This is a genomic window from Enterobacter cloacae complex sp. ECC445 (genome assembly GCF_021892025.1).
In the GTDB taxonomy this organism is placed as follows: Bacteria; Pseudomonadota; Gammaproteobacteria; order Enterobacterales; family Enterobacteriaceae; genus Enterobacter; species Enterobacter chengduensis.
Window position 1 is genome coordinate 57,211 of the sequence record NZ_JAKLRZ010000001.1, and the last position, 230,686, is coordinate 287,896.

General features: G+C 57.2%; 206 protein-coding genes, 3 pseudogenes and 1 riboswitch (1 of these 210 cut by a window edge). Of the genes and pseudogenes, 138 read left to right on the forward strand and 71 right to left on the reverse strand.

Annotation, left to right across the window (positions count from 1 at the left end; all coding sequences use genetic code 11):
* Positions 1–282: 282 nt before the first annotated feature.
* The gene (locus L6R44_RS00300) at positions 283–1,389 is read right to left on the reverse strand and encodes a glycosyltransferase family 4 protein (RefSeq protein ID WP_237422874.1); all 1,107 of its coding nucleotides are present in this window, start codon (positions 1,387–1,389) and stop codon (positions 283–285) included.
* Positions 1,390–1,725: 336 nt separating this feature from the next.
* On the opposite strand from L6R44_RS00300, the gene L6R44_RS00305 reads away from it, so the two are divergent.
* A complete protein-coding gene (locus L6R44_RS00305; RefSeq protein ID WP_237422992.1) occupies positions 1,726–2,028 on the forward strand; it encodes a hypothetical protein in 303 nt (100 codons plus the stop codon).
* Positions 2,029–2,371: 343 nt separating this feature from the next.
* On the opposite strand, the gene L6R44_RS00315 is transcribed toward L6R44_RS00305, so the two are convergent.
* From L6R44_RS00315 to L6R44_RS00335, 5 genes are all read right to left on the reverse strand, one after another.
* The gene (locus L6R44_RS00315) at positions 2,372–3,088 is read right to left on the reverse strand and encodes an ABC transporter ATP-binding protein (RefSeq protein ID WP_237422875.1); all 717 of its coding nucleotides are present in this window, start codon (positions 3,086–3,088) and stop codon (positions 2,372–2,374) included.
* Positions 3,085–3,960, reverse strand: a complete 876-nt coding sequence (locus tag L6R44_RS00320; protein WP_237422876.1) for an ATP-binding cassette domain-containing protein — start codon at positions 3,958–3,960, stop codon at positions 3,085–3,087. The genes L6R44_RS00315 and L6R44_RS00320 overlap by 4 nt, the downstream gene beginning before the upstream one ends.
* A complete protein-coding gene (gene livM / locus L6R44_RS00325) occupies positions 3,957–5,231 on the reverse strand; it encodes a high-affinity branched-chain amino acid ABC transporter permease LivM (RefSeq protein ID WP_237422987.1) in 1,275 nt (424 codons plus the stop codon). Before livM ends, L6R44_RS00320 begins: the two co-directional genes overlap by 4 nt.
* An 11-nt stretch (positions 5,232–5,242) precedes the next feature.
* Positions 5,243–6,157, reverse strand: coding sequence for an ABC transporter permease subunit (locus L6R44_RS00330; RefSeq protein WP_237422877.1), 915 nt, complete (start codon positions 6,155–6,157; stop codon positions 5,243–5,245).
* Between the two features lie 99 nt (positions 6,158–6,256).
* Positions 6,257–7,378 (reverse strand): branched-chain amino acid ABC transporter substrate-binding protein, encoded by a 1,122-nt coding sequence (locus L6R44_RS00335; protein ID WP_237422878.1) that lies wholly within the window; start codon positions 7,376–7,378, stop codon positions 6,257–6,259.
* Positions 7,379–7,791: 413 nt separating this feature from the next.
* Between L6R44_RS00335 and L6R44_RS00340 the strand changes: the two genes are divergently transcribed.
* A complete protein-coding gene (locus L6R44_RS00340; protein WP_032641378.1) occupies positions 7,792–8,460 on the forward strand; it encodes a YecA/YgfB family protein in 669 nt (222 codons plus the stop codon).
* A 32-nt stretch (positions 8,461–8,492) separates the two neighbouring features.
* Here L6R44_RS00340 and tyrP read toward each other — a convergent pair whose 3' ends face one another.
* From tyrP to yecR, 3 genes are all read right to left on the reverse strand, one after another.
* Positions 8,493–9,704: a tyrosine transporter TyrP gene (gene tyrP / locus L6R44_RS00345; protein ID WP_237422879.1), complete on the reverse strand. Its 1,212-nt coding sequence runs from the start codon at positions 9,702–9,704 to the stop codon at positions 8,493–8,495.
* Positions 9,705–9,897: 193 nt separating this feature from the next.
* On the reverse strand, positions 9,898–10,395 hold the full coding sequence (gene ftnA / locus L6R44_RS00350) for a non-heme ferritin (RefSeq protein WP_014884366.1): 498 nt from the start codon (positions 10,393–10,395) through the stop codon (positions 9,898–9,900).
* A 204-nt stretch (positions 10,396–10,599) separates the two neighbouring features.
* Entirely contained in the window at positions 10,600–10,938 is a 339-nt protein-coding gene (yecR, locus tag L6R44_RS00355) for a YecR family lipoprotein (protein WP_032641373.1), read from the reverse strand.
* Between the two features lie 213 nt (positions 10,939–11,151).
* Here yecR and azuC point away from each other — a divergent pair, with 213 nt between their 5' ends.
* Together azuC and L6R44_RS00365 are read left to right on the forward strand one after the other, a co-directional pair.
* Positions 11,152–11,235 (forward strand): stress response protein AzuC, encoded by an 84-nt coding sequence (azuC, locus tag L6R44_RS00360; protein ID WP_014884364.1) that lies wholly within the window; start codon positions 11,152–11,154, stop codon positions 11,233–11,235.
* Positions 11,236–11,342: 107 nt separating this feature from the next.
* Positions 11,343–11,594, forward strand: coding sequence for a DUF2766 family protein (locus L6R44_RS00365; protein ID WP_008500405.1), 252 nt, complete (start codon positions 11,343–11,345; stop codon positions 11,592–11,594).
* Between the two features lie 42 nt (positions 11,595–11,636).
* Here the strand turns inward: L6R44_RS00365 and L6R44_RS00370 are convergent, their stop codons facing one another.
* Both L6R44_RS00370 and L6R44_RS00375 read right to left on the reverse strand, forming a co-directional pair.
* Positions 11,637–12,980, reverse strand: coding sequence for an anaerobic C4-dicarboxylate transporter (locus tag L6R44_RS00370; RefSeq protein WP_237422880.1), 1,344 nt, complete (start codon positions 12,978–12,980; stop codon positions 11,637–11,639).
* A 154-nt stretch (positions 12,981–13,134) separates the two neighbouring features.
* On the reverse strand, positions 13,135–13,638 hold the full coding sequence (locus tag L6R44_RS00375) for a non-heme ferritin-like protein (protein WP_032641368.1): 504 nt from the start codon (positions 13,636–13,638) through the stop codon (positions 13,135–13,137).
* A 776-nt stretch (positions 13,639–14,414) separates the two neighbouring features.
* Here L6R44_RS00375 and araF point away from each other — a divergent pair.
* The 5 genes from araF (at position 14,415) to otsA (ending at position 20,370) form a co-directional block, all read left to right on the forward strand.
* On the forward strand, positions 14,415–15,404 hold the full coding sequence (gene araF / locus L6R44_RS00380; protein WP_008500409.1) for an arabinose ABC transporter substrate-binding protein AraF: 990 nt from the start codon (positions 14,415–14,417) through the stop codon (positions 15,402–15,404).
* A gap of 71 nt (positions 15,405–15,475) precedes the next feature.
* Entirely contained in the window at positions 15,476–16,990 is a 1,515-nt protein-coding gene (araG, locus tag L6R44_RS00385; protein ID WP_237422881.1) for an L-arabinose ABC transporter ATP-binding protein AraG, read from the forward strand.
* Positions 16,991–17,004: 14 nt separating this feature from the next.
* Complete coding sequence (gene araH, locus L6R44_RS00390; protein WP_032641363.1) at positions 17,005–17,991, forward strand: L-arabinose ABC transporter permease AraH; 987 nt, start codon at positions 17,005–17,007, stop codon at positions 17,989–17,991.
* 176 nt (positions 17,992–18,167) lie between these two features.
* Positions 18,168–18,971, forward strand: a complete 804-nt coding sequence (gene otsB / locus L6R44_RS00395) for a trehalose-phosphatase (protein WP_237422882.1) — start codon at positions 18,168–18,170, stop codon at positions 18,969–18,971.
* Positions 18,946–20,370, forward strand: coding sequence for an alpha,alpha-trehalose-phosphate synthase (otsA, locus tag L6R44_RS00400; RefSeq protein ID WP_032641359.1), 1,425 nt, complete (start codon positions 18,946–18,948; stop codon positions 20,368–20,370). The genes otsB and otsA overlap by 26 nt, the downstream gene beginning before the upstream one ends.
* A gap of 17 nt (positions 20,371–20,387) precedes the next feature.
* Here otsA and uspC read toward each other — a convergent pair whose 3' ends face one another.
* Complete coding sequence (gene uspC, locus L6R44_RS00405) at positions 20,388–20,816, reverse strand: universal stress protein UspC (RefSeq protein ID WP_032641357.1); 429 nt, start codon at positions 20,814–20,816, stop codon at positions 20,388–20,390.
* A gap of 795 nt (positions 20,817–21,611) precedes the next feature.
* Between uspC and flhD the strand changes: the two genes are divergently transcribed.
* The 6 genes from flhD to cheW all read left to right on the forward strand — a co-directional run bounded on the left by flhD (position 21,612) and on the right by cheW (position 27,044).
* The gene (flhD, locus tag L6R44_RS00410; RefSeq protein WP_237422883.1) at positions 21,612–21,962 is read left to right on the forward strand and encodes a flagellar transcriptional regulator FlhD; all 351 of its coding nucleotides are present in this window, start codon (positions 21,612–21,614) and stop codon (positions 21,960–21,962) included.
* A 2-nt stretch (positions 21,963–21,964) separates the two neighbouring features.
* Positions 21,965–22,543, forward strand: coding sequence for a flagellar transcriptional regulator FlhC (gene flhC / locus L6R44_RS00415; protein ID WP_013096051.1), 579 nt, complete (start codon positions 21,965–21,967; stop codon positions 22,541–22,543).
* A 123-nt stretch (positions 22,544–22,666) separates the two neighbouring features.
* Positions 22,667–23,554 (forward strand): flagellar motor stator protein MotA, encoded by an 888-nt coding sequence (gene motA / locus L6R44_RS00420; RefSeq protein WP_008500417.1) that lies wholly within the window; start codon positions 22,667–22,669, stop codon positions 23,552–23,554.
* The gene (motB, locus tag L6R44_RS00425; RefSeq protein WP_014884353.1) at positions 23,551–24,480 is read left to right on the forward strand and encodes a flagellar motor protein MotB; all 930 of its coding nucleotides are present in this window, start codon (positions 23,551–23,553) and stop codon (positions 24,478–24,480) included. Before motA ends, motB begins: the two co-directional genes overlap by 4 nt.
* Before the next feature lie 4 nt (positions 24,481–24,484).
* Positions 24,485–26,521, forward strand: coding sequence for a chemotaxis protein CheA (cheA, locus tag L6R44_RS00430; protein WP_237422884.1), 2,037 nt, complete (start codon positions 24,485–24,487; stop codon positions 26,519–26,521).
* A 19-nt stretch (positions 26,522–26,540) separates the two neighbouring features.
* Positions 26,541–27,044: a chemotaxis protein CheW gene (gene cheW, locus L6R44_RS00435; RefSeq protein ID WP_008500420.1), complete on the forward strand. Its 504-nt coding sequence runs from the start codon at positions 26,541–26,543 to the stop codon at positions 27,042–27,044.
* Positions 27,045–27,149: 105 nt separating this feature from the next.
* Here the strand turns inward: cheW and L6R44_RS00440 are convergent, their stop codons facing one another.
* On the reverse strand, positions 27,150–28,409 hold the full coding sequence (locus L6R44_RS00440) for a dicarboxylate/amino acid:cation symporter (RefSeq protein ID WP_045326773.1): 1,260 nt from the start codon (positions 28,407–28,409) through the stop codon (positions 27,150–27,152).
* Between the two features lie 429 nt (positions 28,410–28,838).
* Here L6R44_RS00440 and L6R44_RS00445 point away from each other — a divergent pair, with 429 nt between their 5' ends.
* From L6R44_RS00445 to bglB, 16 genes are all read left to right on the forward strand, one after another.
* The gene (locus L6R44_RS00445) at positions 28,839–29,411 is read left to right on the forward strand and encodes a Csu type fimbrial protein (protein ID WP_237422885.1); all 573 of its coding nucleotides are present in this window, start codon (positions 28,839–28,841) and stop codon (positions 29,409–29,411) included.
* A 12-nt stretch (positions 29,412–29,423) separates the two neighbouring features.
* Positions 29,424–29,972 (forward strand): Csu type fimbrial protein, encoded by a 549-nt coding sequence (locus tag L6R44_RS00450; protein ID WP_237422886.1) that lies wholly within the window; start codon positions 29,424–29,426, stop codon positions 29,970–29,972.
* A 16-nt stretch (positions 29,973–29,988) separates the two neighbouring features.
* Positions 29,989–30,747: a fimbrial biogenesis chaperone gene (locus L6R44_RS00455; RefSeq protein ID WP_237422887.1), complete on the forward strand. Its 759-nt coding sequence runs from the start codon at positions 29,989–29,991 to the stop codon at positions 30,745–30,747.
* Positions 30,723–33,107: a fimbria/pilus outer membrane usher protein gene (locus L6R44_RS00460; protein ID WP_442876494.1), complete on the forward strand. Its 2,385-nt coding sequence runs from the start codon at positions 30,723–30,725 to the stop codon at positions 33,105–33,107. The genes L6R44_RS00455 and L6R44_RS00460 overlap by 25 nt, the downstream gene beginning before the upstream one ends.
* Positions 33,104–34,066 (forward strand): Csu type fimbrial protein, encoded by a 963-nt coding sequence (locus tag L6R44_RS00465; protein WP_237422888.1) that lies wholly within the window; start codon positions 33,104–33,106, stop codon positions 34,064–34,066. The genes L6R44_RS00460 and L6R44_RS00465 overlap by 4 nt, the downstream gene beginning before the upstream one ends.
* Before the next feature lie 86 nt (positions 34,067–34,152).
* Positions 34,153–35,820 (forward strand): methyl-accepting chemotaxis protein II, encoded by a 1,668-nt coding sequence (gene tar, locus L6R44_RS00470; protein ID WP_237422889.1) that lies wholly within the window; start codon positions 34,153–34,155, stop codon positions 35,818–35,820.
* 44 nt (positions 35,821–35,864) lie between these two features.
* Positions 35,865–37,466 carry a methyl-accepting chemotaxis protein IV gene (tap, locus tag L6R44_RS00475; RefSeq protein WP_237422890.1) on the forward strand — a complete coding sequence of 534 codons (1,602 nt, stop codon included), beginning with the start codon at positions 35,865–35,867 and terminating at the stop codon, positions 37,464–37,466.
* A gap of 19 nt (positions 37,467–37,485) precedes the next feature.
* Entirely contained in the window at positions 37,486–38,352 is an 867-nt protein-coding gene (gene cheR / locus L6R44_RS00480) for a protein-glutamate O-methyltransferase CheR (RefSeq protein WP_237422891.1), read from the forward strand.
* Positions 38,349–39,398, forward strand: coding sequence for a protein-glutamate methylesterase/protein-glutamine glutaminase (locus L6R44_RS00485; RefSeq protein WP_032641339.1), 1,050 nt, complete (start codon positions 38,349–38,351; stop codon positions 39,396–39,398). Before cheR ends, L6R44_RS00485 begins: the two co-directional genes overlap by 4 nt.
* Positions 39,399–39,415: 17 nt before the next feature.
* Positions 39,416–39,805, forward strand: coding sequence for a chemotaxis response regulator CheY (gene cheY, locus L6R44_RS00490; RefSeq protein ID WP_008500431.1), 390 nt, complete (start codon positions 39,416–39,418; stop codon positions 39,803–39,805).
* Between the two features lie 10 nt (positions 39,806–39,815).
* Positions 39,816–40,460, forward strand: a complete 645-nt coding sequence (gene cheZ / locus L6R44_RS00495; protein ID WP_032642640.1) for a protein phosphatase CheZ — start codon at positions 39,816–39,818, stop codon at positions 40,458–40,460.
* A 148-nt stretch (positions 40,461–40,608) separates the two neighbouring features.
* The gene (flhB, locus tag L6R44_RS00500) at positions 40,609–41,757 is read left to right on the forward strand and encodes a flagellar biosynthesis protein FlhB (protein WP_237422892.1); all 1,149 of its coding nucleotides are present in this window, start codon (positions 40,609–40,611) and stop codon (positions 41,755–41,757) included.
* The gene (gene flhA, locus L6R44_RS00505; protein WP_237422893.1) at positions 41,750–43,828 is read left to right on the forward strand and encodes a flagellar biosynthesis protein FlhA; all 2,079 of its coding nucleotides are present in this window, start codon (positions 41,750–41,752) and stop codon (positions 43,826–43,828) included. Before flhB ends, flhA begins: the two co-directional genes overlap by 8 nt.
* The gene (flhE, locus tag L6R44_RS00510; protein ID WP_237422894.1) at positions 43,828–44,220 is read left to right on the forward strand and encodes a flagellar protein FlhE; all 393 of its coding nucleotides are present in this window, start codon (positions 43,828–43,830) and stop codon (positions 44,218–44,220) included. Before flhA ends, flhE begins: the two co-directional genes overlap by 1 nt.
* Before the next feature lie 262 nt (positions 44,221–44,482).
* Entirely contained in the window at positions 44,483–46,066 is a 1,584-nt protein-coding gene (locus L6R44_RS00515) for an MFS transporter (protein WP_032641330.1), read from the forward strand.
* Positions 46,067–46,070: 4 nt separating this feature from the next.
* Positions 46,071–47,210: a beta-galactosidase BglB gene (bglB, locus tag L6R44_RS00520; RefSeq protein ID WP_032641328.1), complete on the forward strand. Its 1,140-nt coding sequence runs from the start codon at positions 46,071–46,073 to the stop codon at positions 47,208–47,210.
* Positions 47,211–47,286: 76 nt separating this feature from the next.
* On the opposite strand, the gene argS is transcribed toward bglB, so the two are convergent.
* A complete protein-coding gene (argS, locus tag L6R44_RS00525) occupies positions 47,287–49,020 on the reverse strand; it encodes an arginine--tRNA ligase (protein WP_237422895.1) in 1,734 nt (577 codons plus the stop codon).
* 239 nt (positions 49,021–49,259) lie between these two features.
* Between argS and L6R44_RS00530 the strand changes: the two genes are divergently transcribed.
* On the forward strand, positions 49,260–49,820 hold the full coding sequence (locus L6R44_RS00530) for a VOC family protein (protein ID WP_032641324.1): 561 nt from the start codon (positions 49,260–49,262) through the stop codon (positions 49,818–49,820).
* Positions 49,821–49,898: 78 nt separating this feature from the next.
* On the forward strand, positions 49,899–50,642 hold the full coding sequence (cutC, locus tag L6R44_RS00535) for a copper homeostasis protein CutC (protein WP_237422896.1): 744 nt from the start codon (positions 49,899–49,901) through the stop codon (positions 50,640–50,642).
* A 261-nt stretch (positions 50,643–50,903) separates the two neighbouring features.
* Here the strand turns inward: cutC and cmoB are convergent, their stop codons facing one another.
* The 5 genes from cmoB to L6R44_RS00560 are packed head-to-tail and all read right to left on the reverse strand — an operon-like array spanning position 50,904 to position 54,484.
* On the reverse strand, positions 50,904–51,875 hold the full coding sequence (gene cmoB, locus L6R44_RS00540) for a tRNA 5-methoxyuridine(34)/uridine 5-oxyacetic acid(34) synthase CmoB (RefSeq protein WP_014884327.1): 972 nt from the start codon (positions 51,873–51,875) through the stop codon (positions 50,904–50,906).
* Complete coding sequence (gene cmoA / locus L6R44_RS00545; protein ID WP_032641316.1) at positions 51,872–52,615, reverse strand: carboxy-S-adenosyl-L-methionine synthase CmoA; 744 nt, start codon at positions 52,613–52,615, stop codon at positions 51,872–51,874. The genes cmoB and cmoA overlap by 4 nt, the downstream gene beginning before the upstream one ends.
* 40 nt (positions 52,616–52,655) lie before the next feature.
* Entirely contained in the window at positions 52,656–53,051 is a 396-nt protein-coding gene (locus L6R44_RS00550) for an MAPEG family protein (protein WP_237422897.1), read from the reverse strand.
* Between the two features lie 51 nt (positions 53,052–53,102).
* On the reverse strand, positions 53,103–53,921 hold the full coding sequence (locus L6R44_RS00555) for a DUF72 domain-containing protein (protein WP_032641312.1): 819 nt from the start codon (positions 53,919–53,921) through the stop codon (positions 53,103–53,105).
* A complete protein-coding gene (locus L6R44_RS00560; RefSeq protein WP_237422898.1) occupies positions 53,918–54,484 on the reverse strand; it encodes a hydrolase in 567 nt (188 codons plus the stop codon). The genes L6R44_RS00555 and L6R44_RS00560 overlap by 4 nt, the downstream gene beginning before the upstream one ends.
* A 263-nt stretch (positions 54,485–54,747) precedes the next feature.
* Between L6R44_RS00560 and aspS the strand changes: the two genes are divergently transcribed.
* The 7 genes from aspS (at position 54,748) to L6R44_RS00595 (ending at position 60,646) form a co-directional block, all read left to right on the forward strand.
* Entirely contained in the window at positions 54,748–56,520 is a 1,773-nt protein-coding gene (aspS, locus tag L6R44_RS00565; protein WP_237422899.1) for an aspartate--tRNA ligase, read from the forward strand.
* A 1-nt stretch (position 56,521) separates the two neighbouring features.
* Positions 56,522–56,965, forward strand: a complete 444-nt coding sequence (gene nudB, locus L6R44_RS00570) for a dihydroneopterin triphosphate diphosphatase (RefSeq protein WP_008500446.1) — start codon at positions 56,522–56,524, stop codon at positions 56,963–56,965.
* Positions 56,966–56,992: 27 nt separating this feature from the next.
* The gene (locus L6R44_RS00575; RefSeq protein ID WP_008500447.1) at positions 56,993–57,733 is read left to right on the forward strand and encodes a YebC/PmpR family DNA-binding transcriptional regulator; all 741 of its coding nucleotides are present in this window, start codon (positions 56,993–56,995) and stop codon (positions 57,731–57,733) included.
* A 34-nt stretch (positions 57,734–57,767) separates the two neighbouring features.
* The gene (ruvC, locus tag L6R44_RS00580; RefSeq protein WP_003859749.1) at positions 57,768–58,289 is read left to right on the forward strand and encodes a crossover junction endodeoxyribonuclease RuvC; all 522 of its coding nucleotides are present in this window, start codon (positions 57,768–57,770) and stop codon (positions 58,287–58,289) included.
* 80 nt (positions 58,290–58,369) lie between these two features.
* Positions 58,370–58,984: a Holliday junction branch migration protein RuvA gene (gene ruvA / locus L6R44_RS00585; RefSeq protein WP_023617042.1), complete on the forward strand. Its 615-nt coding sequence runs from the start codon at positions 58,370–58,372 to the stop codon at positions 58,982–58,984.
* An 8-nt stretch (positions 58,985–58,992) separates the two neighbouring features.
* Positions 58,993–60,003: a Holliday junction branch migration DNA helicase RuvB gene (gene ruvB, locus L6R44_RS00590; RefSeq protein ID WP_032641304.1), complete on the forward strand. Its 1,011-nt coding sequence runs from the start codon at positions 58,993–58,995 to the stop codon at positions 60,001–60,003.
* 190 nt (positions 60,004–60,193) lie between these two features.
* Complete coding sequence (locus L6R44_RS00595) at positions 60,194–60,646, forward strand: hypothetical protein (protein WP_237422900.1); 453 nt, start codon at positions 60,194–60,196, stop codon at positions 60,644–60,646.
* A 144-nt stretch (positions 60,647–60,790) separates the two neighbouring features.
* On the opposite strand, the gene znuB is transcribed toward L6R44_RS00595, so the two are convergent.
* Together znuB and znuC are read right to left on the reverse strand one after the other, a co-directional pair.
* Positions 60,791–61,579, reverse strand: a complete 789-nt coding sequence (gene znuB / locus L6R44_RS00600) for a zinc ABC transporter permease subunit ZnuB (RefSeq protein WP_237422901.1) — start codon at positions 61,577–61,579, stop codon at positions 60,791–60,793.
* The gene (znuC, locus tag L6R44_RS00605; protein ID WP_032641298.1) at positions 61,576–62,331 is read right to left on the reverse strand and encodes a zinc ABC transporter ATP-binding protein ZnuC; all 756 of its coding nucleotides are present in this window, start codon (positions 62,329–62,331) and stop codon (positions 61,576–61,578) included. The genes znuB and znuC overlap by 4 nt, the downstream gene beginning before the upstream one ends.
* 77 nt (positions 62,332–62,408) lie before the next feature.
* On the opposite strand from znuC, the gene znuA reads away from it, so the two are divergent.
* From znuA to lpxM, 3 genes are all read left to right on the forward strand, one after another.
* Positions 62,409–63,353 carry a zinc ABC transporter substrate-binding protein ZnuA gene (znuA, locus tag L6R44_RS00610; protein ID WP_032642638.1) on the forward strand — a complete coding sequence of 315 codons (945 nt, stop codon included), beginning with the start codon at positions 62,409–62,411 and terminating at the stop codon, positions 63,351–63,353.
* Between the two features lie 15 nt (positions 63,354–63,368).
* On the forward strand, positions 63,369–64,688 hold the full coding sequence (mepM, locus tag L6R44_RS00615; RefSeq protein ID WP_032641296.1) for a murein DD-endopeptidase MepM: 1,320 nt from the start codon (positions 63,369–63,371) through the stop codon (positions 64,686–64,688).
* Between the two features lie 121 nt (positions 64,689–64,809).
* Positions 64,810–65,781 (forward strand): lauroyl-Kdo(2)-lipid IV(A) myristoyltransferase, encoded by a 972-nt coding sequence (gene lpxM / locus L6R44_RS00620; protein WP_032641293.1) that lies wholly within the window; start codon positions 64,810–64,812, stop codon positions 65,779–65,781.
* A gap of 45 nt (positions 65,782–65,826) precedes the next feature.
* Here lpxM and pyk read toward each other — a convergent pair whose 3' ends face one another.
* Together pyk and L6R44_RS00630 are read right to left on the reverse strand one after the other, a co-directional pair.
* A complete protein-coding gene (gene pyk, locus L6R44_RS00625) occupies positions 65,827–67,269 on the reverse strand; it encodes a pyruvate kinase (protein ID WP_237422902.1) in 1,443 nt (480 codons plus the stop codon).
* 140 nt (positions 67,270–67,409) lie between these two features.
* Positions 67,410–68,279, reverse strand: a complete 870-nt coding sequence (locus L6R44_RS00630; protein WP_023312229.1) for a MurR/RpiR family transcriptional regulator — start codon at positions 68,277–68,279, stop codon at positions 67,410–67,412.
* Between the two features lie 356 nt (positions 68,280–68,635).
* Between L6R44_RS00630 and zwf the strand changes: the two genes are divergently transcribed.
* The 3 genes from zwf to L6R44_RS00645 all read left to right on the forward strand — a co-directional run bounded on the left by zwf (position 68,636) and on the right by L6R44_RS00645 (position 72,837).
* Positions 68,636–70,111, forward strand: coding sequence for a glucose-6-phosphate dehydrogenase (gene zwf, locus L6R44_RS00635; RefSeq protein WP_028013613.1), 1,476 nt, complete (start codon positions 68,636–68,638; stop codon positions 70,109–70,111).
* 233 nt (positions 70,112–70,344) lie between these two features.
* Positions 70,345–72,156: a phosphogluconate dehydratase gene (gene edd / locus L6R44_RS00640; protein WP_237422903.1), complete on the forward strand. Its 1,812-nt coding sequence runs from the start codon at positions 70,345–70,347 to the stop codon at positions 72,154–72,156.
* Positions 72,157–72,195: 39 nt separating this feature from the next.
* Complete coding sequence (locus tag L6R44_RS00645; protein ID WP_237422904.1) at positions 72,196–72,837, forward strand: bifunctional 4-hydroxy-2-oxoglutarate aldolase/2-dehydro-3-deoxy-phosphogluconate aldolase; 642 nt, start codon at positions 72,196–72,198, stop codon at positions 72,835–72,837.
* Positions 72,838–72,878: 41 nt separating this feature from the next.
* Here the strand turns inward: L6R44_RS00645 and purT are convergent, their stop codons facing one another.
* On the reverse strand, positions 72,879–74,057 hold the full coding sequence (gene purT, locus L6R44_RS00650) for a formate-dependent phosphoribosylglycinamide formyltransferase (RefSeq protein WP_237422905.1): 1,179 nt from the start codon (positions 74,055–74,057) through the stop codon (positions 72,879–72,881).
* 170 nt (positions 74,058–74,227) lie between these two features.
* Between purT and L6R44_RS00655 the strand changes: the two genes are divergently transcribed.
* On the forward strand, positions 74,228–74,878 hold the full coding sequence (locus L6R44_RS00655) for a tellurite resistance TerB family protein (RefSeq protein ID WP_237422906.1): 651 nt from the start codon (positions 74,228–74,230) through the stop codon (positions 74,876–74,878).
* An 85-nt stretch (positions 74,879–74,963) separates the two neighbouring features.
* Positions 74,964–77,024: an oligopeptidase B gene (gene ptrB / locus L6R44_RS00660; protein ID WP_237422907.1), complete on the forward strand. Its 2,061-nt coding sequence runs from the start codon at positions 74,964–74,966 to the stop codon at positions 77,022–77,024.
* Here the strand turns inward: ptrB and exoX are convergent.
* From exoX to L6R44_RS00675, 3 genes are all read right to left on the reverse strand, one after another.
* Complete coding sequence (gene exoX, locus L6R44_RS00665) at positions 77,021–77,683, reverse strand: exodeoxyribonuclease X (RefSeq protein ID WP_237422908.1); 663 nt, start codon at positions 77,681–77,683, stop codon at positions 77,021–77,023. The two genes, ptrB and exoX, sit on opposite strands and share 4 nt — an antisense overlap.
* Before the next feature lie 24 nt (positions 77,684–77,707).
* Positions 77,708–78,358: a carbon-nitrogen hydrolase family protein gene (locus tag L6R44_RS00670; protein ID WP_237422909.1), complete on the reverse strand. Its 651-nt coding sequence runs from the start codon at positions 78,356–78,358 to the stop codon at positions 77,708–77,710.
* 110 nt (positions 78,359–78,468) lie between these two features.
* Complete coding sequence (locus L6R44_RS00675) at positions 78,469–78,699, reverse strand: DNA polymerase III subunit theta (RefSeq protein WP_237422910.1); 231 nt, start codon at positions 78,697–78,699, stop codon at positions 78,469–78,471.
* Positions 78,700–78,836: 137 nt separating this feature from the next.
* Here L6R44_RS00675 and yobA point away from each other — a divergent pair, with 137 nt between their 5' ends.
* Genes yobA through L6R44_RS00690 form a run of 3 tightly spaced genes read left to right on the forward strand, consistent with a single transcriptional unit; the run spans position 78,837 to position 80,434 of the window.
* Positions 78,837–79,208 carry a CopC domain-containing protein YobA gene (yobA, locus tag L6R44_RS00680; RefSeq protein WP_237422911.1) on the forward strand — a complete coding sequence of 124 codons (372 nt, stop codon included), beginning with the start codon at positions 78,837–78,839 and terminating at the stop codon, positions 79,206–79,208.
* A gap of 1 nt (position 79,209) precedes the next feature.
* On the forward strand, positions 79,210–80,079 hold the full coding sequence (copD, locus tag L6R44_RS00685; protein WP_237422912.1) for a copper homeostasis membrane protein CopD: 870 nt from the start codon (positions 79,210–79,212) through the stop codon (positions 80,077–80,079).
* A 16-nt stretch (positions 80,080–80,095) separates the two neighbouring features.
* On the forward strand, positions 80,096–80,434 hold the full coding sequence (locus L6R44_RS00690; protein WP_237422913.1) for a YebY family protein: 339 nt from the start codon (positions 80,096–80,098) through the stop codon (positions 80,432–80,434).
* Positions 80,435–80,818: 384 nt separating this feature from the next.
* Here L6R44_RS00690 and L6R44_RS00695 read toward each other — a convergent pair whose 3' ends face one another.
* On the reverse strand, positions 80,819–81,781 hold the full coding sequence (locus L6R44_RS00695) for a DUF535 family protein (RefSeq protein WP_237422914.1): 963 nt from the start codon (positions 81,779–81,781) through the stop codon (positions 80,819–80,821).
* 166 nt (positions 81,782–81,947) lie between these two features.
* On the opposite strand from L6R44_RS00695, the gene pphA reads away from it, so the two are divergent.
* A complete protein-coding gene (gene pphA, locus L6R44_RS00700) occupies positions 81,948–82,592 on the forward strand; it encodes a protein-serine/threonine phosphatase (protein WP_237422915.1) in 645 nt (214 codons plus the stop codon).
* A 34-nt stretch (positions 82,593–82,626) separates the two neighbouring features.
* Here pphA and L6R44_RS00705 read toward each other — a convergent pair whose 3' ends face one another.
* From L6R44_RS00705 to yebS, 4 genes are all read right to left on the reverse strand, one after another.
* Entirely contained in the window at positions 82,627–82,866 is a 240-nt protein-coding gene (locus L6R44_RS00705) for a YebV family protein (protein ID WP_008500472.1), read from the reverse strand.
* Positions 82,867–82,971: 105 nt separating this feature from the next.
* The gene (gene rsmF, locus L6R44_RS00710) at positions 82,972–84,414 is read right to left on the reverse strand and encodes a 16S rRNA (cytosine(1407)-C(5))-methyltransferase RsmF (protein WP_237422916.1); all 1,443 of its coding nucleotides are present in this window, start codon (positions 84,412–84,414) and stop codon (positions 82,972–82,974) included.
* 77 nt (positions 84,415–84,491) lie between these two features.
* Positions 84,492–87,125 (reverse strand): PqiB family protein, encoded by a 2,634-nt coding sequence (locus L6R44_RS00715; protein ID WP_032641263.1) that lies wholly within the window; start codon positions 87,123–87,125, stop codon positions 84,492–84,494.
* On the reverse strand, positions 87,094–88,377 hold the full coding sequence (yebS, locus tag L6R44_RS00720) for a membrane integrity lipid transport subunit YebS (protein ID WP_237422917.1): 1,284 nt from the start codon (positions 88,375–88,377) through the stop codon (positions 87,094–87,096). The genes L6R44_RS00715 and yebS overlap by 32 nt, the downstream gene beginning before the upstream one ends.
* A 132-nt stretch (positions 88,378–88,509) precedes the next feature.
* Between yebS and L6R44_RS00725 the strand changes: the two genes are divergently transcribed.
* From L6R44_RS00725 to htpX, 4 genes are all read left to right on the forward strand, one after another.
* Entirely contained in the window at positions 88,510–89,007 is a 498-nt protein-coding gene (locus L6R44_RS00725; RefSeq protein ID WP_032641259.1) for a GAF domain-containing protein, read from the forward strand.
* Between the two features lie 96 nt (positions 89,008–89,103).
* Positions 89,104–89,790 (forward strand): RNA chaperone ProQ, encoded by a 687-nt coding sequence (gene proQ, locus L6R44_RS00730; protein ID WP_032641257.1) that lies wholly within the window; start codon positions 89,104–89,106, stop codon positions 89,788–89,790.
* Between the two features lie 19 nt (positions 89,791–89,809).
* Positions 89,810–91,858 carry a carboxy terminal-processing peptidase gene (gene prc / locus L6R44_RS00735; RefSeq protein ID WP_024909720.1) on the forward strand — a complete coding sequence of 683 codons (2,049 nt, stop codon included), beginning with the start codon at positions 89,810–89,812 and terminating at the stop codon, positions 91,856–91,858.
* A gap of 193 nt (positions 91,859–92,051) precedes the next feature.
* Complete coding sequence (htpX, locus tag L6R44_RS00740) at positions 92,052–92,933, forward strand: protease HtpX (protein WP_014884290.1); 882 nt, start codon at positions 92,052–92,054, stop codon at positions 92,931–92,933.
* Positions 92,934–92,983: 50 nt separating this feature from the next.
* On the opposite strand, the gene L6R44_RS00745 is transcribed toward htpX, so the two are convergent.
* The gene (locus tag L6R44_RS00745) at positions 92,984–94,357 is read right to left on the reverse strand and encodes an MFS transporter (RefSeq protein WP_237422918.1); all 1,374 of its coding nucleotides are present in this window, start codon (positions 94,355–94,357) and stop codon (positions 92,984–92,986) included.
* Between the two features lie 179 nt (positions 94,358–94,536).
* Between L6R44_RS00745 and kdgR the strand changes: the two genes are divergently transcribed.
* Positions 94,537–95,328, forward strand: coding sequence for a DNA-binding transcriptional regulator KdgR (kdgR, locus tag L6R44_RS00750; protein ID WP_032641251.1), 792 nt, complete (start codon positions 94,537–94,539; stop codon positions 95,326–95,328).
* 67 nt (positions 95,329–95,395) lie between these two features.
* Here kdgR and L6R44_RS00755 read toward each other — a convergent pair whose 3' ends face one another.
* Positions 95,396–95,635, reverse strand: a complete 240-nt coding sequence (locus L6R44_RS00755; protein WP_237422988.1) for a YobH family protein — start codon at positions 95,633–95,635, stop codon at positions 95,396–95,398.
* Positions 95,636–95,796: 161 nt separating this feature from the next.
* Between L6R44_RS00755 and mgrB the strand changes: the two genes are divergently transcribed.
* The 7 genes and pseudogenes from mgrB to rlmA all read left to right on the forward strand — a co-directional run bounded on the left by mgrB (position 95,797) and on the right by rlmA (position 101,154).
* Positions 95,797–95,940: a PhoP/PhoQ regulator MgrB gene (mgrB, locus tag L6R44_RS00760; RefSeq protein WP_006175995.1), complete on the forward strand. Its 144-nt coding sequence runs from the start codon at positions 95,797–95,799 to the stop codon at positions 95,938–95,940.
* A 74-nt stretch (positions 95,941–96,014) separates the two neighbouring features.
* Positions 96,015–96,305 (forward strand): YebO family protein, encoded by a 291-nt coding sequence (locus L6R44_RS00765; protein ID WP_237422919.1) that lies wholly within the window; start codon positions 96,015–96,017, stop codon positions 96,303–96,305.
* A 23-nt stretch (positions 96,306–96,328) separates the two neighbouring features.
* Positions 96,329–97,318, forward strand: a complete 990-nt coding sequence (locus tag L6R44_RS00770; RefSeq protein WP_237422920.1) for an MBL fold metallo-hydrolase — start codon at positions 96,329–96,331, stop codon at positions 97,316–97,318.
* Positions 97,319–97,842: 524 nt separating this feature from the next.
* A pseudogene (locus L6R44_RS00775) lies at positions 97,843–97,987 on the forward strand (DUF2627 domain-containing protein).
* 13 nt (positions 97,988–98,000) lie between these two features.
* Entirely contained in the window at positions 98,001–98,210 is a 210-nt protein-coding gene (cspE, locus tag L6R44_RS00780) for a transcription antiterminator/RNA stability regulator CspE (RefSeq protein WP_001062678.1), read from the forward strand.
* A 219-nt stretch (positions 98,211–98,429) separates the two neighbouring features.
* Positions 98,430–100,148, forward strand: a complete 1,719-nt coding sequence (gene ftsI, locus L6R44_RS00785) for a peptidoglycan glycosyltransferase FtsI (protein ID WP_032641242.1) — start codon at positions 98,430–98,432, stop codon at positions 100,146–100,148.
* A gap of 190 nt (positions 100,149–100,338) precedes the next feature.
* Positions 100,339–101,154: a 23S rRNA (guanine(745)-N(1))-methyltransferase gene (gene rlmA, locus L6R44_RS00790; RefSeq protein ID WP_237422921.1), complete on the forward strand. Its 816-nt coding sequence runs from the start codon at positions 100,339–100,341 to the stop codon at positions 101,152–101,154.
* Here rlmA and mntP read toward each other — a convergent pair.
* From mntP to manX, 5 genes are all read right to left on the reverse strand, one after another.
* Positions 101,151–101,717, reverse strand: a complete 567-nt coding sequence (gene mntP, locus L6R44_RS00795; RefSeq protein WP_237422922.1) for a manganese efflux pump MntP — start codon at positions 101,715–101,717, stop codon at positions 101,151–101,153. The two genes, rlmA and mntP, sit on opposite strands and share 4 nt — an antisense overlap.
* Before the next feature lie 81 nt (positions 101,718–101,798).
* Positions 101,799–101,913, reverse strand: a riboswitch (yybP-ykoY riboswitch).
* 198 nt (positions 101,914–102,111) lie between these two features.
* Complete coding sequence (locus L6R44_RS00800) at positions 102,112–102,570, reverse strand: DUF986 family protein (protein ID WP_237422923.1); 459 nt, start codon at positions 102,568–102,570, stop codon at positions 102,112–102,114.
* 54 nt (positions 102,571–102,624) lie between these two features.
* Entirely contained in the window at positions 102,625–103,476 is an 852-nt protein-coding gene (locus L6R44_RS00805; protein ID WP_023324862.1) for a PTS mannose transporter subunit IID, read from the reverse strand.
* Between the two features lie 12 nt (positions 103,477–103,488).
* Positions 103,489–104,289 (reverse strand): PTS mannose transporter subunit IIC, encoded by an 801-nt coding sequence (gene manY / locus L6R44_RS00810; RefSeq protein WP_008500490.1) that lies wholly within the window; start codon positions 104,287–104,289, stop codon positions 103,489–103,491.
* Between the two features lie 46 nt (positions 104,290–104,335).
* On the reverse strand, positions 104,336–105,301 hold the full coding sequence (gene manX, locus L6R44_RS00815; RefSeq protein WP_032641236.1) for a PTS mannose transporter subunit IIAB: 966 nt from the start codon (positions 105,299–105,301) through the stop codon (positions 104,336–104,338).
* A gap of 462 nt (positions 105,302–105,763) precedes the next feature.
* On the opposite strand from manX, the gene yoaE reads away from it, so the two are divergent.
* A complete protein-coding gene (gene yoaE / locus L6R44_RS00820; RefSeq protein WP_237422924.1) occupies positions 105,764–107,323 on the forward strand; it encodes a TerC family protein in 1,560 nt (519 codons plus the stop codon).
* A 6-nt stretch (positions 107,324–107,329) separates the two neighbouring features.
* On the opposite strand, the gene L6R44_RS00825 is transcribed toward yoaE, so the two are convergent.
* From L6R44_RS00825 to pabB, 4 genes are all read right to left on the reverse strand, one after another.
* Entirely contained in the window at positions 107,330–108,928 is a 1,599-nt protein-coding gene (locus tag L6R44_RS00825) for an EAL domain-containing protein (RefSeq protein ID WP_237422925.1), read from the reverse strand.
* Positions 108,929–109,058: 130 nt separating this feature from the next.
* Entirely contained in the window at positions 109,059–110,423 is a 1,365-nt protein-coding gene (gene sdaA, locus L6R44_RS00830; protein WP_237422926.1) for an L-serine ammonia-lyase, read from the reverse strand.
* A gap of 184 nt (positions 110,424–110,607) precedes the next feature.
* Positions 110,608–111,186 carry a CoA pyrophosphatase gene (locus L6R44_RS00835; RefSeq protein WP_237422927.1) on the reverse strand — a complete coding sequence of 193 codons (579 nt, stop codon included), beginning with the start codon at positions 111,184–111,186 and terminating at the stop codon, positions 110,608–110,610.
* A gap of 6 nt (positions 111,187–111,192) precedes the next feature.
* Positions 111,193–112,518, reverse strand: coding sequence for an aminodeoxychorismate synthase component 1 (gene pabB / locus L6R44_RS00840; protein ID WP_237422989.1), 1,326 nt, complete (start codon positions 112,516–112,518; stop codon positions 111,193–111,195).
* 61 nt (positions 112,519–112,579) lie between these two features.
* On the opposite strand from pabB, the gene L6R44_RS00845 reads away from it, so the two are divergent.
* On the forward strand, positions 112,580–112,762 hold the full coding sequence (locus L6R44_RS00845) for a YoaH family protein (RefSeq protein WP_047652296.1): 183 nt from the start codon (positions 112,580–112,582) through the stop codon (positions 112,760–112,762).
* Positions 112,763–112,768: 6 nt separating this feature from the next.
* Here L6R44_RS00845 and L6R44_RS00850 read toward each other — a convergent pair whose 3' ends face one another.
* Positions 112,769–113,113: a RidA family protein gene (locus L6R44_RS00850; protein WP_023312193.1), complete on the reverse strand. Its 345-nt coding sequence runs from the start codon at positions 113,111–113,113 to the stop codon at positions 112,769–112,771.
* Positions 113,114–113,246: 133 nt separating this feature from the next.
* Between L6R44_RS00850 and L6R44_RS00855 the strand changes: the two genes are divergently transcribed.
* The 5 genes from L6R44_RS00855 to rnd all read left to right on the forward strand — a co-directional run bounded on the left by L6R44_RS00855 (position 113,247) and on the right by rnd (position 119,626).
* Entirely contained in the window at positions 113,247–115,157 is a 1,911-nt protein-coding gene (locus L6R44_RS00855) for an ATP-dependent DNA helicase (protein ID WP_032641221.1), read from the forward strand.
* 66 nt (positions 115,158–115,223) lie between these two features.
* Positions 115,224–115,919: a tRNA (adenosine(37)-N6)-threonylcarbamoyltransferase complex dimerization subunit type 1 TsaB gene (gene tsaB, locus L6R44_RS00860; protein WP_237422928.1), complete on the forward strand. Its 696-nt coding sequence runs from the start codon at positions 115,224–115,226 to the stop codon at positions 115,917–115,919.
* 37 nt (positions 115,920–115,956) lie between these two features.
* Positions 115,957–116,538, forward strand: coding sequence for a Slp family lipoprotein (locus L6R44_RS00865; RefSeq protein ID WP_237422929.1), 582 nt, complete (start codon positions 115,957–115,959; stop codon positions 116,536–116,538).
* A 203-nt stretch (positions 116,539–116,741) separates the two neighbouring features.
* Positions 116,742–118,427, forward strand: coding sequence for a long-chain-fatty-acid--CoA ligase FadD (gene fadD / locus L6R44_RS00870; protein ID WP_237422930.1), 1,686 nt, complete (start codon positions 116,742–116,744; stop codon positions 118,425–118,427).
* Between the two features lie 71 nt (positions 118,428–118,498).
* Complete coding sequence (gene rnd, locus L6R44_RS00875) at positions 118,499–119,626, forward strand: ribonuclease D (RefSeq protein ID WP_237422990.1); 1,128 nt, start codon at positions 118,499–118,501, stop codon at positions 119,624–119,626.
* A gap of 86 nt (positions 119,627–119,712) precedes the next feature.
* Here the strand turns inward: rnd and minE are convergent, their stop codons facing one another.
* From minE to minC, 3 genes are read right to left on the reverse strand one after another with little or no spacing between them, the layout of a single operon-like run.
* Positions 119,713–119,979 (reverse strand): cell division topological specificity factor MinE, encoded by a 267-nt coding sequence (gene minE / locus L6R44_RS00880; RefSeq protein ID WP_024909868.1) that lies wholly within the window; start codon positions 119,977–119,979, stop codon positions 119,713–119,715.
* Between the two features lie 3 nt (positions 119,980–119,982).
* Positions 119,983–120,795: a septum site-determining protein MinD gene (gene minD, locus L6R44_RS00885; RefSeq protein ID WP_104950716.1), complete on the reverse strand. Its 813-nt coding sequence runs from the start codon at positions 120,793–120,795 to the stop codon at positions 119,983–119,985.
* Between the two features lie 23 nt (positions 120,796–120,818).
* Entirely contained in the window at positions 120,819–121,526 is a 708-nt protein-coding gene (gene minC, locus L6R44_RS00890) for a septum site-determining protein MinC (RefSeq protein WP_237422991.1), read from the reverse strand.
* Positions 121,527–121,649: 123 nt separating this feature from the next.
* Here minC and L6R44_RS00895 point away from each other — a divergent pair, with 123 nt between their 5' ends.
* From L6R44_RS00895 to L6R44_RS00905, 3 genes are all read left to right on the forward strand, one after another.
* Positions 121,650–121,925 (forward strand): YcgL domain-containing protein, encoded by a 276-nt coding sequence (locus tag L6R44_RS00895; protein WP_032641206.1) that lies wholly within the window; start codon positions 121,650–121,652, stop codon positions 121,923–121,925.
* Between the two features lie 47 nt (positions 121,926–121,972).
* Positions 121,973–122,632 (forward strand): fumarylacetoacetate hydrolase family protein, encoded by a 660-nt coding sequence (locus L6R44_RS00900; RefSeq protein WP_237422931.1) that lies wholly within the window; start codon positions 121,973–121,975, stop codon positions 122,630–122,632.
* A gap of 93 nt (positions 122,633–122,725) precedes the next feature.
* Positions 122,726–123,166 carry a YcgN family cysteine cluster protein gene (locus L6R44_RS00905; RefSeq protein WP_045908282.1) on the forward strand — a complete coding sequence of 147 codons (441 nt, stop codon included), beginning with the start codon at positions 122,726–122,728 and terminating at the stop codon, positions 123,164–123,166.
* A gap of 115 nt (positions 123,167–123,281) precedes the next feature.
* Here the strand turns inward: L6R44_RS00905 and dsbB are convergent, their stop codons facing one another.
* Both dsbB and nhaB read right to left on the reverse strand, forming a co-directional pair.
* Positions 123,282–123,812: a disulfide bond formation protein DsbB gene (gene dsbB / locus L6R44_RS00910; RefSeq protein WP_032641201.1), complete on the reverse strand. Its 531-nt coding sequence runs from the start codon at positions 123,810–123,812 to the stop codon at positions 123,282–123,284.
* Between the two features lie 46 nt (positions 123,813–123,858).
* Positions 123,859–125,397 (reverse strand): Na(+)/H(+) antiporter NhaB, encoded by a 1,539-nt coding sequence (nhaB, locus tag L6R44_RS00915; RefSeq protein ID WP_032641198.1) that lies wholly within the window; start codon positions 125,395–125,397, stop codon positions 123,859–123,861.
* Between the two features lie 201 nt (positions 125,398–125,598).
* On the opposite strand from nhaB, the gene fadR reads away from it, so the two are divergent.
* The gene (gene fadR, locus L6R44_RS00920) at positions 125,599–126,318 is read left to right on the forward strand and encodes a fatty acid metabolism transcriptional regulator FadR (protein WP_024909809.1); all 720 of its coding nucleotides are present in this window, start codon (positions 125,599–125,601) and stop codon (positions 126,316–126,318) included.
* A 109-nt stretch (positions 126,319–126,427) separates the two neighbouring features.
* On the opposite strand, the gene L6R44_RS00925 is transcribed toward fadR, so the two are convergent.
* Complete coding sequence (locus L6R44_RS00925) at positions 126,428–127,960, reverse strand: SpoVR family protein (RefSeq protein WP_032641194.1); 1,533 nt, start codon at positions 127,958–127,960, stop codon at positions 126,428–126,430.
* A gap of 321 nt (positions 127,961–128,281) precedes the next feature.
* Here L6R44_RS00925 and L6R44_RS00930 point away from each other — a divergent pair, with 321 nt between their 5' ends.
* Complete coding sequence (locus L6R44_RS00930) at positions 128,282–129,580, forward strand: D-amino acid dehydrogenase (RefSeq protein ID WP_237422932.1); 1,299 nt, start codon at positions 128,282–128,284, stop codon at positions 129,578–129,580.
* 9 nt (positions 129,581–129,589) lie between these two features.
* On the forward strand, positions 129,590–130,660 hold the full coding sequence (gene dadX / locus L6R44_RS00935; protein ID WP_237422933.1) for a catabolic alanine racemase DadX: 1,071 nt from the start codon (positions 129,590–129,592) through the stop codon (positions 130,658–130,660).
* Between the two features lie 96 nt (positions 130,661–130,756).
* On the opposite strand, the gene L6R44_RS00940 is transcribed toward dadX, so the two are convergent.
* Positions 130,757–132,490 (reverse strand): potassium/proton antiporter, encoded by a 1,734-nt coding sequence (locus tag L6R44_RS00940; protein WP_032641185.1) that lies wholly within the window; start codon positions 132,488–132,490, stop codon positions 130,757–130,759.
* Positions 132,491–132,586: 96 nt separating this feature from the next.
* Entirely contained in the window at positions 132,587–133,501 is a 915-nt protein-coding gene (ldcA, locus tag L6R44_RS00945) for a muramoyltetrapeptide carboxypeptidase (RefSeq protein WP_237422934.1), read from the reverse strand.
* Between the two features lie 107 nt (positions 133,502–133,608).
* Between ldcA and emtA the strand changes: the two genes are divergently transcribed.
* Positions 133,609–134,220: a membrane-bound lytic murein transglycosylase EmtA gene (gene emtA, locus L6R44_RS00950; RefSeq protein WP_032641181.1), complete on the forward strand. Its 612-nt coding sequence runs from the start codon at positions 133,609–133,611 to the stop codon at positions 134,218–134,220.
* 37 nt (positions 134,221–134,257) lie between these two features.
* On the opposite strand, the gene ycgR is transcribed toward emtA, so the two are convergent.
* Entirely contained in the window at positions 134,258–134,989 is a 732-nt protein-coding gene (gene ycgR, locus L6R44_RS00955) for a flagellar brake protein YcgR (RefSeq protein ID WP_032641179.1), read from the reverse strand.
* 207 nt (positions 134,990–135,196) lie between these two features.
* On the opposite strand from ycgR, the gene L6R44_RS00960 reads away from it, so the two are divergent.
* Positions 135,197–135,451, forward strand: coding sequence for a GlsB/YeaQ/YmgE family stress response membrane protein (locus L6R44_RS00960; protein ID WP_023293926.1), 255 nt, complete (start codon positions 135,197–135,199; stop codon positions 135,449–135,451).
* A 112-nt stretch (positions 135,452–135,563) separates the two neighbouring features.
* Positions 135,564–137,666, forward strand: coding sequence for a TonB-dependent siderophore receptor (locus L6R44_RS00965; RefSeq protein ID WP_237422935.1), 2,103 nt, complete (start codon positions 135,564–135,566; stop codon positions 137,664–137,666).
* 82 nt (positions 137,667–137,748) lie between these two features.
* Here L6R44_RS00965 and L6R44_RS00970 read toward each other — a convergent pair whose 3' ends face one another.
* A complete protein-coding gene (locus tag L6R44_RS00970; RefSeq protein WP_237422936.1) occupies positions 137,749–139,434 on the reverse strand; it encodes an alpha,alpha-trehalase in 1,686 nt (561 codons plus the stop codon).
* Positions 139,435–139,854: 420 nt separating this feature from the next.
* On the opposite strand from L6R44_RS00970, the gene L6R44_RS00975 reads away from it, so the two are divergent.
* The gene (locus L6R44_RS00975; RefSeq protein ID WP_237422937.1) at positions 139,855–141,195 is read left to right on the forward strand and encodes a carbohydrate porin; all 1,341 of its coding nucleotides are present in this window, start codon (positions 139,855–139,857) and stop codon (positions 141,193–141,195) included.
* A gap of 14 nt (positions 141,196–141,209) precedes the next feature.
* Here L6R44_RS00975 and L6R44_RS00980 read toward each other — a convergent pair whose 3' ends face one another.
* Positions 141,210–142,166 carry an AraC family transcriptional regulator gene (locus L6R44_RS00980; protein WP_077064189.1) on the reverse strand — a complete coding sequence of 319 codons (957 nt, stop codon included), beginning with the start codon at positions 142,164–142,166 and terminating at the stop codon, positions 141,210–141,212.
* 115 nt (positions 142,167–142,281) lie between these two features.
* Between L6R44_RS00980 and L6R44_RS00985 the strand changes: the two genes are divergently transcribed.
* A complete protein-coding gene (locus L6R44_RS00985) occupies positions 142,282–143,469 on the forward strand; it encodes an MFS transporter (RefSeq protein ID WP_237422938.1) in 1,188 nt (395 codons plus the stop codon).
* A gap of 40 nt (positions 143,470–143,509) precedes the next feature.
* Here the strand turns inward: L6R44_RS00985 and gap are convergent, their stop codons facing one another.
* Both gap and L6R44_RS00995 read right to left on the reverse strand, forming a co-directional pair.
* Positions 143,510–144,520 carry a type I glyceraldehyde-3-phosphate dehydrogenase gene (gene gap, locus L6R44_RS00990; protein WP_237422939.1) on the reverse strand — a complete coding sequence of 337 codons (1,011 nt, stop codon included), beginning with the start codon at positions 144,518–144,520 and terminating at the stop codon, positions 143,510–143,512.
* A gap of 78 nt (positions 144,521–144,598) precedes the next feature.
* Positions 144,599–145,579 carry a GlxA family transcriptional regulator gene (locus tag L6R44_RS00995; protein ID WP_237422940.1) on the reverse strand — a complete coding sequence of 327 codons (981 nt, stop codon included), beginning with the start codon at positions 145,577–145,579 and terminating at the stop codon, positions 144,599–144,601.
* A gap of 149 nt (positions 145,580–145,728) precedes the next feature.
* Here L6R44_RS00995 and L6R44_RS01000 point away from each other — a divergent pair, with 149 nt between their 5' ends.
* Complete coding sequence (locus L6R44_RS01000; RefSeq protein WP_237422941.1) at positions 145,729–146,700, forward strand: fatty acid desaturase; 972 nt, start codon at positions 145,729–145,731, stop codon at positions 146,698–146,700.
* Complete coding sequence (locus tag L6R44_RS01005) at positions 146,693–147,451, forward strand: phosphate/phosphite/phosphonate ABC transporter substrate-binding protein (RefSeq protein WP_237422942.1); 759 nt, start codon at positions 146,693–146,695, stop codon at positions 147,449–147,451. The genes L6R44_RS01000 and L6R44_RS01005 overlap by 8 nt, the downstream gene beginning before the upstream one ends.
* On the opposite strand, the gene L6R44_RS01010 is transcribed toward L6R44_RS01005, so the two are convergent.
* Positions 147,430–148,326 carry a LysR family transcriptional regulator gene (locus L6R44_RS01010; protein ID WP_237422943.1) on the reverse strand — a complete coding sequence of 299 codons (897 nt, stop codon included), beginning with the start codon at positions 148,324–148,326 and terminating at the stop codon, positions 147,430–147,432. The two genes, L6R44_RS01005 and L6R44_RS01010, sit on opposite strands and share 22 nt — an antisense overlap.
* 21 nt (positions 148,327–148,347) lie before the next feature.
* Positions 148,348–150,636 carry an FdhF/YdeP family oxidoreductase gene (locus L6R44_RS01015; protein ID WP_237422944.1) on the reverse strand — a complete coding sequence of 763 codons (2,289 nt, stop codon included), beginning with the start codon at positions 150,634–150,636 and terminating at the stop codon, positions 148,348–148,350.
* A 1,002-nt stretch (positions 150,637–151,638) separates the two neighbouring features.
* Here L6R44_RS01015 and L6R44_RS01020 point away from each other — a divergent pair.
* The 34 genes and pseudogenes from L6R44_RS01020 (at position 151,639) to L6R44_RS01185 (ending at position 191,018) form a co-directional block, all read left to right on the forward strand.
* Positions 151,639–152,133, forward strand: coding sequence for a hypothetical protein (locus L6R44_RS01020; protein ID WP_032641145.1), 495 nt, complete (start codon positions 151,639–151,641; stop codon positions 152,131–152,133).
* 23 nt (positions 152,134–152,156) lie between these two features.
* A complete protein-coding gene (tssJ, locus tag L6R44_RS01025) occupies positions 152,157–152,660 on the forward strand; it encodes a type VI secretion system lipoprotein TssJ (RefSeq protein WP_032641143.1) in 504 nt (167 codons plus the stop codon).
* Between the two features lie 28 nt (positions 152,661–152,688).
* Positions 152,689–154,032, forward strand: coding sequence for a type VI secretion system baseplate subunit TssK (tssK, locus tag L6R44_RS01030; protein WP_237422945.1), 1,344 nt, complete (start codon positions 152,689–152,691; stop codon positions 154,030–154,032).
* A 17-nt stretch (positions 154,033–154,049) separates the two neighbouring features.
* Positions 154,050–155,288: a DotU family type VI secretion system protein gene (locus L6R44_RS01035; protein ID WP_237422946.1), complete on the forward strand. Its 1,239-nt coding sequence runs from the start codon at positions 154,050–154,052 to the stop codon at positions 155,286–155,288.
* A 3-nt stretch (positions 155,289–155,291) separates the two neighbouring features.
* Complete coding sequence (gene tssM / locus L6R44_RS01040; RefSeq protein WP_237422947.1) at positions 155,292–158,912, forward strand: type VI secretion system membrane subunit TssM; 3,621 nt, start codon at positions 155,292–155,294, stop codon at positions 158,910–158,912.
* A gap of 16 nt (positions 158,913–158,928) precedes the next feature.
* Positions 158,929–159,645, forward strand: a complete 717-nt coding sequence (gene tagF / locus L6R44_RS01045) for a type VI secretion system-associated protein TagF (RefSeq protein WP_032641135.1) — start codon at positions 158,929–158,931, stop codon at positions 159,643–159,645.
* Between the two features lie 11 nt (positions 159,646–159,656).
* Entirely contained in the window at positions 159,657–160,673 is a 1,017-nt protein-coding gene (tssA, locus tag L6R44_RS01050) for a type VI secretion system protein TssA (RefSeq protein ID WP_237422948.1), read from the forward strand.
* Between the two features lie 75 nt (positions 160,674–160,748).
* Complete coding sequence (tssB, locus tag L6R44_RS01055; RefSeq protein WP_008502644.1) at positions 160,749–161,273, forward strand: type VI secretion system contractile sheath small subunit; 525 nt, start codon at positions 160,749–160,751, stop codon at positions 161,271–161,273.
* Positions 161,274–161,276: 3 nt separating this feature from the next.
* Positions 161,277–162,776 carry a type VI secretion system contractile sheath large subunit gene (gene tssC, locus L6R44_RS01060; protein WP_028018712.1) on the forward strand — a complete coding sequence of 500 codons (1,500 nt, stop codon included), beginning with the start codon at positions 161,277–161,279 and terminating at the stop codon, positions 162,774–162,776.
* A gap of 78 nt (positions 162,777–162,854) precedes the next feature.
* Positions 162,855–163,064 carry a hypothetical protein gene (locus tag L6R44_RS01065; RefSeq protein ID WP_045890533.1) on the forward strand — a complete coding sequence of 70 codons (210 nt, stop codon included), beginning with the start codon at positions 162,855–162,857 and terminating at the stop codon, positions 163,062–163,064.
* 61 nt (positions 163,065–163,125) lie between these two features.
* Positions 163,126–163,530, forward strand: a complete 405-nt coding sequence (locus L6R44_RS01070) for a Rap1a/Tai family immunity protein (RefSeq protein WP_229267764.1) — start codon at positions 163,126–163,128, stop codon at positions 163,528–163,530.
* Positions 163,527–164,021: a T6SS effector amidase Tae4 family protein gene (locus L6R44_RS01075; protein ID WP_237422949.1), complete on the forward strand. Its 495-nt coding sequence runs from the start codon at positions 163,527–163,529 to the stop codon at positions 164,019–164,021. The genes L6R44_RS01070 and L6R44_RS01075 overlap by 4 nt, the downstream gene beginning before the upstream one ends.
* A gap of 26 nt (positions 164,022–164,047) precedes the next feature.
* A complete protein-coding gene (locus L6R44_RS01080; protein WP_032641127.1) occupies positions 164,048–164,473 on the forward strand; it encodes a T6SS amidase immunity protein Tai4 family protein in 426 nt (141 codons plus the stop codon).
* Positions 164,474–164,653: 180 nt separating this feature from the next.
* Positions 164,654–165,136 (forward strand): Hcp family type VI secretion system effector, encoded by a 483-nt coding sequence (locus tag L6R44_RS01085; RefSeq protein WP_014884229.1) that lies wholly within the window; start codon positions 164,654–164,656, stop codon positions 165,134–165,136.
* Between the two features lie 57 nt (positions 165,137–165,193).
* Positions 165,194–165,736 carry a hypothetical protein gene (locus L6R44_RS01090; protein ID WP_237422950.1) on the forward strand — a complete coding sequence of 181 codons (543 nt, stop codon included), beginning with the start codon at positions 165,194–165,196 and terminating at the stop codon, positions 165,734–165,736.
* Positions 165,727–166,134: a putative T6SS immunity periplasmic lipoprotein gene (locus tag L6R44_RS01095; protein ID WP_337249833.1), complete on the forward strand. Its 408-nt coding sequence runs from the start codon at positions 165,727–165,729 to the stop codon at positions 166,132–166,134. Before L6R44_RS01090 ends, L6R44_RS01095 begins: the two co-directional genes overlap by 10 nt.
* 82 nt (positions 166,135–166,216) lie before the next feature.
* Positions 166,217–167,980, forward strand: a complete 1,764-nt coding sequence (tagH, locus tag L6R44_RS01100) for a type VI secretion system-associated FHA domain protein TagH (RefSeq protein ID WP_237422952.1) — start codon at positions 166,217–166,219, stop codon at positions 167,978–167,980.
* Positions 167,977–168,774, forward strand: coding sequence for a PP2C family protein-serine/threonine phosphatase (locus tag L6R44_RS01105; RefSeq protein ID WP_014884226.1), 798 nt, complete (start codon positions 167,977–167,979; stop codon positions 168,772–168,774). The genes tagH and L6R44_RS01105 overlap by 4 nt, the downstream gene beginning before the upstream one ends.
* 16 nt (positions 168,775–168,790) lie before the next feature.
* Positions 168,791–169,789, forward strand: a complete 999-nt coding sequence (locus tag L6R44_RS01110) for a hypothetical protein (RefSeq protein ID WP_237422953.1) — start codon at positions 168,791–168,793, stop codon at positions 169,787–169,789.
* 9 nt (positions 169,790–169,798) lie between these two features.
* Positions 169,799–170,611, forward strand: a complete 813-nt coding sequence (locus L6R44_RS01115; RefSeq protein WP_237422954.1) for a type VI secretion system accessory protein TagJ — start codon at positions 169,799–169,801, stop codon at positions 170,609–170,611.
* Positions 170,604–171,167 carry a type VI secretion system baseplate subunit TssE gene (tssE, locus tag L6R44_RS01120; RefSeq protein ID WP_237422955.1) on the forward strand — a complete coding sequence of 188 codons (564 nt, stop codon included), beginning with the start codon at positions 170,604–170,606 and terminating at the stop codon, positions 171,165–171,167. Before L6R44_RS01115 ends, tssE begins: the two co-directional genes overlap by 8 nt.
* Positions 171,168–171,169: 2 nt before the next feature.
* Positions 171,170–173,041, forward strand: a complete 1,872-nt coding sequence (gene tssF / locus L6R44_RS01125; RefSeq protein ID WP_237422956.1) for a type VI secretion system baseplate subunit TssF — start codon at positions 171,170–171,172, stop codon at positions 173,039–173,041.
* The gene (gene tssG / locus L6R44_RS01130) at positions 173,038–174,081 is read left to right on the forward strand and encodes a type VI secretion system baseplate subunit TssG (RefSeq protein ID WP_237422957.1); all 1,044 of its coding nucleotides are present in this window, start codon (positions 173,038–173,040) and stop codon (positions 174,079–174,081) included. The genes tssF and tssG overlap by 4 nt, the downstream gene beginning before the upstream one ends.
* 38 nt (positions 174,082–174,119) lie before the next feature.
* The gene (tssH, locus tag L6R44_RS01135) at positions 174,120–176,735 is read left to right on the forward strand and encodes a type VI secretion system ATPase TssH (RefSeq protein WP_237422958.1); all 2,616 of its coding nucleotides are present in this window, start codon (positions 174,120–174,122) and stop codon (positions 176,733–176,735) included.
* A gap of 24 nt (positions 176,736–176,759) precedes the next feature.
* Positions 176,760–178,181 (forward strand): serine/threonine protein kinase, encoded by a 1,422-nt coding sequence (locus L6R44_RS01140; RefSeq protein ID WP_237422959.1) that lies wholly within the window; start codon positions 176,760–176,762, stop codon positions 178,179–178,181.
* Positions 178,182–178,411: 230 nt separating this feature from the next.
* Positions 178,412–178,822 carry a hypothetical protein gene (locus tag L6R44_RS01145; protein ID WP_229267760.1) on the forward strand — a complete coding sequence of 137 codons (411 nt, stop codon included), beginning with the start codon at positions 178,412–178,414 and terminating at the stop codon, positions 178,820–178,822.
* Between the two features lie 64 nt (positions 178,823–178,886).
* Positions 178,887–181,598, forward strand: a complete 2,712-nt coding sequence (gene tssI, locus L6R44_RS01150; RefSeq protein ID WP_237422960.1) for a type VI secretion system tip protein TssI/VgrG — start codon at positions 178,887–178,889, stop codon at positions 181,596–181,598.
* An 11-nt stretch (positions 181,599–181,609) separates the two neighbouring features.
* Positions 181,610–182,185: a hypothetical protein gene (locus tag L6R44_RS01155; RefSeq protein WP_237422961.1), complete on the forward strand. Its 576-nt coding sequence runs from the start codon at positions 181,610–181,612 to the stop codon at positions 182,183–182,185.
* A gap of 3 nt (positions 182,186–182,188) precedes the next feature.
* Positions 182,189–183,265, forward strand: coding sequence for a hypothetical protein (locus tag L6R44_RS01160; RefSeq protein WP_237422962.1), 1,077 nt, complete (start codon positions 182,189–182,191; stop codon positions 183,263–183,265).
* 73 nt (positions 183,266–183,338) lie between these two features.
* Positions 183,339–183,779, forward strand: coding sequence for a DcrB-related protein (locus tag L6R44_RS01165; RefSeq protein WP_237422963.1), 441 nt, complete (start codon positions 183,339–183,341; stop codon positions 183,777–183,779).
* A gap of 3 nt (positions 183,780–183,782) precedes the next feature.
* Positions 183,783–188,285: an RHS repeat-associated core domain-containing protein gene (locus L6R44_RS01170; protein WP_237422964.1), complete on the forward strand. Its 4,503-nt coding sequence runs from the start codon at positions 183,783–183,785 to the stop codon at positions 188,283–188,285.
* A gap of 11 nt (positions 188,286–188,296) precedes the next feature.
* Positions 188,297–188,515, forward strand: a complete 219-nt coding sequence (locus L6R44_RS01175) for a hypothetical protein (RefSeq protein ID WP_032641096.1) — start codon at positions 188,297–188,299, stop codon at positions 188,513–188,515.
* A gap of 979 nt (positions 188,516–189,494) precedes the next feature.
* Positions 189,495–190,799: pseudogene (locus L6R44_RS01180) on the forward strand (RHS repeat domain-containing protein); the annotation flags it as partial.
* Between the two features lie 12 nt (positions 190,800–190,811).
* A complete protein-coding gene (locus L6R44_RS01185; protein WP_237422965.1) occupies positions 190,812–191,018 on the forward strand; it encodes a hypothetical protein in 207 nt (68 codons plus the stop codon).
* Positions 191,019–191,184: 166 nt separating this feature from the next.
* On the opposite strand, the gene ychF is transcribed toward L6R44_RS01185, so the two are convergent.
* Positions 191,185–192,279: a redox-regulated ATPase YchF gene (gene ychF, locus L6R44_RS01190; RefSeq protein WP_003856650.1), complete on the reverse strand. Its 1,095-nt coding sequence runs from the start codon at positions 192,277–192,279 to the stop codon at positions 191,185–191,187.
* Between the two features lie 126 nt (positions 192,280–192,405).
* Positions 192,406–192,990: an aminoacyl-tRNA hydrolase gene (gene pth / locus L6R44_RS01195; RefSeq protein WP_008499504.1), complete on the reverse strand. Its 585-nt coding sequence runs from the start codon at positions 192,988–192,990 to the stop codon at positions 192,406–192,408.
* A 274-nt stretch (positions 192,991–193,264) separates the two neighbouring features.
* Here pth and ychH point away from each other — a divergent pair, with 274 nt between their 5' ends.
* Entirely contained in the window at positions 193,265–193,540 is a 276-nt protein-coding gene (gene ychH, locus L6R44_RS01200; protein ID WP_023336004.1) for a stress-induced protein YchH, read from the forward strand.
* A 119-nt stretch (positions 193,541–193,659) separates the two neighbouring features.
* On the forward strand, positions 193,660–194,718 hold the full coding sequence (locus L6R44_RS01205; RefSeq protein WP_237422966.1) for a MerR family transcriptional regulator: 1,059 nt from the start codon (positions 193,660–193,662) through the stop codon (positions 194,716–194,718).
* On the opposite strand, the gene dauA is transcribed toward L6R44_RS01205, so the two are convergent.
* The 4 genes from dauA to lolB all read right to left on the reverse strand — a co-directional run bounded on the left by dauA (position 194,704) and on the right by lolB (position 199,179).
* The gene (gene dauA / locus L6R44_RS01210; protein ID WP_237422967.1) at positions 194,704–196,383 is read right to left on the reverse strand and encodes a C4-dicarboxylic acid transporter DauA; all 1,680 of its coding nucleotides are present in this window, start codon (positions 196,381–196,383) and stop codon (positions 194,704–194,706) included. The two genes, L6R44_RS01205 and dauA, sit on opposite strands and share 15 nt — an antisense overlap.
* 245 nt (positions 196,384–196,628) lie before the next feature.
* Complete coding sequence (gene prs / locus L6R44_RS01215) at positions 196,629–197,576, reverse strand: ribose-phosphate diphosphokinase (protein WP_003856663.1); 948 nt, start codon at positions 197,574–197,576, stop codon at positions 196,629–196,631.
* Between the two features lie 125 nt (positions 197,577–197,701).
* A complete protein-coding gene (gene ispE, locus L6R44_RS01220) occupies positions 197,702–198,571 on the reverse strand; it encodes a 4-(cytidine 5'-diphospho)-2-C-methyl-D-erythritol kinase (RefSeq protein ID WP_032641077.1) in 870 nt (289 codons plus the stop codon).
* Positions 198,568–199,179 (reverse strand): lipoprotein insertase outer membrane protein LolB, encoded by a 612-nt coding sequence (gene lolB / locus L6R44_RS01225; protein WP_032641074.1) that lies wholly within the window; start codon positions 199,177–199,179, stop codon positions 198,568–198,570. The genes ispE and lolB overlap by 4 nt, the downstream gene beginning before the upstream one ends.
* A 201-nt stretch (positions 199,180–199,380) precedes the next feature.
* Here lolB and hemA point away from each other — a divergent pair, with 201 nt between their 5' ends.
* The 6 genes and pseudogenes from hemA (at position 199,381) to kdsA (ending at position 204,425) form a co-directional block, all read left to right on the forward strand.
* Positions 199,381–200,637, forward strand: coding sequence for a glutamyl-tRNA reductase (gene hemA / locus L6R44_RS01230; RefSeq protein WP_237422968.1), 1,257 nt, complete (start codon positions 199,381–199,383; stop codon positions 200,635–200,637).
* 41 nt (positions 200,638–200,678) lie between these two features.
* Entirely contained in the window at positions 200,679–201,761 is a 1,083-nt protein-coding gene (prfA, locus tag L6R44_RS01235; RefSeq protein ID WP_045329440.1) for a peptide chain release factor 1, read from the forward strand.
* Complete coding sequence (prmC, locus tag L6R44_RS01240) at positions 201,761–202,591, forward strand: peptide chain release factor N(5)-glutamine methyltransferase (protein ID WP_237422969.1); 831 nt, start codon at positions 201,761–201,763, stop codon at positions 202,589–202,591. Before prfA ends, prmC begins: the two co-directional genes overlap by 1 nt.
* Positions 202,592–202,599: 8 nt before the next feature.
* Positions 202,600–202,692, forward strand: a pseudogene (locus L6R44_RS01245) (siroheme synthase); the annotation flags it as partial.
* A 32-nt stretch (positions 202,693–202,724) separates the two neighbouring features.
* Positions 202,725–203,534, forward strand: coding sequence for an invasion regulator SirB1 (gene sirB1 / locus L6R44_RS01250; RefSeq protein ID WP_237422970.1), 810 nt, complete (start codon positions 202,725–202,727; stop codon positions 203,532–203,534).
* Positions 203,535–203,570: 36 nt separating this feature from the next.
* Positions 203,571–204,425, forward strand: coding sequence for a 3-deoxy-8-phosphooctulonate synthase (kdsA, locus tag L6R44_RS01255; protein ID WP_032641064.1), 855 nt, complete (start codon positions 203,571–203,573; stop codon positions 204,423–204,425).
* 114 nt (positions 204,426–204,539) lie between these two features.
* On the opposite strand, the gene chaA is transcribed toward kdsA, so the two are convergent.
* Positions 204,540–205,640 carry a sodium-potassium/proton antiporter ChaA gene (gene chaA, locus L6R44_RS01260; RefSeq protein ID WP_237422971.1) on the reverse strand — a complete coding sequence of 367 codons (1,101 nt, stop codon included), beginning with the start codon at positions 205,638–205,640 and terminating at the stop codon, positions 204,540–204,542.
* A 269-nt stretch (positions 205,641–205,909) separates the two neighbouring features.
* On the opposite strand from chaA, the gene chaB reads away from it, so the two are divergent.
* Together chaB and L6R44_RS01270 are read left to right on the forward strand one after the other, a co-directional pair.
* Complete coding sequence (gene chaB, locus L6R44_RS01265) at positions 205,910–206,140, forward strand: putative cation transport regulator ChaB (protein ID WP_032642623.1); 231 nt, start codon at positions 205,910–205,912, stop codon at positions 206,138–206,140.
* 177 nt (positions 206,141–206,317) lie between these two features.
* The gene (locus tag L6R44_RS01270; RefSeq protein WP_032641062.1) at positions 206,318–207,013 is read left to right on the forward strand and encodes a gamma-glutamylcyclotransferase; all 696 of its coding nucleotides are present in this window, start codon (positions 206,318–206,320) and stop codon (positions 207,011–207,013) included.
* A gap of 29 nt (positions 207,014–207,042) precedes the next feature.
* Here the strand turns inward: L6R44_RS01270 and L6R44_RS01275 are convergent, their stop codons facing one another.
* The 3 genes from L6R44_RS01275 to L6R44_RS01285 all read right to left on the reverse strand — a co-directional run bounded on the left by L6R44_RS01275 (position 207,043) and on the right by L6R44_RS01285 (position 209,738).
* Positions 207,043–207,282 (reverse strand): DUF1883 domain-containing protein, encoded by a 240-nt coding sequence (locus L6R44_RS01275; RefSeq protein ID WP_032641060.1) that lies wholly within the window; start codon positions 207,280–207,282, stop codon positions 207,043–207,045.
* 211 nt (positions 207,283–207,493) lie between these two features.
* Positions 207,494–209,278 carry a methyl-accepting chemotaxis protein gene (locus L6R44_RS01280; RefSeq protein ID WP_237422972.1) on the reverse strand — a complete coding sequence of 595 codons (1,785 nt, stop codon included), beginning with the start codon at positions 209,276–209,278 and terminating at the stop codon, positions 207,494–207,496.
* A 106-nt stretch (positions 209,279–209,384) separates the two neighbouring features.
* Entirely contained in the window at positions 209,385–209,738 is a 354-nt protein-coding gene (locus L6R44_RS01285) for a DsrE/DsrF/TusD sulfur relay family protein (RefSeq protein WP_032641058.1), read from the reverse strand.
* A gap of 72 nt (positions 209,739–209,810) precedes the next feature.
* Between L6R44_RS01285 and nasR the strand changes: the two genes are divergently transcribed.
* The 7 genes from nasR (at position 209,811) to L6R44_RS01320 (ending at position 222,230) form a co-directional block, all read left to right on the forward strand.
* Positions 209,811–210,995, forward strand: a complete 1,185-nt coding sequence (gene nasR / locus L6R44_RS01290) for a nitrate regulatory protein NasR (RefSeq protein ID WP_237422973.1) — start codon at positions 209,811–209,813, stop codon at positions 210,993–210,995.
* 228 nt (positions 210,996–211,223) lie between these two features.
* Positions 211,224–212,471, forward strand: a complete 1,248-nt coding sequence (locus L6R44_RS01295; RefSeq protein WP_237422974.1) for a CmpA/NrtA family ABC transporter substrate-binding protein — start codon at positions 211,224–211,226, stop codon at positions 212,469–212,471.
* A gap of 2 nt (positions 212,472–212,473) precedes the next feature.
* On the forward strand, positions 212,474–213,352 hold the full coding sequence (ntrB, locus tag L6R44_RS01300; protein ID WP_237422975.1) for a nitrate ABC transporter permease: 879 nt from the start codon (positions 212,474–212,476) through the stop codon (positions 213,350–213,352).
* Positions 213,353–213,361: 9 nt separating this feature from the next.
* On the forward strand, positions 213,362–214,150 hold the full coding sequence (locus tag L6R44_RS01305; protein ID WP_032641054.1) for an ABC transporter ATP-binding protein: 789 nt from the start codon (positions 213,362–213,364) through the stop codon (positions 214,148–214,150).
* A gap of 13 nt (positions 214,151–214,163) precedes the next feature.
* On the forward strand, positions 214,164–218,150 hold the full coding sequence (gene nirB / locus L6R44_RS01310; protein WP_237422976.1) for a nitrite reductase large subunit NirB: 3,987 nt from the start codon (positions 214,164–214,166) through the stop codon (positions 218,148–218,150).
* On the forward strand, positions 218,147–220,624 hold the full coding sequence (locus L6R44_RS01315) for a nitrate reductase (RefSeq protein ID WP_237422977.1): 2,478 nt from the start codon (positions 218,147–218,149) through the stop codon (positions 220,622–220,624). The genes nirB and L6R44_RS01315 overlap by 4 nt, the downstream gene beginning before the upstream one ends.
* A 199-nt stretch (positions 220,625–220,823) precedes the next feature.
* Entirely contained in the window at positions 220,824–222,230 is a 1,407-nt protein-coding gene (locus L6R44_RS01320) for a YchO/YchP family invasin (protein WP_237422978.1), read from the forward strand.
* A gap of 3 nt (positions 222,231–222,233) precedes the next feature.
* Here L6R44_RS01320 and narL read toward each other — a convergent pair whose 3' ends face one another.
* Together narL and narX are read right to left on the reverse strand one after the other, a co-directional pair.
* Positions 222,234–222,884 carry a two-component system response regulator NarL gene (gene narL / locus L6R44_RS01325; RefSeq protein WP_237422979.1) on the reverse strand — a complete coding sequence of 217 codons (651 nt, stop codon included), beginning with the start codon at positions 222,882–222,884 and terminating at the stop codon, positions 222,234–222,236.
* Positions 222,877–224,673 carry a nitrate/nitrite two-component system sensor histidine kinase NarX gene (narX, locus tag L6R44_RS01330; protein ID WP_237422980.1) on the reverse strand — a complete coding sequence of 599 codons (1,797 nt, stop codon included), beginning with the start codon at positions 224,671–224,673 and terminating at the stop codon, positions 222,877–222,879. Before narX ends, narL begins: the two co-directional genes overlap by 8 nt.
* A gap of 309 nt (positions 224,674–224,982) precedes the next feature.
* Here narX and L6R44_RS01335 point away from each other — a divergent pair, with 309 nt between their 5' ends.
* The 3 genes from L6R44_RS01335 to narH all read left to right on the forward strand — a co-directional run.
* Positions 224,983–226,380 carry a NarK family nitrate/nitrite MFS transporter gene (locus L6R44_RS01335; protein ID WP_023335991.1) on the forward strand — a complete coding sequence of 466 codons (1,398 nt, stop codon included), beginning with the start codon at positions 224,983–224,985 and terminating at the stop codon, positions 226,378–226,380.
* Positions 226,381–226,759: 379 nt separating this feature from the next.
* Positions 226,760–230,503, forward strand: coding sequence for a nitrate reductase subunit alpha (locus tag L6R44_RS01340; RefSeq protein WP_237422981.1), 3,744 nt, complete (start codon positions 226,760–226,762; stop codon positions 230,501–230,503).
* Positions 230,500–230,686, forward strand: partial view of a nitrate reductase subunit beta gene (gene narH, locus L6R44_RS01345; RefSeq protein WP_237422982.1) — the start only. 1,349 nt of this gene lie beyond the right edge of the window; the window shows 187 of its 1,536 coding nt (coding positions 1–187); it begins with the start codon at positions 230,500–230,502; its stop codon lies off the right edge, out of view. The genes L6R44_RS01340 and narH overlap by 4 nt, the downstream gene beginning before the upstream one ends.

A 230,686-nucleotide genomic window follows, 5' to 3' on the forward strand; every position in this document is an offset into this window, starting at 1 on the left:
CTCGCAGAGGGGCTAGAGGGCATACTCACAATTCCCGGGGGTTCAAATTCAATAAAGACTGTGTTGACTCATAGGCAATTGCTATCTGAGTCGACCGTTGCAATTGTTGCAAATCCTGCTTTGGGCGGTAATCACATAAATGCTGGAGAGCAGGGAGATAACAGAATGATTAAGAGAACATACGGTCCATTAGGATCTGAGCAGTATCGTTTAGAACTTTGACTGTGTAATTCAACGCCCACTCTACTATGAATGGGCGCTTCATAAATTCAAGTATATAAACTAGAGGCCATAAAGTTTTTTGTATTTATCAACCATAATGTCTAGAGAAAACTTTTCTAATGCGTTCTTCCTTGCCGCAACCCCATGATCTTTAATGAGTTGAGGAGATTCAATGTATTTAATCATTATGTTGCTCAACTCTTCAGCGCCTCCGTTATAAGTATAACCAGTTATCGATGACTCTATAACCTCAGGAACACCCTCAACAGCCTTACCTATAGATGGTATTTCAAAGTACGCAGCCTCTACAAAAACAAGGCCAAATGCTTCCCAATTAGATGGCTGGCAAAGGATATCGACACTATTATAAAAATCACTCTTGTCTCTTACCCATCCCTTGACATCAACGTAGTCTTTCATATCATTTGAATTTATAAATTGAACGCAATCCTTCATTAAAGGACCATCACCTGCTAACGTAAACTTAATTTTTCTGCTTCCACCATATTTTTGTTTTACTAACTTGGCAGCATTCAAAAATTCTAATGGGTTTTTTTGTTCATCTAACCTTGCCATAAAAGCTAGATTTATGAAGTCATGTTGATTTTTATTGAAATTGAACTTGTTAAAGTTAATTCCATTATGAATTACAGGTGTGTTAATAAAAGGGTAGAAACGCTTGTAAAATTTATTGACTGAAACGTTGTAATTTCCGAAAAAAGCTGAAAAATACTCGATAGCCCAATATATTACACGCAACGGGAATGGGACCTTTTTGTGGAAGGCAATACCATGGACAGTATGTATAACATTTTTTACACCCGCTAATTTAGCAGCTGTTCTTGCTACTATCGCAGGCTTTGTTGAGTTAGTGTGAACTATGTCAAATTTATGCTCTTTAAATATTTTATACAATTTTGAAAATGCATTTATATCAGATCTTCCTATATTTCTTTTCAGTTCTGGGACTGATATTATTGAAACGTTTGCATTTTCAAAAGACGTAATAAAATCTTTGCTACCATCGTGAAGTTCACCACAAACAACATATTTCTCTATGTTATCATTGTTTATATTACTTAGTATATCCAGTATTATCTGTTGCGCTCCAGCAAGTTCCGATGCTACAACGACATGTGCAATTTTAATTTTGCCTTCCGTCTTCATGATGCCTTTTCCTATATCGTACATTGGCAGAAAATGGTGGTTTGTAACATAGCTCATCCAGTTGTTCGAATATTAATTAATCAACTGCAACATGTGAAAGAGCGCCGTAACGTGCACTTACCACATTGTTGCGTACTACCACGCCACCAGAAGGTCAAACAGCAGAGAGAGAGAGTCGTTGTCAGCTTAAGCATATGAGTAGTTGGGTTGTTTCAGATTCGCAAGAGTTTAACATTTGTAAGTTTTTGAAGCGACCCTCTCTATAGGATTAGGATTCCGACCGTATGACGGCAGTACCCTCACTGTTATCTACAGTAGGCTCCACAGGGGTAAGGCGTGAGGCTAAATCCACAAACCATCTGGTTGTCATGGTTTTGTATCGCCATCACAGCAATTGCTGATTATCTCGGAAATACAACGTTGAATTTAACCTGCCTGGTTCCTGCCAAATTAGGATTTCTGTTAGCGGTTTTAGGTTGGCTAGACCGTTGGGCGAAGGTTAAGGCAGATCGCCATGCTTCTGCAGAGCATTTGATGTTAGATCGCCAACGAACACGGGCAGCGATTGAAAATCTCAGCCGTTCAGAGACCTATAACATCGTTCGGGCCGACGAGGTTGTTGCAGGGGGCTGCGTGTGATGGAGGAAACGGACATCCAATCGTGAATAACAGAGCGAAATCAAATTCTGCTGTTTTGGGACTAATATTGGCTAGTGCGTCTGTCTCTGTGATCTTTGGCCAGCACCTGGACAAGAAGGAAGGGAACCAAACGACGGCGAAGAAAGATGGTGTTGGAATCTGGATGTTTTGCCGTGGGGCCACAACGGTTGATGTTAGTCGGTGGTGTAGGGCATGAAGTTGACGCAAGCGAAATGCGATCGGGTCAACGCAATTGAACGCAATAAAACTCAGTGGTGCTGAGGAATAGATGGGTGAAAATCAATTTTCGCCGAATAGTTTTTTGTGCCTGAAACTTCGCCAGTCACACCCCGCCCAAATACGCCTTCCTCACCTCCTGATTCCCCAGCAGCTCCTCGCCGCTGCCGCTCAGGCGGATCTGCCCGTTCACCATCACGTAACCGCGATCGGAAAGCTTCAGCGCGTGATGCGCATTCTGCTCCACCAGAAAGATAGTCATGCCGTTGCGGGCCAGCTCGCGCAGCGTCTGGAAGATCTGCTTCACCACTATCGGCGCTAAGCCCAGACTCGGTTCATCCAGCAGGAGCAGCTTCGGACGGCTCATCAGCGCCCGGGCGATCGCCAGCATCTGCTGTTCTCCGCCGGACAGGGTCATGGCGCGCTGCCTGCGCCGCTCCTTGAGGCGAGGGAACAGGTCGAACATCGTTTGCATATCTTCGGTCGCAAACTGATTGCCAATCGGGATGGTCCCCATCAGCAGGTTCTCTTCAACGGTCATATCCGGGAAGATGCGTCTGCCTTCCGGGGCCTGCGCAATGCCGCCGGACGCGACGTAATGGGTGGACCGATGGCTGATGTCTTCACCACCGAAAAGGATCTGCCCGTTGCGAATCCGCGGCTGGCCAAAGATGGACATCAGCAACGTCGATTTACCCGCGCCGTTTGCGCCAATCAGCGCTACGGTTTCACCCTTATTGACCTCGAGGGAAACCTGCTTCAGCGCCTGAATCACGCCGTAAAACACATCCACCTCGCGAAATGCCAGCAGCGGTTCGTTCATAGTGTGACCTCGCTTTCATCCGTGCCCAGGTAGGCGGCAATGACCTTCTCATCATGCTGGATCTCTTCGGGTTTTCCTCTGGAAATCACATCGCCGTGGTCGAGCACGATAATGTCGTCCGAAATCTCCATCACCATCCCCATGTCATGCTCGATCAGTAACACCGTAATGTCATGATGGTCCCGCAGAAAACGAATGATGCCGCTCAACTTATGCGTTTCAACCGGGTTCAGCCCGGCGGCGGGTTCATCCAGACAGATCATTTCTGGCCCGGTGCACATTGCTCGCGCAATTTCCAGACGCCGCTGCTGGCCGTACGACATCTCGCCCGCCAGGCGATTGGCGCACTCCACCAGATCCACCACTTCCAGCCAGTAGAAGGCTCTGTCCAGGGCGTCGCTTTCCGCTCGCCGGTAGGATGGCGTATTCAGGATCCCGGAGAGCAGATTGCGGTTAACGCGCATATGCTGCGCGACCAGCAGGTTTTCCACCACCGACATCTCGCGAAAAAGACGGATATTTTGAAACGTGCGCGCCAGCCCGGCGCGGTTCACCAGATGCGTTCCACCAAACATTTTGTAGAACAGACGCTGCCCGAACTGCGCGGGGTTAATCCAGTCGCCCGGCTGAAATTTTTGCCCGAGGACCTGAATAACGTTGGTCGTTTTATGGCGGGTATTAAATAAAATATTGCCGCCGGAGGCTCTGTAGAAGCCCGTCAGGCAGTTAAACACGGTGGTTTTGCCCGCGCCGTTTGGCCCAATCAGGGCGGTAATAGATCCGCGCTGCACGTCCAGGTTGACGTCGTTTAGCGCCTTAATCCCCCCGAAGTGCATCATCAGATGCTCAACGCGTAATATCGTTCCGTTCATGGCGCGACGCCCTTACGCACGGCAAACCCGCTGCGGTTAATGCGGATCAAACCGCGTGGACGCCAGATCATCATCACCACCATCAGCATGCCAAACAGCAGGACGCGATATTCGGCAAAACTGCGCAGCAGTTCCGGCGTGACCGTCAGCACAAAGGCGGCCAGCACCACGCCCAGCGTCGAGCCCATACCGCCCAGCACCACAATGGCGAGGATCAGGGCCGATTCAAAGAAGGTAAAAGAGGTTGGATTCACGAACCCCTGATAGGTGGCGAAGAACACTCCCGCAATGCCCGCGGTCGAGGCGCCCAGCGTAAAGGCGGAAAGCTTAACCAGCACGTGGTTCAACCCCATCGAGCGGCAGGCAATTTCGTCTTCACGCAGGGCTTCCCACGCCCGGCCAATCGGCATTCGCGTCAGGCGGTGCTTGATGTAGAGCACCAGCATCACCACCAGGAACAGCACTGCGTAGATGAAGATAAACTTCATGTTCGGGTTGTAGGTCAGGTGGAAAAATTCGTGAAAAGGCACGCCGCCTTCTTTCGCCCGTCGCCCAAATTCCAGCCCGAAAAAGGTAGGGGGAGGGGCCGACACGCCGTTGGGGCCGCCGGTGAAGGTCAGCCAGTTGTTCAGTATCAGACGAATAATCTCCCCGAATCCGAGGGTGACGATGGCCAGGTAGTCGCCGTGCATGCGCAGCACCGGAAAGCCCAGCAGGGCGCCAGCTGCGGCGGCCATGATTGCCGCCAGCGGCAGCATGCTCCAGAAGCCTAAGCCGAGATACTGGTATCCCAGCGCCAGACCGTATGCCCCGATTGCATAGAACGCGACATACCCCAGGTCCAGCAGACCGGCCAGCCCCACGACGATATTTAGCCCCAGACCGAGAAGCACGTAGATCAGCCCGAGAATGGCGACGGTCAGCACATACTTAGTGGCGACAAACGGGAAGCAAATCGCAAGAGCAATCACCAGAGGAATAATCCAGCGCATGCGGCTTTTGTAATCCGCTGGCCGGACGTAGACGCCTGCGCTATCGGCTTCGAAGCGTGCCTGGAAACGGGCGCCCGCGGCGGTACCTAAAAAGGCGCTCAGCAGAAAACGCCCGAGCATGACGATGCCGACGATCCAGGCGAGGCGCCGTCCGGCGAAGGTAAAGCTGTATCCGTCCAGCACCACGCCCGCAATCGGGCCGAAGATAATCAGCGCAATCAGGCCGGAGAAGATGGCGTCCAGCATGCAGCGCTTCAGCGAAAAACCGTGTGATGTCATCATTCTCTCCCTCACACCTTGGCCACAGTCGGGCGCCCGAGCAGTCCCTGGGGGCGGAAAATCAGGATCATGACCAGCAGGCCGAACGAGAAGACGTCTTTATAGTCCGAGTTCACCATGCCCGAGAACTGGGCTTCCGCCACGCCCAGAATAAGGCCACCGAGCATGGCGCCGGGCAGGGAGCCGATGCCGCCGAGCACCGCCGCCGTAAAGGCTTTAATGCCGATCACAAACCCGACGTAGAAATCAAAGGTGCCATAGTTCATGGTGATGAGCACACCCGCCAGGCCGGCCATCGCCGCGCCGATGACAAAGACCAGCGAAATAATCCGGTCGGTGTTAATGCCCAGAATGGAGGCCATCTTACGATCCTGCTGGACCGCGCGGCACATTCGCCCCAGCCGGGTGCGGTTGATTATCCAGGTGAGCACCAGCATGCCGGCAAACGAGGCGACAAGGATAAACACTTTGGTATAGGTTATCTGCACGAACCCATCGCCCAGGTGCAGGCGCAGCACGCCGTCCAGCATGGTCGGCACCCCCTGCTGACGCGGACCCTGGCTCAGCTGGGCGTAGTTTTGCAGGATAAGCGACATCCCAATGGCGGAGATCAGCGGCGCCAGGCGCGTGGAGTTGCGCAGCGGCCTGTAGGCGATCCGCTCGATGGTCCAGCCGTACACTCCGGTAACCACAATGGTGAACGCCAGCGTCCCGAGGATCAGCAGCGGGAACGACTGCAGGCCGAAGAAAGAGAGCAGCGCCAGGCCGATGGCGCAGAGATAGGCGGAAATCATATACACTTCGCCGTGGGCGAAATTAATCATCCCGATAATGCCGTACACCATGGTGTAGCCGATGGCGATGAGGCCGTAGACGGAGCCCAGCGTTAAGCCGTTGATTAACTGTTGCAGGAAGAATGTACTCATTTTAGCGCGCTCGTTTTATAGGCTGCGCGGCCCGCGCAGCCTGATGTTTATTACGCGCCGACGGGCAGGCCCGCCGACGTTGAGCGTGACTCCGTCCCGTTACTGCACTTCCTTATATTTTCCTTTGTCGTCCCACTGGTACACCACGTAGTCAGACACCTTCAGGTCACCCTTGCTGTCCCAGGCTTTTTTGCCCATCACGGTGTCGACGGAATTGGCTTTCAGCCACTCGCTGGCCTTGGCTGAATCCTTGCCGCCGGTGGCCTTGAAGGCCGCAGCAATCGCCTGTACGGAGGCATAGGAGTAGAGGGTGTAGCCTTCCGGCTCGAATTTACCGGCGCGGAATTTCTCGATAACCGCTTTTCCGTCCGGGATCAGGCGCGGATCTTTACCGAAGGTCATGTAAATGCCGTTGGTGTATTGCGGACCGCCCGCGGCGGTCACCATCTCCTCGTTAACGATACAGTCGCCGGAGAAGAATTTGGCCTGAACGCCCTGTTCACGCATCTGGCGTACCAGCGGACCGGCTTCCGGATGACAGCCGCCGAAGAACACGACGTCCGGTTTTTGCGCGCCGATTTTCGTCACCAGCGCGTTAAAGTCTTTTTCACCGCGGGACAGGCCTTCATACATCACATCCTGAACCCCGCGCTTCGCCAGCGCCGCTTTGGTGGCGTCTGCCAGACCCTGACCGTAGGTGTCTTTATCGTGAATGATGACCACGCGTTTGGCTTTCAGCTTGTCGATGATGAAGTCGCTGGCAACCTGCCCCTGCTGGTCGTCGCGTCCGCACATGCGGAACATATCGCTCATGCCGCGTTCGGTGATCTGCGGGTTAGTTGATCCGGGGGTGATCGCAATGATGCCCGCGTCGCTATACACCTCGGAGGCGGGCATGGTGGAAGAGGAGCAGAAATGGCCGACCACGGCGTTAACTTTATCCTGGTCAACTAAACGGTTGGCGACGGCGACGGCCTGCTTAGGCTCGCAGGCGTCATCCCCCTGAACCAGCTTGATTTTCTCACCGTTAATGCCGCCAGCGGCATTGATGTCATCAGCAGCCTGCGTTGCGCCGTGCCAGTACTGATCGCCATAGGTGGCATTCGGGCCGGTGAACGGCCCGGCCACGCCAATCACGATATCTGCCCGGGCGGAAAACGCCGTCACCAGGCAACCGGCCAACACAAGAGAGAGCGGAGTTCTGATAAATTTCAGCGACATTATTATGTTCCTTAGCAAAGAGGTTTTTGCACCACGGCGTAAACCCTAACGCCCGACGGCGCAGCCAATCCGAAACACGAGCAAGAACAAAATGCACTAAACGAACGGCATCCTGCATGATACGGCGAGGTTTCCATGCGCAGCGTCGCGCGAAGAACAGCAAGCAAAAACGTTGCCAGAACGGTAACCCCTTGACGGGGTTATGACATGTTTGAGTATAGAGCGCCGCGCTATACCGCCCTGCGGCAGGAGAAGAAATTACAGCGGAGATCACATATCGTTAACAACAAAGCCCACAAGTTGTGCAAGACTCACGATTTGCACACTTTTGCAGCAATAAAGACCTAAACTTCAGCCCGGAGAGGCGTCAGATATGTGATAGGATCTTTTCCTTTTTTGCAGGAGTGTCAGCGATGACTGAAGGCCCATTGAATGAAAGCGAAATGGCGTGGCTTGAAGAGACGTTAATGTCTTACGGTCATGATGACGCGTCCGTGATTGACGTGTCCGAACTGGACGGCATGCTTACCGCAGTGCTTTCCGGTCCTGTTGTCGTTGAGCCAGATGCCTGGCTGGTGGCGGTGTGGGGTGGCGAGAAGTACATTCCGCGCTGGAAAAACGATCGCGAGATGAACCGTTTTATCGATCTCTGCTTTAAGCACATGAATGATATTGCCGAGCGCCTGAGCGAGTACCCGGATCAGTTTGAACCGATGTTCGGTTATAACGACGTTGACGGTGAGAGCTATACCGTGGTCGAAGAGTGGTGCTATGGCTATATGCGCGGCGTGGCGCTGACGGACTGGTCAACGTTGCCTGAAGCGCTGCAGGGCGATCTTGAGGTGATTGCGCTGCACGGGACGGAGGAGAACAGCGAAAAGCTGGATGAACTGTCCGAAGAAGAGTATATCGCCAGCATCGAGAGCATCCAGCCTGCGGCGCTGCGTCTCTATCAATACTGGGTTAATAATCCGCAGCAGCCGGAAGCGAAGAAGCCGATTGTGAACGGCACGAAGGTCGGGCGTAACGATCCGTGTCCTTGCGGCAGCGGGAAGAAGTTTAAGAGCTGCTGTTTGCACTGATAAAATAGGGGCTGATGACAGCCCCTTTTTTGTTAACCCACTTCCGGCAGCATTCCGGCTGCAATCAGCACCTGCACCAGAATAATCACGACGCCACAGGCAAACACAACGCACAGCAGCGGTTTTCCGCCCGCTACGCGGTATCCCTGCTGGGGGTGCTGCTGGCGGCTCTTCCATGCCAGCAGGGAAGGGAGGAGGAGGGCAAGGATCGACAGCGCCACACCCGCATAGCCCAGCGCCATTACAAACCCGCGTGGGTAAAACAGCGCAAAGGCCAGCGGCGGCAGGAAAGTGAGCGCGCCCGTCTGCAGGCGGCCAGCCGCGGTATTGCGACGCTGGAACAGGTCAGCCAGGTAATCAAACAGGCCAAGCGCCACGCCCAGGAACGAGGTCGCCAGCGCCAGGTCGGCAAACAGGTGCACCGCCAGCTCCACGTGCGGCGAGGTGACAACCTCGCGCAGTGCCAGCAGAAAACCGTTCAGGCCAGCGTGCTGCGCCATCAGCCCAATAAAGGTTGATGAATCTATGCTGCCCAGCGTCACCAGCTGCCAGAAAATATAGGCGATCAGCGGGATCGCGCTGCCGATAACAAAGACGCGGCGCAGCTTGCGAATATCGCCGTTCATATAGCTAACGATGCTCGGCACGCTGCCGTGGAAGCCAAACGAGGTGAAAATAACCGGGATTGCGGAAAGCGCCAGCCCTTGTTCCAGCGGCAGCGTCAGCAGGTTCACCTTGTGCACGTGCGGCGCCAGCAGGACCAGCATGATAATCAGGAAGAGGATTTTGGCGCTAAAGAGGAAACGATTGAACAGATCGACCAGCGATGTCCCCGCGCAGACCACGCCGCCGCCGATGAGCGCAAAGAAGATAGCCCCCGTCGCCGGGGTAATGTCAGATCCAAACCAGTCGTTGACGCTGGAGGCGATGAGCTCCCCGGCGCCGCTGATATAGGCGGCGGTCAGGGCGTACATCAGGAACATCATGCTGAAGCCGGTTATCCACTGGCCGTAGCGTCCGAGGTAGCGCGCCGCAAGGGAACCCAGACCGGTGTCGGCGGGCACGTGCTGGTAAACCTCAAGCAGCAGCAGGGCGGTGTAACACATCAGCGCCCAGAGCGTGCCCAGCAGCAGCAGGGTCGTCCCAAATCCTACGCCCGCGGCGGCCAGAGGCATGGCCAGCATTCCTGCGCCAATCGTCGTTCCGGCAACGATAAAAATACTTCCCAGGGTTCTGTTTTTCACGCTTTCCTCTACAACAATGCTTAACCGCGACAAAATCTGCGGCGCAGAGTAAGGGAAAAGCCGTAACTCGTCAAATCACCGTTACAAGTGGTGTAATGAAAAGTTTACGTGTCACGCTGTTAAAAAGCGGGGGGAGTTGATGAGGGGATATAGGTAAATAAACGCGGTGCCGGAATCCGGCACCGCATTAATATTAATTCTGCGTATCCAGAGTGGAAAGTTCTTTATCAATAAAGTAGAGGCCCTCGCCGGATTTACCCACCAGAGATAATTTATCCAGCACGGATTTAAACAGCTTCTCTTCTTCGTGCTGTTCTGCCACGTACCATTGCAGGAAATTAAAGGTTGGATAATCCTGGCTGGTCATTGCCGCATGAACCAGTTCGTTAATTTTCTGGGTGATCAGCTGCTCGTGCTCGTAGGTCGCGCGGAACAGCTCATCGAGAGAATTATACTCGGCAAAAGGCGAGGCAACGGTTTCAATGCGCGGCAGGCTGCCGGTGTCGGTCAGATAGTCAAACAGGCGCTGCATGTGGGTCATCTCTTCCTGCGCATGGCGACGCAGGAACGCGGCCGCACCCTCAAAGCTGTGGTAGCTGCACCAGGCGCTCATCTGCTGGTAGAGCAGGGATGAAAAAAGCTCAAGATTCATTTGCGCGTTGAGCTTGTCGATCATTTCGGTTTTCAGCATGGTGACGCTCCGGGTTATTATTTCTGGTTCACAATGAGCGACACTATAATTTGTTATTTAATTATTTGCAAAACGTAAAATTTTTATTTTATTAATTTAAAATACGAATGGGAATAAAACGCATTGGCGATTTTTATAAATTATTAATGAGAATTGTTTCTTTTCGTAATCAAATAAACTGCCAGCCCATGCCGGCAGAATGAATTAATACCACGGATTATTTGACTTAGGATTAACGGCGTAACCCATACATTTATACTGGATAGTTACGCTCTCGTTCAGGCACAGCGAGCCGCTCGTCAGGGTGCAGGTTTTAATGGGCTGGCCATAGGCTGAGGCAGTGGCATACCCCATGCTCTGACACGCTTTTGCCGCCGTGCCGTTATTCACATACTCATCGGAATGCGCATTTTGCAGCGCTGCCTGGCCGTAGTCGAGGCGGACGATGCCGTTCGGCGCATCGAGACTGCTGATTTCAGCCTGGCGGTTAATGCTGCACCCCGCGAGCAGCAGGAGTGTGCCGGCTACAATGACTCTTTTCATGGTTCGCTCTGAGTGGATGGAAATACGCTATCGTACCCGCAGATGCCCGCCGCAATGGCTGGAATAGCCGGACAATCTGCCCTCACTCTTTGCAACGGGTCACGCCCGTGAAAATTTGTGATGCATATCACAAAAGGATTGATTTTTGTGATGATGGTCATATTATAAGCACGTTGATTATAAAGTTGTATAACAAGTTAATGGAGCATCATCGTGAAACTGCGCAAGATCCTGAAAAGTATGTGGGCCAATTACTGCCGTACCTTCAAAGACGTGCCGCCGGGCGCCATGTTCTGATAAAAAACCTGCTTCGGCAGGTTTTTTTGTGCCTGCAGGCGATGAAGGGAAGATGTCAGGGGGCGTGTTTTGATACTATGGCGGCCTTTAAATAAGGAGAAAGCCCCATGTCACAAAACCTGAGCGCCGATCAGGAACTGGTCTCTGACGTTGTCGCCTGCCAGCTGGTTATCAAACAAATCCTTGACGTCCTGGACGTGATTGCGCCGGTTGAAGTGCGCGAGAAAATGTCTACGCAGCTGAAAAATATCGATTTCGCCAGCCATCCTGCTGCTGCCGATCCGGTTACGCTTCGTGCGATTCAGAAAGCCATCGCGCTGATTGAACTGCGATTCACGCCGCAGGGCGAGTCGCACTAAAGCAGGGAAAGGGGCGACGGCACGTGTCGCCCGTTGATGCGGTTAGAAGAACGTCTGTACCAGCAGGTAGCTTGCCGCACACGCGCAGCTTACCCCAATTATCCCAGGCAGAATAAAGCTGTGGTTGATGATAAATTTGCCGATGCGGGTCGTGCCTGAACGGTCAAAGCCGATGCAGGCCAAATCGCTGGGATAGGTTGGCAGGACAAAATAGCCGTAAGACGCCGGGAAAAAGGCGATCAGCATTTTCGGGTCGATGCCCAGCATGAGGCCCATAGGCGCAACGGCCGTTAGCGCAGCCGCCTGGCTGTTCACCAGTTTTGACACCAAAAACAGCACAATCGCATAGGTCCACGGATGGCTTTTCACCACGCCTTCCAGCGCCAGCTTTAACTCGTCGAGATGTGCCTGGAAAAAGGTGTCGCTCATCCACGCCACGCCGAACACCGAGAAGATCGCAACCATACCGGCCTTGAACACCGCGCCGTTAGAAATCGCGGACGCATTTACCTTACAGGCCATCAGCATCACGGCGCCCGCAATGAGCATCATCATCTGAATGACAAGGTTCATCGACAGCGCCGTCATTTTGCCTTTCAGCTCAAAGGCAGGGCGCAGTTCAGGAAATGCCCCCAGCAGAACGACCACGGCAATACCGGCAAAGAAAATCCACGTGGACCAGTAGGCCTGCTTAGGGAAACGCTGATTCATTAACGTCTCCGTTCCGCCGTAGATAAACTCGCGCTGCTTTGGATCTTTTAATTTTTCCTGAAACTCAAGATCGTCAGCCAGATCTTTCCCTCGACGTAAGCTCCACAGGGCCGCAACGGCCACGCCGAACAGTGACGCGGGAACCGACACGGCGAGGATTTCCAGGATCCCCCACGCGTGGCCGATCCCATGCTGGGCCGCCAGGATGGAGACCAGCGACACGACGGCTACGGAAACGGGGGATGCCGTAATCGCCATCTGTGATGCCACGGATGCCACGGCCATCGGGCGCTCGGGGCGGATCCCTTTCTTGAGGGCGATATCCGCAATGATGGGGAACATGGTGTAGACCACGTGTCCGGTGCCGCACAGAAAGGTCAGCATCCAGGTGGTGAAAGGGGCGAGCAGGGTGATGTGCTGCGGGTGTTTGCGCAGCAGACGTTCGGCAAACTGCATCATGACGTTAAGACCGCCCGCGGTCTGCAGCGTAGCCGCGCAGCCAATCACCGCAAGGATGGTTAGCATAACGTCAACCGGCGGCTTACCGGGCTGTAGGCCAAAGACAAAACATAAAATAAAAAGGCCAATGCCGCTGATTAACCCAAGCCCCATACCGCCGAAACGCGTACCCGTCAGCAGGCAGAGGAGAATGACAACAAACTCAATGGTGATCATGATGCTCCCTCGTCAATGATTATGTAACTAAATAAATCATCACACGTTGTGTGGTTAATCATTGGGAGCCAGATCTGATTTGTTAAATTTCAGCAAAAGCAGGAGGTTGGAGCGGGGAGGGGGACCTGCTCCGAACGGGAGCAGGTCAAAAGCGTCAGTGATGCTGGACTGTGACGATGTCGAGCAGATGACGGTCGGTTTGCTCGGGACATAAACCCGCTTTCTGCGCATTGCGGATCTCATCCGCAAGCGTCTTCAGCAGCATGCCGTCCTGCTGCTGCTCTTTATCCATGTCGCGCAGGAATTTGAGCGTTGCAATGTCCTGCTGCGCTTTGGCTTCGTCGGCCAGTTTGCTGAGGGTGCTGCAGCGTTGTTCATACTCCTCAAGCGTTTTCTGAAACAGTTCTTCCAGGCAAGAGTAGTTCTCGTTGATCCCATCAAGCGCTTTAACGACCGGGTTTGCCCCTGCGGCTTTCAGGAAGTTAAAGACGCGCATCATGTGGGTGACGTTACTTTGCGCCTGCGAGCGAAAGAATGTCGCAGACCCCGTGAGGCTGTTCTCGGCACACCACGCACTTAGGTGCAGGTGCAGATTCGAGGCGTAGAACTCAAGGTTCATCTGCGCGTTAAGTTTTTGCATCATCGTTTGGGTAGCCATACTCATATCCTTATTGACCGTGGGACGTGATGTCCGTTGCTAAACCTGAGCGCCAGGCAAATGCGAAGAAAAGAGCAGAAATAGACATTCTGCCGTGACTTAAGTCGACCGAAATACACTTCCTGTGTTCGATATAAATAAGCATACCCTTGTCTTTGGTCTAAGAAAACTCTTAATTGGGCTGTGTTTACCATACATTACAAACTTTAATATAGTACACAAATTTAATAAGCTTGCCATGAATTCAATTTTATTAAACTATTGATATATTTGTTGTTTTGTTGTGTCGGTGCATCGTTTCTCTTTAGGCGAAAGTATGTTGGAATAATGCTCGGTAAAAAGAAGAAATACGGATTAATCATTTTGAATATATGATGTGACAATAAAATTGCGCTAAATCAAATTCCTCGGAATAACGTTTTTCAGGAAGGTTAGAGATTCTTGATGAAAAACCGTTTATCCCCAGCTGCCGTTTTGCCTTCTGAAGGGCATCAGGGATATCTTAGCTAATCTTATGGATAATTCTGCTTAACCCCCTTTCATTTGTCTGACAAATCCTGCCTTTTTTATGTCATTTTTCGCTGAATTTATGTACGCAATTACTGTAATTCTGCGGTGTGATGGCGCTCTCTTATGGATGATTAATTTCCCGCTAAAACTATCACCAGCAATAACGCTTATGACGAGGTAAGCGCTAATGCCTTGTTTTAAGTCCGATTAAATAAGAAGCACGCACCTATTCCCTACAGAAAAGAATGCTAAAGCTGGAGTTTACCATGCACAAATTTACTAAAGCGCTGGCGGCCATCGGTCTGGCTGCCGTTATGTCACAATCCGCTATCGCTGAGAATTTAAAACTCGGTTTTTTGGTAAAACAGCCTGAAGAGCCCTGGTTCCAGACCGAGTGGAAATTCGCCGATAAGGCCGGGAAAGATTTAGGTTTTGAAGTCATTAAAATCGCCGTGCCTGACGGTGAGAAAACCCTGAACGCCATCGACAGCCTGGCGGCCAGCGGCGCGAAAGGCTTCGTTATCTGTACCCCGGATCCCAAGCTTGGCTCAGCCATTGCGGCGAAGGCCCGCGGTTACGATATGAAGGTGATTGCCGTTGACGATCAGTTCGTCAACGCCAAAGGCAAACCAATGGACAGCGTTCCGCTGGTCATGATGGCGGCGACCAAAATTGGTGAACGTCAGGGCCAGGAACTTTACAAAGAGATGCAGAAACGCGGCTGGGACGTAAAAGAGACCGCCGTCATGGCCATTACCGCCGATGAGCTGGACACCGCGCGTCGTCGCACGACGGGCTCAATGGACGCGCTGAAAGCAGCGGGCTTCCCGGAAAAACAGATCTACAAAGTCCCGACCAAATCCAACGATATCCCGGGGGCATTTGACGCCGCGAACTCCATGCTGGTTCAGCATCCGGAAGTGAAGCACTGGCTGGTGGTCGGTATGAACGATAACACCGTGCTGGGCGGGGTACGCGCGACGGAAGGTCAGGGCTTCAAGGCGCCTGACGTGATCGGCATCGGCATCAACGGCGTTGACGCCGTTAGCGAGCTGTCCAAAGCGCAGGCCACCGGCTTCTACGGCTCCCTGCTGCCGAGCCCGGACGTTCACGGCTACAAATCCAGCGAGATGCTCTACAACTGGGTGACCAAAGGGGCTGAACCGCCGAAATTCACCGAAGTGACCGACGTGGTGCTGATTACCCGCGACAACTTCAAAGAGGAGCTGGCGAAAAAAGGACTCGGCGGTAAATAACAGGCTGTGATTGTGCCCCTCATGCACCGTGAGGGGCCAGACGTACACACTACAGGAATCACGGAGTCGTTATGCAACAGTCCTTACCGTATCTCTCTTTTCGCGGCATCGGTAAAACCTTCCCCGGCGTTAACGCGCTGACCGATATCAGCTTCGACTGCTATCCCGGCCAGGTTCACGCCCTGATGGGGGAGAACGGCGCGGGAAAATCCACGCTGTTGAAAATCCTCAGCGGCAACTACGCGCCAACGACCGGCACGCTGGCCATTCGCGGCGAAGAGATGGCGTTTGCCGATACCACGGCGGCGCTCAATGCCGGGGTTGCCATCATCTATCAGGAGCTGCACCTTATTCCTGAGATGACCGTGGCGGAAAACATCTATTTAGGACAGCTCCCGCACAAAGGCGGCGTGGTAAATCGTTCGCTACTTAATTATGAAGCGGGGCTGCAGCTTAAACACCTTGGCCTGGACGTCGATCCCCAGACGCCGCTGAAGTATCTCTCCATCGGCCAGTGGCAGATGGTTGAAATTGCCAAGGCGCTGGCGCGTAATGCCAAAATTATTGCCTTCGATGAACCCACCAGTTCGCTCTCTAAGCGTGAGATCGAAAACCTGTTCCGCGTGATCCGCGAATTGCGTCAGGAAGGGCGTACCATTTTATACGTCTCGCACCGCATGGAAGAGATATTTGCCCTGAGCGACGCCATCACCGTGTTTAAGGATGGACGCTATGTGCGCACCTTTACCGACATGCAGCAGGTTAACCATGACCAGCTGGTTCAGGCGATGGTCGGACGCGATCTGGGAGATATTTATCACTGGCAGCCGCGCCCGTACGGGCCTGAACGCCTGCGCCTGGATAACGTGAAAGCGCCGGGCGTGCGAACGCCGATTTCATTATCCGTACGCAGCGGCGAAATCGTCGGCCTGTTTGGCCTGGTGGGCGCGGGGCGCAGCGAATTGATGAAGGGCCTGTTCGGCGGTACCCGCATTACCGATGGGCAGGTCTTCATTGACGGCGAACGGGTGGATATCCAGAAACCGGCCCACGCCATCGGGGCGGGCATGATGCTCTGCCCGGAAGACCGTAAAGCAGAGGGGATTATTCCGGTGCATTCGGTACGCGACAACATCAATATTTCCGCCCGCCGCAAGTTCATTCGCGCAGGCTGCCTGATAAACGATAGCTGGGAGTCGAGCAACGCCGACCACCATATTCGCTCGCTGAACATTAAAACGCCGGGTCCACAACAGCTGATCATGAACCTGTCAGGCGGAAACCAGCAGAAGGCGATTTTAGGCCGCTGGCTGTCAGAGGATATGAAGGTCATTTTGCTGGATGAGCCCACGCGCGGTATCGATGTGGGGGCAAAACACGAGATTTATAACGTGATCTATGAGCTGGCAAAACGCGGCGTGGCGGTGCTCTTCGCCTCCAGCGATCTGCCGGAGGTGCTTGGCGTGGCCGACCGCATTGTGGTGATGCGTGAAGGCGAAATTGCCGGTGAGTTACTTCATGAACAGGCGAATGAACAACAGGCGTTGAACCTCGCCATGCCTAAAGTCAGCCAGGCTGTCGCCTGAGTAAGGAGTTAATGATGTCCTCTGTTACTACATCCGGAGCGCCGAAGTCGAAGTCGGCGTTAAGTTTTGGGCGTATCTGGGATCAGTATGGCATGCTGGTGGTCTTTGCCGCGCTGTTCCTTGCCTGCGCGATCTTTGTCCCTAATTTTGCCACCTTCATTAACATGAAGGGGCTGGGGCTGGCCATTTCCATGTCCGGGATGGTGGCCTGCGGGATGCTGTTCTGCCTCGCCTCCGGCGATTTTGACCTGTCGGTGGCGTCGGTGATTGCCTGCGCGGGCGTCACGACGGCCGTGGTGATCAACATGACCGAGAGCCTGTGGATTGGCGTGCTGGCCGGTCTGTTACTCGGCGTCATCAGCGGTCTGGTGAACGGTTTTGTTATTGCGCGCCTGAAGATCAACGCCCTGATCACAACGCTTGCGACGATGCAAATTGTCCGCGGGCTGGCCTATATCATCTCCGACGGTAAAGCGGTGGGAATTGAAGACGAGCGCTTCTTTACGCTGGGTTACGCCAACTGGCTGGGGCTACCCGCGCCTATCTGGCTGACCGTGGCCTGTCTCGTCCTGTTCGGTTTCCTGCTCAACCGGACCACCTTTGGCCGTAATACGCTGGCGATTGGCGGTAATGAAGAGGCCGCTCGCCTGGCCGGGGTGCCGGTGGTGCGTACCAAGATTATTATCTTTGTGCTCTCAGGGCTGGTTTCTGCCGCTGCGGGGATTATTCTGGCCTCGCGTATGACCAGCGGCCAGCCGATGACCTCAATTGGCTATGAGCTGATCGTTATCTCGGCCTGCGTTTTAGGGGGCGTTTCCCTCAAGGGCGGCATCGGAAAAATCTCATATGTGGTGGCCGGGATACTGATTTTAGGGACGGTGGAGAACGCCATGAACCTGCTGAATATTTCGCCGTTCTCGCAGTACGTGGTGCGAGGCCTGATCCTGCTGGCAGCGGTGATTTTCGACCGTTACAAGCAAAAAGCGAAGCGTACCGTCTGATCTTTTTACCCCTCATTAATTGCTCAACTTATAACCTTAGTTGACCCCTTAACCGCCCCGCCAGTAAAACTGGCGGGGCGGTTATCAAATGGCGAGCCACGTCACACTGTCTATACTTACATGGCTATGAAAGAGGTAAAGGCGTTTACCTCTCGTAAACCGTAAGGAGGAAAAGGGTGGCTGACATGTTAACCGCACCGCCTGTACTGCCCGGACAATATGCTTTCTTTTTTGATCTCGACGGCACGCTCGCCGGGATAAAACCGCACCCTGACCAGGTGTCTGTTCCGGATGCGGTGTTACAGGATTTGCATCAGCTCTCGCTCATGAACGAGGGAGCACTGGCATTGATATCAGGGCGCTCAATGGCCGAGCTGGATCTGCTCGCCAGTCCTTACCACTTTCCGCTGGCCGGTGTACACGGAGCGGAGCGCCGCGACATCCATGATCAAACGCATATCGTTTCACTCCCCGACGCACTCACGCAAACGCTTCATAACGCGCTTTCTGACGCGCTGGAAGCGCTGCCCGGCACCGAGCTGGAAGCCAAAGGCATGGCCTTTGCCCTGCATTATCGGCAGGCGCCGCAGCATGAGGAGGCCGTGCTCGCCCTTGCTCAGACGGCTGCAGATGCGCACCCGCAGCTGGCGTTGCAGCCCGGTAAATGCGTTGTGGAGCTAAAACCGAAAGGAATTAATAAAGGTGCAGCCATCGCCGCGTTTATGGCGGAGGCGCCCTTCAAAGGGCGAACGCCCGTTTTCATTGGGGATGACCTGACCGACGAGGCCGGGTTTCGCGTGGTGAATCAGGCCGGAGGGATCGCCGTCAAGGTGGGGCCTGGTGACACCGTCGCCGAATGGCGACTGGCGGATGTCGCCAGCGTCTGGCAGTGGATATCTGATATCGCTAACCATCAACAACAACAAATAGCGCAAAGCAAAGGGGGAAACCATTATGGGTCGCTTAGTCGTCGTCTCTAACCGAATCGCACCGCCTGATGATAAAAAAGCCAGTGCAGGTGGCCTGGCGGTAGGGGTGTTAGGTGCCTTAAAAGCCGCTGGCGGGCTGTGGTTTGGCTGGAGTGGGGAAATCAGTGAAGAAGAGAAACCGCTCAATAAGGTGACGCGCGGGAACATCACGTGGGCGTCGTTTGCGTTAAAAGAGAAAGACTACGACGAATATTACTCGCAGTTTTCGAATGCCGTCCTGTGGCCCGCGTTCCACTATCGTCTCGATCTGGTCAAATTCCAGCGTGAATCCTTCGAGGGCTACTCGCGCGTGAACGCGCTGCTGGCGGATAAACTGCTGCCTTTAATAGAAGAAGACGATATTTTATGGATCCATGATTATCACCTGCTGCCTTTCGCCAGAGAGCTGCGCAAGCGGGGGGTGAATAACCGGATTGGCTTTTTCCTGCACATCCCGTTCCCGACGCCGGAAATATTTAACGCGCTGCCGCCGCATGAAGATCTGCTCGAAGCGCTGTGTGATTACGATTTACTGGGCTTCCAGACCGAAAATGACCGTCTCGCGTTCCTTGATTCCGTATCAGGAAAAACGCGTCTGGTAACCAAAGGCGGCAAAAGCCATACGGCGTGGGGGAAAACGTTCCACACCGAAGTTTATCCAATAGGGATTGAACCTGACGATATCGCGGAGCAGGCTTCCGGTCCGCTGCCGCCAAAGCTGGCGCAGCTTAAGAATGAACTCAAGAACGTGAAAAATATCTTCTCGGTAGAGCGTCTTGATTATTCCAAAGGGCTGCCGGAACGCTTCCTGGCCTATGAAACGCTGCTGGATAAATACCCGCAGCATCACGGGAAAATTCGCTATACCCAGATTGCGCCGACGTCGCGCGGCGAGGTTCAGGCCTATCAGGATATTCGCCATCAGCTGGAGACCGAAGCAGGGCGCATTAACGGCCGCTATGGCCAGCTGGGGTGGACACCGCTTTATTACCTGAATCAGCACTTCGACCGTAAGATCCTGATGAAGGTCTTCCGCTATGCGGACGTTGGCCTGGTCACGCCGCTGCGTGACGGCATGAACCTCGTCGCGAAAGAGTATGTGGCGGCTCAGGATCCTGCCGACCCGGGCGTGCTGGTGCTTTCCCAATTTGCCGGTGCCGCAAACGAGCTTACGTCGGCGCTTATCGTTAACCCTTACGATCGGGATGACGTGGCAAACGCGCTAAACCGCGCGCTGACCATGCCGCTCACGGAACGTCTTTCCCGCCATGCGGAAATGATGGAGACGATCCGTAAGAACGACATAAACCACTGGCAGGCGCGCTTTATTCAGGATCTCCGGGATATCGCCCCGCAAAGTCATGAAGGCGATCTGCAAAAAAAGATCGCGACGTTCCCTAAACTCGCCTGATTTTCCTCTGGGGGGCGTTAATTCCCCCCAAGAGGCACTAACAGCACATCAACCTGGCTTGAGGCGACAATAGATTTCGCCGCGCAGGCCGCGCGCGATAAAAAGCTGTGGTTATGGTTCCCGCAAATGACTAAATCAATTTGCTGCTTGCGACACATGTCGAGAATATGGGCGTTAAGTTCCCCGGTCGCAATAACGGTTTCATAAACCGGATATTGCGCCTTTTCCACTAATTCACGCAGAAATTGCTGCGTTTCTTCCTGAAGGACCTCACGAATATCCTCCAGCATGGGCGCGGCCAGCTGATTATACATCTCTGGCTCGGCGGCGAGGGTGATGAGACTGATGCGGGCATTATGGGGTCTGGCAATGGAAACGGCCCGGGCGACGAGCTGATGGCTTTCAGGAGAAACTGCAACGGTAACAAGAAGATGGGAGTAACTCATGGCGCACTCCTTGGGTGTCTGACAGACTGCGTGTCACCACCTTTACCGCGAATGCTCTGGTTCTGCAAGAGCGGAATACGACATTAGTGTGAAGCTTATCATAATTATTCATTAATTATTCTTATAAGAAGAATAACTAAAAAATGCGCCTAAATGAAAAAAATTAACAACTTAACGTAAATCACACAATTTCACGCCTTGACGCTTAAATCGTTTTGCTACGTTACAAACTCATTCCGAATGATCACGCCCTGAAACATCTTTTTGGCGTTAACTGCATAACTATATGTTTTTTCTCGGTAAGAAAAATGTTTCCCGAGGTGGGGGATATTGTAAATGTTTCCGTCAGGCATTCACGGCGAGAAAAGCACGTTGTATGCCAGTTCGAATCGCCCGTCTGCATGAGTATTCGTCAATTAAGAATACAAAACAGTGCTGATTGGTTAAAAAACAAACAAATTACAAGTCATACTGATGGATTTATGGGTCATATTCACTTAAATTGTGTGACGTGGATCACATTTTTTTTAAATTTGAGGATGGCTGGATTGTATGTGGCAAAACTGACGAGTAGAGTTTGCGTCGAATTAGGAAAAATCTTAGTTATTTGTAAGAAATGATAAAACATGTAAGAGACGCAGCCGCGGGTTCTCTCTTGCGCGTTTCAATGAATACAAACCTAAATTCAACTATGCATTTGGCCTTTTCTTTTTTATACCGGGTGATTTCCCGGCGACATCACGGGGTGCGGTCTTTCCGCATAAAAATAATAGTTGGTTATTCGGGATGGGAACAATGCATACATCCGAGTTGCTAAAACATATCTATGACATCAATTTGTCGTATTTACTGCTCGCGCAGCGTTTGATTAGTCAGGACAAAGCGTCCGCGATGTTTCGTCTGGGTATTAACGAAGAGATGGCAACCATGCTGGGCGGCTTAACCCTCCCACAGATGGTTAAACTGGCAGAAACGAATCAACTGGTTTGCCAGCTTCGTTTCGATGATTCGCAGACAATAACGCGTCTGACGCAGGAGTCCCGTGTAGACGATCTTCAACAGATCCACACCGGTATTCTTCTCTCCACCCGCTTGCTTAACGAAATCAGCCAGCCTGATGACGCAGCCCGTAAGAAAAGGGCCTAGCAATGAGCGAGAAAAGCATTGTTCAGGAAGCGCGTGACATACAGTTGGCCATGGAGCTGATTACATTGGGTGCTCGTTTACAAATGCTGGAAAGCGAGACTCAGCTGAGCCGTGGTCGTCTCATCAAGCTGTACAAAGAGTTACGTGGTAGTCCCCCGCCGAAAGGCATGCTGCCGTTTTCTACCGACTGGTTTATGACGTGGGAGCAGAATATTCACGCTTCCATGTTCTGTAATGCCTGGCAGTATCTTCTTAAAACCGGTTTGTGTAGCGGCGTTGACGCCGTGATCAAAGCGTACAAACTTTACCTTGAACAATGCCCACAGCAGGAAGAAGGCCCTCTGCTGGCGCTGACCCGCGCATGGACGCTGGTGCGTTTTGTTGAGAGCGGAATGCTTGAGCTGTCGCGCTGCAACTGCTGCGATGGCAATTTTATTACCCATGCTCATCAGCCTGCAGGCAGCTTCGCCTGCAGTTTATGTCAGCCTCCATCCCGCGCAGTAAAAAGACGTAAACTTTCCCGGGATGCTGCCGATATTATTCCACAACTGCTGGATGAACAGATCGAACAAGCTGTTTAACCCGAACGTGTGGGAAAGATTCCAGCAGCGGTAAGCAATTACCGCTGCTTTTTTTTACCCCGCAAACGGTAAACGCTGCGAGCTGGACGTCCTTGCCATAGTCACTAGCGGAAGGATGATGTCGTGCTTATCTTATTAGGTTACCTGGTAGTTCTCGGTACAGTTTTCGGCGGTTACATGATGACCGGCGGGCACCTTGGAGCACTCTATCAACCGGCTGAACTTATTATCATCGGCGGCGCAGGGGTAGGGGCTTTTATCGTTGGCAACAACGGTAAATCGATCAAGGGCACGCTGAAAGCGATTCCGTTGCTGTTCCGTCGCTCGAAATACACCAAAAGTATGTATATGGATCTGCTGGCGCTCCTCTATCGCCTGATGGCGAAGTCGCGTCAGCAGGGCATGTTCTCGCTTGAACGGGATATTGAAAACCCAAAAGAGAGCGAAATTTTTGCCAGCTACCCGCGCATTCTTGCCGACGCCATGATGCTGGATTTCATCGTCGACTATCTGCGACTGATCATCAGCGGCAACATGAATACCTTCGAAATCGAAGCGCTGATGGACGAAGAGATCGAAACCCACGAAAGCGAATCTGAAGTGCCGGCCAACAGCCTCGCGCTTGTCGGCGACTCCCTTCCGGCATTCGGTATCGTTGCGGCGGTAATGGGCGTGGTGCACGCCCTGGCCTCGGCAGACCGTCCGGCAGCCGAGCTCGGCGCGCTGATTGCCCACGCGATGGTGGGAACCTTCCTCGGTATTTTGCTGGCGTATGGCTTTATCTCTCCGCTGGCAAGCGTGCTGCGCCAGAAGAGCGCGGAAACCACCAAAATGATGCAGTGCGTGAAGATCACGCTGCTCTCAAACCTCAACGGTTACGCGCCACCGATCGCGGTTGAGTTTGGCCGTAAAACGCTTTACTCCAGCGAACGTCCGTCGTTTATCGAGCTTGAAGAACACGTGCGTGCGGTGAAAAACCCAAACCAACAGACGACAACTGAGGACGCATGAAAAACCAGTCCCATCCGATCGTCATCGTAAAAAAGCGCAAGCACAAGGGCGGTGGGCATGGCGCGCACGGCTCGTGGAAAATTGCCTACGCCGACTTTATGACGGCCATGATGGCGTTCTTCCTGGTGATGTGGCTGATCTCCATCTCCAGCCCGAAAGAACTGATCCAGATTGCCGAATATTTCCGCACGCCGCTGGCAACCGCAGTAACGGGTGGGCCGCGTATCTCTAACAGCGACAGCCCGATCCCGGGCGGCGGCGATGATTACACCCAGCAGAAGGGTGAGGTGAAAAAAGAGCCGAACATCGACGAGCTGAAAAGAAAAATGGAGCAGGCGCGCCTGAAGAAACTGCGCGGCGATCTCGATCAGCTGATTGAAGCGGATCCAAAGCTGCGCGCGCTGCGTCCGCATCTGAAGATCGACCTGGTGCAGGAAGGGCTGCGCATTCAGATTATCGACAGCCAGAACCGCCCCATGTTTAAAACCGGAAGTGCGGAAGTCGAACCGTATATGCGCGACATTCTGCGCGCCATTGCACCGGTGCTGAACGGCATTCCTAACCGAATCAGCCTGTCAGGACACACGGATGATTTCCCGTACGCCAGCGGGGAGAAGGGATACAGCAACTGGGAGCTTTCTGCCGATCGTGCCAACGCCTCGCGTCGCGAGCTGGTGGCAGGTGGGCTTGATGATGGCAAGGTACTGCGCGTAGTCGGCATGGCCGCAACCATGCGCGTTTCCGACCGCGGGCCGGATGATGCCATCAACCGTCGTATCAGTCTTTTAGTGCTGAACCAGCAGGCGGAGCAGGCCATCCTGCATGAAAACGCCGAAAGTCAGAATGAGTCACTGGACGATTTAAAACAGCCTGGGGCCGTTCCTTCGGCTGCCGTTCCAACATCGCCACCAGCCAATCCGAGGTGATAGCGTGAGCATGGATATTAGCGATTTTTACCAGACATTCTTTGATGAAGCCGACGAATTGTTGGCCGATATGGAGCAACACTTGCTCGATTTGGTGCCTGAAGCACCGGACTCCGAGCAGCTCAATGCCATCTTCCGTGCCGCGCACTCTATTAAAGGCGGCGCCGGAACGTTTGGATTTACCATCCTGCAGGAAACGACCCATTTAATGGAAAACCTGCTGGATGAAGCACGACGCGGTGAGATGCAGCTCAATACCGACATTATCAACCTGTTTTTGGAAACCAAAGATATTATGCAGGAACAGCTCGACGCCTATAAAAGTTCGGCAGAGCCTGATGCCGCCAGCTTTGAATACATCTGCAATGCACTGCGCCAGCTCGCGCTGGAAGCCAAAGGTGACGTTGCCGCAGCGGTTGTTCCGGCCGCAAAACTGAGCGTTGTCGATGCGGCTGACGCGCAGGCGTCTGCGCCTGCCAGCGCACAGGCGGGCAAACTCCGCGTGGTGCTGTCGCGCCTGAAAGAGAATGAAGTTAACCTGCTGGAAGAAGAGCTCGGGAACCTGGCGAAATTAAGCAACGTGGTAAAAGGCAAAGACAGCCTTGCTGCAACGCTTGATGACGGTATTGGCCAGGACGATATCGTCGCGGTGCTGTGCTTTGTGATTGAAGCCGACCAGATCGCCTTTGAAACCGAAACGGCTGAGGTTGAAGCCCCTGCGGCGGTGGAAGAGGTGGCCGTCGTCGCGCAGGCTGCCGCACCGGCTGTGACGCCAGCGGCTCCGGCGCTGAAGGCGGTGCCAAAAGAGGCCCCGGCCCCTGGCCGCGGTGAGAAACCTGCCGCCCGCGCCAGCGAATCCACCAGCATTCGCGTTGCCGTTGAGAAGGTTGACCAGCTGATTAACCTGGTTGGCGAACTGGTGATCACCCAGTCGATGCTGGCACAACGCTCTAACGAGCTGGACCCGGTCACCCACGGCGATCTGATCACCAGCATGGGCCAGCTGCAGCGTAATGCTCGCGACCTGCAGGAATCGGTCATGTCCATCCGTATGATGCCGATGGAATATGTCTTCAGCCGCTTCCCGCGCCTGGTCCGCGACCTTGCCAGCAAGCTGAATAAGCAGATTGAACTGACCCTGATGGGCAGCTCAACCGAACTGGACAAGAGCCTGATCGAACGCATCATCGACCCGTTAACGCACCTGGTGCGTAACAGCCTCGACCACGGTATCGAACTGCCGGAAAACCGCATTGCCGCCGGAAAATCGCCGGTTGGGAACCTGATCCTCTCTGCTGAACATCAGGGCGGAAACATCTGCATCGAAGTGACCGACGATGGCGCGGGTCTTAACCGCGAGCGCATCATGGCGAAAGCGATTTCGCAGGGCATGGCGGTCAATGAAAACATGACCGACGAAGAGGTCGGCATGCTGATCTTCGCGCCGGGCTTCTCAACCGCAGAGCAGGTGACCGACGTGTCCGGGCGCGGCGTCGGCATGGACGTGGTGAAGCGTAACATCCAGGAGATGGGCGGCCACGTTGAGATCCAGTCTAAGCAGGGCTCCGGCACCACCATTCGCATCCTGCTGCCGCTGACGCTGGCGATCCTCGACGGTATGTCCGTGAAGGTGGCGGACGAAGTTTTCATTCTTCCGCTGAACGCCGTGATGGAATCCCTGCAGCCGCGTGAAGAAGATCTGCATCCGCTGGCGGGCGGCGAGCGCGTCCTCGAAGTGCGCGGTGAGTACCTGCCGCTGGTGGAACTGTGGAAAGTATTTGAAGTGAATGGCGCGAAGACAGAGGCCACGCAGGGTATCGTTGTGATCCTGCAAAGCGCGGGCCGCCGCTACGCGCTGCTGGTCGATCAGCTGATTGGTCAGCACCAGGTCGTGGTGAAGAACCTCGAAAGCAACTACCGTAAAGTGCCGGGTATTTCGGCCGCCACCATCCTGGGTGATGGTAGCGTGGCGCTGATCGTCGACGTGTCGGCGCTTCAGGGATTAAATCGTGAACAACGTGTGGCGTACACAGCCGCCTGATTAAGTAGAAGGTAATAACATGACCGGTATGAGTAATGTAACGAAACTGGCGGGCGAGCCATCAGGGCAGGAATTCCTGGTATTCACTTTAGGCGATGAGGAGTACGGCATCGATATCCTGAAAGTGCAGGAAATCCGTGGTTACGACCAGGTTACCCGCATCGCTAATACGCCTGCTTTTATTAAAGGCGTCACCAACCTGCGTGGCGTCATTGTGCCCATCGTGGACCTGCGCGTGAAGTTCAGCCAGGGCGACGTTGACTACAACGACAACACCGTGGTGATCGTCCTGAACCTGGGGCAGCGCGTGGTCGGTATCGTGGTGGATGGCGTCTCTGACGTGCTCTCCCTGACCTCCGATCAAATTCGCCCTGCGCCGGAGTTTGCGGTCACGCTGTCGACCGAATACCTGACCGGTCTGGGCGCGCTCGGCGAGCGTATGCTGATTCTGGTGAACATTGAAAAGCTGCTGAACAGCGATGAGATGGCGCTGCTGGATATCGCCGCGAGTCACGTAGCGTAGGTAAATGCAAAACGGCAACCCGGTTGCCGTTTTTTGTGTTTGCGCCCTCTCCCTGTGGGAGAGGGCTGGGGTGAGGGCATCAGGCCTCACCCTTTTTTTATGCCCTTACGCTTCCTGCTTTACCAGCTCAGCTTCCGCTTCCCGCGCGCCTTCATTCTGCGACAGCATTGCGGTCGCAATCCCGTTGCCCAGCACGTTAATCGCCGAACGGCCCATATCCAGGAAGTGGTCGATCCCCATCAGCAGCAGAATACCCGCCACCGGGATATTAAAGCTCGGAATGGTCGCTGCCAGCACCACCAGTGAAGAACGCGGTACGCCCGCAATCCCTTTCGAGGCCAGCATCAGGGTCAGCATCAGCACCGTCACTTCAGAGAAGCTCAGGTGAATGTTGTACGCCTGAGCGATAAACATTGAGGCGAAGGAGCAGTACACCATCGACCCCACCAGGTTGAAGGAGTAACCAATCGGCAGGACGAAAGAGGCGATGTTGCGCGAGCAGCCAAAACGCTCCAGCTGCTCCAGCGTTTTAGGGTAGGCCGCTTCAGAGCTGCTGGTGGTAAACGCCACCAGGACCGGATCCTTCAGCATGCTGACCAGGCGAAACACCTCTTTTTTCAGCACCATGTAACCCACGGCCAGCAGCACCATGCAGGTGAGAAGTATGGCGACATAGTAGCCGCCAATAAAGGAGGCGTAGTTCAGCAGAATGCCCAGGCCCTGCGTGGCGATGACGGAGGAGATCGCCGCGAAAATGGCCAGCGGCGCAACGTACATCACGTAGCCCGTGACCTTCAGCATGATATGGGAAACCACGTCCAGCGCGGCCACCAGCGGGGCGTTAAATTTCTGCCCCAGCGACGCGCCGCCGATGCCGAAGAACATCGAGAAGACCACAATCTGCAGGATCTCATTGTTCGACATCGCCCCTGCGATACTGGTTGGGATCGTGTGCGACAGGAACGCCTTCAGCGTCATGCCCCCCACGGCCAGGCCGGTATCCACCGCCTCGGTTGGGACGGTCAGGTTCAGACCGCTTCCCGGATGCTCCAGCGTGACGATGAACAGTCCGACCAGAATAGAGAGTACCGATGAGCTGATAAACCACACCATCGCTTTGCCGCCAACGCGGCCAATGGTGGAAGTTTCGCCCAGCTTCATAATGCCCACGGTGAGCGTGCTGAAGACCAGCGGTGCAATCACCATTTTGATCAGACGGAGGAAAATATCGGTCAGAAGGGTGATGTTATCCGACCAGGCTTTGATGGCATCCGCAGATGCATACTCATGAATTGCCGCCCCTGAAAGAATACCCGCCAGCATGAATATCACGATGAAGAGTGTGAGTTTGTTTGCACTTGCCACGAAAAAGAACCCTCTATGCGCTTCAGATGTAGCCCGCGGCGATACATATAAATTTATTATTACGACGCGGGAAAATATTCGGCACATAAATTGACGCAAAGCGTAGGGGGATACAACTCCTTTTTAAGTTTTATTAAATTTGTTGTTAATGCGTCGACGATATATTGTGATCGAGATCACACTTTAATGGATATATTCTGCCTGAAAAAAATAAAATCATTGCTCTAATAATCATAAGTTATTGTTTTGACTATGAATAATGAGTCAATAAGACATGTGCCTTATTCAGTTTGAGGCGGGTGGTGCAAGCGGTATCCGTAAACTAAATTCTCAATAACCCCCTCAGAGGAACGTTAAGCGGGGCTAACATCTTGAACGGCCAAAATAAAATATGGCAAGGGAACGGAGACGTCTTCTGGAGGGTGGTAAATGAAAAGAAAACTCCTTTTGATCTGTGCGGGCGCTTTATTGACGACGACGGGCGTTCATCAAGCGCTGGCCGTCACCAGCAGCGGCACCATCGGGGTGACGCTGACGCTGACAAACGGCTGCCTGATTAACGGCTCGCCCTCGCAAAGCGGCATTAACTTCGGCACGCTCGATTTCGGTACCCATCCCGCGGCCTTTTCCACCCTCACCACGCAGTTGACCGGCGCCAGCGGTGGAAGCACCTTCACCATTCAGTGTACGAACAGCAGCTATTCTGTGGCGATTACCGGCAATACCCACTCCACCGCACCGGGATCCGTAGTGGGCTCGCCCGGAACCCCCGAGCGCTATCTGGTGAATACAGCCAACGCGGCGCAGGGCGTGGCTTACAACCTGTACAGCGACAGCGGGTTTAATACCGTGATTGCCAACAACGCCGCGTTGCCGATCGCCTCTACGGCCGGAGGCGTGGATAGTTACACCCTCTACGGACGCATTACCGGCGGGGGAAACAGCGTGACGGTCGTTCCGGGAACCTACACCGACACGATTAACGTCAGCGTAACGTATTAATCCAGCACTGCCATGAAGGCAACCTTCATAGGTCTGCGCAAACGCGCAGAGGGAAACGTGCAGCCTTTTTTCGCGCTGATCGCCGTTCTGCTGCTGATCCCCGCCGCGGGTGCGGTGACGTCACAGTCCTTTAAGGTCAGCGCGACGATTGTACCGGGATGCGCGGTGGCCGCGGGCAGCGGCGGGCTGTACGGTACGCTGGATTTTGGCAGCCATAACGGCGTCGAGAGCGCGCCCGTAAACACCAGTTTTGTGCCAAACGGGGCGTTGTCCATCGCCTGCACGCCGGGCGTGACGCTGAGTATGAGTATTGATGGTGGTCAGAATTACTCATCCGTTCGGCGACTGAAGCGCGCAAACGGTACCGAAATGGTGGCTTATCGGCTCTACAGCAGCAGCTCGCTGGCTGCCAACAGCGAAATTGGCCTCAACCAGGCAATACCGGTGGCCTATAGCAACAGCAATAACATCGCGCTGCCGCTTTTTGGCGTGGCGCTACTGACCGGCTTCAGCCCGGCAGGAACGTATTCCGATCAGCTCACCGTGACCTTGTCATGGTAATAAAGGGAGAGAGTCGATGAAGCCATTTTTCCGGCAGTTGTGTCTGGCGGGGGTCTTATCGGGCGTCGCGGCCACGGGCGAGGCGCAGGCGGCAGCCACTATTCTGCTCTGGCCCATCGATCCCTGGCTTGCCGCTGACGCCAACGCGACGGAACTGTGGATCCAGAACCAGGGAAACAGCGCCACGACGATGCAGGTGCGCATCGTACGCTGGAAGCAGGAGGGCGGGTATGAGCGTTATACGGCGCAGCAGGACGTGGTCGCCAGCCCGCCCATCGTCACGATCCAAAAAGGCAATAAGCAGCTGATTCGCCTTATCAAACAGGGGGCCGTCCCGGCGGGCACGGAACAAGCCTACCGCATTATCGTGGATGAAATCCCCCAGCCTGATGCGAAAGCCGAACCCACCATCGGTCTCAAATTACAGATGCGTTATTCCATCCCGCTGTTCGTCTACGGGCAGGGGATCCCGACGATAAAAGAGGGGGCGCATCACGCGCTGGTAGAGACCCGGAACCTGAGCTGGCGGGTGACGCGAACGGATGGACAGCCGGCACTGGAGGTTCGAAATCGAGGCGATATCCATGTCAGGCTGAGTCAGGTGGCGCTGGAGCAGGGAGGGCAGAAACGCACGGTCGCGGAAGGGTTGTTGGGGTACGTGCTCCCCGGCAGTACCCGCAGCTGGCCGATTCCCGCAGGCGTTCGCCAGCCCGAGCGGATGAGCGCCCAGATTAATGCCAGGGATGCACAATGGCAGTCGACGCCCGTCAACTGAAGCCGGCGATGATGATACTGCTTTGCGTCAGTACCGCGACCTGGGCTGAGCCCGGCGATGACAGTTTACCGCCGCCGCCCCAGGCGCAGGCGGTAAATGATGAGGCGGTGTTTCAGCTTGCCCTGGTGCTAAACCATTACGACACCGGTCTGGTGGTGCCCGTCACCCAGCGTAAAGGCGCTTTCTTTGTCTCCAGCGCCGACCTGCTGCGCGCGGGACTGCCGCCGGAGCATGTTCCTGCCGGAGAGGTGAATCTCTCTTCGCTTTCTCAGGTACGCACGGAGTATGACAGCGCCGCGCAGCGCCTCCTGCTGACGGTTCCCCGCGACTGGGTCGCATCCCGCGTGACCCCGTTTAGCGCGCAAACGGCGCAGGCCAAACCGCACTTCGGGCGAGGCGCGCTGCTCAATTACGATTTCTACACTAACCGCACGGCGCATATCGGCGGACAGGCGTCCCTCTGGCATGAGTTCCGCTACTTCAATGAGAACGGCTCGTTTTCCTCCACCGGCTATGCCCGGGAAAATTTCAGCGGTAACGATGGCCAGCAGGACGGATATGTCCGCTATGACACTACCCTGCTGTTCACGAATGAAGATGATGCGATGAGCTGGAGCGTCGGGGACGTGATCGGCGATGCCCTGAGCTGGAGCTCCAGCGTGCGGATGGGGGGGATAAGCGTCGGGCGCGATTTCTCCCTGCGCCCTGACCTGGTGACGTGGCCGCTGCCCGAGTTCGCGGGGGAAGCGGCGGTACCGACCTCGGTCGATCTCTTTATCAACGGCTATCGCTCCGGCTCAACCCAGCTCCAGCCGGGCCCTTTCACCCTGACCAATCTGCCCTATATCAACGGTGCCGGGGATGCGGTGCTGGTCACAACGGATGCGCTGGGGCGTCAGGTGAGCACCACGCTACCGTTTTACGTCACCAGCGACCTGCTCAAAAAAGGGCTCAGCGACGGCGCCGCGACGCTGGGCAGCCTGCGGCGTAACTACGGCATCAAGAATTTTGACTACGGCTCCGCGGCGGGCAGCGGCTCGTATCGCTACGGGGCGACGGACTGGCTGACGCTGGAAGGCCATGCAGAAGGGGCGCAGGATCTGGCGCTCGGCGGAGCGGGAACGGTGGTAAAGCTTGGCCAGCTTGGCGTAGTGAATACTTCTTACTCCCAGAGCCGCATGCGCGGGGAGGCGGGTGGGCAAGTCACCTGGGGCTACCAGTACAGCACCAGCGAGTTCAGCGTCGCCACCCAGCATACGCGTCGAGGCCGCGGTTTTGGCAATCTGGCACTTTACGACCAGCCGACGGTATATGACGAGAACGATAAACCCATCGCCAGCTTCAGCCGCAATACGGACCAGTATTCTCTGACCTTCAACCTGGGACAGTACGGCAATATCGGCGCGGCCTGGATCGGCGTGGAGAGTTTTGACAGCCAAAAAACCGAGCTGCTTAATCTCTCCTGGAGCCGCAGCCTGTGGGGCGCAAGCAGTATTTACCTGGCCGGTAGCCGGGACCAGCAGCGGGGAGACTGGACGGTCGCGCTGTCGCTGCAGGTGCCGCTGGGGGCACGCGACAGCGCCGCTTTCACCGTTGAAAACACGCCGGATGCCGGCAGCACCCAGCGCATCAACTATAACCACGCCATGCCGTCTGACGGGGGTTTTAGCTGGAACATGGCGTGGGCCAACCAGTCAAGGTCCCGTGATTATCAGCAGGGCTCCCTGGGCTGGCGTAACAACAACGTTGAGCTGCAGGGCGGTGCCTATGGCGAAAGGGACATGATGACCTGGTGGGGCGAGGCGATGGGCGCGATTGTTCTGATGGACGGCGAGCTGTTTGCCGCGAATAAGATCAACGATGCGTTTGTCGTCATCAGTACCGACGGTCATCCGGACGTGCCCGTCAGCTATGAGAATCAGCCCGTCGGCAAAACCAATAACAACGGCTACCTGCTGGTCAGCGGGGTGTCTGCGTATTACCCGGCAAGCTACCGCATCGATACGCTGAACCTGCCGGCGGATACCCGTCTGAAAGAGACCGAGCGGCGGATCGCGATCCGGCGCCACAGCGGCTATCTGGTTGATTTCCCAATGGAGCAGGAGCGGGTGGCAAGCGTCATTCTGCACGATGTACGGGGCCAGGCGCTGCCGGTGGGAAGCCAGGTCCGACGCGCTTCGCGCAGCAATGCGGTGGTCGGGTATGACGGCATCGCCTGGCTGGAGAATCTTAGCGATGTGAACCCGCTGGAGGTGATCGCGCCTGATGGAAAACGCTGCAGGGCTACCCTGACCGTGGGAGCCAACCCGGAGCACAAGCTGCAAACCTACGGTCCGCTGGTGTGCCGGGAGGCGCCATGAAGCGCCTGCTGCTGTTGATACTGCTGCTGTTTTCCGGCGGCGGCTGGGCGGCGTGTACCGTCAGTACGGTCAACGCCTCGTTTGGCAGCGTCACGTCGTTTGCGCTTAGCGGAACCGGGGAGGTGGAAACCACCGGCACGCTGGTGGTGGCGTGCGATGCCATACTGAATCTATTGACCAGCGACTCGGTGACGCTGACCTATACCGCGGCATCGGTCTCGGGCAGCAGTCGGGCCACCATGAAACGCACGGACAACGCGGCCATCACGGACGTGATCCCCACCCGGCTGTGCGGACTCGCGGGCTGCGCGAGCAGCAGCGAGGTACAGATAAGCAAATCGTATACCTGGAGCGGGAATACGCTACTGGGGTTGCTGGGGTCAAAGCAGTACAACATCCCGCTCTATTTCCGTACCGTCGCCGGACAGAACGTTTCTGCCGGGCCGTATCAGGTGCAGTTAACCTTCAGCGTTAACTACAGCGTCTGCTCCGTGGGCGCGCTCGGTATTTGCACAATCAATCAGACGGGCACGGCGACGACCACCATTCTCCTTAACCTGACCGTGACCAACGACTGCAGCGCCATGACCACGCCGGACGTCAACTTCAACAGCGCGCCGCTGGTACAAAGTTTCCCTACCGTCTCGCAGGCGATTGCCGTTACCTGCACCAAAGGAAGTACCTATACCATCGGCATAAATAACGGCGCTAACGCGCTGAATAACGTGCGGCGAATGGCGAGCGGCAGCAACTATATGAGCTACGACATCTATAAAGAAGCCACGACGAACCGCTGGGGCGGCAGCGGCACCGAGCGCTGGACCAGCGCGACCTCGTCGCAGGTCAGTACCGACGGTTTGCTGCGCACCTATAACTACACCGCGAAGGTCCTGACGAATCAGGCCACGCCGCCCGCCGGAACCTACACCGATACGCTGATCGTCGACGTGGCGTTTTAACCCCCCGCGCTTTTCCCTTTCTCAAATGTAAAGTTCCTGTGGGCAGTGCCGATAACACCGTTAATAAATCTATGAGAAGGTGTTGTATGTTGAACCGTATCCGCGTTGTCACAATGCTTATGATGGTGCTGGTCATTTTCGCACTTCTTCAGCTCATTTCCGGCGGGCTTTTTTTCTCATCATTAAAACAGAACCAGGACAGCTTCGCGGCCTCGAACGATCTGCGCATGCAGCAAAGTGAACTCACCTCAACGTGGGATCTGATGCTGCAGACGCGTATCAACCTGAGCCGCTCGTCCGCGCGCATGATGATGGACCCCAACAATCAGCAGAGCAGCGCGAAAACCGATCTGTTGAAAAATGCCCGCGCGACCCTCGCCGACGCCGCTAAACACTACGCCGCCTTCAAGCAGATCGCGCCGCAGCCTGCTATGGCGCAGGTCAGCCAGAATATTGATGAAAAATACACGGCCTACTTTGCTGGCCTGACGGAGCTGATCCAGTTCCTGGAGAGCGGCAACATGGACGCCTACTTCGCGCAGCCAACGCAGGGGATGCAAAACGCCCTCGGCGCGGCGCTCGGGGAATACGCGAGGGCCAGCGGCGATCTGTATCACTCCGCGTTTACCGAAAGCCAGAATGACTACCGCTTTGCGAAATGGCAGATGGCGGTGCTGGCGCTGGCACTGGTCATCGTGCTGGTCGCGGTCTGGTACGGCATTCGCCATATTCTGCTGAACCCTCTTGGCCGCGTCATTGCCCACATTCGTGAGATTGCCGGGGGCGATCTGACCAAAACCCTGACCGTGTCCGGGCGCAATGAGATCACCGAGCTGGCAAACAGCGTTGACCATATGCAGCGTTCGCTCATTGAAACCGTCGCCAACGTGCGTAACGGCTCGGAGGCTATTTATACCGGCACCAGCGAAATTGCGATGGGGAACAACGACCTTTCATCCCGTACCGAACAGCAGGCCTCCGCGCTGGAAGAGACGGCGGCCAGCATGGAGCAGCTCACGGCGACCGTGAAGCAGAACGCCGATAACGCCCGCCAGGCCTCTCAGCTGGCGGAAAGCGCCTCCGAGACGGCGCAGCGCGGCGGTCGCGTGGTGGATGGCGTGGTGAAAACCATGCACGACATCGCCCAGAGCTCGAAGAAAATCGCCGACATCATCAGCGTCATCGACGGTATTGCCTTCCAGACCAACATTCTGGCGCTGAACGCCGCCGTGGAAGCGGCGCGTGCGGGTGAACAGGGACGCGGGTTTGCCGTGGTGGCCGGGGAAGTACGCAACCTGGCCAGCCGCAGCGCCAACGCGGCGAAAGAGATTAAGGCCCTGATTGAAGATTCCGTCTCCCGCGTGGATACCGGCTCCGTGCTGGTGGAAAGCGCCGGGGAGACCATGAATGACATCGTGAATGCCGTCACCCGCGTGACGGACATCATGGGTGAAATCGCCTCTGCGTCCGATGAGCAGAGTCGTGGTATCGACCAGGTGGCCCTGGCGGTATCGGAAATGGATCGCGTGACGCAGCAAAACGCCGCGCTGGTGCAGGAGTCCGCTGCGGCGGCCGCTGCCCTGGAAGACCAGGCGAGCCGTCTGAAGATGGCCGTCTCGGCGTTTCGTCTCGCTTCACTCGCTGGAAATACGGTTACTTCGCAAGCCACGCATCGCGCGCCAGCCGCCGAATCGGCGGTCACTCGCCTGCGTGCGGCAACGACCGGACAAGATGAAAACTGGGAAACATTTTGACTGACAATTGAACCGCGGCTGCTTGCCGCTTGATGGGAGCGTGGATGTTAAATCGTATTCGTATCTCGACCACACTGTTTTTGATTCTGATCCTTTGCGGTGTGTTGCAGGTTGGCAGTAACGGGTTGTCTTTTTGGGCGTTTCGCGATGGCTATCAGAATTTGCAGGACGTTGAGGCGAGTAATCAGCAGCGCTCCGCACTGGCACAAACGCGTGCCGTGCTGTTGCAGGCAAGCACCGCGCTGAACAAGGCGGGAACCTTAACCGCGCTGAGTTATCCCCCGGATGACATTAAGGCGCTGATGGCCACCGCGCGAAGCAGCCTTAAACAGGCCGACGCGCAGTTCAAAGCCTTTACGGCGCAGGCCACCGGCAGCGAGAAAGAGAAAGCGCTGAAGGCCGCCATGAAGACGAACTTTGAACAGTGGTACAGCGATCTGGACCATCAGGCGACGTGGCTTGAGAACAACCAGCTGTCGGACTTTATGACCGCGCCGGTTCAGGCCTCGCAGGATGCGTTTGACGGCAGCTTCAACGCCTGGCAGCAGGATATTAACCAGTCTGTTCAGCGTGCCGGTGAACAGAGCCGTCAGAGCTACCACATGTCGGGCGTCATCTTTGCCGTGGTCGTGATTCTGGCGGGGCTGCTGACCGGCGGGGCACTGCTCTGGTCGCGCAGAATGATTGTCCAGCCGCTGGCGATTATCAGCAGCCACTTCGACAGCATTGCGAAGGGGGACCTTGCGCGTCCGGTGGCGGTGTTCGGCAAAAACGAAATTTCGGCGATCTTTGCCAGCCTGAAGGCGATGCAGGGATCGCTGCGGGAAACGGTATCCGACGTGCGGCAGGGTAGCTACGCCATGCACACCGGAATTTCAGAGATTGCGGCGGGTAACAACGATCTCTCCTCCCGCACCGAGCAGCAGGCGGCCTCGCTGGCGCAGACGGCGGCCAGCATGGAGCAGCTCACCGCGACGGTCAGCCAGAACGCCGATAACGCGCGTCAGGCGTCCGATCTGTCAAAACAGGCGGCGATGACGGCGAAGAAAGGCGGCGATCAGGCCTCTCACGTCGCCAGCACCATGCAGGAGATCGCCACCAGTTCGCAGAAAATTGGTGACATCATCAGCGTGATTGACGGTATTGCGTTCCAGACCAACATTCTGGCCCTGAATGCCGCCGTTGAGGCGGCGCGCGCCGGGGAGCAGGGGCGCGGATTTGCCGTGGTAGCGGGGGAAGTGCGTAACCTGGCGAGCCGAAGCGCCAACGCGGCGAAAGAGATTAAGGTGCTGATCGAAGAGTCGGTCTCGCGCGTTCAGCAGGGCTCGACGCTGGTGGATACGGCGGCGCACACCATGCACGAGATCGTCACCTCGGTCACGCGGGTGAACGACATCATGGGCGAGATTGCCTCGGCGTCGGACGAACAGCGTCGCGGCATTGAGCAGGTGGCTCAGGCGGTCAGCCAGATGGATCAGGTGACGCAACAGAACGCCTCGTTAGTTGAGGAAGCGGCAGCGGCAACCGATCAGCTGGCCAGCCAGGCGGATCGCCTCACCGGGCTGGTCGCGGTATTTAATGTGAAAGAGCACGTTGAAGCAGTAACAGAAGTCGGGCGGTCGCAGGCCGTGCCAGTTGTATCCTGAATGTAATTAAGAAGGCGCTATGACATCACCAATGCCCCCTGGGCAAACGTCATTATTGTTGCAGATGACACAGCGCCTCGCGCTGTCCGACGCGCATTTTCGTCGGATATGTCAGTTAATCTACCAGCGTGCGGGGATCGTGCTTGCGGATCATAAGCGGGACATGGTCTACAACCGTCTGGTGCGGCGCTTGCGTACGCTGGGGCTGGATGACTTTGGCCGCTATCTGAGCATGCTCGAGGCGAACCAGAACAGCGCCGAGTGGCAGGCTTTTATTAACTCGTTGACCACCAACCTGACGGCGTTTTTCCGCGAAGCTCACCACTTCCCGGTACTGGCCGAGCACGCGCGCCGTCGCACCGGGGAGTATCGCGTCTGGAGTGCGGCCGCCTCGACGGGCGAAGAGCCGTACTCGCTGGCGATCACCCTCGCTGACACTCTCGGCATGACGCCAGGACGCTGGAAGGTCTACGCCAGCGATATCGATACCGAGGTGCTGGAGAAGGCGCGTAACGGCGTTTATCGCCAGGACGAGCTGAAAACGCTGTCGCCGCAGCAGCTGCAGCGTTACTTCATGCGCGGCACGGGCCCGCATGAAGGGCTGGTACGCGTGCGCCAGGAGCTGGCGAACTGCGTTGAATTCGCGCCCGTTAACCTGCTGGATAAGCAGTACAACGTGTCGGGGCCGTTCGACGCCATCTTTTGTCGTAACGTCATGATCTATTTTGATAAAACGACGCAACAGGACATTTTGCGTCGGTTTGTTCCGTTGCTCAAGCCTGACGGTTTACTGTTTGCCGGGCACTCGGAAAACTTCAGCAACCTCGCGCGTGAGTTTAGCCTGCGTGGGCAAACGGTGTATGCGCTGAGTAAGGAAAAAGCATGAGTAAAATCAGGGTATTGTCTGTCGACGATTCAGCGCTGATGCGTCAGATCATGACTGAAATCATCAATAGCCACAGCGACATGGAGATGGTGGCAACGGCGCCCGATCCGCTGGTCGCGCGGGATTTAATTAAAAAATATAACCCCGATGTGCTAACGCTGGATGTCGAAATGCCGCGCATGGATGGCATCGATTTCCTCGAAAAGTTAATGCGGCTTCGGCCCATGCCGGTGGTGATGGTCTCCTCTCTGACCGGGAAAGGGTCGGAAATCACCCTGCGCGCGCTGGAGCTGGGGGCGGTGGATTTCGTCACCAAGCCGCAGCTCGGCATTCGCGAGGGGATGCTGGCGTATAGCGAAATGATCGCGGAGAAAATTCGCACCGCGTCGCGGGCGAAGCTTGCCGCGCATAAGCCGATGGCCGCCCCGACAACCCTGAAGGCCGGCCCGTTACTCAGCTCGGAAAAACTGCTGGTCATTGGGGCGTCAACCGGAGGAACAGAGGCAATTCGCCATGTACTCCAGCCATTGCCGCTCTCAAGTCCGGGTATTCTGATTACTCAGCATATGCCGCCAGGCTTTACCCGCTCGTTCGCCGAACGCCTGAACAAGCTGTGCCAGATCAGCGTGAAAGAGGCGGAAGACGGCGAGCGCGTGCTGCCGGGGCATGCCTATATCGCCCCGGGCGACAAGCATATGGAGCTGGCGCGCAGCGGCGCTAACTATCAAATCAAGATTCATGACGGACCGCCGGTTAACCGGCACCGTCCGTCGGTGGATGTGCTGTTTCATTCGGTGGCGAAACATGCGGGGCGCAACGCCGTTGGGGTGATCCTGACGGGGATGGGCAACGACGGTGCCGCCGGAATGCTTGCAATGCACCAGGCTGGCGCCTGGACGATTGCGCAGAATGAAGCAAGTTGTGTGGTGTTCGGCATGCCGCGCGAGGCCATCAATATGGGTGGCGTGAGCGAAGTGGTCGATCTTAGCCAGGTAAGCCAGCAGATGCTGGCGAAAATCAGTGCCGGACAGGCAATACGTATTTGACTCAGGAGTATTATTTTATGGCGGATAAAGAGCTTAAGTTTTTGGTTGTGGATGACTTTTCCACCATGCGTCGCATCGTGCGCAACCTGCTGAAAGAGCTGGGCTTCAACAACGTTGAAGAAGCAGAAGACGGCGTTGATGCGCTGAACAAACTGCAGGCTGGCGGGTTTGGTTTTGTGATCTCCGACTGGAACATGCCGAATATGGACGGTCTGGAACTGCTGAAAACCATTCGTGCCGATGCGGGAATGGCGTCCATGCCGGTTCTGATGGTCACAGCGGAAGCGAAAAAAGAGAATATCATTGCTGCGGCACAGGCGGGCGCAAGCGGCTATGTGGTGAAGCCATTCACCGCGGCAACCCTGGAAGAGAAGCTCGGTAAGATCTTCGAGAAACTCGGCATGTGAGGTGATGGAAATGTTGCAACCTTCTATGAAACCCGTTGAAGAACACTCGCCGAGCGATATCATCGTCCGTATCGGCAGCCTGACGCGCATGCTGCGCGACAGCCTTCGCGAGCTGGGTCTGGATCAGGCGATTGCGGAGGCGGCGGAAGCGATTCCCGATGCCCGCGATCGTCTGGACTACGTTGTTCAGATGACCGCGCAGGCCGCGGAGCGTGCGCTGAACAGCGTTGAAGCGTCTCAGCCACACCAGGATGCGATGGAAAAAGGGGCGAAAGCGCTGAGCAAACGCTGGGATGAGTGGTTTGAAAATCCTATCGAGCTGGCGGATGCCCGCGAGCTGGTGACCGATACCCGCCAGTACCTGGGCGATGTGCCGGGCCACACCAGCTTCACCAACGCCCAGCTGCTGGACATCATGATGGCGCAGGATTTCCAGGACCTGACCGGTCAGGTGATCAAGCGCATGATGGACGTTATCCAGGAGATTGAGCGTCAGCTGCTGATGGTGCTGCTGGAGAACATTCCGGAACCGGCAGCCCGTCCAAAGCGCGAGAACGAAAGCCTGCTCAATGGCCCACAGCTCGACGCCAGCAAGGCGGGCGTGGTGGCAAGCCAGGACCAGGTGGACGACCTGCTGGACAGCCTCGGCTTCTGATTGTCCATTCCGCCTCAGGGGATTAACAGCGCCTGAGGCGGTTTACGACAAAATCCCCGAAAAGAGCCCGAATAAACGGGCTTTTCCCGCCATTGGATTTCCGCTGCGCTGGCATGATACCCGTGACGTAATGGGCTGAGCATGCACTGTGGCAGAAGAGAACGACGACAAAACGGAAGCCCCCACACCCCACCGACTTGAAAAGGCGCGTGAGGAAGGGCAGATCCCCCGATCCCGAGAATTGACCTCCCTGCTGATCCTTATCGTAGGCGTGTGCATTATCTGGTGGGGCGGGGAGTCGCTCGCCCGCAAGCTGGCGGGCATGCTGTCAACCGGCTTACGTTTTGACTACAGCATGGTCAACGATCCGAATCTGATCCTCAGCCAGATTATCCAGCTGATTAAAGGGGCCATGGTCGCGCTGTTGCCCCTTATAACCGGGGTCGTGCTGGTCGCGCTGGTCTCTCCGGTGATGCTCGGCGGTCTGGTTTTTAGCGGCAAATCGCTGCAGCCGAAATTTTCCAAACTCAACCCGCTGCCGGGCATTGCGAAAATGTTCTCTGCACAGACCGGGGCCGAGCTGCTCAAAGCCATTCTCAAATCGGTGCTGATGGGCAGCTCCGCGGGGTTTTACCTCTGGTACCACTGGCCGGAAATGATGCGCCTGATCAGCGAATCGCCTCTGACCGCCATGAGCAACGCCCTGAATCTGGTCGGCCTCTGCGCGCTGCTGGTGGTGCTCAGCATTATCCCGATGGTGGGTTTTGACGTCATCTTCCAGCTGTACACCCACTTCAAAAAGCTGCGCATGTCGCGTCAGGATATTCGCGACGAGTATAAGCAGATGGAAGGTGACCCGCACGTGAAGGGGCGTATCCGCCAGATGCAGCGTGCCGCCGCCCGTCGACGCATGATGGAGGATGTGCCGAAGGCCGACGTCATCGTCACCAACCCGACGCACTACTCCGTTGCGCTGCGCTATGACGAAAACAAAATGAGCGCGCCGAAAGTCGTCGCGAAAGGGGCGGGACCGATCGCCCTGCGTATCCGTGAAATTGGCACGGAACACCGGGTGCCGATCCTGGAAGCCCCTCCGCTGGCGCGTGCCCTGTACCGCCATGCGGATATTGGACAACAGATCCCGGGACAGCTCTACGCCGCCGTGGCGGAAGTGCTGGCCTGGGTATGGCAGCTGAAGCGCTGGCATCTGGCCGGCGGTCAGCGGCCTGTGAAACCTGAGAACCTTCCGGTGCCTGCCGCGCTGGATTATATGAACGAGAAGGACACTGATGGCTAATCTGGTGGCAATGTTGCGCCTGCCCGGCAACCTGAAATCGACCCAATGGCAGATCCTGGCCGGGCCGATTCTGATCCTGCTAATTCTGTCGATGATGGTACTGCCGCTCCCGGCGTTCATCCTCGATCTGCTTTTCACTTTCAACATTGCGCTGTCCATTATGGTGCTGCTGGTGGCGATGTTCACCCAGCGTACCCTGGAGTTTGCCGCGTTCCCGACCATTCTGCTGTTTACCACCCTGCTGAGGCTGGCGCTGAACGTGGCGTCCACGCGTATCATCCTGATGGAAGGGCACACCGGGGCGGCAGCGGCGGGTAAAGTGGTGGAAGCGTTCGGCCACTTCCTCGTGGGCGGCAATTTCGCTATCGGCATCGTGGTGTTCGTTATCCTCGTTATTATCAACTTTATGGTTATCACCAAAGGTGCAGGGCGTATCGCGGAAGTGGGCGCGCGCTTCGTGCTGGACGGGATGCCGGGCAAGCAGATGGCGATCGACGCCGACCTGAACGCCGGTCTTATCGCCGAAGATGAAGCCAAAAAGCGCCGTGCGGAAGTGACGCAGGAAGCGGACTTCTACGGCTCCATGGACGGTGCGAGCAAGTTTGTGCGCGGTGACGCCATCGCGGGCATTCTGATCATGGTGATTAACGTGGTCGGCGGGCTGCTGGTGGGGGTACTGCAGCACGGGATGGACATGGGCCACGCGGCGGAAAGCTATACGCTGCTGACCATTGGTGACGGTCTGGTCGCGCAGATCCCGGCGCTGGTCATCTCCACGGCGGCGGGCGTGATCGTGACCCGCGTGAGCACCGATCAGGACGTTGGCGAGCAGATGGTTGGCCAGCTGTTCAGCAACCCGCGCGTGATGCTGCTGGCCGCTGCCGTTCTGGGCCTGCTCGGCCTGGTGCCGGGCATGCCAAACCTTGTCTTCCTGCTGTTTACGGCGGCGCTGCTGGGGCTGGCCTGGTGGATGCGCGGCCGTGAAATCCAACCGGCTGCGGAGCCTGCTCCGGTCAAAATGCCGGAGAATAACCAGGCCGTCGAAGCAACCTGGAACGACGTTCAGCTGGAAGACTCCCTGGGGATGGAGGTGGGGTATCGCCTGATCCCGATGGTCGATTTCCAGCAGGACGGCGAGCTGCTGGGCCGTATCCGCAGTATCCGTAAAAAATTCGCGCAGGATATGGGCTTCCTGCCGCCGGTGGTGCACATCCGCGACAATATGGACCTGCCGCCCGCGCGCTATCGCATCCTGATGAAAGGCGTGGAAATCGGCAGCGGGGATGCCTATCCGGGCCGCTGGCTGGCGATTAACCCCGGCACCGCAGCAGGCACGCTGCCGGGCGAGCAAACTATCGACCCGGCCTTTGGCCTGGCCGCGATCTGGATTGAAAGCGCCCTGAAAGAGCAGGCGCAGATCCAGGGTTATACGGTAGTCGAAGCCAGTACCGTGGTGGCGACCCATCTTAATCACCTGATCGGGCAATTCTCGGCCGAGCTGTTTGGCCGCCAGGAAGCGCAGCAGCTGCTGGACCGCGTCACGCAGGAGATGCCGAAGCTGACGGAAGACCTGGTCCCGGGCGTGCTGACCTTAACCACGCTGCATAAGGTGCTGCAAAATCTGCTCGACGAGAAGGTGCCGATTCGCGATATGCGCACCATCCTGGAAACCCTTGCCGAGCACGCGCCGATACAAAGCGATCCGCACGAGCTGACGGCGGTGGTGCGCGTGGCGCTGGGGCGGGCGATCACCCAGCAGTGGTTCCCGGGAACCGGAGAGGTGCAGGTGATTGGCCTCGATACGCCGCTTGAACGTCTGCTGCTGCAGGCTCTGCAGGGCGGGGGCGGCCTGGAGCCGGGCCTGGCGGACCGTCTGCTGGCGCAAACGCAGGAGGCGCTGGCGCGTCAGGAGATGCTGGGCGCGCCGCCGGTGCTGCTGGTGAACCACGCGCTGCGTCCGCTGCTGTCGCGCTTCCTGCGCCGCAGCCTGAGCCAGCTGGTCGTGCTGTCAAACCTGGAGCTGTCGGATAACCGCCATATCCGCATGACCGCGACGATTGGAGGGAAATAATGCGTAAATGGCTATGGATTTTACTCTTTCCGCTGGCGGCGCAGGCCGGTGGAGAGGGCTCCTGGCAGGCAAGCAGCATGGGGGTGACCCTCAGCAACCGGGGCGTTGCCATGTCCTCTCACCCGCTGTCGCCTTCTGAGGGCGTATCCGGCCTGATGGGACTGGTGGTCTGGAACTACCGGCTGATTGGCCCGACGCCTGCGGGATTGCGGGTACGCCTCTGCTCTCAGACGCGCTGTACGGAAATCGACGGTGAAAATGGCACAACGCAGGCGTTCAACGGCGTGCCGGCTGTTGAACCTTTGCGTTTTATCTGGGAAGTGCCGGGCGGGGGGCGTTTAATCCCGGCCCTGAAAGTGCAGAGCAATTCTGTCATCGTCAACTACCGCTAACATCCTGCCTGTTCGCCAGCCATCAGGGAATTCTGATGGCTGGATCTCAAAATCGACCTCACCTTTTGAAGAAAAAGAAACGCTGTTTTATAAATCAGTGACGCGCGTGACCATACTCTTTGCAATTTTGCCATTTACCCACTTCGTGATGGCAGAAACAGAAAGGTTTCAACAGGCCGATGCATTTACTGTAGCCGTATAAAAGCTCCCGGACGAGGCTTGCTTGCAGGGAGTCTCCCAAAACTGATTAGGGTTGACGGCAATGAAAACACGTAAAATTGGATTCGCAAATTATCTTGCTTACGGGTCAGGCGATTTCCTCGGGGCGGGTACCACCGCCCTGACGGCGGCCTGGCTTTTGTATTTTTATACCACCTTCTGTGGACTCTCACCTATCGAAGCAACGTTCATCTTTGCCGCGGCAAGGGTGCTGGATGCCCTGGTGAGCCCGTTAATGGGCTTTTTGACCGATAACTTTGGTACAACCTGGCTCGGCAAGCGTTTTGGCCGCCGCAAGTTCTTTATCCTGCTGGGTATTCCGTGTGTGTTCAGCTACTCGCTGATGTGGGTAGGGGACATGAGCTTCTGGTACTACCTGCTGACCTACCTGGTGTTTGATATTGTCTACACGATGATTCTGGTGCCATACGAAACGCTGGTGCCGGAAATGACCGATGACTTCAAACAGAAGACCAAGTTTTCCGGGGCGCGCATTTCTATGGCGCAGATGTCCGCCATTCTGGCCTCCTTCCTGCCGGGCATCCTGCTAACCCAATTCGGCAAAGACAACGCGGTTTCCTTCTTTTACGCAAGCCTGGTCTTCTCCGTGCTGTGCGCGCTGATGCTGACCTTTGTCTGGTGCTTCACCTGGGAACGCCCGAGAGAGGAGTGGTCTGAGGCGGCGCTGCGTGCCGAAGAAGAGAAGAAGAAGCTGACGCTGGGCCAGAGCCTGAACCGTCTGTTCGTGGAGCTGAGCTCTACGCTGCGGATTAAGATTTTCCGCCAGCATCTGGGCATGTACCTCGGCGGCTATATTGCGCAGGACGTCTTTAATGCGGTCTTCACCTACTACGTGGTGTTTGTGCTGATGCAGGAAGCGTCAATGGCGTCCAACCTGCTGGGCACGATGGCTATCTTCCAGTTCCTTGCGGTTATCGCCATGATCCCGCTGTGTATCCGCTTTGGGCCTGCGCCGTCCTACCGCATGGTGGTGGTGCTGTTTGGCCTGGCCTCTCTCTCATACGCCATGCTCTATTATGCCGGCCTGAGCGACGTCTATGCTCTGCTGTTGCTGATCTCTGCGATAGCGGGCCTGGGGCGCGGCGGCATCAACTACGTACCATGGAATACCTACACCTACATTGCCGATGTGGATGAAGTGATCACCGGCCAGCGCCGCGAAGGGATCTTCGCCGGCATCATGACCCTGACCCGTAAGGCATCTCAGGCCGGTGCGGTGATGCTGGTGGGCATTGTGATGCAGTTATCCGGCTTTGTTAGCGGTCAGAAAGTCCAGCCAGCGGAAGTGAGCCACACCATTCTGATGATCCTCAGCGTGGGCACCATCCTGGTGCTGCTCTGCGGCTTCCTCGTTTCCCTGCGCTTCAAACTTAATCTGCAGACCCACAGCACGCTGCGCGAGGAGACCGCCAAAATGCGCGAGTCTGACCGTGCGATACCCGAAGCTGCCACGCCGCAAGCCCGTGCCACCGTGGAGATGCTGGCCGGTATGCCCTATGAGTCACTGTGGGGCAACAACAACATCGGTTATCTGAATCGCAATAAGCCCGCGGCGCCTTCGCTGAAGGATCGCGCGGTACTGAATTCGACATACAACAGAGGTTAAGAAGATGAAAGTTTGGCCTGTCAAACATAGCCCGTTATTGCGTCAGCCAGAGCGTTTTATCGCCAGGGACGAGCTGAAATCGTTGATTCAGAGCGTGACGCATAATCTGGTGAATATCCACGACAAAACGGGCGAGTTTTTGCTGCGGCTGGACGACGGGCGCGTGATCGACACCAAAGGCTGGGCCGGATGGGAGTGGACGCACGGCGTCGGCCTTTACGGTATCTGGCAGTATTACTGCCAGACCGGCGACAAGGGTATGCGCGACATCATCGACGGCTGGTTCGCGGACCGGTTTGCGGAAGGGGCGACCACCAAGAACGTGAATACCATGTCGCCGTTCCTGACGCTAGCCTATCGCTATGAAGAGAGCCGAAACCCGGCCTGGCTGCCGTGGCTGGAAAGCTGGGCGGAATGGGCGATGAATGAGATGCCGCGTACGGAGCACGGCGGCATGCAGCATATCACCCTGGCGGAAGAGAACCATCAGCAGATGTGGGATGACACGCTGATGATGACGGTGCTGCCGCTGGCGAAAATCGGCAAGCTGCTCAACAAACCGGAGTACGTTGAAGAGGCGGTGTATCAGTTCCTGCTGCACGTGCAGAACCTGATGGACCGGGAGACCGGGCTGTGGTTCCACGGCTGGAATTACGACGGCAACCATAACTTTGCGCGTGCCCGCTGGGCGCGCGGCAACAGCTGGCTGACCATCGTCATTCCGGACTTCCTTGAGCTGGTCGATCTGCCCGAGAGCAACGCCGTGCATCGTTATCTGGTGCAGGTGCTTAATGCGCAGATTGCGGCGCTGGCGAAATGCCAGGACGAGAGCGGGTTGTGGCACACGCTGCTCGACGATCCAAATTCTTATCTTGAGGCGTCCGCTACGGCAGGGTTTGCCTACGGCATTCTGAAAGCGGTGCGTAAGCGCTATGTTAGTCAACAGTATGCTGACGTTGCGGAAAAGGCGATTCGCGGCATCGTAAAAAATATCTCGCCGGAAGGGGAGTTACTGCAAACGTCGTTCGGTACGGGGATGGGCAGCAATCTGGCGTTCTATCGCCAGATCCCGCTGACGTCGATGCCGTACGGACAGGCGATGGCGATACTGTGTCTGACGGAGTATTTGCGGAAATACTTCTGAACCTGTGGATATCCCCGGCGGCGCTGCGCTTACCGGGGCTACAAAATAAAACCCGGCGTTTGCCGGGTTTTTTGTATTACATACGTTCTACGGTTTCGATACCCAGGGTATCCAGACCCAGCTTCAGGGTCTTCGCCGTCAGCTGCGCCAGCTTCAGGCGGCTGTGACGGACCGATTCATTCTCCGCAGAGAGAATAGGGCAGTGCTCGTAGAAGCCGGAGAACAGACCTGCCAGATCGTACAGGTATGCACACATTACGTGCGGCGTGCCGTCACGCGCAACCACCGTCAGCGTCTCTTCGAACTGCAGCAGACGGGCAGCCAGCTGCGCTTCACGATCTTCCGTGATGGTCACGGTGGCATTCGCCAGCACGCTTTCATCGATATTGGCTTTACGGAATACCGAGAGCACGCGGGTGTAGGCGTACTGCATGTACGGTGCCGTGTTGCCTTCAAACGCCAGCATGTTGTCCCAGTCGAAGATATAGTCGGTGGTGCGGTTCTTGGAGAGATCCGCGTATTTCACCGCACCGATACCCACGGCGTTGGCCAGCTTTTCCAGCTCGTCGGCAGGCATGTCCGGGTTCTTCTCGGCCACCAGACGACGGGCGCGTTCCAGCGCTTCGTCCAGCAGATCGGAAAGCTTCACGGTCCCGCCCGCGCGGGTTTTGAACGGCTTGCCGTCTTTACCCAGCATCATGCCGAACATGTGGTGTTCCAGCGGAACGCTGTCCGGCACGTAGCCCGCTTTACGCACGATGGTCCACGCCTGCATCAGGTGCTGGTGCTGACGGGAGTCGATGTAGTACAGCACGCGGTCGGCATGCAGCGTCTCGTAACGGTATTTCGCACAGGCGATATCGGTGGTGGTGTAGAGGTAGCCGCCATCCTTTTTCTGGACGATCACGCCCATCGGTTCACCTTCCTTGTTTTTGTACTCATCAAGGAACACAACCGTTGCGCCTTCGCTCTCAACCGCCAGGTTTTTCGCTTTCAGGTCCGCCACAATGCCCGGCAGCATTGGGTTGTACAGGCTTTCACCCATCACGTCGTCACGGGTCAGGGTGACGTTGAGGCGGTTATAGGTGAGCTGGTTCTGAGACATGGTGATGTCGACCAGCTTGCGCCACATCTCGAGGAAGTATTGGTCGCCGCCCTGCAGTTTTACCACGTAGCTGCGCGCGCGCTCGGCGAAGGCTTCGTCTTCGTCGTAGTGTTTTTTGGCTTCGCGATAGAACCCTTCCAGGTCCGCCAGCGCCATTTCGCCCGCGTTTTCCTGCTGCTGTTTTTCCAGGTAAGCAATCAGCATGCCGAACTGGGTACCCCAGTCGCCCACGTGGTTCGCGCGGATCACCTTGTGACCGAGGAACTCGAGCGTGCGCACCGCGGCGTCACCGATGATGGTGGAGCGCAGGTGGCCAACGTGCATCTCTTTCGCCACGTTCGGCGCAGAGTAGTCGATCACCACGGTCTGTGCTTCCGGCTGGGAAACGCCCAGACGGTCAGACTTCAGCGCCGCGTCAACGTGGCTTGCCAGGAATGCAGGCTCAAGGAAAATGTTGATAAAGCCCGGACCGGCGATTTCGGTTTTGCTGGCAATGCCGGAAAGATCCAGATGCGTCAGTACCTGCTCAGCGAGCTGTCGCGGCGGCATGCCCAGTTTTTTAGCCACTGCCATCACGCCATTAGCCTGATAGTCGCCAAACTGTACTTTTGCTGACTGACGAACCTGCGGTTCGCAATCCGCAGGCGCACCTGCGGCAATCAGTGCCTGACTGACTTTTTCGGAGAGAAGAGCCTGAATATTCACCTGGATACCTTACTTTTTTGATGCGGGCTCACAACCACCCGCGCCAGTTAGAGAATTTAGGGCGGGAGTATACTGCAAATGCCTTCTGGCGTCAGCATCGCGGGGCCTGAAGATTGCTCAGAATCCAGGCGGTGAAGGTGTGCATAATCATGCAGTCGCAAAAAGCCGGATTCAGCGGTTGGTCAAAACAGGTCAACAGAGTAAATTAGCGGCTTTGCGACACGAAAAGAGAGTGAATTATGGCGAACTGGCAATCCATTGACGAACTGCATGATATTTCCGCAGATTTACCGCGCTTCACCCAGGCGTTCACAGAACTTGCCACCCGTCTGGGTCTGGATATCGCACCGCTTGAGGCCGATCACATCTCTTTGCGCTGTCATCAGAATGCCACCGCCGAGCGCTGGCGTCGCGGGTTCGAGCAGTGCGGCGAGTTGCTGTCCGAGAACATGATTAATGGTCGCCCCATCTGCCTGTTTAAACTGCGCGAGCCGGTGAACGTAGCCCACTGGCAATTCACCGTGGTGGAACTGCCGTGGCCGGGCGAAAAGCGCTATCCGCACGAAGGCTGGGAACATATCGAAATTGTCCTGCCGGGTGAGCCGGAGACGCTGAACGCGCGCGCGCTGGCCCTGCTGTCTGACGACGGCTTAAGCAAGCCGGGGATTTTCGTGAAGACCAGCTCTCCCAAAGGCGAGCGCGAGCGGTTACCTAACCCGACGCTGGCCGTCACGGACGGGCAGGTCACGGTGAAGTTTCATCCGTGGACCATTGAGCAGATCGTTGCCAGTGAAGCGTAAGAGATGTGAGTTCGCGCGGGGAATGAAAGCGGACCGCGTGTCATGATGGTGCGTTTAGTGGGATTTCAGGAGGATTAAATGGCGCTGCTGGAGATTTGTTGTTACAGCGTGGAGTGTGCCGTGACCGCGCAAGAACGCGGGGCTGACCGTATAGAACTGTGCGCGGCACCCAAAGAGGGCGGGCTGACGCCTTCTTACGGCGTGCTGAGGGCCGCCCGTCAGGCCGTCACGATCCCCGTTCACCCGATTATTCGCCCGCGCGGCGGTGATTTTTGTTACACGGCGGGCGAGTTTGGTGCCATGCTTGATGATATCGCGCTCGTTCGGGATCTGGGGTTCCCGGGCCTGGTGACCGGCCTGCTGAATGAAGACGGCAATATCGATATACCGCGCATGCGTCAGATTATGAGTGCCGCGCAGGGGCTGGCCGTCACTTTTCATCGCGCATTTGATATGTGTAAAGATCCGCTTCAGGCCTTTGATACGCTTGGAGAACTTGGCGTAGCGCGCGTTCTGACATCGGGTCAACAGGCGTCCGCTGAAAAAGGACTGCAATTAATTACGGAACTAAAAGCACATTCCGGTGTTCCAATAATAATGGCGGGTGCGGGAGTCCGCGCCAGCAATCTGGAACGGTTTTTAAACGCAGGGGTAGAGGAGCTGCACAGCTCCGCGGGTAAATGGATACCTTCACTTATGCGTTATCGCAATACAGGGTTGTCAATGTCGACGGATGCTGAAGCGGATGAGTATTCATGCTACGGCGTAGAGGGAGAGTCGGTTGCGGAAATGAAGTCGCTGATTGAGCGCTATCACGTGTAGCAACGTACCGATTTTTACCGCGCATCATGTCGCCCAATATGATGCTTGCTTGTACCAGGCCCCTGCAAATTACACAGGGGCCTTTTTTTCTCCTTCATATTTCAAGCCGCAGCCGCGTTGGCCGCCTCGCTCACCCCGGTCACTTACTGATGTAAGCTCCCGGGGATTCGCTGCGTTGCCGCCTTGCTGCAACTTGAACTATTTTGGAGAAAACGAGTTGAGAGTAGGCCGGGTAAGGCGTAGCCGCCACCCGGCAAAAGGCTACGGCTTGGTCGCAATCAACACCGCACGCATCGGGGCCGGATAGCCTTCGATGGTTTTGCTGTGGTCCGCCGGGTCGAGGAACTGCTCCAGCGATTCGGTGATCATCCAGTCGGTGCGGCGCTGCTCCTCGAGTGACGTCACGCTGACGTCGGCAATCCGCACGTCCACAAAGCCGCACTTCTCCAGCCAGTTCTTCAATGCCAGCGCGGAAGGGATGAAGTAAACGTTACGCATCTGCGCGTAGCGATCGCCCGGCACCAGTACGGCGTGTTCATCGCCCTCAATCACCAGCGTTTCCAGCACCAGCTCGCCGCCGCTGACCAGCTGATCCTTCAGTTGCCACAGATGCTCAAGCGGGGAGCGACGATGATACAGCACGCCCATGGAGAAGACGGTATCAAACGCTTTCAGAGCCGGGAGCTGTTCAATGCCCAGCGGGAGCAGGTGCGCGCGCTGGTCGTTACCCAGCAGCTTACGCACCGCTTCAAACTGGCACAGGAACAGCTGCATCGGGTCGATACCCACCGCCAGATGCGCGCCCGCGCCAATCATGCGCCACATGTGGTAACCGCTGCCGCAGCCCACGTCCAGAATGGTGCGACCGGTCAAATCGGACAGATGAGGCAGAACGCGATCCCATTTCCAGTCCGAGCGCCATTCGGTGTTGATATTCACCCCGTAGAGCGAGAACGGCCCTTTGCGCCACGGCATCAGGTTGCGCATCAGCGTTTCGATGCGGTTAATCTGCCCTGCCGGGAGCGGTGCTTCACTCTCGGCGGTGACGCTGTGCAGAAGATCCAGACGATGCGGGGTCAACTCCGGCAGATACTCCACCGCATTTGACCACTGCTTTAACAGGCCGTGCTGCTGATCGCGCTGCCAGGCGGCAATCTGCGCGGGCAGGGTTTCCAGCCAGTGGGAGAGGTGGTTTTTGGCAATCAGCTGATAGAAGTTGCTGAATTCGATCATGCCGGTTCCCCCGCCTTCAGCGCCACCAGAGAGCCAAAGTTAAAGCACTGGAACCACAGCTCGCTGTGCTCAAACCCGGCTTTGCTCAGGCGCGCCTTGTGGGTTTCGACGGAATCCGTCAGCATCACGTTTTCGAGCATGCTGCGCTTCTGGCTGATCTCCAGCTCGCTGTAGCCGTTCGCCCGCTTGAAGTCGTGGTGCATATTGAACAGCAGTTCGCCAACCTCGGCATCTTCGAAGCTGAATTTCTCTGAAAGCACCAGCGCGCCGCCGGGATTCAGCCCCTGATAAATTTTGTCCAGCAGCAGCTGGCGGTCTTCCGGCACCAGGAACTGCAGGGTGAAATTCAGCACTACCATTGAGGCGTTGTGGATTTCGATCTCGCGGATATCACCTTCCACCACGTCCACCGGAACAGGGGCTTTATAGGCGTCAATATGGCGACGGCAGCGTTCAACCATGGCCGGGGAGTTATCGACGGCAATGATTCGGCAGCCTTCGTGGTGAACGTTACGACGAACCGACAGCGTTGCCGCGCCGAGCGAGCAGCCCAGGTCATAGACCTGCGTGCCGGGTTGAACGAAGCGCTCAGCCAGCATGCCGATCATAGAGATAATATTAGAGTAACCGGGAACAGAGCGCTGGATCATATCCGGGAAGACTTCGGCTACCCGTTCATCGAAGGTCCAGTCGCCCAGGCTGGCGATAGGCGCGGAAAAAAGCGTGTCGCGATCTGACATAACGTAAAAATCCGGGAAAAATAAAGTGGCGTATTGTGCGCTAATGGAGGGAGAAAACCAACTCCCACGGCATATACCACAGGTTGGCCAGCACCATCAGCAAAAGCGAACACCAGGTCGCGCTCATGCCGGAACGACGCCAGCGGATTAAGCGGTGGTGAAAACCGTAATAATGCATCAGTCGGCCAGCAATAAGAAGCAGGCCACAAACGTGAACCATCCAGGTTTCTGCGCCATTCATCTCCATAAAAAGCAGCAGAATTAAGGCCGCGGGGATGTATTCGACCGCGTTGCCGTGAATGCGGATAGCGCTTTGCAGCTCTGAAAATCCGCCGTCACCGTAAGAGACGCGGTACAGCGTTCTGAGGCGCACAACATCAAATGAAAACTTAATCAGCAGTAATGCACCTAACACCGCATACAGCGCGCTGACCATACTAACTCCCTGTTTTTGGCAGATGGCACTTCACTATGATAGGGGGTGATATCAGAAAAGAGAAGATTGTTGTGGGATGGAGGGGGCGCTGCCCACGGACGGCACCGCGGCCTGCAAGGCCTGCCACAGAGCATCGACCAGTTCGGGTGCCTGGGCGATATCCGGCGTGTGCAAAAAGAGATAGGGCGTAGTGGTGTGCTCCCACTTCGCTAATTTTTGCAGCCAGACGGCGAACATCGCCTGATTTTGCTGCATGTTGTCGCTGCCGATAAACCTGACCATCGGATTTTGCGCGGTGACGATGGCGTGGACCGGCACTTTCGGTTTTTTGCGTTGCGCATCCACAATCGCTTCACTGTGCGGGATTGCACCGTGGACGGGGCGACTGTCGAGAATGACGCGGTTGACCGCACGTTCCAGCAGGCCGCGGTTGAGCGCTATTTCTGCTTCACCTTTGGCAAAAAATTCAGCATGCCTGACCTCCACGCCGTAGGTAAACTCGCGGGGCAGGGCATCAAGAAACTGCCACAGGGCAGGCAGATCGCGTGGGCCAAACGTGGCGGGAAGCTGGAGCCAGTATTGCCCAATACGGTTCGCCAGCGGCGACATGCGCGTAAAGAACTCTTCGGTTAAATCTCCGCAGTTGCGCAGCGCGGCGTTGTGGGAGATAGTCGCCGGAAACTTAAAACAGAAGCGGAAATCGTCCGTCGTTTGCGCCCGCCAGCGCTCGACAATCTCGGCTTTGGGCAGCGCGTAAAGGGTGGTGTTGCCCTCGACGCAGTTGAAGTGTCGGGCATACTCCTCAAGGCTGGTGATGCCCAGGCGCACCCATTTCGGGTGCGACCACTGGGGTAACCCCACATACATCATAGCGCGCTGAGGATCTCGTCCGTGCTGCGCACGCGACCGATGCGCGGGAAGATATGGGTCATGCTGCCCTGGTGCTGTTCCGCGGAGGCCGCGCTGCAGGCATCTTCGGCAATCACCAGATTAAAGCCCAGCTCCCACGCGTTGCGGGCGGTAGACTCCACGCCGATGTTGGTGGAAATGCCGCACAGGATAATCGTGTCGATACCGCGACGGCGGAGCTGTAATTCCAGATCGGTTCCGTAGAAGGCGCCCCACTGGCGTTTCGTCACTTCGATGTCGATGTCGCGTTTACCCAGCGCGGCCGGGTACGTCCACCAGTTTTCCGGCAGGGCATGAGCAGGCGCCTGGGCATCAACGGGCTGCTTTAACGCTTCGGCGAAATCGGCAGACCAGCCGACGCGCACCATGACAACCGGCGCACCGCTGGCGCGACATGCTTGCGCCAGGCGAGCGGCGCGGCTAACCACGTCATCCGCGGCGTGCGGGCCACCCGCGAAGGGCAGAATGCCTTCCTGTAAATCAATGACGACAAGCGCGGTTTTACTGGCATCAAGTGTTAACATCGTTACTCCCGTTAAATGAATCACTTCCGGACACCATACGACGTGATGGCCTGTTGTTGATCGGATAATTTTGTTAATTTTTGTGAGAATACGCAATAAGCGTGCAGCAAACGAGCGTCAGAGCGCGCTTCACTCTTATCGTCCGGCGGAATTTCCAGTATAATAGCCGCCTTTTTTCATCCAGTTGTGACATACAGAAAGCTGCGACATAGTAGCCTGCATACCAGGCGACATTCAGCCTGCGGCTAATTAAGGGATATCTCATGCGTACAGAATATTGCGGGCAGCTGCGTCAGTCCCACGTCGGACAGCAGGTGACCCTGTGTGGTTGGGTCAATCGTCGTCGTGATCTTGGTAGCCTTATCTTCATCGATATGCGCGACCGCGAAGGTATCGTTCAGGTGTTCTTCGACCCGGATCGCGCAGATGCGTTGAAGCTGGCCTCTGAGCTGCGTAATGAGTTCTGCATCCAGGTCACCGGCACCGTGCGCGCGCGTGACGAGAAAAACGTTAATGCCGACATGGCGACGGGCGCCATTGAAGTGCTGGCGTCTGACCTGGTTATCATCAACCGTGCAGAAGCGCTGCCGCTGGACTCCAACCACGTCAACACCGAAGAAGCGCGTCTGAAATACCGCTACCTGGATCTGCGTCGCCCGGAAATGGCTCAGCGCCTGAAAACCCGTGCGAAAATCACCAGCCTGGTGCGTCGCTTTATGGATGACCACGGTTTCCTCGACATCGAAACCCCGATGCTGACCAAAGCCACGCCGGAAGGCGCGCGCGATTACCTGGTCCCATCCCGCGTCCATAAAGGCAAATTCTACGCGCTGCCGCAGTCTCCACAGCTGTTCAAACAGCTGCTGATGATGTCCGGCTTCGATCGCTACTATCAAATCGTTAAGTGCTTCCGCGACGAAGACCTGCGCGCTGACCGTCAGCCAGAATTTACCCAGATCGATGTGGAAACCTCCTTCATGACCGCCGAGCAGGTGCGTGAGGTGATGGAAGCGCTGGTGCGCAGCCTGTGGAACGACGTGAAAGGCGTTGAGCTGGGCGATTTCCCGATCATGACCTTCGCTGAAGCGGAACGCCGCTACGGCTCCGACAAGCCAGACCTGCGCAACCCGATGGAGCTGGTGGACGTGGCAGACCTGGTGAAAGCCGTTGAGTTTGCCGTATTCGCGGGCCCGGCTAACGATCCGAAAGGCCGCGTGGCGGCCCTGCGCGTGCCGGGCGGTGCAGCCCTGAGCCGCAAGCAGATCGACGACTACGGCAACTTCATCAAGATCTACGGCGCGAAAGGTCTGGCCTATATTAAAGTGACCGAACGCGCGAAAGGTCTGGAAGGCATTACCAGCCCGGTTGCGAAATTCCTGAACGCAGAGATCGTGGAAGCCATCCTTGAGCGCACCGGCGCACAGGACGGCGACATGATCTTCTTCGGCGCAGACAACAAGAAGGTCATTGCCGACGCGATGGGCGCGCTGCGTCTGAAGCTGGGCAAAGACCTGAGCCTGACCGACGAAACCAAATGGGCGCCGCTGTGGGTTATCGACTTCCCGATGTTTGAAGACGACGGCGAAGGCGGCCTGACCGCGATGCACCACCCGTTCACCTCGCCAAAAGAGATGACGGCGGCAGAGCTGAAAGCGTCTCCGGAAGATGCGGTTGCGAATGCTTACGACATGGTGATCAACGGCTACGAAGTGGGCGGCGGTTCCGTGCGTATTCACAGCGGTGAAATGCAGCAGACCGTGTTCGGCATCCTGGGCATCAACGAGCAGGAGCAGCGCGAGAAGTTCGGCTTCCTGCTGGACGCCCTGAAATACGGTACGCCGCCGCACGCGGGTCTGGCGTTCGGTCTTGACCGTCTGACCATGCTGCTGACCGGCACCGATAACATCCGTGACGTTATCGCCTTCCCGAAAACCACTGCCGCAGCGTGTCTGATGACCGAAGCGCCAAGCTTTGCCAACCCGGCCGCGCTGGCCGAGCTGGGCATCGAAGTGGTGAAGAAGGAAGAGAAAAACTGATATGACATATAAGCTCCCCGTTTCGGTCCTGGTGGTCATTTATGCAGAAGACACGAAGCGGGTGCTGATGTTGCAGCGGCGCGATGACCCTGAATTCTGGCAGTCGGTTACCGGCAGTCTGGAAGAGGGGGAGACCGCGCCTCAGGCCGCCGCGCGTGAAGTAAAGGAAGAGGTCGCCATTGACGTTGCCCGCGAGCAACTGACCCTGAAGGACTGTCAGCGCACGGTGGAGTTTGAAATTTTTAGCCATTTACGTCATCGCTACGCGCCGGGTACCGAGCGCAATACGGAGTCGTGGTTCTGTCTCGCGCTCCCCCATGAACGGGAGATCGTGTTTACCGAACACCTGACCTACCGCTGGGTGAATGCGGCGGACGCCGCCGCACTGACCAAGTCGTGGAGCAACCGGCAGGCGATTGAAGAATTTGTAATTAACGCTGCCTGAGAAGGCGCGATTTTTGGAGAACTTTTTATGGCAGGTCATAGTAAGTGGGCCAACACCAAACACCGTAAAGCGGCACAGGATGCCAAACGCGGTAAGATCTTTACTAAAATCATTCGTGAGCTGGTAACAGCGGCACGTCTGGGCGGCGGCGATCCTGCCTCTAACCCGCGTCTGCGCGCGGCGGTGGATAAAGCGCTGTCTAACAACATGACGCGTGACACCCTGAACCGCGCCATCGCACGTGGCGTGGGCGGTGATGAAGACGCGAACATGGAAACCATCATTTATGAAGGTTACGGCCCTGGCGGTACGGCGGTGATGGTGGAGTGTCTGTCCGACAACCGTAACCGTACCGTTGCCGAAGTGCGTCACGCATTCACCAAAACCGGCGGCAACCTGGGTACAGACGGTTCCGTGGCTTACCTGTTCAGCAAAAAAGGCGTTATCTCCTTCGAGAAAGGCGACGAAGATGCGATCATGGAAGCCGCGCTGGAAGCCGGTGCTGAAGACGTCGTGACCTTCGACGACGGTGCAATCGACGTCTACACCGCGTGGGAAGAGATGGGTGCCGTGCGCGATGCGCTGGAAGCGGCTGGCCTGAAAGCGGACAACGCTGAAGTGTCTATGATCCCGTCCACCAAAGCGGACATGGATGCGGAAACCGCACCAAAACTGCTGCGTCTGATCGACATGCTCGAAGACTGCGACGACGTGCAGGAAGTGTACCACAACGGTGAAATCTCTGATGAGGTTGCAGCGACTCTCTGATGAGAGCGTGTAAATCCGTTACAGGAGACGCGTGATGTCGATTATTCTCGGGATTGACCCAGGCTCACGCGTCACCGGTTATGGCGTTATCCGTCAGGTGGGACGCCAGTTAACCTACCTGGGCAGCGGCTGTATTCGCACGAAAGTGGACGATCTGCCGTCGCGCCTGAAGCTCATCTATGCGGGCGTGTCGGAAATCATCACCCAGTTTCAGCCGGACTATTTCGCCATCGAGCAGGTCTTTATGGCGAAAAACGCCGATTCGGCGCTAAAGCTCGGTCAGGCGCGCGGCGTTGCCATCGTCGCTGCGGTGAACCAGGATTTGCCGGTATTTGAATACGCGGCAAGGCAGGTCAAGCAAACGGTGGTGGGCATTGGTAGCGCGGAAAAAAGCCAGGTGCAGCATATGGTGCGCACCTTGCTGAAGCTGCCCGCGAACCCGCAGGCGGACGCCGCCGACGCGCTGGCGATTGCGATTACCCACTGTCACGTCAGCCAGAACGCGATGCAAATGAGCGAGTCGCGGCTCAATCTGGCGCGAGGCAGGTTACGATAATCAGAAATCAGGCTGGATAAACATCCAGCCTTTTTTTATTATGTCGAAGTCAAAACATTTCCAGAACGCAGGAGCGTCACGTGATAGGCAGACTCAGAGGCATCATCATTGAAAAACAACCCCCGTTAGTGCTGCTGGAAGTGGGTGGCGTGGGCTATGAAGTCCATATGCCGATGACCTGTTTCTACGAGCTGCCGGACGCGGGCAAAGAGGCGATTGTCTTTACCCAGTTTGTGGTGCGCGAAGATGCTCAGCTGCTGTACGGCTTCAATAACAAGCAGGAACGCACCCTGTTCCGCGAGCTGATTAAAACCAACGGCGTGGGGCCGAAGCTGGCGCTGGCGATTCTATCCGGCATGTCCGCGCCTCAGTTCGTGAATGCCGTTGAGCGTGAAGATCCTGCGGCGCTGATTAAGCTTCCGGGCATCGGCAAGAAAACGGCAGAACGCCTGATTGTCGAGATGAAGGACCGCTTTAAAGGTCTGCATGGGGACCTGTTCACCCCGGCGGCCGATCTGGTGCTGACCTCGCCAGGCGCGCCTGCAACGGATGACGACGCCGAGCAGGAAGCGGTTGCCGCGCTGGTGGCGCTGGGCTATAAACCTCAGGAGGCCAGCCGTATGGTGAGCAAAATTGCCAAACCGGACGCCAGCAGTGAAACCCTGATTCGTGAAGCGCTGCGCGCTGCATTGTGAGGTAAAGGATGATTGAAGCAGACCGCCTGGTTTCGGCAGGCACTGTTCAGGCAGAGGACGTGGTGGATCGCGCGATTCGCCCAAAGCTGCTTGATGAGTATATCGGCCAGCCGCAGGTTCGTTCCCAGATGGAGATTTTCATCCAGGCGGCAAAGCTGCGCGGCGATGCGCTCGATCACCTGCTGATTTTTGGCCCGCCGGGCTTAGGCAAAACCACCCTGGCAAATATCGTGGCCAATGAAATGGGCGTGAACCTGCGCACGACCTCCGGTCCGGTGCTGGAGAAGGCGGGCGATTTGGCGGCGATGCTGACCAACCTCGAACCCCACGACGTGCTGTTTATCGATGAGATCCACCGCCTGTCACCGGTGGTGGAGGAAGTGCTTTATCCGGCGATGGAAGATTACCAGCTGGATATCATGATCGGTGAAGGGCCGGCCGCGCGTTCCATCAAAATCGATCTGCCACCGTTTACCCTGATTGGCGCAACGACGCGAGCCGGATCGCTGACCTCTCCGCTGCGCGACCGTTTCGGTATCGTGCAGCGCCTCGAGTTTTACCAGGTGGCGGACCTCCAGCACATCGTTGGCCGCAGCGCCCGCTATATGGGGCTGGAAATGAGCGAAGAGGGCGCGTTTGAAGTGGCGAAGCGTTCCCGCGGTACGCCGCGTATCGCCAACCGCCTGCTGCGCCGCGTGCGCGACTTTGCTGAGGTGAAGCACAACGGTTCGATTTCCGCCGACATCGCCGCCCAGGCGCTGGATATGCTTAACGTCGATGCCGAAGGCTTTGACTATATGGACCGCAAGCTGCTGTTAGCGGTGCTGGACAAGTTCTTTGGTGGCCCGGTCGGGCTGGATAACCTGGCGGCGGCAATTGGGGAAGAGCGTGAGACGATTGAGGACGTGCTGGAGCCGTATCTGATCCAACAGGGCTTCCTGCAGCGTACCCCACGTGGCCGTATGGCAACGGTGCGGGCGTGGAATCATTTCGGCATTACGCCACCGGCAATGCCGTAATGATGGGCAGGCGGGATGTTAAATTCCGCCTGCGACGCTGACCGATTATTCACCGCATCCGAATTATCATCCCTATTATTTTGGATATAATTATCCTTCATTTCATTTGAGATAATTTGCTCATTTCTTCTACGATGAATTTATAGCGACACCCATGCTATATATTCATCACCTCATCAGGAATGACAAAATGAAATTAATGAAGGTTATCTCTATAGCCGCTCTGACTATGGCAGCAATATCTGGCGTAGCGAATGCCGCTATTTCCCCAACTCAGATATGGCACATGGTAGATCAAAAGCTTGAAAATACCAGTAATGGACGGAAATTATGTATGACTGGCGTCGCTTTCGAGCAGGCGACGATGGAAGTATGCGGTTCTAAGCCAGATACGCAGAATATGCGTGAGCCCAATTTCGCCATGAATGGGGCACTGATGCTGGAGGCATATCCAGATTATGCTTACGCACCATTAAGCGGTAAAATTTATATACGCGAATATGATCCCATTGCGAGTCATTGGGACCATGTTAACGGACAGCTGAAAAAAGTCGACGCAGATGGTGTTCTCAAGTGTCTTGATATTGAAGGCGGTATAAACGTCCCTGGTGCCAAACTGCATTTAGCAACGTGTACCAATTAATAAAATAAGCACCGATAGTTTCTTCGGTGCTTATTTGCTTAAGCGCCCAGCCTGGACACACTCCTGCGGGCGTAAGTCCCGGCATGCGCCGATCGCAGCACATGAAGCGATGCACCACCCTCTATAGCGGTGGTCATCTCTGATTCAGGCATTCGGTTGTTTTTTCATCATGCTGAAAATAAACAGCACCGCCGCACTGAGCACCACTGACGGCCCGGCAGGCGTGTCGTAGAACGCCGAGAAGGTTAACCCACCCGTTACCGCAATCATCCCGATAATCACAGCCACACCGGCCATCTGCTCCGGCGTGCGGGCAAAACGACGCGCCGTGGCGGCGGGGATGATCAGCAGCGAAGTAATAATCAGCGCCCCGACGAACTTCATCGCGACACCAATGGTTAACGCCGTCACCAGCATCAGCAGCAGCTTAACCCGCTGCAGCTTCACGCCGTCGACAAACGCCAGGTCGGGGCTGACGGTCATCGCCAGCAGGTTACGCCACTGCCAGAGCAGAATACCGAGTACCACCAGTACGCCAATGGCGATGGAAATTAAATCGTCCGGCGTCACGGCCAGCAGGTCACCGAAGAGGTAGGCCATCAGATCCACGCGGATGTTCGACATCAGACTGACCACAACAAGGCCCAGCGACAGGGCACTGTGCGCCATAATGCCAAGCAGCGTATCAATGGCGAGGTGAGGGCGCTTTTCCAGCCAGACCAGACCGGCCGCCAGCAGCAGCGTGACCACAATCACCGCGTAAAAAGGGTTCACATCCAGCAGCAGGCCAAACGCCACGCCCAGCAGCGACGCGTGCGCCAGGGTATCGCCGAAGTAAGACATTCTGCGCCATACCACAAACGAGCCGAGCGGGCCCGCGGCGCAGGCAAGCATAATCCCGGCCAGCCAGCCGGGCAGTAACAGTTCAATCATGAGTGTCCGTTTCCCCGACGCAGTACGATTCGTCCCTGCAAATCATGGCGATGATTATGATGGTGGCGGTAAATGCCGAGCTGCTCAGCGCCGCGAGGGCCGAACATGGAGATAAATTCCGGGTGCATTGATACCACTTCTGGCGTGCCGGAGCAGCAGATATGGTGGTTGAGGCACAGCACTTCGTCGGTTTTGGCCATCACCAGGTGCAGATCGTGAGACACCATCAGCACTGCGCAATCAAGCTCGCGACGCAGCTGGTCGATCAGGTCATAAAGCGCAACCTGACCATTCACATCCACACCCTGAGTCGGCTCATCCAGCACCAGCAGCTGCGGGCTGCTCAGCAGGGCGCGGGCAAGCAAAACGCGCTGCGTTTCACCGCCGGACAGTTTTTGCAGCGGGGCATCAACAAGGTGGCCCGCCTGCACGCGCTTCAGCGCCGGGAGAATATCGGCCTTCCGCGTGCCGGGGCGCAGGCGCAGGAAACGGCTGACCGTCAGTGGCAGCGTGGCGTCGAGGTGAAGTTTTTGCGGCACATAGCCGATACGCAATTTTTCCTCGCGCCTGATCGCGCCCCGATCGGGGGCGACCAGGCCCAGCACCACGCGCACCAGGGTGGATTTGCCCGCGCCATTGGGACCGAGCAGCGTCAGAATTTTGCCGGGCTTCAGATCGAGCGACACGTCAGAGAGGACGCGGCGCTGGCCAAATGAGACCGAAATATTTTCGAGAGAAACCAATGTCGTCATGTCATTTTAAGCTTGAAGAAGTCAACGGATGTTATAATATCACATTTCACGCATTCACTACGATGATTAGTCGCATTATGTTACATAAAAATACGCTTCTTTTCGCAGCATTATCCGCTGCCCTTTGGGGGACAACCGCACAAGATGTTAACGCTGCGGTTGTCGCTTCGCTTAAACCACTCGGGTTCATCGCGTCGGCGATTGCTGACGGGGTAACGGAAACTCAGGTTCTGCTCCCGGATGGGGCATCCGAGCATGACTATTCCCTGCGTCCGTCAGACGTAAAGCGCTTACAAAACGCGGACTTAGTAGTATGGATTGGTCCAGAAATGGAAGCGTTCATGCAGAAGTCTGCAAAACAGGTTGCGGGCGAAAAGCAGGTTGCAATTGCCGACCTCCCCGGCGTGAAACCGCTGCTCATGAAAGGGGCGGATGACGACGGTGACGAACATGACCATCATGCCGCAGAGGGTGAAAAAGGTGATGGCGATCACCATCACGGCGAGTACAACATGCATCTTTGGTTATCCCCAGAGATAGCGCGGCTTTCAGCGGTTGCAATCCATGACAAATTAGTGGAACTTATGCCGCAAAGTCGAGCCAAGCTTGACGCCAACCTGAAGGATTTTGAGGCACAATTAGCCGCAACCGATAAGCAGGTAGGTAATGAGCTCGCACCGTTGAAAGGAAAAGGGTATTTCGTTTTTCATGACGCCTACGGCTACTACGAAAAACACTACGGTTTGACCCCGCTGGGGCACTTTACCGTCAACCCTGAAATTCAGCCTGGTGCGCAGCGTTTACATGAAATCAGAACACAGCTGGTTGAGCAAAAAGCGACATGCGTTTTTGCTGAGCCACAGTTCAGGCCAGCGGTCGTAGAAGCCGTGGCCAGGGGAACGTCCGTGCGCATGGGAACCCTTGACCCGCTAGGTACGAATATCCAGTTGAGCAAAGCGAGCTATTCGCAGTTCCTCAGCCAACTGGCGAACCAGTATGCGAGCTGCCTGAAAGGAGATTAACGAGGAAGTGAATACGTGCAACAGATAGCCCGCTCTGTCGCCCTGGCATTTAACAATCTGCCTCGACCCCACCGCGTTATGCTGGGGTCGCTTACAGTACTCACCTTAGCGGTCGCCGTCTGGCGGCCCTATGTTTACCACCCGAGTTCTGCCCCTATCATCAAAACCATCGAGCTTGAAAAGAGCGAAATCCGTTCTTTGCTGCCTGAAGCCAGTGAGCCTATCGACCAGGCGGCTCAGGAAGATGAAGCCATCCCGCAGGATGAACTGGACGATAAAACCGAGAACGAAGCGGGTATTCACGAATACGTGGTGTCTACCGGCGACACGCTGAGCAGCGTGCTGAACCAGTACGGCATCGACATGGGCAACATCAGCCAGCTGGCGGCGGCGGATAAAGATCTTCGTAACCTGAAAATTGGACAGCAGCTCTCCTGGACATTAACGGCCGATGGCGATCTCCAGCGTCTGACCTGGGAAATGTCCCGCCGCGAAACCCGCACCTACGATCGCACTGCAAACGGTTTCAAGATGACCAGCGAAATGCAGAAGGGCGACTGGGTGAACAACGTCCTGAAAGGTACCGTGGGCGCGAGCTTCGTCTCCAGCGCGCGCGATGCAGGCTTGACCAGCGGTGAAATCAGCTCGGTGATCAAAGCCATGCAGTGGCAGATGGATTTTCGCAAGCTGAAGAAGGGTGATGAGTTTTCCGTCCTGATGTCCCGCGAAATGCTGGACGGCAAGCGCGAGCAGAGCCAGCTGCTGGGCGTGCGTCTGCGCTCCGAGGGCAAAGATTACTACGCTATTCGTGCCGAAGACGGTAAGTTCTACGACCGCAGCGGTACGGGTCTTGCGAAAGGCTTCCTGCGCTTCCCGACGGCGAAACAGTTCCGCGTCTCCTCTAACTTTAACCCGCGTCGATTGAACCCGGTCACCGGGCGCGTCGCGCCGCACCGTGGCGTTGACTTCGCGATGCCGCAGGGTACACCGGTGCTGGCGGTAGGGGATGGCGAAGTGGTGGTGGCCAAACGGAGCGGAGCCGCCGGATACTATGTCGCGGTACGTCATGGCCGCACCTATACGACCCGCTATATGCACCTGCGTAAGCTGCTGGTCAAACCGGGCCAGAAGGTGAAGCGGGGCGACCGTATCGCGATCTCCGGCAATACCGGACGCTCTACCGGCCCGCACCTGCACTATGAAGTGTGGATCAACCAGCAGGCGGTAAACCCGCTGACGGCGAAACTGCCGCGCACCGAAGGCCTGACGGGTAAAGATCGTACTGATTATCTGGCCCAGGTGAAAGAGGTGATTCCGCAGCTGAGCCTGAACTAAGCCCTCTGTTTTTGTTAACAAAGCCGGCGCACACTGACGCCGGCTTTTTCTTTTGTGCGTGGACGGCTGCCTCGCTACACTATCTGAATAAAATTTTGCGTCATCAGACCCTGGATCCAGCATGGAAACCAAAAAAAACAATATTGAATACATTCCTGAGTTTGAAAAATCCTTCCGCCATCCGCGAAACTGGGGCGCCTGGCTTGGTGTCTATGCCTTTGCGGGGATGGCGTTGCTGCCTGCTTCCGTCCGCGATCCCGTTCTGGGGAAAATTGGCCGTCTGGCCGGACGCTTAGGCAAAAGCGCCCGCCGTCGCGCGCAGATCAACCTCTACTACTGTTTTCCTGAGAAAAGCGACGCCGAGCGCGAGGCAATCATCGATGAGATGTATACCACCGCGCCGCAGGCCATGGCGATGATGGCGGAGCTGGCGCTGAAGGGGCCGGATAAAATCGTCGATCGCGTTGACTGGAAGGGGCTGGACATTATCGAGGAGATGCGCCGCAATGACGAGAAAGTCATTTTCCTTGTCCCCCACGGCTGGGGGGTGGATATTCCGGCGATGCTGATGGCGTCTCAGGGTCAGAAAATGGCGGCGATGTTCCATAACCAGGGAAATAAAATCTACGATTTTGTCTGGAATACGGTCCGTCGTCGTTTTGGCGGACGCTTGCATGCGCGTAACGACGGCATTAAGCCCTTTATTCAGTCGGTTCGTCAGGGGTACTGGGGCTACTATCTGCCGGATCAGGACCACGGCCCCGAGCACAGCGAGTTTGTCGACTTCTTTGCGACCTATAAAGCGACGCTTCCCGCGATTGGCCGTCTGATGAAAGTCTGCCGTGCCCGCGTGATCCCGCTATTCCCGGTCTATGACGGCAAAACGCATCGCCTGAGTATTGAGGTTCGTCCGCCGATGGACGATCTGCTCACCGCGGATGACAATACCATCGCGCGTCGCATGAACGAAGAGGTGGAGATTCTGGTGGGGCCGCATGCTGAACAGTACACGTGGATACTGAAGCTGCTTAAAACGCGCAAACCGGGTGAAACAGAGCCCTATAAACGCAAAGAGCTTTATCCGCGGAAATAAAAAAAGCCCTCTCCAGATGGAGAGGGCTTTTTAACACGAGCGTTATTATTCGACGGTCATGACGCGGGTGGTGTTGGTTGAGCCGATGGTGCTCATCACATCGCCCTGGGTCACGATGACGATATCACCGGACACCAGATAGCCTTTGTCGCGCAGCAGGTTTACGGCATCGTGCGCCGCGGCAACGCCGTCATTGGTGCTGTCGAAGTGAACCGGCGTCACGCCGCGGTACAGCGCCGTCAGGTTCAGGGTACGTTCGTGACGGGACATGGCAAAGATCGGCAGACCAGAGCTGATACGCGAGGTCATCAGCGCGGTGCGGCCGGATTCGGTCATGGTGATGATCGCGGTAACGCCTTTCAGATGGTTTGCCGCGTACATCGCAGACATCGCAATCGCTTCTTCCACGTTGTCGAACTGGATGTCCAGACGGTGTTTAGAGACGTTGATGCTTGGGATCTTTTCTGCGCCCAGGCAGACGCGCGCCATCGCGGCCACGGTTTCTGCCGGATACTGGCCCGCGGCGGTTTCTGCTGAGAGCATCACCGCATCGGTACCGTCCAGCACGGCGTTCGCCACGTCCATGACTTCTGCACGGGTTGGCATGGGGTTGGTGATCATCGATTCCATCATCTGAGTGGCGGTGATCACCGCGCGGTTCAGCTGACGCGCGCGACGAATCAGCGCTTTCTGGATGCCGACCAGCTCAGGGTCGCCAATCTCAACGCCCAGGTCACCACGCGCAACCATCACCACGTCAGAGGCGAGGATCACGTCGTCCATGGCATCCTGATCGCAAACGGCTTCCGCACGTTCAACTTTGGCGACGATTTTGGTATCGCAGCCCGCATCGCGCGCCAGGCGACGGGCATAGTTCAGGTCTTCGCCGCAGCGCGGGAAGGAGACGGCCAGGTAGTCAACGCCAATCTGTGCGGCAGTCACGATGTCCGCTTTGTCTTTATCGGTAAGCGCTTCGGCAGAGAGACCGCCACCCAGCTTGTTGATGCCCTTATTGTTGGAGAGCGGGCCGCCGACGGTGACTTCGGTGAACACTTTCATGCCCTGAACTTCCAGCACCTTCAGCTGCACGCGACCGTCGTCGAGCAGCAGGATATCGCCAGGCACCACGTCGGCCGGCAGGCCTTTATAGTCAATGCCGACTTTCTCTTTATCGCCTTCGCCTTTGCCCAGGTTGGCATCGAGCAGGAATTTGTCGCCGATATTGAGGAAAACTTTCCCCTCTTTAAAGGTCGATACGCGGATTTTTGGACCCTGCAAATCGCCGAGGATAGCCACGTGGCGGCCCAGTTTTGCTGCGATTTCACGCACTTTGTCGGCACGTAATTTGTGGTCTTCTGGCGTACCGTGAGAGAAGTTCATGCGCACCACGTTGGCGCCGGCGGCGATAATTTTCTCAAGATTGTTATCGCGATCGGTGGCCGGGCCTAAGGTGGTTACGATCTTGGTTCTGCGAAGCCTTCTGGACATGTAATACTCCGTTGACTGAAACAACTTTGGTGTTGCGTGAACAATGAATCGGCCTTCATCTGCTGCAAGGCAGCGGAGAGTGGGCCGAATGCCGTAAATCGTTACATCGTAATTATTGGTTACGTCTTCGTTATCAACTATCAGGGAACATCGCTCTTTATAAGCAATTCTTTATCAAAACGCGATTCCTTCAGCGCTTCCTTGACCCGCTTCAAGTTATCCCGGAATTTTGCGCCCCGACGTAAGGTAAAACCGGTCGCCAGCACGTCAATGACGGTGAGCTGCGCCAGTCGGGACACCATCGGCATATAAATGTCGGTGTCTTCCGGCACGTCGAGAGTGATCGCCAACGTCGCCTCCCGCGCCAGCGGCGTGCCTGCCGTGGTGAGGGCGATCACCATGGCATCGTTTTCACGGGCTAGCTGGGCCAGCTCGACCTGACTCTTGGTGCGGCCGGTATGCGAAATCAGCACCACGACGTCATCTTCACTGCAATTCATACAGCTCATGCGTTGCAGGACAATGTCATCGGAATAAATCACCGGAACGTTAAAGCGGAAAAATTTATTCATAGCGTCATGCGCCACGGCGGCCGACGACCCGAGACCAAAGAACGCAATCCGCTTGGCCTGGGTGAGTAAATCCACCGCGCGATTCACGGAACTCATGTCCAGAGACTGACGGACGTGGTCAAGCGAAGCCATTGCCGATTCAAAAATTTTCGCGGTATAGGCATCAACGCTGTCGTCTTCATCCACATTACGATTAACATAAGGGGTGCCGTTAGCCAGACTTTGTGCCAGATGCAGTTTAAAATCAGGAAAGCCGCGCGTTTCCAGGCTGCGACAAAAGCGATTGACGGTCGGTTCGCTCACACCCGCTTCCTGTGCCAGAGCGGCGATGCTTGAATGAATCGCCTGAGCGGGGGAGGCGAGAATGACCTCGGCCACTTTTCGCTCGGATTTGCTAAGGTGTTCCAGTTGAAACTGGATTTTTTCCAGCATGTTCATGTTAACAGGACGCTCATGGGTGTAAACGATTTCATAAATTGATGAAATCCTGATTCGATTTAGCCGATATTACCCTTGTGGCTTCCATAAAGGGTAATATTCGACAAGATAATGTTGTTGTTTTTTTTCATAACTTGATCGGTGTCGGGTTTTGCTGTGACCCTGTTGCGCAAAGAAACGACGGTTGTTGCGTCATTGTCCCGTCGTAATCACCCAAAGGGTGAAAAATCGCGGTATCGCACGCGACGATAAGCGCTAATGGTTTCGGGAATGACGTAAAAGCAGTACAGTGCATTGTAATAAAATTACAACGATACCTGGCAGAAGTACCAGGTGATCCAACTGAGGAGAATGACATGGCGGTAACGCAAACAGCCCAGGCATGTGACCTGGTCATTTTCGGCGCGAAAGGCGATCTTGCACGCCGAAAATTGCTGCCTTCCCTGTATCAACTGGAGAAAGCGGGCCAAATTCACCCGGATACCCGTATCCTGGGCGTAGGGCGCGCCGACTGGGACAAGGACGCTTATACCAAAGTCGTCCGCGAGGCGCTCGAAACTTTCATGAAGGAAAAAATTGATGAAAGTTTGTGGGATACCCTGAGCGGACGTCTCGATTTCTGCAACCTGGACGTCAATGACGTCAGCGCGTTTAGCCGCCTGGGCGCGATGCTGGATCAGAAAAACCGTGTCACCATTAACTATTTCGCCATGCCGCCAAGCACCTTCGGCGCCATCTGCAAAGGTCTCGGCGAAGCCAAACTGAACGCCAAACCGGCGCGCGTTGTGATGGAGAAGCCGCTGGGTACTTCCCTTGCAACCTCGCGTGAAATTAACGACCAGGTGGGCGAGTTCTTTGAAGAGTGCCAGGTCTACCGTATCGACCACTATCTCGGTAAAGAGACGGTGCTGAACCTGCTGGCGCTGCGTTTTGCGAATTCACTGTTTGTGAATAACTGGGACAACCGCACTATCGACCACGTGGAAATCACCGTGGCGGAAGAGGTGGGAATTGAAGGTCGCTGGGGTTACTTTGACCAGGCCGGTCAGATGCGCGACATGATCCAGAACCACCTGCTGCAGATTCTGTGCATGATTGCCATGTCTCCACCGTCAGATTTAACGGCGGACAGCATCCGCGACGCCAAAGTGAAGGTGCTGAAGTCGCTGCGCCGCATCGACCGCTCTAACGTGCGCGAGAAGACCGTCCGCGGTCAGTACACCGCCGGGTTTGCGCAGGGCAAAAAAGTGCCTGGCTACCTGGAAGAAGAGGGCGCGAACAAGTCCAGCAACACCGAGACGTTCGTGGCGATCCGCGTGGATATCGACGACTGGCGCTGGGCGGGCGTGCCGTTCTACCTGCGCACCGGTAAACGTCTGCCGACCAAATGTTCCGAAGTTGTCGTCTACTTCAAAAACCCGGAACTGAACCTGTTCAAAGAGTCCTGGCAGGAGCTGCCGCAGAACAAGCTGACCATTCGTCTGCAGCCGGACGAGGGCGTGGATATCCAGATCCTGAACAAAGTGCCGGGCCTGGATCATAAACACAACCTGCAGACCACCAAGCTGGATCTGAGCTACTCCGAAACCTTCAACCAGACGCACCTGGCCGATGCTTACGAGCGTCTGCTGCTGGAAACCATGCGCGGTATTCAGGCGCTGTTCGTGCGCCGCGATGAGGTGGAAGAGGCGTGGAAGTGGGTCGACTCCATCACCGAAGCCTGGGCTGCCGATCAGGATGCGCCAAAACCGTATCAGGCGGGCACCTGGGGGCCGGTCGCGTCGGTGGCAATGATCACCCGCGATGGCCGCTCCTGGAACGAGTTTGAGTAAGATAATCCGCTAGCTCGAAAGTGTTATTTTACCGGTAACATGATCTAACACAGCTCGTGGCACAATTTTCAACTTTTAAGCTCCGCGTGGATTCACCCGCGGAGCTTTTTTTATTACACTGCCGGAAGTGATTTTGCCCCTGAGCTCCGGACAGCAAGCGTTTCAGCGTTGTTAACAACTGCCAGCGACTTTGTAAACTCCCGAGCCCGGACAGATAAATTAGAGGAGCTTTTATGAATCCGACATTGTTACGCGTAACACAGCGCATTATCGAGCGCTCGAAAGAGACCCGTTCGGCCTACCTCGCCCGGATTGAACAGGCAAAGAGCAACACCGTCCACCGATCCCAGCTGGCATGCGGAAATCTGGCGCACGGCTTCGCTGCCTGCCAGCCTGAAGATAAAGCGTCGCTGAAAAGCATGTTGCGTAACAATATCGCCATCATTACCGCCTATAACGATATGCTCTCCGCGCATCAGCCGTACGAGGTCTACCCGGACATCATCCGTAAGGCGCTGCACAGCGTGAACGCGGTGGGCCAGGTGGCGGGCGGCGTACCCGCCATGTGCGACGGCGTGACGCAGGGGCAGGACGGTATGGAGCTCTCTCTGCTGAGCCGCGAAGTGATCGCCATGTCCGCGGCGGTGGGCCTGTCGCACAACATGTTTGATGGCGCGCTGTATCTCGGCGTATGCGACAAAATTGTCCCGGGCCTGGTGATGGCGGCGCTGTCGTTTGGGCATCTGCCTGCGATCTTCGTGCCGTCCGGTCCGATGGCAAGCGGTTTGCCGAACAAGGAAAAAGTGCGTATTCGCCAGCTGTACGCGGAAGGGAAAGCAGACCGCCAGGCGCTGCTGGAGGCGGAAGCCGCGTCCTACCATGCGCCGGGGACCTGTACGTTCTACGGCACGGCCAACACCAACCAGATGGTGGTGGAGTTTATGGGGATGCAGCTTCCGGGCTCGTCCTTTATCCAGCCGGACGCGCCGCTGCGCAAGGCGCTGACCGAGGCTGCGGCCCGTCAGGTCACGCGTCTGACCGGCAACGGCAACGAATGGATGCCGATGGGCAAAATGGTCGATGAAAAAGTCATCGTCAACGGGATTGTCGCCCTGCTGGCCACCGGCGGATCGACCAACCACACCATGCACCTGGTGGCCATGGCGCGCGCGGCGGGCATTCTGATTAACTGGGATGACTTCTCCGAGATCTCATCCGTGGTGCCGCTGATGGCGCGCCTGTACCCGAACGGCCCGGCGGACATCAACCACTTCCAGGCCGCAGGCGGCGTACCGCTGCTGATGCGCGAGCTGCTGAAGGGCGGTTTGCTGCATGAAGACGTGAATACCGTGGCGGGCTTTGGCCTGCAGCGCTACACCCAGGAGCCGTGGCTGAACAACGGCGAGCTGGACTGGCGTGAAGGCGCGAGCGCGTCTCTTGATGCGCAGGTGATTGCCACCATCGATAAACCGTTTTCCCCTCACGGCGGTACCAAAGTGCTGAGCGGCAACCTCGGTCGCGCGGTGATGAAGACCTCTGCCGTACCCGAAGAGAGCCAGATTATTGAAGCGCCAGCGGTGGTGTTTGAAAGCCAGCACGACGTATTACCCGCCTTTGACGCCGGTCTGCTCGATAAAGACTGCGTGGTGGTGGTGCGTCACCAGGGGCCGAAAGCCAACGGGATGCCAGAATTACATAAACTTATGCCGCCACTTGGTGTATTATTGGACCGCCGTTTCAAAATTGCGTTAGTCACCGATGGACGCCTCTCGGGCGCATCCGGTAAAGTGCCTTCCGCTATCCACGTGACGCCGGAAGCCTACGACGGCGGTCTGCTGGCGAAAGTGCGCGACGGCGATACGATCCGCGTGAACGGCCAGACGGGCGAGCTGACCCTGCTGGTCGATGACGCCGAGCTGGCGGCACGCAAGCCCCATATTCCTGACCTGAGCGCCTCGCGCGTGGGGACCGGACGCGAAATGTTCAGCGCGCTGCGTGAGAAACTCTCCGGTGCCGAGCAGGGCGCAACCTGTATGACGTTTTAAGACGACTTGATTTTAACGATCTGGCGAGAGAAAACTCTGATGAAAAACTGGAAAACAAGTGCAGAAGCAATCCTGACCACGGGCCCTGTCGTGCCGGTTATCGTGGTAAACAAGCTGGAGCACGCTGTACCGATGGCGAAAGCGCTGGTTGCGGGCGGCGTTCGCGTTCTGGAAGTGACCCTGCGTACCGCCTGCGCGATGGACGCGATCCGCGCGATTGCCAAAGAAGTGCCGGACGCCATCATCGGTGCGGGTACCGTGACGAACGCAAAACAGCTGGCTGAAGTGACCGAAGCGGGCGCACAGTTTGCCATCAGCCCGGGCCTGACCGATTCGCTGCTGAAAGCCGCGACCGAAGGCACTATTCCGCTGATCCCGGGCATCAGCACCGTCTCTGAACTGATGCTGGGCATGGACTACGGTCTGAAAGAGTTCAAATTCTTCCCGGCGGAAGCGAACGGCGGCACCAAAGCGCTGCAGGCGATTGCCGGTCCTTTCTCACAGGTACGCTTCTGCCCGACGGGCGGGATCTCTCCTGCCAACTACCGTGACTACCTGGCGCTGAAAAGCGTGCTGTGCATCGGTGGCTCATGGCTGGTTCCGGCGGATGCGCTGGAAGCGGGCGACTGGGATCGCATCACAAAGCTTGCTCGCGAAGCGGTGGAAGGCGCGAAGCTGTAAGTCATTCGCCGCATGAAAAACGGGCCTTTCGGCCCGTTTTTTTATCCTGCTACCTTGATGCTCGCAGCGGCCGCTTTCGCTCTCGTTACGGCGTCGTCCACGCTATCCCCGGTGGCTAATGCCACGCCAAGACGGCGGGTTCCGTCGATCTCCGGCTTGCCGAATAAACGTACCTGCAACCCGGTCCCCACCGCCGCGTCGACGTTAGCAAACGTGACGTTCTGGCTGGTTAGCTGCGGCAGAATCACCGCCGAGGCGGCCGGGCCGTACTGACGGATACCGCCGACGGGCAGGCCGAGGAAGGCGCGCACGTGCAGGGCGAACTCGGAGAGATCCTGCGAAATCAGCGTGACCATGCCGGTGTCATGCGGGCGAGGGGAGACTTCGCTGAAAATCACCTCATCTCCGCACACGAACAGCTCCACGCCGAACAGGCCATAGCCGCCCAGCGCCAGAACGGTTTTCCTCGCGATCGCCTGCGCACGCTCCAGCGCCAGGGCGCTCATCTGCTGCGGCTGCCAGGACTCGCGGTAATCGCCATCCTCCTGGCGGTGGCCAATCGGATCGCAGAAATGGACGCCGTCAACGGCGCTGACGGTCAGCAGGGTGATCTCGAAATCAAACTTCACGACGCCTTCGACAATCACGCGACCGGCTCCGGCGCGGCCACCCTGCTGGGCATAATCCCACGCCTTGTCCAGGGTGCTGCTGTCGCGGATAAAGCTCTGGCCTTTTCCGGAGGAGCTCATCACCGGCTTAACGATGCACGGGTAGCCAATTTCGTCTACGGCCTGCAGGAACTCAGCTTTATCGCCCGCAAAGCGGTAGCTTGAGGTGGGCAGCCCCAGCTCTTCCGCCGCCAGGCGGCGAATGCCTTCGCGGTTCATGGTCAGCTTTGCGGCTTTCGCGCAGGGCACAACGCGCTGGCCTTCCTGCTCCAGGGCGATCAGCGTGTCGGTCGCGATGGCTTCAATTTCCGGCACGACAAAATCGGGTTTCTCACGCGCGATGAGGTCGCGAAGGGCATCGCCATCGAGCATGTTAATCACATACGCGCGGTGGGCGACATGCATGGCGGGCGCATCGGCGTAGCGGTCTACGGCAATCACCTCCACGCCTAAACGCTGACACTCAATGGCCACCTCTTTTCCCAGCTCGCCCGATCCTAACAGCATCACTCGCGTCGCCGCAGGTCGCAGCGCGGTTCCTAAACGAATCATAACAATCCCCCTGAAAAAGTTGCGCGCAGTATAAACGAAAACGTTTGCGTCTGTCTTGTACGTGGCTAAGTGCGGGGTAATAAATTTGCGCTTCTTTAGCCCGCCCAGACATTTCCTGACGCCTGCTCGCTTACGCTGTGGAACATGTACACCGTTAAGTGAGGGAAACCATGTCTGGCTGGCTAAATCAACTGCAGTCCCTGTTAGGGCAGAAAACATCCTCTTCCGGCGAGCGGGACCTCAGCAAGCTGCTGGTGCCCGGGGCGCTCGGCGGGCTGGCAGGCCTGCTGGTCGCGAATAAATCCTCGCGCAAGCTGCTGGCAAAGTATGGCACGGGCGCGCTGCTGGTCGGTGGGGGTGCCATCGCGGGCACCGTTCTGTGGAACAAATACAAGGACAGGGTTCGGACCGCGCACAGCGATGAACCGCATTATGGCGAGCACACCTCGCCGCTGGATCTGCGTACCGAACGGCTCATTAAGGCGCTGGTTTTTGCCGCGAAAAGTGATGGGCATATCGACGATCAAGAACGCTCGGCGATCGAGCAGCAGCTGCGCGAAGCCGGTGTTGAAGAGAAGGGCAGAGCGCTGGTGGCGCAGGCCATCGAGCAGCCGCTCGATCCCCAGCGCCTGGCGCAAAGCGTGAAAAATGAGGAAGAGGCGCTCGAGCTCTATTTCCTCAGCTGCGCCGCCATCGATATCGATCACTTTATGGAGCGAAGCTACCTTAACGCCCTCGGCGACGCGCTGAAGATCCCTCAGGACGTGCGTGAGGGCATTGAGCGGGATATTCGGGAACAAAAACAGGCGTTACAGGGATAGTCCCCGCCGTTGCGGCCCGGTTTCGCTTGCATCATGCGTGGGTTTTGCCAACCTTATAGGGTGTAAAACTCAAAAGAAAGATGACATGCCACCGAAAGCCCGACGTATTCCTTATGCGATCGCCACGCATGGCGATACGCGTATAGACAACTATTACTGGCTGCGGGACGATTCGCGTTCCCGGCCAGAGGTGCTCGACTATCTGCACGATGAAAACGACTATGGCCGCAGGGTTATGTCCAGCCAGCAGACGCTGCAGGACCAGCTGCTGAACGAGATGGTGCAGCGCATTCCCCAGCGCGATATCTCCGCGCCCTGGACCAAAAACGGCTATCGCTACCGCCATATTTACGAGCCCGGCAACGAGTATCCCATCTACCAGCGCCAGTCGGTGCTCAGCGCCGAGTGGGATGCGTGGGATATTCTGCTGGATGCCAACCAGCGCGCGGCCCACAGCGAGTTCTATACGCTGGGCGGCATGTCCATCTCGCCGGATAACGCGGTGATGGCGCTGGCGGAGGATTATCTCTCCCGGCGCCAGTACGGCCTGCGTTTTCGCAATCTGGACACCGGCAACTGGTATCCGGAAATGCTGGAAAACGTCTCACCGGATTTTGTCTGGGCCAATGATTCCGAGACGGTCTATTACGTTAAAAAGCACGCGTCGACGCTGCTGCCGTATCAGGTGTGGCGACATACCGTGGGAACGGACTCCGCTGGCGACGAGCTGGTTTACGAGGAGAACGACGAGACCTTTTATGTCAGCCTGCATAAAACCTCCTCTCGCCACTATGTGATTATCTTCCTTTCCAGCGCGACGACGTCAGAAGTTCTGCTGCTGGATGCCGAATTGCCCGACGCCCAGCCGCTCTGCTTCCTGCCGCGCCGCAAGGATCACGAGTACAGCCTGGATCACTTCCAGCATAGCTTTTATCTGCGCTCGAATCGCGAGGGGAAAAACTTTGGTCTCTATAAAACCAAGGTGCGCGACGAGCGCAAGTGGGAGGTGCTTATTCCCGCGCGGGAGCAGGTGATGCTCGAAGGGTTCACCCTGTTTACCGACTGGCTGGTGGTGGAAGAGCGCCAGCGAGGGCTGACCAGTATCCGGCAAATCAACCGAAAAACCCGGGAAGTGGTGGGGATTGCGTTCGACGACCCGGCCTACGTGACGTGGATTGGCTTTAACCCTGAGCCCGAATCGTCGCGGCTGCGCTACGGCTACTCGTCCATGACCACGCCGGACACCCTGTTCGAGCTGGACATGGATACCGGGCAGCGCCAGGTGATTAAGCAGACCGAGGTCAAAGGGTTTGAGTCTGAAAACTACCGCAGCGAGCACCTGTGGGTCACCGCCCGCGACGGCGTCGAGGTTCCCGTCTCGCTCGTCTACCATAAGGCCCATTTCCAGAAAGGGAAAAACCCGATCCTGGTCTACGGCTACGGCTCCTACGGCTCAAGCATGGACGCCGATTTCAGCAGCAGCCGATTAAGCCTGCTCGACCGCGGCTTTGTTTTCGCCATCGCCCATATTCGCGGCGGCGGTGAGCTGGGTCAGCACTGGTATGAAGACGGGAAATTCCTGAAAAAGAAAAACACCTTCAATGACTATCTCGACGTTTGCGATGCGCTGATCGATCAGGGCTATGGCGATCCGCAGCTCTGCTTTGGCATGGGCGGCAGCGCGGGCGGCATGCTGATGGGGGTGGTTACCAACCAGCGTCCAGAGCGCTTCAAGGGGATTGTCGCGCAGGTGCCCTTTGTCGATGTGGTGACGACCATGCTCGATGAGTCCATTCCGCTGACCACCGGGGAGTTTGAGGAGTGGGGGAATCCGCAGGATGAGATTTATTATCGCTACATGAAGTCGTACAGCCCGTACGACAACGTGGAGGCGAAAGCCTACCCGCACATGCTGGTCACCACCGGTCTGCATGATTCTCAGGTGCAGTACTGGGAGCCGGCAAAATGGGTGGCAAAACTGCGGGAGCTGAAAACCGATGACAACCTGCTGCTGCTCTGTACCGATATGGATTCCGGACACGGGGGGAAATCGGGGCGATTCAAATCGTACGAAGGCGTGGCCCTGGAATATGCCTTTTTGATAGGCCTGGCGCAGGAGACGCTGCCAGGCCGTGCGGAGCGTTAGGCGTCGCCGAGATAGTGCTTCAGCGTTAAGCGCAGCTCCGGGCTCATTCTGTCGAGGTTGTTATACAGCCAGCGCAGATAGCCCAGGTCCTTATCCGCCACCTCGGACACCGGCTTCCCGCGATATTTACCAAAGGTAAAGGTGGTCAGCAGCGCGGGACGACCGGTGATCGTCGCCATATCATCCGGCGTCCAGCCTGAGGTATTCATAATATCAATCAACAACGCGGCGGTGATATAGCAGTCATACAGGGCGCGGTGATGGTGAAGCCCCTCAGGGGTACGGACGCTGAGCTTGCGGGACTTGTATAGCGCCATGTTACTGTATTTAATTCCCGGCCAGAGACGGCGCGCCAGCTTCATGGTACAAATCCATTCGCCCGGCATTTCAGGCAACACGCGGCGGTCAAAGCTGGCGTTGTGCGCGACGTACCACGGACTACCGTAGTAGTGGGGAATAATCTCTTCGATCCACGGCTTATCCGCCACCATCGATTCAGTAATCCGATGGATAGCCATCGCCTGAGGGCTGATGGGGCGATCGGGACGCACCAGATGGCTCATTGGGTTGACGATTTTACCATCAACCACGTCGACAGAGGCCACTTCCACAATTCCGCCCTGAAGATCGCAAGTTTCGGTATCGATGACGCGCAGCATTGAAAACTCCTGAGCTTAAAACGCCTAGCCTAAAGGAATGATATCGCCTTGCCAACCCTCTCCGCCGAGCGTGCCGGTCAGCAGCAGCTCGCCCTTATCCGCGCGAACGATCAGCTGGCCCCTTTCATCCCACAGGGCGCTACCGCCGCAGGCGTTCGCCATCAGCACCGCAATGGCATATTTATGCGCGAAGCGCTGCAGGGTGCTGATGGACTGCCGCCAGCGGTTATCTTCCACTGACTGACAGCTGGTAACCAGCGTGGCTCTGGGGTCGAGATTGGGGGAATCGGCATGGGCTTCAAGAATGCTGAGCTGCTTTTCCCCCGGCACCAGGCTGGCACCGCTACCCTGTGGGTAGCGCAGAATGCGGCGGCGAGCGGGCGTAAACAGCGCGAGGCCTTTCAGGCGCTGGCCGTTTCGCTCCAGGGGGAGCCCTGCAATCACGGTAAGCCGGTGAGAATGCGCCGCCTCGAGCAGCGGTTCCAGCTGCGCGTCGCCGGGTGGAGGAGGTAACGTCGTTGAATCCGAGCCCGTTAACGAGAGTTCCGGGAAGACCAGCAGATCGCACCGCTGCCGCGCGGCTTCGGCGATGAAGCGCAGGTGATTCGTAACGTGGTCATCCACGCTCTGATGCTGACGGCCATACTGGGCTGCCGCTATATTCCAATGTGACATCGTGACTTCCTTATACACTGAGTCGCAGAGATTTAAGAATACACCTAAATTTATCAGGGCTTTCTTATCCTGCCAGATTCCGCGTAAGGAAGTGTAACGACTCGTTAAGCTTATTTAACTTTAGGCTCGTACGGTAAACGGGAAAGGTTAACCGAGGCGAGACGGTGGGCGATTAATCTTTCGCGAAACCAGTCGCGCAGATGGGTGGGCTGTTCCCGCTCAACGACTTCAGCCACGATGGGCATGTTGTAACGCTCTTTGAACGCGACGCCTGCGGCAGCGAGATCGACATTCACTTTATCCATCTCGTCCTGTGGAAGGGCGGCCAGATTGATCTTCATTACCTTCTCCTTTTTATGCGGCGGCAACGTTACCGCGATTGCACGACGATGACAAGCGGAGGCAGGATGATCCTCGACTCGTTTATTATACAGCGTTATTCTTTAGCATACAGACATAACAAAAAGGAATGATTGCGATGGGTTTCCCTGTTTCCCGCGCGGTATGCGCACTGGTTTTTGTGGCCTCGACAATGATGACCTCCTCCGTGCTGGCCCATGCACATCTAACACAGCCGATCCCGGCCGCAGACAGCGTGGTGAGCGCTCCGCAGGCAATTACGCTGAATTTTTCAGAGGGTATCGAACCGGGATTTAGCGGCGTGGTGGTGACGGACGCGCAAAAGCAGGTCATTAAAACGGGTACCGCTACGCGAGACGACAAGAACAAGGCTCAGCTCACCGTTCCGCTGGAACACGCGCTGGCATCCGGGACGTATCGGGTAGACTGGCACGTCGTCTCCGTGGACGGCCATAAAACCAAAGGCAGCTATCGCTTTAGCGTGAAATAGCATGCTGGCGCTGTGTTATATCGGGTTGCGCTTTGTCCATTTCGCGGCGCTGATGCTGGTTTTTGGCAATGCGCTTTACAGCGTCTGGTTTGCGCCTTCCTCTCTTCAGCGGCTAATGTCGCGACGTTTTGCCCGACGGCAGCGCGTGGCATCTCTAATCAGCCTGACTACCGCGATGGTGATGTTTGTGCTGCAGGGCGGGCTGATGGGTGACGGCTGGGGGGACGTGCTTAACCCTCTGGTCTGGCAGGGCGTTCTGGGAACGCAGTTTGGCAGCGTCTGGCTGTGGCAAATCATCCTCGCCGCGATGACGGTCGGTGCCGCATGGCTGGCGCCGCTGAAAGGTTCGCGACTGCTGCTGCTCGCCATGGGCCAGCTTATCCTGCTGGCGGGAGTAGGGCACGCGGCGATGAACGACGGCCCGCTGGGGGCGTTACAGCGGGTTAATTATGCCTTCCATCTGATATGCGCCGCGACCTGGCTTGGTGGATTACTGCCCCTGCTGTTCTGCATGCGCCTGGCGAAGGGGCGCTGGCAGAATGCCGCCATCTTTACCATGATGCGCTTCTCGCGCGTTGGCCACTATGCGGTCGCGGGCGTGCTGCTCACCGGCGCGCTCAATGCGCTATTGATCCTGGGCATCCATATTCCCTGGCAGGCTGGCTACGTGCAGTTTTTGTTGTTCAAATGTGCGCTGGTGGCGTTGATGGTGGTAATTGCGCTGGCAAATCGGTATTTTCTGGTGCCACGGTTTCGTCCGGAGAGCGGGCGAGCACAACAGATTTTTATCAGGATGACACAGGCAGAAGTGGTGCTGGGCGCGCTGGTACTGGCAACGGTCAGTCTGTTCGCCACCTGGGAACCCTTCTGACAAGGTTAAATATCATATGAAAAAGACAGTACTTACTCTCATATTGCTGGCCTGCACCGGGAGCGCGTTTGCCGCACCGCAGGTTATCACGGTCAGTCGTTTTGAAGTGGGCAAGGACAAATGGGCGTTCGACCGTGAAGAGGTGATGCTGACCTGCCGCCCAGGCCATGCGCTGTATGCCATCAACCCGAGCACGCTGGTGCAATACCCGTTAAACGATGCCGCAGAGCAGCAGGTCGCCAGCGGCAAGAGCAGCGGCCAGCCGATTAGCATTATTCAGATCGATGACCCGGCGCATCCTGGACAGAAGATGAGTCTGGCACCGTTTATTGAGCGCGCCGACACGCTCTGCTAACGTTCAGGTTTCCAATAAAAAACCGCAGATGCTTGCGAAAGCACTGCGGTTTTTCACATTTAATGATGCTCTGGCGCTTTTTTTCCAACCGCTTTAGCTGTGGACTGGAAAACCTGGCGTCGTCATCTATTCTTAAAAGGCAAGGCGACTTAGCCTGCATTAATGCCAACTTTTAGCGCACGGCTCTCTCCCAAGAGCCATTTCCCTGGACCGAATACAGGAATCGTATTCGGTCTCTTTTTATCTGCATGAAAGTAAAAGACTCATCCTTGCATTGCCTCACTTCTGCAGCGCACGTCCTGTGCGGCTGGTTAAAACATAACACACTACGGCAGGCAGTCGTCCAGCCCTTTTTGCCTGTTTTGTTAAATTTTCGTGTGTAATTCAAAAAAGCACGCGCGGGGTCTGAAAGTGCGACTTAACCGACGCCTCTATCTCATCGAGGAGCTCAAAGCGACGGCGGTATTCGGCTCGTTTTTTACTGGCAATCTCTTCGAGGGATTTCCGCTCCATCTGTAGCGGCAACTGCCAGCAGAAGGCCGAGAGCTTTTTGCCGTCCAGCGATCCCCAAAACTCATCGTAGCTGGCGTGGAAATGGCGGCCTTTGCTCAGGCGATATCGCAACGCGCGGAAAACGTGCCCCTCGTCGCTGACGGCAAAAATCGCCCGGACAGAGGACTGCGCGGCCAGCTGGAAAAGGACTTCCATCAAAACGCGCTTAGGGAACAGGCCGTGGCAGGCGCGGGTGGCCTGCTTAATGACGTCTCGCGATACGCTGCGACGGGGGCCCTGAAGCCCGCCGATGACCATGACTGGCTGTCCGTTGCTGCGCGCGACGCTAAAGGTCAGGCTCGCCAGCAGCGTATTCTCGCTGTCGTGAAGCCAGAGGGTGCTTTCGCCTTCACGCTCGGCTTTACCCGCAGAGGACGCGTTGACCGTAAAGGTTACACCGTCTTTGGCATGAAACTGCGCGATGGTTTGCTCCAGCGGGCTGGTCAGGGCCTGAGCGAGAGCGCTCTCTTTCAGGCTATCAATCCAGTAATAGTGGTTAACAATCGCGTCGGCGCGATCGTTAGCCGTCAGGCCACGCATCAGATACTGCCGGTGGGTCTTGCTGGGCAACGTAATCTGTGAGGCGAGCAGCTTGTCGAAATCACCCCGGCCGGAAAGGGCTTCCAGCATGCGGCGTGTAGAGGACCAGAACAGCAGCGAGCGTAAAAGAAACTTCAGGCGATATTCGCGTTTCCGCCAGATTGGCCCCGGCACGCGTTTGCCGTTTACCAGCTCGGAAATAATATTTGTGCGATGCGGGTAAAAAACATCGTTATGCAGGTGCGTATTAGACACGTGAAGACCCCTCTTTTTTTCTACCCTTATTCTAAAGAGCCAATAAAAAGGGATTAATAGTGTGAGGATCTTTATTTCTGTTTGGTTTACCGTTTGTTTCACTTGGTGAGGACCGTGCCTGGCTGTTGCCTTTTCTACGACGGCTATACTGTTAAATGGAGGTGCTATGTATCAGCGAATTGAAGGTGGAATGTGGCGTCACGTCTGGGTTGTCAGCGATATACACGGCTGTTATCAGTGGCTTATGGATGAACTCAGGCGCCGTCACTTTAACCCGTATGAGGATTTGCTTATTTCAGTCGGGGACATGATCGACCGTGGCCCTGACAGCGTTAAATGCCTGCAGTTAATGAATGAAAAATGGTTTCGCGCGGTGCGGGGCAACCATGAGCAAATGGCGCTCGACGGTCTGGATAATAACGATTTTTCTCTCTGGACGATAAATGGCGGAATGTGGTTTGCGCATCTTGAACGCGACCAGCAGGCGCTTGCGCTGTCGTTGCTCGACGCCTGTCGCGATTTACCGCATATCATCGAGATAACCTGCGCGAACGGTCTGAATGTGATTGCCCATGCTGATTATCCGGCCGCGGAATACGGCTGGCAAAAACCGGTGAGCGCCCATCGCGTCTTATGGGACCGCGATCGGCTGATGGGATTTATGGTAGGCAAAGGGCAGGGCATCAGCGGGGCGGATCATTTCTGGTTCGGACATACGCCCGTTGACAAACGGTATGATTTTGACAATCTTCACTACATCGATACGGGTGCGGTATTTGACGGTTACTTTACGCTGGCGCAGCTGCAGTAATAAATAACCCGCCTTCGGGCGGGTTCTCTTTAGGTCAGGCAAGACGCATGACCCAGGCATCGGTTTTACTATCGTAATGCTCACGGTAAAGGACAGAATGTTCGCCATCAAGTATTGCCGGGACGCTGGTGTCTGCATCCCATGCATCGAGCTGCATGCACAAATCCGGGTCGGATTTGCAGGGAATACTTAACGTTCGATCGCCTTGCGCTTCGCCGCGCAGCTCTGCGTCGTCGATCTCAAAAGCGCCAATACGCACGCTGGTTTTCGTCATAGTGCTCTCCGGGTCGGTTGTCAAAATCTGGTATGACCAGTACGGTCCCCATTTTTGATCGTAGACAAGGAGAGCAAAATCGCCAGTAAAAAAATGCGCTTTTTTTCAGGCCGTGCGATCGTTACCGGTAAACAGCCGACCGTCCCGAACCAGCTCGCGCGGATAGCTGTTTTTCAGCCTCGAGCCGACCTTTTTGGCCAGCCCCAGCGGGTAGCCCTGATACGTCACTATCACTTCATCACCTGATGGGGTGCCGTCCGGATAGACATCGCGACCCCGGTACCACTCTTCGGCTTCCTGATGCGTCAGGGCAAAGGTATTCTCGTGGCCGGCAAGGGCGATGGCGGCCTCATGCTGCCAGCGATAGCCTTTATTATGCACTTCCGCCAGGCGGATCCCGATACGGGAAAAACGGATCTTTCCGATAAGCGGCTCTATCGCAGCCGGGAACAGCCATATCTCTTTATCACGCATCCAGAGGTTCAGGCTCTCATCCCAGACCAGGCCAACCTTGCGGGCGGCGGCTTCAAGCTGCGCAGCGTCGCGACCTTTAAGAGGGGCAAACGGGAAGTTGCCCACCTTGAATTTCGGTGCAGGCAGGGGAGCAATCCCCTGCGTTTTACGCAGACGCGCCACAAAGAATCCTTCGCAGTCGTAGATCTGCGGGAACACGTGGAGGAACCCCTCGGGGGTCACGGCCTCTTCTGCTGACGTGAACAGATCGTTAAGCGGCAGAAATTCGACTGCCTCCGGATATTGCGCCTTCAGCCACAGGCAGACGTCTTCGTTTTCATCGCGGTTTAAGGTGCACGTTGAGTAGACCAGCGTGCCGCCAGGGCGCAGGGCATGAAATGCGCTCTCGATCAGCTCGCGCTGGGTGGCGGCGATCTCAAGGTTGCTCTCTACTGACCAGTTCTTTAACGCATCGGGATCCTTACGCACCACCCCTTCGCCGGAACAGGGGGCGTCCAGCAGAATGGCGTCGAAGGCTTCCGGTACGGCGGCGCCAAACACGCGTCCGTCAAAGTGGGTCAGGGCGACATTGTGAATACCGCAGCGGCTAATGTTGGCATGCAGCACCTTCACGCGGCTGGCGGAGAATTCGTTAGCAAGGATCGCCCCGTGGTTGCCCATCCGGGCGGCAATTTGGGTGGTTTTTGAGCCCGGCGCGGCGGCAACATCCATCACGCGTTCAGGCGCGTTGCCATCGGCAAACAGGGCGGCTACCGGCAGCATGGAGCTGGCTTCCTGGATATAGAACAGGCCGCTCAGATGTTCAGCGGTACTGCCCAGCGGCAGTGAGGCTTCGTCATCGCGTTCGATCCAGAACCCCTCAGCACACCACGGTACCGGCGTCAGCTGCCAGCCGTACGGGGAGACCAGCGCCAGAAAATCCTCGACGCTGATTTTCAGCGTGTTGACGCGAATACTCCGGCGCAGCGGACGCTGGCAGGCGGCGATAAAATCGTCTAGCGACAGGTGAGAAGGAAGCGCCTCGCGCATCTGCGCCAGGAATTGTTCAGGAAGAAATACGGAGTTTTGAGCCACGGGCACACCACAGGGAAAAGTTCAGGCGCGCAGTGTAGCATAAAGGCTCCGGTGCGGTGACACCGGAGCCTGTCAGATTAACGCGGCAGGGCGGTTCCCCATTCGCGCCACTCTTTCGGTTCGCTCTCGAGCAGCAGGAAGTGTTTACCCGGCTGCGCTTTTGGCGCCAGCGGCGTTCCCGGCGGCGTGGCAAAGGCAATGCCGCCGCGAATGAACTGGTTAAAGGTGCCGGTTTTCACCACGCCGCCCGTCAGGCCAAAGTCCAGCGAATAGCCGGATGCCAGCCAGAATACCGAGTTATTACGCACCAGGTGCTGATATCGCTCGCTGATGCGTAACGCCACCATGACGCGGTCGGACAGCGTGCCGAGCGTGAGGCCCGTAACCGTCCCCACCTCAATGCCGCGGAACAGAACCGGCGTGCCGATATTCAGCGAGCCCGCTTCCGGCACCTCCACCACGATGCTCAGGCCGCCCAGGTAGCGCGAATCGGTGATCGTGGCTTCCTGCAGCTCGAAATCACGACGGGCATTGCCCTGGCCTGGCTCAACGTTGATGTACGGCTGTAAAATGGTGTCGAGATGCTCAACGCCCGCCGCCGAGATCTGCGGCGTGACCACCGAGAAGCGCGAACCCGTGCGGGCGAAGGTCTGTACGTATTCCGGGTAAAGCACGGCGGTGGCCTGCACTTCGTTGCGCGAGGTGATTAGCGTCAGCTTCTGAATCTGCCCGATATCAATGCCCAGATAGCGGATAGGCATGCCTTCCGCCAGCTTACCGGCGTCAAAGGCGTGCAGGGTAATCTGCCCACCCACGGCACGCGCGGCGGTTTCGGACGGGAAGAGAATCCGCTTATCGCCTTTGCGCAGATTCGCGCCCGCGCCGCTGAGGTTATCGAAGCTAATCGCCCCTCGCAGGGCGCGCGAGAGCGGGGAGGCCTGCACGGTCAGCCCGTTACCGTTGAGCTGAACTTTCGCGCCGCCTTCGGCCCAGAAGACGCTGTTCGGCGTCAGCAGCTTGCGATATTCCGGCTTGATGTGCAGTTCGATATCAAACGCGTCCGCGCGTGGGCGAACGGCGATCACTTCCCCGACTTCAAACTTGCGATAAAGGACCACGGACCCTGCCTGAACGTCCGGCAGCGTCTCGGCGCTTAAGGTCAGCGTGGTGGTAGGCAGATCGCCCAGGCTGTTTTCAATGGCTTTCTCCAGGTTGGCATACAGCGGGTAGCTGTCGCGCACGGGGCCTTTGTCGCCCGGCAAAATGCGGATGCCGCCGTTGACCCATTCGCTGGCGCTGGCACCGAGGAATTCCACGCCGTCCAGACCCACCTTCACGTCAACGCGGCTGTTCACCACGAATTTGCTGTCGCCATGCACCAGGTCGCTATATTGCGGATCGATGGCGACCGAGAAGGTCACGCCATTCGCCGAGAGCTTGCGCTCCAGCACCTGGCCGACCTGCACGCCGTGTAAAATCAACGGCTGACCGGCTTCGATGCCGTAGCTTTCTGGCGCATTCAGCGTGACCGTCACCACGCCCGGCTTTTGCAGCAGCGCTTTATCCGCCGGGGCAATCACGAAGCTGTTGCTGGGCTGACCTTCACCCGGGATCAGCTCAAAGGTATTCCCGGTCAGCAGGGTGCTGAGGCTGGCATCGTTCAGGGAGATCTTTGGACTGCGCATCTCGATGCGCGTTTTCTCGCGCAGGAGATCGACCACGCTCGGATCGACCGTCATTTCGCCGGTAACCGATCCGCCCGGGTTGAGCGTCATTTTAGTGAGCTGACCGACCTGCAGACCCTGATACATCAGCGGCGTTGAACCGGCTTTCAGCCCCTTAGCATCGGGCAGGGCGAGCTTGACGATCACGCCGCGCTGGCTGTGCGCCAGGTCGGCATACAATCCGAACGAGTCATCAGCGGTGGCCGGGCTCGAGTTTTCCGGGGAGTCAAAGGCAATAGCGCCATTCACTAGCGCGGCCAGGCTTTCCAGCTTCACCTTCGCACCGCTCAGGCTGAGGTCCGCATCCACGCCGGACACGTTCCAGAAGCGGCTGCCCTTTTTCACCAGATTGGTGAAGCGACGCTCGATCAGCACGTCGATGGTGACGCCCTGTTTATTTGGGTTGATCGCGTAATCGTACACGCGGCCAACGGGGATCTTACGAAAATAGACCAGCGAGCCGCTGTTCAGGGAACCAAGATCCGGCGCCTGCAGATGGATCATCAAATCGCCGTTATTGAGGCGATACTTGGGCTGCGTATCCAGGGCAACAAAGTGATCCTGCGGTTCGCCTTTGCCCGGCATCATGCCAATGTAGTTACCGCCCACGAGGGCATCCAGCCCGGACACGCCGGCCAGAGAGGCTTTCGGCGTCACCAGCCAGAACTGCGTTTCGCTGCGCAGGGCATCCTGCATGTCAGATTTGATACTGACCCGCACCTGAATCTTGTTCAGCCCTTTTCCAAGGGAGATGTCCTGAACCGTCCCCACCTCAACCCCCTGGAATCGAACGGGCGTTCGCCCGGCGACGATGCCGTCGGCGGTCTGGAAATCAATGGTGACGGTACTCCCGCGATCTTCATAGCTGGTCCAGATCAGCCAGCCCGCAATCATCAGCGCGATGACGGGCAGCAGCCAGAATGGCGAAATGCGGCGTTTAGTTTTAATTCTCGCTTCAGTCGGCGAAGCGGGGGTTTCCTGACTCATGTGCATCCCAAAGTAAGCGGCTATCCAGCCATTCCACAGCAAGAATAGTTAATATCACCGCAGAGCCGAAATAAAAAGCCGCGGGTCCCATTGTAAAAGCAAGTAACTGATCGCGATTGATGAGCGACATCATCAGCGAAATTACGAAGAGATCTAACATTGACCAGCGGCCAATCCAGGTGACGAATCGCAGAAGCAAAATGCGGGTCCGTAAGCCCTGTTCACACTTTAAGTGAATGCTGATGAGCAGGGTAAACATCACTACCACTTTGGTAAAGGGAACCAGGATACTGGCGATAAAGACAATTGCCGCCACCCCGACATTGCTGTGCGCAAGGGAGATAATCCCCGAGAGGATAGTATCCTCCTGACGCCCGCCATTCACGTAAATGATGGAGATCGGCAGCATATTGGCCGGGAGCAGAAACACCAGGGAGGCAATCAGCGCGGCCCAGCATTTTTGCAGGCTGTTGTTACGCCGCAGCCTCAACGGAATATGGCACCGCGGGCAGCGTCCACGCGCGTCCGGCAGCCCGGTATAGTGGCATCCCAGACAGACGCGCAGATTTTCATCGGGACGCGTGGCGGGGCGCTGAGGATAAAACCGCTCCCAGAGCTGCTCAACGTTCAGGTGAATCAGCGTCAGGATGCTCAGCAATACCAGGCAAATAAAGGCAAAGAGCCCGATACCGGGCTGCAGGAAGGCATAATCCTGCACTTTTATTGACGCAACGCCCACGCCTACCAGATAAATATCGAGCATCACCCACTCTTTAAGCTTATCCAGCATCAGCAGCACCGGGCGAAGGTTCATGCCGAGAATATTACCAAACCAGAGATAGGCAATGGCGGCGACCAGCACCAGCGGTGCGCCAACGGTGCAAAACAGCACCATGGCGGCGGTAATCGGATCGCCCTGACGGGTCATCTGCCAGATCCCCTGCAGCACGTTGGCGTCAATGCGTACGCCGAGCAGGTAGAGCTTCAGCAGCGGCTCGCTCCAGGCGAAGGGCATCAGCAGCAGCATGGTGACGGCCATGGCGGCGAGGCGGGTTAGCGACCAGTCGCGACCATCACGAATTTTGGCGTCGCAGCGGGGACAAAAGGCACTTTGGTGCGATTTCATCTTCGGCAACATAAAAAGCGTATCGCACTGGGGGCAACGCTGATAATGTGCACGTGGCAAAGCTTCGCTTACCGTATGGACGGTTATCTTTCTTGTCGGCGTAATTTTGGTTGTTTTTAAGGCCATCAGCTGCGCACAAATAAGTATTGTTGAAAGTTATAATAACTCATGAACGGATTCATCTTGAGCATGAGCGCATTTAATGCTTATTTTAATAGGCTATGCGGTAATTTTGTAAGACAACTAAGTGATTGAATAATGAACAAAACAGAATTCTACGCGGATCTTAACCGCGATTTTAAGGCATTGATGGCGGGTGAGACCAGCTTCTTAGCCACTCTGGCAAATACTAGCGCATTGTTGTTTGAACGTCTCTCTGACGTAAACTGGGCAGGCTTTTACCTTCTTGAAGGTAACACGCTGGTGCTTGGTCCTTTTCAGGGCAAACTGGCCTGCGTGCGTATCCCGGTAGGGCGTGGCGTATGCGGCACGGCGGTGGCTGAAAATCAGGTACAGCGCGTGGAGGATGTACACGCGTTTGACGGACACATTGCCTGTGATGCCGCCAGTAATTCTGAAATCGTTCTGCCGCTGGTGGTCAAAAATCAGATTATTGGCGTTCTGGACATCGACAGTACGGTCTTCAGTCGCTTTACAACCGAGGACGAACAGGGGCTGCGCGAGCTGGTGGCGAATCTGGAAAACGTACTCGCTGCAACCGATTATCAAAAATTCTTTGCGAGCGTCGCAGGATAATCAACGGATAACGTAGCATTTACTGATAGCGTCATTATAATGACGCCTGTTCATGCCTGCGCTTGTTGGCAACGTCCGTTGTAATCAGGAAATTTCATGGAAAATCAACCTAAGTTGAATAGCAGTAAAGAAGTTATCGCATTTCTGGCCGAGCGTTTCCCGCAGTGCTTCAGCGCGGAAGGTGAAGCTCGTCCCCTGAAAGTCGGTATTTTTCAGGATCTGGTGGCGCGTGTTGAAGGGGAAATGAACCTCAGCAAAACTCAGCTGCGTTCCGCCTTACGTCTTTATACTTCGAGCTGGCGCTACCTGTACGGTATCAAACCTGGCGCGACCCGCGTGGATCTCGACGGCAACCCGTGCGGTGAGCTGGACGAGCAGCACGTTGAGCACGCGCGCAAGCAGCTTGAAGAAGCCAAAGCACGCGTTCAGGCACAACGTGCAGAACAGCAAGCGAAAAAACGCGAAGCCGCCGCGGCAAACGGCCAGGAAGACGCGCCTCGCCGCGAGCGTAAACCACGCCCTGCGCCGCGTCGTCACGATAATAACGATCGCAAACCGCGTGCAGACAAACCAGCAGCAAAAGCCCCGCGTGCCCCTCGTGAAGAGCCGCGCCATACGCCGGTTTCTGACATTAACGCCCTGAGCGTAGGTCAGGCGCTGAAGGTAAAAGCGGGTAACAATGCTATGGACGCCACCGTACTGGAAATCACCAAAGATGGCGTTCGTGTACAGCTGACTTCTGGTATGTCAATGATTGTACGCGCAGAACACTTGTTGTTCTGAAACGGAGGCCAAGCCTGGCATGAACACTTTTTTTAAGCTCACCGCGCTGGCGGGCCTGTTTGCTATAACAGGTCACGCTTTTGCAGTGGACGATATCACGCGTGTTGATCAAATTCCGGTACTCAAGGAAGAGACGCAGCACGCGACGGTGAGCGAGCGCGTGACCTCACGTTTTACCCGCTCGCACTATCGTCAGTTCGATCTCGATCAGGCCTTTTCGGCCAAAATCTTTGACCGCTATCTGAACTTGCTGGATTACAGCCATAACGTTTTGCTCGCCAGCGATGTCGAGCAGTTCGCTAAGCGTAAATCCGAGGTGGGTGACGAGTTGCGTTCAGGCAAGCTGGATCTGTTCTACGATCTCTACAACCTGTCGCAAAAGCGCCGCTTTGAACGCTATCAGTACGCGCTGAAAGTGCTTGAACGTCCAATGGACTTTACCGGCAACGACACCTTCAATCTGGACCGCAGCAAAGCACCCTGGCCGAAAGATGAAGCCGAGCTGAATGCGCTGTGGGACGGTAAGGTTAAATACGACGAGTTAAGCCTCAAGCTCACCGGCAAAGACGAAAAAGAGATCCGTGACACGCTGACGCGCCGTTACAAATTTGCCATTCGTCGCCTGGCCCAGACCAACAGTGAGGATGTTTTCTCGCTGGCCATGACGGCCTTTGCGCACGAAATCGATCCGCACACCAACTATCTTTCTCCGCGCAACACCGAACAGTTCAATACCGAAATGAGCCTTTCTCTGGAAGGTATCGGTGCGGTGCTGCAGATGGACGATGATTACACGGTGATCAATTCGATGGTCGCTGGCGGCCCGGCATCCAAAAGCAAAGCGATTAGCGTAGGCGATCGTATTGTGGGTGTAGGCCAAACCGGCCAGAACATGGTTGATGTGATCGGCTGGCGTCTCGATGACGTGGTTGCGCTGATCAAGGGTCCGAAAGGCAGCAAGGTTCGTCTGGAAGTTCTGCCAGCCGGTAAAGGCACCAAAACCCGTATCGTTACTCTGACCCGCGAGCGTATCCGTCTGGAAGACCGCGCGGTGAAAATGTCGGTGAAAACCGTGGGTAAAGAGAAGGTTGGGGTGCTGGATATTCCTGGCTTCTACGTTGGGTTGACTGACGATGTGAAAGTTCAGCTTCAAAAGCTTGAAAAGCAGAACGTCAGCAGCATCATCATCGACCTGCGCAGTAACGGCGGCGGGGCGCTGACGGAAGCGGTTTCCCTCTCTGGCCTGTTCATTCCATCTGGCCCGGTGGTTCAGGTGCGCGATAACAACGGTAAAGTGCGTGAAGATGCCGACAACGACGGTGTGGTCTACTACAAAGGCCCGCTGGTGGTTCTCGTTGACCGCTTCAGCGCTTCCGCGTCTGAGATCTTCGCCGCTGCGATGCAGGACTATGGCCGTGCGCTGATTGTCGGTGAGCCAACCTTCGGGAAAGGCACCGTTCAGCAGTACCGCTCTCTGAATCGTATTTACGATCAGATGCTGCGTCCGGAATGGCCTGCGCTGGGCTCGGTTCAGTACACCATTCAGAAATTCTACCGCGTGAACGGCGGCAGTACGCAGCGTAAAGGCGTTACGCCGGACATCATGATGCCGACTGGCACGGAAGAGACGGAAACCGGCGAGAAGTTTGAAGATAACGCCTTGCCGTGGGACAGCATCAATGCCGCGACCTACGTGAAGGCGGGTGATATGACGCAATTTGGCCCTGAACTGCTGAAAGCGCATAACGACCGCATCGCGAAAGATCCGGAGTTCCAGTACATCATGAAGGACATCGCACGTTTCAATGCCCTGAAGGATAAGCGGAATATCGTGTCTCTTAACTACGCACAGCGTGAGAAAGAGAACAACGAAGACGATGCAACCCGCCTGGCGCGTATCAACGATCGCTTCAAGCGTGAAGGTAAGCCTCTGCTCAAGAAACTGGACGATCTGCCAAAAGATTACCAGGAGCCGGATCCGTATCTGGACGAGACGGTGCATATCGCTCTCGACCTGGCGAATCAGGAAAAAGAGAAACCTGCCGTACAGCCCGCTCCGGCAAAATAATCTCCCAACAGGCACAAGAAATTGTGCCTGTTTCTTTTTGTTCTCTGTCCTTCCGTCAGCCTGATTTCAAATTGTGTAAAGTTGTGTCTTTCTGGTGACTTACGCCCGCCGGATGCTTGAAAATAGCCGTAATACCCATACGATGTGGGTAATCGCATAGTGCGTTTTGTTAAACTGAGGTAAAAAGAAAATTATGATGCGAATCGCGCTCTTCCTGCTCACCAACCTGGCGGTCATGGTGGTTTTCGGGCTCGTGCTAAGCCTGACAGGAATTCAGTCGAGCAGCGTTCAGGGTCTGTTGATTATGGCGCTGCTGTTTGGTTTTGGTGGCTCGTTCATCTCCCTGCTGATGTCGAAGTGGATGGCACTGAAATCGGTGGGCGGTGAGGTTATTGAACAACCGCGTAACGATATGGAACAGTGGCTGATGAACACGGTGGCCCAGCAATCCCGCCAGGCCGGGATCGCCATGCCGCAGGTGGCGATTTACCATGCTCCAGACATCAACGCGTTTGCCACGGGCGCCCGTCGCGATGCGTCCCTGGTTGCGGTTAGTACCGGACTGCTGCAGAACATGAGCCGTGACGAAGCCGAAGCGGTTATTGCCCACGAAATCAGCCATATCGCAAACGGTGACATGGTGACCATGACCCTGATTCAGGGCGTCGTGAACACCTTCGTGATCTTTATCTCCCGTATCCTGGCGCAGATTGCGGCAGGCTTTATGGGCGGCAACCGCGACGAAGGCGAAGAGAGCAACGGTAACCCGCTGATCTATTTCGCCGTGTCTATGGTCCTGGAACTGGTGTTCGGTATTCTGGCCAGCATCATCACCATGTGGTTCTCCCGCCACCGTGAATTCCACGCGGATGCCGGCTCGGCGAAGCTGGTGGGGCGTGAGAAGATGATTGCCGCGCTGCAGCGCCTGAAAACCAGCTACGAGCCGCAGGAAGCGAACAGCATGATGGCCTTCTGCATCAACGGGAAATCCAAATCGCTGAGCGAGCTGTTTATGTCTCACCCGCCGCTGGATAAACGTATTGAAGCGCTGCGCAGTGGAGAATACCTGAAGTAACGCAAAGAACCTTATTAAGCCGGGCAGGAGAACACTCCGCCCGGCTTTTTTTATGCCTGAACCCTGGGCTGGGTCACCCGCAGGCCGCTGACGATAGCGGCGAGGGTGGCAAGGGCACCTGCGGTGAGAAGCGCAACATGGTTGCCGTTTTGTCCGGCGAGGTTAAACATCAGGGCGACCAGCGCCGCCCCGCAGCTTTGTCCCAGAAGGCGAGCGGTCCCGAGCATGCCGCTGGCACCTCCGCTGCGATGACGCGGCGCGGAGGTGATGATGGTGTGGTTATTGGGGGACTGGAACAGGCCAAACCCCGCGCCGCACAGGATCATGCGCCAGATGATGTCCAGATCGGTTGGCGATGAGGGGAGCAATGCCAGCGCGAACAGGCCTGTCGCCATCACCCCCAGCCCCAGCGCGCCGAGTAAACCGGCATGAACGCGTTCAATTAAGTAACCCGCCAGCGGCGCCATCACCATGGTCGCCAGAGGCCAGGGGGTTAACAGCAGGCCGGTTTCCACTTCTGAACGCCCGATCGTGCTCTGCAGAAAGAAGGGGAGAGAAACCAGAGCCAGCATCTGGGCGCAGAACGAGCAGACTGACGTGCAGATGGAGAGCGAAAAGAGGGGAATGCGCAGCAGATCGACGGGCAGTAGAGGCACGGGAAGCGTGAGCTGGCGGCGAACAAAGAAGAAGCCGATTGCCAGCAGGGCGATGAGCTCAGCGCCAGTGAGTAACAGAGATTGTCCCTGCGCAAAGCCGCTCAGCGCCGTAATCAGCAGGCCAAAGGTCAGGGCATTCATCACCGCGCTCGCCACATCGAAGCGCGGCATGGTGCTTTTGGGACCGTTCGCGGGAAGAAAGCGCAGGGCAAAGAAGATGGCGACCATACCCAGCGGCACGTTAATGGCGAACAGCCATTGCCATGACGCAACGGAAAGGATCGCCGCCGCAATAGTTGGCCCGGCAGCGGAAGAGACGGCGACAATAAACGAGTTTATTCCCATGCCGCGACCAAGATGGCGCTGCGGATAAATGAGGCGGATCAGCGCCGTGTTTACGCTCATGAGCGCCGCGCCGCCAAAACCCTGCGCAATGCGGGCCAGCGTCAGGGTATGCAGCGAGTCTGAAAGGGCGCAAAGCAGTGACGTGAAGGTAAACACCACCAGACCGCACTGGTACACCCGACGGTAGCCGAACATATCGCCCAGAAAAGAGAACGAGAGCAGGGAAACCACAATCGCTATCTGATAGGCGTTAACAATCCATATTGAGCTGGCGGGAGAGGCGTGCAGGTCGCTGGCGATGGTTGGCAGGGCAACGTTCGCGATTGCGCCGTCCAGAACGGCCATTGAGATACCAATAATGATGGTCGCTATTGCGCCATACCGCTGGGGTAAAGGCAGGCCATCGGAAAGGTTTTTTTCCATGAGGATTAAAAAAGCTCAGCGTGAAATTATTCTCAGGGTAACTATTTTAGCACTGTTACAGGCGTGATATGTCGCAGATTTGTAACGAAGTAAACGCGGATTGATTGCAGGTGACATGACGGGAACTTATAATAAAAACCGGTTCTGATTTTTATAAAACACTCTCTATGAGGTGGTAAATGGCTATTGCGGATTTGGATAAACAGCCAGATTCTGTTTCTTCCGTGCTGAAGGTGTTTGGTATCTTACAGGCGCTGGGAGAAGAGCGTGAAATAGGTATTACAGAGTTGTCGCAGCGCGTGATGATGTCAAAAAGCACCGTGTATCGCTTTTTGCAAACCATGAAGTCGCTGGGCTACGTTGCTCAGGAAGGCGAATCTGAAAAATACTCTCTGACGCTGAAGCTGTTTGAGCTGGGGGCCCGGGCGCTGCAAAATGTTGACCTGATCCGCAGCGCCGATATTCAGATGCGCGAAATCTCTCGCCTGACCAAAGAGACCATCCATCTCGGCGCGCTGGATGAAGACAGCATTGTTTATATCCATAAGATCGACTCCATGTACAATCTGCGCATGTATTCGCGCATTGGTCGTCGCAACCCGCTTTACAGTACCGCTATTGGTAAGGTGCTGCTGGCGTGGCGCGATCGCGAGGAGGTGAAGCAGATCCTCGAAGGCGTGGAATACAAGCAAAGTACTGCACGAACCATTACCAGCACGGACGCGCTGTTGACGGTGCTCGATCGCGTACGCGAACAGGGGTATGGCGAAGATAACGAAGAGCAGGAAGAGGGGCTGCGCTGCATCGGCGTTCCGGTGTTTGACCGCTTTGGCGTGGTGATTGCGGGCCTAAGTATCTCTTTCCCAACCCTCCGCTTCTCTGAAGAACGTCTGCACGAGTATGTGGCGATTCTGCACACAGCCGCGCGTAAGATCTCTGAACAGATGGGTTATCACGACTACCCGTTTTAATTTCTGCTCGCATAAAAAAACGCCGCATCCGTTGCGGCGTTTTTTTATCCGTCCCTTACCCAGCTGATTAGCCATTATCAATGACGACGGAGGTTTTACGCAGTACGGGACAGTGGGTTAAGCCAACAATCCCGCTATCAGTATGCAGATATTGCGCAGAGCTTATTCCCTGCGCTGCTAAGTACTTACACTGTATGCCTAAGCCGGCTGCGTTTTCGGTGCTTCCCACAAGCACCCCATAACCCGTTAGCAGAAGACCAATCCAGACAAGGGCCAGTGCAATAATTGTTCGAGTGATGAATCGCATCATTACCTCTTTTTTCGTTTTTATCATAATGCTAGCGTAACCGGTTCAGGCGGTTAAACAAGTGCAGGATTCTGAAAAGAGATGCGATGGAGGCGCAGTTAGCCCTTGTTTAAGGTCAACGTGATAACGTTATCGCATCAGATCTTTTGACGGAGTGTGGAGTGAAAAAAATACGCTGGGTAATTCTGATTATCGTGCTGATAGCGTGCGTGGTGTTATGGACGCAGACGATCAATGTGATGTGCGATCAGGATGTACAGTTTTTTAGCGGCGTTTGCGCGATCAACAAGTTTATTCCGTGGTAACACGCATTTTTTCTCAAGGTGATTTCCTTCCTTCGCGCCAGTGGTAAAATAGACGTTTTTATTGAGGTGGTGAAATGGGTGAGTTACTGAATTCAGGGCTGCTGAATATGGCATCCCTGATGATTTCTTTGGTTGTTCTGCTTGTCGGGCTGGTCATTTGGTTCTTCGTGAACCGCGCCAGTTCACGTACTAACGAGCAGATCGAACTGCTGGAAGCGCTGCTCGATCAGCAAAAGCGTCAGAACGCGCTGCTACGCCGTCTGTGTGAGGCTAACGAGCCGGAAGAGAAAGACGCGCCTAAAAACGCGGTCGTTGAAGATACCAAAGACGAAGACGACTTTATCCGCCTGGTGGCTGAGCGTTAATCTGTCTATGCTGGGAGGCGGCTGTGGTCTGGAAAAATCCCTGGTATGACCCCTCCCTGAAGCATCACACCCCGAACGGTTTTCGTAATACCGCTCCCGTCGGCCATCAACCCGGCGATCTGGACCGTTGGCGTAAAGCGCGCAAAGAGGCCGGTTTACCGAAGCCGCCCGCGTTGGGCTATGCAGACTTTATCCGCCAGTGGTGGCAACCCGTTGATCTTACGCAACCTCAAGAAGATGGGGTGTGGTGGCTGGGTCACGCGAGCGTGTTGCTGCAGCTAGATGGCAATATCCTTCTTACCGATCCGGTTTTTTCACGGCGCGCGTCTCCGCTCCCTTTCCTGGGACCACGGCGCAAAACGCCGCCCGCGCTCTCAGTCGATCGGCTTCATCAGTTGGATGCGGTTGTCATCTCCCATAACCATTACGATCATCTTGATGACGCGACCATCCGCCGTATTCTCAGGCGCTTTCCCGACGTCAATTTCTTTGTTCCGTTAGGCCTGGCGAACTGGTTTCGCCGTCGAGGAGCAAAACGCGTGGTTGAGCTCGACTGGTGGCAGAGCTTCACCTGGCAGGGGATGACGCTGACCGCCGTCCCTGCACAGCACTGGAGTATGCGCACGCCATGGAACCGCAATCGCTCATTGTGGTGCGGCTGGGTGATGGAAGGTCGACATCATCGTTTCTGGTTCAGCGGTGATACGGGGTATTCGCCTGAGCTGCTCTTGATTCCTGAACGCCTGGGCCCTATCGATGCTGCTGCGTTACCGATTGGTGCCTATGCCCCGCGATGGTTCATGGCTGTCCATCATATGGATCCGCAATCTGCGGTAGCGTTATGGCAGCAGTTGGGCTGTCCTCTGGCGTTTCCTGTTCACTGGGGCGTGTTTGAACTGGCAGATGAAGCCCTCGATGAACCAGTGCGAGAGTTAACTGACGCGCTGGATAATTTAGCGCTGGTTAACCATTCTTTCAGGATACTGAAAATTGGTGAATATTTATCCTTATAAACGAGGCGATAGCGTGTTGCATATATTCTGTGTGTAAACGCGTGCAGGGATGTTTTATTTTTATCGAAACGTTTTGCTTGCCTTGTTTTGATGCAGAGTCATAAAAATTTCATTATTTTGGTGCATAACGCTGTTTATTAACTGGTGCATTTTAATACAGTTGGGTGCGGGTTATTAACGACGTTTTTTTCTGAAACAATTCGGTCACGTTACAATGATTTAAGCATAAGTTTTCACAATTTGTTCTAACCCAATCAAGACGCAAGATTTCTTTTCCCGGTTGCTGGACGCTTCGTAAAGATTGAGCTATGTTAAAAAAGTCTTAGATTACAGCGGTTGTGAAAGCAACGCCGGGTCTTTGTGACGCAGCAGGGCTGTCTGTATGCAATGCGCATAATTGTGCAAAACCTGACAGGCACTGTTCGAATTTGTGCGGCGGATCGAGACATGTTTAAAAATGGCTTGCCATATTAAACATAGTGTGTGATAACACGTTTTGGGTCAAACGAGGTACAGTTCTGTTTATGTGTGGCATTTTCAGTAAAGAAGTCCTGAGTAAACACGTTGTCGTTGAATACCGCTTCTCTGCCGAACCTTATATTAGTGCCTCATGCAGTAATGTCTCAGTTTTATCTCAGTTAATGCCTGCGGGCTAAGAAAACACTCTAAGGAATTTTGCAAAATGGCAAAGATTAAAGGTCAAGTTAAGTGGTTCAACGAGTCTAAAGGTTTTGGCTTCATTACTCCTGCTGACGGCAGCAAAGACGTGTTCGTACACTTCTCTGCAATCCAGGGTAACGGCTTCAAAACTCTGGCTGAAGGCCAGAACGTTGAGTTCGAAATTCAGGACGGCCAGAAAGGCCCAGCTGCAGTTAACGTAACTGCTATCTGATCGAACCGCTGCTGACTGAAGCGCCTGGCGCCTCAATCTCAGACATAAAGCCTCGCACAACGCGGGGCTTTTTTATGTCCCTTATCTTTCAAAATATTACCATTTGCGGTCTTGTTAGTAACTTGTTGCAAAGCTGCGAAGTTAGTAGCACTGTTTCGCCACCCTTAACTCATCTTTTCCCGTTAAATCAGGGCGTTGTTTAACAGTCCTGGGGTTCAGGTGAAGAAGAATTCGATAGTGACCGCCGGAAGCTTCACGCCGGCGCGTTTTGCGCTGCTCTGTTTAGCTATTTTTTGTAGTCTGGCTTTTTTGCTGGGCCGCGTTGCATGGCTACAAATCATCAAGCCTGACAATCTGGTAAAGCAGGAGGATATGCGCTCCCTCCGTCAGGTGGCGATTGATGCGCCTCGCGGCATGATAACGGATCGCGAAGGCCGCCCCCTGGCGGTAAGCGTGCCCGTCCGGGCCGTCTGGGCCGATCCTAAAACGGTGCTGGCAAAAGGGGGCGTAGGCGCTGATGAGCGCTGGCAGGCGCTGGCTACTGCGCTGCATCTTTCCCTCGGCACGCTCTCTGCACGCATCAACGCCAATCCACAGGGGCGCTTTATTTACCTTGCCCGTCAGGTCGATCCGGCGCAGGCAAAGTGGATCGACAAGCTGAGTCTGCCCGGCATCAATTTACGCGACGAGTCACGTCGTTTTTATCCTGCCGGCCATGTCGCCGCGAACCTGATTGGCTTCACCAATATTGATGGGCAGGGCATTGAAGGGGTGGAAAAGAGCTTTAACGCGCAGCTCACCGGCAAGCCGGGAGTGCGTCAGGTAAGGGAAGACCGCTATGGACGCGTGGTTGAAAACCTGACCGAAATTGCCCCCACACCGGCGCATAACATCCAGCTAAGTATTGACGAGCGGCTGCAAACCATCACCGAGGATGCGCTCGACAACGCCGTGGCCTGGAACAAGGCCGAGTCGGGTGCATCGGTGCTCATTAATATCCCAACCGGGGAAATCCTCGCTATGGCGAGCTATCCGGATTTCAACCCCAATAACCGGGAAGGGGCGACGATCAACGATTTTCGCAACCGCGCAATCAGCGATACGTTCGAACCCGGTTCGACCGTCAAGCCGCTGGTGCTGATGACGGCCCTGCAGCAGGGGCTGGTTCAGCCGGATAGCGTGATTGACACCCATCCATACACCCTTGACGGGCACCGCATTCGCGACGTGGGCTTTTATCCCGAGTTGACGATGACCGGGATCCTGCAAAAATCGAGCGATACCGGCGTTTCCCGGCTGTCGCTGGCGATGCCCGTCCAGCACCTCATTGATACTTACCGAAACTTTGGTTTTGGTTCGAATACGGGGCTTGGCCTAACGGGGGAAAGTTCGGGGCTATTGCCACATCGGAAGTTCTGGAGCCAGCTCGATCGCGCGACCTTCGCCTTCGGCTACGGGCTGATGGTGACCCCGCTCCAGCTGGCGCACGTCTACGCCACGATTGGCGGCTACGGGCTTGAGCGTCCGCTCTCCATCACCCGCATCGATCCCCCCGTTATCGGGCACCGCGTCATGCCGGAAGAGATTGCGCACGAAGTCGAACACATGATGGAGAGCGTTGCGCTGCCCGGCGGCGGCGGCGTTAAGGCCGCCGTTCGCGATTACCGGGTGGCGGTGAAAACCGGCACGGCGAAGAAAATTGACGAAAGCGGGAAGTACGTCGATAAATACGTCGCCTACACCGCGGGCGTTGCGCCCGCCAGCAATCCGCGCTTTGCTCTGGTGGTGGTCATTAACGATCCGCAAAACGGAGCCTACTACGGTGGGGCCGTCTCCGCGCCCGTCTTCAGCGAGATTATGGGCAACGTGCTGCGTCTGGAGAATGTCAAACCTGACGGGTTACCGGCCGGTTCCGATCGCCTTATCGTTATGCGTTAACCGGGCGTTTATACCCAAAATAATTCGAGTTGCAGGAAGGCGGCAAGGGAACCAATCCCCGGGAGCGTACATAAGTACGTGACTGCGGTGAGTGAGTGCAGCCAACGCACCTGCAACTTGAAGTATGACGGGTATATAACCAGGGCGAATAGCGGTACACTTAGCCCTTTGATTATGCTCCGGAGTCACCATGTCCTTCAGCTGTCCCCTTTGCCACGCCCCCCTGACGCATTCAGATAAAAGTTATACCTGTCCGCAGGGGCATCAGTTTGACAGGGCAAAAGAAGGCTACGTGAATCTTCTGCCGGTGCAGCATAAGCGCTCCCGCGATCCGGGCGACGGTGCAGAGATGATGCAGGCGCGCCGCGCGTTTCTTGATGCCGGGCACTATCTGCCGCTGCGGGAGACCGTCGCGCAGAGGCTGAATGACATTATGCCGGTTTCAGCCACCGCCGTGCTCGATATTGGCTGCGGGGAAGGGTACTACACCGCGCGGTTTGCGGAGGTTGCCCGCGAGAGGGGCGCACAGACGTTCGGTCTGGACGTGTCGAAAGTGGCCATTCGCGCGGCGGCAAAGCGTTATGCTGACGTGACGTTCTGCGTGGCATCCAGCCACCGCCTGCCGTTTGACGATGCCAGCATGGACGCGATTATCCGCATTTACGCGCCCTGTAAGGCAGAGGAGCTGGCGCGCGTAGTGAAACCGGGCGGAAGTGTCGTCACCGTGACGCCGGGTCCGCGTCATCTGATGGAGCTGAAGGGACTGATCTACGACGAAGTGCGCCTGCATGCCCCGCATTCTGAACGGCTGGCCGGTTTTACCCTGAAGCAGGAGCAAACCGTGGCGTATGAGATGACGCTGAAAGGGGATGAGGCTACCGCGCTGCTGCAGATGACGCCGTTCGCGTGGCGGGCGAAACCGGAGGTATGGGAAGCGCTGGCTGCACGTTCAGCATTTCGCTGCCAGACGGATTTCAGCATCCACGTCTGGCAGCGCGAAGATTAACCCGAGAAGTGTGCCCAGAGGATCTGGGCACCAATGCCGATCAGCACAATACCGCCTAAGATCTCGGCGCGTTTACCCAGCAGCGGACCAATAAACCGTCCGACCATCATGCCCAGCGTGGACATAATTAGCGTTGCGCAGCCGATAGCCAGCGCGGTGGCGATAATATTGACCTGCAGGAATGCCAGACCGACACCGACGGCCATCGCATCAAGGCTGGTGGCAATAGCCGTGGTGACCAGCAGCCAGAATCCGTGGCGGTGCTGAGGCTCCTCGTCTTCATCATTACCGCCGCGAAAACCTTCAATCACCATTCGGCCGCCGAGAAACACCAGCAGTACGAATGCAATCCAGTGGTTCCACTCCAGCACGAACTGGCTGGCAAGCATGCCAAGGCCCCAGCCGATTAGCGGCGTCAGCGTTTCGATAGCGCCAAAGATCAGGCCGGTACGCAGAGCTTCGGAGAATTTGGGTTTGTGGAGCGTGGCGCCTTTTCCGATGGAGGCAGCAAATGCATCCATGGACATGCCAAAAGCGAGGAGGATCGTAGCGGAAATATTCATAACAGCGTCCAGACCGGGGATATCCATATGACACATCACTGCCCCCAGTAAACAGCAGTTGATGTATCTATGGTCTCGCCTGATCGCGCCGCACATAAGTGCTCCGGCGATCCGTACGTGCCACGTTTTTCAACGAGTATGTTGACACGTACATTTCCTGCGAACAGGAAATCGGCTACTCCCCAACGACGGGCGCAACCTTAACATATTTTGAGAATATAAAACAACAATGAAAAGGCATTATTTAAAGTGCTTGTTGATAACGATTTTCATTTATCTTTAATCGTGAAAATATCGTTAACAGCTAGAGGTAAAATTAACGGAGGGAATATAGCTTTGGCTATATTTCGTGCGCAAAATAAACGCAGAATATAGCCATGGCTATATATCTAACTCATTGAGTTTTAACGAGTAACTTGTATATCTTTTCCAGGTCGTCAATATTTTTAACCCGAATAAGCAGGCGACGTTGTTCTAATTGCATCACCAGCACGCCGTCTTCGGATAAATTCATCTCTTTAATACGGTTATATTCTATCCACACGTTGGCGAAGAAAAACCCACGGGATTTAAAAATGATTTTCGGCGTGCGGATCCAGAACAGATAAACGGCCATTAATGCCAGCGCACATAATAACCATGTGGTTAATATTGCACCATGGCTGGTGACGTTATTGTAAATAAGAATGGCGATGAGACCCGCGAAGATAAACGCATCCACGCGCCCGCGTCGCAGAAGGGGAAGGGAGAGCAGCGTCTCGCCGTGACGGCGGGGCATGATGAACTCGTCATAGATCGCGTAAGCCAGAAGGGCTGCAATAAATAAAACCAGTACGATGTCCGTGACAGTCATTCATCCTCCATATAAAAAAACCGGGGGCAAGCCCCCGGCCTATAGCATTGAAACTTAGAGACCCAGCAGGCCGACGGCGTAGCCCGCGATACCGATGACGAAGAAGCCAACGATAATCCACAGCGGGTTCACTTTCTTACGCAGCAGCCACATACAGGCGAAGGTTAACAGCAGCGGTACCAGGCCAGGCATGAGCTGATCCAGAATCGTCTGCACGGTGGTAACGCGGGTCTGACCATCCTGACCGGTGATGGTCGAAACCACCAGCGGGATGTTCACGTGCGTCCACTTGTTCACCAGCGCCCCCATAACAAACAGGCCGAGGATTGACGCCCCCTCAGTCAGTTTCTGCAGGAAGCCGCCGCCCATATCCTTAACGATGTCCACCCCTTTACGGTAGCCGTAGGCCACACCGTAGTAACGGGTCAACAAACGCACGGCGTTGAACAGGATGAAGAACAGCAGTGGGCCAAGCAGGCTGCCGCTCATCGCGATACCGGCACCCAGCGCCGCGAAGACCGGACGTACGGTACCCCAGAAGATAGGGTCACCGACGCCGGCCAGCGGACCCATCAGACCGACTTTGATACCGTTGATGGCACCATCGTCAATCTCTGCGCCATTCGCACGCTGTTCTTCCATTGCCAGCGTTACGCCCAGTACCGGGGCCGCAACGTAAGGATGGGTGTTAAAGAATTCCAGGTGGCGCTTGATCGCCTGACGGCGCGCTTCGTTGTTTTCCGGGTACAGGCGTTTTATCGCCGGTACCATGGAGAAGCAGAAGCCCAGCGCCTGCATACGTTCGAAGTTCCATGAACCCTGAAACAGGTTAGAACGGATGAACACGCCACGAATATCACTCGGAGTGAGTTTTTTCTCGGTGGTAGTTTTTGTCATATCAACCATTTCGCTCACCTGTTAGTCCAGTTCGTTATCGAGATCGTTGTTACCAGCAGCCTGCGCTGGGGCACCCGCAACGCGGTTATATTTCGGGCTGAGCTGGATATAGAGAATCGCCATCACGGCACCAATCACGCCCAGTGCAACCAGGTTGAAGTTGGTGAAAGCAGCGGTCACGAAGCCGAGGTAGAAGAACGGCATCAGGTAGCCTGCGCGCATCATGTTGATGACCATCGCATAACCGACCACCACGATCATACCGCCCGCGATGTTCAGGCCGCCGGTGACCACTTCAGGAATGGCGTTCAGCATGCTCTGGACTTCACTGGTGCCGACAGAGATCGCCACGATAACCGCCGGGATCGCGATGCGCATCGCCTGCAGGAACAGGGAGGATACGTGGATCCACGACAGCGCCGTGAGGTTGCCGTTTTCAGCCGCCTTATCCGCCGCGTGCTGGAAGGCAACGGTGATAGTACGAACGATGATAGTCAGAACCTGACCTGCTGCTGCCAGCGGGATCGCCAGGGCGATACCGGCACCAATACTCTGGTGACCGGCAATAACCAGAACGGTCGAAATGATAGAGGCCAGCGCGGCATCGGGCGCAACCGCGGCGCCGATGTTCATCCAGCCCAGGGCGATCATCTCGAGGGTACCCCCGATGATGATACCGGTTTTCATGTCACCCAGAACGGCCCCGATCAGCGTACAGGCCACCAGAGGGCGGTGGAACTGAAATTCATCAAGTACGGATTCCATACCCGCAATACATGCGACGACGAACACCAGCACAATCTGAAGAGTGGTAATCTCCATTGCACTTCTCCTATTACATAAACTTTATATGAGAACCGGCGCGGGCTTATTTCCCAACTTTGCCGATCAGATCCATCATTTTCAGTTTTTGATCCGTGGAAACCTTGCGGGCTTCCAGCTCAATACCGCGCGCATTCAGCTTGTTGAATGCCTCGATATCTTTCGCATCGACTGAAATGGCGTTGTTGACCTGCGTTTTGCCCTGACGGAATGCCATACCACCAATGTTTACTGAGGTGATCTTCACGCCGCCTTCAACAATACGCTCAACGTCTGTCGGGTTAGTGAACAGGAGCATCACGCGTTCACCCGCGTATTTCGGGTTGTTGTAAACGCGAATCATCTTGGCGACATCCACGACGTGCGCGGTAACGCCAGGAGGAGCAACCTGAGTCAGAAGGGTTTTACGAACGGTATCGGCGGCCACTTCATCGCTGACCACGATAATGCGTCGAACGTTGGTCTCTTTGGTCCAGCGCGTGGCAACCTGGCCGTGGATTAAGCGGTCATCAATACGGGCAAGGCCGATGACCATGTAATCGTTCGGGCCCATCGGTTTTGCCGGTGCCGCCGCCTTTGGTGCCGCTGCGGGTGCAGGGGCAGGTTTTTCAACCGGCTGCGCTTTCAGGGCTTTTACCCCTTCGCGACCGGTTTCAACGGCCAGCGCAACCAGCTCGTCGAACGACGGGTTGTCGTCGCGCGCCATGAAGGTTTCCACCAGCATGGGAATATTGACCCCGGCGACAACTTCATAGTGCTCTTTATCGACGACAATGCGGCTGGCAGCATTGAACGGGCTGCCGCCCCATGTATCAACGAGAAACAGCACGCCTTTGCTGGTATCCAGCTTCGCGAGCTGAGCGTTGTACTTCTCTATCAGCGTCTCGGCGTTTTCACCGGGAACGAAATCGATCCAGCCGACGTTTTCCTGCTCGCCCAACAGCATCTCTGCCGTTTTGAGTAGCTGCTCAGCAGCCCAACCATGTGTGCCTATGACAATAGCAATGGTCACTTGCTACCTCCTTTTATTATCATTAATACGCCTGCCCGGCAGACGTACTGAGAATCGTATTGGCGAACCGAATCGATTCAGATAAGGGTTAGAGTTCAAAAAACTAAGACTTCCGCGAATTATTTTAGATAGTGAAAAAATAATTTATGTGATGAAGATCCGTAATTTAGCCACGCGTTACAGATTTCTCTGTAGCATAAAGCCGCTGTGTTACAGAACTTTGCAAAGGAACGTAAATCTTTGCTAAAAATACAGTGTCTCTGATATGTTTAGCCTCCGTTTAATTATTCAGGAGTATAGGGCTACAGCCCACTATATGGACCGTCACCGACGTCAGTCAGCTACCAGGCCATTTCGCGCCTTTTTCACCGGCGATCCTCGCCACGTTTCGACTCTATCTGCCTCTGATTTGCCCACGTTGAGTGGGGCACCGTTTCGTCATTCCTTTAGCAGGAGCTTGTCATGGAATTCTTAATGGACCCGTCAATCTGGGTGGGACTGCTCACGCTGGTGGTGCTGGAGATTGTTCTCGGCATTGATAACCTGGTCTTTATCGCCATCCTGGCGGACAAACTGCCGCCAAAGCAGCGTGATAAAGCGCGCCTGATTGGCCTCTCGCTGGCGCTGATCATGCGACTGGGGCTGCTCTCCGTCATCTCCTGGATGGTCACGCTGACCAAGCCGCTGTTCTCCGTCATGGATTACACCTTCTCCGGGCGTGATTTAATCATGCTGATCGGGGGGATATTCCTGCTTTTCAAAGCGACGACGGAACTCCATGAGCGGCTGGAAAACCGCCAGCACGACGATGGCCACGGTAAAGGCTATGCCAGCTTCTGGGTGGTGGTGCTGCAGATTGTGGTGCTGGACGCGGTCTTCTCGCTGGATGCGGTGATCACAGCGGTCGGCATGGTGAATCATCTGCCGGTGATGATGGCGGCCGTCGTCATTGCGATGGCGGTGATGCTGCTGGCCTCGAAACCATTGACGCGCTTCGTTAACCAGCATCCGACAGTGGTCGTGCTCTGTTTGAGCTTCCTGCTGATGATTGGTCTGAGCCTGGTGGCGGAAGGCTTCGGCTTCCATATTCCGAAAGGCTACCTGTACGCCGCGATTGGCTTCTCGATCCTGATCGAGCTGTTCAACCAGATTGCGCGCCGTAACTTTATTAAGCAGCAGTCGAATCAGCCGCTGCGCGCCCGCACCGCAGACGCCATTCTGCGCCTGATGGGCGGTCGTCGTCAGGTGAACGTCCAGTCTGATGCCGAACACCATAATCCGGTTCCGGTCCCGGAAGGGGCGTTTGTGGAACAGGAGCGCTACATGATTAACGGCGTGCTCTCCCTGGCTTCCCGTTCGCTGCGGGGCATTATGACGCCGCGCGGGGAGATCAGCTGGGTTGATGCTAACCTGAGCGTGGATGAAATTCGCCAGCAGCTGCTCTCCTCACCGCACAGCCTGTTCCCGGTGTGTCGCGGCGAGCTGGACGAGATAATCGGCGTGGTGCGGGCGAAAGAGATGCTGGTGGCGCTGGAAGAGGGCGTTAACGTGGAAGCCGTCGCTGCGGCGTCACCTGCGATTGTCGTCCCGGAAACGCTGGATCCGATCAACCTGCTCGGGGTACTGCGTCGCGCTCGCGGCAGCTTCGTTATCGTCACCAACGAGTTTGGCGTGGTGCAGGGGCTGGTTACGCCGCTGGACGTGCTGGAAGCGATTGCCGGTGAATTCCCGGATGCCGACGAAACGCCAGAGATCGTCGCCGACGGTGAAGGTTGGCTGGTGAAAGGGACCACCGACCTGCACGCTCTCTCGCACACGCTGGGGCTGGAAAACGTGATCAACGACGAAGAAGACATCGCAACCGTTGCCGGTCTGGTTATCGCCGTTAACGGGCAAATCCCGCGCGTTGGGGACGTGATCGAGCTGGCGCCGCTGCACATTACGATCGTCGAAGCCAACGACTATCGCGTTGATATGGTGCGTATTGTTAAAGAACAATCAGCCCACGACGAAGATGAGTAAGCCGGCCTAGCGCAGCGGCATGAGGGGCACGATGTGCCCGTTATGATGCGCTGGCGGGGAGGCGCTTCCCGCCAGCCACTTCGGAAAATCCCGCAGCGGCATGGGCCGCGCATAGAAAAACCCCTGCAGGACTGGCACGCCGTGACGGCGCAAATAGCGCGCCTGCTCCTCTGTTTCGACTCCTTCAGCCACCAGTTCAATATTCAGCCGCTGGCCCAGCGCAATAATCATATCCGTCACCGTGGAGTTCACGGCGTCAGTGCCGATGGCGGTGGTAAAGGACTGGTCGATTTTCAGCACGTCCGGATGCAGTTTTTCAAGCCAGGAGAGGGAGCTGTTCCCGGTGCCAAAATCGTCGATGGCGAGCTTTGCCCCTTTGCGATGCAGTTCGCGCACGATGCGATAATCCGCATCCATCAGCGCATCCCGTTCCGTAAGTTCAATCACCAGCTGCTGGCGCGGATCGGCGCTGAACCAGAGGCGGTTCAGGTCCTGAATCAACACCGCGTGACGGAAATGGCTGGCGGCGACGTTAATGCCGATGTGAAAACCGGCGCTGTTGGGGAAGTAGCCTATCTGGCGCACCGTTTCGGCGATGACGTAGCGGGTGAGGGGGATAATCTGGTTATGTTCTTCTGCCAGAGGGATAAACACCTCCGGGGCGATCCATCCCTGACGGGGGTTATTCCAGCGCAGCAGGATCTCCACGCCGGTGCACCCCTGGGTACGGGCATTCATCAGCGGCTGGCAGAAAAGCTCAAATTCCCGTCCCGCGATCCCCATATCGATCTCCCACGTGAAGCTCATGCGGTTTGCCGTTGCCAGCCAGGCGAGATAGCCCAGCACCAGGCTGAGCATGAGCCCCAGCGGCAGCTGGGCTGGCAGGCTTTTTAAGGCTAATTCTCCGGGGCCTGGCCCGCTGACCATAATGGTGAAGGGATGTTGGGTTGATGATTGCTGAAAAAGCGTCCCTTCCTCTTCAAACGTCAGGCTGTCGGTGACGCGTTGCCCATAGCGCAGAAAGCGATCGCCCACGGTCAGCGCCACGTCATTGATGAGCGGGCGCTGGGGCTCCAGGATCATTCTGGCGATCAGGTCGATATTGACGATCTCGATGACGCCTGCTTCACCGTCGGCAGATACGGGATCCCACTGGATCAATATCGGGCTGCCCTTAAGCAGCCACTCGTCTGTCGATAAAATCAGCTTCGCCGTGCTGGCGGGCAATTCTTTCAGGAAGTCACGAAGGGGCACATTGCGGCTCCCGAAGATGCTTGAGCAATACAGAACGCCGTCTTTAATCAGGGCGATGGAACGCACCGTCTGCAAAATGGCGGCCTGCTTTCGCAGCGTTAGCTGCGCCTGCGGGCAGGGCTGCCCCACCAGGGGCTGCAGCACGCCGCGCCGATTCTCTAAAGCAAGCAGTACGTTATCAAGGGCGCGCACGGTGTGGCGGGTAAAATCAAGGATCCGCTGTTGGTTAACATTCCGCTGTGAAATAAAGCGAATGCCCAGGGTCAGGATGAGCGTAAGGAGCGCAACCGTCACGCAGACGATAATGCGTTTTCGGCGATAGTTTTTAATGATCGTTTGTGCAGTTTGCATGAACGGTCGCCTGGTAAGCCACCAGCTACAAAAGCCGGACGCAACAGGAAAAGTGTAGTGGGGAAAGCAGCAGGAGACGAGGAATAAGAGGGAAAATCGCCCATCCGTTGCAGATGGGCGAAAGCGAGTATTAGTCGCACTGCACCTTGATGGCCAGGCCGCCACGGGACGTTTCGCGGTACTTCGCGTTCATGTCTTTGCCGGTTTCGTACATGGTTTCAATCACCTTATCCAGCGATACGCGCGGTTCGCTGGTACGGCGCATCGCCATACGCGAGGCGTTGATGGCTTTCACCGAGGCGATGGCGTTACGCTCGATGCACGGCACCTGCACCTGGCCCGCTACCGGGTCGCAGGTCAGACCGAGGTTATGTTCCATACCGATTTCAGCCGCCACGCAGACCTGCTCAGGGCTGGCGCCCAGCAGCTCTGCCAGACCCGCCGCCGCCATGGAGCAGGCTACGCCGACTTCACCCTGGCAGCCCACTTCCGCACCGGAAATGGAGGCATTCATCTTGTACAGCGCGCCGATAGCGCCTGCCGCCAGGAAATAGCGGATGTAGATGTCCGGCGTCACGGGCTCAATAAAGTGGTCGTAATACGCCAGCACGGCTGGAACGATACCGCAGGCACCGTTGGTTGGCGCCGTCACCACGCGTCCGCCGGCGGCGTTCTCTTCGTTAACCGCCAGGGCAAACATGTTGACCCAGTCGACCACGTTCATCGGGTCGTTGGAGAACTTGTCCGTGGTCACCAGCATACGGCGCAGGGCCGAGGCACGACGCGGCACGCGCAGTGGACCCGGCAGAACGCCTTCGGTGTTCATTCCGCGGTCGATACAGGCGCGCATGGTTTGCCAGACGTTCGCAAAATAGTCTTCAATATCTTTTTTGCTGTGCAGGGCCAGCTCGTTCTGCATCACCATGCCGGACAGGGACAGGCCGGTCTGCTTGCAGTAGCCCAGCATCTCGGTCGCCGATTTGAACGGGTACGGTACGCTGACGTCGCCGACGCTGTCTTTGCCAAAATGCTCTTCATCCACGATGAAGCCACCGCCGATGGAGTAATACGTTTTGCTGTAGATCTCTTTTTCACCGCTAAACGCGTGAATGGTCATGCCGTTTTCGTGCAGCGGCAGGTTGTCGCTGCGGAAACGCATGCCGTCATCCTGCGGGAAATCCACTTCCTGCTGGCCGTTTGCCAGCAGCAGGCGACCGCGTGTTTCCACGTCGCGGATGAATGCCGGGATGGCATCAATATCAACGGTATCCGGCATGTTGCCAGCCAGACCCATAATAATGGCGATATCGGTGTGGTGGCCTTTACCCGTTAAGGACAGCGAGCCATAAACGTCTACGGCAACGCGGGTAACGCTTTCCAGTAATCCTTTTTCGACCAGATCATCGACGAACTGTTTACCGGCCTTCATCGGGCCAACAGTATGGGAAGACGAAGGGCCAATTCCCACTTTGAACATGTCGAATATACTAATCACTTTCACACTCCTGACAGGGTTACCGGGGTTCCAGTAACGATGTTATAACTGCGCATAGTGTAAGAGGGAACACCGACCTCGGCTTAACTATTCACATGAATTAAACTAATGGTTAACGATGGGTTTTGCTAATAGCGCGACGCCGATCGCAAACCTGCAAAAAACGAGAGAATGTAAAGTATAGTCAAGGCTTCAGGCCGATTTGCAACGCCAGCTCGCGAATAATGCCCGCCGTCATGCCCCAGACAAAATAATGCTGATACCAGGACAACCAGACCCGATGGTCATGCCCGCGGCGCTGAATATCCAGCGGGTGATAGCGGCTCAGTCGGAGGGCTTCATCCAGCGGCATTTCAAACACCGCAGAGACTTCATCGACGCTGGCGTGATACTGCAGGCCCGGTGGGATAATGCCCACCACCGGCGTGACCTGAAAACCGGTGACGCTGTCGACGGGCGGCAGCACGCCGATCACCTCCACGGCCTCCGGCGGAATGGCAACCTCTTCCTGGGCTTCGCGCAGCGCGGCGGCAATCAGCGAGGCGTCGGTGCTGTCTACCGCGCCCCCCGGAAAGGCGACCTGTCCCGCGTGCTTGCGTAAATGGGGGGAACGCTGGGTGAGCAGCAGGCCCGGCTGCGCGCGTCGCACGACTGGGATCAGCACCGCCGCCTGACGCTGATTCAGCGCTTCGCGGTTGACCTGCGGTCGTAATAGCTGAAAGCGAGATAAAAAGTCATCCAGCGTCAGGTTCTCTTTTTCCACCCGTGATTACTCCAGTTGTTTCAGGATACGGTTAACCTTATCAAAGGTTTCCTGATATTCCGCATCGACCTGGCTATCGGCGACAATGCCGCCTCCGGCCGAACAGTAAAGATTGCCGTTACAGGCCGTCAGCGTGCGAATGGTAATGCTGGTATCCAGCGTGCCGCACAGGCTGATATAGCCGATGCTGCCGCACCAGGCGTTGCGGCGCTGCGGCTCCAGCTCATCGATAATCTCCATGGCCCGCACCTTTGGCGCGCCGGTGATGGAGCCGCCCGGGAACGCGGCGCGCAGCAGGTCGCAGGCCGTGCGCGAATCGGGCAGCCGCGCGGTAACGGTGCTGACCAGATGATGCACCGCCGGAAAAGGCTCGACGACAAACAGTTCCGGCACGCGGACGCTGCCCGGAACGGCCACCCGGCCAATGTCGTTACGCATCAGATCGACAATCATCAGGTTTTCGGCACGGTCCTTCGGGGAGCTGGCCAGCTTTTCCGCCTGCTGGCGGTCGGCGTCGGGATCGGCAAGACGCGGAAGGGTGCCTTTAATCGGACGCGTCTGGATCGCGCCCTCGGCCAGATGAATAAAGCGCTCGGGTGACAGGCTGAGTATGGCCCCCTGTTCCAGGCGCACAAACGCGCTGAACGGCGCCTTATTGCTGGCGTTAAGGCGGGTAAAGGCCTGCCACTCATCCCCCCGGTATGTCGCCTGGAAGCGCTGGGCGAGGTTCACCTGATAGCAGTCGCCGCTGTGCAGATAGGCCTGAACGCGCGAAAACTTTTCGCCATACTCCGCGGCGCTCATGTTTGATCGCCAGCCGGAGGTCAGCGCGAACGTTTCCGCCGGTGCCGGTTGTTGCGCATCAAGCCAGGCCAGACGCGCCTGCGCGTCACGATGGCTCAGCAGGGAAACCGTTTTTTTCTGATGATCGACAATTAACGCCCAGTCATACAGCCCCACGGCCATGTCGGGCAGGGGAATATCAGCCTTCGCATGCTCGGGCAGCGTTTCGAAACGGCGACCCAGATCGTAGCCAAACAGCCCCAGCGCGCCCCCCTGAAAAGGAAGGTCCGGGTTCGGTGTGGCAGATAAGCCCAGCGCGTTAATCGCCTGCTGAAGCTGCGCCAGCGGATCGTCCGTTAACGACAGATCGTCGGTAGTCAGCGTTTTTATCGGATCGGCGACCAGAATATCAAAGCGGCTATAGGGGTGGTCCGCATGGCCGGAGTGCAGCAGCATCGCAAACGGAAGATGGCTCAGGCGGGCAAACCAGAACTCAGCGGCGTCTGCGCGCCAGGGCAAGGTAATAACAGTGGGGAAGCGCATGTTCATGTGTGGCATACTACCGGGCAGCGTGAAATAATTAGCGCGAATAATTTAGCAGGAGTTGACGATGTTTGCAGGTTTACCTTCTCTGAGCCATGAACAGCAGCAGAAAGCGGTTGAGCGAATTCAGGAACTGATGTCCCAGGGGATGAGCAGCGGACAGGCGATTACCGTTGTCGCTGAGGAAATTCGCGCCAGTCATTCCGGCGAGCGGATCGTGGCGCGTTTCGAGGATGAAGATGAAGAGTAATCGGGCTTAAACCGCCGCGATAATCTTAATTTCAACCTTGTATTCCGGCTTCATCAGCGTGGCCTGTACGGTGCAGCGTACGGGCGCGTGACCCGCCACCACCCACGCATCCCAGGCTTTGTTCATTGCCGCGAAGTCTTCTTTGTTCGCCAGGAAAATTGTCGCATCCAGAATGCGGGATTTGTCGCTGCCCTGTTTTTCCAGCACCGCGTCAATCTGCGCCAGGGTGTTCGCCGTCTGCTCGAACGCGTCCGCGTCCAGGTTAGCCGGTACGCCGGTGTAGTAGAGCGTCTGGTTATGGATCACCACATCAGACCAGCGGGCTTCGGCATCAATGCGCACAATTGTCATAAACGTTTCCTCGTTATTTTTCGTCGTCAGGCCGCAAGACTGCCATATTGTTCCGGCGTCGTCACTATTTGGGGTGGCACAGGAGAGGATGGGCTGACATAATCCCTGTGCAAAAATACAGTGAGAGAGCACCGTGGCAGACGATTTTTCCCCTGAAGGTCAATTAGCGAAGGCGATTCCCGGCTTCAAACCCCGTGAGCCTCAGCGTCAGATGGCGCACGCCGTTGCGCGCGCCATCGATAAGGCTCAGCCGCTGGTGGTTGAAGCCGGTACCGGCACGGGTAAAACCTATGCTTACCTTGCGCCTGCGCTGCGGGCGAAAAAGAAGGTGATTATCTCCACCGGTTCGAAGGCGCTGCAGGATCAGCTCTACAGCCGCGATTTGCCCACGGTGGCAAAGGCGCTGAAATACAAAGGCCGTCTGGCGCTGCTGAAGGGGCGCTCCAACTATCTCTGCCTGGAGCGTCTTGAGCAGCAGGCGCTGGCGGGCGGCGACCTGCCGGTACAAACCCTCAGCGACGTGATTATCCTTCGCGCCTGGGCGAACCAGACCGAAGAGGGCGATATCAGCACCTGCGCGAGCGTGCCGGAAGACTCTCCCGCCTGGCCGCTGGTGACCAGCACCAACGACAACTGCCTCGGCAGCGACTGCCCGCTGTACAAAGACTGCTTTGTGGTGAAAGCGCGCAAAACGGCGATGGACGCGGATGTGGTGGTGGTGAACCACCACCTGTTCCTCGCGGATATGGTCGTCAAAGACAGCGGTTTTGGCGAGCTGATCCCGGAGGCGGACGTGATGATTTTCGACGAAGCCCACCAGCTTCCGGACATCGCCAGCCAGTACTTCGGCCAGTCGCTCTCCAGCCGCCAGCTTCAGGATCTGGCGAAAGATTTCACCATCGCTTACCGGACCGAACTCAAAGATACCCAGCAGCTGCAGAAGTGCGCCGACCGCCTGGCGCAGAGCGCGCAGGATTTCCGCTTGCAGCTCGGCGAGCCGGGCTATCGCGGCAACCTGCGCGAGCTGCTGGCGGACAAAAACATCCAGCGCGCGCTGCTGCTGCTCGATGATGCCCTCGAACTCTGCTACGACGTGGCGAAGCTGTCGCTTGGCCGCTCGGCGCTGCTGGATGCCGCCTTCGAGCGCGCCACCTTGTATCGCGGCCGCCTGAAACGGCTGAAGGAGATTAACCAGCCGGGCTACAGCTACTGGTATGAATGCACCTCGCGCCATTTCACCCTGGCGCTTACGCCGCTGACGGTGGCGGATAAGTTTAAAGAGGTGATGGCGCAAAAGCCGGGAAGCTGGATCTTTACCTCGGCAACCCTGTCGGTGAATGACGATCTGCACCACTTTACCGAGCGCCTCGGCATTGAGGAGGCGGAGTCGCTGCTGCTGCCCAGCCCGTTTGATTATGAAAAACAGGCGCTGCTCTGCGTCCCGCGTAATTTACCGCTGCCGAACCAGCCGGGCGCGGCGCGCCATCTGGCCGCGATGTTAAAACCGATGATCGAGGCTAACAACGGCCGCTGCTTTATGCTCTGTACCTCTCACGCCATGATGCGCGATCTCGCCGAGCAGTTCCGCGCCACCATGACGCTGCCGGTGCTGCTGCAGGGCGAAACCAGCAAAGGCCAGCTGCTCCAGCAGTTTGTCAGCGCCGGTAATGCCCTGCTGGTCGCCACCAGCAGCTTCTGGGAAGGGGTGGACGTGCGGGGAGACACCCTCTCGCTGGTGATCATTGATAAGCTGCCGTTTACCTCCCCGGACGATCCGCTCCTGAAGGCGCGCATGGAAGACTGCCGCCTGCGCGGGGGGGACCCGTTTGACGAGGTGCAGCTGCCGGAGGCGGTGATTACCCTCAAGCAGGGGGTAGGGCGACTCATCCGCGACGTCACCGATCGCGGCGTGCTGGTCATTTGCGATAACCGGCTGGTGATGCGCCCTTACGGGGCAACCTTCCTCGCCAGCCTGCCGCCCGCGCCGCGCACGCGGGACATAAAACGCGCGGTGCGCTTCCTGGCAAACCCAACGGCGGAGTAATTTACACCGGAGTGTGCTAAGATGCGCGCCATTTTGTGACTGACCCTTGCGAGAGCGCGACGACCGATGCGAATTCTGGCTATAGATACCGCGACAGAGGCTTGCTCTGTCGCTCTGTTGAACGACGGTGCTGTTTCTGCCCATTTCGAAGAGTGCCCTCGGGAACACACCCAACGCATTCTGCCCCTGGTAAAAGCCATTTTAACCCAGGGGAATACCTCCTTAACCGACCTCGACGCGCTGGCCTTTGGCCGCGGCCCGGGCAGCTTTACGGGCGTACGTATCGGGATTGGCATTGCCCAGGGGCTGGCGCTGGGCGCTGACCTGCCGATGATCGGCGTCTCTACCCTCGCCACCATGGCGCAGGGCGCGTGGCGCATGACCGGGGCAACGCGCGTGCTGGCCGCAATTGATGCCCGCATGGGCGAAGTGTACTGGGCCGAATACACCCGCGACGCGCAGGGCGTGTGGCACGGTGAAGAGACGGAAGCCGTGCTTAAGCCTGAAGCGGTCACTGAACGGCTGCAGCAGCTGTCCGGTGAGTGGGCAACCGTCGGCACCGGCTGGCCGGCGTGGCCGGAGATGGCAAATAACACCGGGGTGACGCTGGTGGACGGCAATATGCTTCTGCCTGCCGCGGAAGATATGCTTCCGATTGCCTGTCAGCTGCTCGCAGCAGGAAAAACCGTTGCCGTTGAACACGCGGAGCCGGTTTATTTGCGAAACACCGTTGCGTGGAAGAAACTTCCGGGCCGCGAGTGAATCTCAGTAACAGGAACTGAGAAAAAGGAGTCGCATCATGGCGGTTCAGACTAAAGTAGTACGCCTTATTATGGCAGGCGCGTTTGCCATAGCACTGAGCGGATGCGTTTCCGTTCCTGATGCGATTAAGGGCAGTAGCCCGACGCCCCAGCAGGATCTGGTACGGGTAATGAATGCGCCTGAGCTGTACGTCGGCCAGGAAGCGCGCTTTGGCGGCAAGGTGATAGAAGTGCAAAACCAGCAGGGGAAAACCCGCCTGGAGATCGCGACCGTTCCGCTGGACAGCGGCGCTCGGCCTGTCCTGGGCGAGGCCTCTCTGGGGCGTATCTATGCGGACGTCAGTGGTTTCCTCGACCCGGTCGATTTTCGCGGGCAGCTGGTGACCGTCGTGGGGCCCATTACCGGCACCGTGCAGGGCAAAATCGGCAACTCGCCCTATAAATTTATGACCATGCAGGTCAACGGTTACAAACGCTGGCGGCTGGCACAGCAGGTGATCATGCCGCCTCAGCCGATCGATCCGTGGATGTGGGGTCCACATCCTTATCGTTACGGCTACCCTGGCTGGGGTTGGTATAACCCGGGCCCGGCACAGGTTCAGACGATCGTTACTGAGTAACTTACTGTTATTGTTGGAAAAGAGACAGCGGCTCAGCCGCTGTCTCTGTTTTTTTACGGATAAAACGAAAAAAAAGAGTGACGCGCTTCGCAACCTTAAATCTGAACAATTAATAAACTGGTACGCTGAGTTAATATAATGTTAACAAACTGTTTATTATCGGGGTTGTGATGACGACGAACACTCATTTCAGAGGTGATGCATTGAAGAAGGTTTGGCTTAACCGTTATCCCGCAGATGTTCCTGCTGAGATCAATCCTGACCGTTATCAATCCCTGGTGGAATTATTTGAACACTCGGTAAGGCGCTACGCGGACCAGCCCGCATTTGTGAATATGGGCGAGGTGATGACGTTCCGTAAGCTTGAGGAGCGTAGCCGGGCGTTTGCGGCCTATCTGCAGGAAGGGCTGGGGCTGCAAAAAGGGGACCGCGTCGCGCTGATGATGCCGAACCTGCTGCAATACCCGGTGGCGCTGTTCGGCATCCTGCGAGCCGGGATGATTGTCGTCAACGTCAACCCGCTGTACACCCCGCGCGAGCTGGAGCACCAGCTGAATGACAGCGGCGCGACCGCGATCGTCATTGTGTCCAACTTTGCCCATACGCTGGAAAAGGTGGTCGACAAAACCCAGGTGAAACACGTCATCCTGACGCGCATGGGGGATCAGCTCTCCACCGCCAAAGGCACGCTGGTTAACTTTGTCGTCAAATACGTCAAACGTCTGGTGCCAAAATACCATCTGCCGGACGCCATCTCCTTCCGCCGCGCGCTGCATGCGGGTTACCGTATGCAGTATGTGAAACCCGAAGTGGTCGCGGAAGATCTTGCGTTTCTGCAATACACAGGCGGCACCACCGGCGTGGCCAAAGGCGCGATGCTGACCCACCGCAACATGCTGGCGAATCTGGAACAGGTTAACGCCACCTACGGTCCGCTGCTGCATCCGGGTAAAGAGCTGGTGATCACCGCGCTGCCGCTGTATCACATTTTCGCGCTGACCATGAACTGCCTGCTGTTTATCGAGCTGGGCGGGCAAAACGTCTTAATCACCAACCCGCGAGATATTCCGGGACTGGTGAAAGAGCTGGCAAAATATCCGTTCACCGCCATGACCGGGGTAAACACCCTGTTCAACGCGCTGCTGAATAACAAAGAGTTCCAGCAGCTGGACTTCTCCACGCTGCACCTCTCAGCGGGCGGCGGCATGCCGGTTCAGCAGGCGGTGGCCGAGCGCTGGGTGAAGCTCACCGGTCAGTATCTGCTGGAGGGCTACGGCCTGACGGAATGCGCGCCGCTGGTCAGCGTTAACCCGCATGATATCGACTATCACAGCGGGAGCATCGGTCTGCCTGTGCCTTCCACCGAGGCCAAGCTGGTCGATGATAACGATAACGAAGTCGCGCCGGGCGAGCCGGGCGAGCTGTGCGTCAAAGGTCCACAGGTGATGCTGGGATACTGGCAGCGTCCCGATGCGACCGATGAAATCATCAAAGACGGCTGGCTGCACACCGGTGATATTGCGGTGATGGATGACGAGGGCTTCCTGCGCATCGTCGATCGCAAGAAAGACATGATCCTGGTCTCCGGCTTCAACGTCTATCCGAATGAGATCGAAGACGTGGTTATGCAGCACAGCGGCGTGCTCGAAGTCGCCGCAGTCGGCGTGCCTTCCGGCAGCAGCGGCGAAGCGGTCAAGATATTTGTGGTCAAGAAGGATCCTTCACTCACGGAAGAAGAGCTGGTAACGTTCTGCCGTCGTCAGCTAACGGGCTACAAGGTGCCGAAGCTGGTTGAATTCCGCGATGAGCTGCCGAAATCCAACGTCGGAAAGATATTACGACGAGAATTACGTGACGAAGCCCGTGCCAAAGTAGACAATAAGGCCTGAGCTTCACGCTAATCGCCCAGACGCCGGTTAAGCCGGCGTTTTTTATGGGCGCAAACAAAAGAGAATCCGTTTTGAATTACCAGATGATCACCACCAACGACGAGCTGGCTTCGCTGTGCGAAGTGACGCGCGACTTTCCTGCCATTGCCCTGGATACCGAGTTTGTCCGTACCCGGACGTACTATCCGCAGCTGGGGTTGATTCAGATGTTCGACGGTAAACACGTGTCGCTGATCGACCCGCTCGGCATTACCGACTGGACGCCGATGCGTGACCTGCTGCTCGATACCGCCGTGACGAAATACCTGCACGCGGGCAGTGAAGATCTGGAAGTCTTTCTGAACACGTTTGGCATTATGCCCCAGCCGCTGATAGATACGCAGATCCTCGCGGCCTTCAGCGGCCGTCCGCTTTCGTGGGGCTTCGCCGCCATGGTGGAGGAGTACACGGGCCTGGCGCTGGATAAAAGCGAATCCCGTACCGACTGGCTGGCGCGTCCGCTAACCGCGCGTCAGCTGGAGTATGCGGCGGCTGACGTGTTTTATCTGCTGCCGATTGCCGGACAGCTGATGAAAGAGGCAGAAGCCTCCGGCTGGCTGCCTGCGGCGCTCGACGAGTGCCGTATGACCCAGCAGCGCCGTCAGGAAGTGGTGGACCCGAAAGAGGCCTGGCGCGACATCAGCAACGCCTGGCAGCTGCGTACGCGCCAGCTGGCGTGCCTGCAGCTGCTGGCCGACTGGCGCTTGCGTAAAGCGCGCGAGCGCGACCTGGCGGTTAACTTTGTGGTTCGCGAAGAACACCTCTGGGCGGTCGCGCGCTATATGCCGGGCAGCCTGGGCGAGCTGGACAGCATTGGGCTTTCGGGCAGCGAGATCCGCTTCCACGGCAAAACCCTGCTGGCGCTGGTCGCTAAAGCGAAGGAGCTGCCGGAAGAGGCGCTGCCGGAACCGCTGCTGAACCTGATGGATATGCCGGGCTATCGCAAAGCGTTTAAGGATATCAAGGCGCTGGTGCAGGACGTTGCCGCGGAAAGCAAGCTGAGCGCGGAGCTGCTCGCCTCACGTCGTCAAATTAACCAGCTGCTGAACGGGCACTGGAAGCTGAAGCCGCAGAGCGGCGTGCCGGAAATGCTGGCGGGATGGCGCGGGAAATTGATGGCCGATCGCCTGAATACGCTGCTGGAAGCCTACCCACGCTAAAGACGTGTAGCCCCGGAAAGCGCAGCGCCACCGGGGAAATTGCCGGGCGGCGCGACGCTTGCCCGGCCTACAAAATCACAAACGAATTAACGCGACTCTTCCGCTTCCGGGAGCGTTACGTTCAGCTCCAGAATCGAAATATCCCCGTCTTTTTGTTCCAGCTGCACCGTCACCATCTCCGGGTCAATCTGCACATATTTGCAGATCACTTCCAGAATGTCCTTGCGCAGCTGGGGCAGGTAGTGAGGCTCGGCGTCGCTACGACGACGCTCCGCAACGATGATTTGCAAACGTTCTTTTGCGATGTTGGCGGTGTTCTTTTTCCGCGAGAGAAAAAAGTCCAGTAATGCCATAACTTATCCTCCGAACAGGCGTTTGAGGAAACCTTTCTTCTCTTCTTCAATGAAGCGGAAAGGACGTTCTTCTCCCAGCAGACGGTCAACGGTATCGGCGTAAGCTTTACCTGCATCTGCCATTGTATCAAGGATCACTGGCTCGCCCTGGTTAGAGGCGCGCAGCACGGACTGGTCTTCCGGGATAACGCCCACCAGCTTGATGCGCAGGATCTCCAGCACGTCTTCCATGCTCAGCATGTCACCTTTGTTCACGCGGCCCGGATTGTAGCGGGTGAGCAGCAGGTGTTCTTTAATCGGATCTTCGCCATTTTCCGCACGGCGGGATTTAGAGGCGAGGATCCCCAGAATGCGGTCTGAGTCACGCACGGATGAAACTTCAGGGTTGGTGGTGATGATGGCTTCATCAGCGAAATAGAGCGCCATCAGGGCACCGGTTTCGATGCCGGCAGGAGAGTCGCAGACAATGAAGTCGAACTCCATTTTCTTCAGCTCGTCGAGCACCTTTTCCACCCCTTCACGGGTCAGGGCGTCTTTGTCACGCGTCTGAGAGGCCGGGAGGATGTAAAGGTTCTCGGTGCGCTTGTCTTTAATCATCGCCTGGTTCAGCGTGGCATCGCCCTGAATGACGTTCACGAAGTCATACACGACGCGACGCTCACATCCCATGATGAGGTCGAGGTTACGCAGGCCGATATCGAAGTCGATAACGACGGTTTTCTTTCCCTTCTGGGCCAAACCTGTAGCGATGGCCGCGCTGGAGGTGGTCTTGCCAACGCCTCCTTTACCCGAAGTAACAACAATAATGCGTGCCATAGAAATTCCTTGTTAAAAAGGGATCAATTCAACGGTTGAACGGTCAACGCGTCGTCTGCCAGCAGCAGGCGAGCCGCTTTGCCATAAAATTCGGCTGGGATCTTGTCGCTCAGCCAATATTCACCTGCGATGGACACCAGTTCCGCCGTCAGATGAGTACAAAATATTTGCGCATCTCTATCGCCACTTGCCCCTGCGAGCGCACGTCCACGCATCATACCGTATACGTGAATATTGCCATCTGCAATCAGCTCAGCGCCAGCACTGACGTGGCTTGTAACAATCAGATCACAGTTTGGTGCATAAATGCGCTGACCGGAACGAACCGGCACATCAATCATTCGCGTTTTTGTGATGTTTGTAACGTTTTGCACCGCAGGAGGGGGCGTCTGGACGGCAGCGGGTGCCGCCCGGGGGGCTTTTTCTTTGCCTTCATTCAGAAGCGGCAGCCCCGCACGGTCAATTTCCGCTTTCAGCTCGGTATCTTTGCAGCCGCTGATGCCCACGATACGCAGTCCGGTTGAGGAGACGGCCTGCTGGAGCAATGTCCAGTTAACCGGTGCCTCAAGACCGCTGACGTTAATAACAACAGGGGCGTGCTTCAGAAAGGCGGGAGCCTGGGCGATTTTGTCTTCTAACGCCTGACGAATAACCTCGGGTTTTGCATCATGCAAATGTACCACTGATAAGGTGAAGCTACTGCCTTTAAGCTCGATGGGCGTGTTTGACATCCTGGCCTTACTCAATTTGCTATTAACCGCAACCATTCGCTGCGATATTCCGAAGAGTATCAGGCATGTTATAGTCAGGAGTATATTGAGGCAAGCAACCACCCATTAATTCAGAGTAAAAACATGTTTTGTGTGATCTACAGAAGTACAAGCCGTGACCAGACCTATCTTTATGTCGAAAAGAAAGACGATTTTTCACGCGTGCCTGAAGAATTAATGAAGAGCTTTGGCCGACCACAGCTGGCGATGCTGCTGCCGCTGGACGGTCGTAAGAAACTGATTAATGCCGATCTGGATAAAGTGAAAACGGCCTTAGCCGAGCAGGGCTATTATTTACAGCTTCCGCCGCCGCCCGAGAATTTATTAAAACAGCATCTTGAGGCGAACGGTAAAAAATAGTCTCAGCTGTTTTTAAGCACAACACATCAACCGTTTAGGGGTCGACCATGTATCAACATCATAACTGGCAAGGTGCATTACTGGATTATCCCGTCAGCAAAGTGGTCTGCGTGGGCAGCAACTACGCAAAACATATTCAGGAGATGGGCAGCGCGACGCCAGAAGAGCCGGTCCTGTTCATTAAGCCTGAAACGGCGCTTTGCGATATCCGTCAGCCGCTGGCGCTGCCGCAGGGGCTGGGCTCGGTGCATCACGAAGTTGAGCTCGCCGTGCTGATCGGCGCGACGCTGCGTCAGGCCTCCGAAGAACATGTCCAGAAAGCGATTGCCGGCTACGGCGTGGCGCTGGATCTGACCCTGCGTGACGTGCAGGGCAAAATGAAGAAAGCCGGGCAGCCGTGGGAAAAAGCCAAAGGGTTTGATAATTCCTGCCCGATTTCGGCGTTTGTGCCGGTGAGCGAGTTTACCGGCGATCCGCAGAACACGCCGCTCAGCCTGAAGATCAACGGCGAAATCCGCCAGCAGGGCACCACCGCAGACATGATCCATAAGATTGTGCCGCTGATCGCCTATATGAGCCGCTTCTTTACCCTGAAACCGGGTGATGTGATCCTGACCGGGACGCCAGAAGGCGTTGGGCCGCTGCTCAGCGGTGATGAGCTTGAGGTCGGTTTTAACGGCCTGTCGCTGAAAACCCGGGTGCTGTAACCCCATCTTGCCGCCTGAAGAGGGCGGCAAAACTTGCAACAACGTGCCAGACTCGTTATAAGGTGCGCTTTCTTTTGACGTGTGGACATCCTGATGAACGACATCCCTTTCTGGCAAAGCAAAACTCTCGACGACATGACTGACGCGGAATGGGAATCATTGTGCGACGGCTGCGGGCAGTGCTGCCTGCACAAGCTGATGGATGAAGATACGGACGAAATCTACTTCACCAACGTGGCCTGCAAGCAGCTAAATATTAAAACCTGCCAGTGCCGTAACTATGAGCGCCGCTTTGAATTCGAACCGGACTGCATCAAGTTAACCCGGGATAATCTGCCGACGTTTGAATGGCTGCCGCATACCTGCGCCTATCGCCTGCTGGCCGAAGGGAAAGACTTACCGGCCTGGCACCCGCTGCTGACGGGGTCAAAAGCGGCGATGCACGGCGAGCGCATTTCCGTGCGCCACATTGCGGTGAAAGAGTCCGAGGTGCGGGACTGGGAAGACCACATTATGAATCACCCGACCCGTTGAGATGAAAAAACCCGCCGAGGCGGGTTTTTTATTGTGCGCTGTTGTGTCGGGTGGCGCTGCGCTTACCCGACCTACAAAACCGTAGGCCCGCGCAAGCGAAGCGCCGCCGGGCAAATTAGCGCCCGAACAAGTCGCGTTTCTTCGGCTTGAACGGCTGGGCAATCAGCACCAGCAGCGCCACGACGAAGTAGGCGACAAAAATCCCCACCAGCCACTGCGGCATCTCCAGGGTCAGGAATTCCCACTGGCGAACGGAGCAGTCACCGGAGGCAACAAACACCTGCGGCAGCCATTTGTCCAGCGGCAGCCAGCTCGGGAAGCGGGCGGCGAAATCACAGGTCATGAACGGCGACGGGTGCAGCTGCATCATGGTGTGCTGCCAGGAGAGCTCAATACCTTTCCAGGCGCTGTACAGCCAGATAGCAATCCCCGCATAGCGCAGCGGCGATTTTGGCGCAATTGCACCCACCAGGCCTGCGCCCATAATGCCGAACAGGGCGCAGCGCTCGTAAATGCACAGCACGCAGGGTTTCAGCCCCATGACATGCTGGAACCACAGCGCGACCATCTCCAGCGCAAAGGCGGTCAGGGCCATCAACAACCAGGCTCCGCGACCGCGGGAGCACTGGTTTAAAAATCTCAACATAATCATTTCCCTGGAACATGCTTAGAAAGCGCAGTGTAAACGAATTTTAGTGCGCCGCAAGTATACCCGCTTGTATCAACCATTGCGTACAGGGAATGAGGGTAATTTTGACGCAAAGCAATCCCACTATCGTGAGCACCAGCGTGTAGGGCAGCGCCATCCACACCATCCTGCCATAAGAAAGTCGTATGAGCGGCGCGAGGGCGGAGGTCAGCAGGAACAGGAACGCGGCCTGACCGTTTGGCGTCGCCACCGACGGCAGGTTGGTGCCGGTATTGATCGCCACCGCCAGCAGCTCAAACTGCCCGGCACTGATGACGCCTTGCTCCATGGCCGCTTTGGCCTCGTTGATGTAGACCGTCCCGACAAAGACGTTATCTGAAATTGACGAGAGCAGTCCGTTAAACAGATAAAACAGCGAGAGCTGAGCGTCCGGCGACGCCTGTAAAACAAAGGCAATAATCGGCGCGAACAGGTGCTGGTCGATAATCACCGCCACGACGGCAAAGAACACCGCCAGCAGGGCGGTAAACGGCAGGGCTTCGGTAAACGCCTTGCCGATGGCATGTTCGTCCGTCACGCCGGTAAAGCTGGTGGCGAGAATAATGACGGACAGGCCAATCAGCCCCACTTCGGCAAGATGGAGCGCCAGCGCGGCGATAAGCCAGACGCCGATGACCCCCTGCGCAATCAGTCGCAGCGTCTCCTGGCGCGTCCGCTGGCTGCGGCTCTGCAGATCGAATTTATGCAGCTCCTGACGCACCGGATCCGGGAGCTGTGCCCCGTAGCCAAAGAGGCGAAACTTCTCCACCAGCAGACAGGTCGCCAGGCCGAAGAAAAGCACCGGTACGCTCACGGGTGCCATTCTCAGGAAAAACTCACCGAAGTGCCAGCCTGCCGCTTTGGCAATGATCAGGTTTTGCGGCTCGCCCACCATGGTCATCACGCCGCCCAGGGCGGTACCGACCCCGGCATGCATCATCAGGCTGCGCAGAAACGCGCGGAACTGTTCCAGCACGTCACGGTTATGCGCCTCGACGTGGCTGTCATCCTGTAAATCATCGCTCGGGCGGGACGACGCCACGCGGTGGTAAATGCCGTAAAACCCGACGGCGACGCTGATCACCACCGCGACGACCGTCAGCGCGTCCAGGAAGGCCGACAGAAAGGCTGCCGCAAGGCAAAACGCCAGCGAGAGGAACATTTTCGACGGTATGCTGAGCAGCAGACGCGTGAAGATAAACAGCAGCAACTGTTTCATGAAGTAGATGCCCGCCACCATAAACATCAGCAGCAGAAGCACTTCAAGATTTGAGGCCAGTTCTGCTTTGACGTGTTCTGCCGACGTCATACCGATGACGACGGCTTCAAACGCCAGCAGTCCGCCCGGCAGCAGGGGATAACACTTTAGCGCCATCGCCAGGGTGAAGATAAATTCCGCCACCAGCAGCCACCCGGCAATGAACGGGCTCACGCTAAAGAGAAGGGGGTTAACGACCAGGAACACCAGAAGAATAAGTTTGTACCAGTCCGGAGACTGGCCTAAAAAATTGCGCCACAGCGCGCGGCCAAAAGAAATTTCCACGACAGACGTCCTTCCCCGTCAAGTAAGACAAAACACCAGTATACGCAAAAATCGCGGCCAGCAGGCGGATAAGGCTCGATTGTAAATTTCACAAAAATGAAACGGCGATCCCTCTTTTCTCACTTTGCCGTGCTACCTGCTACTGCGCGCCTCTGGTATGATGAGTCCAATTTGCTAAAGCTGTGTAATGGAAATCTCACTATGGTCATTAAGGCGCAGAGCCCGGCGGGTTTCGCGGAAGAGTACATCATTGAAAGCATCTGGAATAATCGTTTCCCTGCGGGGTCCATTCTTCCGGCTGAACGCGAACTCTCTGAACTGATTGGCGTCACCCGCACCACGCTGCGTGAAGTGCTCCAGCGGCTGGCGCGCGATGGCTGGTTGACGATCCAGCACGGCAAGCCCACCAAAGTGAACAACTTCTGGGAAACGTCCGGGCTGAACATTCTTGAAACGCTGGCGCGTCTTGACCATGAAAGCGTGCCGCAGCTGATTGATAATCTGCTCTCCGTGCGCACCAACATTGCGACGATCTTCATCCGTACGGCCTTCCGTCAGCATCCGGAAGACGCCCTCGCGGTGCTGGCCACCGCGAATGAGGTTGAAGATCACGCCGACGCGTTTGCCACCCTCGATTACAACGTGTTTCGCGGCCTGGCGTTTGCCTCCGGCAACCCGGTGTATGGCCTGATCCTCAACGGTATGAAGGGGCTTTACACACGAATCGGCCGCCACTACTTTGCCAATCCGGAAGCGCGTAGCCTGGCGCTGGGGTTCTACCATAAGCTCAGCAAGCTCTGTACCGAAGGCCTGCACGATCAGGTTTATGAGACGGTGCGCCGCTACGGTCATGATTCCGGTGAAATCTGGCACCGTATGCAGAAAACGCTGCCGGGCGATTTGGCGATTCAGAGTCGCTAAAAGAAAAAACCTCTCGTATGAGAGGTTTTTTTTCGCCCGGTGGCGCTTCGCTTACCGGGCCTACGGGTTTTGTAGGCCGGGTAAGGCGTAGCCGCCACCCGGCAAAAAACTACAGCGTATTCAACCGCGCCGGGCAACGCTCCAGCAGCTCGACGCTCCCGTCTTCGTTCTGCTGCTCGAGCTGCACGTCAAAGCCCCACAGGCGATGAACATGCTTGAGCACCTCTTTACGTCCTTTATCCAGCGGCGCGCGATTGTGCGGGATATAGCGCAGCGTCAGGGAGCGGTCGCCGCGTAAATCCACGTTCCACACCTGAATATTCGGTTCAAGGTTGCTCAGGTTGTACTGGGAAGAGAGGCGAGAGCGGATCTCGCGGTATCCCTCCTCGTTGTGGATCGCGGAGATCTCCAGAAAGTTGTTGCGGTCATCGTCCAGCACGGTGAAGAAGCGGAAATCACGCATGATCTTCGGCGACATAAACTGGCTGATGAAGCTCTCATCCTTGAAGTCACGCATCGCAAAGTGCAGCGTTTCCAGCCAGTCGGAGCCGGCGATATCCGGGAACCAGTACCTGTCTTCTTCCGTCGGCGACTGGCAGATGCGCTTAATGTCCTGGAACATGGCGAAACCAAGGGCATACGGGTTAATGCCGCTGTACCACGGGCTGTTGTAGGGCGGCTGGAACACCACGTTGGTATGGCTGTGAAGGAATTCCATCATGAACCGCTCGGTGACTTTCCCCTCGTCGTACAGATGGTTAAGGATGGTGTAGTGCCAGAAGGTCGCCCAGCCTTCGTTCATCACCTGCGTCTGCTTTTGCGGATAAAAATACTGGCTCACCTTGCGGACGATGCGCAGGATCTCACGCTGCCACGGCTCCAGCAGCGGGGCGTTCTTCTCCATAAAATAGAGCAGGTTTTCCTGCGGCTCGGATGGATAGCGACGCGCTTCAGCGATCGTTTTTTCTTCCTCACGCTTCGGTAGGGTGCGCCACAGCATGTTCACCTGGCTTTGCAGGTACTCCTCGCGGCTTTTCTGCCGGGCCTTCTCCTCCTGAAGGGAGATTTTCTGCGGGCGTTTGTAGCGGTCCACGCCGTAGTTCATCAGCGCGTGGCAGGAGTCGAGCAGTTTTTCCACTTCGTCCACGCCGTAGCGCTCTTCGCAGTCGGTAATGTATTTACGGGCGAAAATCAGGTAATCGACGATGGAGCTGGCATCCGTCCAGCTGCGGAACAGGTAGTTATTCTTGAAAAAGGAGTTGTGCCCGTAGCAGGCGTGCGCCATCACCAGCGCCTGCATGGTAATGGTGTTCTCTTCCATTAAGTAGGCGATGCACGGATTGGAGTTAATCACAATCTCATACGCCAGCCCCTGCTGGCCGTGCTTGTACAGCCGCTCCGTTTCAATAAATTTTTTACCAAACGACCAGTGCGGGTAGTTAATCGGCATCCCGACGCTGGAGTAGGCATCCATCATCTGTTCGGACGTAATGACTTCAATCTGATGGGGATAGGTATCCAGACGATAGAGTTTTGCGACCCGGTCGATTTCGGCGAGGTAGACATCCAGCAGCTCGAAGGTCCAGTCGGGTCCATCGCTGAGACGTGTGTTGTCCTTGTTCAGGGAATCAATAGTAGCCATTAGCGCGCCCTCGTTGTGGGTGCTCTCTCTGTCTGGAGAGCCTCCTTTCAAGCATAGATCAACGTGTTAAAAAGCGTGCTGGGGCAGAAATTTTTTCTTTGCGATTTCGCGTTTTTGATACGGCAAAAAAACGGTATCCCTCAGCATATTATGCTGGTTAAAAATAACGCGCAGCAGGAGATCCCAAATTAGCGCTATCCCCTGATGCTGGGGGATGTGTGAGGTAAGTCACCATAAAAAAGTCGTATGTTGAATAATATTTTCAACTAGGTTATCAATCTGTAATTAGAAGATTGTTCTTTTGCACATAATGGAGTGGCTATGCGTGTTGTCATACTGGGAAGTGGTGTCGTTGGGGTAACCAGCGCCTGGTATTTAAGCCAGGCGGGACATGACGTCACCGTTATCGATCGTGAATCCGGTCCGGCGCTTGAAACCAGCGCGGCGAACGCCGGGCAAATCTCTCCCGGCTATGCGGCACCGTGGGCTGCCCCGGGCGTTCCGCTGAAGGCGATTAAATGGATGTTCCAGCGCCACGCGCCCCTGGCCATCAGCCTTGACGGCACGCCGTTCCAGCTGAAGTGGATGTGGCAGATGCTGCGCAACTGCGACACTCGCCACTACATGGAAAACAAAGGGCGTATGGTGCGCCTGGCGGAATACAGCCGTGACTGCCTGAAAGCGCTGCGCGCGTCGACGGGCATTGAGTATGAAGGCCGCCAGGGCGGGACGCTGCAGCTGTTCCGCACTGAACAACAGTACGAAAACGCCACCCGCGATATCGCCGTGCTGGAAGATGCCGGCGTTCCGTATCAGCTGCTGGAGGCCAGCCAGCTGGGGCAGGTGGAGCCCGCGCTGGCGGAAGTGGAGCATAAGCTGACGGGCGGCCTGCGCCTGCCGAATGACGAAACCGGCGATTGCCAGCTCTTTACCCAACGTCTGGCGCAGATGTGCGAGCAGGCGGGAGTGAAGTTCCGCTTTAACACCGCGGTCGACAAGCTGCTGTCGGAAGGGGAAAAAATTTACGGCGTGAAGTGCGGCGACGAGGTGATCAAAGCCGATGCCTACGTCATGGCGTTTGGTTCGTACTCCACCGCGATGCTGAAAGGCATTCTCGATATTCCGGTCTACCCGCTGAAGGGCTACTCGCTGACCATTCCGGTAAAAGAAGAGAGCGGCGCTCCGGTGTCGACCATACTCGATGAAACGTACAAAATCGCCATTACCCGCTTCGATAACCGCATCCGCGTTGGCGGCATGGCGGAGATTGTCGGCTTCAACACCGAGCTGCTGCAGCCGCGGCGTGAAACGCTGGAGATGGTAGTGGGCGATCTCTTCCCGCGCGGCGGCTTTGTTGAGCAGGCGACGTTCTGGACCGGGCTGCGCCCGATGACGCCGGACGGCACGCCGATCGTGGGCCGCACGCCGTATAAAAACCTGTGGACCAACACCGGGCACGGCACGCTGGGCTGGACGATGGCCTGCGGATCGGGCCAGCTGCTCAGCGACCTGATCTCCGGGCGCACGCCGGCCATTCCGTTTGACGATTTAAGCGCCGCGCGCTATCAATCGGGGTTTACGCCGTCGCGTCCACAGCACCTGCACGGCGCGCATAGCTAAGGAGTTGTCATGTCCCGTCCCGTTCTGGCCCAACTGAACCTGCAGGCCCTGAAGGATAACCTGCAAATTGTTCGCCGGGCGGCACCCGGCGCACGCGTCTGGTCGGTGGTGAAGGCCAATGCCTACGGACACGGCATTGACCGTATCTGGAGCGCGCTGAGCGCCACCGACGGCTTTGCGCTACTGAATCTGGAAGAGGCTATTCTGCTGCGCGAGCGCGGCTGGAAAGGGCCGATACTGCTGCTGGAGGGCTTCTTCCACGCGGACGATCTGCCTCTGCTGGACAAGTACCGTCTGACCACCAGCGTTCACAGCAACTGGCAGATTAAGGCGATTCAGGACGCGAAGCTCCACGCGCCGCTGGATATCTATCTCAAGGTGAACAGCGGCATGAACCGCCTGGGCTTTCAGCCTGAGCGGGTGCATACGGTGTGGCAGCAGCTGCGCGCCCTGAAAAACGTGGGCGAAATGACGCTGATGGCGCACTTCGCCGATGCGGAAAAACCGGAGGGCATTGTCGATGCCATGGTCCGCATCGAGCAGGCGGCAGAGGGGCTGGACTGCCCGCGCTCGCTGTCGAACTCGGCGGCCACGCTGTGGCATCCCGAGGCGCACTATAACTGGGTGCGTCCGGGGATCGTTCTGTACGGCGCATCGCCCTCAGGCCAGTGGCAGGATATTGCCAACAGCGGCCTGAGGCCGGTGATGACCCTGCGCAGCGAGATCATTGGCGTGCAGACGCTGAAGGCCGGTGACGCGGTGGGCTACGGCAGCCGCTACCGGGCGAAAGGCGAGCAGCGGATTGGCATCGTGGCGGGCGGCTATGCCGACGGCTACCCGCGCATTGCGCCGACCGGCACGCCGGTTTGGGTTGATGGGGTCCGCACGGGAACGGTAGGCACCGTATCAATGGACATGCTGGCCGTTGACCTGACGCCCTGCCCGCAGGCGGGCATCGGTTCGCCGGTCGAGCTGTGGGGTAACGAAATCAAAATTGATGACGTGGCGGCCGCAGCGGGCACGGTGGGGTATGAACTCATGTGCGCCCTGGCGCCGAGAGTGCCGGTTGTGACGGTGTAACGAATATTTGTGTCGGGTGGCGGCTTCGCCTTACCCGACCTGCAAAACCCTCGAACGTAGGCCGGGTAAGCGTTAGCGCCACCCGGCAAAAAACCGCTATTCCGCGTCCTCTTCCATCGGCCTTAAACCGACTTTCCGCACCGCGTTATCTTCTTTCTCTGCTACCGTCCAGATCATCCCGGCAAACTCCACCTGATCGCCCACCACCGGCGCAGCGCCCAGCCGCTGCTGGATGATTTCGCCCAGCGTCTGCTGGTTATCACCGTCTTCAGCGCCTTCGTCCAGGCCGTAAATCAGCGCCACATCGGCAAACCTGGCGCTGGCTTCCAGAATAAAATCGCCGAAGAAACGCTGGTCCAGCGCCACCGGAGGCGACTGGCTGAACAGCTTGCCCAGCGCGGGCAGGTCGCGCTCGCGGCCAATCACGCACAGAATATCCCCTTCACGCAGGCGGGTGCTGCCGGTAGGGTGCAGCAGGACATTGTCGCGGAACAGGGCGGCAATGCGGGTTTCGGCAGGCATGTGCAGATCGCGCAGCGACGCGCCCACGCACCATTTGTCAGCGCTCAACTGATAGACGAACTGTTCCCACGGATTTTCCGGATGAATGTCGAGCCCCACGCGGGAAACGGGCCAGCCCACGGGAGGCACCACGACTTTGGCTTTTTTCGCCGCCCACCCGAGGGAGGTCCCCTGGAACAGCAGCGAAATCAGCACCACGAAGAACGCCACGTTAAAGAACAGCCGGGCGTTATCCAGACCCGCCATCATCGGGAAGACGGCCAGGATAATCGGCACCGCGCCGCGCAGGCCTACCCAGCTGATAAAGACGCGCTCGCGCAGGTTGAACCCGCGAAACGGCAGCAGCCCGGCAAACACCGACAGCGGGCGGGCGAAGAAGATCATCCATGCGGAGAGCAGAAGCGCCGGAACGGCGATCGGCAGCAGGTCCGATGGCGTCACCAGCAGCCCCAGCACCAGGAACATGCCGATCTGCGCCAGCCACGCCAGGCCGTCGAAGTTCTGCAAAATGGCATGACGGTTACGAATCGGGCGGTTGCCCATCAGGAACCCGCAGAGGTAGACGGCGAGAATACCGCTGCCGTCCAGCGCGGTGGTAACGGCGAAAATGAGGATGCCGCCGCTCAGCGCCAGCAGGGGGTAAAGCCCCGCGGGCAGCGAGATGCGGTTGATGGTCTGCTGTAGCAGGTATCCCCCCGCCAGGCCGATAACAATCCCCAGCCCGAACTGCTGCAGGATATGCCAGGCAAACGTCCAGCTCAGGCCCGTCTCGTGCTGCTGGATCATCTCGATAAGCGTGATGGTGAGAAATACCGCCATCGGATCGTTACTGCCGGATTCAATCTCAAGCGTGGAGCCGACGCGTTCGTTAAGCCCTTTTCCGCCGAGCAGGGAAAACACCGCTGCCGCATCGGTTGACCCCACGATGGCGCCAATCAGCAAACCTTCCATGATGTTGAGGTGGAAAAGCCACGCGGCCATCATTCCGGTGAGGCCAGAGGTAATCAACACGCCGACCGTGGCGAGCGACAGCGCGGGCCCCAGGGCCACGCGGAAGGAGCTCGCCTGGGTGCGCATCCCGCCGTCCAGCAGGATCACCGCCAGCGCGAGGTTACTCACCATGTAGGCGAAAGGGTAGTTATCGAATGGGATACCGCCAATACCATCGATGCCGGCCAGCATGCCGATGGCGAGGAAAATGACAAGAATAGGTATGCCGAGACGCGATGAAAATGAACTTAATAAAATACTGCTGGTTACAAGGACGGAACCCAAAATGAAAAGGCTGATTATCGCTGCGGCATCCAATGTTCTCTTACTCCCACCTCAATGTTAACGCTGTTACTAAACCCTAACATATTAACGTCGGTAACAGCGTTTTATTAAGGCGGTTTAACGGATTTTTTACCCCTTTATGACCGGATGGCCGCTGATGGTCAGCCGGGAGCCGGAATCATTGTGGATCAGGGAGGCGTGCGCCCCCAGCGCCAGGGTCACGGTTTGCTGCTCATGGCCAAAATCCAGGCCGGTGACGATCGGAATATCCAGCCGCGAGCGAACGAAGTCGACCATGGTTTCAAGGGTGTAACCCGCGTCATAGTCATTCGGCGCAGAGCCGCTGAAGCTGCCCAGCACTATCGCGGACTGACGCCCAAGAATGCCGGCATGATAAAGCTGCAGCAGCATGCGCTCGACGCGGAACGGATGTTCGTTAATATCTTCCAGCACCAGAATGCCGTTTTCGATGTGCGGCAGCCACGGCGTGCCGATAAGCGAGACCAGCATCGCCAGGTTGCCGCCCCAGAGCTGGCCTTCACATTCCCAGTGCGGTCCAAAGCCCCGCCACTCCACGCTGTAGGTGGGATTACGCAGCGCGCGCCAGAAATGCTCTACGGTGAACGCGTCCAGCTCCTGTGCGCCAAAGTTACCGGCCAGCATCGGGCCGCTGAAGGTGACAACGTTATGCAGGGCCAGCAGCCCAAGCTGGATGGCGGTAAAATCACTGTGGCCGCATATCAGCAGCGGATCCTGCTGCTGGCGCTGCGCCAGCCCCTGCCAGTCAATGCTCTCCAGCAGTCGGCTCGCGCCATATCCGCCGCGCACCGCCAGCACAATCCGGTTTTCACCCTTCAGGTTCACCAGGCTATTGATATCATTCAGCCTCTGCGCGTCGGTACCGGCAAAACGCTGCTGGCGGCGGGGGATAATTGTCTGATTTTCTACCCGATGGCCCGACTCCAGCAAACGCTGTACGCCCCGCTGCGCCGCCTCCTGGTTGATGCAGTAGCCCGACGGCGCGATGAGATGAAACTGAGACATGGCAATTCCTTGCTGAATGAGAAACTAATTGTCTATATCATGCCGCTTATACGCCGCCTGCTTCAAGAGGCGACGCACCGCGATGACCGGCTATAAGGATAGATGACGTGAAATTGAGATGGTTTGCTTTTTTGATTGTGCTGCTTGCTGGCTGTAGTTCAAAACATGATTATCAAAACCCACCCTGGAACCCGGAAGTGCCGGTGAAACGGGCCATGCAGTGGATGCCGATCAGTGAGCAAGCCGGGAAAGCCTGGGGCGTCAGTCCGCGCCTCATCACGGCGATCATTGCGGTGGAGTCCGGCGGTAACCCCACGCTCGTCAGCAAGTCCAACGCGGTGGGCCTGATGCAGCTTAAAGCCTCAACGGCGGGGAAAGAGGTTTACCGCTACATGGGCTGGAGCGGCCAGCCGTCCACCAGCGAGCTGAAGAACCCGGAACGCAACATTTCCATGGGCACGGCCTATCTGAGCATCATGGAACACGGCGTGCTGAAGGGGATTAAGGATCCGGAGGTGATGCAGTACGCGCTGGTGGTGTCTTACGTTAACGGTGCCGGCGCGTTGCTCAGAACCTTCTCCTCTGACCGCAAAGAGGCAATAGAAGAGATTAACGACATGGACAAAGATGAATTCTTTGAGCATGTGGCGAAAAATCACCCGGCACCGCAGGCGCCCCGTTATATCTGGAAAGTACAGAAAGCGATGGATGCCATGTAATGCCGTCGACGGGCGGCGGTCACGCTGCCCGATGTCTTTACAGGACTTTATTGGCGCGTTCCCGCGCTTCCCGCTCCAGAGAATAGATAATGCGCTGTAGCTCGCGCTCCGCACCTGGCCCGACGTTCAGGAAACGGAAGCTCAGACGCGGCGTGGTAATCGTTTCGTTCTTGCTGTCCACCACCGTGCGCTCGCTGATGGCAATCAGCTGTGCATCGAAGTAAAAGCGACCCCAGCCGCCCATATCCAGTTCAATTTGGGTGAAACGCATGCCTTCCACCAGCCCGTCCGGCTTCGGCGTATCCAGCAGCGCGCCCATGCCGCCCAGCGACAGGTCAAAGAGACGGAAGCGAATCTCTTTTTTGTCCGGCATTTTGGCCTTACAAAAATAGGCCGGATGAAGCGGGGCGCTAATGCGGAAATATTCACGCCGCTGGACAAACCACAGGTTGCCGGGAAGCGGAGTCACAAATGCAGGCAGCCCCTGATATTCGCTCATTTCCAGGCGCGGCAGAACAAACTCCACCTTAGCCCCATGGGTTTCGGCCATCACAGCAATATGCTCGGCTCTTAGGGCCGCGCGGTTTTCATACTCCTGACTGCCCAGGTCGACAATCAATCGCTCCTGCGAGACGTCAAGGATCTTGCTGATGAACTGATTATTCGACCAGCTAATGCGCAGCGGCACTTCGCCTTTTTGCAGGTCGCGTAATACCCCTAATACAGCCAGCGGATTTTGCTTGAGGAACTGCTCACTGTAATGACTCACGCCGGATGGCTCCTTGATAGATTGACAGACTGTCTTAGCGTTATCGGCAACCCGCAATGAAACTTAATACAAACCGGTGAGTTTTTTTGCCTGTTTTCGCAAAGATAAGTCGGTGAGAAAAAATGATTTTCATGCGATGACCTATACTTAGGTTAGCTGCGCAGAAGGTTTTCTGCGCACGCGTTAAACCTGTAAGAGGGCATCGCTATGGGTATCATCGCCTGGATTATCTTTGGTCTTATTGCTGGCGCTATCGCTAAACTGATCATGCCGGGAAACGATGGCGGCGGCTTTATTCTGACCTGCGTCCTCGGGGTCGTTGGTGCGGTTGTGGGCGGCTGGCTGGCGACGATGTTTGGCTTTGGAGGCAACATAAGTGGTTTCGACCTGCACAGTTTTCTGGTCGCTGTCGTGGGGGCCATTGTGGTGCTGGGCGTATTCAGGTTACTGCGACGAGCATAAATTGACGTAAACGGCTCTCTTCGGAGGGCCGTTTTTTTGCCTGAGTCTTGCTTTGTTAATCTAAATGATAATAATTGTCGTTCCGTATTGCATCTAACAACAAGACGACATTATGAATACCTCACGTTTTACGCTTTGCGCCCTGGCAGGCGCCGTCACGCTCGCTTTGCATGTCCCGGCCTTCGCCGAAGAATCCACCATTGTCGTCACGGGCTCAGAGCAGGGCAGCGCGCTGCCGGCCTGGACGAACAGCGCCACGAAATCGGCCGTTGCTGAAAGTAAAACGCCGCAGGTCATCACCACCGTCTCCGGGCCGGAAATTGAAAAGCGCCACGCGAATTCCGTGAATGAAATCCTGCGCTATGTCCCGGGCGTCTCGACCGAGGTGCGGGGCAATACCTCCTACATGAGCGAATATAAAATTCGTGGCTTTACCGTCGACCAGGAGTTCTATAACGGGCTACAGCTGCCCTATAACGTCACCGGCAATACCAAAGCCCGCATCGATCCGCTGTTGATTGACAGCGTTGATATCCTGAAAGGCCCCTCATCGGTGCTTTACGGCGGCGGGTCGCCGGGCGGGCTGGTGAATATTCAGAGTAAAAAACCGCAGCGGGAAGCGCGAACCGAAATCGGTTTTAACACCGGTAACCGCAGCCTGAAAGAGGGCTATCTCGACTCCACAGGGCCGATCGCCGATAGCGACTGGAACTACCGTCTGCTGGGTAAAGCCACGGAGAATGACGATCAGCCGCATACCACCCGGTATGAAAACTATCTGGTTGCCCCGTCCGTCACCTGGCAACCCGACAGCAAAACCCGCCTCACCCTGGATGCAATAGCGCAGAACTCGCCGAGCCTGACGCCGTCTAACCCGCTGCCGCTCGCGTACCTGCGTTCGAAATACGCGGGCAAACGCGATTACGCCGGCGATGAGTGGAGCGGATTTAAGCAGCGCCAGTGGATGCTGGGCTACAGCTTTGAACACGAGTTCGACAGCGGCTGGGGCTTTAACCAGAAGGCGCGCTATTTCGACGTCGACACGCATCAGCGCAGCGTTTATGCAACGGGCGCCGGGAGTGAGGTTTATCAGCTCAACCGCTTTGCCTACACCACCGATGAAGATCTCAAGAGCTTCAACGTCGATAACCAGGTCACCAAAACCGTGGCGCTGGGCGACTGGAAACACCATCTGCTGGCCGGGTTTGACTATCAGAAGATGGACTCCCACTTCCACTATCGCTACGCGTCGGCGACGCCGGGCATGGATATGCGCCATCCTGACTATTCGCAAATCAGCGAAAGCGCGCTGGGGCTCTATACCGCCCAGAAAAACCGTCTGAGCTATCAGCAGAACGGCTATTACCTGCAGGACCAGGTGGAATGGGGAGGCCTCAACCTGCTGGGCAGCCTGCGCTACGACGATTACCGCTCCGTCACCACCAACTACCTGCAAAACGGCGATAAGGCCTGGGTATCACAGGATCGCGTCACCAAACGCCTGGGCGCGCTTTACGCCTTCGATAACGGGATTTCACCGTTTATCAGCTATTCGGAAGGTTTTGCGCCGGTGTCCCCGCAGGGCACGCTCGTGGCGAAAGAGGTCAAACCGACCACCAGCAAGCAGGTGGAAGGCGGGGTAAAATATCTGCTGGCCGACTACGCCACCACCTTTACCGCCTCGGTGTTTAACATCCGGCAGAAAAACGTTGTCACCTCCGATCCGGGGTTCCTGAACTATCGTCAGACCGGGGAAGTGGAATCCAAAGGCGCGGAACTGTCCGCCATCAGCCGTCCGACGGACAACCTGACGCTGATTGCCAACTATGCCTACACCCATGCGATCAATACGCAAGATGACAAGTACAAAGGTAAACGCCCAACGCAGGTTCCGGAGAATGCCTTCAACCTCTGGGGGGACTACACCTTCGAGAACACGCCGCTGAAGGGGCTGATGCTGGGGGCGGGCGCGCGCTACACCGGCCCGATGGAAATTTCTCCGGCCAACGATGCGGGGAAACTGGGCGGCACCACCCAGTACGATCTGGCGGCGTCGTATCGGATGGGCGAAATTCTGCCTTCGCTGGCGGGACTGACCCTTAAGGCGAGCATGCAGAACATCACTAATAAAGAGACGCTGACCTGCTACGACGCAACCAACTGCTGGATTGGGCGTGACAGGACGTATCAGCTAGGGGCGAGCTACAGCTTCTGACTGCCCGGCGGCGCTGCGCTTACCGGGCCTACAAATCCAACGTAGGCCGGGTAAGGCGCAGCCGCCACCCGGCAATACTCACCTACTGCGCCGTCGCCTTCACCGGCGTCGCCTCATCATTCGCTGCAGGCCGATTTTCCGGCACGCTGTCGCACGGTTTCTCTTTCGGGCAGACCCGATCCAGCATCTTCAGCGTCACGCCGTTGCTCCAGCCGAAGCCGTCCTGTAGCGGGTACTCGCCGCCGCCGCCGCCCGTACCGGTTGTCGACACGTCATATTTCTCAACCAGTTTCTTCTCGCGGTCGTAAGTGTGCTGCACGTTCTTCAGGAAGCGCCAGGTGACATCCATTGAGACCTTCTCTTGCCCGTAATTCTGCAGACCTTCCGCAGCCACCCACTGCAGCGGGGCCCAGCCGTTTGGCGCATCCCACTGCTGGCCGCTGTTGACGGTGGTGGTCGCTATTCCGCCCGGCTGCAGCAGGCGTGAGGACGTCGCTGCGGCGACTTTATCGGCGCGATCCTGCGCTGCCGCCTTCACGTAAAGCGGGAACAGGGCCGCAGCGGTGAGCTGATTGCGCACCTTCTTGCTCTTCAGATCGTAATCGGCGTACCAGCCTTCTTTATCATTCCAGAGGTGGCTCTCGATGGCTTTCTGACGGGCGGCGGCCAGCGCCTCGTATCTGCTTGCGCTGGCGGCGTCACCGCTCTCCTGGCCTGCCCGCGCCAGCAGTTTTTCCATTTTGAACATCAGGGCGTTAAGGTCCACGGGCACGATGCTGGTCGTCCGGATGGTGCCAAGCTTTTGCGGATCGTCCATCCAGCGGGAGCTAAAGTCCCACCCCGAGGCCGCGGCGGAACGCAGGTCGCGGTAGATCTCGGTCGCGGGACGGTTAGGGTTGCTTTTGGCGGTATTCACGTCGTCAAGCCAGGACTCCGGGCGCGGTGTATCGCGATCGTCCCAGTAGCGATTGAGCACCGAGCCGTCATCCAGCTTCACCACGCGCTGGTTTGCCTGCCCTGGCTGAAGCGAATCCACGCCCTCCATCCAGTAGGCGTACTCTTTTTCCATCTGCGGGCGATATTTCTTCAGCGCGTCGCCGTCGTGCGTCGCCAGCAGTTCCACCATCATGGAGAAAAACGGCGGCTGGGAGCGGCTCAGGTAGTAGCTGCGGTTGCCGTTGGGAATGTGGCCGAAGGTGTCGATCTCGTAGGCGAAGTTATCCACCATATCGCTGATTTTATCCCAGTGGCCGCTCTCCGCCAGGCCCAGCATGGTGAAATAGCTGTCCCAGTAGTACACCTCGCGGAAGCGTCCGCCGGGCACAACGTAAGGCTTCGGTAACGGCAGCAGGGAATCCCATTTATTACTGGCCTTATCGGTGGTGCGCGTCAGTACGGGCCAGAGGTCGTCAATATGCTCGCGTAAACTTTGTCCTGCGGGCGGAACATATTTCTCGCCTTCCGCAGGCAGCGTGAAGTTCATCTCGACAAAGTGGCGCAGATCGAAGCTGGACTGGGTATGCTGCATCCGGTAATCCGCCAGAATCATCAGCGGATCGCTTTTGGGGACGGCATCAGCGAAGGTTTTCTGATCGGGAAACAGCTTGGCACTTTGCACATCACTAAACAGAGGGCCAAGTAAAATATCGGGGGAATTCTTCTGAAACGCAGGCTGTTCATCAGCATAACTTAATGTCGTCGCACCGAGCAGCGCGCCTCCCAGCGCGAGGTGCAAAAGAGCAGGGCGTAAAGTACGAGGTGTTAACATCTGTTCGTCTCCTGTATTCGCTGAGCAGCGTAACCGCTGTTATCAATCACCTGAAAACCTTAGACGAATATCGACCGCTTCGCGTGTTCAATATCCCATTTTGCGCAGAACCAGACAATTTACCGCTTCGCCCGTCCAGTCTGTTTGGGAGGAATTTGTTGTGTAAATGGAATTAAAAGAATTATACCGTTAAATAATCATATATATTTCACGTTAAAATATAAATATCACCAATGAAAAAAGAGTGTGAGGTGGGTGGTCTTTATTCCCTTCATTACTGCAGCTTTTCTCTGCGCCGATCACACAAGTTAAAAATCATAATTACGTTGTGAAAAAACAGAATAGTACCGCTGAGGGTATTTTGTGGAAATGGCTGGGCTCTATATTTGGGTATTCACTTTTATAATCAGGATGGATTCTATGCAATTAAAGAAAACGGTAATTCTGATAAGCGCATTCTACTCCGGCGCACTTTTTGCAGCACAACCCTCAATGAACGTGGAAGAAAAGCTGGCGCAACTGGAAGCGCAAATTCAGGAGCTTAAACAGCAGCAGGCCGCCGCAGCGCAGGCGGCGCCAGCGGTAGTGGTGCAGTCGGAAGAGCCGGTGAGCAAAACCGCTCCGCCAAAACTGACGCTCTCAGGGTATGGTGATATTAAATTTTATGGTGATGTCGAATTTAATATGGATGCCGCCAGTAAAACAGGTAGCCTCACGTCTGTTAAGCAAAGTGCTAATAGCGACTGGGCGCCGGGAGATAAAGAGCGCTGGGATATTAACGGGCGTATTTTATTAGGCTTTGACGGCTATCGTAAAATGGATAACGGCAATTTTGCCGGGTTCTCCGTCCAGCCGCTCGGCGACCTCGCCGGGAAAATGTATCTGGATGATGCGGTATTTTTCTTCGGCACCGAGAATGACTGGGAAATTAAAGTCGGACGCTTTGAGGCCTATGACATGTTCCCGCTCAATCAGGATACGTTTGTGGAATACTCCGGGAATACCGCAGACGATCTTTACAGCGACGGCTATGGCTATATCTATATGCTGAAAGAGGGGCGTGGGCGAGCCGACAGCGGGGGCAACTTCCTGATGAGCAAGACGCTGGATAACTGGTATTTTGAGCTGAATACCCTGCTCAAAGACGGCAGCGATTTGTATGTCGACCAGCGTTATCACGGTGCTGAACTTGAGAACGACAAAAATGTAGCCTACGTGCGCCCGGTCATCTCGTGGCAAAACGGGCCGTTTTCCAGCGCGGTTGCCATGGAGACCAACCTGGTCAACAACGCCTATGGCTATCGCGACGCCGCCGGGCGATGGGTAGATCAATCCGATCGCACCGGCTACGGGTTCACGATGACTTGGGACGGGCTCAAAACCGATCCGGAGGATGGGGTGGTCGTGAATCTCAACACGGCTTATCTGGACGCAACGGGCGAAACCGACTTTACCTCAGGCATCAATGCCCTCTGGCGTAATTTTGAGCTGGGCTATATCTACGCCCATAACGAAATCGACGAGTTTAATACCTCAACCTTTGACGCCGAGTGTGAAAACGACTGCTGGATAACCGACCCGGGCGAGTATGACATCCATACAATTCATACCTCGTACCTGATCCCGAACGTCATGAAGATGAAAAACTTCAACATCTATCTGGGCGCGTATGCGTCATGGGTCAATGCATCCCCGAAAGAGGGCGACAATAAAAACGACGATCGCTACGGTGGCCGCGTGCGCTTTAAATACTACTTCTGATGCCAGCCAGCCGGTCAGACCTCTTCCGGGGTCTGGCTGGCTTCCCTCAGCGTGCCCGGCGCATGCCCAATAATACGCTTAAATGCCCGGCTAAACGCCGCCAGAGAGCCGTAGCCCAGCCGCAGGGCGACGGTTTCAATCGGCTGATTTTCATGACGAATATACTGAATCGCCAGCCGCATTCTGAGCTCGCTGAGATATTTTGCCGGCGTCGTCCCCGTCGCGGCCAGAAACCGTTCGGCGAACACGGAGCGCGACGTGCCCGCTTCTTTTGCCAGATCCGCCACGCTCCAGTTCAGGCCAGGCTGCTGGTGCATGGCGTAAATGGCCCGGCTCAGGCGCGGATCGCGCAGGACCTGCACCCAGCCGGTGGCCTTACCACAGCCGCCTTCAACCCAGCCGCGCACGATTAACGCCGCCACCACGTCGGCCAGCCGCGCAAGTATCCCGGCATACCCGGCCTGACGCGCCGCGGATTCCCGCTCCATCGCCGCCAGCAGCGGATGAATTTCCGGCCAGGTGGACATCAGCCGGCTGACCATCATCACCTCCGGCATCGCCTTGATCAGCGGCTGCATTCCGCCGAGTTCAAAATCCATGCATCCGCTAAAGATGAGGGTGTTCTCGCTTTCCGGGCAGGGCTCGCAGGTGATGGCACAGACCGAGCTGCAGATCGGCTCGCTCGGGAAGGCATTGACAGGAGTAATGGTTGCCTGCTCGTCAGAGAGCAGGGCATGGGAATTCCCGCCGGGAATAAAGAGGGCGTCACCGCCGCCCAGTTCGAACGTCGCGCCGCTCTCCATTCGCAGCAGGGCGCTGCCGTGGCTCACAAAATGGAACTGCGCCTTGCCCGGCGCCTGATGGAACGCGACGCCAAACGGCGCGCTGGCTTCGATTCGCCGATATTTCACGCCTGACAGGCGCATGCCGCGTAAAAGTTCGCTGATGAGATCGGGGGACTGTACGGACATGGCGCAACTCCGGACGAATAATCAATAAGTGGAGATTATATGTCATAGATCGTCCAGGGTGAACCTTCTATGCTTTTGCGACAGTTGTCACATTTTTATAACGGGATAAAAACAGATGAATTCATGTGTCGCGGCGAGCGAGGCGTTAACGCCTGCAAAACCCGCCTGGCGGGCCGTCTATTCCCTGGGGCTGGGGGTGTTTGGTTTAATTACGGCAGAGTTTCTGCCCGCCAGTCTGTTAACGCCGATGGCCGCGAGCCTGGGCGTCAGTGAGGGAATGGCCGGACAGGCCGTCACCGCCACCGCGCTGGTGGCGCTGGTAACCGGGCTGCTGATAACGCCTGCGACCAAAAGCATCGACCGCCGCTGGGTGCTGATGTTTTTCTCGGTGCTGCAAATCATCTCCAGCCTGCTGGTGGCTTTTGCGCCCAACCTGCACGTCCTGCTGATGGGGCGCCTGCTGCTGGGGGTCGCCATCGGGGGATTCTGGGCGATGTCGACGGCCACGACGATGCGCCTGGTTCCGGCGGATAAAGTGCCGAAGGCGCTGGCGGTGATCTTTTCCAGCGTATCGATTGCCACGGTGGTCGCCGCGCCGCTGGGGAGCTATCTGGGCAGCCTTATCGGCTGGCGCAACGTGTTTATCCTCTGCATTCTGCCGAGCATGCTGGCGCTGCTGTGGCAGCTCTGGGTCCTGCCGTCCATGAAGCCGGAGAGCAGCGGCAGCCTGAGCACGCTGTTCCGCGTGCTGCGTCGCCCGGGGATGATCGGCGGCATGCTGGCGACCATCCTGATCTTCAGCGGCCATTTCGCCTTCTTTACCTACCTGCGCCCGTTCCTGGAAACGGTGGGGCAGGCGAGCGTGGAGACCATTTCGCTGATCCTGCTGGGCTTTGGGCTTGCTAACTTTGTCGGCACCTCCATTGCCGGGCATCTGCTGGCCCGTAATCTGCGCCTGACGTTAGCCCTCGTGCCGTTCGGCATGGGCGTACTCGCGCTGATGATGGTGGCGTTTGGTCATCTGGCGATGCTGGACGGGCTGCTTGTCGCCCTGTGGGGCTTTGCGTTTGGTCTGGTTCCGGTGGGCTGGTCAACCTGGCTTGCAACCACCGTTCCGGATGAAGCCGAGAGTGCGGGGGGACTGCTGGTGGCGTCCATTCAGCTGGCGATAAGCGCCGGTGCGGCCGGGGGCGGGGCGGTATTTGACCTCAGCGGCGCAAGCGGCGTGTTCGCGGGCAGCGGTTTCCTGCTGGTAACGGCGATGGTGATTGTGTTTATGGGTGTGAAGGTGAAAGCGGAGTAATGTTTTGCCGGGTGCGCGTTCGCGCCACCCGGCTTCAGGCTTACAGCCCTCTCTTATCCATCAGCACCGCCAGATCCACCAGGCGGTTAGAGAAGCCCCACTCGTTGTCGTACCACGCCAGGATCTTCACCATGTTCCCGCCAATGACCAGCGTAGAAAGCCCGTCGATAATCGAGGAGCGCGGGTCGCCCTGGTAATCGCTGGAGACCAGCGGCTCATCGCTATAGCCGAGGATGCCCTTCAGGGGCCCGCTGGCGGCAGCCTGACGGAACGCGTCATTCACCTCGTCGGCGGTGACGTTACGGCTCAGGGTGACCGTTAAGTCGACAATCGACACCACCGGCACCGGCACGCGCAGGGAGTACCCGGTCAGCTTGCCGTCCAGAGAGGGGATCACTTTGCCCAGCGCTTTTGCCGCGCCGCTGGAGTAGGGCACAATCGACAGCGCCGCCGCGCGCGCGCCGCGCAGATCTTTTTCCGGCTGATCGTGCAGCGCCTGGCTGTTGGTGTAGGCGTGGGTGGTATTCATCAGGCCATGCTCAATCCCGAACTGCTGATGCAGCACCTGCGCGGCCGGAGCCAGTCCGTTCGTGGTGCAGCTCCCGTTGCTCACCACCGCGTGGCGGGCGGGATCGTACTGGTCATGGTTGACGCCCATCACAATCGTCAGGTCGTCGTTCTTCCCGGGGGCGGAAATGATGACGCGCTTAGCGCCGCCGCGGGTGATATGCACCGCCGCTTTTTCCCGCTCGGTAAAGAAGCCGGTGGCCTCAATCACCACGTCAACGCCGACGTCACGCCACGGGATATTCGCCGGGTCGCGTTCGCTAAACACCGCAATCCGCTGTCCGTCTACCTGCAGCGCGCCGTCTGTCGCTTCGACCGGTGCGGGCAATTTACCCAGAAGGGAATCATGCTTCAGCAGGTGGGCGAGGGTTTTACTGTCCGTCAGATCGTTAATGGCCACAATCTGCAGATCCGGGTTACCCAGCGCCGCGCGCAGGAAATTACGTCCGATACGGCCGAAACCGTTAATACCGACCTTAACCATGGTGCACTCCTTATCTCTGTTGTCTGGAGTCACTGTAGGCGTCTGGCCGGTTGGCGTAAACGACAAAAAAGGATCAGATTACGCCATCTTGCGGCAGTGGAAGCGCTGGCGGTACTCGCCGGGGGTGAGGTGAAGCTGCTTCTCAAAGATGCGTCGCAAATTAATGCTGGTGCCAAATCCGCTTTGCTCCGCCACGCGCTCAAGGGGATCTTGCGTCTGCTCAAGCAGCTGGCGGGCGGCGGCCAGACGCGCTTCGGTTACGTAGCGGGCCGGAGAGACGCCCGCGTCGCGGGTAAACACGCGGGTGAAATTGCGCGGGCTCATCGCCGCTTTCCCGGCAAGATTTTCCACGCACAGGTCTGCGGTAAGGTTCTGCAGGATAAAGCGCTGCACCTCGCTTATCGGACCTGATGTGTCCGGCTGCTGCAGGCTGTAGCGGCTGAACTGCAGCTGGCCGCCGGGACGGCGCAGGTACATCACCATATCCTGCGCCACGTCGCGGGCGAGGGTAAATCCGTAGTCGTCTTCCACCAGCGCCAGGGTCAGGTCGAACCCGGAGCTCACGCCGCCGGAGGTCCAGATGGGGCCATCCTGAATATACAGCGGACCGCCTTCGACGCGGATTGACGGGTACTCTGCCTGCATCGTCTCCAGCAGCCGCCAGTGGGTCGTTGCGCGCCGCCCGTCCAGCAGGCCGGTCTGGGCCAGCAGCATCGCGCCGCCGCAGATAGAGGCGACGCGCCGGGCGTGCGGTGCAGCGAGGTGCAGCCAGTCCACCACCGCCGTGCTCTCCTGCTCGTTCATCCCGCGTCCGGTGATGATAATGGTGTCCAGCGGCTCGCGCGGATCCAGCTCCGGCAGGCGGTAATCCGCCAGCAGGTTAAGGCCGGACTGGCCGTGGATCACCTGGTGAGGCTGCGTAGTGGCGATGATAATCCGGTAGCGGGGCTGCGCAAGCCCTTCCGGATGCAGCCGGTTGGCCTGCATCAGAATGTCGGCGATACCGGCGGCCTCAAACAGCATGCCGCCGTCGGGAACGATAATCAGGATCTTCTTCATGTCCTGAAAAGTACCTTTATCACAGAATAAGTCAAGCGGCGCGTGCGCCTCTGTTTCTGGCAAAGCAAAGCGATTTAAGTTCTTTGTTATTTCAGGCGTTATCCCCGATCGTCAGGGGCACTGTCTCTGGCGAAACGGCGTCTGAAGGAATGGGTCAACGAAGCTCTCTCTATTTACATCCGCAACAGCGCGAACGCATCCGCCACCTCGCATCGGGCTTTTTATGGCGGAGCGAACTGCCCACGTGGCTGTTAATCATCACTATTTATGCAGGCTGGTTTGCCGCGCTGGCGTTCTGGCAAACGCTTGGCCTGCTGCCCGCCACGCTGCTGCTGATCGGATTTACCGCCTGGTATATGTCCCTGCAGCATGAGCTGATCCACGGGCACCCCACGCGTTTTGCCTGGCTCAACCAGCTTTTCGGCACGCTTCCGCTGGCGGTCTGGTATCCGTATGGCCTGTACCGGGACTCCCATCTCGCCCATCATCGGCACCATAGCCTGACCCATCCGGTGGATGATCCGGAGTCGTACTATTTTACCGACGAGAGCTGGGCGCGTTTTTCCGCGTGGCAGAAACGCGTCATTCACGCCCGAAACACCTTCCCCGGGCGGCTGATGCTGGCGCCGCTGCTGGATATCCTTCAGACGCTGGGCAGCGCCGCGGCGGCATTTCGCCATCTACGCCTGCGGGCCATGTGCATGTGGCTGGTTCACGGGCTGCTGCTGGCGGCGCTCTTCGCCTGGATGACGCATACCGGTTTTTCACCCGTCTGGTTCGTGCTGGCGGTCAGCTATCCGGCGCTGGCGCTGACCAAGGTCCGCTCCTTTTTCGAACATCGCGCGGCGGACGATCCGCTCGCGCGCTCCGTCATTAACGAGGCCGGGCTGTTCTGGCGGGTACTGTTTTTAAATCTCAACTACCATTCAGTTCATCACGATTTACCCGGCGTTCCGTGGTACGGGCTGAAGGCGATCTACCAGCAAAATCGGGAGGCGTACCAGCTGCGCAACCACGGTTTTCTCGTCAGGGGCTACGGTGAGTGGCTGCGTCAGTTCTGGGTCAGGCCCGTCGACGTCACCGTTCATCCCGGAAAGCAACAGGGGGAGGGGTATGAATAATCTGCTGGCGTTTCCCATGTACGCGGTGGATCGCGCCGACACCCGCGCGCTCTGGCTGGCGGTTAAGGGGTTACTGGCCGCGCGGGGCGTGTCCGTCGACGGCGACCCCGGCTGGCCGGAATCTGACCTGCTGGCCCACTGGCAGCAGCCTGGGCTTGTCCTCAGCCAGACATGCGGCTACCCGCTGGTCACGCAGCTCCCGGACGTGCAGGTGGTCGGCTGTTTTCACTATCTGGCACCGGGCTGCGAAGGGTTCCGGTACCGCAGCTTTCTGGCGGTGCGCGAGGAGGATCGGCACCTCACGCTGGCGGATTTTCGCGGCCGTCGGGCGGTCTGTAACTCTCCTGACTCGCAGTCCGGCTACAATGCGCTGCGAAAAAAAGTCGCGCCTCTGGCGGCTGACGGTCCGTTTTTCGCGCAAACGTCCTTTAGCGGCAGCCATCGCCGGTCGCTGATTGACGTCAAACGCGGGGCGGGGGATATCGCGGCCATCGACTGCGTCACCTGGGCGCTGCTGCAGCGCCACGAGCCGGAACGGCTTGCGGGGCTGGCGGTCATTGACCATACGCCATTGACGCCGGGACTGCCGCTGATCACGTCGTCTAATACACATCCTGACATGCTTAACGCCCTTCGCGATGCGCTTCACGCGCTGGTGAGCTCGCCGGAACACCGGGCCGTCTGCGACGCGGTGCTCATCAACGGCTTTAGCGCGGTGACGCGTCAGGCCTACGCCTCATTGCTGGCGTGATAAATCTCCCGCGCGTCGTTAAAACAGCGCAGCGCCAGGGAGGAGACCGGTTTCTGCCTGCGCATAATCAGGCCGACAGGCGCGTCAATGTTCGCGTCGGCGATGGGGATAATCCTGAAATGGCTGTTCAGATCCTCCAGGCCGTTGTTCAGGGGCATGACGGCGCAGCACACGCCGCTCTGCACTGCCTGAATGATCTGGAACGTGGAGTCGCTCTCGAAAACGGAGGTTGGTTCAATGCCTGCCGCGTTAAGGCTGGCCTCCACGTGGGCCCGGTAGTGCATCCCTTTGGTCAGAAATCCCAGCGGAAAATCCGTCAGGTCCTGCCAGGTCAAGCTCTCCCGAGCGAGCCGGAAGTGGCGAGTGTCGTGCAGCAGGCCCATCTTCGTTTTGGGAAGCTGGATAATATCGAACAGGCTGGTGTCGACGCTGTTGAGATAGCAAATGCCCAGCTCCAGCTGATTGCGGCTGACGCCGTCGGCAATCTGCGCCGAGGACATGGCGTAGAGGCTGTAGGTCAGCTCCGGGTATTTTTGCGTCAGCAGGCGAATAAAAATCATCGGATCGACGCTCGCCAGCGGCACCATCCCCAGACGGAGTTCGCCCACCACCTGGCCTTTGCACAGCGCGGCCTCCGCCTGTAGCCCGTCGTGCGCCGCCAGCAGAGCGCGCGCCCACGCGAGGATGCGCTCTCCCTCCGGCGTAAACCCTTCAAAGCGCTGCCCGCGCGCAATCAGCACCAGCCCCAGCTCCTCTTCCAGGCTGCGGATGCGCATGGAGAGGGTCGGCTGGGTGATGTTACACTGCGAGGCCGCCTTGCCAAAATGGCGGGTCTCGTCGAGCGCGATTAAATATTTTAACTGTTTAATATCCATCTTTTTTACGCGCGCGCAGCCCTACAGCATGCGGATCTCTTTCGAGCGCAGCGTGATGCGAACCGGAACGGATTTATACGACGGCGTGCCGCTGTCCTTGTCCAGATAATCAAGCGGTACCAGCACGTTGGCCTCCGGATAATAGGCGCCGACGGTGCCCGGCGCGATGCTGTACGCCACCACGGTAATGTCGTTCAGGCGCTGAACGCTGCCGGGGAGGGCGGTTTCGATATCCACGCGGTCGCCGTGCTCCAGCCCTGACTGCGCCATGTCCTCTTCGTTCATAAACAGCACGTCGCGGCGGCCAAAAACGCCGCGGTAGCGGTCGTCCAGGGCGTAAATGGTGGTGTTGTACTGGTCGTGGCTGCGCAGGGTGATCAGGCGCAGAACGTGCTCACCTTCACCGCTGGCGTTTTCGTGCACGCCGTCGAACACCGAGAACATCGCTTTGCCCGTCGCCGTCGGCCAGATTCGCTGCGTCGGCGGCAGCGGCATACGGAAGCCGCCGGGCACGCGGATCCGCGCATTGTAGTGCTCGAAGCCCGGAATGGTCTGCTCGATCAGCTCGCGAATGCGGTCGTAATCCTCAACCAGCGTCAGCCAGTCCACGCGGGTTTCCGTCAGGGTCGCTTTCGCCATGCCGGCGACGATAGCGGGTTCCGAACGGAGCAGCGGCGAGGCGGGCTTCAGCTTGCCGGATGAGGCATGCACCATCGACATCGAGTCTTCGACGGTAATAGACTGACGCCCGGTGGCCTGAATATCCAGCTCCGTGCGCCCAAGGCACGGAAAAATAAAAGTCTCCTTGCCCACCAGCAGATGGGTTCGGTTCAGCTTGGTGCCGACGTGGACGCTTAAATCCAGGTTGCCCATCGCCGGGAAGCCCCGCTCGTGATCGGGCATCGCCACCGCAAAATTACCGCCGAGGCAGATAAGCGCCTTCGCGCGGCCGTCGATCATCGCCTGTGTGGCCTGCACCGCATCGTGGCCGTGGTGAGACGGCGGCTCAAAGCCGAACACGTCTTTCAGACGGTTCAGAAAAGCCGGCGTAGGCTTCTCGCTAATTCCGACGGTGCGGTTCCCCTGAACGTTCGAATGGCCGCGCAGGGGGCAGATACCCGCGCCGGGCTTGCCGATATTGCCGCGCAGCAGCAGCAGGTCGGCGATCAGGCGGACGTTTGCCGTACCTTTATTGTGCTGGGTAATCCCCATTCCGTAAGTAATGATGGTGGCATTCGATTTCGCATACGCCTCGGCTACCGCCTTGAGCGCCGACTGGCTCAGACCCGATTCGCGCTCGATCTCGTCCCAGCGGGTCTGCGCGATATCGGCGGAGAAGTCCTCAATGCCCTGGGTGTGCTCGGCAATAAAGGCGCGATCCAGCACGTCACCGCGTTCGGCCTCCATCTCCAGCAGATGTTTGGCAATGCCTTTCAGCGCGGCGGCATCGCCTCCGGCCTTCACCTGGAAGTAGGTTGAGGCGATGTCGGTGGAACTGTAGGTCGCCATTTCAATCACGCTTTGCGGATCGGCGAAGCGTTCGAGCGCGCGTTCGCGCAGCGGGTTAAAGACGATAATCGGCACGTTGCGGCGCGCCAGCTCGTGGAGCGTGCCCATCATGCGCGGATGGTTCGTGCCGGGGTTATGGCCGATGGAGATCACCAGCTCCGTCTTGTCGAAGTCGTCCAGCGAGACGGTTCCTTTCCCGATGCCAATCGAACGGGGCAAGCCGACGCTGGTGGCCTCGTGACACATGTTCGAGCAGTCGGGGAAGTTGTTGGTGCCGTATTCGCGCGCGAACAGCTGGAACAGATACGCCGCTTCGTTAGAGGCGCGCCCGGAGGTATAGAACTCGACCCGATCCGGCTCGAGCCCGCGCAACACTTCGCCGATGTGCTGGAACGCCTCGTCCCAGTCGACCGGCCGGAAGGTATCGCTTGCCCGGTCATAGCGCAGGGGATGCGTCAGCCGGCCGTACCCTTCCAGCTCAAAGTCCGATTTTGCCAGCAGCGAGGAGACGCTGTTTTCTGCCAGAAACGCGGGGGTAACGCGCTTGCTGGTCGCTTCCCAGGTCACCGCTTTGGCGCCGTTCTCGCAGAACTGGAAGGTCGATTTGTGTTCTTTATCGGGCCACGCGCAGCCCGGGCAGTCGAAGCCGTCAGGCTGGTTAGTACGCAGCAGCGTCGCGGGAGCGTCAAGGGTATCCATTTGGGTACGTACCGCGATGGCCGTCGCTTTTAACGCGCCCCAGCCGCCGGCAGGACCGTCATAGTGTCTGATGCCCGGCACCGAGCGTCTCTTTTTGTTCATACCCACTCCTGATTTGTTCGGTCACACAGCGTCTGAACGGATAGCGCACTGCAGATAACGATAAGCGAAAGCAATGACGGCCGGATGGCCGATTGCACGCGTTGCGTGAAAAGGCTTTTTCTTAAAATGTTTCTATTACAGTGTGTTACCCGTTCCGGTGATTAAATATTTAAAGAAATTATAACGATTTTTTATCATTTGAATAATAAATCTTATCTATTGCCCGGTAGGCGAGATAGATGGCGTGAGCAGGAAAAGATGTAGCACCAATAAAACTTCGAATGAAGCCTGAGGGTGGGGAGGATAAACGCTGCTCACGCCTGGCGGGCGATGGCGTGCATTTTTCGCTGGCCACAGTGCCGGAAAGGTTAACTGCGGCTTAATGATTAATGCGTATAATTTATGCCAGAGTGGGTAATTATCACTTCGTGAAATAAAGAGTTATTTTGCGGCGTGAAATTAACGTCGCGCCACATAAGTGAAATATTTCCATTCGGACAGCGAATTGCGCGGAATATTAAAGATACCCTGTTAGTGCAACAAATAATTCATTGTTGCTCTATTCATCCGTTATCACTAAAACGTGAATTCTACTAATTATGGTAGTGGTCATAATAGCGTTATTGCGTTAATGAAAGTGGTTCTCTTTTGCGCTTTTTTTATTTTAAAACAATGCATTGCATGGTCTTATGGTGGGTAAATAAGAGAGTGTAGGCCGCGTCGGGTTTTTTAGTAAGATTAATCCTATAATTTCGCGACTGCTTCATTTACCAACAGTTACGTAACGGTAAATATTGAATTGAAGCGGAGCTCATGTAAACTTGTTTACCGTTTGTCAAAATATGTCAGGAAGACGCTGGGCCTTATTCTGAAGGGCTCGTGCGGTAGCTATGCCCTTAAAATAGTCACGCCCTGAAAATATCCTGGCTATTTTAACAATAGCACTTAAGTCAAACTTCACCCCCTTATCTTCATCATCGAAATATCGCTACGGAAAAGCATATGAAAATGCGCGTACTGTTTTCACTTCTGTTTGTAATGGCGGTGGCGGGCTGTAAAGCGCCGCAGAAACCTGTAATCAACGACGATACGATCGAGACCAGCCAGGTCAACGGCGTCACCTTAACCCACCGTCACGCCGTTACCCCGCCAGCGGAGTTCACGCCGGTCAACGAGCCTTATCGCGCTATGTACCCGGCCTCCCTGATGAGTCGACCTGACTTCGGCGGGAAAGTTATCCGTAATCTTGAGACCGGAAAAACCTACGTGGTGCTGGGGCAGGTTGAACACTACTGGATGGCGCTTGCCGATGAAGGTAATGAACAGCTGATTGGTTACGTCCCGATGCGCGCCGTGATCAAAGCTGACCAGTACGACGCTGCCGTGCGTAAACAGGCTATTCGTCCGAAGGCACGTAAAAAAGCGACCTGCGTCGACGTCGATGGCAACAGCAAGGCCTGCAAAGACAGCGCTAACGGTACCTGGATCCTGAACTAAACGGCTTTCATGAGCGCATTTTTATGAATCATAAAAATTTTCATAAGCTGTGGTTATTCTTTTACGCGGTGATTTTCGCCCTTGTCAGTGGCTGTACGTCGTCTTCACACAGCGACCCCTCCCGCTACAATCTGCAGTTTCAGGCTCATCCACAAATCAACGACTCTGCGCCGCTTAAGGTCCGGGTGCTGTTGCTGAAATCCGATGCGGATTTCATGTCCAGCGACTTCTATTCGCTGCAGAACAACGCGTCAGCCACGCTTGGCGCGAATCTGCTGAACAGCGATGTGTTCTTCCTGATGCCGGGACAGCTGTCAAAAACCCTCAGCGGGCAAAGCTCTCCGGAAGCCCGCTATATCGGCGTGATGGCGGAGTATCAGATGCTGGATGGCAAAAAATGGCGCGTTTCACTCCCTCTGCCCGTGCCTGGCGAAAATCATATCTACCAGTTCTGGAAAGGGTCCGCAGATGAGCTCCAGGCCAACGTTTTTCTCGACGTGAACGGCATTCGGGTCATCAGCCAGTAACGCGCTTCAAAACAGGAAACACATCATCATGACGAAAGCAGAAAAGGTCGTCTGGACCGAAGGCATGTTCCTGCGTCCACACCATTTTCAGCGGACTGAAAGCTATCTGCTCAACCATGTTCGTGAATGGGGTGCGCTACAGCGGTCATATCTCTGGGGTTTTCTTGACGTTGAACTGGATGAAGCGATGCTTCGTCAGGGATGCATTGCCCTGAGCTACTGCAGCGGCCTGCTGCCGGACGGCACCTTCTTCCAGGTGCGTAACGGGCGCAACGGCCCTGTGCCGCTCAGCATCCCTGACAATCTCACCAACGAAAAGGTGGTGCTCGCGCTGCCGGTTCGTCGCGGCGAGAGAGAAGAGGTGATTTTTAGCGAAGAGTCGTCCTCGCTGGCGCGCTTCGTCGCCTTCGAGCAGGAGGTAGAAGACGATAACGCCATGTCGGTGGGGGATGCTACCGTCCAGTTTGGCCGCCTGCGTCTGACCCTGATGCTGGAAAAAGACCTCACGGCAGAGTGGACCGCCATCGGCGTGGCGTTTGTCACCGAGAAGCGTAACGACAACCACGTTCGGCTCGACAACAGCTATATCCCGCCGATGCTGAACGCCAACAACAGCCCGCAGATCTACAGCATGATCAACGATCTGCACGGCCTGCTGGTACAGCGCAGCCAGCAAATTGGCGGTCGCTTGCGCCAGCCTGGCCGCTTTAACACCTCTGAGCTGATTGAATTTACGCTGCTTTCGCTGGTGAACCGTCATCTGGGCGAGGTATCGCATTTAAAAACCCTCCCTCTGCTGCATCCCGAAACGCTCTGGCGCAGCTGGCTGCCGTTCGCGACCGAACTCGCCACCTGGACCTCTCAGCGCGCCGCCGAAAGCGTGCTGCCGATTTACGATCATGACGATCTGGCAAACTGCTTCAGCAAGCTGATGCTGATGCTGCGTCAGGGGCTGTCGCTGGTGATGGAAGATCACGCGATTCAGCTGCCGCTTAACGAGCGCTCTCACGGCCTGAACATCGCCACGGTGCCTGAAACCAGCATGGTGCGCGAGTTTGGCTTCGTGCTGGCCGTCAAGGCCAATGTGCCGGGCGAACATCTGCAAACCCATTTCCCGGCGCAGATGAAGGTCGCACCGGTGTCGAAAATCCGCGATCTGGTTCAGCTGCAGCTGCCGGGCATTATGCTGCGCGCCATGCCTGTCGCGCCGCCGCAGATCCCGTGGCATGCCGGCTACAGCTACTTTGAACTGGAGAAGGGCAGCGAGCTGTGGCACGAGATGGATAAGTCCGGCGCATTCGCCCTGCACCTTGCAGGGGAGTTCCCGGGGCTGGATATGGAGTTTTGGGCCATCCGTAGCCCGACAGAATAATAAAGCGAGCGCTTAATATGCAGGAACGACAGGACACCGGCAGCGATGCCGCGTTTACCGGAGCCAGTAGCAACAATCAGCTGGTGGCGGCCGCCAATCCGCTGCTCAACGCGATTCCGCAGATCCGTCATTCGGTGTCGCATGACGATCAGGTGGCGCTCCGCCAGCGCCTGATCGATGAGATTCGCCGTTTCGAAGTCCGCTGTCAGCAGGCGGGGCTGCCCTACGAAGTGATCGTCGGGGCACGCTACTGCCTGTGTACGGCCCTCGATGAGGCCGCCGCGCTCACCCCGTGGGGCAGCAGCGGCGTCTGGTCAAGCAACGGCCTGCTGGTGACGTTCCATAACGAAACCTGGGGCGGGGAGAAGTTCTTCCAGCTGCTCGCGCGCCTGTCGCAGAACCCGCGCGAGCATATTCTGCTGCTGGAGATGATCAACTTCTGCCTGCTGCTGGGCTTTGAAGGCCGCTATCGGGTGCTGGACAATGGCCGCACCCAGCTTGAAACCATCAAACAGCGCCTGTGGCAGATGATCCGCGGCGTGCGCGGCAGCTATCCGCCAGCGCTTTCTCCCCACCCGGAAGATCGTCCGGTGCTGCGCAAGCTCTGGCGGCCAATGGTTCCCCTGTGGGCCTGCGTGGCGCTGGCCGGGTTTATCGCCTGTCTGTTTTATATCGTGCTTAACTGGCGTCTTGGCGATAACACCAACCCGGTGCTGGCGAAGATTTACCAGTCCCAGCTGCCGGAAACCACGATTCAGCAACCGGCCCGTCAGCTACCGGCGGTGCTGAACCTGCGCGGCTTCCTGAAGCCTGAAATCGAGGCTGGCCTCGTCGCGGTGAAAGACGAAGCGGACCGCAGCGTCGTGATCCTGAAGGGCGACGGGCTGTTTGCCTCTGCCTCTACCGTCGTACGCGATCGCTATGAGCCGGTCATCAACCGCATTGCGCAGGCGATGAATAACGTCAGCGGCAAAATTCTGGTGGTGGGCTACAGCGACAACGTGCCGATCCGCAGCGCGCGCTTTGCCTCTAACTATGAACTCTCTCTGGAACGCGCCCGCTCGGTGCAGAAAATGCTGCAGGAGAGCCTCTCCCAGCCTGGCCGCGTGAAGGCGGAAGGGCGGGGCGAGATTAACCCGGTGGCGCCGAACACGACGCCTGAAAACCGCGCCCGTAACCGCCGTGTGGAAATTACTCTGCTGGTGTCGCCTGAAAACACCCAGGCCGAGCTGAACGGATTGCCGCAAGGAAACTAAGGAATGCTGACTACACTTCTTTCCATTTTGACCAACCGCATTCTGTGGAGCTTCCTCGGCGTCACGGCGCTGGCGGCGGTGATCTGGATGATTGGTCCCCTGCTGTCCATCGTGGACACGCGACCGCTAGAGTCTGAACAGAACCGCATTATCAGCATTGCCGTGGTCTACCTGCTCTGGGCGCAGGGCCACATTCTGCCGCGCCTGTACAATGCCTGGCTGAACCGCAAGCTGATGGACAAGCTTAAAGAGAACGCGGAAACCCCGGAAGCCGCGGACCCGCAGAAGCGCCTGAACAGCGAGGAGCAGATCCTCGCCAGCCGCTTTGATGAAGCCGCGCAGATGCTGAAAAAAGCGCACTTCAGCAAGGCGGGACAGGGCGCCCAGTGGACGCAGCGCTTCAGCACGCAATATCTCTATCAGCTGCCGTGGTACGTCATTATCGGCGCGCCGGGTTCCGGTAAAACCACGGCGCTGGTCAACTCCGGGCTGCAGTTCCCGCTGGCGGATCGTTTCGGTAAGACCGCGCTGCGCGGTATTGGCGGCACGCGTAACTGCGACTGGTGGTTCACCAACGAGGCGGTGCTGCTGGACACCGCGGGCCGCTACACCACCCAGGAGAGCGAGCAGGTGCAGGACGCCGGTGAATGGCTGGAGTTCATGGGGTTACTGCGTAAGTATCGCCGCCGCCAGCCGATCAACGGCGTCATCATTACCATCAGCATTTCTGACCTGCTCACCCAGTCTGCCGAGGCCTCCCGCCAGCAGGCGGTGAACCTGCGCCAGCGCCTGTCCGAGCTGCATGAACAGCTGGGCATCCGCTTCCCGGTGTACGTGATGGTGACCAAGGCCGACCTGCTTAAAGGCTTCCGCGCCTGGTTTGCCGACTACGACAAAGCGCAGCGCGACCAGATCTGGGGCTTCACGCTGCCGTGGGAGCAAACCAGGCACGCCGATTACGACCTGATGGGCAACTTCCAGCAGGAGTTTTCTCTGCTGCAGCAGCGCCTCGACGCCGGGCTGCCGGAAACCATGCTGAAAGAGCATGACGCGAAAGCCCGTGCCGAAGCGTATCTCTTCCCGCAGGAGTTCGCCGCGCTGCGTCCGCTGCTGGCGGACTATCTGAGCACGGTCTTTGCCCGCTCCAACTTCGAAACCGAGTTCTCTCCGCGCGGGATCTACTTCGCCAGCGGGACGCAGGAAGGGATGCCGTTCGACCGCGTGATGGGCGAACTGAACCGCGCGCTGTCGCTGCCGGAAGGGGCGGAGGCGGATAACTGGGATTCGGTCAGCAAAGAAGCGCCTATCCCGGGGGCGAAAGGTCAGAGCTTCTTCATTAAGAACCTGCTGCAAAACGTCATCTTCCAGGAAGCCGGTATCGCGGGCGAAAACCGCTGGTGGGAGCTGCGCAACCGGGCGGCCATCTGGTCCGGCTATGCGGCGCTGCTGGCGGTGCTCGCGATCCTGGGCGGACTGTGGCTCACCAGCTATGCCAAAAACAAAACCTACCTGGAAGAGGTTGATGCGAAGGTCCCGCTGCTCGACCAGCAGAGCAAAGCCTTACAGAACCAGCCGCAGCGCGATCTGTTCGATCTGCTGCCGCTGCTGAACGGCCTGGTCGACCTGCCGAAAAGCGACGCGTTTGACGTGAACGATCCGCCGATTTCCCGCCGCATGGGGCTCTATCGCGGGGATGACGTCAGCGACGCCTCGCAGTCTCTGTACCAGAAGGCGCTGGACCAGATGCTGTTGCCTGCCGTCGCTATGCACATCACGACCTGGCTTCGCAACGACAACGGCAGCGACGTGGAATACAGCTATGAAGCGCTGAAAGCCTACCAGATGCTGTACCAGCCGAAGCGCTATGACGGCAAATTCCTGCACTCGTGGGTGATGCTAAACCTGCAGCGCAATCTGCCGCAGAACGTCACGAAGGCGCAGCTGCAAGAGCTCGAATGGCACCTGACGCAGCTGCTGGAGCCGAAGATTCAGGCCTCCCCGTACGCGCAGGATGAATCGCTGGTTGCCCGCGAAAGGGCGATGATCGGCCAGCAGCCGCTCTCCACGCGCGTATACGGTCGCCTCAAGCGCCTGCTGGAGCATGATGAAAACCTCAAGCCGGTCTCCCTGTCCGACCTGGGCGGACCGCAGAGCGAGCTGGTCTTTTCTCGTAAAAGCGGCAAGCCGGTGAGCGAGGGCGTGCCGGGTCTGTATACGCCGGACGGCTACTGGAAAAGCTTTAACGGCCAGATTGACAGCGTCACCACCGCCCTGCATGAAGACGACGCGTGGGTGCTGGGGGCCGCAACGGCGCAGGAGGATAAACAGCAGGTCGATAACGCCGTGCGCCAGCTCTACATGCGCGACTTTATCGCCAACTGGGATCGCTTCCTCGCCGACATTCAGCTCAATAACAGCGCCGATCTTTCCCAGCGCATCAACACCGCGCGCCTGCTCTCCGGCACTAACTCGCCGCTGCGCCGTCTGGTGCAGAACCTGAGCCAGGTGCTGAACCTGTCGCGCAATGCGCCCGCGCCGGAAGATGCGGCTAAAGCGCAGGATCAGAGCAACCGCTCCACCCGCACGCTGGAAGCGTTGTTCAGCAACAATGACGCGGCGCCGACCCAGGCCGCCGTGGTTACGCAGGCGCCGGAACAGCTGGTCACCGACCACTATGCGCCGATGATTGAGCTGGCGCAGCCGCTGGAGAAGGGCGGGAAGACCATCGTGTTTGACGATTTCCTCAAGCAGGTGGACGAGCTCTATCGCTACCTGACCGCCGTCCAGGATGCGGCCAACAGCGGCATGCCTGCGCCGGGCGGGGAGGCAATCAGCCGCCTGCAGGCCAGCGCCGGTCGCCTGCCGGGCGGGCTGCAAACCATGTTCAGCAACATGGCGGTGGGTGCCAGCAGCGATACCCAACGCCGTGACCTGGAGAACGTGCGTAAGCGGATTAACGTTGAGGTGGGCGGCTTCTGCCGTCAGGCGATCGCCGGTCGCTACCCGCTGGTGCGCAGCGCCAGCACCGAGGTGACCCCTGACGATCTCGCGCGCATGTTTGCGCCGGGGACCGGGCTGATGGACACCTTCTTTCGCGACAATCTGACCAACAAGGTGGATACCACCCAGGCCAGCTGGCGCTTTATGCCCGGCATCGACGGGAAAACGCTGCCGGGAAGCGAGGGGCTGCTGAGGCCGTTCCAGCAGGCCCAGTCCATTCGCGACGCCTTCTTTGCGAACGGCGCAACCACGCCGTCCTTCAAGGTGACGGTTCGCACCGTGCGAATGGATAACACCATCCTGAACCTGACCCTGGACGTTGACGGCCAGCTGCTGCGCTACAGCCACGGCCCGCAGGCAGTGCAGATCATGAACTGGCCGGGGCCGGGCGGCACCAACCAGGTCCGCATGCAGCTGGGGCTGGCGAACGGCAGCACGGCGACGCTGACGACCAACGGGTCTTGGGCGCTCAACCGCTTCTTTGATAAGGCGAGCACCAGCCCGGGCGCAGGCAGCCTGAGCCGTCAGGCCACCTTCAACGTCGACGGCCATCAGGTCACGCTGGAGTTTGCGCCAAACAGCATTCGTAACCCTTTCCAGCTTCCCCGTTTCTCATGCCCATAACCGCAAGGACAGCCGTATGACGAATACCCCTGCGATGAACCGCTACAGCTGGTACGGCAAGTTACCCAGCGCCGGAGATTTTTTGCAGCGCCGCTTTCCTGACACTTTACAGCGCCAGTGGTCACACTGGTTCCAGGTCGGCCTGCTGGCCTGGCAGCAGGAAGAGCAGCGCAGCGGCGAACGCCAGTTTCACAAAGCGCCGGTCTGGAATTTTGTCGTACCGCCCATGCTGGGCAGCCAGATGATCCAGATGGGCTGCCTGCTGCCCGGCCGGGACAGCGTGGGCCGACAATACCCGGTTTGCCTTCAGCTGAGCTTCTCTCCGTCAGAATGGTCGACCAGCCTGCTGAGCCAGGCCGAAAGCTGGTACCAGCAGATTGGGCGCCTGGGGCTGCACGCGGTGCGCAACAGTTTTTCCGCCTCGCAGCTGGATGAGATGCTGATGACCATTCCGGCGCCGCAGCCCGTCGAGCCGCAAAAGCGCTCCGACATCCTGGATGTGATTGGCTATGACGAGGACGGCCAGAACACGCTGGGCTGGCCTCAGGCGGCAGAGTGTTTTGATCCGCTGCGCCAGACCAGCTACTGGTGGACCAACCGCTGCGACGGTTACCCGCTGTACACCCACGTGCACAGCGGCAACTTTACCGGGCAGCTTTTCACCCTGCTGTTCGACCCGGCAGGCGGCGCCCGTCCGGGGCGTCACGGTCTCTATCCGCCCATGTTTGAATAAGCAGGGATCTCATGAATATCGAAGAATTTCTCGCGCCGATAAGCGCCGACAGGCCCTGCGGCGAAAACCTGGAGTACGACGCTGACTTCCAGGCAATGAGTCAGGCAAGCCTTGGGAAAGCGGAACAGCAGTTTGGCGACACCATTATTCCGGCAGAGCCTGCGGACTGGAACACGGTGGAAAAATATGCCACCGGCCTGCTGACCCGCACCAAAGACCTTCGCGTCCTGCTGGCGTTAACCCATGCGTGGACGCGCCGCCGCGGGCTTGCGGGCTACGCGGACGGGCTGCTGCTGGTGCAGGAGGCCATCGCCCGTTACTGGGAGCCGCTCTATCCGCTGCTGGAAGAGTATGGCGAAACCGACCCGTTCTATCGCATTAACGCCCTGGCAGGGCTGAGCGATAAATCCGACCTTACCGTCGCCGTGCGTAACGCCTCGCTGCTGCGTTCAAACGGCGATGAAATCTCGCTCAAGGATGCCCAGGCGCTGCTGGACGGCAGCAAGACGGAATGCCCGGACTATCCCGGCGGGCGTCCACGGCTGATTGACGAGCTTTCTCGCGGCAACCAGCCGGGAACCGCCGCGGTTATCGTCATTAACGAACGGCTGCTGGCCATTCGCGAGCTGCTTACCGGGCATCTTGGTGAAAGCGGCTTGCCCGAGATGGAGCAGCTGCTGAAAACCGTGGGGCTGGTGGCGAGCGCCTGTCAGGTAACCGACATCAGCACGCTGCTGCCGAACCGTGAGGCGCAGGCCCAAACGCAGGCCGCGCCGCAACCGGCGGCCGTGCAGCCCGTTCAGACGGTCGCCGACTGGCGCAGCGTGCAGGTCACCAGCCGCGCCGATGCGCAGCTGATGCTGGAAAAAGCGAAGCAGTATTTTGCGCAGTACGAACCGAGCCACCCCGCGCCGCTGATGATTGAACGGGTGCAGCGGCTGTCAGAACTTAACTTTATGGACATTATTCGCGACCTGGCGCCAGACGGCGTTAACCAGCTGGAAAACATCTTTGGGCGCCGCGAATAGCGCGTCCAGGCATTATGACGACAGGCATGGAGCCTGCCGTTTCACCTTCACCGCGCATCTTTGATGGAGAACATCATGGCAATGAGTAACAGTGGGCAGAAATTCATCGCACGTAACCGTGCCCCCCGCGTGCAGATCGAGTACGACGTAGAGATCTACGGTGCAGAACGTAAAATTCAGCTGCCGTTTGTGATGGGCGTCATGGCCGATCTGGTCGGCAAACCGGTGGAAAACCTGCCGGCCGTCGACGAGCGTAAATTCCTCGAAATCGACATCGACAACTTTGACGAACGCATGAAGGCGCTGAAGCCGCGCGTGGCGTTCCAGGTGGATAACACCCTGACCGGCGAAGGCAAGCTCAACGTCGATCTGACCTTCGACAGCATGGACGACTTCCTGCCGGACGCGGTGGCGCGCAAGGTCGAGCCGCTGAACAAGCTGCTGGAAGCGCGCACCCAGCTCTCTAACCTGCTGACCTATATGGACGGCAAAAACGGTGCGGAAGAGCTGATCGCAAAAATTCTGCAGGATCCGACGCTGCTCAAATCCCTGAGCCAGTTGCCGAAAAATGACGAAAGCGCGAAAGGTAGCGAGGAATAATCGATGAGCAACCAGACTCAACAACACGAGCAGCAGGCGGGTCAGGCGTTCAGCCAGGATGAATTCAGCGCGCTGCTGAACAAAGAGTTCCGCCCGAAAACCGACCAGGCGCGTTCCGCCGTAGAAAGCGCGGTGAAAACCCTGGCGCAGCAGGCGCTGGAAAATACCGTCACCTTCTCGAACGATACCTACCGCACCATCCAGAACCTGATTGCCGGTATCGACGAGCAGCTCTCGCAGCAGGTGAACCAGATCATTCACCACGACGAGTTCCAGAAGCTGGAGAGCGCCTGGCGCGGCCTGAGCTACCTGGTGAACAACACTGAAACCGACGAGATGCTGAAGATCCGCTTTATGAGCATCTCCAAGCAGGAGCTGGGCCGCACCCTGAAGCGCTACAAGGGCGTGGGCTGGGACCAGAGCCCGATCTTCAAGAAAATCTACGAGCAGGAGTACGGTCAGTTTGGCGGCGAGCCGTTTGGCTGCATCGTGGGCGACTACTACTTCGACCACAGCCCGCAGGACGTTGAGCTGCTGGGCGAAATGGCGCGCATCGGCTCTGCGGCGCACTGTCCGTTCATCACCGGTACCGCGCCGGGCGTGATGCAGATGGAGTCCTGGCAGGAGCTGGCCAACCCGCGCGACCTGACCAAAATCTTCCAGAACACCGAATACGCCGCCTGGCGTTCGCTGCGTGAATCTGAAGATGCCCGCTACCTGGGCCTGGTGATGCCGCGCTTCCTGTCGCGCCTGCCGTACGGCATTCGTACCAACCCGGTCGACAGCTTTGACTTTGAAGAGCAGACCGACGGCGCGAACCACAACAGCTACTCGTGGGCGAACGCCGCCTACGCGATGGCGGCCAACATCAACCGCTCCTTCAAAGAGTACGGCTGGTGCACCTCGATTCGCGGCGTGGAGTCCGGCGGGGCGGTAGAGAACCTGCCGTGCCACACCTTCCCGAGCGACGACGGCGGCGTGGACATGAAGTGCCCGACCGAGATCGCCATCAGCGATCGTCGTGAAGCCGAGCTGGCGAAAAACGGCTTTATGCCGCTGGTTCACCGCAAAAACTCCGACTTTGCCGCCTTCATCGGCGCGCAGTCCCTGCAAAAACCGGCCGAGTACCACGACCCGGATGCCACCGCCAACGCGCGTCTGGCCTCCCGCCTGCCGTACCTGTTCGCCTGCTGCCGCTTTGCCCACTACCTGAAGTGCATCGTGCGCGACAAAATCGGCTCCTTCCGCGAGCGTGAAGAGATGGAGCGCTGGCTGAACGACTGGGTGATGAACTACGTGGACGGCGACCCGGCGAACTCCTCCCAGGAGACCAAGTCCCGCAAGCCGCTGGCGGCTGCGGAAGTGCAGGTGCAGGAGATTGAAGACAACCCGGGCTACTACGCCGCGAAGTTCTTCCTGCGTCCGCACTACCAGCTGGAAGGTCTGACCGTTTCCCTGCGTCTGGTTTCTAAACTGCCGTCGCTGAAGACGAAGGACGCGTGATGATAATTGCCGGCCCGCAGGGGCCGGCACTATGACGCGTAATATGAAACAGATAATGAATTTAAAGGGAAATTGTTGATGAAAAAATTCATTATCTATTTCATCGCTTATTTATTGCTTTTGATGTCGGCAATGGTGTTTTTTACCGCATGCGGTTACTACCTGTTGATCTTTGACTGGCAACAGGGTGGTTTGAGAGCGATGTTGCACGGACTTTTACTTGTCGGATGTATTGCTCTTGCGATGTGCATATACGCTACCGGTGAGAAAATCAAAAAGTGTTGTTAATCCTTCACTGACCACGTTTAGTTATGCTGAAAGAGAAATCTAATCTGGAGCAGGAGAAACAATGAAGTTACTTACCCTACATGTTTTGCTGTTTACCGGTCTATTGGGAGCGACGCCATTATGGGCTGCTAATGGCCAGAATGACTCATCAAATCTTCTACGCGACCCTAATACACTGTCCCGTAATGATGTACAAATGAGCGGGGAAAAGTTTCTTTCAGCGTGGCTCGCAAAAGATAACGAACAGGAGCAGCTTAAAGCGAATATGTATCTGCTTGGGGTAATGGATGCGACGGAGGGTAAATCCTGGTGTGGATATACGGTCGCATTGCCCGGTTCATTACGAGAGAGCATTTACAGCTATTTCAAAAAATTGCCTGAAAACCGTAAGAAAGAACCTGCAGCATTGTTAATCACCGAGGCTCTGGCACAGGATTTACCGTGCAAAAAAGGAGTTCAATCATGAAACCGTTGTATGCACAGTTAAAAGCACAACATTACTCCTCTAACGAATCGCGGCCGGGTTATGTCCCTCGGGATGATCTCTTTAACGAAATAGGTTACGACGCAAGCGTGCTCATTAAGTCTAATCCGGGGTATATGAATACTTGTGCAGTGCGAATAAGCCTTGCTCTCTTAAAGTGTGATGTTAAATTTGAAGGGCGTTTGGCTATAAAGAGTGGGCCATATAAGGGTAAAAAAATTGAACCTGGTGCGAAGCTTTTGGCTGATCAGCTCTATAAAGCGAGTGTGTTTGGCAAGGCAGAAATCTATACTGATATTCGAGAGGCTGGTCAAAAACTCCGTAACCGCAAAGGTGTGATTTTCTTCAACCGTATAACTAATTACAACGGTGGACACATCGACCTATTAGAACCGGTAGGGGATAATATGATGCAGTGCAATTCCGATTGTTACACCGACTGTAAAGAGATTTGGTTCTGGGAACTGAGATAGCGCTATACCGTAAAAAAGATATCGCCATGTTTAAAAAAATACTTTATCTGTTTCTTTTTCTGACTAGTTGCTCATCTTATTCTGCTAATACGGGACTTCAATTCTTCCATCAACAAACTTACAGACAGGTGATGAAAGATTACGTTCTGGCACGCTGTCTTGCAGAGGTGGCAGACGACGGTGGCCAGTTTTCTGCTGATGCAGGGCTCAGCGCAAGCGCACTCCTGGAGTGGATGCCCTTCGATGTTGAAAATGGCATGGGGAAAATTGAGGCTGTGATAAATAAATATAAAGACGAAAAGAACAGCTTTCACTCTGAACGTTCACAAAAAATCAAAGGCGTAACGTTAAATTGTCTCCGTCTTTATCATAGCGACGAATTGAATAAACTGGTTCCTCAGGTAATAGTTGGCGATCCTGACCGCACCTGGATTCAGGATAACCCGCAGTAGTAAAAGACTTCACATTCCTTCTTTTCATTCAGAGGGAGTGTAAGACTGTCAAATGACACGGGTCATTTGATGTGAGGCAGAGGTAAAATATGGACGGTTTTATTCAGCCCCATGCTTTCCTGTTTGCCATATAAGTGCTTTTTCGAAAGCAATATTGTTCATCCACGAAGAGTAGATATTATGGCTATTGATATGTTTCTGAAGGTCGAGGGTGTTACGGGCGAATCTAAAGATTCTAACCACACCGGCTGGACTGATATTACCTCCTTCTCCTGGGGCGCTTCCCAGCCAGGTAATATGAGCGTTGGCGGTGGCGGTGGTGCCGGTAAAGTTAACTTTAACGACCTGCACGTTAACGCCCTGATCGACAAATCCACCACCGCTATCCTGAAGCACTGCGCCAGCGGTAAACACCTGACCAAAGTTGAGCTGTCCGTCTGTAAAGCCGGCGGCCAGCAGGTGGAATACACCCGCATCACGCTGGAAGATGTGCTGGTGACCTCTGTTCAGTACACCGGTGCAGACAACGGCGATACCGTTGGTGTGACCTACGCGTTCCAGGCTGCGAAAGTGAAACAGCAGTACTGGGAGCAGACCACTGCCGGTGGTAAAGGTGCTGAAAGCAGCGCTGGCTGGAACATCAAAGAGAACAAAGAAGCGTAATCGCATGTGTGGCCGGGGAGTTTTCCCCGGTCATTATCAACCGGGAAGGAAGATAGCATGGCAAGTTTGCAGGAAGGAGGCGCCCGTCCTCTCACCATTGGCGAAATAGCACTGGCGCGCTCGGTTTTTGGTGACGCAATAAAGTACTCAGAAGTGAAAGTCCATAATAAAAGCTATTTGCCATTTAATATGCAGTCGACAGATGTCGCGATGACCCCCAACGGTGAGCTCTATTTTCGCGAGCCGCATTATCGGGATGACTTTTCAATAGAAGTTCCGCGATATAAACACTGGTTTATTCACGAAATGGTGCATGTATTGCAGCATCAGATTGGAATGAATGTTCGAACCCGAGGCGCATTCAGTTGGGCAGCAAGTTATAATTATTCTCTGCCCCCCGATAAAAAACTATCGGACTTTGGTATGGAGCAGCAGGCTTCTATCATTTCAGATTTTTATTATCTGATAAATTACGGTCTGGGTGATTTCCGAAACATCACAGGTTTTGAGGGAATTATCGGACCCGACCTGAAGGATAGATATCTACAGGTGTTATCGTTGTTTATTCAAAATCCTAAAGACCGGCGGGTATGGTTATGAAACAGTTACTCAATGTTGTAGCAATCGCATTAACGGTGAGTGCCTGTGTCTCTCATCCTGCACAATATCAGTCGCTTTCGGTTACGCTAAAGAACAACGAACCCTGCTTTGCTATTCCCGCTAACTCCGGGTTAGACGCGCCTGTCACCAGCCATTCGCCCACCATAATGAAACGCGCGGGAAATGAATGGAAAGCGATATCGCCGCCGTCAACGTTTAGCCCTGAGGTGACGTTAACGACCCAACAGTGTCACCAATGGAAGGGGATTGCGTGGCAAGCCGGAGAATATGATGTTGCTCTGAAAGTGTCAGGGAAAAACGATTCTATTCGCTATGCTGCCCGTTTCACCTTACAAGAAGATCCTTCAGGCCAGTTTAAGCTTACGCAGACTGAATAGAATGTGTTAACCCCCAAACGCCGCCGTTTTCACCCCGAGAGCGGCAGCGTTTGAGCGCTAATCATACCAGCAGGAATACGCCATGCGATTCACGATTATTTCTACGAAACCCGGTCATCAGCCGCCGCAGAGCAGCTGTGATTTTTATGCCCCGGGCGGCACCATTGGGCGCGGTACGGATAACAATCTGGTGTTGCCGGACAATGACCGCACCATCTCGCGCCTGCAGGCCATTGTTCACGTTGACGCCAATGGTGAATGCCGCGTCACCAACCGTGGCAGCGTCACCCGCGTGGTATTGAATGATATTCCGCTGGAGCGGGGGCGTCAGGTTGAACTGCAGGATGGCGACATTCTCGGTATTGACGACTACCGTATCGAAGTGGCCGAGCTTATCCACGACACGCAGCCCGTGAGCCGTATGGCGGCCAGCATGCAGCAGCAGGCGCGTCCGGCAGCCGCATCCGCGCCCGCTCCGCAGCCGAAACCGGCCAGTGCCGCACCGCGCGGAAAAACCGAGCCGACCGCCGTGCCAACGGAAATCTGGGATAGCCTGATGCAGGAGTTCTCCATCTCCGACAGCATCTCAAGCAACCGCACAAAGCCGCAGCCTGCGGCGTCGCACGACCCGTTCTCTCAGCCTGCGGCCCCGGAGCGTAACGCCGAAGATCCGCTGGCGATGTTCAACGACAGCGATCCCACGCTTGAGCGTAAGCATGTCGACCCGGACACGCTGTTCAGCGACGAAGCGTTGTTCAAAAAAGAGAGCATTTTCGACGACGTTACCCCGTCAACGCTGGTGCAGCCGGGCGAGACGAACCCCGTTAAGCCAGAGGAAGAGGCGGCGGATGAGCTCGATCCGCTGGCGCTGTTTGGCGGTAAGGCCAGCGCGCCGGCCGCGCGAAATGACGACCCGCTCGGGCTGATGGGCGGCGCGCCGTTAACCCATCCGGATGACATGATTGACGATAAGCCTGCGCCAGTGCCGGAACCTGAGCAGGAAGAGGACGTGCTGGCCGATTCCCCGCTGTTCGCCCCTGAGCCGCAGGAAGAACCGCGTGCTGAAGAAGAGCCCGCGCGCCCGGATTACGCTGGCTTTACCCTCCCTACGCCACAGGCCGTTGCGCGCAGCAGCGCGCAGGCGCCGAAGGGCCGCCTGCGCATCGACCCGGTCAATAACGCTGCCTCTCCAACCGCCACCGCGAATAGCGGCGAGAAAGGCGACGTGCTGCAGGGCGAACTGCTTGAAGCGCTGCTGGAAGGTATGGGGCTGAGCGAAATGCAGCCCGTCCCGCAGTTTGACCGCGAAAACATGCGTCAGCTGGGACAGATCCTCGGCATGTTCTCCCAGGGGACCGTGGCGCTGCTCTCCTCGCGCTCCATCCTCAAGCGCGGCGTAAAAGCCGATATGACCATGGTGCTGGACGACGCCAACAACCCGTTCAAGCTGTTGCCAACCGGGAAAACCGTCCTGATCCAGATGTTCGGCACCCCGATGCCGGGCTTTATGCCGCCAACAAAATCCGTCCGCGACGCGCTGATCGATCTGCAGGCGCACCAGCTGGGGATGATCTCCGGCATCCGCGCCATTATCGCCGCGATGCTGCAGTCCTTTAACCCGGAGCAGCTGGAAGAGCAGGCGAAGCAGAACGGCATGACCTCGCGTCTGGCGCTGCCGGGCAGCCGCAAAGCCGCCCTGTGGGACTATTTTGTTCGCAGCTATGGCGAGACGGCGGGCGAGATTGAGGATGACTTCCACACCCTCTTCGGCGAGGCCTTCCTTCATGCGTATGACATGGAGGTGAATCAGTACAAAGACTCACAGAGCGGATCGGAAGACAAATGAATATCGCAACGGCTTCTCTCTCCCGCCAGGGGACGCGCGCCAGCAACCAGGATCAGACGGGAGAAACCATTGGGGAACGTTCAGCCTGCTTTGTCGTCTGCGACGGCATCGCGGGGCTGCCGGGCGGTGAGGTGGCTGCCGAGCTGGCCCGCAACAGCATTATCTCCCGCTTCGATGGCGACAAACATCTTAATGCGCAGCATATCCGCGACTACGTGCAGACCGCGAACCGCACCATTCTCAGCGAACAGCAGGCCGTTCAGGACTATCGCCGGATGGGCACGACGCTGGTCAGCCTGTTCATTGACCGGGATTACGGGCTGGCCTACTGGGCGCACGCCGGAGACAGCCGCCTGTACCTCTTCCGTCGGGGATGGCTGTGGCATGTGACCACCGACCACAGCCTGGTGCAGCAGATGAAGGATGCCGGGCACCAGACCGACAACCTGAACAGCAACCTGCTCTATCTGGCGCTGGGAATTGAAAACGGCGGGCCGGAAGCGAGCTACAGCGACGTGGTGCAGGTGGAGGACGGCGATGCATTCTTGCTCTGCACCGACGGCTTCTGGCACGGCGTCAGCGAAGAGCAGATGAAGCAGTCGCTGCATATGGTCAATACGCCGCAGGAGTGGCTGACCTTAATGAACCAAATCATTCAAAAGAATGGCGAACAGGAAGGGAATGCGCAGGATAACTATACCGCCCTGGCGGTATGGATGGGCAACCCTCAGGACACCACTTTGCTGCACACCCTCTCTGACGCAGCACAATTTCTTCCCTGCGGAACTGATTAGACACACAAGGAACGATATGAAACTTTGGCTATCGGGTTTGGCACTTCTGGCGGCGACCTCTACCGCGCAGGCTGAGAATTTCCGCATCGTGCAGTCTCCTGCGCAGAAGCTGGATATCTGGATCGACAACATCAAAGACAACACGCCGCAGAGCTGGTGTAAGCCAGAGGTGGCGCTGCGCATCGTGGCGAACGGCAAGAAAGACGTCTCCGTGCTGGAGAACTTTGTGCCGCGTCTTGGCTCGCTGCTGGAACACCAGTGCAGCAAAGTGAGTAAACTCAGCTGGACGCTCAACGATCCGGCGGGGACCCTGCTGGCGCAGGGCACGGCAGGCAAAGCCCAGGACTGGGCGCTGGTGGTGAAACAGGAGCAGGCCGCGCCTGCTGAGACCGTCACCGCAGCCACCGCCAGCGGCGCGCTGCTGCCGCCAGACCAGGACGTGGCTTCCCGCACGGTTGCCGCGGACCGCACGCCGTGGCAGGAGTTTACCCTTCAGGACGGCTGCCACCTGCGCACCTTCTGGGAAGGGGGCGCGTCTGCACCGGCGCTCTTTATTCCCGATTCTGAGACCACCCGCTGCGGTAACGGCAGCTGGCTGAGCGGGCACACCGTCGTGTCGCAGTCCCGCAGCGGCGGGCAGAAAGAGATGGCGGTGACCTACATTCATGGCTTCCCGGTGACCGGTCTGAATCAAAGCGCCGATCCGGAAAAAGCGCTGATCACCTCCGTTAACAAAGAGCGCATGGTCTTCAGCACGCCAGACAGCGACCAGAGCTGGATGATCCTGCCTTACGATAACGCCCTGAACAGCTGGAAGAGCAACGGCACCGTGGCGGTGGAGATTTCCCGCGAGACCGCCAGCGATGACGCAAAACTGCAGGCGCGCATCGCGGCGGTGAAAAAAACGTGGAGCGCCTGGGTCGCACCTGGCGCACCGCTGAATATCGTGCTGATTGACACCCTGCGTCCTCAGCTGCGCGATCCGGCCGTCGGCGCATGGCGCGCGGCGAATTAAGGAGTGGCGATGAATACGCTCTATCAACACCTGGCGGGTGAGTCGCTCAGCGACGCGCTGGCGCGCCTGGAAGCTGACATCAAAGCCCGTCCGGCGGATGCCGATCTTCGCGCCGCGTTCGTGCAGTTTTTAATCCTCAGCGGCAACTGGACCCGCGCGCTGACCCAGCTGAAAAGCTGGCTGGCGCTGAAGCCGCAGGCGAAACCCACCGTCACGCTGCTGGAGCAGTCCATCCAGGGCGAGCTGCAGCGCGCGCAGGTGATGGCGGGACAGGCGCGTCCGGCCATGCCTGAAACCCAGTGGCCGTGGTTGACGACGCTGGCCGCGGCGCTTGGCGAGAAGGGCGAACGCGCGCAGGCGTTGCGCCTGGAAGCCCTTGAACAGGCGCAGGCCAACCCCGGCCACATCACCCTCGAAAACGAGGAGACGCAGGCCTTCGACTGGCTGATGGACGGCGATGCCCGTCTCGGCCCGGTGTGCGAAACCCTCGTCAACGGCCGCTATTTCTGGCTGCCGCTTAACGCTATCGCGGAGATCCGTTTCCAGGCGCCTGCCAGCGTGACCGATCTGGTCTGGCGTCACGCGCTGGTGCGCCTGACCGACGGGACGGAGCAGGTGTGCCAGATCCCGGCGCGTTATCCGTTTGCAGCCGATGCGCCGGATGCGGTCAAGCTGGGCCGCACCACCGACTGGCAGCCGCTCGATGAAGACGGCACCCTTTACACAGGCATGGGCCAGAAGGCCTGGCTAAGCGAGCAGAGCGAAAGCCCGCTGCTGTCGTTAGGCCTCGTGACGTTTGCGACGGATGACGCCGATGAGTAATCCCGCTGGCGAAGGCGATCTGCTGCGCAGCGGCTGGCAAGCCCGCAGCAAGCAGGAGAAGGTGGGGGCGCGCGACAAAATGCAGCCCTCGCTGCTCGATCGCCTCACCGATAACGAACCGGAAAAAAAGCGCGAGTCGGTCAACAGCAATCTGATTACCCACGCCGCCCTGCGCCGCAGCGTTCTGCGGGATCTGCAGTGGCTGTTTAACACCATCAATCACGACGCCTCCGGCGATTTGAGCGCCTTGCCGCACGTGAGCCGCTCGGTAGTTAACTTCGGCGTCGCGCCGCTGGCCGGAAAAAGAATGTCGGACATCGAATGGCACGACATTCAGCGCAAGCTCACCGAGGCCATCATCAATTTTGAACCGCGCATTTTGCCGCAGGGGCTGCAGGTCCGCTGCGTGTCGGATACCTCCTCGCTGGATCTGCACAACGTGCTCTCCATCGAGATCAAAGGGCGTTTGTGGTGCGTGCCTTACCCGCTGGAGTTTCTGTTTCGTACCGATGTCGATCTGGAAAACGGCCATTTTGAACTGAAAGATGCGGGGTAATCATGGAAAGTAAACTGCTCGAATACTACAACCGTGAGCTGGCCTACCTGCGCGAAATGGGGGCCGAGTTTGCCGAACGCTATCCCAAAGTCGCCGGACGGCTGGGCATGCGCGGTATCGACGTGGCGGACCCGTATACCGAACGCCTGATGGAAGGGTTCGCCTTTCTGACTTCCCGCGTGCAGATGAAAATGGACGCGGAGTTTCCGCGCTTCTCCCAGCGTCTGCTGGAGATGATTGCGCCGAACTATCTCGCGCCCACGCCGTCGATGGCCATCGCGGAGATTGCGCCCGACAGCAGCCGGGGCGACCTGAGCAAGGGCTTCATCGTGCCGCGCGGTACCATGATGGACAGCCTGGCGCTGAAAAAAACCGGCGTCACCTGCAGCTATACGACGGCGCACGAGGTTAACCTGCTGCCGCTGAAGATCGACAGGGTCGAGCTGGGCGGCGTGCCCGCCGATCTGCCGCTCGCGCAGCTGGGCCTTAGCCAGCGGGGGATCGGCAGCGCCCTGCGGATCCGCATCGCCTGCGACGGCCCGCAAAATCTCGGGCACCTGGATTTCGACCGTCTGGAATTTTTCCTCGCTGGTCCGGATATTGAAGCGCTGAAGCTGCTCGAGCTGGTGATGGAGCACCACGCCGGGATCGTCTGTCAGACGGTCGGCCCGCAGCCGCAGAGGCAGCTGCTGGCGTCGGACGCGCTGCGCCAGGAGGGCTTTGAGCCTGACCAGGCGCTGCTTCCGGACGATCTGCGTAACTTTGACGGCTATCGCCTGCTGCAGGAGTATTTCGCGTTTCCGGCGCGCTTCCGGTTCATTAGCCTTAGCGGCCTGAGCAGGCTTATCCAGCGCTGCGAGGGTGAAAAAGCCTTCGACATCTTCATTCTGCTGGACAAGTCGGATGAACAGCTGGAGCGCGTGGTCGATGCCAGCCATCTGGCGCTGCACTGCACGCCGGTGATCAACCTGTTCCCCAAGGTCGCGGCGCGTCAGAAGCTGGACGAAGGCCAGCATGAATACCATCTGGTGGTCGATAACATCCGGCCTCTGGATTATGAAATCTATGCGGTAAAAAAAATCTATGGCAGCGCGGACGGCCAGCGCGATGACCGGACGTTTCGCCCTTTCTGGAGCACCTGGAGCGGCGATGCGGGCAACTACGGGGCCTATTTCTCCCTGCGCCGTGAACAGCGCGTGCTGTCCGAGCACGCCCTGCGCTACGGCACCCGCACCGGCTATATCGGCTCGGAGGTCTTCGTCTCGCTGGTGGATGAACAGCACGCCCCCTGGCAGGAAAACCTGCGCTATATCTCTGCCGACGTACTCTGCACCAGCCGCGACCTGCCGCTGATGCTGCAGCAGGAGCTCGGGCAGTTCATTATGGCCGACTCCATGCCGGTGAAATCGCTTACCCTGCGTAAGGGGCCGACGCCGCCGCGCCCGGCGCTGGCCGAAGGGTTCAGCACCTGGCGGCTGATCAGCCAGCTGCAGATGAACTACCTCAGCCTGATGGACAGCGAAAACGAAGAGGGCGCAGCCGCGCTGCGCCAGCTGTTAGGGCTGTACGCCAGCCTGGCCGAAACGCCCGTTGCGCGTCAGGTCGACGGGGTGCGCCACTGCGTGCTGGAGCCGGTTCACCGCCGCGTGCCAGAACCCGGCCCGGTGGTTTTCGCCCGCGGGATCGGCATTACCCTGACGGTAGACGAGCGTGCCTTTTCCGGCGCCAGCCCGTGGCTCTTTGGCAGCGTGATGGAGCGTCTCTTTGCCCGTCTGGTCTCCATCAACAGCTTTACGGAGTTTACCCTGAAAAGTCAGCAGCGCGGCGAGATTGGCTACTGGGCGCCGCGCATGGGTAAAAGGGCGCTGATATGAGTGACGCCGCTACTGTACCGCTGCGCGTGCATCGCCTGACGAAGCTGCCGGAAGCGTTCTGGAACGGGGTCCGCGAGACGCCCTGGCGCTACGACCTGTTTCAACTGCTTAGGCGAATTGATGCCCAGGGCGGCGAGCGCTACCCGCTGGGACGCGCGCCGCTGCCGAAGTTTGAGCCGCTGCGCATCGGCCAGCAGCCGTCGATGAGCTTTGCGCCGTCGACGCTGGCCGACGTCCGCCTGCGGGAAGAGAGCGGGCTGCACGAGGTGTCTATCCTCAGCTTCGGCCTGTTCGGCCCGAACGGCCCGCTGCCGGTCCACATGACCGAATACGCCCGCGAGCGTATTCATCATCATCAGGACTCCAGCCTCAGCGCGTTTGCCGATCTGTTCCATCACCGTCTGGCGCTGCTGTTTTACCGCGCCTGGGCGGACGCGCAGCCCACCGTCTCTCTGGATCGCGCTGATAACAAGCGCTTTGAGGGGTACCTGGCGTCGCTGATTGGTATGGGCCAGCCGGGCCAGATGGACAAGGGCAGCCTGAGCGAGCACGCGCGCTTTACCCACGCCGGGCACCTGACGCGCCACGGGCGGGATCCGGAGGGGCTGGAGAAGATCCTGCGCAGCTATTTTAAGGCGCCGGTCAGGCTGGTGAGCAACGTGCCGCAGTGGATGCCGCTCTCCACGCGCGAGCAGGCGCAGCTTGGCGCAGGACGCCGCATGCCGCGCATGGGGGAGTCCGCCTTTCTCGGCGTCGCCGTCCGCGACGTGCAGCACAAATTTCGCATTGAGATTGGCCCGCTGAGCGCGGAGGAGTACAACCGCTTTCTGCCGGGTGAAGCGTGGGTCACGGAGCTGCGCGACTGGGTGCGTCAGTACGCCGGGGTAGAGTTTGAATGGGAAACGCGGGTGATCCTGCGTGAAGACGCGGTGCAGGGCACCGCGCTCGGCGGTGCCGGGCGATTAGGCTATAACACCTGGCTGGGTCTTCAGCCGCAGCCCGTCCCGCGGGGCGATCTGGTGTATCGCGCAGAGCGGTAATCCTTCCGTATACCGAATCATTGTTAATGGAAACTAACATGTCAGAAATTAGCCGTGCCGTGCTTTTCGGCAAACTGGATACGCTGTTATTTACCTCTCTGGAAAGCGCGACTGCGTTCTGCAAGCTGCGCGGTAACCCGTACGTTGAGCTGGTGCACTGGCTGCATCAGCTGATGCAGCAGCAGGAGGGTGATCTGCAGCAGGTCATCCGCCACTTTGCCCTCGACGAGCAGCAGCTGACGCGCGATATCGTGGCCGCGCTGGATGCGCTGCCGCGCGGGGCGAGCTCCGTTTCCGATCTCTCCGAACATATCGACAGCGCCGTAGAGCGCGCCTGGGTCTATGGCTCGCTGAAGTTTGGCGTCAGCCGCATTCGCGGCGGCCATCTGCTGATCGGGCTGCTGAAAACCTGGAACCTGGCTAACGTGCTGAAAAGCATTTCGGCGCAGTTCACCCGCCTTAACGTCGAGGTGCTGATCGAGCAGTTCGATGCCATTTGCGCCAACAGCAAAGAGACCCAGCAGGCCGCTGCCGCCGTCGACGCACCGGCGGGTGCGGTACCGGCGGCGCAGGGGACGCTGGCCCAGTACGGACAGGACCTGACCGCCCGCGCCCGTGAAGGGAAGATTGACCCGGTTGTCGGGCGCGACGAGGAGATCCGCCAGATGGTGGATATCCTGATGCGTCGACGCCAGAACAACCCGCTGCTGACCGGTGAAGCCGGGGTCGGGAAAACGGCGGTGGTAGAAGGGCTGGCGCTGCGCATCGCCGACGGCGACGTGCCTGAGCCGCTGCAAAATATTCAGCTGTGGCTGCTGGATATCGGCATGCTACAGGCAGGCGCGGGCATGAAGGGCGAGTTCGAGGCCCGTCTGCAGGCGCTTATTAACGAAGTCCAGTCCAGCGCCACGCCGATTATTCTGTTTATCGATGAGATCCACACCCTGATTGGCGCAGGCGGCCAGCAGGGAACCGGCGATGCGGCGAACCTGCTGAAGCCCGCGCTGGCGCGCGGCCAGCTGCGCACCATCGGCGCCACCACCTGGGCGGAATACAAAAAGTACATTGAGAAAGACCCGGCGCTGACCCGCCGTTTCCAGACGGTGCAGGTGCACGAGCCGGACGAAGCGAAGGCCATTCTGATGCTGCGCAGCACCGTGTCGCCGCTGGAGACCCACCACCAGGTGCTGCTGCTCGACGAAGCGGTTAGCGCGGCGGTGAAGCTGTCGCATCGCTACATCCCGGCGCGCCAGCTGCCGGATAAAGCCGTAGCGCTGCTCGACACCGCCTGCGCCCGCGTGGCGGTTAGCCAGAGCGCGCCGCCTGCGCAGCTGGAGGACTGCCTGCGCCATCTTGCCGCGCTGGACGTGGAAATCGAGATAGCTGAACGCGAAGCGCGCGTGGGTGCCGGTGACGCCGAACGCGTGACGGCTTTGCGCGGCGAGCGCGAGGCGTATGAAGCAAAACGCCAAGCCCTGGCCCAGCGCTGGGAAGAAGAGCGCGGCCTGGTGCAGGAGATTATTCGCCTGCGCGCGGCGCTGTTCGCGGCGGGGGATGAAGAGAGCGCCGGGCTGCGCGGCCAGCTGGCGGAACAGCAGCAGGCGCTGAACGCCTTACAGGGTGATGAACCGCTGCTGTTTGCGGCGGTCGATGAAAACGTGGTGGCCGCGGTGGTCTCTGACTGGACCGGGATCCCGCTGGGCCGGATGGTGAAAAACGAGATCGACGCGGTGCTGAACCTCGCCGACACGCTGAACCAGCGCGTGATCGGCCAGCGTCACGGTCTGGACCTGATTGCCCGCCGCGTGAAAACCTCGCGGGCGAAGCTCGACGATCCCAACAAGCCGGTGGGCGTCTTTATGCTCTGCGGCCCGTCCGGGGTGGGTAAAACCGAAACCGCGCTGGCGCTCGCCGAATCCCTGTACGGCGGCGAGCAGAACGTCATCACCATCAACATGAGCGAATTCCAGGAAGCGCACACCGTCTCCACCTTAAAAGGTGCGCCGCCGGGGTACGTAGGGTATGGTGAAGGCGGCGTGTTGACCGAGGCCGTGCGCCGCCGCCCTTACAGCGTGGTGCTGCTGGACGAAATTGAAAAAGCGCACCCGGACGTCCACGAGATCTTCTTCCAGGTCTTTGATAAAGGCTGGATGGAGGACGGCGAGGGGCGCCACATTGATTTCCGCAACACCATTATTATTCTGACGTCCAACGTCGGCACCGAGCTGATTAGCGCCATGTGCGCCGACCCTGAGCTGATGCCGGAACCTGACGCGTTAAGCGGCGCCCTGCGCCAGCCGCTGCTGGAGGTGTTCCCACCGGCGCTGCTGGGACGCCTGCTGGTGGTGCCGTACTACCCGCTCAGCGACGAGATGCTGGGGCTGATTGTTCGTCTGCAGCTCAAGCGCATCCAGCGGCGTCTGGAAGAGAATCACAGCATTATTTCTGAGTTTGACGACAGCGTGGTGGAACAGATTGTTCAGCGCTGTACCGAGGTGGAGTCCGGAGGCCGTATGGTGGACGCTATTCTGACCAATACCTTACTGCCTCAGATGAGCCAGATCTTACTTACCGCCAGCCGCAGCGACGAGCAGTACCGACGTCTGCACGTCACCTGCGAGCAGGGCGAGTTTCACTGTCAGTTTGCCGCGTAATAATCATCAAGAGAACTGTAAAAGATGACGGATAATGATAACAATCGGACTGTCCCAAACGCGCTCCCGGTCGGGTACCGCTTCAACGAGTTTGAAATCAAAGAGGTGATCGGCGGCGGCGGTTTTGGCATCGTCTATCGCGCGTGGGATCACCAGCTCGAACGCACTATCGCTATCAAAGAATTTATGCCTTCCTCGCTCGCCGTGCGCGGCGACGACATGACCCTGGTCCTGCGCAGCGAGCGCTTTGGCAAAGCGTTCTCCGCAGGCCTGAACAGCTTTATTCAGGAAGCGCGTCTGCTGGCGCGCTTTAACCACCCGAACCTGCTGCACGTCCTGCGTTTCTGGGTGCAAAACGATACGGCCTACATGGGGACGCTGTTTTACAGCGGCACCACGCTGTCGCGCCTGCGAGAAGAAAAACCGGAGCTGATCAACGAAGCCTGGATCCGCCGCACGCTGCCGATGCTGTTTGGCGCAATCAAGACCATCCACGACGAAGGCTACCTGCACCGCGACATCTCCCTGGATAACATCCAGATCCAGGATAACGGCCTGCCGGTGTTGCTCGATTTCGGCTCAGCGCGCCGGACCATCGGCAACCTTTCCGACGAAACGGAAACCATGCTGCGCCCGGGCTTTGCGCCAATTGAGCAGTACACCGACGACAACGAAAGCGAGCAGGGCCCGTGGACGGATATTTACGCCCTCGGCGCTGTACTGCGTACCCTGATCGTGGGCTCTCCGCCGCCGGTCAGCGTGGTGCGCTCCATCCAGGATACCTGCAAACCGCTTGTGGAAATCATGCCGCAGGGCTATTCCATTCCGCTGCTGCAGGCCATCGATCGCGCGCTGGCGCTGCACATGGAGGATCGTCCGCAGTCCATCGACGAGTTCGCCGCGCTGATCGAGATGCCGGTCGCGGGCATCAACGATGTGCTGACCGCGAAAAAGCCCGGCACGATGCTGGTACCGGTCGAAGACGAAAAGCCGACGTCGTTCCTCGACTGGCGTCGCTACAGGATCCCAGGCCTGGTAGCCGCAGGCGTGCTGGTGGGCGTTGTTGCCGGGGCGATGCTGTTCAGCGGCGGTAGTGACGCGCCTGAGCAGGCTGCGCAGGCACCGACAGAGACGCGTCCAACGGAGACCGCCGCGAACGCGCCGGACGTGAAGCCAGAGACGGCGAAGGTGAGCGAGCCGGCGACGGCACAGCAGACGCCACCACCTGCCGATGCCGGTCCGGTGGCGTTGGTCTATATCCGGATCCTCGATGGCGAAACGCTGAAGGTGAACGGCGAGCCTAAAGCGCTGCGCCCGGGAGCTAACGGCTATGCCTCGCTCAAGCTGCCCGCCGGTGAGGTGAAGATTGAGCTTCAGGGCAACGGAAGAACGCGCGGCCAGACGCTGGATATCGCCAAGCCGGGCACCTGGCTGGTGAATCCGTAGGAATATAAACAGGAGAGATTATGGAATTGTGCGATCTTCGAAGCCAGAGGCTTCATCCAGGGAATGCGAGAAGATTGTCTCTCCTGTTTATGCGTTTTGAATTTAATCCTGACCCGGAGAGTTGAGTTGAAGCCAACATGTGCCTCCCCATTTTTGTAAATAACAATATCGGGCGTACACAAAATAACCTCGCTCATTTAAATAGCAAATTATGGTATTTCTGGGGAAGTATGGATCTTCTCGCAATATTGCTTTATTGCGTGAATTCAGTTCGCCACGACAGAATTCCATTCATTTCTGATGCAAAAGCGTTTAGTGATTCGTTGCATTATTATGCAGGTGATGGTTTCAGCATTTTGGTCATGCTTTTTTTTGTGCTTGACTTACTTTTATTACTCTCTTTGTGTACTTCGGCCTGGTTATTCTTCAAGCGAAAGATCGGAGCGATTAAATTTGCTCTTGCGCAGGAATTATTTCGCTTGATTTCATTCAGATGTTCGGTCTCATTTTTCCCTCTTTTAGTAAGTATGTTTGATATTTCAAACATCTGGTTGAATGTAGGCTTATTTGTCACTTCAGAGTTACTGAAAATCTACTCTCTTGTTTTTTGGATGTTCAAGAGGGAAAAGCCCCTTTCTTGAATGACGCTTTATCACAGATGCGAACCCCTTTCCTGCATCGCATAAGCTAGATGGAATAAAGATTATGCTCAACCGAATTACCGTTCAGCTCCCGGTGGAGGGGCTTCTGTTCTGGAAACTGACGGGCCGCGAGGCGATGTCCGAGTCGTTCGCCCTGACGCTGACCGTGCTCGGCACGGACGCGCGCATTGACCGCAGTAAGCTGCTGGGCCAGCCTGTCACGGTAACCATCCCGACGCAGAACCTGCTGACGTCCCGCTATATTAACGGCAAGATTACCCGCGTGGCGGTGAGCGCCGTTGAGCTGACGGGCACGCGCTATGCGGTGTACCAGCTGACGGTGGAGCCGGACCTGTGGCCGATGAAGCGCGACCGTAACCTGCGTATCTTCCAGGGCCAGACGGTGCCGCAGATTGTGAAAACCCTGCTCGGTGAGCATCAGGTCAACGTTGAGGACAAACTCACAGGCAGCTACCGGGTGTGGGACTACTGCGTGCAGTATCAGGAGTCGAGCCTGGACTTCATCAGCCGCCTGATGGAGCTGGAGGGGATTGCCTATCACTTCCGCCATGAGGCGGACAAACACACCCTGGTGCTCACCGATGCCGCCACGCAGCATCAGCCGTTCAGCGGCTATGAGGTCATTCCTTACCACCAGACGCCATCGGGCGGCAGTACGGATGAAGAGGGCATCGGCCAGTGGGCGCTGGAGGACAGCGTGACGCCGGGGATTTACAGCCTCGACGACTATGACTTCCGCAAGCCGAACGCGTGGCTGTTCCAGGCCCAGCAGAACCCGGCGTCGCCGAAGCCGGGCAGCATCGACGTGTACGACTGGCCGGGACGCTTTGTGGACAAGGGGCACGGGGAGTTCTACGCCCGCATCCGCCAGGAGCGCTGGCAGGTTGAGCATCAGCAGATTCAGGCCACCGCCACGGCGGCGGGGATAGCGCCAGGTCACACCTTCACGCTGACCAACGCCCCGTTCTTCAGCGACAACGGCGAGTATCTGGTGACGGCCGCAGGCTACCACTTCGAGGAGAACCGCTACGCGAGCGGCGAGGGGGAGACTATTCACCGTACCGATTTTACGGTCATCCCGTCGGCGGTGGTGTACCGTCCGGCGCAGTCCACGTCGTGGCCGCGCACCTACGGCCCGCAGACCGCGAAGGTGGTGGGGCCGAAGGGCGAGAGTATCTGGACGGACAAATACGGTCGCGTGAAGGTGAAGTTCCACTGGGACCGTCTGGCGAAGGGCGATGACACGAGCTCCTGCTGGGTGCGGGTGTCGAGCGCGTGGGCGGGCCAGGGCTACGGCGGGGTGCAAATCCCGCGCGTCGGCGATGAGGTGGTGGTGGACTTTATCAACGGCGACCCGGACCGTCCGATTATCACCGGCCGCGTGTACAACGACGCGAGCATGCCGCCGTGGGCGCTGCCGGCAGCGGCGACGCAGATGGGCTTTATGAGCCGGACGAAAGACGGTTCAGTCGATAACGCCAACGCCCTGCGCTTTGAGGATAAGGCGGGCGCAGAGCAGGTGTGGATCCAGGCCGAGCGCAACATGGACACCAGCGTTAAAAACGATGAAACACACAGCGTCGGCGGGGCGCGCAGCCATTACGTGAAGAAAAACGAGCTGCATCGCGTGGAAGCGAACCAGACCCAGGCCGTGAAAGGTGGCACCGAGATCCTGACGGGGAAAGGCAAGCTGGATGCGGCGGTAGAGCAGTATGTCATTGCATCCGGGACGAAGCTGCGGCTGGTCTCCGGTGAGAGCGCCATTGAACTCAACGCTAACGGCAAGATTAACCTGATTGGCAAAGAGTTTAACTTCTTCGTGGAAGGGGATGGGTATATCACCACGGGCGGCAAGCTGCACCTGAATACCTCGGGAACCAAGCCGGGCACAACGGCACCGGGTTCAGGGCATAAAGGGGATATTGATGCGGCGGTGCAGGCATATTTCTCTCCGGATCAGGCTAAAAAATCTGCCGGTGCTGGAGTTGCCGGAGGAGCGGGCAAAGCGGCACCGGCACCTGCGCAAAACAATTCAGCTGCATCAACCGGCACAGACAAAACCAGTGAATATGATTATTCGTTGCAGGACATGGTGGATAAGCAAAAGAATTTAAAGGCTAAACCTCAAAAGTGGACGCGACGAGGCTTTGTTAACGCCTCTGAAGATGATATTAAGAAATATGCAAACCCGGACAATTTCAATACTGGAACTGATAAATATCAGTTCCTGGATCTCTCCTCTTCATCAGGTGTTTCTGAAACTGATATGGCTACCTTCCTGAAAGGGAAAGGCGTACTTGAAGGTCAAGAAAAAACATATCTTGATGCAGCAAAGAAATACAATGTCAGTGAAGTTTACCTCGCCTCGCATTCTGCTCTTGAAACAGGTAACGGAGCGAGTGAACTGGCAAAAGGTGTCGAGGTCAACGGTGTAAAAGTTTATAATATGTACGGTATTGGCGCTTTAGATGGAAATGCCGTTAAAACAGGTTCCAATTATGCATATAAAATGGGATGGACTTCACCAGAGAAAGCGATAGATGGTGGTGCGAAATGGATTTCCGAAAAATACATTAATAATGCGGATTATGCCCAAAATAATCTTTATAAGATGCGATGGAACCCAGCTTCGCCAGGAACGCATCAGTATGCAACTGATGTCAACTGGGCTGTAGCCCAAACATCAAACATGAAGAAAATGTTTGATAATTTCCCTGGTGCAAACCTATCATATGATATTCCAAAATTTAAGTAATGGAACAACTTATGACCAAGAAAATTCTGAGTGTTTTCTGTTCTGTTCTGGTGCTCTGCAGTTTGAACAGTTATGCGGCGACTGCTCCAATCAATAAAGAAGTTGAAAATTCATCACGTACTCTTTTAGCAACTCCCGATTTTTCTGTACAAATAAACAAACAGTCTGTCGCATTGGGCGACAGATGGACTAATGACATTGCAGATAAAGTTGAGTTGCCGGTTGAAGGCCGTTTTGTCGGTGAGGTTCCTTTTGACGGAACAAATTATAAATTTTTCCAGCATCAAAGGTCTGGGTTAGAAATATTTAGTTCCAACCTTTGGTGGGATAAGGCAGAGAGAAGCGTTGACGATTATATTGTGTCGCAGATTACGCTAACTGCTGCGGATGGCAAAACAGCTCGCGGAATCCATATTGGTTCAACAATAAATGAACTTAATAACGCTTATGGTAGTGGCCAGGTCGAAAATGATTCCGGAGAGCAGTGGATTTCCTATGAATTGGGTAAGAAATTGCTCTCTTTTGAGGTTAAGGACAATAAGGTTGTAAAAATAACAATGAATTACGATAATGGTTCTTCAGAGTAATTTATGACCAAAAAATATCTGGCAGCTGTATTGTTAACCGCTTTATTGACAGGCGTCGTTGAAACGTCATCGGCACTTGAATTATCGCAATACAATAAGCTCGATACGGTAAGTCGCATCCTTAACGACAGTGAAGTGACAGACAATCTCAGGACGCTGTTGGGAAATCATTACCAGACCTTTATTGATAACTTTGACGTCTTCGGTGAACCGCATACCACCGCAGGTGGCGGATTGTTTGTTGAAGGCTGGCTAAAGGATCTTTATCAGGAGAATGCGTCAGCGCTGGTCATCAATCCTGACGGTAAAATCTTTGCGGCCTGGGTGGTTCCGGAATCAAACGTTATCCATTACCAGTCCTCTGATAACACTCAGGTCATTAATGCTGATATCCAGCAGTGGGCCGCCAGATTCACAACGATGCATTTTGCAGCGAACATACAGTCAGAAGTCACGTTTGACGGGGTATGGGCTGGTGAATTCAAAAACGACTCAACGTTAACCCTGCGATTAGCTGAATCAGGCAACCGTATCACCGGGTCTTATTGTTATATCTCTCAAAGAGGAAATCGCATAGATTGCCCTGATGAGGATGAGCGTAATCTTAGCGGTACGTTCGCAGGTAATCGTGCCAACGTTGAGTTCAACTCATCGTTTGGCGGCGTCGGTGGACGGGCTGTTCTGGAAATAAAAGGGAGTGAAATGGAATGGCGCTTAGTTACTCCTCCACAAAAAGGAAATTATTATGCTCCGCTGCGTTATACGTTACGTAAAGCCGCTTCGGTTCAAAACGCGGAGACCAGAAAACTGGACACCGAAAAGTTCGATATTTCGCTGATAAACAGGTGCGGGCGTTTCGAGAGCGAATGTGACGAGATGGTTTATCTCGGCGTGCGCAAAAGCGATAACAGTACGATCTCTTTAAAGGGAAAAACGTTACGCGACTCCTCAGGTAAAATAATCGGTTCAACGTACAAGAATGGCGAGATCGCTTATACCGTAACGTATGCACCTGTGAAACTGGTTGTCAGCAAGGGCAACCGTGTTTTAGTCGAACAATCCGGTCAATGGCGTAAATAATATAAAGCCAGACAAAGGCCACCACGGATTGGCCTTTTTATTTCTCTCAATATTAATCATCCCGAGTTCACTTATGAAATACACCCTCCAGGAAGGTTCGTTTTCCCTCTTTCCTGCTGCCTGGCAGGATAACAGCATGAACATTATTCGCGATGACGAAAGCGGATTGTCCGTGGTGGTCAGCCGCGGCGCGATCCCCGCTGGCAGCGACTACGAACAAGAATTCCATCGCCAGTGGGACGTGCTGCGTCCGCAGATGGGTGAGATTGCCCAGAGCGAATTCCGGAACGTAAAAGCCGGGGCTGACGGAAAAACGAACGGGCTGGAAGTTGAGACCACTTTCGACCGCAACGGGCAGCGCCTGTGGCAAAAACAGCTGGCCGTACAGACGCCGGGCAAACCGGTATTAATGATTTTTACCCTCTCGGCGCTCAGAGCATTCACCGAAGAGGACGAGGCGCGCTGGAGCGCGCTTAAGCAGAGTCTGACGCTAAGCGACAACCGGAACGTGTAAGGCATGAGCGATAACAACGCGGCCCGTCAGGGCGACGAGATTATTCACTCCAGCATTTTTGCGGACATCACCAGCATCGTGGCGGAAGGTGCCGCCTATGCGGTGATCGGCGCGGCGGTGGGCGCGGCCGCTACCGTGGCGGCGCCATTATTGGGTGCAGGGGCGGCGGCCGCAGGCGTGGCGGCAATCGGCTCCAGCTGCTTGCTCAGCGGCATCATTGGCGGCGTGCTGGCAAACGTGGCGGGGATCACCGACGATATCAGCAACGCCGCGGAAGGGTTGGGCAATGCGCTTTTCCCTCCGTCGCCTGCGGGAAAAATCACCACCGGTTCGAATAACGTTCTCACCAACGCAATCCCCGCCGCACGCGCGGCAGGCACGCTGACGCCTGCTGATACGCCTTCACCTGAGCCCCAGTCGCCCGGCAGCTTTGCCGATTACGCGGGCATGCTGCTTTCCGCTGCCGGACAGTTTGGCAGCGAAATGTGGCAGCCGAGCGTGGCCTCTGCCGCCGCGGGGACCTCGCCGCTGGAAGAAGACAAGGTGGCGTGTGAAAAGCACTCCGGGCCGCAGTATCTGGCGGAAGGCTCCAAAAGCGTCTTTATCAACGGACAGCCTGCGGTGCGCGCGAAAGATCGCACCACCTGTGAAGGCACCGTTTCCGACGACGTCTCACCAAACGTGATCATTGGCGGCGACACGCTTACGGTTCGCGATATCAAAAGCGGCAAAACCCCGGGTCTGGCGCTGGGGATGATCGCGCTCTCCCTGCTGCGCGGGCGTCCGGGCAAGATTCTGAAAAACATGCCCTGCGCGCTGGCGGCGGCCGGCGGCGGGATGCTGGCCGATATGGCCGTCAACGCCGTGTTTGGCTCCTCGCATCCGGTTCACGCCGCCACCGGCGTGAAGGTGCTGAACGACGATGACGAGCTCGACTTCTCGCTGCCGGGGCGCTTCCCGCTTCGCTGGCAGCGCAGCTACAACAGCCTGACCACCCGCGAAGGTCTGTTTGGTCTGGGCTGGGCAACCCCCTTTGACAGCTATCTGACGCTGGAAGACAACAACGCCACCTGGTTCGACGAAACCGGGCGCGAGCTGAGCTTCGAGCTGCCGCCGGTCAACCGCGCGTTTTACAGCATCAGCGAAGGCATCATTATCCGCCGCAACGAGAGCGGCGACGTAGCAATTGCCGACGATGACGGCGCGGTGTGGCGTCTGTATAAGCCAACACGGGCGAATCCCTCCATACTGCGCCTGGCCTCCCTCAGCGACGAATACGGCAACGCGCTGCTGACGACGTGGGACGAGCACGGCAGGCTGGTCGGCCTTCACGATGAGCCGCGGGCGATAGACGTCACCCTGCGCTATGACGATGAACGTTTCCCGCACCGCGTGACCGCAGCCAGCCATTTCGACGGCGACCAGACATGGCCGCTGATGCAGTGGGGATACGACGCGCGCGGCCAGCTGGCGAGCGCGACGGATGCCTCCGGCGTGGTGACGCGTGAATACCGCTACAACGACCATGGCCTGATGGTCTGGCACCGGATGCCGGGCGGTCTGGAGAGCGAATACCGCTGGAAAAAATTGGACCACTGGCGCGTGGTGGAAAACCGCACCAGCACCGGCGACGGGTGCCGCTTTAGCTACGATTTAGCCGCCGGGCTGACGACCGTCGAGCACTACGATGGTCAGACGCGCCGCCACTACTGGAACGCGCAGAATCTGATCGTCCGCTACGTAGACGAGCGCGGTGAAAACTGGCGCTACGAGTGGGACGACAACGAGCTTCTGACGCGTCGCATCGATCCGCTCGGCCACGCCGTCACCTTCGTCTACGACGAGATGGGCAACCGGGTGCAGGAGACCGACGCCGACGGCAATACCCGCACCACCACCTGGCTGGAGCACCGCGCGCTTCCGGCGGCGATTATCGAAGCCGACGGCAGCGCCACCCGGTTCTGGTACGACGAACATCACGGGCTGAAGCGCGTGGTGGACCCGATGGGGCAGACCACGCAGCTGCGCCGGGACGCGTTCGGCCAGGTCGTTGAAGAGGTCGATGCCGCCGGAAACAGCCGCTACCAGGAGTACAACGAGGCCGGGCAGATTGTCCGTTCGACGGACTGTTCCGGACGTATTACCCGCTACCGCTATCACCCTCTGGGCTGGCTGGTGGCCGAGACTGGCGCCGACGGTGAAGAGACGCGCTACCGCTACGACGCCGCAGGGCGTCCGGTGCAGCTCGATCGTCCGGAAGGCTGGACGGAGTCGCTTAAATGGAACGAACGCGGCCTGCCGGTGAAGCATGCGGGCGCCGACGGAAAAGAGAGCGAGTTCCGCTACGACGAGGCGGGGCGCTTAACCGCCACCCGCAATACCCAGGGTGAAGAGGTGCGTCGCCGCTGGGACAGCCGCGGGCGTCTGATCGCCCTGGAAAACGAAAACGGCGAAGCGTACCGGTTCCGCTGGGGGCCAGACTCGCTGCTGCTGGAGGAGGTGGGGCTCGATGGCGTGGCCTCGCAGTATCGCTACGATGCCTGCGGACGCACGATTGCGCGCACCTTTGCCGCCGGTCATCCGGAGGCTATCACCCACGCCTTCGCCTGGAGCGCGAGCGGTCAGCTGGTCGCCCGCACTACGCCGGAAGGCCAGACCCGCTACCACTATACTCCGTCCGGGCTTTTAAGCCGGATAGGGCTGCATCCTGCGCTTTCAGCCGACGCGTGGACCACCGAGGCAGAGCAGGAGCTCGCCTTTGAATATGACGCGCTCGGTCGCGTCACGCGCGAGGCGGGCGAGCACGGCGAGCTGGCGTGGGAGTACGACGCGCTGGGCAACCGCACCTCCGTCACGCTGCCCGACGGTCGCGAGCTGAAGCAGTTCTACTACGGCAGCGGGCATCTGCTCAGCATTGCGCTCGATAAGCTGTCGGTCTCCGATTTTACCCGCGACGAACTCCACCGTGAAACCAGCCGCACCCAGGGGCTGCTGACCACCCGCAGCGAATACGACCGTCTCGGCCGACTGCATCGGCGGGACGTCTTTACCGGCAATGCGCAGCGCCCGTCGCCGCGCCGCTGGTCCCGCCGCTGGGATTACGACTACCGCAATAATCTGGTGCGGGAAGAGCGGGACGATAACCCGTTCAGCTGGTACCGCTGGCAGTACGACAGCGCCGGGCGCCTGCTGGTTCAGGACGGCACGCTGCCCGGACAGGAGCAGTGGCGCTGGGATGCTGCCGGTAACCCGCTCGAAGGATCTGCTGAGAAGGTCACGCACAACCGCCTGACGCAGCTGAACGGCATTCGCTGGCGTTATGATATCCACGGCCGCACCGTGGAGAAGGATAATGGCCAGACCCGCTGGCACTACCGCTACGACGGCGAACATCGCCTGACGGAGGTCATCAGCCAGCCGCGGGACCGCAATAAGCCGCAGATGCATGTCAGCTTCCGCTACGATCCGCTCGGGCGACGCACCAGCAAAACGCGACGCCAGATGCTGGGCGGACAGCCAACGGGCAGGGCGGTCACCACCCGGTTTGTATGGGAAGGGTTCCGCCTGCTGCAGGAGGTGCACGGGGATGTGCCGATCACCTACGTTTACAGCGATCAGGACAGCTACGATCCGCTGGCGCGCATTGACGGCATTGATGCCCCGGAGATCTTCTGGTTCCACTGTCAGCCGAACGGCACGCCGGAGCGGATGACGGATAGTGAAGGGCAGGTGCGCTGGGAAGGTGTGAACAGCGCCTGGGGCAAGCTGCTTCGGGAAAGCGAAACGCAGGTATCAGGATATTCTCAGAACCTGCGCATGCAGGGGCAATACCTGGATCGTGAGACAGGGCTGCACTACAATCTGTTCCGGTATTACGACCCGGACTGCGGGCGGTTTACGCAGCAGGACCCGATAGGGCTGGCGGGGGGGATTAACCTTTACCAGTATGCGCCGAATGCGCTGGGGTGGGTGGATCCGTGGGGGTTGAGTTGCAGAAATAGCTGGAATGATTTCCAGAGTAAAACAAAAGGAGTTTTCTCAAGTAGGGCATGGGCAGCAAAGGCATATAATTCATTAAAAGGCACGATTAAGCCTAATCGGCCAAACCCAAAAACCTATTTAAATCCTTCCTATGTTAAGCAACATCTTGCATTATTTAACGATGGTGTTTCTAAAATTGCTTGGGGAGTAAATAGAGCTGAGATTGGTCCTCCATCTGGTCATTTTGTGATGCCAAAATCAGTTGCTGATAATATCATTAAGAAAGCTGGCGGAGATGTCGGGAAGTTAGAGAAAATGCTAGGATTAGACCCTGGAGATCTCGGTGATTCACCGGTTCGAATAGATATCCCTAAACCTCAAGGGCTTAGAATGCCTTCAGGCAACGAGGGTGGAGCTAATGATTTTTGGGTTCCTGGTGGTAAGACGTCGGGTGGTATCCCTGAGGCCGTAATAGATCAAACACCTGTCGGTGATGCTTTGATTACACCAATTATAAATAAATAGAGGTATGAAAAATGAATGAAGTTATTTTTACAGGTTTTGGTATTGACATAATCAAAAGAGATGGTGAATATTTTATTCGATATGATACCGGAACTATTGCTATGATTGAAAAGGAGTCGAAAATTACTCCAGAAGAAGCATTGAAAGCACAAAAAAGTGAAAATGATGCTTATGAGGTTATTATAGCCACTCAGACTAGAGAAGGAAAAAACAAGCCTTTCTTTTCATAAGATTAACATATTATAGTGCGTGAGGTGTTAATTAACTAAATGTTAAACAATGCTCTTTTATTTGAATTTGAAAACTTTTCTGGGTTTTAATTTCTTTAAAAAAGTTATCATTTAATTTAATGCGGTAACTAATGTTTGAGAGTGGATTTTTTGTAAGATTCGATAGTAACCTACAGTTTTTAAGTTATCAAGTTTAATTATTACGAATTTTCCACTGAATTAGAATCCGTCAACTCCGGTCATGGGGTTGTTATTCTTGAATGAAAATAGTTATCCTTTATGATCAATCAATGTTCAAAGAGAAAGTGTATATATAACAACAATAACGATAGAATATAAAAATAGGTAATTTTGTATAATGAGTCAGAGATATATTCAATGTGTTGATTTTCTCATTTCGCATAGTCAAATACTGTAAAAAACCTCAGGCTATGACGAAAATGTGAGTTAGTGGGGAAAGGCCAATCATTCTTAATTCGCCGTCCTTCACAAGGATTATGTTATATTCGATCCATTACCAGAAGATACGTTTGGAGAAAACGTAAATATCAAAGCAGAGAATGTTTTTTCATTGGATGAAAATGCTCAGCACTGTATTGTTGTACCATTTTCCATTACAAATAAAGATAAGTTGCAGATCGCTTCCGCTAGTGAGAAATTCGATTTAAATATAGATGTGAAACATGAATTTTATTCGCTATTTTATGAGGTGTGTGAAGGCGAGAAATTTACTATGATATTACTCTTGTTCAAACAAAATAAACCATTATTGCCAGGTTTTTGTTAGACGATCCATGGCGAGGAGTTAAAGACAATCCTCTCAAAGAAGGTATTTCCAAAATTAATAAAATCTAGGTTAAAATTGGAATCTAAAAATCTACGCTATGGCATGGAGTTTTCGTTCAAAATAAATCAAACGTTAAACAACTAGTTAATCACATAGCTGCTTTTGACGATGTAATCTTTCCCTCCGCACACAGGACTGCTGACCACCCGCCGCGAATACGACCGACTTGATGAACTGCATCGCTGGGACGTCTTTACCGGCAATGCCCAGCGCCTATCACCGCGTCGCTGGCCCTGCCGCTGGGATTATGATATCCACGGCCGCACCGTGGAGAAGGATAACGGCCAGACCCGCTGGCACTACCGCTACGACGGCGAACATCGCCTGACGGAGGTCATCAGCCAGCCGCGGGACCGCAACAGGCCGCAGATGCAGGTCAGCTTCCGCTACGATCCGCTCGGGCGACGCATCAGCAAAACGCGACGCCAGATGCTGGGCGGACAGCCAACGGGCAGGGCGGTCACCACCCGGTTTGTCTGGGAAGGGTTCCGCCTGCTGCAGGAGGTGCACGGGGATGTGCCGCTGACCTACGTTTACAGCGATCAGGACAGCTACGATCCGCTGGCGCGCATTGACGGCGTTGATGCCCCGGAGATCTTCTGGTTCCACTGCCAGCCCAACGGCACGCCGGAGCGGATGACGGATAGCGAAGGGCAGGTGCGCTGGGAAGGCGTGAACAGCGCCTGGGGCAAGCTGCTTCGGGAAAGCGAAACGCAGGTATCAGGATATTCTCAGAACCTGCGCATGCAGGGGCAATACCTGGATCGTGAGACAGGGCTGCACTACAATCTGTTCCGGTATTACGACCCGGACTGCGGGCGGTTTACGCAGCAGGATCCGATAGGGCTGGCGGGGGGGATTAACCTTTACCAGTATGCGCCGAATGCGCTGGGGTGGGTGGATCCGTGGGGGTTGAGTTGCAGAAATAGCTGGAATGATTTCCAGAGTAAAACTCGTGGCGCTTTTGCCACTCGAGGTCAGGCTGCACGGGCCTATCGAGCTACTCATGGAATTGCAAAGCCAGATTTCCCTAATCCTGCAACCTACCTTGAAGCAGGAAAAATTAATGGTCATTTAGAACAATTCAAGGGAGGGGTAACTAAGTTCGTTTGGGGTATTAATCCTGAATTCACTCACTTAGGCCCTCCCGGTGGTCACTTTGTTATGCCAAGGACAGTTGCTGATGACTTAATTAGGCGTTCAGGGGGAAGCATTCCAAAGCTTGAAAAATTATTAGGGTTGAATTCAGGTGATCTTGGTAACGCTCCTCTAAGGGTTGATATTAATAACCCTACAGGGTTAAGGATGCCAACGGGAAATGAACGAGGAGCAAATGAATTTTGGTTGCCGGGAGGATATACCTCGGGAGGTATTCCAGAGGCTGCCATAGATCCAACTCCGCTAAATCAGTTAAAAATAACGCCGTTGAATAATTAAGAGAGGGAATAAATGGATAAAGTAATATTTAACAATTATGGAGTAATCCTTATTGAAAGAGAAGGACGCTTTTTTATTAAGTTTTACTCCGGAGGGATCGTGATGAAAGAGGAGGAAGAGGAAGTAAGTCTTGATGAGGCCAAAAAAGTTCAAATGAGTGAAAAAGATGCTTATGAGGTTTTGATCGCAATCGAAAAAAGAGAAAAGTTAAAGCATTAATTTTTTGTTTTAATAATTATCTATAAGCTAACAACGGAAAGTTGGTTTTTAATTCAATAAATTTAAATAAATCCCTCAATGATGGTCTTTTTAAAAGACAACTCTAACCTTTTAAGCTTCAGAAAAAATCCACGCCAAAGCGTGGATTTTTTTCATTCAAAACAAATTAAACGTTAAACAGGAAGTTCATCACATCGCCATCTTTAACGATGTAATCTTTCCCTTCCGCACGCATCTTGCCTGCTTCTTTCGCGCCTTGCTCACCCTTGTAGGTGATGAAGTCTTCAAACGCGATAGTCTGCGCACGAATAAAGCCTTTCTCGAAGTCGGTGTGGATCTTACCAGCCGCCTGAGGCGCAGTTGCACCCACAGGGATGGTCCACGCACGCACTTCCTTCACGCCAGCGGTGAAGTAGGTTTGCAGGTTCAGCAGCTCATAGCCTGCGCGGATCACGCGGTTCAGGCCAGGCTCTTCCAGACCCAGCTCGGCCATGAACTCTTCACGGTCAGCGTCGTCCAGCTCGGCGATATCAGATTCAACGGCAGCGCATACAGCCACAACGACAGAACCTTCCGCCGCGGCGATTTCACGCACTTTGTCCAGATACGGGTTGTTCTCGAAACCGTCTTCGTTAACGTTGGCGATGTACATGGTTGGCTTCAGGGTCAGGAAGCTCAGGTATTTGATCGCCGCCTTGTCTTCGTCAGTCAGGTTTTTCAGCGCGCGCAGCATGCCCGCGTTTTCCAGCTGCGGCAGGCATTTTTCCAGCGCAGCCAGTTCCGCTTTCGCGTCCTTGTCGCCGCCTTTGGCTTTCTTCTGCACGCGGTGAATCGCGCGTTCGCAGGTGTCGAGGTCAGAGAGCGCCAGCTCGGTGTTGATGACGTCGATGTCGTCAGCCGGATCCACTTTGTTGTTAACGTGGATGATGTTGTCGTTCTCGAAGCAGCGCACAACGTGGCCGATCGCTTCGGTTTCACGAATGTTGGTCAGGAACTGGTTGCCCAGGCCTTCACCTTTGGATGCGCCTTTTACCAGGCCCGCGATGTCCACGAATTCCATGGTGGTTGGCAGAATGCGCTGCGGCTTCACGATTTCCGCGAGCTGGTCCAGACGCGGGTCCGGCATCGGCACAACGCCGGTGTTAGGTTCGATGGTACAGAACGGGAAGTTCGCCGCTTCGATACCCGCTTTGGTAAGCGCGTTAAACAGGGTGGATTTGCCCACGTTTGGCAGACCGACGATACCGCATTTGAATCCCATTTCTAAATCACCTTAATATCTTGATAATCAATCCGTTATCGATAACCGATTGATGAAAAGTAAATAACTACGCCTATTATACACGTAACCCGCATGACGCGCGGTAAAAAAGCCGTATCGGGCGGATTATTGCGCTTTGAAAGCGTGCAAGCGGTTTGTCGCTTTGGTTAAGCCGTCCTGCAGCCAGATTTCAGTGCAGCGCGCCGCCTCGTCTACCGCTTCGTCAATCAGTTTCTGCTCGGAAACCGGGGGCTTACCGAGCACGAAACCGACAACTTTGTTTTTATCGCCCGGATGGCCGATTCCGACGCGCAAACGGTGGAAATTTGGGTTATTGCCCAGCTTGCTGATGATGTCCTTAAGGCCGTTGTGGCCGCCGTGTCCGCCGCCCAGCTTGAATTTTGCCACGCCGGGCGGGAGATCCAGCTCATCGTGGGCCACCAGAATTTCATCCGGGTTGATGCGATAAAACGTTGCCATAGCCGCCACGGCTTTACCGCTCAGGTTCATAAAGGTGGTGGGCACCAGCAGGCGAACGTCCGCGCCTGCAAGATTAATACGTGAGGTATACCCGAAGAATTTAGGTTCTTCACGCAGGGGAGCACGTAACCGTTCGGCCAGCAGATCGACGTACCATGCCCCGGCATTGTGGCGGGTGGCCGCGTACTCTGCGCCCGGGTTGGCGAGGCCGACAATCAGTTTAATCGTCACGAGGTAATTCCTAATGGGTTCCAGATCTGGCGCGTAGTTTACTGCCTGGCGCGCCGCTTGACAAAATTCTGCGATCGTCGAAGCGAAATACGAATAATTTCTGATTTGAACAATTAGAATTTCAAGCTGTTCAATGTGTTATTTGTAAACTTTTGTTTGGGCGTTATCTGTAATTGTGATCATTCACGCAACTCATAAAAGGGGCGTTGTCTATACTTTACACACAAGGATTAGGGGCTTTTCCCCTGACAACCCAAAGTTCCGGAGGTGACACATGAAACGCAAAAACGCTTCGTTACTCGGTAACGTGCTGATGGGGTTGGGGCTGTTCGTGATGGTAGCCGGCGTGGGTTATTCAATTTTAAACCAGCTGCCGCAGCTTGACCTCCCGCAATACTTTGCGCATGGCGCGATATTGAGCATCTTCCTCGGTGCGGTATTGTGGCTCGCCGGGGCGCGCATGAGCGGACATGAAGAAGTGTGTGACAAATACTGGTGGGTGCGCCACTACGACAAACGCTGTCGCCGCGACCAGCATAAGCACAGCTAGTGCGCCATAAGAATACCGAAACGACTTCTTCTGAAGTCGTTTTTTTTTGCATCAAGGGTTGACCCTCACGTAACGTAAGGCTCCAGAGCGGCGCCACTGGCAAAGAAAAAGGAGCAGTTATGTTGATTCAGGTGGGGGAGCTGGCGAAACGCGCCGGGATCACCGTGCGGACATTGCACCACTATGAGCAAACAGGGTTGTTGCTGCCTTCTGCCAGGAGCGCGGCAGGTTACCGTCTTTACAACCTGGCGGATGTCCAGCGTTTGCATATGATTCAGGCGCTGGCAAAAGCGGGGCTGGAACTTGCTGAAATCAGGGATTTCCTGGAACAGGCGTCGCTGTCGTTAACCGAGCTACTCGATGCGCAAATCACGCTGCTGGATAAACAGCTGCGCAGCATACATACGCTGCGCGACCGGCTGGTGGAGCTGCGTGCCGGGCTTCTCGACGATGCGACGCCGGATCTGGAATCCTGGCTACAGACTCTGGAGTTAATGAATATGTACGATCGCTGGTTTAGTAAAGAAGAGTTACAGCAGCTGCCGTTTGCGGTGCAGAAAGATGCGCTGGCGGCTATCTGGTCGGGGCTGGTTGCAGAGGCCAACGCGCTGCTGGAAGATCGCATTCCCGTGATGGAACCGCGGGCGATGGACCTGGCGACGCGCTGGATGGTACGCCTGGAGCAGGATACGGCGGGCAGGCCTGAGTTTCTCACCCGGCTGAACGAGATGCACAGCGTTGAACCGCAGATGAAGGCGCAGACCGGCATTACGCCGGAGATGACGGATTACATCACGCGCGCGTTTGCGGAATCGAAGCTCAGCATATGGGAGAAGTATCTCACGGCCGACGAGATGGCCTATACCCGGGCACACTACTTTGACCGCATGATGGAGTGGCCGCCGCTGGTGGCGAAACTACACCAGGCGCAGCGGGAAAATAGCGATCCCGCATCTGATGAAGCGCAAAAGCTGGCCGAAAACTGGCTGGCATTATTCCAGTCGTACGCGGGCACCAACCCGGAGACCCAGCAAAAGTTTCGCGTGGCCATGCAGCAGGAGCCGCATCTGATGAAGGGTACGTGGATGACGCCTGCCGTGCTTGCATGGCTCCAGCAGGCGATTGGGGTGATGATGCAGAGACGTTTCTCTGCATCAGGTGACTCACAGATCCGCTAACGCGGCTTCGCGGTTGGGGTAGAAGGAGAGTCGGCCAGGGATAGGCTGTACGCCCGCCCGCGCCATGGTGCGCAGCGGCTGGAATTCGAGGTTACTCACCCGCAGCTCGCAGCCTTCCGGCAGCCGCGCAACAAAGCGCTGGAAGGCGTCCAGGCCGCCGGCATCCAGCACCGGTACGGCATCCCACTTCAGCACCACAACCCGCTTGCCCGCGATCCGGGACTTCAGATCGCTGAACAGGCCTTCCGCCGCGGCGAAGAACAGCGGACCAATCACGCGCAGCACCAGCACGTCGTCAGGCACCTCAACGTTGACCGGGGAGAGGCGCGTCATTTGCGCAATGCGGCGCATAAACAGCAGCGAGGCCAGCACTATGCCGACGCTGATGGCGATAACCATATCGAACAGCACCGTCAGCGACATGCAGATCAGCATCACGATGATGTCGTCTTTCGGCGCGCGACGCAGCAGGTTTACCACCTTGTGCGCCTCGCTCATGTTCCAGGCCACCATCAGCAGCAGCGCAGCCATGGCCGAGAGCGGAAGCCATGAAAGCAGCGGGGCAAGGATCAGCAGCGCCATGATCACCAGCAGGGAGTGAATGACTGCGGAAACCGGTGATGTCGCGCCCGCACGTACGTTCGCGGCGGAACGGGCAATCGCAGCCGTAGCGGTAATACCGCCGAAGAACGGTGCAACGATGTTCCCTAAGCCCTGGCCGACCAGCTCGCTGTTGGCTTTGTGCTTAGTGCCGGTCATGCCGTCGAGCACGACGGCGCAGAGCAGGGATTCAATTGCTCCCAGCATTGCCATGGAGAACGCGGCAGGCAGCAGAGCGCGAAGGGAATCCCAGCTTAGGGTGAAGCTTGAGCCCGGCATATCCCACGGCAGAACCAGCTGCGGCAACAGTTGCGGAATGCCGCTGCCCTGTGACCCGTCCGCCAGAACATAGTGGAACTGTGAGCCGATAGTCGCGACATGACCACCGAACATATTCACGATAGCCATCACCGCGCAGCCCAGCAGCAGCGCGGGCAGATGGCCCGGCAGTCGAATGCCCAGACGAGGCCAGACGATCAGCGTGCCCAGCGTCACCATCCCGATGGCGGCGTCGCCGAGGTTCGCAGTCGGCAGCGCCATAATCAGCGCGCCCACTTTCTGTAAATAGTGCTCCGGAACATGTGCCATCTGCAGGCCGAGGAAATCCTTGATCTGCATCGTCCCGATGGTGATACCAATCCCCGAGGTGAATCCCAGCGTCACGGAAAGGGGAATATATTCAATCAGGCGACCAAAGCGGGCCAGACCAAACAGAATTAAAAAGATGCCGGACATCAGGGTGGCAACCAGCAGGCCAGCCAGACCGAACTGTTGGGAAACCGGGTAGAGGATCACCACAAAGGCGGCAGTCGGGCCGGAGACGCTGAAGCGAGACCCGCCCGTCAGCGCAATCACAATCCCCGCAACGGCCGAGGTGTACAGCCCGTACTGCGGCGCGACGCCGCTGCCAATCGCCAGCGCCATCGCCAGCGGGATGGCAATAATCCCGACGGTGATCCCGGCTATCAGGTCACGAACAAAGCGTGACGACGTGTATTTCTCTTTCCAGCAGGCGTCGATGAGGGCGCGAAAGGGCAGAACATGTGAGGAGGTTACGTTTTTCACAATTATCTATCATCCGTGTGCGCATCATCTGTCATATAAATGGCAGGTGAAGGAGGCATTAATCATTGCTCGTCATACTTCGCGCTGCAGCTGTGTTGGCTGCGCTCATTCATCCCAGTCACTTACTTGAGTAAGCTCCTGGGATTCATTCGCTTGCCGCCTTGCTGCAACACGAATTATTTAGAGCATCAATGAATGGCGGAAACAAAAAAACCCGCCGCAGCGGGTTTTTCGGCCGTGTTCGATCAGTGTTCGAACATTGCTGAGATGGATTCTTCGTTGCTGATACGACGAATCGCTTCGGCCAGCATCCCGGACAGGGTCAACGTACGCACGTTTGGCAGTGCTTTGATCTCGTCGCTCAGAGGGATGGTATCGCAAACCACCACTTCGTCAATGACCGAGTTGCGCAGGTTGTTTACCGCGTTACCGGAGAAGATCGGGTGAGTTGCGTAAGCGAATACGCGCTTGGCACCACGCTCTTTCAGCGCTTCAGCGGCTTTACACAGCGTACCGCCGGTATCGATCATGTCGTCAACCAGCACGCAGTCGCGGCCAGCAACGTCACCGATGATGTGCATCACCTGAGAAACGTTAGCGCGCGGACGACGTTTGTCGATGATCGCCATGTCGGTATCGTTCAGCAGCTTGGCGATAGCACGAGCACGTACCACGCCGCCGATGTCCGGAGAAACCACGATTGGGTTGTCCAGGTTCAGCTGCAGCATGTCTTCCAGCAGGATTGGGCTGCCGAATACGTTATCAACCGGGACGTCGAAGAAGCCCTGGATCTGCTCTGCGTGCAGGTCAACGGTCAGTACGCGGTCAACGCCGACGCTGGACAGGAAGTCAGCGACAACTTTAGCGGTAATTGGCACACGCGCGGAACGGACGCGACGGTCCTGGCGGGCATAACCGAAGTAAGGGATAACGGCGGTGATACGGCCTGCGGAAGCGCGACGCAGGGCGTCGACCATAACAACCAGTTCCATCAGGTTGTCATTCGTTGGAGCACAGGTGGACTGGATGATGAAAATATCACCACCGCGTACATTTTCGTTGATTTGTACGCTGACTTCGCCGTCGCTAAAGCGACCTACGGCGGCGTCGCCGAGGGAAGTGTACAGGCGGTTGGCAATACGTTGTGCTAGTTCCGGGGTGGCGTTACCAGCAAAAAGCTTCATATCAGGCACGAGAAGAACCTCAGGCATGCGTCCAGTGGTGGATAGCGTTCGCCGAAAACTGTGCGGGCCAGGCGAAGGCTATCCAGGCGGTGTATTAAAGAGCGCGATGCAACGTCTGGAACAGGGTGACGTTGTCACCGAAACTCAGTCTGCGCCAGAATGGCCTGCTGTAGGGGGGAGGTGTTCATCCCGCGCGCTACAAAACCATGCAGCCAGTCCGGCGCTTGCTCAAGCACCTGACGAGCGGCGGATTCGGTGTCAAATTCAGCAAAGACACAGGCCCCTGTACCGGTCAGGCGCGACGGCGCGTATTCTAACAGCCAGGAAAGCACCGCATCAACCTCGCGAAAACGTTTTCTTGCGATATCCTCGCAATCGTTGCTGAATTCACAATTTAATAACGTTTTTATTGACCGAATCGGGGTATTCCTTTTCAGGTCAGGATCTTTGAAGATGACCGGGGTCGGAATGCTCACGCCAGGGTGGGCAACCAGATACCACTTCTCCGGCGGTTCCGCCGGGGTGAGGATCTCACCCACGCCTTCAGCAAAGGCCGCATGGCCGCGAACAAACACCGGCACATCCGCGCCCAGCGTCAGGCCCAGGGCGGCCAGTTCATCCTGCGACAGCCCGCAGCCCCAGAGGTGGTTTAGCGCTACCAGCACGGTGGCGGCGTTAGATGATCCACCGCCGAGACCGCCGCCCATCGGCAGACGCTTCTCGATGCGGATGTCCGCACCGCTTCCCGCAGGCAGACGACCCGATTGTGCCGCGGCGCTCATCAGCAGGCGCGCGGCGCGCACGATCAGGTTGTCCTCATGCGCCACGCCGTCTACCGGCGTGAGCAGGCAAATCTGTCCGTCCTGGCGCAGCTCAATGGCGATCGTGTCGCCATAGTCAATAAACTGAAACAGCGTCTGCAGGGTGTGATAACCGTCAGCCCGCTGGCCGGTGATGTATAAAAACAGATTCAGTTTTGCCGGAGAGGGCCAGTGGGTCATCATTTAACGATCCAGTTATCCATTTTCAGCTTGATGCGCTGGCTGCCCTGAGTCAGCTCCATATTCGATGGCAGCGACGGTTTACTCTTGCTGTCATAGTCGCTGTACACCACTTTCCAGGTTTTGCCGTTCTGGGTGTAGTTCACCTGGCTCAGACGATACCGATCGTCCAGGGTGTAGTCGGTGGCGTCACCCGGCAGGCCGAGGATCCACTGGCGCAGGCTGTTGAGCGGGATAGGCATCCCGGTCAGCTTGCCAATCATCTCTTCGGCATCGGTCGCGGTGTAGTGCTGGCCTTTGTTATCGGTGATCTGCGCTTCACCCGGCTTCGCGATAAGCTCCAGCTCGGTGCTGCCCAGCGGGTTCAGCAGCAGCAGGCGATAGTTGTCCTGGCCCGTCTGCTGCCAGAAGAAGCGCGCATAAACCTTTTGTTCATCAGAGAGATAGGCGAAGGCGCCGCGCGTCTGGTACTGCTTCAGATTACGGACGTCCTGCTGGTGCTGACGCCATTGTGGCGAGTCAGGGCTTTTGCCCGGGCCTTTTGGCTGGGTGACGGTACACGCGGTCAGAACCAGTGCCGCCAGGGGCAGCAGGCGAATCAGTCGGGTCATAATGAGGACAAATCCTTGAGATACGTTGCAGTTATAGCTGTTAATGCTAGCGTCGAAGGGGGCTACCGTCTACGTTCAAATTATCTCAAAGCAATGCGTAAGCTATTACTCCGAAAGGGGGCTGTCTCTTTTATTGATCTCGCGCATCCTGTATGATGCGTTCTGCTAACCTTATTAACGCTGGTACTACTCCCGCTCAACATGACCCTATTAGCACTCGGCATCAACCACAAAACGGCCCCGGTTTCGCTGCGAGAACGCGTTACGTTTTCGCCGGATACGCTTGACCTGGCGCTGGACAGCCTGCTTGCCCAACCGATGGTGCAGGGTGGCGTGGTGCTCTCGACGTGCAACCGTACCGAGCTCTATTTAAGCGTGCAAGAGCAGGACAACCTGCATGAAGCGCTGATCCGCTGGCTATGCGACTATCACAATCTCAACGAAGACGAGCTGCGTAACAGCCTGTACTGGCATCAGGACAACGATGCGGTCAGCCATCTGATGCGCGTCGCCAGCGGCCTGGATTCGCTGGTGCTGGGCGAGCCGCAGATTCTGGGGCAGGTGAAAAAAGCGTTTGCAGATTCGCAAAAAGGGCATCTGAAGGCCAGCGAGCTGGAGCGGATGTTCCAGAAATCGTTCTCCGTGGCGAAGCGTGTGCGAACCGAAACCGACATTGGTGCCAGTGCGGTTTCCGTTGCCTTCGCGGCCTGCACCCTTGCACGCCAAATCTTTGAATCCCTGTCTACCGTCACCGTGATGCTGGTGGGCGCGGGCGAAACCATCGAACTTGTGGCGCGCCACCTGCGCGAGCATAAGGTGAAAAAGATGATTATCGCTAACCGCACCCGTGAACGCGCGCAGGTGCTGGCGGATGAAGTGGGCGCAGAGGTGGTGGCCCTGAGCGACATCGATGAACGCCTGAAAGAGGCGGACATTATCATCAGCTCTACCGCCAGCCCGCTGCCGATTATCGGCAAAGGGATGGTGGAGCGCGCGCTGAAGTCACGTCGTAATCAGCCGATGCTGCTGGTGGATATCGCCGTTCCGCGCGACGTTGAGCCGGAAGTGGGCAAGCTGCCTAACGCCTACCTCTACAGCGTGGACGATCTGCAAAGCATCATTTCGCACAACCTTGCCCAGCGTAAAGCGGCGGCGGTGCAGGCGGAAACCATCGTTGAGCAGGAAACCAGCGAGTTTATGGCCTGGCTGCGCGCGCAAAGCGTCAGCGAGACCATCCGCGAATACCGCGGGCAGGCGGAGCAGGTGCGTGATGACCTGACTGCCAAAGCGTTAGCGGCCCTTGAACAGGGCGGCGACGCTCAGGCTATTATGCAGGATCTGGCGTGGAAGCTGACCAACCGCCTGATCCATGCACCAACCAAATCTCTTCAGCAGGCTGCCCGTGACGGGGATGATGAACGCCTGACTATTCTGCGCAACAGCCTCGGGCTGGAATAGCGCCCTATACCCATTTTCTAAGACAAGGTGCATTTACGCCTATGAAGCCTTCTATCGTCGCTAAACTGGAAGCTCTGCATGAGCGCCATGAAGAAGTCCAGGCGCTGCTCGGGGATGCCGGGACCATTGCGGACCAGGAACGTTTTCGCGCGCTCTCGCGTGAATACGCGCAGTTAAGTGATGTTTCTAAATGCTTTACCGACTGGCGACAGGTTCAGGAAGATATCGAAACCGCGCAGATGATGCTCGACGACCCCGAAATGCGCGAGATGGCGCAGGAAGAGTTGCAGGATGCGAAAGCGCGTTCCGAAGAGATGGAGCAACAGCTTCAGGTGCTGCTGCTGCCGAAAGATCCGGACGACGAGCGTAACGCGTTTGTGGAAGTCCGCGCCGGGACCGGCGGTGACGAAGCGGCGCTGTTTGCCGGGGATCTGTTCCGCATGTACAGCCGCTACGCCGAGTCGCGTCGCTGGCGCGTGGAGATCATGAGCGCCAACGAAGGCGAACACGGTGGCTACAAAGAGGTTATCGCCAAGATCAGCGGCGACGGCGCATACGGCCGTCTTAAGTTTGAATCCGGCGGTCACCGCGTGCAGCGCGTGCCGGCCACCGAATCTCAGGGCCGCATTCACACCTCCGCCTGTACGGTGGCGGTGATGCCGGAGCTGCCGGAAGCTGAACTGCCGGACATCAACCCGGCGGACCTGCGCATCGACACCTTCCGCTCCTCCGGGGCGGGCGGCCAGCACGTTAATACCACCGACTCCGCTATCCGTATTACCCACCTGCCAACCGGCATTGTGGTGGAGTGTCAGGACGAACGCTCGCAGCACAAAAACAAAGCCAAAGCCTTGTCCGTACTGGGCGCGCGTATCCACGCGGCCGAAATGGCGAAACGCCAGCAGGCGGAAGCGTCGACGCGTCGTAACCTGCTGGGCAGCGGCGATCGCAGCGACCGTAACCGCACCTACAACTTCCCGCAGGGCCGCGTGACCGACCACCGCATCAACCTGACGCTGTACCGTCTGGACGAGGTGATGGAAGGGAAGCTGGATATGCTGATTGAGCCTATCGTGCAGGAATACCAGGCCGACCAGCTGGCGGCGCTGTCCGAGCAGGAATAATGGATTTTCAGCGCTGGTTACGTGAGGCGGCCGGTGAGCTTTCAGAAAGCGAAAGCCCGAAACGCGACGCCGAAATTTTGCTGGAGCATGTGACGGGGAGAGCCCGCACCTACCTGCTGGCATTTGGTGAGACGCTGCTGACCGCTGAGCAGCAAGCGCAGCTCGCTACGCTGCTTGCCCGCCGTAAAAACGGCGAGCCGGTGGCGCACCTGGTCGGCGAACGTGAGTTCTGGTCACTGCCGCTGTACGTTTCGGCGGCAACGCTGATCCCGCGCCCGGATACGGAATGTCTGGTCGAGCAGGCGCTGGCGCGTTTACCCTCAGCGTCCTGCAGTATTCTCGATCTCGGTACGGGTACGGGCGCTATCGCACTGGCCCTCGCCACCGAGCGGCCCGACTGCGCGGTGACGGCGGTGGATGTGATGCCCGACGCGGTGGCGCTGGCGCAGCGTAACGTGGAGCGTCTCGGCCTGACTAACGTGACCGTGCTGCAGAGCAGCTGGTTTAGCGCGCTGGATAAGCAGACGTTCGGGATGATTGTCAGCAACCCGCCCTATATCGACGAACACGACCCGCACCTTGCGCAGGGCGATGTTCGCTTCGAACCGCTGACGGCGCTGGTGGCTGGCAACAACGGGTTAGCCGATCTCGATCGCATTGTGACAACGTCACGGAAGCATTTGCTTCCCGGCGGCTGGCTGCTGGTTGAACATGGCTGGACGCAGGGAGAAGCCGTACGCGCGCTGTTTACGCAAGCGGGTTATCGCGCGGTTGAAACCTGCCGCGACTACGGCGGAAATGAACGGCTGACGCTGGGCCAGTGGGCGTGAAGCAAGGCTATCTGCCATTTACTGATAAAGGCGTAAGGCTGACTGAAAGGCGGTTTGGCGTTATCATCTACATTGTTTTGAGTTTTATCGCGCCCGGACGTAGCTGTACGCTCGGGCGTTACTGGGGTAAGTCATGAAGTCCTTAGCCGATTTCGAATTTAATAAAGTGCCGCTTTGCGATGGCATGATCCTGATTTCTGAGATGATTCGTGACGATTTCACGTCGCAGTTTGTCTACGATGAGCTGGAGAATCTGGTCAGCCTGGCGCGTGAAGAGATCAATCAGGCGCGCCCGCAGGACTGGCAATTAGAGAAGCTGCTTGAGCTTTTCTACGGCGAATGGGGTTTCTGCGACACGCGTGGCGTGTATCGCCTGTCTGACGCATTATGGCTGGACCAGGTCTTAAAAAATCGTCAGGGCAGCGCCGTTGCGCTGGGCTCTATTTTGCTGTGGGTCGCGCACCGCCTGGATATTCCACTGGTGCCGGTCATTTTCCCGACGCAGATGATCCTGCGGGCGGAGTGGCTGGACGGTGAGATGTGGCTCATTAATCCCTTCAACGGCGACACGCTGGATGAACACACGCTGGACGTGTGGCTGAAAGGCAATATCAGCCCGGTAGCCGAGCTCTTTAATGAAGATCTCGACGAGACGGATAACGCCGAAGTGATCCGCAAGCTTCTGGACACGCTGAAGTCCGCGTTAATGGAAGAGCGTCAGATGGAGCTGGCCCTGCGCGCCAGCGAAGTGCTGCTGCAGTTTAATCCGGAAGACCCGTACGAAATTCGCGACCGCGGGCTGATCTATGCCCAGCTCGACTGCGAGCACGTGGCGCTGAACGATCTGAGCTATTTCGTCGAGCAGTGTCCGGAAGACCCTATTAGCGAAATGATTCGTGCACAGATCAACGCGATCTCGCACAAGCAAATTACACTGCATTAAACTTAATTCCGATTCACACCTGAATAAGGCGATCCTATGAAACAAAAAGTGGTTAGCATTGGTGATATCAAGGTAGCAAACGACCTGCCGTTCGTGCTGTTTGGCGGCATGAACGTGCTGGAATCCCGCGACCTCGCCATGCGTATCTGCGAACATTACGTGACCGTGACCCAGAAGCTGGGCATCCCGTACGTGTTTAAAGCCTCTTTTGACAAAGCCAACCGCTCCTCCATCAACTCTTACCGTGGCCCGGGCCTGGAAGAGGGGATGAAGATTTTCCAGGAGCTGAAGCAGACCTTTGGCGTGAAAGTGATCACCGACGTGCATGAGTCCTGGCAGGCGCAGCCGGTGGCGGACGTGGTCGACGTGATCCAGCTTCCGGCATTCCTGGCTCGCCAGACCGACCTGGTTGCCGCGATGGCGAAAACCGGTGCCGTGATCAACGTGAAAAAACCACAGTTCGTGAGCCCGGGCCAGATGGGTAACATCGTCGATAAGTTTATCGAAGGCGGTAACGACAAGGTGATCCTGTGTGACCGTGGCGCAAACTTCGGCTACGACAACCTGGTTGTCGACATGCTGGGCTTCAGCGTGATGAAGAACGTCTCTAACCAGTCTCCGGTTATTTTCGACGTGACCCACGCCCTCCAGTGCCGCGACCCGTTCGGCGCCGCGTCCGGTGGCCGTCGTGCCCAGGTGACCGAGCTGGCGCGCGCCGGTATGGCGACCGGTCTGGCAGGCCTGTTCATTGAAGCGCACCCGGATCCGGCCAACGCGAAATGCGACGGCCCGTCCGCGCTGCCGCTGGATAAGCTGGAGCCGTTCCTGAAGCAGATCAAAGCGATTGACGATCTGGTAAAGAGCTTCGACGAGCTGGATACCAGCAAATAATAAAAAACCCGCTTCGGCGGGTTTTTTATTAGAACATATTGCCGGGTGGCGCTGCGCTTACCCAGCCTACAAAACCCGTAGGCCCTGCAAGCGAAGCGCCGCTGGGCAAAAAGACTACGCAAAGATCGTCATCAAATACGCAATAAACAGCGCCATATGCGCCGCGCCGTTCAGCACGTTAGTGCGCCCGGTTGAGAACGAAATCTGGCACAGCAGCAGCGAGGCGACCATCACAATCATCTCCGGCGCGCCCAGCGCAAACTGCAATTCATTCCCGGTCATAAAGGCAATCAGCGTCACCACCGGAACGGTGAGTGAAATCGTCGCCAGCACGGAGCCGAAGAACAGGTTCATCGCACGCTGCACCTGATTGTTCAGCACCGCTTTCAGCGCGCCCAGCCCTTCCGGAGACAGGATCAGCAGCGCCACCAGGAAGCCGGTAAACGCCACCGGGGCGTTCAGCTCGGTTAACAGCGTCTCCAGCGGGTTAGCGTTCATCTTGGTGACCGCGATAACCGCAATCAGATGCACGATCAGCCAAACCGTATGCCACGCGCTGCTGTGGGCCGACGGCTTGCCGTGGTGCGGGTCATCGTCGTCGCTGTCGTCCTCATGCTCATAGACAAACAGGCTCTGGTGCGTTTTGGTCTGGATCAGCAGGAACACGCCGTACATGGCGGCAGAAATGAGCGCGGCCAGCAGCGCCTGACCGGTAGAAAAATTCGCGCCCGGCAGCGCCATCGGGAAGACCAGCACGATAATCGCCAGCGGGAAGAGGGCGATCAGATACTGTTTAATGCCGAACAGGTTCATATACTGGGTCGCAAATTTGCGTCCGCCCAGCAGCAGAGAGAAGCCCACCAGGCCGCCCGTCACAATCATAATGATGGAGTAGAGCGTATCGCGCATCAGCGTCGGTGCGGCATCGCCGGTCGCCATAAGCGCGGAAATCAGGCTGACTTCGAGAATCACAACGGAGAGGCTGAGAATTAACGATCCGTACGGCTCGCCCAGACGATGGGCTAATACGTCCGCATGGCGGACGACGCTAAATGCGCTGGTTAAAATACCGACCAGGGCAAGAATATTGATACCAACCACCACTGGCAGTGACTGACTGCTTCCCCAGAAGAGCAGCACAGCCAGTGCCAGAACCGGGAAAATGAGTGACGTCTCCTTGTGGCGGGTCTTAACCGCCTCGTGTGTTGCTGTCATGTGCTTCTCCATCAATGCAGGTGCTTGTAATTATAGATAGATTTTGAGGACATTAAACTAACAGAAATCTGTTAAATACCCTTTATTTTTTACCTAAATTTACCCTCTGCAATGTTTTTATTGTTTAAGGCTTATAATGCCGAATCTCTATAAAATAGGTATTAAATAACAATGGATTATATTTTTAATTTAGTCATTAACGATCGTTGAGTGGCGCCATGATGTATCGTCGTCCACACTTATCTCTTTAGCCAAAAGAGAGGTTAATGATGCCCTATAAAGCGAAACGCGAATTACCGGATAACGTGCAAAACGTGCTGCCCGCTCACGCGCAGGATATCTACAAAGAGGCGTTTAACAGCGCCTGGGATCAGTACAAAGACAAAGAAGATCGTCGGGACGACGCCAGCCGCGAAGAGACGGCACACAAAGTCGCCTGGGCCGCAGTAAAACATGACTATGAGAAGGGAGACGATGATAAATGGCACAAAAAGAAATAGCCGTGAAATAATTCGCTGCCTTCATTTTGACTTTTCAGGCGGTTGAACTTCCGTTGTATTGCAACGGGTCCGCTAATTGCTTATCGTTATTTGACTGCTGGCAAAATGACCAGCATAGAAGGCCGGGAAGGCGAGTTTCAGATGTCGCAAGGAAGCATGCAGTGGCGGAGGTGTAAAGTGTTAACGCGTGATTTCTTAATGAAGGCAGATTGTAAGACGGCATTTGGTGCTATTGAGGAATCGCTTCTCTGGTCAGCTGAACAACGTGCGGCGTCGCTTGCTGCCACGCTTGCCTGCCGCCCGGATGATGGCCCGGTATGGATTTTTGGCTACGGCTCCCTGATGTGGAACCCGGCTCTGGAATTTGTTGAATCGGCAACGGGCACGCTGCCCGGCTGGCATCGTGCATTTTGCCTGCGCCTGACGGCCGGACGCGGCAGCGCGTGTCAGCCTGGGCGCATGCTTGCACTGAAAGAGGGCGGACGCACCACGGGCGTGGCGTATCGTCTGCCCGATGCCACGCTCGAAGAGGAGCTCACGCTGCTCTGGAAGCGCGAGATGATCACCGGCTGCTATATGCCGAGCTGGTGCAAGCTGGAGCTGGACGACGGACGCACCGTCAACGCGCTGGTGTTTATTATGGACCCGCGCCATCCGCTCTATGAGGCGGACACCCGCACCCAGGTGATCGCCCCGCTCATTGCCGCCGCCAGCGGGCCGCTGGGCACCAACGCGCAGTATCTTTTCTCGCTCGACCAGGAGCTAACCCGCCTCGGCATGAAGGACGACTGTCTGAACGAGCTGGTGGTAAAGGTGAGGGCGCTGCTGGAAGGGAACCCGCTCAACGGCACGCTGCGAGCAGGATTTGCATGACGATACGCCCGGCTCGCCGGGCGCATCATTTATGCGGCTACGTAACTGACGGAATGCTCCAGCGACGGGCTGTGGCTGTCGATCAGCACATCCCAGGTGCCGGTATACGGCACGGTAAGCCAGGCCTTGTCATCCTGCACGGTGAGAATATCCGCCTGGGACTGTTGCTGCGCTTTCGAACTCATCAGATGAATACGGCAGCGCTCTGAGCAACGCACCACGACCGTATCCCCGCCAAACAGCTTCAAACTTGTTTTTACCAGTGCCATTTTGTACCCCGTAGTTTTAAACAACGCTCTCCCTGCAGCCATGTCCGAGCGTGATATTGTTCACAATTCACTCATGGCATAACACCAAAGGGGGAGCGTCGGGATGCTGATTTTGATCAAAAAATGGCATAACGATTAAACAAAAATGACAAAATCCCTCAGAATTTCCGCTGGCGCGCGTTTTACCCGCTAAACGCGCGCCGGAATAAAATTATATGCGGAAATGACCGGCCGTTTCAGCAAGGTCACCCGCCTGGCTCTGCAGGGCGCCCGCGGCGGCGGCGGATTCCACCACCAGCTCGGCGTTCTGCTGGACCATCCTGTCGAGATGGGTCACCGCGTGGTTGATCTCATGGATGCCTTTCATCTGCTCGCCGGTGGCGATGGAGATTTCACGCATAATGCCGGAGACGCTGCCGATGCTGGAGCGGATCTCGTCCATGCTTTCCCCCGCCAGATGCACGTAGCGTGAGCCTGTCGCCACGCTGTCGGTGGTGGAATCAATCAGCGATTTGATCTCCTTCGCTGCCTGGGCGCTGCGGCTCGCCAGGTTACGCACCTCGCCTGCGACGACGGCAAACCCGCGTCCCTGTTCACCCGCACGCGCCGCCTCGACGGAGGCGTTCAGCGCCAGAATGTTGGTCTGGAACGCAATGCCGTCAATCACGCTGGTGATATCGCCAATTTTTGCCGACGCAACTTCAATGGACTGCATGGTGCTGATGGCCTGTGAGACCACCTCGCCGCCGCGCGCTGCGGCCGCTGAGGCTTTGCTGGCCTGATCGTTCGCCTCTGCCGCCGATTCATTCGACTGCGTCACCGAGGCGGTGATCTGCTCCACGGCGCTGGCCGTCTCGCGCAGGCTGGATGCCGCCTGCTCGGTACGTCCGGAGAGATCCTGGTTACCGGCGGCAATCTCCTGCGCGGCGTTTTTCACCGATTCACTGGCGTCGCGGAGCTGCACCATCACCACCGACAGCTTATCGCTGAAGGCGTTAAAGGCCTGCGCAATCTGCGCCACCTCGTCTTCGCCGGTATCCGGCAGGCGCTGCGACAGGTCGTTAGTGCCGTTGGCAATGCTGTGCATCGCGTCGCGAATGTCAGACAGGCGCTTTAGCAGGCGGGCAATCAGGAAGTGCACAATCGCTGCGCTTAGCAGCGCCAGGATCACCAGCGAAATCCCCGATGCCTTAAGCAGGGAGCGCATGCCGGAGGTGGCGTCACCGCTGTCGAGCGCGACGACTAACAGCCAGCTGGTGCCCGGTACGGCGGTCGCCACGAAGGTTTTTTCAGCATCATTCAGCGTTCCGTCGATCGGCTTACCGCTTTTTAACGTAGCAAAATCAACGCCTTTGATGGTCTCAGCAAACGGCTTAAGCGTGAGGGCCGGATCGTTGGCCGCAATCACGCTGCCGTCGCTGTTCAGCAGCAGGCCGCTGCTGGCCGGGGTGGGATGGATCCCGCGCACGTTTGCCACCACGCTGTCCATGGCCACATCGCCCGCCACGACCGCTTTCAGGGCGCCATTTTCTTTTACCGGCACGGCGAAGGTCACCACCAGTTTACCGGTCCCCGCGTCAACGTAGGGCGCGGTTACAACCGGACCGTCCGTGCTCACCACCTGCTGATACCACGGGCGTATGGTCGGGTCATAGTCCGCCGGAACACCCGCCGGATCGGAGAATTTCGCGGTTTTGCTGGCATAGCCAACATAGACGTTGGTGAATCCACCCGCCTGCGCAAGCTGCTTAAACACCGGAACCGGATCGTCGCTCAGCGCAACGGTCTGCGCGGAGGCGATCGCCGTCATCTTGCTTTTTACCCAGTCGGCAATCGCCATATTATGGCTGGCGCTGGTGCTGGTCAGAATATCGCGCTGGGACTGCTGGTTATCCTGGCGCGTGACCTGGAAGTTAATAACGGTATTAAGAAGAAGGGCGACGACCAGACAGCCTGCCGTCGTCGCGATGATGCGTGCACGAATCGATCTGAACATAAGTGAAATACCTGCTGTGTTGTTTCCATGCCTATCGGCAACCCCGCAGGTAAACTTGATGCTGAAACCGCGTCCATAAGAAAATAATATTTTTACGGGTTTACTATTAAAAAGTTAATACTTTATCGGCGGACAGCGTCCACTCGGCCAGCTCAACCAGCGTACCAATTTCTACGCCATCAATCAGCGGCAAACCGCTAATACCGCGCCCGTCGGTACAGGTCTTGCACAGCTTCACCGGCACGTTTTGCGCGGTGAGGATCTCCAGCATCTGCTGAATGTTATAGCCCTCTGCCGGTTTTTGGCCCTTCAGCCCGGCGGTGACCGCGTCCGACATTAAAAAGAGTTTTAACGCCAGGTCACTCTCTTTTTCACGCAGCGCAATGGCCAGGCGCAGGCTGTTAAAAAGGGATTCGCTGCCGTAGGCCGCACCGTTGGCGACAATCACAATCTTTTGCATGTTGACTCCTGTTCTTATAAAGGCACGAATATTGCTTAGCTTTCCCGAGTTTCGCCGTTCTGGAGAGTAAGCATGACATTAATGGCTGGCATTTCGCCAGGCGCTGCCGAATGGCTCGAGCGCGCGCGAACGATGCGCAGGGAGCAGCTCAGCAGGCTGGCACAGCTGGGCGTACTTGTGCACGGCATTAGCCAGCTGGTGCACATGTTACAGTGTGAACGTGGGGCATCCAACGTCTGGCTCTGCTCAAAGGGTAAGCTTTACGCCCCCGAATGCAAAGCCAGCCGGGCGCTGGTGGATGAAAACCTCGCTTCACTTTATGACATGCTTGAAGCACAGTCCCCGCTACCGGGAAGTACCGTCTGTGAACGCATTGGTGGCGCGTTGCTGAACCTGGATACGCTTCCCGCACTGCGTGACGGTGTTAACCGGCAAACGGTAACGGCACCGCAGGCGATGGAGCACTACTCCCGCATGCTTCGCCATCTGCTCAGTATCGTGCCGCAGCTCAATGACAGCATTGACGATCCGCAAATCGCAGGCCGGTTTGTCGCCCTTTATAGCCTGATGCAGGGTAAAGAGCTGGTAGGGCAGGAACGGGCCCTGGGGGCAATCGGCTTCACGCAGGGTTTTTTCGATGACGTAACGCGCCAGAGGCTGGTTGACCGTATTGACGGGCAGCAGGCCTGCTTTGAGATTTTTCTCTCGCACAGTCACGCCGACGTGCAGACCATCTTTTCCCTGCACTGTCAGCCCGATCGCGAAACGGAGCAGCTCCGGCGAGTCGCCTGTACCCGCCAGCCTCCCGCTGACGATGGCCTTACCGCACTGAGCTGGTTTGCTTTGCAAACCGCGCGCCTTGAGCATCTGCGCACGCTGGAGGAGACGATCATCGCTGATCTGATGGTGGCGGTGGACGAGCGTATCGAGGGTCACGACGAGTACGTGCTTCCCGCCGACGAGCAGGACGATCCGCTGATACATTATCCGGAAAAACCGTTGCTCACCCTGGTACGTCAGCAGGCGCGCGAGATAGAACAGCTCTCGCGCCAGCTGGCGTCCCTGCGCGATACGCTTGAGGAACGCAAAATCATTGATAAAGCAAAAAGCGTCCTGATGACCCATCAGAATATGAGCGAGGAACAGGCCTGGACGGCGCTGCGTAAGATGGCGATGGACAAGAACCAAAGGATGGTGGATATCGCCCGCGCGCTGCTTATGGTGAAGAATTTATGGCAGGTAACACCAAAGGAGTAGCTGCACAATCTGTGGGCATTTTCTGCCTGATTGAGGTGCGTTGTGACGAGGAGCGTTCTGCTAGCGCCGCGGAAACAGCGGGATAAAACCTGGCATTGCCTTTGCATTATTCGATTAACCATTTTTGACGATGCGCCAACGGCGGTGCATCCGTCTTCGGGATAAAGGCGTCCACTGGTGCTTCGGCACCGTGGGCGCTTTTTTTTGCTTTTTTTTTCAGGAGTGGTCATGGCGGATTTGTCGAGACGGCGGTTTTTGCAGGCCAGCATGCTGGCGAGTGGTGCAATGCTGTTACCGGGTGTCATGCAGGCCGCATGGGCGGCAGGCTCGGATAAACCGGAGCAGGAAACGGTGCGCATCGGGTTTATCCCGCTGACCGACTGTGCCCCGGTGGTTATCGCGGCGCTGAAAGGGTTTGATAAAAAATACGGTATTACCATCGTGCCCACCAAAGAGGCGAGCTGGGCGGCGGTGCGCGACAAGCTGGTGGCGGGCGAACTGGACGCCGCGCACATTCTCTACGGCCTGCTCTACGGGCTGGAGCTGGGCATCGCCGGCAAGCCGCAGCAGATGGCGAACCTGATGACGCTCAACCAGAACGGCCAGGCGATTACGCTTTCCAGCGATCTGGCAGAGAAGGGCGTTCGCGATCTCGACGGGCTGAAAACGCTGGTCGGGCAGCAGGCGCCCGGCACTTATACCTTCGCGCACACCTTCCCGACCGGGACGCACGCCATGTGGCTCTACTACTGGCTGGCCAGCGCGGGCATTAACCCCTTTGACGACGTGCGCACGGTGGTGGTGCCGCCGCCGCAGATGGTGATGAACATGCGCATTGGCAACATGGTGGGCTTTTGCGTTGGCGAGCCGTGGAACGCGCGGGCCATCAACGACCGCATCGGCTTCACCGCCGCCACGTCGCAGTCCATCTGGGCCGACCATCCGGAAAAAATCCTCGGCACGCGTCGCGACTGGGTGGAGAAAAATCCGCACACCGCCCGGGCGCTGGTGAGCGCCGTGATGGAGGCCGCGCGCTGGATCGAGTCGTCCCCGGAAAACAAGCGTGAAACCGCGCAGATCCTCTCCCGGCGGGCGTGGCTCAACTGCAAAGAGCAGTATCTCACCGGACGCATGCTCGGCGAGTACGACAACGGCCTGGGACAGCACTGGCAGGACGCGCACCCGATCCGCTTCTTCAACGAGGGGGCCGTGAGCTACCCGTATCTCTCTGACGGCATGTGGTTCTTAACCCAGTTCCGCCGCTGGGGCTTGCTCAAATCCGCACCGGACTATGCGGGCATTGCGCAGCGCATTAACCAGACTGCGGTCTGGCAGGATGCCGCCACGGCGGTGGGAGGCATGACCACGCCGTCTTCCCCCCTGCGCAGTAGCACATTGATGGACGGCACCGTCTGGAACGGTACCGACCCGGAAGGATACGCCAACCGTTTCGCCATTCACCGTAAAGGGGCCTGAATATGCCGCATCTGCAAAATACGAAACCACAAGAGAAGCCGGAGAGTGGGGAGGTGATTCTCCTCCCCCCGGTGCAGGTTCGCCGCCGTACGCCGACGATTGCGCGTCGGATTAACGCGATCCTTTCGCGCATTATTCCGGCGTGCCTCGGGCTGGGACTGCTGATGGTGCTCTGGCAGCTGGCGGCGATAAACAGCAAAGGCTTCCCGACGCCGCTCAGCACCCTCGACTCGGCCATAACCCTGTTCGCCGATCCGTTTTATCGCGACGGGCCAAACGATATGGGCATAGGCTGGAACGTGCTTGCGTCACTGCAGCGCGTCGCCATCGGCTTCGGTCTGGCAGCGCTGGCGGGTATCCCGCTGGGCTTTCTGATTGGCCGCTTCACCTTTTTCTCGCGCATGTTCAACCCGTTAGTTGCCCTCCTGCGGCCGGTCAGCCCGCTGGCCTGGCTGCCCATCGGCCTGCTGCTGTTCCAGAAAGCGGAACCGGCCTCCAGCTGGACCATTTTTATCTGCTCCATCTGGCCGATGGTGATCAACACCGCCGAAGGGGTGCGCCGCATTCCGCAGGACTACCTCAACGTCGCCCGGGTGCTGCAGCTTTCCGAGTGGACCATCATGCGCCGCATTCTCTTCCCGGCGGTGCTGCCCGCGGTGCTGACCGGGGTACGCCTCTCCATCGGTATTGCCTGGCTGGTGATTGTCGCCGCTGAGATGCTCACCGGGGGCGTAGGGATCGGCTTCTGGATCTGGAACGAGTGGAACAACCTCAACGTCGAAAACATTCTCATCGCCATCGTCATCATTGGCGTGGTCGGGCTGCTGCTGGAGCAGGGGCTGATGCTGATTGCCCGTCGCTTTAGCTGGCAGGAAAAATAAGGAGCGAACATGAAACCATTAATTCAGGTCCAGGGCGTGAGCCAGCGTTTTTCCACCGCCAGCGGCGAGTTTCTGGCGCTGCAAAACGTCTCTTTTGATATCCACGAGGGCGAAACTGTCAGCCTGATTGGTCACTCCGGCTGCGGCAAATCGACGCTACTCAACCTTATCGCCGGTATTACGCTGCCGACGGAAGGCGGGCTGATTTGCGACAACCGCGAAATCGCCGGGCCGGGTCCGGAACGTGCCGTGGTCTTTCAGAACCACTCGCTGCTGCCGTGGCTCACCTGCTTCGACAACGTGGCCCTGGCGGTCGACCACGTGTTTCGCCACAGCATGAGCAAGGCGGAGCGCAGGGAGTGGATTGAGCACAACCTCGACCGCGTGCAGATGGGGCATGCCCTGCACAAGCGCCCGGGGGAGATCTCCGGCGGCATGAAGCAGCGCGTGGGCATTGCCCGGGCGCTGGCGATGAAGCCGAAAGTCCTGCTGATGGATGAACCCTTCGGCGCGCTCGATGCCCTGACGCGCGCGCATCTGCAGGACTCGGTGATGCAGATCCAGCAGGCGCTGAACACCACCATTGTCCTTATCACCCACGACGTGGACGAGGCGGTATTGCTCTCCGATCGCGTGCTGATGATGACCAACGGCCCGGCGGCGACCGTGGGGGAGATCCTGCGCGTTGACCTGCCGCGTCCGCGTAACCGGGTGCAGCTGGCGGACGACAGCCGCTACCACCACATGCGCCAGCAGATCCTGCATTTCCTCTACGAAAAACAGCCGAAAGCGGCGTAACGAGGGGGCGTTGATGCGACTGGTGATTATCGGGAATGGAATGGCGGCTACCCGGCTGATTGACTCGCTAACCGGACGGGCCTCGGGTCGTTTTGCTATCACCGTCGTCGGTGATGAGCCAGAGCATGCCTATAACCGCATTCAGCTTTCGCCGGTGCTGGGGGGCGAGAAAGCGGCTCGGGACATCTGCCTTCAGGATGACGACTGGTATCAGGAGCGTGGCGTAACGGTGCTGCGGGGCGAAAGGGCGCTTGCCGTGGACGTGGCGTCACGGGAAGTGCGTACCGCCGCCCGCACGCTGGGCTGGGATGCGCTGGTGTTTGCCACCGGTTCAACGCCTTTTGTTCCGCCCGTCCCCGGCAGCGATGCGCCGCAGGTGTTCACGTTTCGTACCCTGGAGGATACCCGGGCCATTCAGGCGATTGCCGGTCCGGCGGTGGTGCTGGGCGGCGGCGTGCTCGGGGTTGAGACGGCGGCAGCCCTGGCACGCTCGGGTGACCACGTCACGCTTGTTCATCGCGGCCCGTGGCTGATGGAACAACAGCTGGACCAGCAGGCGGGAATGCTGCTGGAAGAGGCGCTGGCGGCGCGGGGCGTGCGCTGCGAGCTCGCCTCCGGCATCTCGGCCATTAACGACAATACCGTGACGCTGCTCAACGGACGCAGCATCGCTGCGGCGCGCGTGGTGCTGGCGACCGGCGTCCAGCCCAACGTCGCGCTGGCGAAGGCCAGCGGCATTCGCTGCGCGCGCGGGATTGTGGTGGATCACCAGATGCAAACCTCCACGCCGAGCGTCTACGCCATAGGCGAATGCTGCGAAATTGACGGCCAGACGTTTGGCCTGGTCGCCCCCTGTATGGCGCAGGCGGAGATCCTCGCCGCACGGCTGGCGGGCGAGGCCACCGCGCCGTTTGTTCTGACTGACAACGGGGTGCGCCTCAAGGTGACCGGCGTGGAGTTGTTCAGCCTCGGTCGCGCGGCGGAGCAGGAGGGCGATGTCGTCTGGCGCGCATGGGATCCGCTGACCCGCCACTATCGACGCTTACTGATCCATCAGGGGGCGCTGGCGGGCGTGCTGCTGATGGGCGACTGCCGCAGCGCGGCAACATTTACCCATTTACTGGCAACGGCCGCGCCCGCGCACGCGGACTGGCTGTTCGATCGATTCACTACGCAACCGCAGGTTGCAGGACAGAACGCTATGACAAAACCTACTCTGGTGGTGGTTGGGCACGGTATGGTCGGCCATCATTTCCTTGAGGATTGCGTGAACCGCAATCTGCATCAGCAGTATCAGATCGTGGTCTTTGGCGAGGAGCGCTATGCCGCCTATGACCGCGTGCATCTCTCAGAATATTTTGGCGGCCGCAGCGCGGCGTCGCTCTCGCTGGTGGAAGGTGATTTTTTTGCTGATAATGGCATTGAGCTGCGCCTCTCGCAGCAGGTCGTCGCTATTGACCGCGCCGCGCGCGTGGTGCGCACCGCCAGCGGGCATGAGACCCACTGGGACAAACTGGTGCTGGCGACCGGCTCATACCCGTTCGTTCCACCGGTGACGGGCAACGATCTGCCGGGGTGTTTTGTCTACCGCACGCTCGACGATCTGGACAACATTGCCGCCCACGCGGCGGGCTCGCGTCGCGGCGTGGTGATTGGCGGCGGGCTGCTGGGGCTGGAGGCGGCGAATGCCCTGAAGCAGCTCGGGCTGGAAACCCACGTGGTGGAGTTTGCGCCCAACCTGATGGCGGTGCAGCTTGATAACGACGGCGCGTCTATGCTGCGCAAGAAAATCGAGGCGCTGGGCGTCGGCGTTCATACCTCGAAAGCCACCACGGAAATTGCCTCGACGGACGGCGGGCTGGTGCTGCGCTTTGCCGATGGCGAACAGCTGGAAACGGACATGGTGGTCTTTTCTGCAGGCATTCGTCCGCAGGACGCGCTGGCGCGCAGCAGCGGGCTGGCCATCGGCGAGCGCGGCGGGATCGGCATTGATAATAGCTGTCGTACCTCCGACCCGGACGTGCTGGCCATCGGCGAATGTGCCCTGTGGGAAGGTAAAATCTTTGGTCTGGTTGCGCCGGGCTACCAGATGGCGCGCGTCGCCGCTGCCGCGCTGGCGGGTGAGGATAAAACCTTCACCGGCGCGGATATGAGCACTAAGCTCAAGCTGCTCGGCGTCGACGTTGCGTCGTTCGGTGACGCTCACGGGCGCACGCCGGGAGCGCTGAGCTACCAGTGGACGCACGGTCCGCAGCAAATCTACAAGAAAATCGTGGTCAGCCACGACGGCAAAACGCTGCTCGGCGGCGTGCTGGTGGGGGACGCCAGCGAATACGCCACGCTGGTGCAGATGATGCTTAACGGCATCAGCCTGCCGAAAGCGCCGGAAACGCTGATATTACCCGTGTCCTCTGGCAGCGCGCCAAAAGCGCTGGGCGTGGCGGCGCTGCCGGAAAGCGCGCAGATCTGTTCGTGCCATAACGTCAGCAAAGGCGATATTTGCCGGGCGGTGAACGAAGGCGCAGCGGATATCGGCGCCGTTAAGCAGTGCACCAAAGCGGCGACCGGCTGCGGGGGCTGTAGCGCGCTGGTGAAGCAGGTGATGGAATTTCAGCTTGCCGAGCAGGGCGTGGAGGTGAAAAAGGACATCTGCGAGCACTTCCCCTACTCGCGGCAGGAAATTTATCACCTGGTGCGCGTTAACCATATCCGCACCTTTGACCAGCTCATCAGCCGCTACGGTCAGGGGCACGGGTGCGAAATCTGTAAGCCGCTGGTCGGGTCAGTGCTGGCCTCCTGCTGGAATGAGTACCTGCTCAAACCGGCGCATCTGCCGCTGCAGGACACCAACGACCGTTACTTTGCCAATATTCAGAAGGACGGCACTTACTCCATCGTGCCGCGCATGCCCGCCGGAGAAGTGACGGCAGACGGGCTGATCGCCATCGGGCAGATTGCGAAACGCTACAGCCTGTACAGCAAAATTACCGGCGGGCAGCGTATTGACCTGTTTGGTGCCACCCTGGAGCAGCTGCCGGAGATCTGGCAGGCGCTGGTAGACGCCGGGTTCGAAACCGGGCACGCCTACGGAAAATCCCTGCGTACGGTGAAATCCTGCGTCGGGTCGACCTGGTGCCGCTACGGCGTGCAGGACTCCACCGGCCTCGCGGTCAAACTGGAGCACCGTTATAAAGGCCTGCGCGCGCCGCACAAAATCAAGATGGCGGTTTCCGGCTGCACCCGCGAGTGCGCCGAGGCGCAGAGCAAAGACGTGGGGGTGATTGCCACGGACAAGGGCTGGAATCTCTATCTGTGCGGCAACGGCGGCATGAAGCCGCGCCATGCGGATCTTTTCGCCAGCGATCTGGACGACGAGACGCTGATCCGCACCGTCGATCGCTTCCTGATGTTTTACATCCGCACGGCGGATCGCCTGCAGCGCACCAGTACCTGGATGGACAACCTGGAAGGCGGCCTCGACTACCTGCGCGGGGTGATCCTCAACGACAGCCTCGGCATTGCCCACGAGCTGGAGCAGGAGATGGCTCGCGTGGTGGAAACCTACCAGTGCGAATGGCAGACCACGCTTAGCGACCCCAACCGCCTGGCGCTGTTCCGCACCGCGGTGAACGACGCTGCCGCCGAGCAGGGCAAACGCTGGCAGGAAATCTGCGCGATTGAGGATATCCCGGAGCAGGCGGGCATTGGCGCGCGTCTTGGGCGCAAGCCGATCGCGCTGTTCCGCTTTGGCAAAACCGTTTACGCCCTCGACGATCGGGAGCCGGGCGGTGAGGCAAACGTGCTTTCACGCGGCATTCTGGGCGATGCGGCGGGTGAGCCGGTGGTGATTTCACCGCTCTACAAGCAGCGCATTCGCCTGCGCGACGGCTGTCAGGTTGAGAACGGCGAACCCGCGGTGCGCGCCTGGCCGGTGAAGATTGAAAACGGCAAGGTGTGGGTTGGCAGCGACGCCCTGGTCATGCGCGCGGAGGCCTCATGACGGAAACCCGGACAACATGCCCCTACTGCGGGGTGGGCTGCGGCGTGGTCGCCCGCGTGGAAGGCGGCGCGGTGAGCGTTCGGGGAGATGAAACCCATCCGGCGAACTTTGGCCGCCTGTGCGTGAAAGGATCGGCCCTGGGGGAAACAACGGGGTTACGGGGGCGGCTTTTGCGCCCCGTGGTTGACGGCCTTGAGGTGGACTGGACGCAGGCGCTGAGCGCGGCAGGAGAGCGCCTGCGGGAGATTATCGATAAATGGGGGCCGCAGGCGGTGGCGTTTTATGCCTCCGGCCAGCTGTTGACCGAGGATTACTATGCCGCCAACAAGCTGATGAAAGGGTTTATCGGCGCGGCAAACATTGATACCAACTCGCGGCTCTGCATGTCCTCTGCCGTCGTGGGCTACAAGCGCGCCTTTGGCGAAGACGTGGTGCCGTGCAGCTACGAAGATGTGGAAAAGAGCGATCTGGTGGTGCTGGCGGGGTCGAACGCGGCCTGGACGCATCCGGTGCTCTATCAGCGGCTGGTGCAGGCAAAGCAAAACAATCCGCAGATGAAGGTGGTAGCGATCGATCCCCGCAGAACCGCCACCTGCGATATTGCCGATCTTCATCTGGCGCTGAGGCCGGGCAGCGACGCCGGGCTGTTTGTGGGGTTGCTCAATCTGATTCAGGGCACCGCTGAGTGGCCAGTTGCCCGCGTGTCGGCGTTCTGCGACCTCCCGGAGCAGGATATCGGTATGTTTTATGACTGGTTTGTCACCGCGCCACGCGCTATCACGCTCTACACCATGGGGATCAACCAGTCATCGAGCGGCAGCGACAAGTGCAACGCCATCATCAACGTCCATCTTGCCAGCGGGAAGTTCAACCGCCCGGGCTGCGGCCCGTTTTCGCTGACCGGACAGCCAAACGCCATGGGCGGCCGGGAGGTCGGAGGGCTGGCGAACCAGCTGGCGGCGCACATGAACTTCGAGCCGGACGACCTTTCGCGGGTGGCGCGCTTCTGGGGAACGGAGCGGCTGGCGCAGACGCCGGGCCTGATGGCGGTCGAGCTGTTTGATGCCATTGCCCGCGGCGAGGTGAAGGCGGTATGGATCGTGGGCACCAACCCGGCGGTCTCGCTGCCGGACAGCCACGCGGTCTGTCAGGCGCTGGCAGACTGCCCGCTGGTGATTGTTTCTGAGGTCATGAACGATACCGACACCAGCCGGTTTGCCCATATCCGTTTTCCCGCGCTGGGCTGGGGAGAAAAAGACGGAACGGTGACCAATTCCGAGCGACGCATTTCTCGCCAGCGCGCGTTTCTGCCTGCGCCGGGTGCGGCAAAGCCAGACTGGTGGATCGTTGCTCGGGTTGCAGAACGGCTGGGCTACGGCGACGCCTTTGCCTGGCAGCATCCGCACGAGATTTTTGCCGAGCATGCGGCGCTGACGGCCTTTGAAAATGACGGCGCGCGGGCGTTGAATCTTCATGAGCTGGCTGCGTTAACCCGTGAAGCGTGGGATCGCCTTGAGCCGTATCAGTGGCCGACCGGGGATTTCCCGCGCCGAAACGTGGTGCCCGTTAATCCGCTGCCGCACGGCGCGACGGCCACCGCGCTGTACCCGCTGTTCCTCAACACTGGCCGCATCCGCGACCAGTGGCACACCATGACCCGGACGGGGTACGTGCCCCGGCTAATGCAGCATATCGCGGAGCCGCTTGTTGAGGTCTGCGCCAGCGATGCCGCTCGGTTTTCGTTGTGTGACGGCCAGCTGGCGCGCATCAGCTCGCCGCGCGGCGTGATGCTCGCCAGGGTGCGCATCAACGACGGGATAAGGAAAGGCGAGGCGTTTGCCCCGATGCACTGGAACGCCGCGTTTGCCCGTCAGGGAAAGGTGAACGCGCTGGTGGAAGGGCGCTGCGATCCGGTTTCGGGCCAGCCGGAGAGTAAACAAACCGCTGTCAGAATCATGCCCTGGCTGCCCGCCTGGCAGGGTGAGCTCTATGCGCGCGAATGGCCGGATATGCCCGCTTCGGTTTACTGGTGGCGTAAAGCCTTGCGAATGACGATCGCGGATGATAAGCCGCTGCTTTCGTGGGTCATGGACTATGCCAGCGGCCGGGGCTGGCAGCTGCAGGTTGCGCAAACCGGCGAACGCAGCAGCGTGCTGGCCTGGCATGAAGGTCAGCTGATGCTCGGCTTCTGGGAGGGCTCCGCGCCGCCCGAGCTGGCGCACCCGGTAATTGACGCTGCGTTTCGCTCGCCGCCCTCGACGCCTGCAGAGCGTCACGCGCTGCTGAGCGGGCAGGGCGTGGCGGAGAGTGCGGATCCGGGGCGCATTATCTGTAGCTGCTTCAGCGTCGGGGAACATGCGATTCAGGAGGCGATTGCCGGAGGGTGCGATTCCGTGACCGCGCTGGGAGCGAAGCTGCGCTGTGGTACGAACTGTGGCTCCTGCGTGCCGGAGCTGAAGGGACTGCTTGGATGAGGGTGTAAGGGCGTCGGGTAGCGGCTGCGCCTTACCCGACCGACAAATTCGCGCCGCCCCGTAGGTCGGGTAAGCGTAGCGCCACCCGACAATCAGATCAGGATAATCCTGAAATGTCCGCCAGGACTGTATTTCACCGCGTATCGCGTTAACATATTAAGAATTTATCCATAAACACAGGTTCTCATTTACGACGTTGATGGCCGTATCGTCCCCCATTCGTTTTCTGTTATTACTCCCCCTGATTATGGCCGGAGCCGTTCACGGCGCGCCGCATTCCTTTATCCAGCAGGCACAGAATCCCTTTGATAATGACGGGGACAATCTTCCCGATCTGGGTTTGGCCGCGCCAACCCGCGAGGGAGAAAAACACCTCGCCGAAATGGCGAAAGCCTTCGGTGAAGCAAGCATGACCGATAACGGCCTGACGACCGGCGAGCAGGCGCGTCAGTTTGCCTTTGGTCAGGTGCGCGACGCGGTAAGCGGCGAAGTGAACCAGCAGATTGAGTCCTGGCTTTCGCCCTGGGGGAACGCCAGCGTGAACCTGCTGGTGGACAACGAGGGCAAATTTAACGGCAGCAGCGGGAGCTGGTTTATCCCCTGGAACGATAACAACCGCTATCTGAGCTGGAGCCAGCTTGGTCTGACCCAGCAGACGGATGGCCTGGTCAGTAACGCCGGAATCGGCCAGCGCTGGGTCGCCGGGAAATGGCTGCTGGGTTATAACACCTTCTACGATAATCTGCTGGACGAAAACCTTCAGCGCGCCGGGCTGGGCGCGGAAGCGTGGGGAGAAAATCTGCGCCTGTCAGCGAACTATTACCAGCCCCTGGCCGGCTGGCGCGAACGCTCTGACGTCCAGGTGCAGCGCATGGCGCGCGGATATGACGTCACCGCTAAGGCCTGGCTGCCGTGGTTCCATCATCTGAATACCAGCGTTAGCTTCGAGCAATACTTTGGCGATAACGTCGATTTGTTCAACAGCGGCACCGGCTATCACAACCCGGTGGCGGTCAATCTGGGGCTGAACTATACCCCCGTACCGCTGGTCACGTTGACCGCCGGGCACAAGCAGGGCGAAAGCGGCGAGAGCCAGAATAATCTCGGGCTGAAGCTCAACTACCGCTTTGGCGTGCCGCTGGTTAAGCAGCTTTCCGCCGATGAGGTTGCCGCTACGCGCTCCCTGCGCGGAAGCCGCTATGACTCGCCGGAGCGCAATAGCCTGCCGGTGATGGAGTTCCGCCAGCGTAAAACCCTGTCGGTCTGGCTGGCCACGCCGCCGTGGGATCTCAAAGGGGGCGAGACCGTCATGCTGAAGCTTCAGATTCGCAGCGCGTATGGCATTCGCCAGATCCACTGGCAGGGGGATACGCAGGCATTGAGCCTGACGTCACCGGCGAAAAGCAACAGCAGCGAGGGCTGGAGCGTGATTATGCCTGCCTGGGATGAACGGGAAGGGGCCACCAACCGCTGGCATCTGTCGGCGGTCGTGGAAGATGAGAAAGGCCAGCGCGTCTCGTCCAATGAGATCGTGCTGACCGTCGTGCAGCCGCTGGTCGCCCTGCCGGACAACGATCCGCGCTGGAAGCTGCTGCCGGAGGAGTAATCCTTAAAAAATGCGCTCCTGATGCACCCATACGGCAGCTTCCACGCGGGATTTTAACTTCATTTTCTTCAGCATATGCTTCACGTGCACTTTGACCGTGCTTTCGGTGATATCCAGGCGGCGGGCGATCGTTTTGTTCGGCAGCCCCTGGGCAATAAGTTTGAGAATATCGCGCTCGCGCGGCGTCAGCTGGCTGACGTCACGGTCAGAGGTGGCGCGGTTGGCGCGCAGGCTGGCGGCCAGCACCGGCGTTAAGGTCTCACTGAGTACCATCTCGCCCGCCGCCGCCTGCTGCAGCGCCTTAAGCAAGTCTTCCGGCTCCATGTCCTTCAGCAGATACCCATCCGCACCGCGCTTCAGCGCCGTGACCACATCCTCTTCATGGTTCGACACGCTAAAGACGACGATGCGTCCGGAAAGCGATTTCTCACGCAGCTTGTCGAGGGTTTCCAGACCGTTCATGCCGGGCATGTTGAGATCGAGCAGGATCAGATCGGGATCGAGGGATTCGGCAAGCTCAATGCCCTGTTCACCGTTGCTGGCTTCGCCCACCACGGTGATATCGGGTGCCATGCTGACCAGCTGTTTTACGCCAGTGCGCAGCATCGGATGGTCGTCGATCAACAGGATGGATGCCGGTTCCTGATTAGTCATGGGTTTCTCCTTGAGCAGTTGTAAGCGGTTTTTCGGGAATAAAGGTGACGACAACTTCCGTGCCGCCCGTCTCTCTCCGGCGAACCTGGCAATCACCGCGCAGGCTTTGGGCGCGGTCTCGCATGATAATTAAACCATAGTGGTTAGTGCGTTCGGCATTTTCCGGCACGCCGCGGCCGTTGTCGTGAACCGTGAGCTTCACCTGATTGTCGTGCTGGCTGACGGTGACCGTGACCGCCGTCGCGTCAGCGTGTTTGAGCACGTTGCTCAGCGCTTCGCGTGCGATCTGCAGTAAATGGATGGCCTGATGGGAGGGGACAAACCGCGGCGGCAGCTGGTAATCCAGCTTCACCGGGAACCCCAGCCGGGCGCTAAATTCCTGACAGCTGGCCTCCAGCGCCGGGCGCAGGCCCGGCTCGGTCAGCTGCAGGCGGAAGGTGGTCAGCAGCTCGCGAAGCTGTATCCAGGAGGTGTTCAGCTCGTTGCGGATCTGGCTGAGCAGCTGCTTATTGCTTTCCGGCATCTGCGCATCCTGCATCTGCAGACAGCTCACCTGCATTTTCATACAGGAGAGCGACTGGGCGATGGAGTCGTGCAGCTCGCGGGCGATGGTCGCGCGCTCCTCCATGACGATCAGCTGCTGCTGCTTTTCCTGATGCCGGTCGAGCGCCAGCGTGGCCGTTAGCTGTTCGACCAGCGTATCAACCAGCTGCTGCTGGTCGTGGCTCAGGTGACGCCCGGCGGGCAGCGTTGCCAGCAGAATACCGTACTGGGTGTGGCTGTCGGTCAGGCGCCACTTCAGGGTGGTGCCGCCGGAGGTCAGCGGCGGCAGGCCGCGAGGGCAAAGATGGCAGCCTTTATCATCGCAGGACATATCCGACTGACAGGTAAATTCCTGATGGTTGTCTTCGTCTTCCACGTCGTAAACCCGCAGCTCCAGGTCGTGCAGCAGGGTCAGGTTTTGCAGGCCGTTCAGTACCGGCGAGAGGCGTTCACATAGCGGCACCTGCATGTGCAGACGACGGTTGGCCTGCCACAGGAAGGAGAGGATCTGGTTTTTCTGCTCCAGCCCTGCCGTTTTTTCCTGAACGCGCTGTTCCAGCACCGCGTAGCTCTCGGAAAGCTCAGCCGACATGGTGTTGAGCGCCTGGCCAAGCATCGCCATTTCGTTGCGTCCGCTGATGTGCGTGCGCTGGGTAAAATCCCGTGCGGTCACCGCGCGGGCCATGGCCAGCAGCTGTTTCCACGGACTCAGCAGCCGCGCGCGGAGCCAGATAATGGTGAAGACGAGCAGCAGAGCCATAAACAGCGCCATGGCGCGATGCACCATCACCACCCGGTCAATGCGTAATTCAGTGGTTTGATCGAAAGAGGAGACCAGGGCGTCAATGCGCGAGACAAAACCCGCCACGTCCTGCGCGACCGTCTCCGGGCTTTGCGCCTGTTTCAGCCCGGGTTCAAGCTGGGTGTGCCAGTAGCCCTGAAGGGCTTTAAGCTGGGATTGCTGACCGGCGCGGATGGCGGCATGTTCCAGTTCGGGGCTGAAGGCCGTGCGCTCCATTTCATCAATCAGGGGGCGATCGTCCTGCGTCAGGGGGATCGACGCCAGCAGGCGATAACTCTGCATGCGTAGCGAGCCTGCCTCGTTGATGGCATGGGCGTTACCCTGTACGCCCTGTACCAGCCTGCCGGAAATCGCCATGCCGGTTACGCCAATGGCGGTGGACAGCAGGACGATCAGCGCGAGCTGATTGACGAGCGTCAGCGGAGATAAACATCTTTTTAACATAGAGGTGGCGTGCTCCTGACGTGGCCTGCTTGCAGGAATGGCGCTATTCTGGTGCATACCCTGGAGTATACCCATACCTATAAATGATTACTCCTAAATTGCCAGCGGAGTATGCGTTGGAGGGTAGGGGGATCGGGGACGCGTCAGCGCCGTGAAAAACCACGTCTTTTTAACCGAAATCGCCTACTCACTAAGGATAAGGCCTTATTTTGCGCCGCAAATCCTCGCACTTTTCCTTTGATTTATATCAACTTACCGCCGCCCTAAAACCCTAATGTTTGCAGCATCATTCGAGAATCAGAGGTGTCTATGAGTCACTCATCCGCTCCCGAAAGGGAAAATGGTGCCGTTATTACAGACTGGCGTCCAGAGGATCCGGCGTTCTGGCAACAGCGCGGCCATCGTGTAGCAAGCCGGAATCTGTGGATTTCCGTGCCGTGTTTGTTACTAGCGTTTTGCGTATGGATGTTGTTTAGTGCGGTGGCGGTAAATCTGCCAAAAGTCGGGTTTACGTTCACAACCGATCAGCTGTTCATGCTGACCGCGCTGCCGTCGCTGTCAGGCGCGCTGCTGCGTGTGCCTTACGCGTTTATGGTGCCGGTGTTTGGCGGCCGTCGCTGGACGGCGTTCAGTACGGGCATCATGATCGTTCCCTGCGTGTGGCTCGGCTTTGCGGTGCAGGATACGTCCACGCCGTTTAGCGTGTTCGTGATTATCTCCCTGCTGTGCGGTTTCGCGGGTGCTAACTTCGCCTCCAGCATGGCAAACATCAGCTTCTTCTTCCCGAAAGCGAAGCAGGGCGGCGCGCTGGGCATCAACGGCGGTCTGGGCAACATGGGCGTGAGCGTGATGCAGCTGATTGCGCCGCTGGCGATCTCGGTTTCTATTTTTGCCGCCTTTGGCGGCGGTGGCGTTGAGCAGGCGGATGGTTCTTCCCTGTACCTGCAGAACGCCGCCTGGATCTGGGTACCCTTCCTGGTGGTCTTCACCCTCGCAGCCTGGTTCTTTATGAACGATCTGTCCGCGTCGAAGGCCTCGCTGAGTGAACAGCTGCCGGTGCTTAAGCGTGGACATCTCTGGGTGATGGCGCTGCTGTATCTGGCCACCTTCGGTTCGTTTATCGGTTTCTCTGCGGGCTTCGCCATGCTGTCAAAAACCCAGTTCCCGGAGATTCAGATCCTGCAATTCGCCTTCTTCGGGCCGTTTATTGGCGCCCTTGCCCGCTCGCTGGGCGGCATGGTTTCTGACCGTCTGGGCGGTACCCGCGTGACGCTGGTGAACTTCGTCGTGATGGCGGTCTTCTGCGCGCTGCTGTTCCTCACGCTGCCGGCTGACGGGCAGGGCGGTAACTTTATCGCCTTCTTCGGCGTGTTTATGGTGCTGTTCCTGACGGCCGGTTTGGGCAGCGCGTCTACCTTCCAGATGATCTCCGTGATCTTCCGTAAGCTGACCATGGATCGCGTGAAGGCGCAGGGCGGAAGCGAAGAGCAGGCGATGCGCGAAGCGGCGACCGATACCGCTGCGGCGCTGGGCTTTATCTCTGCCATCGGCGCAATCGGCGGCTTCTTTATCCCGAAAGCGTTCGGTATTTCGCTGGACCTGACCGGCTCTCCGGCTGGCGCAATGAAAGTTTTCCTCGTCTTCTATATCGCCTGCGTTGTGATTACGTGGCTGGTATATGGCCGTAATACCAAAAAAAATAAGTAAGTGTGATTATCCGTTTGCGCGGCCCCCGGGCCGCGTTTTTTTTGGCCTGTAAGTAGTTACAACATACTGAAAGGTTTGCACAGCAGCGCACCGGTAACACTGCGATCGCCGTCGCCATGCAGGGAGGTCTACCCCTTAATACCTGAGATGTTAAATTTTGCCGTGATTATTGTACGATGAAATCAAAATACCATTAAAAATCATATTGTTATGAATTTTTAAAATCTACCGCTTTGGTGGTATTTAACCTAACCCCACCCCTGAAAGTCCCTCCTCGGCTTGATCGTTATCAATTCTCCCCCTCTTTCAGAGCGTTACCTTCGCTGCAAATCAGCAATGTCGATTTAGAGAGCCACAGGCTCCACACAGGAGATACCCGATGAGCAAATTTTTGGACCGGTTTCGCTACTTCAAACAGAAGGGTGAAACTTTTGCCGATGGGCACGGCCAGGTTCTGGATACTAACCGGGACTGGGAAGACGGTTACCGTCAACGCTGGCAGCATGACAAAGTTGTCCGTTCTACCCACGGCGTAAACTGCACTGGCTCATGTAGCTGGAAGATTTTCGTTAAAAACGGTCTGGTAACCTGGGAAATGCAGCAGACCGACTATCCGCGCACCCGCCCGGATATGCCAAACCACGAACCGCGCGGCTGTCCGCGTGGCGCCAGCTACTCCTGGTATCTCTACAGCGCTAACCGTCTGAAATACCCCCTGATGCGTAAGCGTCTGATGAAAATGTGGCGTGAAGCGAAGGTTCAGCACAGCGATCCGGTTGATGCCTGGGCGTCCATCATCGAAGACGCGGATAAAGCAAAAAGCTTTAAGCAGGCTCGCGGCCGCGGCGGTTTTGTTCGCTCCTCCTGGAAAGAGGTGAACGAGCTGATTGCCGCCTCTAACGTCTACACCGTCAAAACCTACGGCCCTGACCGCGTGGCGGGCTTCTCGCCGATCCCGGCGATGTCGATGGTCTCTTACGCGTCCGGCGCGCGCTACCTGTCGCTGATTGGCGGCACCTGCCTGAGCTTCTACGACTGGTACTGCGACCTGCCGCCTGCGTCGCCGCAGACCTGGGGCGAGCAGACCGACGTGCCGGAATCCGCGGACTGGTACAACTCCAGCTATATCATCGCCTGGGGCTCTAACGTGCCGCAGACCCGTACCCCGGACGCGCACTTCTTTACCGAAGTCCGCTACAAAGGCACCAAAACCGTGGCGGTGACCCCGGACTACGCGGAAATCGCCAAGCTGTGCGATCTCTGGCTGGCGCCGAAACAGGGTACCGATGCCGCAATGGCGATGGCGATGGGCCACGTCATGCTGCGCGAATTCCACCTCGACAAGCCGAGCCAGTACTTCACCGACTACGTGCGCCGCTACACCGACATGCCGATGCTGGTGATGCTGGAAGAGCGTGACGGTTACTATGCCGCAGGCCGTACGCTGCGCGCCGCCGATCTGGTGGACGCGTTGGGCCAGGAAAATAACCCGGAGTGGAAAACCGTTGCGTATAACAGCAACGGCGAGCTGGTGGCGCCTAACGGCTCTATCGGCTTCCGCTGGGGCGAGAAGGGCAAGTGGAACCTTGAGCAGCGTAACGCCACCACCGGCGAAGAGACGGAGCTGCGTCTCAGCATGCTGGGCAGCCAGGACGAGATTGCCGAGGTCGGCTTCCCGTACTTCGGCGGGGAAGGTTCCGAGCACTTCAACAAGGTCGAGCTGCAGAACGTGCTGATGCACAAACTGCCGGTTAAACGCCTGACGTTAGCCGACGGCACTACTGCGCTGGTCACCACCGTTTATGACCTGACCATGGCGAACTATGGCCTGGAACGCGGCCTCGGCGATGAAAACTGCGCAACCGGCTATGACGACGTGAAGGCCTACACCCCGGCCTGGGCGGAACAGATCACCGGCGTACCTCGCGCACAGATTACCCGTATCGCGCGTGAATTCGCTGAAAACGCCGATAAGACGCACGGTCGCTCAATGATCATCGTCGGCGCGGGCCTGAACCACTGGTATCACCTCGATATGAACTATCGTGGCCTGATCAACATGCTGATCTTCTGCGGCTGCGTCGGCCAGAGCGGCGGCGGCTGGGCACACTACGTGGGCCAGGAAAAGCTGCGTCCGCAGACCGGCTGGCAGCCGCTGGCGTTTGCCCTCGACTGGCAGCGTCCGGCGCGCCACATGAACAGTACCTCCTACTTCTATAACCACTCCAGCCAGTGGCGCTACGAAACGGTGACCGCGCAGGAGCTGCTGTCGCCAATGGCGGATAAATCCCGCTACAGCGGCCACCTGATTGACTTCAACGTGCGCGCCGAGCGCATGGGCTGGCTGCCGTCCGCGCCGCAGCTGGGCACCAACCCGCTGCGCATCGCGGAAGCGGCGAAAAAAGCGGGCATGTCGGCGGTGGATTACACCGTTAAGTCCCTGAAGGACGGCTCAATCCGTTTCGCGGCTGAACAGCCAGAGAACGGTAAAAACCATCCGCGTAACCTGTTCATCTGGCGCTCCAACCTGCTGGGCTCGTCCGGTAAAGGCCACGAGTACATGCTGAAATACCTGCTCGGTACCGAAAACGGTATTCAGGGGAAAGATCTCGGCAAGCAGGGCGGCGTGAAGCCGGAAGAGGTGGAGTGGAAAGACAACGGCCTGGACGGCAAGCTGGATCTGGTCGTGACCCTCGACTTCCGTCTGTCCAGTACCTGCCTGTATTCCGATATCGTGCTGCCGACCGCGACCTGGTACGAAAAAGACGACATGAATACTTCGGATATGCATCCGTTTATTCATCCGCTGTCTGCGGCCGTTGACCCGGCGTGGGAATCGAAAAGCGACTGGGATATCTACAAAGACATCGCGAAGACATTCTCCGAACTGTGCGTCGGGCATCTGGGCAAAGAGACCGACGTGGTGACGCTGCCCATCCAGCACGACTCCGCCGCCGAACTGGCGCAGCCGCTGGACGTGAAGGACTGGAAAAAAGGCGAATGCGACCTGATCCCGGGCGTCACCGCGCCGCACATCATTCCGGTTGAGCGCGACTATCCGGCAACGTACGAACGCTTTACCTCTATCGGTCCGCTGATGGAGAAAATGGGTAACGGCGGGAAAGGGATCGCCTGGAACACCCAGAGCGAAATGGATCTGCTGCGCAAGCTCAACTACACCAAAGCGGACGGCCCGGCGAAAGGCCAGCCCATGCTGAATACGGCAATTGATGCGGCAGAGATGATCCTGACCCTGGCGCCGGAAACTAACGGTCAGGTGGCGGTGAAGGCCTGGGCGGCGCTGAGCGAGTTTACCGGCCGCGACCATACGCACCTGGCGCTGAATAAAGAAGACGAAAAAATTCGCTTCCGCGATATTCAGGCCCAGCCGCGCAAGATTATCTCCAGCCCGACCTGGTCAGGCCTGGAAGATGAGCACGTGTCCTATAACGCGGGTTACACCAACGTTCACGAGCTGATCCCATGGCGCACCCTGTCAGGCCGCCAGTCGCTGTATCAGGATCATCAGTGGATGCGCGACTTCGGTGAAAGCCTGCTGGTGTACCGTCCGCCGATTGACACCCGCTCGGTGAAAGAGGTGATGGGCGACAAATCCAACGGCAATCCGGAGAAAGCGCTGAACTTCCTGACGCCGCACCAGAAGTGGGGTATCCACTCCACCTATAGCGACAACCTGCTGATGCTGACGCTGGGTCGCGGCGGTCCTATTGTGTGGGTGAGCGAAGCGGACGCCAAAGAGCTGGGCATCAAAGATAACGACTGGATCGAGGTGTTCAACAGCAACGGTGCCCTGACGGCGCGCGCGGTGGTAAGCCAGCGCGTGCCGGCCGGGATGACCATGATGTACCACGCGCAGGAACGTATCGTGAACCTGCCGGGTTCAGAGATCACGGAGCAGCGCGGCGGTATTCATAACTCCGTAACCCGCATTACGCCGAAGCCAACCCACATGATCGGCGGCTATGCGCAGCTGGCCTACGGCTTTAACTACTACGGTACGGTAGGATCGAACCGCGATGAGTTCGTGGTGGTACGTAAGATGAAGAATATTAACTGGTTAGACGGCGAAGGTAATGACCAGGTACAGGAGAGCGTAAAATGAAAATTCGTTCACAAGTCGGCATGGTGCTGAATCTGGATAAATGCATCGGCTGTCATACCTGCTCGGTCACCTGTAAAAACGTCTGGACCAGCCGTGAAGGTATGGAGTACGCCTGGTTCAACAACGTTGAGACTAAGCCGGGCACCGGCTTCCCGACCGACTGGGAAAACCAGGAGAAGTACA

Excerpts from the sequence above, each read along its gene's own strand:
- htpX (WP_014884290.1), top strand. The coding sequence starts at position 92,052 with ATGATGCGAATCGCGCTCTTCCTGCTCACCAACCTGGCGGTCATGGTG.
- L6R44_RS00995 (WP_237422940.1), bottom strand. The coding sequence starts at position 145,579 with ATGAAGAAGATCCTGATTATCGTTCCCGACGGCGGCATGCTGTTTGAG.
- tssA (WP_237422948.1), top strand. The coding sequence starts at position 159,657 with ATGAATATCGAAGAATTTCTCGCGCCGATAAGCGCCGACAGGCCCTGC.
- L6R44_RS01320 (WP_237422978.1), top strand. The coding sequence starts at position 220,824 with ATGGCCGTATCGTCCCCCATTCGTTTTCTGTTATTACTCCCCCTGATT.
- ptrB (WP_237422907.1), top strand. The coding sequence starts at position 74,964 with ATGCCACCGAAAGCCCGACGTATTCCTTATGCGATCGCCACGCATGGC.
- znuB (WP_237422901.1), bottom strand. The coding sequence starts at position 61,579 with ATGATTGAACTGTTACTGCCCGGCTGGCTGGCCGGGATTATGCTTGCC.
- L6R44_RS01170 (WP_237422964.1), top strand. The coding sequence starts at position 183,783 with ATGAGCGATAACAACGCGGCCCGTCAGGGCGACGAGATTATTCACTCC.
- sirB1 (WP_237422970.1), top strand. The coding sequence starts at position 202,725 with ATGAAGTCCTTAGCCGATTTCGAATTTAATAAAGTGCCGCTTTGCGAT.
- minC (WP_237422991.1), bottom strand. The coding sequence starts at position 121,526 with ATGTCAAACACGCCCATCGAGCTTAAAGGCAGTAGCTTCACCTTATCA.
- tagH (WP_237422952.1), top strand. The coding sequence starts at position 166,217 with ATGCGATTCACGATTATTTCTACGAAACCCGGTCATCAGCCGCCGCAG.
- L6R44_RS00675 (WP_237422910.1), bottom strand. The coding sequence starts at position 78,699 with ATGAAGATCAATCTGGCCGCCCTTCCACAGGACGAGATGGATAAAGTG.
- copD (WP_237422912.1), top strand. The coding sequence starts at position 79,210 with ATGCTGGCGCTGTGTTATATCGGGTTGCGCTTTGTCCATTTCGCGGCG.
- proQ (WP_032641257.1), top strand. The coding sequence starts at position 89,104 with ATGGAAAATCAACCTAAGTTGAATAGCAGTAAAGAAGTTATCGCATTT.
- L6R44_RS01000 (WP_237422941.1), top strand. The coding sequence starts at position 145,729 with ATGGGTCAACGAAGCTCTCTCTATTTACATCCGCAACAGCGCGAACGC.
- pabB (WP_237422989.1), bottom strand. The coding sequence starts at position 112,518 with ATGAACATGCGCTTCCCCACTGTTATTACCTTGCCCTGGCGCGCAGAC.
- cheW (WP_008500420.1), top strand. The coding sequence starts at position 26,541 with ATGACCGGTATGAGTAATGTAACGAAACTGGCGGGCGAGCCATCAGGG.
- edd (WP_237422903.1), top strand. The coding sequence starts at position 70,345 with ATGAATCCGACATTGTTACGCGTAACACAGCGCATTATCGAGCGCTCG.
- minD (WP_104950716.1), bottom strand. The coding sequence starts at position 120,795 with ATGGCACGCATTATTGTTGTTACTTCGGGTAAAGGAGGCGTTGGCAAG.
- prfA (WP_045329440.1), top strand. The coding sequence starts at position 200,679 with ATGAAGCCTTCTATCGTCGCTAAACTGGAAGCTCTGCATGAGCGCCAT.
- L6R44_RS00805 (WP_023324862.1), bottom strand. The coding sequence starts at position 103,476 with ATGGTTGATATGACAAAAACTACCACCGAGAAAAAACTCACTCCGAGT.
- ruvB (WP_032641304.1), top strand. The coding sequence starts at position 58,993 with ATGATTGAAGCAGACCGCCTGGTTTCGGCAGGCACTGTTCAGGCAGAG.
- livM (WP_237422987.1), bottom strand. The coding sequence starts at position 5,231 with ATGACATCACACGGTTTTTCGCTGAAGCGCTGCATGCTGGACGCCATC.
- L6R44_RS01065 (WP_045890533.1), top strand. The coding sequence starts at position 162,855 with ATGAAAAAATTCATTATCTATTTCATCGCTTATTTATTGCTTTTGATG.
- L6R44_RS01280 (WP_237422972.1), bottom strand. The coding sequence starts at position 209,278 with ATGTTCAGATCGATTCGTGCACGCATCATCGCGACGACGGCAGGCTGT.
- L6R44_RS00630 (WP_023312229.1), bottom strand. The coding sequence starts at position 68,279 with ATGAACATGCTGGAAAAAATCCAGTTTCAACTGGAACACCTTAGCAAA.
- nudB (WP_008500446.1), top strand. The coding sequence starts at position 56,522 with ATGACATATAAGCTCCCCGTTTCGGTCCTGGTGGTCATTTATGCAGAA.
- L6R44_RS01090 (WP_237422950.1), top strand. The coding sequence starts at position 165,194 with ATGGCAAGTTTGCAGGAAGGAGGCGCCCGTCCTCTCACCATTGGCGAA.
- L6R44_RS00970 (WP_237422936.1), bottom strand. The coding sequence starts at position 139,434 with ATGTTAACACCTCGTACTTTACGCCCTGCTCTTTTGCACCTCGCGCTG.
- L6R44_RS00460 (WP_442876494.1), top strand. The coding sequence starts at position 30,723 with ATGGCAGTCGACGCCCGTCAACTGAAGCCGGCGATGATGATACTGCTT.
- ftnA (WP_014884366.1), bottom strand. The coding sequence starts at position 10,395 with ATGCTGAAAACCGAAATGATCGACAAGCTCAACGCGCAAATGAATCTT.
- L6R44_RS00530 (WP_032641324.1), top strand. The coding sequence starts at position 49,260 with ATGGCGAACTGGCAATCCATTGACGAACTGCATGATATTTCCGCAGAT.
- L6R44_RS00905 (WP_045908282.1), top strand. The coding sequence starts at position 122,726 with ATGAACGACATCCCTTTCTGGCAAAGCAAAACTCTCGACGACATGACT.
- L6R44_RS00925 (WP_032641194.1), bottom strand. The coding sequence starts at position 127,960 with ATGGCTACTATTGATTCCCTGAACAAGGACAACACACGTCTCAGCGAT.
- nasR (WP_237422973.1), top strand. The coding sequence starts at position 209,811 with ATGACATTAATGGCTGGCATTTCGCCAGGCGCTGCCGAATGGCTCGAG.
- L6R44_RS00485 (WP_032641339.1), top strand. The coding sequence starts at position 38,349 with ATGAGTAAAATCAGGGTATTGTCTGTCGACGATTCAGCGCTGATGCGT.
- L6R44_RS01185 (WP_237422965.1), top strand. The coding sequence starts at position 190,812 with ATGGATAAAGTAATATTTAACAATTATGGAGTAATCCTTATTGAAAGA.
- L6R44_RS00865 (WP_237422929.1), top strand. The coding sequence starts at position 115,957 with ATGGCGGTTCAGACTAAAGTAGTACGCCTTATTATGGCAGGCGCGTTT.
- L6R44_RS00315 (WP_237422875.1), bottom strand. The coding sequence starts at position 3,088 with ATGAACGAACCGCTGCTGGCATTTCGCGAGGTGGATGTGTTTTACGGC.
- L6R44_RS00755 (WP_237422988.1), bottom strand. The coding sequence starts at position 95,635 with ATGCGATTCATCACTCGAACAATTATTGCACTGGCCCTTGTCTGGATT.
- L6R44_RS00765 (WP_237422919.1), top strand. The coding sequence starts at position 96,015 with ATGGGTGAGTTACTGAATTCAGGGCTGCTGAATATGGCATCCCTGATG.
- yecR (WP_032641373.1), bottom strand. The coding sequence starts at position 10,938 with ATGAAAAGAGTCATTGTAGCCGGCACACTCCTGCTGCTCGCGGGGTGC.
- L6R44_RS00930 (WP_237422932.1), top strand. The coding sequence starts at position 128,282 with ATGCGTGTTGTCATACTGGGAAGTGGTGTCGTTGGGGTAACCAGCGCC.
- L6R44_RS01075 (WP_237422949.1), top strand. The coding sequence starts at position 163,527 with ATGAAACCGTTGTATGCACAGTTAAAAGCACAACATTACTCCTCTAAC.
- L6R44_RS00555 (WP_032641312.1), bottom strand. The coding sequence starts at position 53,921 with ATGATGTATGTGGGGTTACCCCAGTGGTCGCACCCGAAATGGGTGCGC.
- L6R44_RS00365 (WP_008500405.1), top strand. The coding sequence starts at position 11,343 with ATGTCACAAAACCTGAGCGCCGATCAGGAACTGGTCTCTGACGTTGTC.
- L6R44_RS01315 (WP_237422977.1), top strand. The coding sequence starts at position 218,147 with ATGACGGAAACCCGGACAACATGCCCCTACTGCGGGGTGGGCTGCGGC.
- cutC (WP_237422896.1), top strand. The coding sequence starts at position 49,899 with ATGGCGCTGCTGGAGATTTGTTGTTACAGCGTGGAGTGTGCCGTGACC.
- pphA (WP_237422915.1), top strand. The coding sequence starts at position 81,948 with ATGTATCAGCGAATTGAAGGTGGAATGTGGCGTCACGTCTGGGTTGTC.
- L6R44_RS01115 (WP_237422954.1), top strand. The coding sequence starts at position 169,799 with ATGAATACGCTCTATCAACACCTGGCGGGTGAGTCGCTCAGCGACGCG.
- L6R44_RS00845 (WP_047652296.1), top strand. The coding sequence starts at position 112,580 with ATGTTTGCAGGTTTACCTTCTCTGAGCCATGAACAGCAGCAGAAAGCG.
- L6R44_RS01095 (WP_337249833.1), top strand. The coding sequence starts at position 165,727 with ATGGTTATGAAACAGTTACTCAATGTTGTAGCAATCGCATTAACGGTG.
- L6R44_RS00975 (WP_237422937.1), top strand. The coding sequence starts at position 139,855 with ATGCAATTAAAGAAAACGGTAATTCTGATAAGCGCATTCTACTCCGGC.
- L6R44_RS00595 (WP_237422900.1), top strand. The coding sequence starts at position 60,194 with ATGAAATTAATGAAGGTTATCTCTATAGCCGCTCTGACTATGGCAGCA.
- tssJ (WP_032641143.1), top strand. The coding sequence starts at position 152,157 with ATGAATCATAAAAATTTTCATAAGCTGTGGTTATTCTTTTACGCGGTG.
- cheY (WP_008500431.1), top strand. The coding sequence starts at position 39,416 with ATGGCGGATAAAGAGCTTAAGTTTTTGGTTGTGGATGACTTTTCCACC.
- ntrB (WP_237422975.1), top strand. The coding sequence starts at position 212,474 with ATGCCGCATCTGCAAAATACGAAACCACAAGAGAAGCCGGAGAGTGGG.
- flhC (WP_013096051.1), top strand. The coding sequence starts at position 21,965 with ATGAGCGAGAAAAGCATTGTTCAGGAAGCGCGTGACATACAGTTGGCC.
- L6R44_RS00715 (WP_032641263.1), bottom strand. The coding sequence starts at position 87,125 with ATGAGTCAGGAAACCCCCGCTTCGCCGACTGAAGCGAGAATTAAAACT.
- araF (WP_008500409.1), top strand. The coding sequence starts at position 14,415 with ATGCACAAATTTACTAAAGCGCTGGCGGCCATCGGTCTGGCTGCCGTT.
- chaA (WP_237422971.1), bottom strand. The coding sequence starts at position 205,640 with ATGACAGCAACACACGAGGCGGTTAAGACCCGCCACAAGGAGACGTCA.
- prc (WP_024909720.1), top strand. The coding sequence starts at position 89,810 with ATGAACACTTTTTTTAAGCTCACCGCGCTGGCGGGCCTGTTTGCTATA.
- purT (WP_237422905.1), bottom strand. The coding sequence starts at position 74,057 with ATGATTCGTTTAGGAACCGCGCTGCGACCTGCGGCGACGCGAGTGATG.
- araG (WP_237422881.1), top strand. The coding sequence starts at position 15,476 with ATGCAACAGTCCTTACCGTATCTCTCTTTTCGCGGCATCGGTAAAACC.
- L6R44_RS00335 (WP_237422878.1), bottom strand. The coding sequence starts at position 7,378 with ATGTCGCTGAAATTTATCAGAACTCCGCTCTCTCTTGTGTTGGCCGGT.
- L6R44_RS00725 (WP_032641259.1), top strand. The coding sequence starts at position 88,510 with ATGAACAAAACAGAATTCTACGCGGATCTTAACCGCGATTTTAAGGCA.
- L6R44_RS00560 (WP_237422898.1), bottom strand. The coding sequence starts at position 54,484 with ATGTTAACACTTGATGCCAGTAAAACCGCGCTTGTCGTCATTGATTTA.
- cmoA (WP_032641316.1), bottom strand. The coding sequence starts at position 52,615 with ATGTCAGATCGCGACACGCTTTTTTCCGCGCCTATCGCCAGCCTGGGC.
- L6R44_RS00985 (WP_237422938.1), top strand. The coding sequence starts at position 142,282 with ATGAATTCATGTGTCGCGGCGAGCGAGGCGTTAACGCCTGCAAAACCC.
- L6R44_RS00655 (WP_237422906.1), top strand. The coding sequence starts at position 74,228 with ATGTCTGGCTGGCTAAATCAACTGCAGTCCCTGTTAGGGCAGAAAACA.
- yobA (WP_237422911.1), top strand. The coding sequence starts at position 78,837 with ATGGGTTTCCCTGTTTCCCGCGCGGTATGCGCACTGGTTTTTGTGGCC.
- lpxM (WP_032641293.1), top strand. The coding sequence starts at position 64,810 with ATGGAAACCAAAAAAAACAATATTGAATACATTCCTGAGTTTGAAAAA.
- L6R44_RS00455 (WP_237422887.1), top strand. The coding sequence starts at position 29,989 with ATGAAGCCATTTTTCCGGCAGTTGTGTCTGGCGGGGGTCTTATCGGGC.
- L6R44_RS00705 (WP_008500472.1), bottom strand. The coding sequence starts at position 82,866 with ATGACGAAAACCAGCGTGCGTATTGGCGCTTTTGAGATCGACGACGCA.
- L6R44_RS01080 (WP_032641127.1), top strand. The coding sequence starts at position 164,048 with ATGTTTAAAAAAATACTTTATCTGTTTCTTTTTCTGACTAGTTGCTCA.
- L6R44_RS00850 (WP_023312193.1), bottom strand. The coding sequence starts at position 113,113 with ATGACAATTGTGCGCATTGATGCCGAAGCCCGCTGGTCTGATGTGGTG.
- L6R44_RS00300 (WP_237422874.1), bottom strand. The coding sequence starts at position 1,389 with ATGAAGACGGAAGGCAAAATTAAAATTGCACATGTCGTTGTAGCATCG.
- ychF (WP_003856650.1), bottom strand. The coding sequence starts at position 192,279 with ATGGGATTCAAATGCGGTATCGTCGGTCTGCCAAACGTGGGCAAATCC.
- L6R44_RS00745 (WP_237422918.1), bottom strand. The coding sequence starts at position 94,357 with ATGGAAAAAAACCTTTCCGATGGCCTGCCTTTACCCCAGCGGTATGGC.
- nirB (WP_237422976.1), top strand. The coding sequence starts at position 214,164 with ATGCGACTGGTGATTATCGGGAATGGAATGGCGGCTACCCGGCTGATT.
- chaB (WP_032642623.1), top strand. The coding sequence starts at position 205,910 with ATGCCCTATAAAGCGAAACGCGAATTACCGGATAACGTGCAAAACGTG.
- L6R44_RS01175 (WP_032641096.1), top strand. The coding sequence starts at position 188,297 with ATGAATGAAGTTATTTTTACAGGTTTTGGTATTGACATAATCAAAAGA.
- L6R44_RS01160 (WP_237422962.1), top strand. The coding sequence starts at position 182,189 with ATGACCAAAAAATATCTGGCAGCTGTATTGTTAACCGCTTTATTGACA.
- manY (WP_008500490.1), bottom strand. The coding sequence starts at position 104,289 with ATGGAGATTACCACTCTTCAGATTGTGCTGGTGTTCGTCGTCGCATGT.
- L6R44_RS01140 (WP_237422959.1), top strand. The coding sequence starts at position 176,760 with ATGACGGATAATGATAACAATCGGACTGTCCCAAACGCGCTCCCGGTC.
- L6R44_RS01110 (WP_237422953.1), top strand. The coding sequence starts at position 168,791 with ATGAAACTTTGGCTATCGGGTTTGGCACTTCTGGCGGCGACCTCTACC.
- tssC (WP_028018712.1), top strand. The coding sequence starts at position 161,277 with ATGAGCAACCAGACTCAACAACACGAGCAGCAGGCGGGTCAGGCGTTC.
- cspE (WP_001062678.1), top strand. The coding sequence starts at position 98,001 with ATGGCAAAGATTAAAGGTCAAGTTAAGTGGTTCAACGAGTCTAAAGGT.
- L6R44_RS00575 (WP_008500447.1), top strand. The coding sequence starts at position 56,993 with ATGGCAGGTCATAGTAAGTGGGCCAACACCAAACACCGTAAAGCGGCA.
- L6R44_RS00450 (WP_237422886.1), top strand. The coding sequence starts at position 29,424 with ATGAAGGCAACCTTCATAGGTCTGCGCAAACGCGCAGAGGGAAACGTG.
- L6R44_RS01155 (WP_237422961.1), top strand. The coding sequence starts at position 181,610 with ATGACCAAGAAAATTCTGAGTGTTTTCTGTTCTGTTCTGGTGCTCTGC.
- flhA (WP_237422893.1), top strand. The coding sequence starts at position 41,750 with ATGGCTAATCTGGTGGCAATGTTGCGCCTGCCCGGCAACCTGAAATCG.
- ispE (WP_032641077.1), bottom strand. The coding sequence starts at position 198,571 with ATGATGACCCACTGGCCCTCTCCGGCAAAACTGAATCTGTTTTTATAC.
- L6R44_RS01285 (WP_032641058.1), bottom strand. The coding sequence starts at position 209,738 with ATGCAAAAGATTGTGATTGTCGCCAACGGTGCGGCCTACGGCAGCGAA.
- ychH (WP_023336004.1), top strand. The coding sequence starts at position 193,265 with ATGAAACGCAAAAACGCTTCGTTACTCGGTAACGTGCTGATGGGGTTG.
- uspC (WP_032641357.1), bottom strand. The coding sequence starts at position 20,816 with ATGAGTTACTCCCATCTTCTTGTTACCGTTGCAGTTTCTCCTGAAAGC.
- L6R44_RS00445 (WP_237422885.1), top strand. The coding sequence starts at position 28,839 with ATGAAAAGAAAACTCCTTTTGATCTGTGCGGGCGCTTTATTGACGACG.
- L6R44_RS00825 (WP_237422925.1), bottom strand. The coding sequence starts at position 108,928 with ATGCAAACTGCACAAACGATCATTAAAAACTATCGCCGAAAACGCATT.
- L6R44_RS01105 (WP_014884226.1), top strand. The coding sequence starts at position 167,977 with ATGAATATCGCAACGGCTTCTCTCTCCCGCCAGGGGACGCGCGCCAGC.
- tap (WP_237422890.1), top strand. The coding sequence starts at position 35,865 with ATGTTAAATCGTATTCGTATCTCGACCACACTGTTTTTGATTCTGATC.
- tar (WP_237422889.1), top strand. The coding sequence starts at position 34,153 with ATGTTGAACCGTATCCGCGTTGTCACAATGCTTATGATGGTGCTGGTC.
- cheZ (WP_032642640.1), top strand. The coding sequence starts at position 39,816 with ATGTTGCAACCTTCTATGAAACCCGTTGAAGAACACTCGCCGAGCGAT.
- L6R44_RS00900 (WP_237422931.1), top strand. The coding sequence starts at position 121,973 with ATGTATCAACATCATAACTGGCAAGGTGCATTACTGGATTATCCCGTC.
- L6R44_RS01010 (WP_237422943.1), bottom strand. The coding sequence starts at position 148,326 with ATGGATATTAAACAGTTAAAATATTTAATCGCGCTCGACGAGACCCGC.
- L6R44_RS01275 (WP_032641060.1), bottom strand. The coding sequence starts at position 207,282 with ATGGCACTGGTAAAAACAAGTTTGAAGCTGTTTGGCGGGGATACGGTC.
- prmC (WP_237422969.1), top strand. The coding sequence starts at position 201,761 with ATGGATTTTCAGCGCTGGTTACGTGAGGCGGCCGGTGAGCTTTCAGAA.
- exoX (WP_237422908.1), bottom strand. The coding sequence starts at position 77,683 with ATGCTGCGCGTCATCGATACCGAAACTTGCGATCTTCAGGGCGGAATT.
- L6R44_RS00895 (WP_032641206.1), top strand. The coding sequence starts at position 121,650 with ATGTTTTGTGTGATCTACAGAAGTACAAGCCGTGACCAGACCTATCTT.
- L6R44_RS01015 (WP_237422944.1), bottom strand. The coding sequence starts at position 150,636 with ATGAACAAAAAGAGACGCTCGGTGCCGGGCATCAGACACTATGACGGT.
- tssG (WP_237422957.1), top strand. The coding sequence starts at position 173,038 with ATGAGTGACGCCGCTACTGTACCGCTGCGCGTGCATCGCCTGACGAAG.
- lolB (WP_032641074.1), bottom strand. The coding sequence starts at position 199,179 with ATGACCCGACTGATTCGCCTGCTGCCCCTGGCGGCACTGGTTCTGACC.
- L6R44_RS00965 (WP_237422935.1), top strand. The coding sequence starts at position 135,564 with ATGAATACCTCACGTTTTACGCTTTGCGCCCTGGCAGGCGCCGTCACG.
- L6R44_RS00550 (WP_237422897.1), bottom strand. The coding sequence starts at position 53,051 with ATGGTCAGCGCGCTGTATGCGGTGTTAGGTGCATTACTGCTGATTAAG.
- L6R44_RS00645 (WP_237422904.1), top strand. The coding sequence starts at position 72,196 with ATGAAAAACTGGAAAACAAGTGCAGAAGCAATCCTGACCACGGGCCCT.
- tssM (WP_237422947.1), top strand. The coding sequence starts at position 155,292 with ATGCTGACTACACTTCTTTCCATTTTGACCAACCGCATTCTGTGGAGC.
- L6R44_RS01085 (WP_014884229.1), top strand. The coding sequence starts at position 164,654 with ATGGCTATTGATATGTTTCTGAAGGTCGAGGGTGTTACGGGCGAATCT.
- tssE (WP_237422955.1), top strand. The coding sequence starts at position 170,604 with ATGAGTAATCCCGCTGGCGAAGGCGATCTGCTGCGCAGCGGCTGGCAA.
- aspS (WP_237422899.1), top strand. The coding sequence starts at position 54,748 with ATGCGTACAGAATATTGCGGGCAGCTGCGTCAGTCCCACGTCGGACAG.
- L6R44_RS00515 (WP_032641330.1), top strand. The coding sequence starts at position 44,483 with ATGAAAACACGTAAAATTGGATTCGCAAATTATCTTGCTTACGGGTCA.
- L6R44_RS01295 (WP_237422974.1), top strand. The coding sequence starts at position 211,224 with ATGGCGGATTTGTCGAGACGGCGGTTTTTGCAGGCCAGCATGCTGGCG.
- L6R44_RS00330 (WP_237422877.1), bottom strand. The coding sequence starts at position 6,157 with ATGAGTACATTCTTCCTGCAACAGTTAATCAACGGCTTAACGCTGGGC.
- L6R44_RS00375 (WP_032641368.1), bottom strand. The coding sequence starts at position 13,638 with ATGGCTACCCAAACGATGATGCAAAAACTTAACGCGCAGATGAACCTT.
- yebS (WP_237422917.1), bottom strand. The coding sequence starts at position 88,377 with ATGGCCTTAAAAACAACCAAAATTACGCCGACAAGAAAGATAACCGTC.
- L6R44_RS01335 (WP_023335991.1), top strand. The coding sequence starts at position 224,983 with ATGAGTCACTCATCCGCTCCCGAAAGGGAAAATGGTGCCGTTATTACA.
- L6R44_RS00465 (WP_237422888.1), top strand. The coding sequence starts at position 33,104 with ATGAAGCGCCTGCTGCTGTTGATACTGCTGCTGTTTTCCGGCGGCGGC.
- fadR (WP_024909809.1), top strand. The coding sequence starts at position 125,599 with ATGGTCATTAAGGCGCAGAGCCCGGCGGGTTTCGCGGAAGAGTACATC.
- L6R44_RS01020 (WP_032641145.1), top strand. The coding sequence starts at position 151,639 with ATGAAAATGCGCGTACTGTTTTCACTTCTGTTTGTAATGGCGGTGGCG.
- cheR (WP_237422891.1), top strand. The coding sequence starts at position 37,486 with ATGACATCACCAATGCCCCCTGGGCAAACGTCATTATTGTTGCAGATG.
- L6R44_RS01205 (WP_237422966.1), top strand. The coding sequence starts at position 193,660 with ATGTTGATTCAGGTGGGGGAGCTGGCGAAACGCGCCGGGATCACCGTG.
- flhE (WP_237422894.1), top strand. The coding sequence starts at position 43,828 with ATGCGTAAATGGCTATGGATTTTACTCTTTCCGCTGGCGGCGCAGGCC.
- ruvC (WP_003859749.1), top strand. The coding sequence starts at position 57,768 with ATGTCGATTATTCTCGGGATTGACCCAGGCTCACGCGTCACCGGTTAT.
- tssK (WP_237422945.1), top strand. The coding sequence starts at position 152,689 with ATGACGAAAGCAGAAAAGGTCGTCTGGACCGAAGGCATGTTCCTGCGT.
- L6R44_RS00690 (WP_237422913.1), top strand. The coding sequence starts at position 80,096 with ATGAAAAAGACAGTACTTACTCTCATATTGCTGGCCTGCACCGGGAGC.
- yoaE (WP_237422924.1), top strand. The coding sequence starts at position 105,764 with ATGGAATTCTTAATGGACCCGTCAATCTGGGTGGGACTGCTCACGCTG.
- L6R44_RS00320 (WP_237422876.1), bottom strand. The coding sequence starts at position 3,960 with ATGAACGGAACGATATTACGCGTTGAGCATCTGATGATGCACTTCGGG.
- L6R44_RS01145 (WP_229267760.1), top strand. The coding sequence starts at position 178,412 with ATGGATCTTCTCGCAATATTGCTTTATTGCGTGAATTCAGTTCGCCAC.
- L6R44_RS00980 (WP_077064189.1), bottom strand. The coding sequence starts at position 142,166 with ATGTCCGTACAGTCCCCCGATCTCATCAGCGAACTTTTACGCGGCATG.
- L6R44_RS01035 (WP_237422946.1), top strand. The coding sequence starts at position 154,050 with ATGCAGGAACGACAGGACACCGGCAGCGATGCCGCGTTTACCGGAGCC.
- L6R44_RS01005 (WP_237422942.1), top strand. The coding sequence starts at position 146,693 with ATGAATAATCTGCTGGCGTTTCCCATGTACGCGGTGGATCGCGCCGAC.
- tsaB (WP_237422928.1), top strand. The coding sequence starts at position 115,224 with ATGCGAATTCTGGCTATAGATACCGCGACAGAGGCTTGCTCTGTCGCT.
- narX (WP_237422980.1), bottom strand. The coding sequence starts at position 224,673 with ATGTTAAAAAGATGTTTATCTCCGCTGACGCTCGTCAATCAGCTCGCG.
- motB (WP_014884353.1), top strand. The coding sequence starts at position 23,551 with ATGAAAAACCAGTCCCATCCGATCGTCATCGTAAAAAAGCGCAAGCAC.
- kdsA (WP_032641064.1), top strand. The coding sequence starts at position 203,571 with ATGAAACAAAAAGTGGTTAGCATTGGTGATATCAAGGTAGCAAACGAC.
- L6R44_RS01305 (WP_032641054.1), top strand. The coding sequence starts at position 213,362 with ATGAAACCATTAATTCAGGTCCAGGGCGTGAGCCAGCGTTTTTCCACC.
- mntP (WP_237422922.1), bottom strand. The coding sequence starts at position 101,717 with ATGAATATTTCCGCTACGATCCTCCTCGCTTTTGGCATGTCCATGGAT.
- hemA (WP_237422968.1), top strand. The coding sequence starts at position 199,381 with ATGACCCTATTAGCACTCGGCATCAACCACAAAACGGCCCCGGTTTCG.
- araH (WP_032641363.1), top strand. The coding sequence starts at position 17,005 with ATGTCCTCTGTTACTACATCCGGAGCGCCGAAGTCGAAGTCGGCGTTA.
- rlmA (WP_237422921.1), top strand. The coding sequence starts at position 100,339 with ATGTCCTTCAGCTGTCCCCTTTGCCACGCCCCCCTGACGCATTCAGAT.
- L6R44_RS00670 (WP_237422909.1), bottom strand. The coding sequence starts at position 78,358 with ATGTCACATTGGAATATAGCGGCAGCCCAGTATGGCCGTCAGCATCAG.
- tssH (WP_237422958.1), top strand. The coding sequence starts at position 174,120 with ATGTCAGAAATTAGCCGTGCCGTGCTTTTCGGCAAACTGGATACGCTG.
- otsA (WP_032641359.1), top strand. The coding sequence starts at position 18,946 with ATGGGTCGCTTAGTCGTCGTCTCTAACCGAATCGCACCGCCTGATGAT.
- L6R44_RS01070 (WP_229267764.1), top strand. The coding sequence starts at position 163,126 with ATGAAGTTACTTACCCTACATGTTTTGCTGTTTACCGGTCTATTGGGA.
- tssI (WP_237422960.1), top strand. The coding sequence starts at position 178,887 with ATGCTCAACCGAATTACCGTTCAGCTCCCGGTGGAGGGGCTTCTGTTC.
- L6R44_RS00800 (WP_237422923.1), bottom strand. The coding sequence starts at position 102,570 with ATGACTGTCACGGACATCGTACTGGTTTTATTTATTGCAGCCCTTCTG.
- dsbB (WP_032641201.1), bottom strand. The coding sequence starts at position 123,812 with ATGTTGAGATTTTTAAACCAGTGCTCCCGCGGTCGCGGAGCCTGGTTG.
- cmoB (WP_014884327.1), bottom strand. The coding sequence starts at position 51,875 with ATGATCGAATTCAGCAACTTCTATCAGCTGATTGCCAAAAACCACCTC.
- gap (WP_237422939.1), bottom strand. The coding sequence starts at position 144,520 with ATGGTTAAGGTCGGTATTAACGGTTTCGGCCGTATCGGACGTAATTTC.
- L6R44_RS01165 (WP_237422963.1), top strand. The coding sequence starts at position 183,339 with ATGAAATACACCCTCCAGGAAGGTTCGTTTTCCCTCTTTCCTGCTGCC.
- flhD (WP_237422883.1), top strand. The coding sequence starts at position 21,612 with ATGCATACATCCGAGTTGCTAAAACATATCTATGACATCAATTTGTCG.
- L6R44_RS01340 (WP_237422981.1), top strand. The coding sequence starts at position 226,760 with ATGAGCAAATTTTTGGACCGGTTTCGCTACTTCAAACAGAAGGGTGAA.
- bglB (WP_032641328.1), top strand. The coding sequence starts at position 46,071 with ATGAAAGTTTGGCCTGTCAAACATAGCCCGTTATTGCGTCAGCCAGAG.
- L6R44_RS00960 (WP_023293926.1), top strand. The coding sequence starts at position 135,197 with ATGGGTATCATCGCCTGGATTATCTTTGGTCTTATTGCTGGCGCTATC.
- dadX (WP_237422933.1), top strand. The coding sequence starts at position 129,590 with ATGTCCCGTCCCGTTCTGGCCCAACTGAACCTGCAGGCCCTGAAGGAT.
- tagF (WP_032641135.1), top strand. The coding sequence starts at position 158,929 with ATGACGAATACCCCTGCGATGAACCGCTACAGCTGGTACGGCAAGTTA.
- minE (WP_024909868.1), bottom strand. The coding sequence starts at position 119,979 with ATGGCATTACTGGACTTTTTTCTCTCGCGGAAAAAGAACACCGCCAAC.
- kdgR (WP_032641251.1), top strand. The coding sequence starts at position 94,537 with ATGGCTATTGCGGATTTGGATAAACAGCCAGATTCTGTTTCTTCCGTG.
- znuC (WP_032641298.1), bottom strand. The coding sequence starts at position 62,331 with ATGACGACATTGGTTTCTCTCGAAAATATTTCGGTCTCATTTGGCCAG.
- L6R44_RS00370 (WP_237422880.1), bottom strand. The coding sequence starts at position 12,980 with ATGATCACCATTGAGTTTGTTGTCATTCTCCTCTGCCTGCTGACGGGT.
- znuA (WP_032642638.1), top strand. The coding sequence starts at position 62,409 with ATGTTACATAAAAATACGCTTCTTTTCGCAGCATTATCCGCTGCCCTT.
- pyk (WP_237422902.1), bottom strand. The coding sequence starts at position 67,269 with ATGTCCAGAAGGCTTCGCAGAACCAAGATCGTAACCACCTTAGGCCCG.
- zwf (WP_028013613.1), top strand. The coding sequence starts at position 68,636 with ATGGCGGTAACGCAAACAGCCCAGGCATGTGACCTGGTCATTTTCGGC.
- ldcA (WP_237422934.1), bottom strand. The coding sequence starts at position 133,501 with ATGTCTCAGTTTCATCTCATCGCGCCGTCGGGCTACTGCATCAACCAG.
- narL (WP_237422979.1), bottom strand. The coding sequence starts at position 222,884 with ATGACTAATCAGGAACCGGCATCCATCCTGTTGATCGACGACCATCCG.
- tssB (WP_008502644.1), top strand. The coding sequence starts at position 160,749 with ATGGCAATGAGTAACAGTGGGCAGAAATTCATCGCACGTAACCGTGCC.
- L6R44_RS00340 (WP_032641378.1), top strand. The coding sequence starts at position 7,792 with ATGACTGAAGGCCCATTGAATGAAAGCGAAATGGCGTGGCTTGAAGAG.
- tssF (WP_237422956.1), top strand. The coding sequence starts at position 171,170 with ATGGAAAGTAAACTGCTCGAATACTACAACCGTGAGCTGGCCTACCTG.